We start from the raw sequence: 230,686 nt of genomic DNA on the forward strand, positions 1-230,686 counted from the left end.
TCGCTACCTTATGCGTACGCCAATACGAATACCAAATTCCCTACGGCGTCGTGAGATTGGAGCAGCAAAGAGTCGTAGGGATAGAAGAAAAGCCCTTGCAAAGCTGCTTGGCCAACGCGGGAATTTATGTGCTGGATCACAGTTTGATCAACAGCATCGCAATGCAGCAAAAGCTGGATATGCCGACCTTATTAAACCAACAAGTGGCTGCAGGCGAGATAGTCTCTATGTTCCCGGTCAATGACTATTGGTTGGATATAGGTCGCGAAGCCGATTTTCTAAGAGCACAGGGCGAATTCGCCAAGTATTTCTGAATTAGAGGGTTAAAGTTCTCCAAACCCGGGCCGATACATCATTCGAGTTTGAAACAAATCTTTTTAATTCAACACAACACAAAATCTTCGAAGCGCTGAACGTTCTCGAAATTTGGAGGGTAACATCATGGCAATGGTAATCAACACAAACGTCAATTCGTTGAACAGTCAACGTTTTTTGAATAAAACCAATGATTCGCTAGCAACCTCAATGGAGCGTTTGTCTTCTGGTTTGCGGATTAACTCAGCAAAAGACGACGCGGCGGGTTTAGCCATCAGCGATAAAATGACATCGCAAATTCGCGGTATGACCGTAGCAGTGAGAAACGCCAACGACGGTATTTCGATGGCGCAAACAGCGGAATCCGGTATGGGTGCTATTACCGATACGTTGCAACGTATGCGTGACCTTGCGGTTCAAGCGGCCAACAGGGCGGCGGTAAGTGGTTCCGACAGGGACAAACTGCAAACCGAATTTAAACAGCTGGGTCTTGAGATCAAAAGGATTATTCAGAACACCGAATTTAACGGTAAAAAAATCTTGAACGGCTCATTGGCGGGTGCTAACTTCCAAGTAGGTGCCAATACCACGACAGACAACCAAGTTTCTGTTACTGTTTCGAACTTGGAAAAAGTTAACAGTCTTAGTGCCTTGTTTGGCGCTGCGGGATATTCGATCGGTTCGGGTGCGGCTTCCGCCAAAGTTAGATCGGCAATTTCAGCTATTGATAGTGCGATCAAAAAGATCGATACTTTCCGTTCAACATTGGGTGCTATTCAAAACAGGTTTACTACTACTGTAGCCAACCTGCAGTCTTCGATAGAAAACCAAAGCGCCGCGAGATCCCGTATCCTGGATGCCGATTTTGCTACAGAAACATCCAATTTGAGCAAAACGCAAATATTGCAACAGGCCGGTACAGCGATGCTGGCGCAGGCTAATCAGTCCGGTCAATCCGTGTTGAGTTTGCTAAGGTAGTTTTGATAGGGGGGTTGCGGACCGTAACCTCCCGTTTAATACGAAAAGCATAAGGTGAATGTCATGAACAGTGAGATTTCAAATGTGTTAAAGCTATCTCCCGTGACTGTTGCTAAAGCTGATAAGCAAACGGATGAAAAATCATTTGCGGGAGCCAGGGTCGATGCTGACAAGCGTAACCCTGGTGTTTCCGCGTTGCAAAATGACTCGACTGTATCCTCTTCAGTTTCGAACCAAGATCAGGACAAACAGAATGAAGTTAAGCCTTCTTTCGATTCGGTAAAAAAAGCGGCGGATAAAGGAAATTCGTTGCTTCAATCGGTTAACCGTAATCTCCAATTCAAAGTAGATGATTCAACCAAGGAATTAGTGGTGAAAGTCGTTGATAGTGAAACTGGTGATGTCGTGCGGCAAATTCCGTCCGAAGAAATGCTGGCGTTTATCAGAAGAATGCAGGAGTTGGATGGCCAGCAAGGCTCTATGATTCAGGATCGTGCTTAGCAAGTTAGTCGGGTGAGGAGAGTGTCATGAGCATCGTGTCGTCAACGGGTATTGGTAGCGGTATCGATATTGGCACACTGGTTAGTCAATTAGTGACCGCTGAAGGTCAGCCGGCACTAAATGCGATTCAGCGGCAAGAAGACGCGGCAAATACCAGATTAAGCGGAATCGGCAGCTTGAAAAGTGCGTTGTCGGATTTTCAGACTGCGGTCAATAAACTGAAAGATGGAAATCTATTCAAAACGCATAAAGCCGCATCTGCCGACGAGTCAATCTTAAAGGTTGCCGCGGGCGCGGGGTCCGTGGCGGGTTCTTATGCCTTGGAAGTTACGCAGTTGGCAAAGGCGCAAAAATCCATTTCGGCCGAGTTTGCCAGCTCAGCTGCCACTGTAGGCACAGGATCTTTGACTATTGCTACTACGGCAGGAGCCTCGTTCAACGTGACGATTGGTTCCGGTAGTAATTCGTTAACAGGTATAAGGGATGCTATCAACAACGCTTCCGGTAATACCGCCGTTACCGCAAGTATCGTTAATGTCGATAACGCTACCGGCACCGGTACAATTTCCAAGCTGGTCCTCACAGCCAAAAATTCCGGACTTGCAAACGCATTTACCGTGACGGGTACTGATGATGATGGAAACAACACCGATACCTCTGGATTATCCCAAATTTTTTCGTCTAATTTGAGTGCTCAGGCGACTGCTACCGACGCTATTATCAAAGTCGATGGTCAGACCGCAACGCGCAGCACCAATTCGATAACAGACGTAGTACAGGGGCTGACTTTAGACTTGAAATCCGCTCAAGTGGGTACCAAGGTGAACGTTGATGTCAGTTTGGACAATGAAGCCATCAACAAAACTCTGACAAGTTTCGTGACCGCATACAACAAACTGCACACTACCGCCAAAGATTTGGGTAAATACGGTGGCGGCACCGGCGGTAGTAGTTCCGGAAATGGCGCGTTAATCGGCGACGCTACGTTGCGTTATGTGACTTCCCAAGTCAGACAGGATTCGGCAAATCCAGTTTCGTCAGCGACCGGCAATTACAATTCATTAGCCATGATAGGCGTGAAAATAGATAAAGATGGTGTGATGTCATTGGATAGCACGCAGCTTAACACTGCACTGAGTGCCAGCTTGCAGTCGGTTAGCGATGTGTTTTCGTCGTCTGACGGTGTGGCGACTCGGCTTTACTCAAAATTAGATAATTTGTTGCAATCGGGTGGACCATTGGATAGTCAGCAAACATCGCTGAAAAAACAATTGTCTACCTTGGAAGATCGCAGAGCCGACGTGCAAGTTAGATTAGATAATTTGCAAAAGACTTTGCAAAAGCAATTCACAGCCATGGACGTCAATGTAGGTAAATTTAAATCAACCGGTTCTTTTCTAAGTAACTGGATCAGCAAATTGTAATAAAGAGGTTTTCCCATGTACGTTGATGCTCATAGAAAAGGTGCTAGACAATATGCTGAGGTTCATACCTCCAGCAATTTTGGCGAGGAATCTCCCCATCGATTGATACAAATGTTAATGGAAGGATTTTTGGCGCGAATCAATTCTGCTAAAGGTGCAATTACTCATGGCGATATGGAAGCGAAAAGTATCTATATATCCAAGGCAATTGGCATAGTAGGTGGGCTGAACGAGGTGCTGGACTTAGAGCAGGGTGGCGAAATTGCTGTCAATCTTCGCCAATTGTACGATTACATCAACTTTCGGCTGTTACAAGCAAGCAGTGAAAACAGCGAAGACATCCTAAATGAGGTGACCGGGTTGATGAAAGACGTTAAAGAGGCCTGGGATGCGATTGCCTAATGTCTGTTGATTTCCCTGATCCTAATTTCTTGGAGTGGCAACAGCAGTTACAAGGTTTTGCCGACAATATCCAAGAGTGCATACTAAAGTCGGAATGGGAGAGTCTGGCTGATATTTTGGATAAAAGGCAAGTTTGTTTAGAACAGTTTTTTGCGGGCGTAGCGTCCTTACCCGAGCATAAAAAACTACTTATCAAGCAATTAGCTCAGTCCATGCTTGAGCAGGATGCTGTTTTTATTTCTTATATCGAAGAGCAAAAGTCGCTCTCTGCTGCTCAGCAATCGGTCTTGGATCGCGGCCGCAAGGCAATGCAGGCTTATAGCAGTTACTAAGTCATCTGATTCATACCTATCCTCGTTTTTTCCAGATCATCCCGTTACAACACGCTGTTCAGCGTATCGATATACCCCTTGATTTCTTGATTGTGGTCTTGGCGGCAATGAAATGCCGCTCCCCTTTGCCTTATTCTACAATCATCAATTGCTTGTCTGATTTCAGCTTACAGCTTTCCTCGACGTTTTTGTAACCCTTTCGTATATTGAATTAACGATTCTCAAAATATGTGAAGGGTATGCATATTGTTGATTTAATTTGATATTTTGTATTTTTATTGGGTGTGCTTGGCATGTGGGTTTTCTAGACAATAGATTTCGGAGGGGCGAGTCAAAAAAATGTCGTTCTAATTGTCTTAAGGCTGGTTAATTGGCGAAAAGGCCTTTGATCTGGTGTCTTTCAGCCGTGTTTGATGATATTAATAGCGTTTTATTTTTTTAATTATTGAATTTAAAAGGGATTTTTATATGTTGGCATAAAAAGTGATTGATGTTTGGTGGCGGCAATAATGCCTATTCCACTTAGTATCAACCGGGAGAACGATCATGCCATCATCAATGGTCATCAATACAAATATCGCGTCATTGAATAGTCAGAAGTTTCTGACGCGGACTAACGATAGTCTGCAAATGTCTATGGAGCGCTTATCATCAGGTCTTAGAGTCAATAGTGCTAAAGACGATGCCGCCGGTTTGGCGATTGCCGACCGGATGACATCGCAAATTCGCGGTATGACTGTTGCCATGCGCAATGCCAACGATGGTATCTCCATGGCCCAAACTGCGGAAGCTGGGATGGGTACAATCACTGAGACTTTGCAGCGGATGCGGGACTTGGCGGTCCAGGCGGCCAATAGAGCGGCTGTCAGTGGCGAAGACAGGCAAAAGCTTCATACCGAATTTAAGCAATTGGGTGCAGAAGTTAAAAGGATTATTCAAAATACCGAATTCAACGGCAAAAAAATTCTAAACGGTTCTTTAAAGAATGCGAACTTTCAGATTGGAGCTAACACGGCGGCAGACAATCAGATATCTGTTACGGTATCCGATTTGATAGCTGTGACAAGTTTAAGCGCGCTTTTTGGTAACAAGCATTCAATTGGATCAGCTGCTACCTCTGGAAATGTGCGCTCAGCAATCAATGCTATTGATACCGCAATCAGAAGAATCGATACATTTCGTTCGAATTTAGGTGCAATTCAGAATCGGTTTTCCACCACTATATCGAATCTACAGTCTTCCATTGAAAATCAAAGTTCAGCTCGTTCGCGGATTATGGATGCCGATTTCGCTGCCGAAACAGCAAATTTAAGCCGCAGCCAGATTCTGCAACAGGCGGGTACGGCGATGTTGGCTCAGGCGAATCAAGTAACCCAAGGCGTATTGCAATTATTGAAATAGAAGTAACCGCAATATTTAGCCTGAATAGTCGGTGCATTTGAATATAGGAATGCTAAGCTGATACGTAGCTAGTGAGATTCCGTAAACTTTAATCAAGAAGTAGCAAATGGTTGATGAACTTGATCAGGTGAGACAATATGACTTAGGGCCAATATGCGTAAATAACTTTGGCGAAAAATATTTTTTCAACCTAAATAGAAATAGCTTCGATAAAGTTAGTGCCGAAGCGCTGTTTGACGCGAAGTACGGTAAGGATCTGTTTGCTGAAGATGCGCTTAATGTGATTATCGGCACGGATTCCGGGTTGCTGCCAAAATACTTGCAAAGCAAGTTTTTACCAAAAGGTACGCGCTACATCTTCATTGAACCGGAAGGCGTGTTGCAGGGGTTAAAATACAACCAATTGCTTGATGGATTGGATGAGAAGATTCTGTGTATCGGTTTGGAACAATGGCCGGAGGCTATTAAAAATTTCAAAATAAACGATTATCTATATATCAACGCAGTACGATCCTACAACGCAATTTGTGCGCAAGACGATTATATAGAGGAGTATGCAGAGTTAAGTTGGTATATCACGGAAGTGCTATCGCAACTGCATTGGCAAATTAGTGTTGAGTTGGGTAGCGAGGCGTTTATCGCCAGACAGATTATTAATTTAGCCGATAATGGAAGGCCGGCAAAATTGCTCGAAAAGGCCTTTGTCGACAAGACGGTGTTACTTTTGGCAGGAGGCCCCTCGCTTGACGAGGTTTTGCCCTGGCTCAGGTTGCATCGCAACGAGGTTGTGGTTTTTGCTGTTTCCAGAATTTCTCGCCAGTTATTACAGGCCAATATCGAGCCGGATTTTGTGTTTTCGGTGGATCCGACTGAGCTGAGCTTTGATATCAGCAAGGAAATGCTCGAGTTCAGCAGCAAGCCGATTTTTGTGTATTCATACCACACTGTCCCCACTTTAGTTAACCAATGGCATGGTCTTGGGTTCTATCTTGGTCCGCGACTGCCTTGGCCGTCGCCACTGAACGTAGCGAATATTGGCAGTGCGGGGCCTACCGTGACCAATACTGCGTTGAGCGTGGCGTATCATTTTGGCTTCAAAAGAATGGTGCTCGCCGGCGTAGACTTATGCTTCACCAAGGAAGGCTTTACTCACGCCACCGGTAGCGACGAGCAAATGGCCGGGCCACGCTTTAATTTGACATCCTTGCAAGTAGAGACAAACGCCGGATTCATGGCGCCTACTAGTTGCGACTTCGCTCAAGCCATTCTCTCACTGAGTTTCCAGGCGAAACAGTTGTCTGGCATGGGATGTCGGATTTTCAATATTTCCGGCGGTTCTGCCAAAGTCGACAATATTGAGTATTTACCCATATCCGAAATCGAATTTGGGGATGGTTCCATTAATGTGGCTAAAATTGTAGCCGAGCGGATTAGCGAATCCGCTGAACATAATAATTATCATAAACAAATTCTTGATGAGTTGGGACGTGCCCAATTTCAGATCAAAGGAATTGCCCGTCTGGCGGAGAATGCCCGCCGTGTCAATGACGAGATGTATAGTGCCGATGGAGTCATTGAAAACTATAAGGATAAAAAAAGACTCGATCAGATCGAAAAGAAGTTTAAACGCGAACATAGGCATTACAGCAAGTTGGTAAAGAGCTTTGGTATCAGAAGTTTTATCAAGTTGACTAAAGCATTCAACGATGAAGCATGGAGTGCGGAAGAGGCGAAGCAACTTGGCAACGTTTTCTACGATGCCTATCGGGAAGGCGCTACAAAATTGATGTGCTTGTTGGATGGCGCTGTCGAAAGAGTTCAAGCCAGACAGCAGGAATATGCGGATGCCCCGAATTTTGGTTTGGTAATCGAGCAATATCGAAAGGACAGAAGTTTTGGGCGTGTAAGATTGTGGAAGGCTATTGCCGCAGAGCTACCGGCAGATGTTCAGGTTCAATTTGCCGATTTTGAAAAACGCTTCGTAGAGATTGTTCATGACAAAAATACTCGGCATTTTGCCAAGGCCAAAAGTCAGGGAAATCTTTCCAGTCTGAAGCAAAGGGCTGGCTTGTTATTCAAGCATAAAAAAATCGAAGAATTGAGTGATTTGCTGACCAGTTTGGACAAACACCAGGATCAACAGGCGGTCGAGCCTTATCGGCAGCTGATTACCGGTTACTCGGCTGAGTTGCAGCAAAAACCCACACTGGCTCTGGATGCATATCGACAAATTGTTGACGGTGGTGGTGTGTTGGTCGAGCAGGCACTGATAAGAATTGCGGATATTGGTATCGATAGCGATGACGCTCATACCGCCAATTTAGCGTTACAGTGTTTGTCGCAATTGAATCCTTTCTACTTGCCCTTGTATGCGGAAATGCAAAGGTTGCATGGCGATGTGATGGTCGCGATAGACGCCTACAATAATTACATCGGTCAATTCCCTAACGATACATTGGCGCAAATAAAGTTGGCTAACTTGTATACGGAGCAAGGGATCTATGATGCGGCTATCATGATGCTGGATTATATTTTGGCTCAAAAACCTGATCTTGAAGTTGCTGTCACCATGAAGGCTGCGTTGGTTTCCGCCGGATTTTAGCCGCGGATATGGTGCCTCGTAGTCTCGGGCTATTTTTAAAGGGTCAAACTTTTTTCAATATCAATTCCAAAACCAATTTACTGCCGAAATAGGCCAGTAATAATGAAGTAAAGCCTATAAGGGTCCACTGAATTGCGCTTTGTCCACGCCAGCCGTAGCGAATCCTGCCGAACAGTAGTGCGGAAAAAATTATCCAGGCCAGGATTGATAGTACGGTTTTATGCACCAAATGCTGTGCAAATAAATCCTCGACGAAAAAGAAGCCGGTGACCAATGATGCGGTCAAAAACAGTAATCCCGTCGCAATCATTTGAAACAGCAGCGATTCCATGGCCTGTAAAGGCGGTAAAGCCAACATGAAGCGTTTGGGGTGGTGATGGCGTAATTGTTGATCCTGAACGGCCAATAAAATGGCCTGTAAAGCAGCGATATTTAACAGGCTAAACGCTAATATCGATGTCAGGATATGGGTGCTCATTTGCCAATTATGATTAATCAGCAAGTGTGGTGTTGCCGGATAGCTCATATCTAAAGCCAGCATCGCTCCCGCCACTGGGAAAATCAATACGCCAAGTTTTGCTACCGGTTTGTCCAGCGAGGCAATTAACAGTAGAAGGCAAATAACCAAACCTGCCAGCGATGCCGTGCTGAAAAAGCTGAAGTTGAATCCTTCATGATTTTGCACGTTCATCACGGTATAGACACTATGCAGCCCTGCGCCAAGCCAAGCTAGTTGCATGGATAACTGGTGCTGTCTGGCTCCAAAGATTTCTCTAACGATGAATGTCGCGGCAATCGCATAGCTTAATATCGAAAATAGGCCGACGGGTGTGGTGTACATGGCGATGGCAGGGGAATAATCAAAAGGTGTTGCGATAGGGTTATGTTAAACTAAGCAGACCAATTGTTGTAATCCGTTTGTGTTGGCAGACATCCGCCGGAACCCTATAAAAATAAAGACGCAGCTATGTTTGATAATTTATCCGATCGCCTCAGTGGCACGCTAAAAAAAATTAAAGGCCAAGGTCGTCTGACCGAGAGCAATATCCAGGACGCCATGCGCGAAGTCCGAATGGCTTTGCTGGAGGCCGATGTTGCTTTGCCGGTGGTGACCGATTTTATCGATCAAGTTACTCAGCGCGCGTTGGGTCAGGAAGTTCAAACCAGTTTGACTCCCGGGCAGGCACTGATCAAGGTGGTGCAGTCTGAATTAGTCAAAGTGATGGGCTCGGCGAACGAAGAGCTGAACTTGCGTACCAATCCGCCGGCAATTGTATTGATGGCGGGCTTGCAAGGTGCCGGTAAAACCACTACGGTGGCAAAATTAGGCCGCCATCTGAAAGAAAAGAAAAAGAAAAAAGTTGGAGTGGTTAGCGTTGACGTTTATCGTCCTGCGGCGATCAAGCAGTTAGAGACATTAGCCGCTGATGTTGGCTTGAAGTTCTTCGAAAGCGATGCCAGCGAAAATCCGGTCGACATTGTTAATAGAGCTATAGATGCGGCAAAGCGTCAATTTTTAGACGTGGTTATCGTCGATACTGCCGGTCGTTTACATGTCGATGACGAGATGATGGCTGAGATCAAGGCTTTGCATGCCGCGATCAAGCCGATTGAGACCTTGTTCGTGGTTGATAGCATGACAGGCCAAGATGCTGCTAATACCGCTAAAGCTTTTCACGATGCCTTGCCTTTGACTGGTGTAATTCTGACCAAGGCCGACGGCGATGCGCGTGGCGGTGCGGCGCTTTCCATCAGGCATATTACCGGCAAACCTATCAAGTTTATCGGTGTCGGCGAAAAAACCGATGCTTTGGAGCCTTTCTATCCTGATCGTCTTGCCTCCCGCATTTTGGGCATGGGCGATATGTTGTCGCTGATCGAGAATATCGAGCAAAATGTCGACAAGAAAAAGGCCGAGCAATTAGCCAAAAAGCTGCAAAAAGGCAAAAGCTTCGATTTGAACGATCTGAAGGAGCAGCTTGAACAAATGCAGAATATGGGCGGGCTTGGCGCGATGATGGATAAGCTGCCGGGTATGGGCGGAGTGCCCAAAGATATTAAGGATAAAGTCAACGACAAAGATCTGGCGCATCAGATTGCCGTAATCAACTCAATGACTAAGCAAGAGCGGCGTTTTCCCGATCTGATTAAAGGCGGTCGGAAGCAGCGTATCGCCGATGGTTGCGGCTTGGACTTGCAGGCTGTAAATCGTGTGCTGAAGCAGCATCAAATGATGGAAAAGATGATGAAAAAATTCAGCAAGGGCAATATTGCCAACATGATGCGCGGCTTGAAGAGCAATATGCGCGGCATGAGAATGTGATTGTCGTAATTTGTCCTTCACTTATTGTGAAAATCGCGTAGAATAGTTTGATTAAGTTTTTTGATTCAATGTTATTTAAGGTATCCAAATGGTAAGCATTCGTTTGTCCAGAGGCGGCGCTAAGAATCGTCCTTTCTATCACGTTGTTGTTACCGACAGCAGAAGCAGTCGAGATGGTCGTTACATTGAGCGCATAGGTTTTTTCAATCCTTTAGCCCGCGGTGGTGAGCAAAGATTGGTATTGGATAGCGAACGCGTCCAATACTGGAAATCCAATGGCGCGCAACCTACTGATCGCGTCGCTAGATTGATCAAAGACGCCGATAAAGCAGCCGCTTAATTTTAGTTTTGCCAGCAGGGGAATTTTTGAACGTCGGTCAAGTGTCCGGCGTTTTTGGTGTAAAAGGATGGGTAAAAGTCTATTCTTTCACTGATCCCCGCGAAAATATATTGCAGTATTCGCCGTGGATTCTCCAAAAGAATAGCCAAATCCAAGAAGTTAAATTGCTTGGTGGCAGGCGGCAAGGCAGCTTAGTTGTCGCAGAATTGCAAGGCATTAACGATAGAGATCTTGCCGCTGAGTTGATGGGGGCTGATATTCTGATACGCAAGCAACAACTACCCAAAGCCAGCGATGGCGAATATTATTGGGCCGATCTGATTGGACTGGAAGTACGCAATCAAGAAGGTTGCAAATTAGGCAAGGTTGATCATTTGTTAGAAACTGGCGCTAATGATGTGTTGGTAGTAGTTGATGGCGACGTAGAGCGCCTGATTCCGTTTTTGCAGCAGAGTACTATTTTAAAAATTGATCTTGACGATGGTCTGATTATCGTCGATTGGGATCCTGACTTTTAACTCTCAAGGCATGCGTTTCGATGTTATCAGTCTCTTTCCTGATATGGTATCGGATGCCGCTGGTTACGGGGTAACTGGTAGAGCAATTGAGCGAGGCTTGGTTGATTTGTCCGTTTGGAATCCTCGTGATTACACGCACGATAAACACCGGACAGTGGATGATAGACCTTATGGCGGCGGGCCGGGCATGGTAATGAAATGCCAACCTTTGCTCGACGCGGTAGATGCAGCCAAACAGCATAATGCCTTGGCTAATAGCAAAGTGATTTGCTTGAGTCCGCAGGGGCGTTTGCTTAATCAGGAGTTGTTGTTGGATGCGAGTTGCTATGACCAATTGATCCTCGTATCCGGTCGCTATGAAGGTATAGACGAGCGTTTTATCCAGCATGCTTGCGACGAAGAATGGTCGCTGGGGGATTACGTCATCAGTGGTGGCGAGCTGGCAGCCTTGATAGTAATCGATGCAGTTACCAGGCTAATTCCTGGCGTACTTGGCGACGAAGAATCTGCTAAACAAGATTCGCATTTTGATGGGTTGTTGGATTGTCCGCATTATACGCGGCCCGAGCATAGTGATATTGGCGACGTCCCGGATGTACTGCTCGGCGGAAATCATGCCGACATCAAACGATGGCGTATGAAACAGGCGTTGGGACGGACTTGGTCGAGGCGCCCGGATATGCTTGGAAAAGTAACATTAAGCGCAGAGCAGGATGCTTTGTTGAAAGAATTTAGAACTGAAGTTGTTTAATAGGGTGTGGTTATGAGTAAAATTATTGAAGAATTGGAAGCTGAACAGCTGAAAAAAGATGTACCGGAATTCGGACCTGGCGACACTGTCGTGGTGCAAGTTAGAGTAACTGAAGGCACGCGGGAAAGATTACAGGCTTTTGAAGGCATCGTGATTGCTAAACGTAATCGCGGTTTGAATTCAGCATTTACCGTCAGAAAAATTTCGCATGGCGTGGGTGTTGAGCGTGTTTTCCAAACCCACAGTCCATCGGTTGGCAGTATTGAAGTGAAACGTCGCGGTGACGTTCGTCGCGCTAAACTTTATTATCTGCGCGACTTGGCTGGTAAAGCCGCACGTATCAAAGAGAAACTTTCTTAATACGTTGCAATCTGGTTCGTTTATAGCGAATCAGTTAATCAGAAAAGGCGGCCTGCTTAGCTGCCTTTTTTTTTGCCGATAGCAAGAGAGAAGTGATGCCTTTACATATCGTTTGGCAAACTGTTGCGGATGGCGAAGAGTCCTTGCTCGCAGTGCCACTACTCGATGCGGAATTGAGATTAACCATGGTCGGTGAAATCATTACGGATGCCTCTTGGCATGTTGGTGGCGAGTTAACCAAGACTTTGTCATCGCAGGCTGCCCGCGTGCAAAGTTATCTGTTAAACCCGATGCAAACTGAGCTGCATGTCAACTTGCTAAGCCAGGGTAGCGCATACGCCAATGCCGTTTGGAGCGCGCTATTGGCCATTCCCGTCGGGCAAGCAGAAACATACTCGGGATTGGCTGAGAAGTTGGGCTCAGGACCTAGGGCAATAGCAGGAGCTTGCCGCAATAACCCTTATGCGGGGATTATCCCGTGTCATCGGGTGGTGGCAAAGCGTGGCATCGGCGGTTTTATGGGGCAGGCTGATGGCGAGTTTGTCGCGCTTAAACACCGTTTACTTGAGTACGAGCGTGGTTTGGGATTGGCCGGGGAATGAATTCGGCGCAGACCATAGAGTCTTTCTTAAACGCGTTATGGCTGGAATTTGGATTAAGCGACAATACGCTATCGGCTTATGGCTGCGATCTCAAATTGTTTGCGAAGTGGCTGAAGGATAAGGATATAACGACTGTTGACGAAACGACGATCAAGCGCTTTTTGGCTAACCGACAGCAACAAGGTATAACCAGTCGTTCGTCGGCCAGAATAGTGTCCTGTTTGCGGCGCTTTTACGGTTATCTGCTGCGCGAAGGTAAGATTAATATCGATCCTACTCAATTGATAGATGCGCCACAGCTTGGTCGCACGTTGCCGGATTCGTTGTCGGAAGCCGACGTCGAGTTATTGTTAAACGCTCCGGAAATTACCGATAAGTTGGGTTTCAGGGATAGAACCATGCTCGAAATGCTTTACGCCACCGGGCTGCGGGTTTCAGAATTAGTCGAACTTAAGTTCGGTCAAATCAATTTCCGGCAAGGTTGTCTGCGTATCGTCGGCAAAGGTGACAAAGAACGCCTGGTGCCGGTTGGCGAAGAAGCCATGGATTGGACCGAGCGCTATTTGTCTACTGCCAGACAAGCAATTCTGGGAAATAGACAAAGCGACTATCTGTTTGTTACCAACCGGGGCACATCTATGACCAGACAGGCTTTTTGGCATATTATCAAGCGCTATGCCGCGCTGGCCGGTATCGATAAACATCTGTCGCCGCATACACTGCGCCATGCGTTCGCCACGCATTTGTTGAATCATGGTGCTGACCTTCGAGTCGTACAACTATTGCTTGGTCATTCGGATTTATCCACTACCCAAATTTATACGCATATTGCCCAACAGCGTTTGAAAGCGTTACATACCCAACATCATCCAAGAGGCTAACTATGACTGCATCGATTCATCCAACTGCTTTTATCGAAACCGGCGCCAGGCTTGGAGAAAATGTCAGCGTTGGGCCGTTTGCGGTGATAGAAGCGGGGGCTTTGATTGGCGCAAATAGTCAAATAGGCGCCCATGCCGTAGTGCATGCGCATGTCAAAATGGGCGACGGTAATGTGTTACATCCACACGCGGTATTGGGCGGATTACCGCAGGACTTGGGGTTTGATGCGCAAACCGAGTCGTGGCTGGAGATTGGCGACAATAACGTGTTTCGAGAAGGATTTACCGCGCATAGGGCTACAGTAGCTGGCAGCGCTACCAGGATCGGGTCAGGTTGCTATTTCATGAATAACAGCCACGTCGCCCATGATTGCTCGGTGGGCGATAAAACTATTTTTGCCAATAATGTGGCGATTGGCGGCCATGTAGAGGTTGGTCATAACGTGTTTATGGGCGGCGCGGTAGTTGTACATCAATTTTGCCGGATCGGCGCTTACGCCATCGTGCAAGGAACAACAGGGATTAACATGGATGTGATCCCGTTTATGCTGATAGGTGGCCGGCCCGCGAAGCATTATCGGCTCAACATCGTGGGATTAAGACGAGCCGGTATAGTGGGCGAGAATTACAAAGTACTTTCCGCCGCGTTCAGATTGTTGAAAAATAAAAAAAGCCTTGAAGAATTGCAATCTACCGAAGAGCTGCAATACTTACGGCGTTGGTTGGCAGTCGATTCCAAACGTGGATTGCACGGATTTATCGATGTTACCAACTGAATAGAATAGTCAGGGGCAATGCCGTAGGAATTTAACCAATTAGTTCCGGAAGCTATAGTTGCAAGCCAGTCCGCTAACAGACAGCAAGATTTATCATGAAAATACAAGTAATCGATAACATCGGTCAAATCCAGCCACTGATGCTGATGGCGGAAGCGGATGTTGCTTTCTATTCAGATGAGATTCAGGCCCTTAATGCTGCCGAACAGCTCCAACCCAACATCATTTTGCTGAATTTTGCATTGCGCGGTAGCAAAACGCCCGACTATACCAACTTGTTATTAGCGGCCAGTCCGACCAGTAATATCGTGATCATCGGCGATGACTTACATGAAGAGCAAATTCTGCACTGCGTGCTGGCCGGTGCCAAGGGCTATCAAAACAGTCTGTCATTGGCGGCCTATATCAATAGAATGATCCATGCAGTCGCCGCGGGCGAGGCTTGGTTGAGCCGTAAGATCGTCGCTTACCTTCTGGACGCCATTCACCGGAATTATTCGGTTCAAGCAATTAGCTAAAAGTGCAAACCCGCTTCGAAATAAAAAGTTTGTCCGGCGATGGGCAAATTGTAAGGATAGCTGGATGTAGCCGGTTCCTTTCCGCGGCTATCGAATAGGTTCCGAGCCGATGCAGTTAGATCCAGATAGCCCATCAGTTTTTTAGCATTTAAAGTTAAATCGACCGTTTCATAATCTTTCAAAACGCGCGTATCTCCTGGGCTGCTAAGGCGGTGACCTATCCAGTTGATTTGCGTTTGAAGCTGCCATTTTGGCGCAAAATTCCAAGCGAGTGCGGTGTAAACATGATGTTCGGGGACATTGCTAACCCGGGTATGAGTCGCTTCGTTGCGGGCAAATTGCCACGCATAGTTACCGCGTAGATTCCAATCTGAGTGAAACTTCCAATCCCATTCAAACTCGCTGCCGTAGCCGTCTTGACCTGACGTGTTACGCTCGGTCAGGGTGCCTGCGCCGGAAATCGGGCCGCTAATCAAATCGCGGATCTCATAATGGTACAAATTCAACGCGGTTCTCAGATTCTTCGTCGGACGATAATCGAATGCCAGTTCGGTAGTTGAGATGGTTTCCGGGCTCAAAGCCGGATTGCCAAGGAAAAGTGGGCTATTTTGCTGATACTGCTCTAAAAAGCTTGGCGCTCTATAAGCCTGACCATAGAGCAATTTAGTAGTCAATTCAGAATTGATGTTCCAGACCAGTGCGGCGCGGGGGTTCAATGTGCCGCCAAAGTCGGAATAGTGGTCAAAGCGCAAACCGGTGGTCAGGTGCCAGTCTTCGGCAAATTGCCATTCGTCTTGTATCGCCGCGGACCAGATGTCGCGATGATGGTCGTCGATAAATGTAAGAGGGGTCCCGGTTAAGTCTTGTAAGCCGCCGGCAAGGTTGATGGCGGGAAATGCAGATAGCCCGGCGCCGTTGATAACGCCTACGCCATAATTGCGCGCTTCCTGAGTGTTCATTTCCTCATAGCGGAAACCGGCGATCATGCGGATCAAATGATCGGAGAAACCTTTGTAAATACTAGTGAACTCAAAACTGGGTACGGTATTTTTAAAACCGGCTACGAAACGTAGGCCCTCTGGAAATAGAATTAAGCCTCTAGTCGACGCCAGCTGGTCGGTGACGTTGCCGTCCGCGCCAGTTGGTAAAACCGATCCAGCCGGAAAACCGTATATATTGGCCGAGACATCGGTATGTAAAAAGCTGGCGTGAGCTTGCAATTCCCAGTTTTCCATGTCGTCCTCGGTCGAGTAACGCACATCCGCCAAGTAATTGCTGCCATTGCCCTTGCCTTTGTTATCCAGGGCACCATAGGCGCCGGAGCGAAAGCCGTAATCTGATTCGTTAAAGGCCCAAAAGCCCAAATCCCAATGCTTGCGCTGTAAATTGAGATGGCCGTTCCAGCGTTCGTTTTGGGTTTGCATGGGGCCGGGAGCTAGCGATATATTCGTACCCAATACTTGGTCGACTTGGGTTTGCGCGTCGGCAGCGATGACCCGATCCGGATCGACACCGTTATGGCTATATTGCAGGCTGCCTGCTACATCCCAGCCTTGCCATTTGCCACCGTATTGGCCCCAAGTGCTTTTAGTATCGGCGTTACCGCCGCGTGCGCCGACCGTGACGCCATCAATATCCGCTGCCTTTTTGGTGACGATATTAATCACACCCGCGAAGGCGTCCGCGCCGTAAAGCGCCGACCCCGGCCCTCGGATCACCTCGACGCGTTGAATATTTTCGACGGGAATAATCATCCCAGCCATATGCGTGCCCTGATAAGGCACGGAGAAACGCGTGCCGTTAAGCATGAGCAATACTTCGGCATTGGTTTCGTTGCGCATGCCGCGCATCGTGTAACTATAATCGTTAGTGACCGGTTGGATCGTAACATGCATGCCAGGTACGGTTTCCAGCACCTCGTGCAGATCGGTAGCACCCATCGTGGCAATTTGCTCGGCGGTGATAACGGTGGTCACTGCTGCCGATTGCGACACCGATTTGGCGGTGCCCGAGGCAATGCTCACTGAAATATTGGCTAACTCCGCAGGCGATAAATCCAGCAGTTCATTTACAGTTTGTTCTGCATGGGCCTGCTGACCGACGAGACTAAGGACTAGAGAGTGTTTGAAAAGCTGCTTCTTGACTGTTTTCAGCATAGGATTTCTCATAATTCCCGCAGGGGTACCGGCTTGGCAATACCGTAGCCTTGCGCGTAATTCACACCCAAGGTTTGTAGTAGATCGAAAATATTTTGGTTCTCCACAAATTCGGCGATGGTCTTTTTGCCCATTACATGAGCGACCTCGTTAATGGCCTTAACCATAGTCAAATCTACCCGATCATCCAGTATGTCTTTTACAAACAGCCCGTCTATTTTTAAATAATCGACCGGTAGGTTCTTTAGATAAGCAAATGACGACAAGCCGCTGCCGAAGTCGTCCAGGGAAAAAGAACAGCCCTTTTGGCGCAGCGAATCGATAAATTGCCGAGCATAGGAAAGATTGCTGATGGCAGCTGTTTCGGTGATTTCGAAACAAATTTTGTGGGTTGGTATCTGCCATTTGCGGAATTGCTCATCGATAAAGCCCAGCATGGCTTGGTCCGACAGCGACAAACCGGACAGATTGACCGAGCACATTTCCAAACGATCCAGGAAGCCGGGCGTAGTCGCCAAGTACTGGAACAAACGGGAGATCACCCAGCGGTCTAAAGGCGAAGCCATGTTGTAGCGTTCTGCGGCAGGTAGAAAAGCACCGGGCGGAATCACCTTATCTTGATCGTCTCGGTAGCGGATCAAGGTTTCGAAATGCAGACCGCCGCGATTAGCTGCTATAGGCACGATCAATTGACCGAATAACTGGAAGCGGTCTCGCTCGATTCCCATGCGGATTTTTTCCACCCATTGCATTTCGCCTTGTCGGAGTGTCAGCTCTTCGTCGTCCGGACTAAAGATATGTACCCGGTTGCGGCCTTTTTCCTTGGCGGCGTAACAGGCGGCATCGGCTTCTTTCAATACATCCACGGCATTGCCGCAGGCGCGATTGATTGGGGCGATGCCGATACTCACCCCGATGTTGAAACTACGGTTTTCCCAGGCAAATTGGAAGTCGCATACCGCATTGCGCAGTTTTTCGCCGGTGATGATGGCTTGTTCGAGGGAGCAATACGACATCAGGATGCCGAATTCGTCGCCGCCCAGTCTAGCCAATATGTCCATTCTGCGCACTTGTTGGCGCAATACTTCGCCGAGCTGCCTTAGTAGCTCGTCGCCCGCCAGATGGCCGCAGGTATCGTTGACGATTTTGAATTGATCCAGATCCAAATAACATAAAACGTGGTGGCTGTCGTTGGCTTGCGCCTCTAACACCAAATTCTGAATATGGATGTCGAATTGGCGGCGGTTGACCAGGCCGGTCAATTCGTCGTGGCTGGCCTGATAAGCGATTTTTTCCGAGAGGCGTCGGGTTTCGGTAATGTCTTCGCAAACCAGTAACAGGTGCGAACGATTGTTTTCGTCTTTCACCAAGCGCGCGGTTTCCCTGGCCCAGATAATGTTACCATTGCGGCAGATGATGCGGCTTTCCAGCTTATGTACTTGCTCGGGATGATTACGGCAGATTTGGAAGAACTGGTTACAGTTGTTTATATCTTCGGGATGGGCGAAGTTGAAAATAGAGCAGCCTTGCAGTTCCTCAACGCTTAAACCCAGCTGGCGGGCGCCGAAGCGGTTTACCGAGATGATTTGCCCTTGCATATCCAGGTTAAACACCATGGTCGGATTGTTGTCGTACAAGGCCTGGAAGTTATTTTTGACGCTAATCAAGGCTTTGTTTTGAATCTCCACGGTATCCAGCATACCGTTGAACGCATCGACCAAAATTCCCATTTCATCATTGCTGTGCTTGGCTGCTCGCAAGGAATAGTCGTGTTCCTGGCTGACTTTTTGCGCGGTTTTAGCCAGTTGGGCGATGGGCTTGGCCACCCGGTTTAACAAGGGTGCGGTCAGAAAAAACGTAATAGACAAAGCGACAAACAATACAATCAGGACGACGCCGACAAATTGCAATTCTCGCCAGAACGCGGCACTGAGGTCGGAGGATAGAAAAATCCCGCCGACAATTTCGTCATCCAGGCGCATGGGCTGATAAACATAAAGGTTGAGTTTATCGAAATAATTACGCAAGCCATGCGATACGACCGGGCAGGTAGCGGATTGCTTGTCCAGCGAGGTGAATAACTGACCTCTTTTGGTGTAGACGCAAGCGCTGCGCAAATCGGGGAGATTATTCAAGGACACGAGGTTTTCCTTGGCCAAATTCGCGTCGTCAAACATCACTGCGGCGACACTTCGGTTGGCAATCAGGCTGGCAACGGCGATTAAGTCGTTTTGGGCTTTGCGCTTTACTTCGGTGACGTTCACCGTTACCAAAATCACCAAGGCCAACAGCATGGAAAATAGACTGGAGGTAATGGCGATGCTAAACAATTTGCCTTTGATGGATAGCCGCGAGAAGAATCTACTCATGCTCGGCCCCCTCCACCAGTATGGCAACCTCGATGAGTTTGGCGCTGACGTTAAAACCGCTTTGCTTCAAAGCCTTGAGGTTGAGGTGCAGTTTGACTTTGCCGTCGTCGAGCGCAAAGCCGATCATGCCGCCGGATTCGGCAAAAAACGGCTCGCTGCTGACCGTTAGTGACTTTTTCAGGGAGCCGACCAGTAACACGCCTGGTAAAGCAAGGTCTGAGCGCTGCTCGGGATTGTCGAAATAGACGATATCGCAATCTTTCGCCTGTTTGGGAGTATCGAACTTGAACAACCGAATGGGTTTTTCCTGAACGGTCTTGCTCTCCAGCGGGCTCAGCAGACTCCCGAAGGGGTCGTGGCCGATAATGCAGATATTAAAGGTGGGGCTGGCTTTTTCCGGCCAAGTAATGAATTTGGTGAAGTTATAAAGATAGGCTGCCTTGACCTTATACTCCAGGTTCAGTTCGTCTGCCGGCGAAGGCTGACTGACAAAGCAAAATAATATTACCCACTTTACGAGCTCAAAGGCGCGCCGCAACGACAATGCGTCATCAGTGGAAAAGACGGAAACCAAGGTTATTCCCTACCGGATAAAATCATCAGGCAAGGATAGTTGAAAAATTATCGGTTGCTTAAAAATCCCCGCAAGGCCCGAATCATATAGGCATGATCGAGTACGCCGGCGCTTTCGCGAATGCTGTGCATGGCCCACATTGGCGACCCCACATCGACACTGCGTATGCCTAATTTCGCAGAGGCTATCGGGCCTATCGTGCTGCCGCAGGGCAAGTCGCCGTGATGCGCGTATTTTTGATAAGGCACCTCGGCTTTTTGGCAAATGCGGATGAAAGTAGCCTCTGAAATACATTCAGAGGCATAACGATGGTTAACATTTACCTTGATGACCGGTCCGTGATTGACGATGATTTTGTGGCCGGGTTCGTAGGCACCGGGAAAGTTTGGTTGATAGGCATGCGCCATATCGGCGCTGATCATAAAGCTATTGGCTAGCGAGCGCCGGTAGTCGTCCGGGGTATTGCCGACTGCGTTGGCGATGCGCGCAAGCACATCGGGCAGGAAACTGCCGGCCGCGCCCTTGCAGCTCTCACTGCCGATTTCCTCATGGTCGAAAAACGCGCAGACCAGCGTACTGTTGCTATCCAGTGTCGGCGCATCCAGCAAAGCCGTCAGTCCGGCATGGCAAGACGCCAGATTGTCCAATTGGCTATCGGCATAAAACAGTTGCCCGTCACCCCAAAGAGTACCTTTCTGGGTGTCGTAGGCATTCAGCTCCCAACTTAAAATTCGCTCGGCAGCAATGCCGCTAGCGTGTTCCAGCAATTGCCGAAACTTGTCAGTGGGTAATTGTTGCTCGACACTGGCCGAGAAAATTAGCGGCAACTCGCTTTGCTTTTTCAGCTTTAAGCCGTCTTCGTTGACGCCGCGGTTCATATGAATCGCCAGATTAGGCAGGCGTAGCAGCGGTTCGGCGAAGCGCAGCAGTCGGCTGGCGATGTTGCCGTCGCTATCCAGATAGGCAATGCGGCCGGCCAGACTCAGGTCACGATCAGCAAACGTGGCGAGAATCGGGCCACCGTATACTTCAACAGCCAAACGCAACAGATTGTCCGAGTCGAGCAGCGGCTGCGGTTTGACGCGCAGCCCCGGCGAATCGGTATGGGCGCCGAGTATTTTGAAGCCGGTTTCCGCCAAGGCTTGTTTACCGATGACGAATGCGGCAATTGAAGAATCGTCTCTGATCACATAGTAGCGCCCGCCGCTAGCCAATGACCATGCATCGCTTTCCCGGATGCGTTGGAATTGATGCGCCTGCAAGCGCTCTTCTATGCTGGCGACCGCATGCCAAGGGCTGGGACTGGCGTCGATGAAATCCAGTAAGTCTTGGGCTTGGTGCTGGGCTGTCATCATTGCTTATCCAGCGTTAGCGCCACGGAATTGATGCAATAGCGCAGTCCGGTTGGTTGCGGGCCGTCTTCGAACACATGCCCCAGATGGGCGCCGCAGGATTGGCAGGTTACTTCTACCCGGCGCATGCCATGGCTGTTATCGGGATGCTGATCCAGACTTTCCGAATTTAGCGGGTCCCAAAAGCTGGGCCAGCCGCAGCCGGAGTGAAATTTTTGCTCGGAGGTGAATAAGGCGTGACCGCAGCAGACACAGCGGTAGATACCGGCTTCGTCGCAGTCGGTATATTTGCCAGTAAATGGTGGTTCGGTGCCTTTTTCCCGGCAGACATGATATTGCTCGGGAGTTAGCTTCTCGCGCCAGGCTTGTTCATTATCGTGTTTCTCGGTCATCTTGGTGTTCCGCAGGCTAGGTGTAGTGGGCATTGTACTCAGTCTACCTCGGCATAAAAAGCAATCAAAAGCCGGGAATATTTCAGTTGATTACATCAGGAGGTTCTAATATTCTTGAGCTGCATGGTTTTGAAGCTTATAACAACAATATAAAAATAATAAATTCGCAGATAATCTTCATCTAAACAGCAGCGAGGAGAATGGCATGGCAAGAATTGTAGTGTTGGGTGCGGGGATCGGCGGTGTGCCGATGGCTTACGAAATGAAGGAAACAGTGGGAAATGCGCATGAAGTCGTGGTGATTTCCGATTCGCCGACTTTCCACTTTGTGCCCTCCAACCCTTGGGTGCCGCCGAAATGGCGCAAACCCGAGGATTTGAAAATCGAGCTGGCGCCGGTGATGGCAAAAAAGGGGATCAACTTTATTCAAAAGGCCGCAATCAAAGTCGATCCGGCCAACAACAAAATTGATCTAGCTGATGGTTCCTCGGTTGAATACCACTTTTTAATCATCGCTACCGGTCCACGCCTGGCCTTCGATGAAGTGCCCGGCCTTGGGCCGCACGGTGGGCATACGTCATCGGTCTGCCATGTCGATCACGCGGCATTGGCTGCCGAGGACTGGGATAGATTTATGACCGAACCCGGTCCGATTGTGGTGGGCGCGGTCCAAGGTGCGTCCTGCTTCGGCCCGGCTTACGAATATCTGATGATTCTGGAAACCGAGCTGCGTAAACGCAAAATCCGCGACAAAGTGCCGATGACTTTTGTCACCTCCGAGCCCTATATCGGCCACTTGGGCTTGGGTGGGGTCGGCGATACCAAAGGTTTGCTGGAAAGCGCGTTGCGCGACAAAACCATCAAATGGATTACCAATGCCAAGGTGGATCGTATCGAAGCCGGCATGATGTATGTCACCGAAGTCGATGAAGAGGGTAACGAAAAGAAAAAACACGAAGTGCCGTTTAAACACTCGATGATGCTGCCGGCTTTTACCGGTGTCGATGCGGTGCGACACTCCGGCGCGGAAGGTTTGACCAACCCGCGTGGTTTCGTGATTGTCGATCAACATCAGCGCAATCCGACTTACAAAAACATTTATTCGGTCGGGGTCTGCATCGCCTTGCCGCCGGTGGAAAAAACCCCGGTGCCGACCGGCACCCCGAAAACCGGTTACATGATCGAGTCGATGGTTACCGCCACGGCCCATAATATTCGCGACGAACTGGCCGGCAAACAACCGTCTGATATACCCAGTTTAAGCGCGTTGTGCCTGGCCGATTTGGGCGACACCGGCGTGGCGTTTTTGGCCGTGCCGCAAATTCCGCCCAGAAATACCACCTGGTCCAACCATGGCAAATGGGTGCATCTGGCGAAAATCGGTTTTGAGAAATACTTCATGCGCAAGATTAAAAACGGCATCAGCGAGCCGTTTTACGAACGCATGATATTGAAATTCCTGGGTGTGGTTCGTTTGAAATAGGAGGCTATATGTCTATCGATCGCGTGGTAATGGCGTTTGCCGGCTCGTTTATCCTGATCAGTCTGGCGCTGGCGCACTGGCATTCGCCGAATTGGCTGTGGTTTACCGCGTTCGTCGGGGCCAATCTGTTGCAAGCATCGTTCAGCGGTTTTTGTCCGTTGGCGATTATTCTGAAAAAATTGGGTGTTAAGCCGGGGAGCGCGTTTTGAGTTGTTAGATTTTTGCTGGGGAATTGGGTTGGTAGCGTTTATACCAACCCTGGCAGCATGTTGATGAGGGGGTTAACTCGAGCATTAACCGCTCAGCTAACAGAGGAATCCTACACCAGCCTGACCCGCAATTTTAGCTGCTAGTTTCTCGAAATCTTCATAGCAACTTCTAACTGCTTCAATATGGGCGCCAATCGCACCATCAGCGGATTTCAGAAAAAAGATCGGTTTACGTGCTTCCATTGCCATGGGCATAAGGCTGCGGTAGTGTTTGAGCATGGATAGACAATATGGATCTTGTTCCACAACAAGTCCAGAACCGCTTTGCTCATCCAGTACGTCAGTTCGATAAACATCTGGAATACGTTCCATCCATCGTTTATAGGCTTTCACCGGGCGCGTGCTCATCGTACTGTGTTGCATTACGATATAACCGATCGGTTGCATAGAACCTTTGGGCATTGATAGATCGGAAGGTGCTGTTGGAAGAATCTCACTCCACACCCTTCGCCATTCTCGCAAAGTGGGCCCGAGGTTTTTGAGACCTTGCAAAGAAAAGAGATCGGGAGCCAAAGGCAAGCAAACTTGATCGGAAGCAATTAGTGCTGAACGGTTGATCGCTCCCAAATTGGGGCCAACATCTATGAACACTATTTCCGCTCCCCAGTCCGCTCCTTGCTGAATCAACCGATGAAAAGCCGTCATGGATCGAAAAGCCGACTCATCGTTGTTACGACAGCGCGGCCACGCATCGGAAAGTTTATCCTCAAATCTTGAAAGGCCCAGATCACCGGCTATAAGGCCAAGTCGTTCAGTAATCATTTCGACATGTGGCTTGTTAATATCACCTATGCCTCGCAGAATGGGGCGAATTGATCCGTACACAGTGTCGGGATGTTCTGCATCCGGCCAAAGCTCTTCCAGCCTATTCTCATCCAGAAACATACTGGTAAGGTTGGCTTGGGGATCAAGATCAGCCGCCAGAGTTTTAATGCCATGGTCTGCAAACATCCAAGCCAAATGATAAACGAGGGATGTTTTACCTACGCCGCCTTTGTTGTTAAAAAAAGCGACTGTCTTCATGTCAGCCTCCGGTAAACCTTAACTAGTACCGTATGCTCATCGAACACGAACTCGGCCGGACGATTGCCGTTCTGCGCTAACAGAGCTTGTGCTCTTTGAACGCCGTAACCGAACCTGTTTACAAAACCGAGCGATTTCATTGCCTCGGCAATAATCGGATTCCGATAACTATTGCGCGTTGGGAAGTTTTCCGGCGTTGCTTCACCATACAAACCGCCCGGGCTATGAATTTCGATGTGATCACTGAACATATAAAAGCGAATTGGCGTATTGCTGTCGTAGTTGCGATGCATCACTGCATTCATCAACAATTCCCTTAAGGCCCATTCAGGATAATCCGGGAGTAGTTTCTCGGCAAGTAAGCTGGTTGGGCGCATGCTGGTCTGGATAATGCTTTTTAGCCTGACCTCCAATTCGCGCAGTACTGAATGAAGATCGCCGGAAATTTCAGCCTGATCATCAGGCAGTTCGGTAAGCGTAGTGTTGGGAACCTTGAGATATTGGACATATGCCCCCGGCAGGAAAAAACGCGGGTTTTTGCCAAATAACAAAATGCCGGCATGAGAAGGACATTGTCGCTCCGGATCGTAAAGCCGAAAAGAGGCTAATTGTTGTTCGATGGGTCGATGGTTGGCAGCGATGGTTTCTGAATCGACCGCTTCGCGCCGATAAGCGTCGAATTGTCCTAGAGCCAGATCACTGATTGTTGATTCCGGGCAGGGGCGAGCGTCGAACGAGCGAGCCATGGCGACTCGGCGTTCGCTGAGGATGCGTTCTTCCTGTTCGGTGGCAATGGCTTTGCGCGGTCCGACCCTGATCCATACCCGGCCTTTGTAGCGCACCGGCGGCAGATCGGACGGCAAGACTTCGACGACTGCGATGTCGCCGTCGGCAAAGGAAAACTTGCTGACGGTCATGGGGGGTTGCGGTAGAACGTTGCCATCGGATCTGATGCCGCCGAGATTTTTCAATAATTCATCATTGACAGTCAAGCCGGCGAGTGTGCCATCGTCTTTAACGCCAATTAGTAAGTAACCGGGTTGTTTGTGATTGGGTAAGTTATTGGCGAAAGCGCATATCGCTTCGCAAAACTTGTCGGTTTTATTGATCGACTCAGTTCTTTCGATGTTGTCGGCTTCTAGTTTCAGTAACAAATCACGTAGGTGGCTTTCGGTCAACATAAGGGGATACAAGGTCAGTAGAGCCGTAATAGTTAGATGATCGGTCGATTATGGCAAGTTAACCGAACGACCAGCAAGCTAATAACAACAGCAATTGGCGATATTGGTCGTCCTCTCCGTGCTGATTGTAGTCATCATTCCTCCGTAAGCTCCGGTTTGTCGTGTTTGCTACAATTTAAATTCAATAAAACCAGATAAAAATCAGTGTCTTATCAAATGGCACACCGGTTGCTTTGTTATTAACAAAAAGCGAGGTGTCATGCCATGAAATCGACCAAAGACATTGCGGAACTGCTGGACGAACCGGCTTGCGAGCATAACAAGAAGGAAAAGTCCGGCTGCGCCAAACCCAAACCCGGCTCGGCGGCTGGCGGATGTGCTTTCGATGGTGCACAGATTGCACTATTACCGATCGCTGACGTCGCGCACATTGTTCACGGCCCTATCGCCTGTGCCGGAAGTTCTTGGGACAACCGCGGCACCCGTTCTTCCGGCTCAGAATTATACCGTATCGGTATGACCACCGATCTGACTGAGCAAGACGTGGTAATGGGGCGTAGCGAAAAACGCCTGTTCCACGCCATCAAACAAGCCATCGAGACCTATAACCCGCCGGCCGTGTTTATCTATAACACGTGCGTGCCGGCTTTGGTGGGCGACGATATTAATGCTACCTGCAAATCCGCCGCCGAACGCTGGGGCGTGCCGGTTGTGCCTATCGATTGCGCCGGCTTCTACGGCACCAAAAACCTGGGTAACCGCATCGCCGGCGACGCGATGGTCAACCATGTAATCGGTACCCGTGACCCCGACCCATTACCGCCTGGTACCGAACGGCCAGGCATCAAGGTGCACGACGTCAATCTGGTCGGCGAATACAACATCGCCGGCGAGTTCTGGCATGTGTTGCCGCTGCTAGATGAAATGGGTCTGCGCGTATTGTGTACCCTGTCCGGCGATGCCCGTTTCCGCGAAGTGCAAACCATGCACAAAGCCGAAGTCAACATGATGGTGTGTTCCAAAGCCATGGTCAACGTAGCCCGTAAGCTACAACAAAGCTATGGCACACCCTGGTTCGAAGGCAGTTTTTACGGCATTACCGATACTAGCCAAGCCTTGCGCGACTTCGCCAGGGTGATAAACGATCCTGATTTAATCGAGCGCACCGAAGCCATCATCGCCAGGGAAGAAAACCGCATCCGCGAAGCCTTGGCGCCCTGGAGAGAACGCCTAAAAGGCAAACGCGTGTTGCTGTTTACCGGCGGCGTGAAAAGCTGGTCGGTGATCTCGGCGCTGCAAGATTTAGGCATGGTCGTGGTGGCCACCGGCACCAAGAAATCCACCGAGGAAGACAAAGCGCGGATTCGCGAACTGATGGGCGAAGACACCCTGATGATCGAAGACGGTAGCCCGAAAGCCTTGTTAAAAGTCGTTGCAGATTACAAAGCCGATATTCTGATCGCCGGCGGCCGGAATATGTACACAGCGTTGAAAGCGCGCATCCCGTTCCTGGACATCAACCAAGAGCGCGAGTTCGGCTACGAAGGCTATCAAGGCATGCTGGAGCTGGTCAGACAATTGGCCTTGACCTTGGAAAGCCCGGTTTGGGAAGCCGTGCGGGCCACACCGCCTTGGCGCACTGGCGGCCTGAAAAAGTCGGCTGCCGCAGAGATTCAAGCAGAGCCTTTATCGGCTCAGGCAGCATAACATGGCCGAAATCGTCAAACGCAACAAGGCCCTGTCGGTCAATCCCCTAAAGGCTAGTCAGCCTACCGGTGGTTCCTTGGCTTGCTTGGGCTTTGATCGGGCGATCCCGATGCTGCACGGTTCACAAGGTTGCACCGCGTTTGCCAAGGTGTTTTTTGTCAGGCACTTTCGCGAACCTATTCCGTTGCAAACCACCGCGATGGATCAAGCTAGTTCGGTGTTGGGTGCGGACGAGAACGTCATCGAAGGCATCAAAGCCATCGCCGAAAAATCCAACCCAGCCTTGATCGCGGTTTTGACTACCGGTTTGGCAGAAACTCAAGGCTGCGACGTACATCGCAACGTCCGCGAATTTCGTGAGCGTTATCCGGAATATGCCCATGTAGCTGTGGTGGCAGTCAATACCCCGGATTTTACCGGCTGCGTGGAAACCGGTTATGCAGCGACGATTTACGAAATCGTCAAGGCCTTGGTGCCGGACGCGGAAAGTGCCGGGACCAAGCCGGGCAATCGCCAGCGCCAGATCAATTGTCTGGTCAGTCCTATGTTGACGCCGGGCGACCTGGAGGCTTTGCGCGATTTGATCGAACAGTTCAATTTACGCCCCGTGCTGGTGCCGGACTTGTCCGACTCGCTGGATGGCAGCCTGACCGACGACGATTTTTCGCCGGTCACCATCGGCGGCACGCCAGTGTCGGAGTTGGCGACTTTGGGTGAAGCTAAAGCCAGCTTGATAATCGGCGCGTCCTTACGCAAGTCCGGTGAGCTGTTGCAGGAAAAAACCGGCGTCCCCAGTTTCTATTTTGATCATCTTTATGGCCTGCAGGCTAACGACGCCTTGATCACTACGCTAGCTGACATCAGCGAAATGCCGGTGCCGCAAAAGATTGAACGGCAACGTGCGCAATTGCAGGATGCGATGCTGGATACCCATTTCATGCTCGGTCAACTGCGGGTGGCTATCGCTGCTGATCCAGATCAGCTCAATGCCTTGATTCATTTGGTGCAAGGCATGGGCGCGGAGGTGGTTACCGCAATCTGCGCCGGCAATACCCCGGTGCTGGCGACCGCACCAGTGGACAGCATCAAGATCGGCGACCTGGAAGACTTGGAAGTGATGGCGAAAGAGCGCAAAGCGCAATTGCTGATCGGCAACTCGCATGCAGTCGCCAGCGCTGAACGGCTAGGTATCCCCATTCTGCGCATCGGCTTTCCACTCTACGACATCATTGGCGGCTATCAAAAAACTTGGATTGGCTACCGGGGCACTCGGCAAACCTTGTTCGATTTAGCCAATCTGGTGATTAATTTTGCTCACGAAGAGATCGAGCCGTACTACTCGCCCTATGCGCAAAAACCCGAATCCGAACGTCAAGCCTGCTCGCCGTCATGTCATTAGCCCGCCGCATTCACGTTTTGCATACAAACGAACAGAGGATTTCCATGGAAACCGCTATTAAAGTCGCTTTTGCCACTACCGACATGGCGCACGTGGACCAGCATTTTGGTTCAGCCAAATCGTTTGCTGTCTACGCGGTCGATCCGGAACAGTCAGAATTCATGGAAGCCGCGCAATTTGGCGAACTCGCGCAGGATGGTAACGAAGACAAGTTGTCTGTAAAGATTCAGTTGCTGGAAGGCTGTGCGGCCGTTTATTGCCTGGCTATTGGTGCCTCGGCAGTGAAACAAATCGTCGCGCAAGGCATTCAGCCGATCAAAGTTCACGAAGGCAGCACTATCAAGGATCTGATAGCGGATTTACAGGCCGAAATGAAAGCCGGCCCATCCAGTTGGCTGGCCAAAGCCATCAACCAACACAAGGGACCGAGTCCTGAGCGCTTTAATGCGATGGAAGAGGAAGGCTGGGATGAATAGATTGGGTTGGGGGTAGCTCGTAAATAGTTAAAAGCCTTGGCGCGTCGGAATGGTTTTGCCCCGCATGCCGCGCCGAGCACCGGAGCTTTTGAACGGACAAATCGGCAGGATAGCCGATTTGCATGCGAAGCACCCGAAGGGCGAGGTACAGGGATGTACCGAGTGAGCAGCCCGGTAGGGGCGCCGCAGGGGCAGGAAGCCCCTTTCGGCAACCCCGTTCAAAAGCTAGGAGCGCAGGGAATAAGCGGCATCCGGGTGTCTTTTCTTTTGGATACTTTTCTTTGGACAAGCAAAGAAAAGTATCTCGCCTGTCGGTGCGAGAACCGACATTAAAACTGTCGTCGCGTTAGCGACACTCAATGAATACTTTTCAGTTAGGCCACAAACCTAACCAAACAAAAAACCAAAGGAGAACCACCATGGCCCAACCCGCATTAGTCGTCGAAGCAGGCGACCCGTTCATGAACTCGGAAATCGTCGTCGAGATGGTTAAACAATTACGTGCACTCGATACCTACGATACATATGAAGGCTGGTCGGAAGAAAAGATTATCGATCCGCTAGTGATGACCAAAGAACGCAAGCGTGAGATTCCGATCATCGGCGATCCAGACGAAATTACCTTGGCGCGCGTCAAAGCCTATTACAACTCCATCGCGTCGTTGATCGAGAAGAAAGGCGGCTTGATGGCGGTGCCGGTAATCAACATCACCCACGAAGGTTTTGGCCGGGCTTTGGTGCTGGTCGGTAAATTGATCGTGGTGGATAAAGTATTGCGTGATGTGCATCGTTTCGGTTTTCCTAGTCTGGAAGATTTGGCGGCAAAAACCGATGCAACGATCGAAAAAGCGCTGGGTTTGATCGCAACGTATAGAGAAGTAGCCGAAGCTTGAGGTGATTTATGAGCGACGAAGAACTGAAAGTATTGGAAAAAGACGTCAAGAAAGCCAAACGTATTGCTAGCGAGGCGGCATCCGTGTTGCATGATTTGATCGAAGACAGGCTGCCGGATGCCTATGGCGAATTGATGGGCATCGCGCAGGCGACTTATGACGCCTGCAAAGCCTGGGACGATGCCAACAAGAAGTTTTTGGCTGCCAGCAAAGAAACGGCCTAGGAGACGATCATGAGCGAATTTGTAACCGGCGTTACCTACGGTGGCACAGTCTGGACACCATCGTACGTTACCGATATCAATCAGCGTACCTGTATTGGCTGCGGTCGGTGCTTTAAGGTCTGTCCGCGTGATGTGTTCGATTTAATCGAAAAAGACGAAGCGTTGTCGGCCGAAGATTTCGGTGACGACTACGGCGACTTTGAGGACGATGACGATAACACCATGGTAATGAGCTTGAAGAACGCGGCTGATTGTATTGGTTGTGAGGCGTGCTCCAAGGTTTGTCCTAAGGATTGTTTTACGCATGAGCATAAGGCGGCGGCTTAGTTTGTGTCGCTAGCGCGATCGCTTATTTAGTTGCGTAGGGTGGGCACGGTTTTCTGTGCCCACGCGGTGAGGGGTAATGTGTCGCTGTTGCGACGGCTTTTTAGAAGTCGGGTCTCGGCCCGACGGCCGAGATACTTTCTTTTGCTTGGCCAAAAGAAAGTATCCAAAGAAAAGGCCACCCCGATACTGCTCAGATCCTGCGCGCCGCAGCGTTTATCGAGGGTCGGCAGAAGGGGCTTCCCAGCCCCTCCGCCGACGTGCGGCATCCCTGCCGCACCCCTTCGGGCTAATCTCGATAAACGCTACGGTGCTCGGCGCGGCATAGGGGATGAGGCTTGTCCCGTAATTACTAGGTTGCCCTAATAAATTCCAGATCGGGCTGCCGCAAGTTGAGGTAGCTTCACAATGTTTTGTAAAAGCCCTTTTTAGTTTTCTGGTGCTGGATGTAAATGTACGTGCATTGAGAGTAGAACGCTTGTCTCCCGTATGCTGCGCCGAGCACCGGAGCTTTTGAACGGACAAATCGGCAGGATAGCCGATTTGCATGCGCAGCACCCGAAGGGCGAGGTACATGGATGTACCGAGTGAGCAGCCCGTAGGGGCGCCGCAAGGATGCGGCGCGTTGCCGTAGGGGCAGGAAGCCCTGCGACCCCGCTCAAAAGCGAGGAGCGCAGGGGGTAAGCGGCATCCGGGCCGCCTTTTCTTTGGATACTTTCTTTTGGCGGAGCAAAAGAAAGTATCTCGGCTGTCGGTCCGAGAACCGACATGCAAATATCCGTCGCGATAGCGACACCAATTTTTCATTTTAAAAAGGAAAGCTATCATGCCTCGTCCCGATAAACACGTATTCGTCTGTACTCAAGCTCGTCCGCAAGGCCATCCGCGCGGCTCCTGTACCGCCAGCGGCTGTGCCGAGGTGATGAACGAGTTCATGAACCAAATTCAAGCGCGGAATCTGTTCGAGAAAATTGGTCTAACCAACACCGGTTGCATGGGGCCTTGCATGCTCGGACCCAGCGTGCTGGTCTATCCCGAAGGCGTCATGTACGGCAAAGTTACCAAAGATGACGTCAAAACCATCATCGATCAGCATTTGTTGGGTGGGGAGCCGGTCGCCGCCTTGGTCGCGCCAGCCGAGGTTTGGTAAACCATGAGTCAGCTCGGCTTTTTTGAAGAACGGGTTTTATTCAGTCCGGATGTGCCGGAAGAGGTGAATAAGCTGTTGCAGATGGCGGTGGCCGCCAGTCATGCCGACAAGCCCTTGGCGGAAAAGTATTTCAGACAGGCGCAAGCCTTGGATGGTACTTGTCTGCAAACCTATTTTGCCTTGTATAAGTTTTATTTTTACCAAGGCCGGTTGCTGGAAGCCGAGTGTGAAGTGATGGCGGCGCTGAATGAAGCTGCTCGACAGGGGGGATTTCCTGCCGACTACCGGCAATTGGGGCGCGAGTTGGAGCAGTGGGATATGTATGTCAGCGACATCGCTTTGTTCTACTTGTATAGCCTAAAAGCCCTGGCCTTTATCAAGTTGAGGCGGCAATTGGACGCGGAAGCCCAATCGATTCTGGTGCTGATGCGCGCGCTCGATCCTGAAGATCGTTCCGGGGCGTCGGTGATTATGGATTTGGCCGACGCCGTGATGGAGGATGCCGCATGAGTGCCGAGCAGGTCGCAGAACATGTGGCGGCAAGACGGGTTTTTGGGGAGAAAGTCTGCCAACGCATCACTGAAAATATCGTCAAGCTGGGTTTTCCGGTACAAACCGAACTCAGTCTGCCGAAATTTGACAGTGCCGAATTCAGCTTGGTGACCGATCCGTTTACCCAAACCCAAGATCTAGTGGGTTACTGGTACAGCGCTGGTAAGCAGCGTATCGGCCAGATCAAATTTCATGGCGACGGCAGTTTTTATGCCGAATATGACGTTGTGCAGCCGCACCCGACCAAAAAGCAGTGGTTTGTCGAAGCGATCAATGCCTGGGGGCAGCAAGACAACATTAAAACCGAAGCAAAATTGCTAGACATCCCGCAATAAGGGGGGGCAATGGCTAATCCAAAACGTTTGTACGAATTGCTGTTGGATTATTGCAGCAGCGATGCCGTGGTGGACAACCTGATGATTGGTTTAGTCTGGACTGTGTGCCAATCCCAGGGCAGGGCTACCGCCGGCTTGGCGATGAGTCCGGGTCAAAGCACGCGCACCTTGCCGTGGTCCGGTACTTTGGTTGGTAAACCGGTGACGGATTTGGCTGCTTGGATTACCGAATGGGAACCTTACAAGGCCACCGTGGCGATGGCAGCGATTAATAGCTGTATTAACGCCCGACCTTTACCGGAATCGGTGGTGCTGGACAGTCACGATGAGCACGCTAATCTGGCGGTGTTCGAGCATTTTTTGCCGCAATTGCAGGCCAAAAACGTGGTGGTGATCGGCCGCTATCCGGGTATCGAACGCTATCAGGACAAGATGAATTTAACCATTCTGGAGCGGCAGCCGTCGGCAGCCGATCTGCCGGATTCCGCGTGCGAGTTTTTATTGCCGCAAGCCGATTGGGTGTTCCTGACTGCCAGCAGCATTCCGAATAAAACCTTTCCGCGTTTGGTAGAGTTGTCCAGTCACGCCAAAACCGTATTGATGGGACCCACCGTACCGTGGCTGCCGCAGTTGCACGAGTTTGGCATCGATTATCTGGCTGGCGTGGAAATTGTCGATCAGGAAGCCTTGTACCACACCGCAGCCCAGGGCGGCGGTGTGCGGATTTTTAATAACGGTTTGCGCTATCGCGTCGCGGAATTGGCGCCACAAAGCAGTATCAGTTGGCTGAAACAACAAATCGCCGACTGTTTCAACGAAAGAACCCAACTCACTGAAGCGATGGAACAATGGTATCGCGACGGCAATAAGGCGCGTTTCCCGCATTACTCGTTGTTGGACCAAATTAACAGCCGGCTGTCGCGCTTGGATAGCAGCTTTAAATCGTTGTGGGATAGTTGTGCGCCTGGATAAGCAATGAATAACGCAGTACCGGAGGCGTTTCATAGTCACCGATTGTTATTGATGTACAAAGGCGATATTAGCGCCCTGACCCTGTTCGCTCAGCAGGCCGGCGGCAGCGTGTGCTTTCCGCAGTCCTTGCCGCCGCTGTCTGTCGCCTTCGATGAGGATGCGACGGTAACTGAAGGAAAAATCACCGTGCATCCGGCAACGCTGATCAGCGCCATCAATCGTCTGCTGGGGTTCGATAACGATTTACTGTATGCCGAAGCCGGTTATAAGGAATACGTCGATACCCCGAGAGGCGTCGTCACCGTCTACATGGCTAGGTTCAAACTATTGGACCCGCCGCATCGCTTGATGCAGACCTTAGGCTGCCAGATGCGCACACTACCGGAACTTCGAGGGCGTCCGCCCGCCGAAATGGAGTTGTTGCGTCGGGCTTACACCAAAATGATGGAGGGCTAATATGTTCGATATTATGGATTTTGGCATTGGTGAATTCACGGGCGATAACGGCTCGGAATCGCCTGCGCCCAACGGTCCGTATATCCCCGAAGCCAGCGAATGCATGCGCTGCGGTATGTGTGTCAGCAGCTGCCCGACCTTTCGTTTGTTCGAAATCGACGCCGAAACGCCCCGGCAGCGCATCCGTACGATCAGCAAAGTCTTGGTGGAGGAGGCACCGATCAGCGCTGAAGAGCGCGCCCATTTGGATAATTGTCTGCAATGCCGAGCTTGCGAAACCGCCTGTCCCAGCCGGATGAGTTACGGCGCCTTGTTCGATCAGGCCAGAGCGAAACTCCAGCAAACCGCTTCGCAGTCCTGGCTAGCCAAGCTGGCGATGTACCTAATAGAACATAAACGTCGGCGGCGTATGCTCTTGCCCCTAATGTCTTTGTATTTGCGTTCGGGTTTGCGAAAACCGCTGAGAGCCAGTGGCTTGCTGCGCAAATTAAAATTGGCCACCGCCGAAAGCTTGCTGAACGAGCCGGCCTTAGGCAGCTTGGCAGGGATTTATCCGGTCGGCAGACGCCAGCGGCAGCGCGGGCGAGTGGCTTTGTTTACCGGTTGTCTGGCCGAACATTTCGACCGCGCCACCCAGCGCGCCGCCATCAAATTACTCAATACCATAGGCTACGAAGTCGTGGTGCCGGAAGGTCAAGGCTGTTGCGGAGCGATTCATCAGCACAACGGCTGCTCCGCGCAAGCCTTGAAAGATAAAAATATCGAAGCGTTCTACGAGCTGGAAGTGGACGCGGTGATCTATGTCGCCAGCGGTTGCGGCGCCATGCTGACTGAATATCAAGGTGACGATAGCGAAACCGCCGGGTGGTTTGGCAAACGCTTGCAGGACATCAACGAATTTTTGTTGGCGCATTGGCCGGATAACCTAGAGCCCGCTGCCTCCAATTTAAATGTCGCGGTACACGAGCCTTGCAGCCAGCGCAATGTGTTGAAAAACGGCCGCGCCGTTCACGAGCTGCTGCGGAAAATCCCCGGTTTGAATATCGAAGCCTTGCCGGACAATCAACTCTGCTGTGGTGCCGGCGGCAGCTACATGCTTAGTCATCCCGAAAATGCCCAGCCACTGCGCAACGCCAAGCGCCAAGCCATCGAAGGCTCAGGGGCCGATGTGGTAGTGAGCAGTAATTTTAGCTGCGCGTTTTACCTCAATGCCGATCGCGCCGAAACCGCGCGAAAGCTGGTGCATCCGATTCGCTTGTTGGCCGATAGGGTGTAGTTCTGCGATTGTCTTAAAGCCCGGAGTGATTCGGCCGGGCGCATTGATTTGGGCTATTTTTTTGAGTTCGATATTCGAGCTCGCGTCATTTCAGCCACCACAAACTCTTCTTCCTGAAGATAACAAACTCGCGTGAGACCGGCGGTTAAACCACGAGAACGTTCAGCATTTTCAGACTTGCCGCCGTTGTATACAAAAGATCACCTTCAAGTGATTTTTACAAATATCGCCAGTCGATAAAAGTTGATTAAAAAGTTCAGTAGATTTACAGAGAATTTTGTGATAAAGATTGCAAAAAATTAATCAAGTCCGTCGCAAAGCGAGAATCGTTTTTTGCTGTTAACCTCGGCCGACATGTTCGTTTTGGGGTCGTAAGTGTTAGCCCCACAGTCAATCGAGAATGGCCGCGTATTCAGCCCAGTAAGGCGAAATCAAGCGTACGGTTGCCCGGAGACTGTCTATTGTCGGCTGACAAACCTATCACCCTAGCGGCAATGTTAGAGCGTAGCGGACACTTGGTTATATGCCTAAAGCTGTTGATCTTCCCGGCGCTCGCCTGAATGTTGTTTATCTGCGGCTCAACCGCAGCGCGGACAAGCGCTTATCCCAAAATTAAGGTTTCGCAGTAGTTTTAAAGTTTACGTAATCAAGGCACGAATGCATCAATAACTTTCAACACAAATGGAGGGATTATGAAAATCCGTCGACATCTTTGCTGGTTGTACGCTATAGACAGATCAGTTTTGCCGTTACTCATATTTAGCGCGTTGCTGCTGTTGGTTCCGGTGGCGCGCGCGGCCCAGCAAGATGGCGACGACAGGGCGACAGCGCCGCAAGCTCCTAGAATATTATTCCGTAGCGCCCTGGGGCCAAGAACTTCGCCTTTCGATCCGCCTACGCAAGACGTCTTTTTTACGGATGGCGGTGCAGGGTTGGATACCGGTTGCACCTTCAATAACGACCCCGGTCACCCGCTGGTAATCAGTGTGGTCATAGACAAGTTTGTGGGTGATGTCGATGCCAACGGTTATCTGGTCAATCCGGCGCCGCTGGTTTCGGCCGGTATTATTCCCGCCACTGTCGACATTATCATGCCTGCTTACGACATTGATGTTAATGGAACGCCGCCGCCGGAACGAGATGAAGCGTTGTTCAACGGACAAAGCCTGGGTTTTTTAACTGGCGACAACAACATTTGGAAGCTGAACAGCTTCAGCGTAGATATTCGTAAAATAAAGTTTCCTTCCCGTCCCGCCAGTGGCGGCAACGTGGTTCCGGTAATCAACAAAGTTCAAATCAATGTTGACACTTTGAGTAGCGGTCGTTGGTGCGCCGCTATCGACTGGGTTGCCTTGGTCATACCGGTGCGGCCTAAACTGGCGTTGGAGCTCAAGGTTATTGACGGCAACAAAATAAGGCAGAATGCCGGCTCTGCGACGATCGACACGATTTACCAGCAGGATTTCGATGCGGCCTGCAATGTGAGTACCCGCATAGGGCCGATTAACGAGTACCCCTTTTCCGGGCCCGCGACTTCAGGACTGTTTGGCTGGTTCAGCGGAGAATCGAAGCTCCGGGCAAAACTCAAAACCTGCCCCGAAAACAGCATCGATCCGCCGGAAATCAAAGCAGAATGGACCACCAGCGGTGGAGGGCCTGGCGGCACTACTACCTGGAACGGTTTCGAGGGAGACGTTACTGTCAAAATGCCGGACAAGGTTGGAAGTTATACGGTAGATTTCACCTACACCATCAATGGCACGCAGACTCTCACAGCAAGCCGTAAATTGTTTGTAACCAAGGGGTCACCTTTAGCTACTGTTGACCCGCCCCGATTAACTTGGTACGAAAAAGCTACCGATTGGGCTTCGGGGCAATCCGGCGACGATGCCATCATCAAGGGTGTGCTGGACGGCTTATATAGCTTTGGCGGCGCGAATTGGCGATATGGATACTGCAATTTTGTGCCCGGAGCAATTGCCAGCCGGTATGGATGCATCAACGCCTTTGGTGTGCCTATCCCTGTTATTCCCAAATGTATGTGGGAAGAGCTGCTTGTGGATCCAATTACGTGCAACTACTCCGACTGCTATGTTTTTAGCGATGTATTGACCCATATGACTGCTACCCTTGGTGTGAGTGGATTGTCAGCTGTGCCACCGGTAACGGCGCCGGGCGACAATCACTTCATAACTAGCGGTTCACCTTCGCTTGACCCGGCATTTCGCGGTAGCGCCAAACCGCTCGGTGGCGGAGCGTTTGATCGCTACTTTTTTTCGAGCCACAGCCTCGTCAAGCGCGGATGGTTTTTTCCGGATTACTACGACGCCACGTTTGATGGAGTCTACGGCAACAAAACTCAATTCATCGCATTCAACCTAACCGGCGCAACCGCAAACGATGCCGGGGGGAGAGAGTATTTTGTTACGTCGGAAGGAGCCAGGGTCTACGACCTTTTCAGCAGCCACTATGACGGTTGGGGCGACTACGAATATACGCTGCCGGCTGCTCCCGCTCCGAGGCTGTTAGCACCGGTGGTCATGGCCATGGTGAGCACTGAGCTGCAACTTCCGGGTACGGCAAGTTTCCGAACGCTGGATAGCAATGGCGACGGCGTATATGAAGGCCTTGCCACCGATATTGACGTGGAGGTATTGACCGCGGGTACCTACACCATAGTTGGACGGCTGGAAAAAAACCGCAATGTGGTGGCAAACCGGCCGGCTTACGAATCTCAGTTATCTAGTCGCGTTACCTTTGAAGCGAGCGCCACCGGTAGCCGCAAGGTCACTATTGTCTTTTCCGGGGAACTGATTTACCAGTCCGGGCAAGACGGCCCTTACGATCTGGTGTTGAGAGGTAACAACATCAATACTTCCCTGCAAACCCCGGCTTATGATCACCGTTCCTTCGGCGAGATACTGACCGCTATTACCGCAGTCAGCGATCAAGGTATTGATCAAAACAACGACGGCAAGTTGGAAGGGATTCGCGCCGATATTGACGTGAGTGGTCGCGCGGCCGGCAACTATCGTTTGCTAGGTGCATTGATCAAAAACGGTACAACTTTGGTCAACGCCAATGCCGAGGTCTCCATCGTGGCAGGCCAACAGACTATATCCTTGACTATCCCCGGGTTGCCGCTCAAGCGCTCCGGGCAGGACGGTCCCTATGAAGGCGTTGTGTCGCTGATCGACAGCAACAGTCATACCGTTTCCGACTTCGACTTCGTCACGGCGGCCTATCCGGCCAAGGACTTCGCCTCGGTGATCGAGCCGGTTGGGGCTCAGTCCGATCAAGGTGTCGACAGCAATGGTAACGGGCTTTACGACACCCTCTCCGTCTCCTTTGGCGCGTCGTTCTCCCGTGGTGGTACCTTCCTGCTGACCGGTACGCTCGGTAATGCTGCCGGGACCAACACCGTGTTTAGCGAACAGTTGATCACGGTAACGCCCGGCGTCAGGCAAGTGACGCTCAACTTTGCAGGTCCGGATATTTACGGGCAGCGTATCGACGGACCTTACCGCATAGAGGTTTCGCTTCGCGACCCGTCGAGTCAGGAAGTCATCGACCGGCTGGCGCTGCCGGAAGAAACCAAAGGATACCAATATACCGACTTCGATCCGACTCGAAATGTATCGGCGATTACCCTGACTGGTGCTTCGAACGACAACGGTGTTGATACGGATGGAAACGGCTTGTTTAATCAACTTCATGTCGGCGTCGCCGTCAAACTGATAAACAGCGGTACTTACGAATGGAGTGCTCGACTGGTCGATTCGCGCGGTACGGAGATCGGTTTCTATACGAGAAGGGCGTCCTTGAATGCCGGCAACAGCCAAATTGATTTTGTCTTCGACGGCACCCGAATCGGCAAGAATGGTAGAGACGGGCCTTATTTCGTGAAGAGCCTGTTGATGTACGGGACCAACACCAATCTGGTAGCCACCGATGTGGCCGCGACTTCGGCATATAAGGCCAGCGAGTTTGAAGGTTACGTAGCCAAAATGCCGGGCGATATCAACCTCGACGGTAAACTGGATCAGGCCGACGTGGCGTTGTTCCAGCAAAGTCTGGGCAGCGTAGTCGGGGATCCGAAGTACAATCCGGACGCGGACCTGGATGGCGACGGACGGGTTACGGTGAACGATCTGCGCATACTTCGCGATTTGATTAAGAAATCCAAACTATAACGCAATGTACGGAGCGGCCGGCGTCGTGGCCGCTTCATTTTGTTGATCGAACGAGCATAAACAAACCATGGGGTATTTCATGTCAAAAAAATCAACTCTTTGCGGAATTCTTTTTCTAAGCGGATGCACATTTTTGCAAACCGCAAGTGCGGCCTTCATTAATTTGACGCCCTCCAGTACGACGGCATTACTTGGCGATACCGTACAGGTGGCAATTTCGGCGGATATTGATGCAACGGAAGCTATCATCGGATTCGGTTTCGACCTGTCTTTGAGTCCGGGCGGGGTATTTGATTTTATAGGGTTTACCCCGGGAGCTCAGTTCGCCGACGACCCGTTAAATCTGGCCCCATTCAGTGATAGCGATGGGATTCGCGGTGCGTCGAACGGCGATTTGTTCTCCGGACCCGGCATTTTCGGAAATGGCATCCTGCTCGGCACGATAGACCTCAAGGCAGTCGGTATCGGGACCGGGATTCTTGGCCTCTTGGCCGACGATCTGAATTTCTTTTTCACAGAAGGACTTATTCCGGAAGACCCAGGATTAGTCAATTTTCTGCCACCGGTTACCGACACAAGTATAAGCGTAAGCGCAAACGGCAATATTCCCGAACCGTCGTTGCTGGCGCTGATTGGCGTTGGGCTGGTGACGATGGCGTTCGCCGTATCGGCCCGGCGAAAGGGCAAGGCAAGCCGCTGAGAAATGGCTTGCGGGCAATAAGTGCCTATCGTCGATTACCTCGTTCCACAAGCGCTCCAGGATAAGTAAAAAGGTATATCACCCGCTACCGCTGAAAATCCTGGAAACCGAGCGAGAAGGTTTTAGTACTCGATAACCGCTCAGGACAGGTTTTCTTCGATTAGCTACGAAAATCTGCACGGCATCGGGACTCCCCGCGTCAAGTCAACAAGAGCCTATGTTTCGACCCCGTGTTGGGTCGGAACGAGGTGACGCGGACGAATCGCTACGCCGAAGGCATAAGCTGTCGTGTAGTTTGTGCCAATTTTTTAGCGGGATGTCCGAAAAAATCCCCTGGCAAAAATAGTGACTTTCCGGGCCGTGAGTCTGGAAAAATGCCAACAATCAGATGCAACCCCATTCCGGAATCTGACAACACTATCTTCAGAAAACTCCTTCATCCAAAGTTAAGCCGTTCCTAATACATTCTTAATTAAACCCTCAGGCTTTCTCTCATCTTGCCTGTGTAATCTACAAACCCAAGCGAACAGGGATTATTAACCCGTTCGCATCAGGTTGGGTTTCCAGGGACGGTGACCCTTAGTCATTGGATAAAGACGATATAGGGGTTAAGCCATCATGCCACTCGGTTTGGGAAATATTTTCAACGGGCTTTTTAAACAGTACGGTCACACGGTCATTCTGTTGCTGCGCGTCATTGACGTTGCCATGTTGTTTGCTGCCGCTTGGGTGACTCACTATTTCTGGTTGCGCGAATATGTTGTGGATCAGGATTACCGGATCGTCATCGCGCTGGGCATACTCGGCGCCATCATCTTCTTTGAAATTGGGCAGGTGTATCGGCCATGGCGTAACGACGCGATGCGCGGCGAGATTGCTCGTATCGTCAGAGGCTGGATCTCTGCTTTGGTGGCGGTGGTGTCTATCGTCGCCTTAATCAGACTGCATTTTTGGTTCGGTTCCAGTTATCGCTGGATTGCTTCCTGGGGCGTGCTGGGCTTGGTCTTCGTGCTGGTGGCACGCGGGGTGCTGTCGCAAGTTTTACTTTTCTTGCGGGCTCGCGGCTGGTCGCAGGGCCGCATTGTGATGGTGGGTTTGAATCAAATGGCGGTGGCGGTGGCGCGGCAGTTGAATCATTCGTCCTGGGCTGGCCTGCAAGTGATCGGTTATGTCGATGATCGTTCGGAAGAACGTCAGGCAATCAGCGATTACGTCTTACCAAGACTGGGTACACTGGACGATTTGCCCAGCATTATTTCCAGTCAATCTATTGACGAAGTGTGGGTGGCCTATCAAGGCGAATCGTTGACCGAACGTGCCCAATATCAACTGCGTCATCTGCCGGTCAGTATTCGCTTGGTGATCGATTGTTTTGCCTTCAAACAAAGTAAATTCCTCAGTTTGAACACCGTGGCGGGTATTCCCACGCTGGATTTCTCCGTGTCGCCGCTGCACGGCATCAATCGCTACATCAAAGAGATTGAAGATCGTCTACTGGCTTTGATCCTGTTATTGCTGATCAGCCCCTTGATGTTATTTCTGGCGCTGGGTGTGAAGCTGAGTTCACGCGGTCCGGTGTTTTATCGTCAGGAGCGGGTGGGTTGGAATAATCGTTCGTTCACCATGTTGAAGTTTCGCTCGATGCCGGTCGATGCCGAGGCTAAAACCGGCGCGGTTTGGGCCAAGCCCGGCGAGAATCGCGCGACGCCATTTGGCGCTTTCTTACGCAAAACCAGCCTGGACGAACTGCCGCAATTGATTAATGTGTTGCGTGGCGATATGTCTCTGGTAGGTCCACGCCCTGAGCGTCCTGACTTTGTCGAAGTGTTTAAGGATCAAGTCCCCAACTACATGAAAAAACACATGGTGAAAGCCGGCATCACCGGTTGGGCGCAAGTCAACGGCTGGCGCGGCGACACCGATTTGAACCGCCGTATCGAACATGATTTGTATTACATCCAGCATTGGTCGCTGTGGTTTGATCTGGAGATCGCCTTCCGCACCGTGCTGACCGGCTTTATCAATAAAAACGCCTACTAAGGAAACGCTTACATGTTTAGATTGATTCCCATCATGCTGATTTTAACCTTGCCCGGTTGTTTCCTGGCGCCGGGCATGGATATGAATATCGATAACGGTCTGACCGAAATCGAGATGCCGATGAAAAAAGACGGGCAATTGGTTAAGGAAAAAGTCCGCATCGTGCCGATTACCGCCGATTTGATCATCGAGCGGGAGAATAACCGTCAGCAGGCCATTAATAGCCTGCCACCTGTAGACCCCAACAAAACCAGCTACCGCATTGGTCCGCAAGATAGATTGCAGATTACGGTCTGGGAGCATCCGGAACTGAACGATCCCGGCGGCGAGAAAATCATGCCGGAACTGGCCGGTAAAGTCGTGGATGAGAACGGCGACCTGTATTACCCCTATGTCGGCAGCATTCATGTGGCTGGTAAAACCGTCAGCGAAGCCCGCGCCGACTTGACCCGCGAACTGTCCAAATATTTCAAAAAGGTCAAGCTCGACATTCGCGTGCTGTCCTTCCAGGCCCACCGAGTAGCGGTGGTGGGCGAAGTCGTGCGTCCCGGTGTGCAAACCATGAACGAAACGCCTTTAACCGTAGCGGAAGCCATCACCCGCGCAGGCGGCTCGACCAAAGACTCGGATTTTGCCAATGTGGCGCTGGCCCGCGACGGCAAACTTTACAAGCTGGATGTGCAGTCCATGTACGAAAAAGGTCTGACCACCCAGAACCTGCTGTTGAAAGACGGCGACGTGCTGAATGTCGGCGATCAAAAAGACAGCAAGGTGTTTGTGATGGGCGAGGCCAATCGCCAGCAAGCCATTCAGATCAACAAGGGCCGCATGAGTCTGTCGCAAGCTTTGGCCGAAGCGTCCGGGGTTGATTTCAATACCTCGCGGCCTGGCGATATTTATGTCATTCGCGCCGGCGACATGCATCCCGAGATATTTCAACTGGATGCCGAATCGCCCGACGCGATGATTCTGGCCGACCAATTTCCGCTGCAAGCCCACGACACGCTGTTCATCGGTACCGCCGGTGTCACGCAATGGTCGCGGGTGCTGAACCAGATTTTACCTGGCTCGTTTACCGCAATCATGTCGCAAGCCGCGATGATGGGGATGTAACAAATGATTTACTCACAAAACGAAGCCACGCCGGTATTGCAGCCGCTCAGTCAGTCGCGGATGACAGAGCCTAGCGTCAGTATTCGCGACTACGTCGATTTGCTGATCGAAGGCCGTAAAACCATATTTATCGCGCTGTGTTCGGTGTTGCTGGTCACCACGGTTTATCTGGTGCTGGCGCCGCGCACCTACAAGGCCGATGCCTTGTTGCGGATCGATAAAAACAAGGCCTTGCTGTCCGCGACGTTACGCAGCGAAAACAACCAAGCGCCTGCGGAAGCGGAAAGCCCGCGCGCACAGCGGGAAGTGGAGATTTTGCGCTCGCGTTCGGTGTTGGGCAAAGTCGTGGATAACCTGAATTTGACCATAGAAACCGAGCCTTACTTTTTTCCGTTGATCGGCGAAACGCTGGCGCGCCGGCACGATGCCCATGACGGTATAGCGGATGCCTGGTGGGGCTTCAGCCGCTGGGCCTGGGGTGGCGAGAAATTGAAAATCGCCGCGTTCAGCGTGCCGGATCGCTATCTTGAAAAGGAATTTACCTTGATCGCGCTGGAAGCCGGTCGTTTCCAATTAATCGATCCACGCGGCGACGAATTGTTGGCGGGCCAAGTTGGCGAAGTATTGAGTGCCGAAATCGGCGAGAAAACTCCGGTGACCATTAAAGTCGAAACCCTGGAAGCGCATCCAGGTACGCATTTTGAATTAACCCGTCGCACCGCGCTGTCGGCCATTGAAACGCTGCAAAAAGCCTTTGCGGTCAAAGAAGTGTCCAAGGACACCGATATTCTGAGCGTGGAATTGAAAGGCCGCGACCCGGAGCAACTGGCCAAATCGGTGAACGATATTGCGGCAATTTACGTGAATGCCACGGTGAATTGGGAGTCGGCGGAAGCCTCGCAAAAACTGGGCTTTCTGGAAAGCCAGTTGCCCATCGTCAAGGAACGTCTGGAAAAAGCCGAGCAAGGTTTGAGCGCGTATCGCCAGCAACATGGCGCGGTGGATATTTCCGCGGAAGCCGAGATCTTGTTGAAACAGGCTTCGGATATGGAAACCCTGGGCATTCAACTCAAACAAAAATACGACGAACAAAGCCAGCGCTTGGAATCCGAGCATCCGGACATGATCTCTACCAACGCGCAGATCAAACGCGTGAATAACAAATTAGCGGCTTTGGAAAAGCGCATCAAGGATTTGCCGAAAACCCAGCAAAACATGGTGAGTTTGTCGCGTGACGTGCAGGTAAATACCGAGCTGTATACCTCCTTGCTGAACAGCGCCCAGGAACAACGTATCGCTGCCGCCGGTTCCTTGGGTAACTCGCGGATTGTGGATTTTGCGGTCACGCCGGAAAAACCTTATTGGCCCAAACCGGGCTTGTTGTTGGCGATTGCCGGTCTGTTTGGCTTGAGCCTGGGCTCGGCTTTGATTTTCCTCAGACATTCCTTGCAACGCCACGATAACTATCCGGCCTTACTGGAATATCAAGTCGGCTTGCCATTGTTTGCCGCGATTCCGCACAGCAAAAAGCAGCATAAACTGGGACGCTTGCTGGGTAAGGATAAAGACAACGGTATTTTGGTCAGTCAAGATCCGCTGGATATTTCCGTCGAGTCATTGCGCGGCCTGCGCACGACGCTTGAAGCCACGTTAGCCCAACACGAAAGCAAGGTGATCATGGTTAGCAGTCCGGCGCCGGGCATGGGTAAATCCTTTGTCAGCGCTAACTTGGCGGCCTTGCTGGCCAGTATCAAAAAACGGGTGTTGGTGATTGACGCAGATATGCGCAATGGCCGTTTGCACGATACCTTTTCGATAGGCAAGCAACCGGGCTTGTCCGATTTGTTGGCCGGTCGGGCCACGCTGGGCGAAGTGATCGTCAGCTTGCCGGGTGTGGGTATCGATTTGATTCCGCGCGGCAATATGGTGTTAAACCCCGCCGAACTGCTGGTGCTGGGCGAATTGTCGGAAACCCTGGAACAGCTGAAAAGCTTTTATAACCATATCGTGATCGATTCCCCGCCAATTCTGGGTGCCACTGATGCAGCGATTTTAGGCAAACACGCCGACGCCACGTTCCTGGTGGTGAAAGAAGGCCGCTACACCGCGCAGGAACTGGAAGTCAGCGCCCGCCGCTTCCAACAGGTTGGTATCAAACCCAACGGCTTCATCATCAACGATATGAAAGAAGGCTCGTCTTACTATCCGTATTACGGCTATGCCTATCAACGCGCCGATCAGGAACCGAAGGACGAATCCAGCTGGAGCGATAAATATCATGCGGTGGGCGATTGGCTGGGTAAACAGTTGGACAGGGAGCTGTTGCCGGTTCCTGCCGAGTCCGACGAGCGGGTTTAAATAACGCCGATGATAATCCGCCTGGAAAAAGACCTGCCGGTGCTGTTAATTGCGCTGGTCGGCGCGTCAACGGTGGCATCGCTGCCGCAAGTAGAATCGGCTTGGGCCGGTATCAAGGAAGTCTACGGCGAACAGGAAATGGGTTTGCGGATTCTGCGTGAGGCCTTGTTGGCTGTGCTGATCGTTTACGCCTGGCTGGAACCGCGTCTACGCAACGGGATTTTTACTAGTTCGGTATTGGCGTTTCTGGGGGTGATTTGCACCTATGTGTTGTTTGAAGTGGGTTATGCCTTGTATCTGGATTTGCCGCTGGTCGTGCCGATGACCGGCCTGCGAGTGTTCGAATATTTACCGGTGGCCCTGATCGGCTTTGTCACCAGCCGCTTGGGCGCCGGCGATTACGTGTTGCACAAGTTCGCCAGCTATCTGCGCTATTACCTGGTGTTGCAAACCGGTCTGGCCCTGGCCCAAGCCCTGTGGGCGCCGCCCTTGTTCGGCGTGTCGATGTTGGGCGGTGGCCGGCCGTTTGGCACTTTCGTCAGTCCTAATTTATTCGGGGCGACGATGGCGACTTGCGCGCTGGTGTTTGCGGTGGTGCCCGGCATGCGCCGCTGGTTGGCGTTAAGCGTATTTTTAGCCTTGCTCAGCGGTTCGCGTACCGCGTTTATCAGTTCGCTGTTGGTGGTGTTTTTTCAGGTTTACGCCGCATTGCGGCCGCGCGATCGCTGGGCTTTAGTGATGCCGGCGCCAATTTTGGCGGTAGGCGCGTTGATTTTGGCGTCCAGCCCCTTATTGAGCGGTCGAGATGATGCCGATCCCACGCAAGACGGCCGGATTGATTTATGGCAAAGAGTGTTTGCCAATCATGTGCACGATCCGATGGATGTATTGTTCGGTTGGGGTTTGGGTTTGAGTTCCAACACCGTCAATCTGCTGTTTGGTGCCGAGTATTTTCCTGGCCAGTTCGATTCCGATAGCCTGTATTTGTTCTTGTTGAACGGCTACGGCGTGATCGGCTTGTTGGCGTATCTGACGTTTTTATGGATCACGACACGGATGTCTGTCCACCCCAATAAAGGTCTGGTGACCATGTTTATCTTCGCGGCTGGGCTGACTTTCAATATGTGGGAGTATTTTCCGCAGAATGCCTTGTTGATGTTGTTGTGGGGCATGATGGTAGGTGCCGCGGCGAGAAAGCACGGAGTTGCTTCTTCGGACACCCTGCAAGCACCGGTATCCGCGCAAACCAATTATTCGCAGCATTGGCGATAACCCTTGCATATGTTTAGTACCTTAAAAAATTCCAAATTATGCGGCGATGCCTTTTGGGCTTTGTTCGGCCAGGCCGCGTCGGCGCTAGCCTTGTTGCTGGGAACACGCTTGCTGACCGAATTGGTTAGTCCTGCGGTTTACGGTCAAGTAGCGTTGTTGAACGGTTTTGTGGCGTTGGGCGTGGCGGTGTTTTCTTACCCGTTTATCTGCGCCGGCATGCGAATGGTGCCGGAATGCCAAAATCCGGCTGAGCGCGACGGTTTACATGTTGCTGTCTTAGGTTTGACCTTGCAAGCCACCGCGCTGTCGATTGGTTTGTTGATATTGGGCGGTTTTGCCTACGGCTATTTTACCGATAGCAGCTCCGTGCTGTTTTTGTTGGCCGGTGTATTGTTGGCGAGTACGGTACAGCGCGAACTGGGCATACAGTTGGCGATAGGCGAGCGCAAACAGCGCTTGGCCAGTCTTTGGCAAACCAGCGACAGTGTGTTGAGACCCGCGTTGGCAATAGCACTGGTCTGGTGGCTGGGCGGTAACCCGCAATCGGTATTGCTGGGTTATATCCTGGCCAGTTTGCTGTCCAATCTGGTTTGGATCGTGGTGAAACGCCGCAACGCCGAACGGATGCCAACGACCGCCAGTCGGTGTTTCCGCCGCGAAGTCTGGGTTTATGCCTTGCCCCTGATTCCTATGGAGTTGATTTTCTGGATCAACGGTTTGGGTGATCGCTATGTGATCGGCTATTTGCAGACCGCCGCCGACGTCGGTTTGTATGCCGCAACGTATATGATCGTCAACGAGGCCTTCAACCGCAGCGCGATGGTGTTGCTGCGCACCTTTCAGCCGGCTTATTTTCAAGCCTTTTCTGGACAGCAATTGCAAAAGGCCTTTTCTATTTTATGGCTCTGGATAGTCAGTGTCGCAGCTTTGGGCGCGGTCGGTTTGCTGCTGTTGCTGCTGACTAAGGATTGGGTGGCTTCTTTGGTATTGGCAAAATCCTATCACGCCGCGGTGGATTTAATGCCGGCCATGGCGCTTGGCTGCGCCTTGCATGCTTTGGGTACCGCAGTGGCGCAACCCTTACTGGCACATAAACGCACCAAAACCTTGTTGAAAGGGCGCTTGTGCGGTGCGGTGACGGCGGCGATGACGATTCCCTTACTGGTTAGCCAATACGGCTTGCCTGGCGCGGCTTGGGCCAATCCGGTCTATTTCGGTATCGAAGCCTTGGTGTTGGCGCTGTTGGCAAAACCCTGGCAAGCGGACCACCGCTCCATGCCTGAGACTATTCAAACATTGAGACAAGAGCCGCTAGCGGCGGATGCTTAAAAGTGACAACGGTGAACACGATGACATACGCAACAATGACAACAGAGATTTACGGCGAAGTGCTGCGCGCATGCGTGGCTTGCGGTGCTGAAAAAATCGGTTTTTGGCGGCAAAAAGACTATCTATACACCGATAGCGCCAGCAGAAAGGCGTTTCAGATTTATCGCTGCGCGTGCTGCGGCACCGGATTTTTGAATCAACCGCCGCATCGGCAGTGGTTGCAAGCCATCTATCAATACTCGGGGCAGGCGCTGACGCAACCGATTACGCTGGACGAAGTATTGGCAAGGGAAGAGGCTTTTCCTAACTGCATCGTGGATGCCAAGCGTATGGCGCTGCACGCCGATCAATTGAATAAGTCCGGCAATCACCGGGCTTTGGATATTGGTTCCGGCTTTGGCTTTTATACCCGCGCCTTGCGTTTGCTGGGTTATCGCACCGTCAGCATCAATCCCGGCCAGTATGAAAATCGGGTATTCCAGGATTTAAACGGCGACCAGCCTTTGCCGATCATGTTCGAGCAGTATCAGGCGGAGCAAGCCTTTGGCGTCGTGGTGATGTCGCAAGTGTTGGAGCATTTGCTTGAGCCGGACCGCACTATCGCCAGAGTGTCCGATTTGCTGGAAAGCGGCGGCGTGCTGGCGTGCGCGGTGCCTAACTACGCCTCGTTCTTGGTCAAATTACTGGGCACCAAGGAAAACGCCTGCCTGTGGGTGCCGGAGCACGTGAATTACTTTACCGAGCAAGGCCTGAAAAGCTTGCTGGAACGCAACGGTTTACAGGTGGTTAAATCCGAGCAAGTCACCCGGATTCAGTATAACGCGCTATCCAGGCGCTTGGGTCTGACAGGCGGCTTGGCAAAGCTGGCCGACACATTGGTGAAGTATGCGCAGATACCGTTCGCCGCTTTAATGGATGGCTTGGGTTTGGGTATTTATGTGAATGTTTATGCGGTGAAGAAATAAGTCATGTTGACCGTCGTTATTCTGACCCAAAACGAGGAAGCCAATCTGCCGCGCTGTTTGGCGGGCATACCGCAGCGCTACCCCATCGTGGTTGTCGATTCCGGCAGTACCGATAACACGCTAGCGATAGCCCAAGAACGAGGCTGTGCGATTCACCGTAATCCTTGGCCGGGTTTTGCCGAACAACGCAATTTCGCCATCCGGCAGTGCGGCATAGACACGCCGTGGATTTTATTCGTCGATGCCGACGAAATCTACCCGCAAGCCTTTTACGATTGGTTTGAAGCCAAACTGTCCGAAACACATGGCATCGACGTATTGATGGTGCCGTCGGTGTTGTATCTGCGTGGAAAGCGTCTAAATCATGCGCCCGGCTATCCGATCTATCACCCTAGGCTGGTGCGCCGCGAGACTACCCGTTTTGTACGCAATCACACCGGACATGGCGAAGCGGTGTTGGATACCTGCCGTATTGGTTATTCCGAAATTCCTTACGAGCATTATTTTTATCACGGCGAAATCATTGAATGGATGCACAAACACGTCGGTAAGGCCGCACAGGAAGTGCAGTTACAACCAACAGCCGGCGCGGTGATGACCACGCGTGGTCGCTTAAGCGTATTGCTCGGGCGCTCCTGGCTCCGGGTGCTGGCGCGGTTTTGTTACCACTATTTATTGCGCGGCGGATTTTTGGACGGCGCGGCCGGTTTGGAGTTTGCGCTGATGTTTACTTGGTACGAAGCCACAATCTATCTGCAAGCAAAAGCTCGTAACTGGGCGGGGAGTGCGATATGAAAATTTCGTTGGTGTTGGCAACGCTGGGTAGGGACTGCGAAGTCTTGGATTTTATGAAGTCCTTGTTGTTTCAAACCTATAAAAACTTCGAGCTGATCGTCATCGATCAAAATCGCGACGGCAAGCTCGACGCCATTCTGGAGTCCTACCGAACGCTGATGGACATCAAGCACATCAAGGTGGATTTTACCGGCAACGCCCGGGCCAGGGATTACGGCATCGGTCTAGCGCAAGGCCGCATTGTCGCCTTTCCGGACGACGATTGCGCCTATGACAAGGATGTGTTGGAAAAAGTGGTGGCGGAATTTAATCGCCGCCAAGACCTGGCGATTCTGGTGGCGGGTTCCTACGAGTTTTCTGCCACCCGCTTCAGTATTGGTGTGAATAGCCACAAAGCCGGCTATTTCAATCGTTTCCGGATGATGGGGGTGGAATTTACCCAGTTTTTTGATTTGCAACGGGTCGATAGGCGGCAGTTTCATCTGGATCACGATTTTGGCATCGGTTCCAAATATTCGGGTGCGGAAGGTTTTGAGCTGTTGTACCGCTTGTTGCGAGCTGGCGGTAACGCATTCTACACACCGGAGATCAAGATTTTTCACGCCAACAAGGATCATTACAAGTTAGGTACCGCCAGGATGTTGATGTATTCCACCGGCATCGGCGCTTATATCCGCAAGTTTACCAATCAGCATGACGCATTCATTTGGTATTACATCGTGCGCAAGATGTTTGTCGCGCCGCTGTTAAAAATGGCCTTGGCGCTGGTCACCTTCAATCCGCAAAAACTGGCGTATTCGTTCTATAACCTGGTCGGTATCTGGCGCGGGTTTTTGGCATATGGCAAATCAGAAAAATGTATTTAAAGACTGTTTCAGGAGAAATGAAATGGATGTAGGTATTGTCACGACGCATGTGCCGCCGGCTAAAGGCTATGGCGGAGTATCGGTCACCTGTGGGGTTCTGACCAAAGCCTGGGCGGAACGCGGCCACAACATGGCGCTGGTCGCCGCCGACGAGTCGATAGACGGTCGCTTGCGTGAGGAGGATGTAAAGCTGGGCAGGCAAGTCGATGCCAGACTTTACCGGTGTTACGCTTTTCGGCGTTGGGGTTTCGGGTTGGGAGCCATTCCTAAGATTTTCAAGCTCTGCTGGCAGGCACCACGAATCTATATCCACGGTATTGCCACTTGGCCTTCGACCTTGGCGGCCGCGTTTTGCGTATTGCTGCGCCGGCCGTTTATGGTGGCAGTACACGGCGGGTTGATGCCGGAACATGTCGCGCTGATTCGGCGGCAGAAGCCGCACAAATGGTTGTTTTACAAATGGTTGACGTTTCCGACCTTGCGCCGAGCTATTGCGGTGCATTGCACCAGCGATACCGAAGCGACCGGCGTAACCGACGTGCTGGGGAAGGACGCCAGGGTTTTATTGGTGCCGAATGGCATCGACAGTCGAGAGTTTCAAGTTTCTAGCTACCCGGAAGGCGAGGGCACGCAGCTGTGCTTTCTGGGCCATGTGCAGCAAGAAAAAGGCATCAACGCGTTTATCCGGGCCTGGTTAAAAACGCGCCGGCCCAATGACCGTTTGGTTGTGGCCGGCCGCAGTGTCGATGGCGCATATTTCGAAGAGTTTCAGGCCTTGCTGGCACAGGCGCAAGGGGCTATCAGCTATAAAGGTTATCTGCCGGTCGCTGATGTCAAGCAGTTGCTGGCCGACAGTCATTTCCTGGTATTGCCATCCGGTCTGGAGGAAACTGGCGGCATGCGCGAGAACTTTGGTAATGTGGTCGCCGAAGCGATGGCGGCTGGCCGGCCGGTGCTGGTCGCGAAAGGCTTGGCTTGGGATCATTTGGCAAGCTATGGCGCGGGTTTGGTGTTTGAGCGCAACGAGGCTTCGGTCTGTGCTGTATTGCGGCAAACGCAAGTGGTCAATCAAGCGACCTGGCAAGACATGTCGCTGCGTAGCCGTGAATATGTCGAACAGCAGCTGGACCCGGTTAAACTAGGTGATAAAGTCTGGAAAGTATTGACAAAAATCGATCAAGCTAAATTGCCGCAGTCTTTGATAGAGGGTTCTTCTTATGAATAAAGTGGGTTTGATCGTGCCAACCCTGAATGCCGGCGAACTTTGGGCATCGTGGTTGCAGGCCTTCGCCGCACAAGCGCTGAAACCGGATTATTTACTGCTGATAGATTCCTCATCGACTGACCATACCGTGGCTTTGGCGATTGAAGCGGGCTTTGACGTGCAGGTAATACCCAAATCCGAGTTTAATCACGGCGGTACCCGTCAATTTGGCGTGAATCGGCTGGCGGATGCGGACATTCTGGTGTTCCTGACTCAGGACGCCCTGTTGGCTGAACCCGATGCCATCGAAAAGTTAGTGGCGGCCTTCGCTGATGAAAAAGTCGGCGCAGCTTACGGCCGGCAATTGCCGCATCGGAACGCCGGACCAATCGGCGCGCATGCTCGTTTATTCAATTATCCGCCGCAAAGCCAGTTGCGCAGTCTGCACGATAAGGCGCAATTCGGCATCAAGAATGTGTTTATTTCCAATTCTTTTGCAGCTTACCGGCGCACTGCTCTAATGGGAGTTGGCGGGTTTCCGCTGAACACCATCATGAACGAAGATACTTTTGTGGTCGGCAAGATGTTGCTAAACGGCTGGAAAGTGGCATATTGCGGGGATGCCGCCGTGTTTCATTCGCACGATTACGGGTTTTCCGACGAATTTAAGCGCTATTTCGACATCGGCGTGTTTCATGCGCATACCGCTTGGTTGCAGCAAACCTTTGGCGGAGCTTCGGGCGAAGGCCGGCGTTTTGTCGTGTCAGAGCTGAAATATCTGCTGAAAAATGCACCTTGGCTGCTACCGTCGGCATGTTTGCGCACCGGTCTGAAATGGCTGGGCTATAAAATGGGTGGGACAATGCACGCTAGAATGCCGCAGAGTGTGAACAGATGCTTTAGTTTGCATAAAGCGTATTGGGTAGGCGCTATTTCTGAAAATATCGGTAACGGCAGATCGTAACGCGATAATTTCCGGACATCGACTAAGCCAGTATTTCCGCGGAATAACGGCAAAAATGGTTCTAAAATTAATCCAATCTTCATCTAATCCTAATCTAAATTACAGTTTTTCTTCATCTTGACTCTGTAGATTCCTAACCAACATTGTGTTTTTCCGGTCCGAACCGGTTTTTTATATGAATTGTATGTAGGCGTCTCGCCAGTATGGTTCAGCGAAGATTTGGCAAAAACACACTGTTGGATGTGCATAAAGGCCAATAGGGTCTTTCACTGATAGAGCGGGGATAACAGAACCATTGTTATCAATTCTTTGAGTTTGAAGAGTAGTGCCCGGATGTTTAGGGAATTTGATTAATTACGTTATGGAGTTTCATCTTGATTTCTGAAAAGCATTCATTTGATAGTTGTTTTGAGGTTTTTTTAGCTGACACGCCTGAAAGCAAACGAATTCATTACAATCTCAGATACCAAGTCTATTGCGACGAAATGGGTTATGAGGATAAAGAAAATTTTCCGGAACAAATGGAATTCGACGAGTGGGATCGCCATTCCGTGCATTTCATGGTTCGACACAGATACACCGGGCAATGGCTGGGTGCATTACGATTGGTTTATCAGAACCAAGCCGTTTTACCTTTCGAAGCCAAATGTGTTCCCGACCAACCGATAAGCGCTCAGCAATACCAGCAATCCATAGAAATATCCCGCCTCTGCGTATTGCGAGAAGCCAGACGCTTCGCGCCAAGGGCTTTCCCGCAACAGGATGCGGATGCGGAACAAACCGCGAAGGACAGCGGAAACATCAGATATCTGCACACCATCAAAAATCAGACTCGCAGCATTATGTGGGGCTTGTACCGTGCTGCGGTCGTCTACTCGGCGCAGAACGATATTAAACAGTGGTACATATTGGTGACGCCTTCCTTGGCTTACGCGGTTAAGAAAGAGGGTTTCGAAATGCAACAAGTAGGCGGCGCTTGCGATCATCGCGGTCAGCGTATTCCTTACGCCTTGGATGTCGAGCATATTCTTGCCAATCCTTTGTGGCAAAAAGACTATCAAGTGGATTATCGCAAATATTCAGAACTGCTTGAGCAATCTGTGGCTAAGCGGCAAAGAGCCTAGGATATTGGCGCGCGATCATTCCTTTCTCAGATACCATTTTTTCTTGCATCCAAAAACGCCCAGCTTGCGCTGGCGACCCATTTAACTTTGGCTGCGCGGCTGCCTGATTGGAATACACCGACTACTGCCGGCACTGATGCCGTGAACGTTAGCTTGCAGACAGCCCTTACGTCATGCGGCAACTGCCGTCCGCGAGGCTGGGTTTTTAAACCCCTCATAAATATTTCCGGTAATCTCCCTCTTTTGAAAGTAATTACGTCGCGGCTCTTCGTTAAGTCTTTACTTGCCCAACTCTACTAACGACATATCGAGCAAGCTTAAGCTGTTTAATTTGGCGCTAGCTGAAAAGAACCAAGCTCCCCATCCCCAAACCGAAACTTAATGCCTCAGGTTAAGCCGTTCCGGGAATCTACATAAGATATAGCCCGGACATAAACGATCCATTTTGAATTTGCTTAGGCTGCCGGCCATCGTTGCAGACACTGTGCAGCAGCTTTTGGGTCGGCGTTTTTCTGTCTTATTCCAGCAGCTTACGGTAAAGTTGCAGAGTCAAACTGATATACTGGCTTTCGTCTGTCTCAGCTTAGCTATCTGCTGTTCCGGGTCGGAAGCCTACGTCATTATTATAAAAACTATATTAGCCAGGATTATTTATGGAAGCTTATTTGCCCATGATTCAAAGCATACTGTCGGATTGGTATCGATTTACGCTGGAAAACCAGGAATATGCCGGCGCTTTAGCGCTAGCCGTGTGGTTGTTGACGGCGATGTTTTACAGTATCAGGATTTATTTTTTAAAGAAAACCAATGCCATCAATTTAAAAGCGCGCCTCGCCTTACAAGCCGATTTAGAGGCAGCGCAACAGCAGCAGCAAGCCTTGCAAGAGCAATTAACCGCGAACACCGAGCAGATGGAAGCAGCCAAAACCGTTGCTGATAACGAAGCGCAACGGGCAGCCGGTCTGGAAGAAAAACTGGTACAGGCAAATCGGCAGGTGATCGACAGCGTCAAAACCTTGGTCACCAGTTTCGAATTGACCGAGCCAGTCTTACCGGCGGCTAACGATCTGCAATCGACCGATCTGTGGCCGCGATATTTCGCGCTTACCGCGCAAATTACCGAACGCTTTAAAGCCGAACAACAAGGCAAAACCGAGCTGCAACTGGCCCTGTGGGCGGAAACCTCCAAACTGGCCGAAAAAGATGCGCTATTGGGGCCTTTACAATTACGCTTGGAGTCGCAAACCGAACTGCTGAATAAACTGGAATTGGCGGTGGAAGAGCAAAAAATTCTGCGCGAGCGCGATCAAGCCAGCGCCGAGAAATTGTTGGCGGATACCATCGCAAAACATCAAGCCGAACTGGCGCGTTACGCCGATTCGGCCAAACATTCGGCGGCGCCCGCGGTGGCTCACGCGCAGCAGGTATCCCAACCGGAGCCAAAAGTAGTTATCAGCGAAGCCCCCGCCGTTATCCAGCCCTCGCCGGCTGTTGTTGCTGAACCCGTTGTGATTCAGGCGCCTGTAGAGCCGCCAAAGCCAGTGGAGCGTGAAATTGCGCAGGTTGTCGATAAGCCGAAAACTGTAGTTGCCGAGCCGGCACCGGCAAAGCAGTCGTCTGTCGATAAATTGGCCGAGAAAAGCGGCGGTTTCGGCAAGTTCAAGCAAATGTTGAATAACACCATGCAGCAGATGGCCAAGTTGGACCAAAAGCTGGGAACACAGACCGAAGTCGCTGCCGAGGCCATCCAGGAAGAGTTGGAAGAAATCGCCGCACCTATAGTGGAAGCGGCTGTCGAGCTTAAAGACAATGTGGTGGAAATCGCGGAAACTGCGGCCGAAGCGGTTAAAGAACCGGCAGCAGGCGTTGGCAGTAAGCTGAAAGGTTTGTTCGGTAAAAAATCGGCAGAGCCTGCCGTTGCGCCTGAACCGGTAGCAGCCGAACCCGAGCCAATTGCCGAAACAGCTGCCGCAGTCGAACCCGCCAAACCTGCCGGGCTAAAAGGTTTGCTCAAAAAGTGGAAATGATAGTTTCTGCTGTTTAAACATCAGCCGGGCGGGCGCTGTTTGTCCGGCTGCTTAATCTGTCTGCACATTCCAATTTAAGCCGCCACCGATTCTTGTTTTTAAACCGCAGGTATTTCAATCGAAACCCACTGTGTGCGGCAACCCGCTAAAAGCAGGCGTAGGGAATGGAGAGTTTACGAGCCGCACCAACTGCGAACGATGCTCTTCACGCTGTTCAGCTCATCATATCGGCCTAACTCATTCCCTCCAACGGTTTGGTTTGTCTCATGATCCTGGGTAGGGTACGCATCGCGTACCTTGCTTGTTAAACTTTCCAGTTGCCATGCCTATTGTGGTACGCGGTGCGTACCCTACGTGGCTATTTCTCAAAACAATCCAAACCGTTCGGTTGTCACCTTACCCAGAGTTGTCTCTACTATCGATTGGTCTTGTGAAATTTGAATGCTCTTAACCATATTATCTGGAATTTCGGTTCTCTTAGAACAAACTTTACTAGTAGAAAAAGTCGCGAGCGGGCGAAATGTCTTGCGATTATAAACAGCTATAGATGCTCGCAAGCTATTTTCCCCCACTGGTTCACACATCTCAACTGAGGCATGAATAATGTAATGCTCTGAACAAAAGCCTGGTCGCACACGATCAGTTTTATCGGTTAGAAGGACTTGCCTTCCGTCCCAATCACGTAGACCATCAATGCCGTCGATGTTCTCCTTTCCCACGTCACAGCGAAACTCTGTTTTTTCTGCTTCCAGCATCGGCTTGTCGGGAAGACCGGTTTTCTCATGGCCGATCGCTTTTAAGATTGCGGTGTCGTAACCTTTTTCGGTATATCCGCTAGGCCTCGGACAGTATTCCGGCCGTTTATCCCATATTTTTGTCAGCAAGCGCTGTTCATATAATACGGTTGAAGCGTCTTTGTCGAGTAATCTGATAATGGCCCCTTCCCGAGTTGCTTTCGCCTGAAGGATAGGATGATTCGTGCGTTGCGGATAACGGACCTTAATTAAACAAGCGAAACAATTACCCTTATACGTTATCCAATCGAAACCCTTTTCCGAATAATTAGGCAACGTTGGCAGATTTAAATAAGGTCTGTCTCCATTCACGGGCTTTAACGCTGGATCAATATCGGTAACAACCATTTCATCCGGGCTTAGGAGTGGCGTTTCAGGCCAGTTAAGTGGCACTTCGCACAATGGTGCTACGGTAAACGCCATATCATTTGTTAGATAAGTTTCGCGATCTTGTTCCGTTGCCACAGAGAATTGGTAATCGCGAATTGCCGCGATACTGAAAACACCACCAAAAACCGCTATCACACAATACTTGGCAAACTTCACAGACATCCATTGGTTTTGAATCGCAGCTGCTATAGCCATAAACGCCAAGGATACCACCCAAAGTACGGCGCCCCATCCCCAGCTTTTTACGGGTATAGTCGCTCCACTAGCTTCACTTACTATCGGCCCAGGAAAAAACGGTAAGGTAGCGGCAAAGATCAGCATAAAAATCACCGACGCCTTTGGCTGCTTCTCATTGTTGAGGGTCGATACCGCTTTAAAAAAGAAGAGATTAGCATAGGCAGCCAGCCCCAAAGCCATCCAACCGAATAACAAGCCTAGTACTAAGATTAATGCGCCATAATAGGTCTCCGTTTTAGATGCAATCGAAAAGCCGGGGAGACAAAGTGAAATCAGCCAAACTAGCACTGAAGTTCGCGTTAGTCTTTGTATAGAATTTCTATTGCGATTTGTTATGAAAGCACTAGACAGGATGAGTATTAGGAAGCCAACTATAGCCGCAAGGAATTCCGTCATATTATCGCCAAAATAGTAAGCATAAAATCTCCTTCGCTGAAAATCTTGGAAACGGAGCGTTAGCGAAGTGAAGATTTTTAGTCCCCGATAGCCGTAGCGCCGGGCGGGTTTTCGCAGCGAAGCGGAGAAAACCTGCAAGGCATCGCGACACGGCGTTAAGTCATGCGAGAGCCTAAGTTTCGACCCCTTGTTGGGTCGGAACGAGGTGACGCGGACGAATCGGGGCGCCGCAGGCATAAGCGGTCGCGTAGTTTTTGCCGATTTTTTCCTGCTGGGAAGCTCGAAAAAATCTTTCGGCAAAAATAGCGACTCCCCGAATCCTCCGTTTTCGTTTATCCAGTGTGGACAAGAACGAACAATGGGCGTTAGAGAACCGATTTGCTATAGCTTAATCGGAGGCTCGATTGTGTATTTACGTAAGCTAATCGTACAAGTTGAATGGCCGCTTATTTGCCTTTTCTTGTCATTGCAAATTAAAGCTTATCTGGCAGCAGTGGGTCGTTATGGCCGTTAGTGACTTCCAAAAAGTCAAAATCACTACCGGCATAATCTTATCGAAGTTGGTAGCCGCCGCGTCATCGGAACACGGGAGCGGGCCTAAATCGGAATAGCCAATCCGTCTAAACTTCCGGCACAAAAAAGAACGGGCTGCCTTCGTGGCCGGCATGCTGTAAGGGGGCGTATTGCGGCATTTGTTCGAAACCACCTTTTGCCGCCGAAGCCCGCACTTGATTGGCCACATCCCGGAAGATGTCGTAGTCCTCAATGATACGTTTGTTACCGCGCAATACTTTCAAAAACGCATTGGCAAAGACCGAATGGTCGCCGCCGCCTTGGTCCATAACCGGTTTCACGCCGCCGGAAGTCAGCACGGTGCGGGCTTTGCGGCTATTCATCGCCTTTAACCAACGTTCGCGCTTCGCGTCGTCCATGCCTTCCGGCAATTTTGCTACCGCCGAACCGGTCAGTGCGCCGGAGTAGCAGGAATCGGCCACCACCATAATATGTTTGGCCGGCATGATGCTCAAAAACTCGGTGATGCTTTGACTGGAGATCCAGTTGGCGCTATTGCCGGTTTCCGAATCGACCGGCAGCCAATAGGCGGTCTGACTTTTCTTGTCTATCTCGCCGTGGCCGGCGTAATAGACCAATAAGTTATCTTGTTCGGTGAGTTTTTGATTCAGTTCGTTAAACGCGGACATGATCGTGTGGCGATTGGCGTTGATCAGCAATTTGGTTTTAAAACCGTAGCGTTCGCGCAGCAGCAATTCCAGACTTTTGGCGTCGGCGATGGGTGTTTTCAAGGATGGATAAGCACCGTATTCGTTGTTGCCGATGATGATTGCATAGAATTTGCCGAACTGAATATTGCCGGAGCGTTTCAATTCGCTGCCGTTGCTGCTCGGAAACACTTCCTCGGCCGCATTGCCGGACGCCAGCAGGCGCAGGCTTAAATCGCTGCTTTGATTGCGTTTGTCGGTAGCGACGATGCGCACCAAGGTTTCGTCGCCTTTTAAACTAACGTCGGTTTCAAAACGGCCGTTGGCATCGACTTTTATCGCTTTGTCGTTCAACAATAAACGGCTCAAGCCGGTCGCCGCGTCTATTTTGCCGACGATGCGTTTGCTGCTCTCGCCCAAGCCAAATTGAATGCTGGGAATACCCCGGGTGACGGTGACGGCGGGTTCCAGTAATTCGATATTCGGACCGTTGCCCGATGCCACCAAGTTGGATGATTGTTGTTGCAATTTTTCTTTTAGCGCGGCAATTTCCTTGGCTTGCTGTTGTAAGGCCTGCTTGCGCAAATCTATTTGGTTTCTGTCCAGTTTGTCCGATGAGGTTAGCCAGCCGGTCAGTTCCGCTGATTGTTTTTGATAGGTTTCGATTTTTTCGTTGAGCTTGTTCTCGATGTCGTTGGTTTTGCTTTCAGCGGCTTTCGCACTGGGGCTTTGCTGGCGCGCCGCTTCCAGTTCGCGTTTCATGCGTTGTCTTTCCTGGCTGAGCGACTGTGTCAGACTGCCCAATTTGGCTTGCTGGTCTTTTAACTGGCTTTCTTTTTCGTGCAATTGCTTTTCCAGCGATTCAATGTCGCTGGAGCCGCTAGGCGTAACGGATTTTTGTTGTTGTAGTTTGTTACGCAAGGCTTCCAATTCATCTTGAGCCTTACGCAAACTGTCCTGTTGATCCAGGGTTTGCTGACGGGTGCTTTGCAATTGCTCTCGCAGTTGTTCTGCTTCGCGGCGTGATTCGGCTACTTCGCTGCGCAGTGTCGCTAATTCTTCGCTATTGGCAATGGCTTGGGCATTCACGGCTGGGGCGAACTGGATGCCGGCGTCCTCCAGGCCGGCCGATTTGCGATACCAACGCAACGCGGCTTCCTTGTCTTCTGTAACGCCCAGCCCTTTTTCGTAGAGATGACCCAAGTTCAACTGCGCTTGAGAGTTACCTTGGTTGGCGGCTTTTTCGTACCACTGTGCAGCGGCTTTATAGTCGGCTTGCGTACCCAGGCCTTTTTCGAAAATCTCGCCGACATAGAGTTGGGCGGCGGCATCGCCTTCCTGGGCTTTGGGTAGCCAGATATTTAAGGCGCTGGCGTAGTTGGCGCGATCATATGCGACATATTCGCCGCCGCGTACTTCGCAATCGGCGGCGGTAGTACGAATCGGCCGGCGGGCACTGAGATAGGTCATCTGCGAGCCGAGCTTGCGTACCTGTCCGGGCAGCAAGCAATCGACTACAAAAAGTTTACTGGTGTCGGCCACTATATAACCTTCGGTAGCCTTGGCCATTTCTTCCTGGCTGACGTCGCGGGCGCAGGCGGACATTAAAATGCCGCCAATTGCCAATGCCAGCGTACGGTTCAATACTCTTTGTGTAGCCATGGGGTGCCGCCTTCGAATGAATGGTTTTATCCGCCAACCATAGCAGAAATCCGCTAGCCCGCAAATGACTAGGGCAGGTGGTCCAGGCGTTTTAACATTTGCGGCCAAATAGCTTGCCAGCCATGGCTGTGATCGGCATCGACGATTTGCACGTTGCTGTTGGGACGTTGCTGTAAGGCTTGTTGGAATAATGCCGGCAGAATGTTGTTATCGCGCTGCCCCAGCAGGTGCCATTCCGCAATGCCGGGTTTGACGGCGCGCGTAGCCGGGTTTAGCGAGTCGCTCAAGCGCTGATAGCCGTGATGATCGGCCCAGATATCGATGTCGTAATTTCCCGCCAGCGTCACTACGGCGACCGTTTGCGGCAAGCGTTCGGCTATCAGTAGTGCTAACGTGCCGCCGCCGCTATGGCCGATCAATACCACTTCGCGGTAACCTTTTAGTGTGCAGAACTCTGTTAATGCTTGGGTCATAGCCGCTACCACGCGTTCGCCGTAGCGGGCGCCGGTCCACAAGCTTTGCGAGCAGCCGGAGTCGCCGGCGTGACCGTTGTAGCATGGCCGTCCCAGGTACAAAGCCGGCTCGGGGTCGGAAGCCATTAATGTCAGAACGGTAGAGGTGCGGGTAGTCGGGTCAGTGGCCGGAAACAGTCCACGTTCCCAAGGGTGGCCGTCACCTTCAAGATAAACATGCAGGCGTTTAGCGGCGGATGGTGGTAAACGGGTAAAAGATGTCAGTTTGAATCCGGCGGCTTCAGATTCTAAGGCCTGAAAGCCGAACGCCGTGGCTTGCTCATGCAGGCGCATTGCCGGTGTACTGCAAGCTGCCAGGAAAAGCAGCAGACTCAGTTTAATCAGCAAATGTAGCTGCTTGACAGGCATGAGGTAACTGCGATTTGAAATAGACCACGCTGCTGGCGAGGCTTGCGGCATGGTCCTGGTGCGCGGTCGATTGACAATCGACCCGGTTTATTAAATGGCTGGATTGTTTTAAAACGACAGCCGCAAACCGCTGGAAAACGCGTGGTTTGAAACGTTTTCCCGGTCGATGATGGTGTTGTAGGCCACGAAAGCGGACATGCCATCGGCAAATTGGCCAGCCACGTTGAATCCCAGTTGCATGAAATCGCGGTCCGGATTGTCGGAGCGGATGTTAAAGCCGGCATTGTTTTGCACGAAGCGTACGACGCTGACTTGGGCGTTATAACTGGATTCATGTACCCATTCGGCATTGACTTGCGGCACGATGACGCCCCAAGGCAAGCTCCAGGCATAGGAAGCCCTGGCGCCGGCTTTGGTCAGCATGGATTCTATGTTTTGTTTGCCGTAGCTGGTGCCGAAACTGGCGCCGCCGGATTCCCGATAGCCGTCCACTTCGGTTTTGGCATAGTCGAAACCGATATACGGTCCGACTACTACCTTGTCGATGTGGTAGTTATAACCAGCACCTAAGCTGGAAGCATACTGCATGCCTGAGGTGCTGCCTTTTGCTGAGGTGTTGAAAAAACTCATGGCCCGCTCGGATTCGTAATCGATGCCGCCAACGCTGGCCAGCGCGTCGATATAGAAATCCTGAATATTCACAGTGCTGTATACCGAGCCGGTATAGGCTGCTGTGTAGAGCTGGCCGGCGCGGTTGCTGAAATCGGCTTTGTTGTGCGCGTTATTAAAGGCCAGGCCCACAAAAAAATTATCGGTGAACGCATAATCCGCTCCGACCGTGACTCCTTGGTTGTCGAAGCTGTAACCCTGTTCGTTGGCGGAGCGGTTCCGGCTACCAAAACTGCCGTCTATGTTGCCGTATAGGCCCAGGCGTTGGAATATTTCCGGCAGCTCATCGCCGCTGGCGCCGCCAATTTTGGTGCCGCCCAGGTTGATTCCGCCCGCATTACCGGCGCGCAAGGTGGCGATGCGATCCATTACGCTACTGAAATTCGCGCGGGAGGTGGCAACGGTGGTGGCAGCAATCGTATTGATCTCTTCCGGAGTGATTTGATCGATAACGTCGGCTTTTGCTGCGGTGCCTAGGCTGGCGATTCTGGCGCAGTCGCTAATGACCGTGGAGCTGGTGGGTGAGGCGCATAAGCTGTTGATTGCCAGGGACGTGGCGCTGGCATTAGAGGTGGATTCGATAATTTGCGATTGGGAAATGACTGCGCCGCCGCTGCCGGCATAGCTAATCAATCTCGCGCTGCCCGAACCGGTGCCGGTGCCGGGAATGATCAGTCCCGAGTCGCCGACTATCAGTAACACATTGCCCGTGTCGCTGTTGATATTGGAACCCGCGATGGCGTCGGCTGACCCAAACGGGTAGTTTGCCAGCGCGACCGTATAACTGCCGGGACTCAAGGGGTAGTCGTTAATCAACGAGTTAAAATTCGGAGAAACGCCCGCCGCGCCGCAGTCTATTTGGTTACAGCCGTCGTCGTCCTGAGTGAGCACGGAGAGGCTGGTAAAGTTGCCGGTGCCGCTCAACAGGAAAATATAGGGATCTGTTGTCGGGCCGCTGGTGGCAATATCGACCAGCGTGGTCTGTGTCAGCGAAAAGGGCAGGTAGCCGACCGACCCAGTGCCGGAGCCGGTTAGATTGAATGTGCCGCTCGCGAATTCCACGCCTGCCGCGAGTGGCGACGCCAGCAGCAAAGTAACTAGCGAGCCTGCGGTTACGGATTGCCGTTTGTTCAATCGCGCAACAGCGGTTTTAGAACAGAATAGTTCAAAAAAAAACAGTGATTTCATGAGCATTTATCCGAAATAATTTTTGCAACTTATTATAGATGCATGTCGATGTTTTCAATAGTAATTAAATTTTGTTTGGAGATTCGGCATCGACCAATCGAGCTTGTTCATGCTCAATCGTGGTCAGTAAATTTCTGACGATCATTAGGCTCGGGAAGTAGCAGATGCAGTGGTGGAGCGAATTTTCCGGGCCTGGGCGTGATTTATCCCGGCCGATTTTGAGGCTGGAGGTTTTTAGATTGTAAAGGGCAATTGCAGCGACACGAACAAGCTCTTCGGCTAAAATCCTTACACTTTCCCTGACTGTTGTTTGCCATGTCCAGATTCGAGCTCGCATTGAAAGCCTTTCAGCAGGCTCAAATAGCCTATGAAGATTTGTTGGCGGTGGCGGCCGCTTTGAGCGCGGAACCAGAACAGATTTTAGATGCGGCCCGCCAATTTTTGGAAAACGAATATCGGAGCGGAAAAATTGGCGCGGATGTTTATCGCGGTTTGCAAGCTGCTATGCAAGACGAAACCCGGATTGCCGGCGAGCAAACCCAAATGGCGCCCTCGCGGGTATCCAATCAAGACGATGCGACCAGTATAGTTTCCGCGCCGGCTAAATCGGCGACGGTACTGCCGGTTTCACCCGCTACGCAAACACCTACATTGACGACCGAATCCTTATTGCAAGGTTTGGACCCCTCGCAGCCGCGCGCCGAGCTGACAGTCGGCAGCACCTTGAAAGGTCGTTTTGTGCTCGAAGAATTGCTCGGGGTGGGCGGCATGGGTATGGTGTTTAAAGCCACCGATTTGCGCAAAGTGGAGGCCTCGGATAAAGAGCCTTTCGTGGCTTTAAAGGTGCTGAACCAGGATTTTCAATTCAATCCGATGGCGCTGGTGGCCTTGCAGCGGGAGACCAAGCGCGCGCAAACCCTGTCTCACCCCAATATTATTAAAGTCTACGACTTTGACCGGGACGGCACGCACGTGTTTATGTCGATGGAGTACTTGCAGGGCAAGCCGCTCAGTCACTTGATCCGTGAGCATGTCGACAGCGGCTTACCCTTCAAAAAAGCCTGGCCTATCATCAGCGCGATGTCAGAAGCCTTGGCGCACGCGCATAAAAAAAATATCGTTCACTCCGACTTTAAACCGGGCAATGTGTTTGTCGGTGACGACGGCGAAATCCGCGTGCTGGATTTCGGGATCGCCTGCGCCATTGGCCGTAGTGAAAAAGACGGCCACGACGCGACGATATTTAATGCCCGGTCGCTGGGCGCGATGACCCCGGCCTATGCCAGTCTGGAGCAACTGCAAAATAGCGATCCCGATCCGCGCGACGATATTTATGCCTTGGCCTGTATCACTTACGAATTGTTGAGTGGCAAGCATCCGTTTGGCCGTTTGTCGGCGGAAAAAGCCATGGAAGTCAATTTGCAGCCCAAGCCCATCGCTCAGCTTAAGCGGCGGCAATGGAAAGGATTGCAAAAGGCTCTGGCCTTTAGGCAGGAGGATCGTAGCGCCAGTATCGATGAGTTTTTGACCGCCATCGGTCCGCATACCTCGGTATATTACGGCTTATGGTCAACAGCATTGTTTATCGTTTGTTTGATTGGCTTGAACGTCTATTGGACCTTAAACGAAAAACAAACAGCTACCGAAGTGGTAAAAGTTGCGGTTGAGCTCAATCCGGAGCAAAACCAAAAAATCAAAGATTTGCTGGAGTTGGCAGACATCCATTTCGATGTCGGTTATCTCACCGCGCCGACCGGTAGCAACGCGTTCTGGGCCTACCAGGAGGTTTTGAAAATCGATCCTTACAATAAAGCGGCTGTGGACGGTATCAATAAAATCGCCGATACCCTGGAACAGCAGGCGTGGGAGTTTTACGAAAAGAACGACCGCTCAGAGGCCTTGAAAAAAGTGCAAGAAGGCTTGGAAGTTAATCCTGTGCACAAGGGCTTGCAGAGTTTGCGAGATAAGCTCAGATTCAATTAGCCAATCGATTAACCTCAGATATTTCGCGGTTTGTAAGCGGATTTTTCGATCATGCGCTACCCGCTGCCATGCTAGAATTCGGCGCATTATGACTTCCTATGCGCCGATTGCCAGTGGCTTCCCAATTATTCCCAGTATCCGATGATGCAACGCCCGCGCGACTGCGGGAAATTCCTTATAACTACACTTCGTTTTCCGATCGCGAGATCGTAATTCGCCTGCTGGGCGAAGACATGTGGTGGGTGCTTGATTCGTTACGCGACGAGCGGATCACCGGGCGTTCCGCGCGGATGCTTTACGAAGTATTGGGCGACATTTGGGCTGTGCAACGCAATCCTTATCTCGAAGACGACTTGCTCGACAATGGCAAAAGGCGGCGCGCCTTGCTGCAAGCCTTGCGGCATCGTTTGGGGCAGATGGAAGGCCGACAAACTGAGTTGGAGAACCAACACGCCGAGCGGGCCGAGCGCGTGGGGCAATTGATCGCCGCGGCCCATCAGGCGGTGAATGAATTCGAAGCGCATTTCGAACGCACCGCGCAACTGCGCCGTAGCGTGCTGACGCTGCTGTCGCAATACACCCGTAAGGACAATATCAGCTTCGACGGCTTCGCCCGCGTTAGTCACGTTACCGACGCCACCGACTGGCGGGTGGAGTATCCGTTTGTGGTGCTGTACCCGACCTCCGAAGACGAAGTTGGGCATTTGGTGCGTGGCTGCATCGAGCTTGGCCTGACTATCATCCCACGCGGCGGTGGCACGGGTTACACCGGCGGCGCGGTGCCTCTCAACGCTTATTCCGCGGTGATCAATACCGAAAAGCTGTTGGCGATGGGGCCGGTGGAGCGGCATACGCTATTGCCGGGTGTGGAGTGCTCGTATGCGACGATCCATACTGGTGCTGGCGTCGTGACCCGACGGGTGATGGAAACCGCCGAACAGGCCGGCTTGGTGTTCGCCTGTGACCCAACTTCCGCGGATGCATCGTGTATCGGCGGCAATATTGCGATGAATGCCGGCGGTAAAAAAGCCGTATTGTGGGGGACTGCGTTGGACAATTTAGCGTCCTGGCGGATGGTGACGCCGGACGGCAATTGGTTGGAAGTCGAGCGCCTGAATCACAATCTGGGCAAGATCCACGAACAAGACAAAGCCGGGTTTTTGCTGAAACGTTTCGATGCCAGCGGTAAACAATTGCTGGGTGAAGAAACGCTGGAAATTTCCGGCAGCTTTTTCCGCAAGACCGGGCTGGGTAAGGATGTGACCGACAAATTTCTCGGCGGTCTGCCGGGGATTCAAAAAGAAGGTTGCGATGGCATCATTACCTCCGCGCGCTGGATTCTGCATGAAATGCCGCCGGTTAGCCGTACGTTTTGCCTGGAGTTTTTCGGGCAGGTGCGGGAAGCCGTGCCATCGATCGTCGAGATTCGCGACTACCTGGCCGGTCTGCCTAAAGAGGGCGCCGATCGGGTCATGTTGGCGGGTTTGGAGCATCTGGACGAGCGCTATGTGAAAGCAGTTGGCTATGCCACCAAAGCCAAGCGCCACGGCAGGCCGAAGATGGTGCTGATCGGCGACATCGTTGGCGACGACGAAAATCAGGTGGCCATGGCGGCGTCGGAAGTGGTGCGAATATGCAATGCGCGCGGAGCCGAGGGCTTTATTGCCGTCAATCCGGAAACCCGTAAAAAATTCTGGCTGGATCGTGGTCGGACAGCGGCGATTGCCAGACATACCAACGCCTTTAAAATCAACGAAGATGTGGTGATCCCCTTGCCGCGCATGGGCGACTATTGCGATGGTATCGAGCGTATCAATATCGAATTGTCGCTAAACAATAAATTGCGCTTGTGCAAAGCCTTAACCGAATTGCTGAGCGGCGATCTGCCGTTACGAGCCTATGAAGAAGGTGTGAACAAGTCGGAACTGCTGGACGAGCGGCGGGCTTTGGCTTTGGATGCGGTGGGCACGGTAAAAGCGCGTTGGCAATGGATATACGACAGTCTGGATTTGCCGTTGGCCGAAGCCGAAAAAGCCTTCGAGTCACAAGGTATCCAGGTCGGCGAACTGAGCAATCGCGCCGCCGAGCCGGTTCTGTTTCATCGCTTGCAGGATTACTCGCTGCGGGTGTCGTGGAAGCAGGAATTACTGCCACGCTTGCGGGAAATTTTTGAAGGCGATAATTTCCGGCCTATCGTCGAGCGCATCGAGGCTTTGCATAAAGAGGTCCTGCGCGGTCGGGTGTTCGTGGCTTTACACATGCATGCCGGTGACGGCAACGTGCATACGAATCTGCCGGTCAACTCCGATCATTACGAAATGCTGCAAGAAGCCAATGCCGCCGTGGCGCGGATCATGGCCCTGGCGCGTTCGCTGGGCGGGGCGATTTCCGGCGAGCACGGTATCGGTATCACCAAATACGAGTTTTTGACTGAAGAAGAATTGGCGGATTTTCACGCTTATAAAAACCGCATCGACCCGGAAGGCCGTTTCAATCGTGGCAAATTAATGCCGGGCGCCGACTTGCGTTCGGCTTATACCACCTCATTTAGTTTGATGGGCTTTGAATCGCTGATCATGCAGCAGAGCGACATCGGCGCGATCTCCGATTCGGTGAAGGATTGTCTGCGCTGCGGCAAATGCAAACCGGTTTGTTCGACGCATGTGCCGCCGGCCAATTTGTTGTATTCGCCGCGTAACAAAATTTTGGCGACTTCCTTATTGATCGAAGCGTTTTTGTACGAAGAACAAACCCGGCGCGGCATTTCAATTACCCATTGGAAAGAGTTCGAAGACGTCGCCGATCATTGCACGGTTTGCCACAAATGCTTCAATCCTTGCCCGGTGGATATTGATTTCGGCGATGTGTCGATGAATATGCGTAATCTGCTGCGCAAGATGGGTAAGCAAAGTTTCAATCCGGCCAAAACGATGGCCATCGCATTTTTGACCGCATCCAGCCCGAACACGGTCAAGGCCATGCGCACGGCGATGATCGATTGGACTTACAAAGTCCAGCGCATCGGCAATACGCTGTTAAAACCTTGGAGCAAAGTCCAGATCGCCCAGCCGCCGGCCACGGTCGGCAAGCCGCCGGTGCGCGAGCAGGTGATTCATTTCATGAATCGCAAAATGCCCGGAGACTTGCCGACGAAAACGGCGCGGGCGTTGCTGGACATCGAAGACGGACAAATCGTGCCCATCATTCGCGATCATGCCAAGACCCGGACCGATTCCGAAGCGGTGTTTTATTTCCCCGGCTGCGGTTCCGAGCGCTTGTTCTCACAAGTCGGCTTGGCGACGCAGGCGATGTTATATGAGATTGGCGTGCAAACCGTATTGCCGCCCGGTTATTTGTGTTGCGGCTATCCGCAACGCGCTGGCGGCCAGTTCGATAAGGCGCAGAAAATCACTACCGATAACCGCGTATTGTTTCATCGCGTGGCGAATACGCTGAATTATCTGGATATCAAAACGGTAGTGGTCAGTTGCGGTACATGCCAGGATCAATTGCAGGATTACGAATTCGAGAAAATTTTTCCCGGTTGCCGCTTGATCGATATTCACGAATATCTGCTGGAAAAAGGCGTCAGGCTGGAAGGCGTGAATGGTGCGCGTTATCTCTATCACGACCCGTGTCATAGTCCGTTTAAACAGCAAGATCCGATGAAAGTGGTCAATCAGTTGATTGGCGCGCCGGTAGCCAAATCCGAACGTTGTTGCGGCGAGTCGGGTACTTTGGCGGTGGCGCGGCCCGATATTTCCACGCAGATTCGGTTTCGTAAGGCGGAAGAATTACAGAAAGATACCGCTAAATTGCGGGCCGATGGCTACGACGGCGCGGTGAAGATGTTGACCTCCTGCCCGTCGTGCATGCAAGGTTTGCAGCGGTTCGAAGACGAGGTTGAGCAGATGGAAGTCGATTACATCGTCGTGGAAATCGCCAAACATGTATTGGGTGATAACTGGATGACCGGGTATCTGGATCGGGTCAGCAAAGGTGGTATTGAGCGGGTTTTGGTGTGATGTAGTGTTGTCGGTGGCGGCCGGCTGATTTTTCAGTCGGCTCTGCTTTCTGATTTGTCGATGATGAGGAATGTACTTGTCTTCGGACAATAAAAAAGCCGCGATAAATTGCGGCTTTTTAAATTTGGAGCGGGAAACGAGACTCGAACTCGCGACCCCGACCTTGGCAAGGTCGTGCTCTACCAACTGAGCTATTCCCGCAGAAATATAGTAATGGAGGCTGCGACCGGAATCGAACCGGTATATACGGCTTTGCAGGCCGCTGCATAACCATTTTGCTACGCAGCCTTTATAAGGACAATAAAAAAAGCCGCGATTTGCCGCGGCTTTTCAAATTTGGAGCGGGAAACGAGACTCGAACTCGCGACCCCGACCTTGGCAAGGTCGTGCTCTACCAACTGAGCTATTCCCGCTTGGCTTACTATCCTGCGTATTATAAAAAGATATTTTTTTGTGTCAACAGTTATTGCAGGTTTATTGCCGAAGTCCAGGCTTTTCGGCCTTGGCATTCGCCGGATTCAGTGATCTCTACTTCAGCCCACAGAACATTTTTATCCGTAGTATCTGCCTGAGCTTGGATCAGTTTGACAGGAGTATTAAGCGGCATGTGTTTGCACGCGCCGTCACGATCATTTTCTTCGGTATCATCGTAAGCCGCCATGGAGCCGGGGACAGCGACTAATCTGACAGTTGCATTAGGATCGTAAGTATTGGGGCTTTTCAACACGTAGTTTTGTCCGGGGACCATGGCTTTCGCTTGGTGAACCGGCAATTTGGCATCAGACCCGCCGCCCATAAACACGGCTACCACGATCAATGCAACTGCGCCGACACCGCCAAAAAATACTTTAGGGTTGGATTCTTTCAGGGCCAGCAGGTTAGCGATAATATTGCCGGCCGCATCTTTCGCCGCGGCGGCGGAATCAGAGGCTGGAGCTGTTTCCGGTTGCTTAGGCTCTTCAGCTTGATTTTGGGCTTCGGTCTCGTTGTTGTTTTCGTCAAGGCTCATGCGATGTTTCCTCTTAAGCTAGTTATTATTATGGTTAAGTGGCTAAAGTTACCACGCCGTTCGAACATTTCAAGCATTCATTTTTTAGTTATTTAGTCGTATCTTAAGGGGAACTGTAGCAAAAATGAACAAGCTGGGATAAAAAAGCTGATAGGGCTGCTGGTTTGTTGTCTTTGGATGTTGTTTGGCTATGCGATTATCGAAGTCGGCGTTGTTAGTTTAAATCCAAATTTTTTGGTTGCGGTTGTTGTGGTGCTCGGGTCTACGTTGGCTTTGTTGGCGCGGGCGCGAGCTTTGTGCCCACGCGGGGTGTGTCGGTTTGTTTGGATGATGTTTCGCTTTCGCGAGCCTTGATTTAAGGCCGGTTCTCGCACCGGCGGGCGAGATACTTTCTTTTGCTCCGCCAAAAGAAAGTATCCAAAGAAAAGGCGGCCCGGAAGCCGCTTTTCCCCTGCGTTCCTCGCTTTTGATAGGGGTTGCCGAAAGGGGCTTCCTGCCCCTTCGGCAACGTGCGGCATCCATGCCGCACCCCTAGCGGGCGATTCCTATCAAAAGCTCCGGTACTCGGCGCGGCATATGGGACAGAACCGCCCCCAAATTCATCGCTCGCTTTGGGTTTCCGCTATTGCTCCAACCAGTCTGTAGGGTGCACTAAGAACTAAAGGTCATTTAGTGGGAATACGGACGCAATATCGTTGTATATATCCTCTAATTGCCCCGCCTCTAAACCAAGAGATGCATAAAGTTTAAAATCAGCAGATTGCTCCGTCATTTCAATTTTCAAAGTGACGTGACCAAGGGATGTGGTCGCCGCAGAGAGATAGAGTTCGCCGTCGAGTGCGGACCATACCTTCTCACCTTTCCATCCTTTCCATGATTCAGCCATTTCTCGGAATAAGAGACTAGGTGGGCCCGAAAAATATGTTGTTGATTGAACTTCTCCAATGAACGGCGCGCCAGAAATCGAAGCAACAAAATCAATTGCATCGCTTGTGCTTCCCAACAGCCGAAAGCTCAATGTAGTGGAGTTATCGCATGATTTAATTGAAACAGAATTCATATTAATCGCGACGCTCTGAGTTAACCGGCTGGCCCGGCTTTATCGCGTAACCTCCTGCTAGCTCTAGTTCCGGTTAATCGTTGGGTTAGGCGTGCAAAGCCCCATGCTATAAGCCAAAAAACAATGGTGGCAAATATACTTGTAATTACCCAGCCAACTGTAGTTGGGGTAGGAAAAATGCCATCATCTATAAACATAGGCGCGCCAAATATTTGCAGCAAAAATGCAGGAATGAAAAACAAGCCCATTGTGTAAAATAAAAAGCTTGTAATGAGCGGGCCTGGGCCGATGACAAATAACCACAAGCTAGCATAACCGCTAACAAGCAAACAAAACCAAGTTAATGTTCTAAGTGAAAACATCGTTTCAAATTGCCTAACTAGTAATTTAGGATTTCTGTGTGCCTATTCCAGGCAGGTAATACAAGGTTTTAATCCTAACAGAATTGCAGAGCAGATTTGAATCCTTCGTCCCGATTCAGGAGAAAGAATACTGTTTATGCTTAGCTTCTAAGGTCTGTTTGATAAAGCCGGTTTTGGCTAAAGCGTCACCGAAATGCATTGAAATTCCTTCTTTTCGCCATCGTCAGTCAGCAATTCAACACGGTCATCCTGGTCCGGAAAAAAGAACGCCGCTTCAATGTTCAAATCTCCCAGATCGATATGCTCCAGTCGTTTCAGCTCTCCGGATCCGCTATCCCATAAATACAGCCAATGTTTCTCCAGGCGCTGTTCATTGGCATGGTAGGGGCCGGCGACGATGAGGTATTGATTGGCCTTGCGCCAGGCGATGTCGCGGATGCCTAAGCCGTCTAAATTCAACTCTATTGGCTCGGCGAAATTCGCAGCTTGCCCGTGCAGCAGTGTCAGCGGGTTGAGTAGGTGTACCAGGATGGCTTTGCCGTTTTTTAGGAAGCCGTTTTCGGTGTCGCCGCCGGCTAGCGGGTTTCTAAAGCCGATTAATAAGCCGTGCTCAGGGGTGGCCGCCAAGCCTTCTATGCTCAAGCCGCCTTTGCCTTTGGGTGGTATGCGCTCGGCTTGCTCCCAGTTATAGCGAGCAAAGCGTTTGTCCTGCTTTAGATCGTTAATTAATTGTGTGTAAATCGACCCATAACGCTGGGCGCTGAATTTGCCCGGTTCGATTTCGGTTAGATGGATGCCGAATAAGCGCCGCCTAGCCGGTCGTCCGTCGCCTTCGCTGTTGGTGCTGTGCGAGCCTATCTGTAGTGGTCTAATAAAAACGGACACCCGAATAGGTTGATAAACTATCAACCTTCAAGGTGAAACGAATGAAACGAGAAAGGCGAAGTTTTGATGCGGCGTTCAAGCTGCAAGTAGTACAAATGATCCATGAACAGGGACTCACGGTTCCTCAGGTTTGTCAGGAGCTGAAGCTGGGCGAGACTGCGGTACGTCGCTGGCTGAAGCAGGTGCAGGCCGAGCAATCCGGTCAACCGGGCATAGGTAAGCCGTTAACCCCTGACCAGCAGCGGATTCGGCAGCTGGAATTAGAAAATCGGCAACTGCGTTCGGATAACGAATTGCTAAAAAAGGTTTCGGCCTTCTTTGCCAAGGAACTGCGATGAAACACCAAGTGATTCACCAGTTAACGGCAGAGAAGGTCGTCACGGTGCAGCAGGGTTGTCAGTTACTGGGCGTCAGTCGGTCGGGATGGTATGCGGCCCAGAGACGAGCACGGCAGCCTCAAGCGCTTTGCGGCACGCGGGTTCGACTGCGCAGTCTGTTCGAAGCCACCGGTCAATGCTATGGCAGTCGTCGTCTGCGCAAGGAACTGGCGGAACAGGGAATCGAGATTGGCCGTCATCGGGTGCGCAGCCTGATGAAGGAACTCCAGATCAAGCCGATCTGGAAACCCAAGTTTGTGCATACCACCGATAGCAACCACAACCTGCCGGTGTACGAGAACGTGTTGGATCGCCAGTTTGAGCAAGCCGAGGCCAACCGAGCTTGGGTCTCGGACATTACTTACATACGGACCCTGAGCGGTTGGCTGTATCTGGCGGTGGTGTTGGATCTTTATTCGCGCAAAATCGTCGGTTGGGCCATGGCACCCAACATGCCGACAGAACTGGTCTGCACCGCCTTGCAAATCGCCATCGCCCAGCGCCGACCGCCGCCGGGCCTGATCGTCCATTCCGACCGGGGTAGTCAGTACGCCAGTCACGAATATCGGGCGTTACTGGCCCATCATGGTTTTCAGGGCAGCATGAGTCGTAAGGGCAACTGCTGGGACAATGCCGTAATGGAGCGATTCTTTCTGAATCTTAAAATGGAGCGCGTCTGGCACCGCCAGTATGCCAACCATACCGAGGCCATCCGAGACGTGACCGACTATATCGTCAATTTCTACAACAGTCGGCGCTTGCATTCGTCATTGGGCTACCTGCCGCCCAACGGCTATGAAATGAAAATGGCAGATCAACAACCTATTTTGGTGTCCGAAAAAAGTTGACCACTACAATCCAGAAATAGACATCTTCGATGCGGGCGCCGCCTTCCAGATCGATTTCCTGGTGCTTGCCGTCTTTGATTTCGCCATCGAAAACTTCTGACAGGGCAATTGCCGGCTTTAGGGTTTTTTCTGCGTGTTTGTCGAATACGCTGAGTTCGTTGTCTTCGTCGTCCGCAACGATGAAGTAACGGTCATTTAGGGCAATGGCGCCGGATACATTCGATCGGCCTTTGTAGGTTTTTATATCCATATCGGAATCGCTGGCGAAATTTTGATTTCAAGATAGGTGGCCGGTCGGCGATGCCTGAATTAATCCGGCCCTAATATTGTCGCTCCCGCGCAGGCGGGAACCCCGGTGCCACAATGGATTCCCGCTTTCGCGGGAATGATGAAGGGTTGCTGATCTGCGCTGAACTAATCTCAGGGTTTACTCGTCCGGGCTGCCGATAAAGCGATAAACCAACGCGCCTAAAACCGCGCCAATAATCGGTGCCAGCCAGAATAGCCAGAGTTGCGCCAAGGCCCAATCGCCGACGTAAACCGCCACACCCAGGCTACGGGCAGGATTGACCGAAGTATTGGTGACTGGAATGCTGATCAAATGAATCAATGTCAGGCCCAAACCAATCGCGACAGGCGCCAGGCCGGCTGGGGCGCGGGTGTCAGTGGCACCAAGGATGATCAGTAAAAACATCATGGTCATCACCACTTCGGTAATCAGTGCGGATAACAAGGAGTAGCCGCCTGGCGAATGTTCGCCGTAACCGTTGGAGGCAAATCCCGCCGCCACATCAAAGCCGGCCTTGCCGCTGGCGATTAAATACAAGACGCCGCCGGCGGCAATCGCACCGATCACCTGCGAGACGATGTAAGGCAACAATTGATTGGCTGGAAAGCGACCGCCCATCCACAAGCCAACCGACACCGCCGGATTGAGATGGCAACCGGAAATATGGCCGATGGCATAGGCCATGGTCAATACCGTTAAACCGAACGCGAGTGAAACGCCGAGCAAGCCAATGCCCACATTCGGAAACGCCGCCGCCAATACCGCACTTCCGCAGCCACCAAGAACTAACCAAAATGTCCCAAAGGACTCGGCAACATATTTTTTCATATGACTCTCCTGTGTGTTGTTATTGTTGTGCCTGTCATCGATCACTTGTTTTTGTTTAATAATCAATCGGCTAGCGCACTGTATTCTGTGTCTTTGTGTGATGTCAATCACAAAAAACGGCTAGATTCTTGCTTGGTGCTTGCTATTTTTGGCTAGCGACTCGGTTGCGTGGAAGACAGTGGGTTTTGTGGCGTCAAAAATTACCGAAGAATTAGTCCGGGCAAGTCTGTTCTGTATGGCTAATTTCCCTATTCGATGTGAAAATTAGGGTTTATCACCTTGCCTGTCATTCTTGCCGGTTTATCCATGCCCGATATTTCCCAACACGGCCACAGTACCAATTTGATCGGCATGGCGACCGCTTGTATGGCCAGTCATCTATTCAATGATTATCCCAAGCCCTTACATATCGCCGGTACCAGGGAGTCGGCACCCGGACTGTTCGAACAGTTGGCCGGCCAAGCCACGTTGGCCGAGTGCGGGCGGATCTTTCAAGATTATATGTGCGTGGTATTCGGTTTCGAAACCGAGCAGCGCTTGCGCGACGATGCCGAGGGCCGGCGCCGGTATCGCAACAGTTATCTGCGCCTGATTCAGGATTGGGGGCTGGATTCCAATAATGCGCAGGGCGCGGTGTTGAAGGGTTGGGTGGAGAGTCGCTTCGGTTTGTTTCCCAACTACCATAAGCAGCAGATCAGCAGTTTTATGAGCAAGGACTGGATAACCTACATCGAAGAAAAGATGAACAGCCGCTATCACAACAATTGCATCTACATGCAGCTGGATTTGCTGTACGAATTTTGCCAATGGGTGATCGAGCGCTTTCAGGTGCCGGCTGCTACCCACAAAACTCTGTATCGCGGCGTGAACGCCTTGGACGACTGGATCGTTACCGAGCAAGACAAGCAGCACAAAATCGTCCGCTTCAACAGTATTGTGTCGTTTACCGACCGCCCTGGTATCGCCAGCGAATTTGGCGGATATATATTGGAAGTGGAGGTGCCGATGGTGAAACTGGTGTTTTTTAGCGACCTGCTGCCGCGCCATGCATTGCGCGGCGAAGCGGAATATTTGGTAATCGGTGGCGATTATCGGGTGACGGTACAGCGATGAACGAGCGGTTAATGAATCGGGCCTTGGGCGCTTATTTGGGATTTGCTTGCGGCGACGCGTTGGGCGCGACGGTGGAATTCATGTCGCCGAAACAAATTCAGAAACGTTACGGCGTGCATACCGAAATGATAGGCGGCGGCTGGCTGGGCCTGGAGCCGGGACAGGTTACAGACGATACGCAAATGTCGCTGGCCTTGGGTCGAGCCATCATCGATCATCACGGCTGGAATTTGCGGGCCGTGGCGGACAATTTTCTGGCCTGGCTGGATAGCGATCCGCCGGATGTTGGTAATACTTGCCGGCGCGGCATCCTTCGGTATCGTGATGAAGGTTTATTGATGGGCTTGCCGCGTGAAGATGACGCCGGTAACGGCGCCTGCATGCGTAACTTGCCGGTGGTGCTGGCAACTTTGGACAGGCCGGACGATTTCGAAGTTTGGAGCCTGGAGCAGAGTCACATCACCCACCACAACCCGCTGTCCGATGGGGCGACTTTGGCTTTAGGGCGCATGATCAATGCGTTGATTAACGGACAAGGTCTTGAGTCCTGTTTGCTGGAAGTCGAGCGCTTGATCAACCAATACAGCGAATTTGCCTACACCCCTTATCCGGGCAAAGCCTCTGGTTTTATCGTCGATACCGTGCAGACGGTGCTGCATTATTTTTTCAACACCGATAGTTTCGAGTCTTGCCTGATCTCCACCGTCAATCAGGGCGGCGATGCGGATACGACCGGGGCATTGGCGGGGATGTTGGCAGGGGCCAAGTATGGATTGGAGCAGATTCCGATGCGGTGGTTGGCCCAGCTGGATAGGCGGGTCAGTGCAGAAATACGCGGACAGGTAGCGACGCTTATCAAAATGAATAGTTGAGAAACTCTGGGGTGCTGGCTCCTCGATATTTTTTGCTTACGCGGCCACCCCAAATAATGCCCCAACTCCAGCCGTCAACCCCATCGCCAACGCGCCCCAAAAGCTGACGCGCAATCCAGCAATCAACATCGAAGCGCCCCCAACGCGGGCGGATAGGGCGCCTAGCGATACTAACAGCAGCAAGGAGCCGCCGGCTACGGCCCAAATCAATACGGGTGCCGGCGTCCACAACACCAGCAATAAAGGCAATATTGCCCCGACTGAAAAACTGCCAGCCGATGAAAATGCCGCCAACACCGGGCGGGCGGCGGAGGTGTCGGTAATGCCAAGTTCGTCGCGGCTATGCGCGCCAAGGGCGTCGTGTGCCATCAGCTGGCGGGCAACTTCGGCGGCCAGCGCTTCGTCCAGGCCGCGTTCTACATAGATTGCGGTCATTTCCTCATGCTCGTGTTCCGGATAGGCGGCGAGTTCCCGGCGTTCGCGCTCCAGGTCGGCGTGTTCGGTGTCTGCTTGCGAACAGACTGATACATATTCGCCGGCGGCCATGGACATCGCGCCAGCTACCAAACCGGCAATGCCTGCGATCAAGATATGTTTGGCATCCACGCCGGCTGCCGCGACGCCCAAAATCAGGCTGGCAGTGGAGACTATGCCGTCGTTGGCGCCCAGCACGGCCGCCCGTAGCCAGCCAATGCGGTGATTTTTATGTCTTTCGATATGCATGCGGCTTCTCGTTGCCCAAGTAGGTGAGGATATGCTTGGATAGTAACCTGATTTTCCGGTCTAGGCCGAGTATTGTTGTCGGCTGTGAATGGGCTAGTTTGGTGCGTTACTTTCTGATTTATCGCAATCGGCCTAGAATAGCCGGTTCATATCTACAGTCATTGGACATCGATGAAAGACCAGTCGTTTACTTTCGAACAAATTCATATCGAAGTCGCCCGCAACGCGTCCGACGATTTCAACCTGTTTCATGACAAGCATAAATGGTTGCAGGTCACGCATAATCCGTTTAAAGGCCCGATTGTGTTGGGCTTTCAGTTGAATACCCTGATCGAATATCAGATGCGCTTATACCGGGAAGCGCATCACGAAGATCAGATTATCGCCGACAATCAGCTGCGTTTTAGTAATTATCAGATCATCTTCGTCAATGCCTTGCGGCCGCGGCAGGCGATGACGCTGGATATCAAAAAGACGCTGATCGCGACGATACCCGAGCTGACTTTGACCAATCGCATCGCCATCAAGTCGCAAGGTAAAACCATCTTGCTCGGGTATAAAAAAGAAACGAAACAGCCTTTGTTTTTAGCGGATACCGATTTAAGCGGTCTGCCGGATTTAAATGCGCTACCCGATAAAACCGTCGTGCCCGGCACCGAGTTTTTTTTGAAGCGTAAGTGGATGAATAACGGCAATGTGAAGAACTTTCTGTCCGGTTCGTTTGCGGAACAGTCCGACTATTTCGACGAGTTGTTGCAGGTGGCGCAATATCCGGAAGTGTTTCCTTGCAGTTTGACTTCCGGCGCTTTGCTGGAGAAAGCTCAACTGGAAAACCACGATTTCAAGCGCAATCCGATGGTGTATACCTCGCACGACATATCGGTCGATCGCGTGCATTTGGCTAAGCTAAAAAACAACGACAAGCTGCATATTCTGGTTAAGCAATTGCCGGAGTCGCCGGATAAAACCCTCAATCACACCAGCATCATGTTGCGCACCTACGAATGTTTCGGGGTGTTGGAGAACAAGGCGGTTTTGTTTCGTATCAAACTGAATTTGGTACCGTTGGAAGAAATTATTAAAAATTTGAGCGGGAAGACATAGCCTCAGGCCGCGAATCGCCTAGTCGCGGGCGAATGTTGTGAATTTTTTGGAACATAAAGTATAATCCGCGCTGTCGTTAGGCAAGGCCAGTGACGAGATTGCAAATTCAATTAATACAACACTAAAGATAAGGTAAGTGCTCGCAGTCAGGCATTTGCATTGTTCGAGGAAAAAAATATGAGTAATATCGAAGAACGAGTAAAAAAGATTGTCGCAGAACAATTAGGCGTAAAAGAAGAAATCGCGAACGATGCGTCTTTTGTTGACGATCTTGGTGCTGATTCTTTAGACACAGTTGAACTCGTCATGGCTCTGGAAGAAGAATTCGAATGCGAAATTCCAGACGAAGAAGCTGAAAAAATCACCACAGTCCAATTGGCTATCGATTATATCAACGCCAATCTGCAGTAAGTTGTTTCCAAAAGTTAGTGGGTGGTTTCCATCCACTAGCCGGTTTATCCCCCTTCTCTGGTTGTCTTCTTTTTTTACCGGTAGTTTACTGTGAGCACACGTCGAGTTGTTATAACGGGCTTAGGCGCCATTACGCCGTTAGCCAATAATGTTGCCGATACCTGGGATGGCATTGTCAACGGGAAGAGCGGCATTAGTCCGATCGATTCATTTGACATATCCCCTTTTGCAACGACGTTCGGCGGTGTCATCAGAAATTTTAATATCGGCGATTATATAGCCGAGAAGGATGCCAAACGCATGGACGGCTTCGTGCACTACGGCATCGCAGCGGGTTGCCAGGCAATTGAGGATTCCGGTTTTGAAGTCACCGAAGAAAATGCCGAGCGCATCGGCGTGGCCATCGGCGCCGGTATTGGCGGTATCACCGGTATTGAAGAATGCTATGCCACCTACGTGGCGGGTGGTCCCAGACGGATTTCGCCTTTTTTTGTGCCCGGCAATATCATCAACATGATCTCAGGCAATCTGTCGATCAAATACGGTTTGAAAGGTCCTAACTTTGCCATCGTCACCGCTTGTTCGACCGGTACGCATAATATCGGCGACGCGGCGAGATTGATCAAATACGGCGACGCCGATGTGATGGTCGCCGGCGGCGCGGAACGCTGCACGACCTCGCCGACCGCGATGGGCGGATTTGCCTCGGCAAAAGCCTTGTCGCGTCGTAATGACAGCCCTACCACCGCCAGTCGGCCTTGGGACCGTGACCGTGACGGTTTCGTACTCAGCGACGGTGCCGGGGTTGTGGTGTTGGAAGAACTGGAGCATGCCAAGGCGCGCGGTGCGAAAATTTATGCGGAACTGGTCGGTTATGGGATGAGCGGCGATGCTTACCACATCACCTCACCGTCCGAAGGCGGCGAAGGTGCGGCACGCTGCATGCGCAATGCGATGCGTGACGCCAAAGTTAATCCGCAAGATGTGCACTATATCAACGCGCACGGTACATCGACACCAGCCGGCGATATTGGCGAAACCCATGCGATGAAATTGGCGCTAGGTGATTCTGCTTATAAAGTGGCTGTCAGCTCCACCAAATCGATGATTGGTCATTTGCTGGGCGCGGCCGGTGGTATCGAAGCAGTATTGACCGCCTTGGCTATCCAGAATCAAATCGCTCCGCCTACTATCAATTTGGAAAATCCCGATCCCGAGTGCGATCTGGATTATGTCCCGAACATCGCCAGAAACATGAGCATCGATGTCGCCATTTCCAACTCGTTTGGGTTTGGCGGCACCAATGGTTCTCTGGTTTTCAAACGTTACCAATAAGCGCTTCCGCTTCCGCAGTGTCTGGCTATGTTTTTATTAAACGGCGAGCACAGACACTGTGTCGATGTTTCTGATCGAGGTTTTCAATACGGTGACGGTCTGTTCGAGACCATCGAAGTATTGCAGGGCAAGCCGCTGTTTTTTGATCGTCATCTAAAACGCTTAGCCGAAGGTTGTCGCCGGCTGCTAATTCCGATGCCGGATACTGCCTTGCTCGACGCTGAAGCGCGGCAATTGAGTCAGTCCAGTGAGAGAGCCGTGTTGAAGTTGATGGTGACGCGCGGTAGCGGCGGTCGCGGTTACCGGCAGCCGGATCACATTATCCCTACCAGACTATTCGGTCTGCATCCTTATCCCGATTACCCCCATCAGTTCCAAGCAGACGGCATCGCCGCGCGTTTTTGCGGCCAGCGTTTGTCTTTGAACCCGAGCTTGGCCGGCATCAAGCACATGAATCGACTCGAGCAGATTTTAGCCAGAGCGGAATGGCAGGATACGGCCATTCAAGAGGGTTTGATGTTGGATACTCAAGATCACGTCGTGGAAGGCACGATGAGCAACCTATTCCTGGTCAAATCTGACAGTTTATACACGCCACCGCTAGGACAATGCGGCGTCGCGGGTATTGTGCGAGAGTTGATTATGGAGTTCGCGCAGCGGATCAAACTACCGTTATTTGAGCAAGCAATTGATCAAGCTGCCGTTTTGCAAGCTGACGAATTATTTGTCAGTAACTCGGTAATCGGTATTTGGCCGATCAAACGGCTGGAAGGGCAAGTTTTTAAGGTCGGTGTTATCACTCGGCGTTTGCAAGATCTGCTCAACACAGCCCGCATGGCGGAGGTATAGCAGTGTTTAGAAGCATCATCGCATTTACATTATTAATGGTATTGGGCTTGGTGTCGATTTGGGCCGGCATGCATTATCAACTGATTCTAAAAAAGCCGGTGGTAATGACCGAAACTGTCATTGAAATTAAAAAAGGAGATACGCTGGAATCGGTGGTGAAAAATCTGCGTTCGCAGCAGGTGACGGTGAATCGCTTATGGTTTCGTTTGTTTGCCTATCGAAAAAATCTCGATCATTTGTTGAAGGTGGGCGAGTATGTGTTGGCTAAAGGTGCTACCGCCGCCGACATTCTGCAACAATTGACTGACGGTAAGACCCGAAAGTATTCGATTACGTTTCCGGAAGGTTGGTCCTTTAAGCAAGTGTTTAACACCATAAAGAACAACCCTAATTTGCAACACACGCTGACCGATAACCAACTGGAAGACTTGATGGCACAAATCGGTTCCGACAAGAATCATCCGGAGGGCTTGTTTTTTCCCGATACCTATTTCTTTGAAAAAAACACCTCCGATGTCGATTTACTGAAGCGCGCGCATGACCGGATGCAGGCGGTGTTGAACGAAGAGTGGCAAAAGCGCGACGATGGCGTGCCGTTGGAAAATCCGTACGAGGCTTTGATTTTGGCATCTATCGTCGAAAAAGAGACCGGCGCCGGCGAAGAACGCAGAAAGATCGCCGGGGTATTTGCGCGGCGCTTGAAGAAAGGCATGTTGTTGCAAACCGACCCCACCGTCATCTACGGCATGGGCGATGACTACCACGGTGATATCCGGCATAAGGATTTGCGCGAACATACCCCCTACAACACCTACGTCATCGAAGGACTGCCGCCTACACCGATTGCGATGCCTGGTAAGCAAGCCATTGTTGCTGCTTTACATCCCGATAATAGCGACGCCTTGTTTTTTGTCGCCCGCGGCAATGGCCGCCATGCCTTTTCTTCGACCTTGGCGGAACACGAAAAATACGTCGATCAATATCAACGATGACTCGCGGACGATTTATCACGCTGGAAGGTGGCGAAGGCGTCGGCAAGTCCACCAATCTGCAATTTATCAAACAGCTACTGGAAGAACGGGGCATCCCGTTCGTACTGACGCGCGAGCCGGGCGGCACCGGCATTGCCGAAAAGATTCGCGGCATTTTGTTGGAACATCAAGAAGAGAGTTTGTCGGAGCAGGCCGAGTTGTTGCTGATGTTTGCGGCTCGGGCTCAACATATTCAACAGGTGATTTTGCCGGCTTTGCAGCAGGGGCAGTGGGTGGTGTGTGACCGTTTTACCGATGCCACCTATGCCTATCAAGGCGGTGGTCGGAATATGGATTTGCAAACCATCGCTTGGCTGGAAAACGCTGTGCAAGGCCCATTAAGGCCGGATTTGACCTTTGTCTTCGACGCGCCGATAGAAGTCGGTATGCAGCGTGCCAAGCATAGGGGCGAGTTGGATCGTTTTGAAACCGAGCAGTTAGCGTTTTTCGAGAGAGTGAGACAAGCCTATTTGCAACGCGCCGCCACGGATGTGCAGCGCTACAAGATTATCGATGCCAGCTTGCCTCTGGATGCGGTGCAACAGCAGTTGCGCGATGAGTTGGCCAACTTATGGAGCGAGTGATGTCAGGCCAAACCGGGATTTATCCTTGGCAAGAGGAAAACTGGCGGCAACTCCGCGCTTACATCCAGCAACAGCGCATCCCGCAAGCTCTGCTGTTTTCCGGCGCGGCCGGGCAGGGCAGACGGCATTTGGCCGACTATTATGCGCAAACTCTGCTGTGTCATGCGCCGCTGTCCAATGCGAGTGCTTGCGGTCATTGTGTCGGCTGTAAATTGTTCGCCGCGCAAACTCATCCCGATTTTCTGACGATAGAACCCGACGAACCCGGCAAGGCCATCGGTATCGACAAAATCAGACAGTTAATCGTCAAGTTGGCTTTGAAACCGCAGTACGACGATGCCTACCGAGTCGTGATTATTCAGCCGGCCGATGCTTTGAATACCGCTTCGGCGAATGCGTTTTTGAAGTGTCTGGAAGAGCCGACCGAACGCACTTGTTTGCTGTTGATCAGCGAGCAACCGAGCCGCTTGCCGGCGACGATTCGTAGTCGTTGCCAGAAAATCGATTGCGTAACGCCCGTGCACGAATTGGCGATGAGTTGGTTGCAGCAGCAGGGTGTCGGAGAGCAAGCGGATTTATTATTAAAACTGGCCCAAGGTTCGCCGCTGTTGGCGAAGCACTATGCCGAACAGAATATGGTGCAGCTCAGACAGCAGTATTTCGAGGCCTGGTTACATATCGCGCAAGGCAAGGAAAATCTGCTGACGGTAGCCGAGCTCTGGCAAAAGCAGGAAAAAATCGATTTGGCGGTGGTGTTACTGTGGATGGCGAGCTGGGTGGCGGACATTGTCAAATATGCGTATAGGGCGGAATCGCCGGCGCTTGCCAATCCGGATCTGAAAAATGCCTTGCAAGCCCTTGCCGACCGGCTAGAATTGAAACGCCTCTATCGGTTTTACGATAATGTGCTTACCACCAAGTCGCAATTGAACACGCAACTTAATAAACAATTGATGGTCGAGCAGCTATTGATTAGTTGGTCGCAACTGAATAGACAATAAGCGTATGGCAGAATCAGCAGCACCCAGGCAAGGTATCTTGTCCTTATCGATCAAGGATAAAAACGCGCTGTACGCGGCGTACATGCCGTTCGTGAAAAACGGCGGATTGTTTATTCCGACCAAGCGCGAATACGAGATGGGCGAGGAAGTGTTCATGTTGCTGAACTTAATGGACGAAACCGAACGTTTGCCGATTGCCGGTAAAATTATCTGGAAGACTCCGGCGGGTGCCGAGGGCTACCGTGCAGCCGGCATTGGCGTGCAATTTAGTGATCAGGATGGCGGTGCGGCGCGTAACAAAATTGAAACCTATTTGGCTGGCGCATTAGAATCTGATCGTTCCACGCATACCATGTAAACTGTTTGGCGGGCGGGCTTTGCCGCTGTCTTTACTTTCCTAAACTCATGTTTATCGACTCACACTGTCATCTCGACCGTATCGATTTAGCGCCCTACGCTAATGATTTCAATACCTTTGTGCAAGCGGCTCGCGCGGCCAAGGTCCGGCATATGCTGTGTATTGCCATCGATATGGAAGCCTATCCGGCCATGCTGGAGCTAGTCATGCCATATTCGGACATCTCCTTGTCGGTGGGCGTGCATCCTAATGTTCATGATGGGCGTGAGCCCTCGCTAGATGATTTGCTACAGTTGGCCGATAACGAAAAAGTGATCGCCATTGGTGAGACGGGGCTGGACTATTTTCGTAGCGAAGGCGATTTGGAATGGCAGTTTGAACGATTTCGCACCCATATCGCCGCTGCCAAGACACTCAACAAGCCTTTAATTATCCATACTCGCGAGGCTGGGCAAGATTCCTTGGATGTGTTGCGGCAAGAAGGCGCGGAGCAAGTTGGCGGGATTATCCACTGCTTTACCGAAGATTGGGCCTATGCGGAAAAGGCTTTGGACTTGAATTTTTATATCTCTTTTTCCGGCATCGTGACCTTCAAGAATGCGGAAGCCATCAAAGAGGTAGCGCGTAAAATTCCAGCCGACCGTTTTTTGATTGAGACAGACTCGCCATATTTGGCGCCGGTACCGTATCGAGGCAAAACTAATTACCCGACCTATGTCCGCTATGTAGCTGAACATATCGCTGATTTGCGCGGGACATCCATCGAGACGATAGCCGAGCAATCAACCGAAAACTTTTATCGCCTGTTTGCCGGATCTTCGGCGGATAGGCTACGTCAGGCAAACTAAAAAAAACGGCCGGCCCCATGTGTGATGGAGCGGCCGTTTAGAGAGGTGGGGTATAACTCTCATTCCCCAAGCGGGGCGCATACAAGAGTTGCTTGCAGTCTACTGAAGCTAAACAGTTCTGAAAATGTGGCATATTGCCGCGTGACAAATTGTCGCTGGCCTGGTGGCTAACATAATTCCTTGAAATGCCGTCATTATATCAATCGACCTTTTATACCTTGGGTTACAGCAAAGTTATTTTTCTCGGAATATGGATCTGGAATTAGCTAGTCCGCTAGGAATTTTTCAACTCCAGCGCTTACCGTTTCGCAAAAATGAACTGCTGCGGGCTTGGGACGCTGCAGACGAATATCTGTTGAATCATTTGGCTGCCGCAGGCATTGCCGAGTATGCCAATATCGTCATCCTCAACGATAGCTTCGGTGCGTTGGCGGTTTCACTAAGCGCTTACCGACCAACCGCCGTTTCCGATTCCTGGCTTTCGCAGCAGGCGACGCGCATTAACCTGACATTGAATGGCATTGGCGACGAGAAAGTGCGGTTGTTGGATAGCTTGTCGCTACCGGAAGCGGGCATCGATTACCTACTGATTAAAATCCCTAAAACCCTGGCGCTGCTGGAATATCAACTGCATGCACTCAAGCCTTTGTTGAAAGCCGATTGCCAGGTGATAGCCGCCGGCATGGTGAAGAGTTTGCCGCCCACCGCATGGAAACTGCTGGAACGTTTGATCGGGCCTACGCAACCTTCCTTGGCGGTAAAAAAAGCCCGACTGATTTTTGCCCGGTTAGATCCAGATCTGCAATTGCCTGTGAGCCCTTACCCAACCCGCTATCAATTGGAGAATAGGGATCTTAGCGTTTGCAATCACGCCAACGTGTTTTCCCGCGATAGCCTGGATATAGGCACGCGTTTTTTATTAGAGCATCTACCGCAGAATTCCGAATATTACGATTTTATCGATTTGGGGTGCGGCAATGGGATTGTCGGCGTGATGTTGGCAAAACAAAACCCAAGCGCGCGAATTGGGTTTATCGATGAATCGTTTATGGCTATCGCCTCAGCCAGGGAAAATTTTGCGGCAGCTTTTGCCGATAGTCGGCAGGCCGATTTTTTAGTCGCCGATTGTTTAAGCGATTACCCGGAGAACAGTGCAGACTGCATAGTCTGTAATCCGCCGTTCCATCAACAGCACACCATAGGCGATCATATTGCCTGGCAGATGTTCCGGCAGGCGCATAAGGTCTTGCGTCAGGGCGGTGAGTTACGGGTAATCGGCAATCGCCATTTAAATTACCATCTTCCCTTGAAGAAGCTGTTCGGAAATTGCCGGCAGGTCGCAGCCAATGCTAAATTCTTGATTTTTAGCTGTATAAAGAGCTGAGTTATTCGATATTTTTATAATGCAGTGAGGATATTTGTTCGGACACAATGCCGATTAGAAAAATAAATAAAGACGACAAAAACAGTACCGCGCTCATATTGGTAAACCGGTTTTCCGTAAAATAGGTATAGCCGTAATAGCCTGCGCCCAAGCTAAACACTATGCTGCTGATGGGTAAAAATAGCCGCATGGGCGAGAACAGTACCCCGATCCGTAAGATAATAATAAAAAATCGAAAACCGTCATGCATCAGCCGGATATGGCTTTTGCCGCTACGTTTACCGGCGTGGATAGGAATGTACGCCACCGGGAAGCCGGAACGAAAAAATGCCATCGTGCTGGTGGTTGGATAAGAAAAACCGTTGGGTAATAGGTAAAGAAATTTACGGAATTTGTTGGCCCGAGCTGCACGAAATCCGGAGGTAAGATCTTCTATTTTGTGTCCGGTCATCATTGATGCCAGTTTGTTGTAAAAGTTATTTGCCAGACGTCGGAATAACGAGGCGTGGCTACCGGCGTTTCGGGCGCCGACTACCATGTCATAGCCGTCGTTCAGTTTGTTAAGCAATGCCGGAATGTCGCCGGGATCGTGTTGGCCATCGGCATCCATAAATACCAAAATATCGTTTTTTGCATGTCTAGCGCCGGTTTTGATAGCCGCGCCGTTGCCCATGCTGTAAGGATGATCAATAACCGTGACACCGGCCGCGCGCGCGATGGCGGCGGTATCGTCTGTCGAGCCATCGTTTATCAGCAGAATCTCCGCATCCGGATAGAGCAGGTGCAACATCGGTAAAAAGGACGGCAGATTTTTCGACTCGTTTTTCGCAGGGATTACGATGCTGATCGACGGGGTATTATTCATGAAAATCCAAAGGTTGGCAGGGAAACATGCCGAAATGTGGAAAACAGTCTAGCAGAATTAAATATTATCGACAGCTGGGCCAGACTTATTGAAACTGGTCTTTCAAAAGGCGTAATTGCCTAAAAACCGCTAAGTCTGATTGTTCTGTCATGTCGATATTACTGCGAATACTGACGTTATCCGCCCTAAAAAAGGGATTGGTTGCCAGCTCAAGGCCAATAGTAGACGGGATGGAGGGGAGATTTTGTCTGCGTAGTTCGGTAACCTGCGTAATGCGCTGCTGCAACTTTGGATTGTCTGCATCAATTGATAGCGCAAACCGGCCATTGGCGGCGGTATATTCGTGAGCGCAGTAGATGCGGGTTTCTGCAGGCAAGGCTTTCAGTTTTTGCAACGAATGCCACATCTGCTCTGCGCTGCCTTCGAACAATCGACCGCAACCAAGAGAAAACAAAGTGTCGCCGCAAAATAAAGCCTGACTATCGGCGCCGTAATAAACGATATGCCCCACAGTATGACCGGGTGTGTCGATCACCTGAAATTTCTGATTGCCTAGTTTTACTACATCCCCGTCACTTACCGTAATATCAATGCCAGGAATACGCGCTTGGTCTGCCGCCGAGCCAACGATTTTGCACCCAGTCAGCTGCTTGAGTTCTAAATTGGCGCCAACATGGTCGCCGTGGTGATGAGTGTTAAAAATGTAATCAAGTTGCCAGTCCTGCTGCTGAAGCGCATCAACCACTGGCGCGGAAACAGCTGGATCGACTACTGCTGTTTCGCCGCTGTTTGGTTCGTGTAGCAGGTAAATATAATTATCGTGTAAGGCGGGGACGAGAAGAATGCTCAGCATGGTATAACCCCCAGGTTGCTAAATAACGAAATCTAACACCTTACCCACACGCGTTTTAAAATTGCAGCGCGGGTTGCTTAACCTGAAAGGCGTGTCAGTGCTAAAAGCTGATACGCCTTTCCGATATTTACGCACAAACCGCTTCAATCTTAGCCAAGATGCCCTTGGTGTCCAACTCGCACAGCGCCAGCAACTCTTCGCGACTGCCTTGCTCGACGAAGCGATCCGGCAGGCCGATATTCAACACCGGCATCAGGATGTTCTGTGCCTGCAGAAACTCGTTCACCGCACTACCGGCGCCGCCGGCTATGACGTTTTCCTCGACCGTGATGAGGACATCATGGCTTTTCGCCATTTCTAAAATAAGTGCTTCATCCAGCGGTTTCACAAAGCGCATGTTCACCACCGTGGCGCCCAGTTGTTTGCCGGCTTCCACTGCCGGTGTGACCATACTGCCCCAGGCCAGAATCGCAATACGGCTGCCTTGATGTCTGATTTCGCCCTTGCCGATAGGTAGTTCGGTCAGGGCTTTGTCGACGCTGACGCCCGGCCCCTTGCCGCGCGGATAACGTACCGAAGCCGGACCTTGATGTTTGAAACCGGTGGTCAACATCTGCCGACATTCGTTCTCGTCGGCCGGTGCCATCACCAGTATATTCGGAATACAACGCATATAACTGAAATCAAACGCCCCAGCATGAGTTGGACCGTCCGGTCCCACCAAGCCCGCTCTATCTAAAGCGAACAATACGTCCAGATTCTGCAAGGCCACATCGTGGATTAACTGATCATACGCCCGCTGTAAAAAGGTCGAATAAATCGCCACTACCGGCTTCGCTCCCTGGCAAGCCTGACCGGCCGCCAAAGTCACCGCATGCTGCTCGGCAATCGCCACATCGAAATAGCGTTTGGGAAACTGCTGGGAAAACGCCACCAGACCCGAACCTTCGCGCATCGCCGGCGTAATCCCCAACAGCCGCTCATCCTGCTTAGCCATATCGCATAACCAGTTACCAAACACTTCCGTGTAAGTCGGATGCGGGGAAGGTGCGGCTTTAGGCAAATAATCCTTAGTGGGATCGAAGGCCGGCACGCCGTGATAAGCCAAGGGATCTTTCTCGGCCGGGGCATAGCCTTTGCCTTTTTTCGTGACCACGTGCAAAAACACCGGCCCGGACAAATCCTTCAACTTCTCCAGAGTGGACACCAACATCTCCACATCGTGGCCATCGATCGGTCCGAAATAATTAAAGCCCAGTTCCTCAAACAAGGTGCCTGGCACAATCATGCCTTTCACATGCTCTTCGGTCTTGCGCGCCAATTCCCAGACCGATGGCATGCTGGCCAAGGCCTTCTTACTCTCTTCGCGTACTGAAGAATAAAACTTACTGGATAACACCTTCGTCAGGTAATTATTCATCGCCCCGACCGGCGGCGAAATCGACATATCGTTATCGTTCAGAATCACCAACAGATTGGCATTGACATCCCCGGCATGATTCATCGCCTCATAGGCCATACCGCCAGTAATCGAGCCATCACCGATGATCGCCACCATCTTCTTGTCTTCCCCGCGCAACTGCGAGGCAATGGCCATGCCCAGTGCGGCACTGATCGACGTCGAAGAATGACCCACGCCAAACGCATCGTACTCGCTCTCCGAGCGGCAGGGAAAAGCTGACACGCCGCCCAAAGTGCGAATCGTCGGCATCCTGTCTTTGCGACCGGTCAAAATCTTATGCGGATAAGCCTGATGACCCACATCCCAGACCAACTGGTCCGATGGCGTATCGAACACATAATGCAGCGCCACCGTCAGTTCCACCGTGCCCAGGCCAGCGGAGAAATGGCCGCCGGAGATGCTGACCGTATGCGTCAGAAAGCGACGCAACTCATCGGCCAGCGGTTCGAGTTGTTCTGGTTTCAGTGCGCGGATGTCGGCGGGGGACTGGATGGTTTCTAACAGCGGAAATTCGTTAGTCTGTTTCATAATCAGTACAGGGGTTCACGATAGAACATCAGGATGACGCCTATCTGGAATAAGGCGAATACTGAGATAAATCCGGCAACGTTTTTGCCGGGCGAATCCAGCTTAAGTTCCAGCCAGCGGCCGCAAGCCAGGATTAGCGAAAATACGCCCATCATGGTATGACCCACTTGAATCAAGAAGGCAGATTTGGCCTCAAAACCGACATGCGAATGCGCCAGCAGCATCATGCCGCCGAACGCGGCCAGCAATGGAAACATATAGGGCATGAAGCCGCTATTATTGTTTAGCCGTGCTCTGACTTCGATCAAACCCAGCACAAATACCAGCAAGGTGGCGATGCGGTGCTGCAAAATTTCGCCGTTGTTAAAGGTGCTTTCCCAGAAGCCGATAGGACCGAGCGGCCAGCTTTCCGCGTCGCTACGGAAAAACAGAAATACGCCCAATGCCATGAAACCGACTGGCCAAAAGCGCGCCCAGCGATGGAAGCGGTTGGAGAACGACAACATGGCAAAAAAGCTCATCGTCGTCAGGAAAATACCGGAGATATTGTGGTTGTAGTCTGACCAGGCGGTGGCTGCTTCCGACGGAATCTGACCGACAATCGCTACCCGTCCGGCTTCGCCGGCGATCAAGGCTTCATGAGTCGGCGATTCCCAGCGCGGTATGCGTGGATGGAACATGTTCAAGACTTCTTCGAAGCTGGCGGTCAGATGCGGAATATCGACTGCGGGCGGTTGCGAAGCCAAACTGGCGGCGGTGAACAGGATGGTCAGCAGAATCAGGGTTTCTGCTTCGATGTAATAGGGTACGCGCGCGGTAAGCGCATAAAGGCTACGGCTGGTGAAATAGGCATTGACGGCTTGGCGATTCAACCAGGCAAAGCCCAGCGCCAGGCCCAGCATGATAATTTTCACCAATAACAGATTGCCGTAACCCGCACCAATAAAGCCTTGGAAGGTGCGGATGTAATACCAAGCCAGCGGTGTGCCGGTAGCTAGTAAAACCACGACGGCGCTGATGCCCACTATCGAGAAACGTTTTAATAATAACGGCCAAACTTCGACAGCGATTAACTTGCGTTTTTTCAGCCCCCATAAAGCCAGGATTTGAAAAATACCGCCCACCCAAGTGGCGGCGGCCATTTGATGAGTGACGGTCAGTGTCATCAACAGACCGCGATCTTCTAAACGACTGGCGCCATGCACCAGCCAAGCTGCAGAGATGACCAGCGGCACGATAATCGCTGTCGATAGCACCCAGGATTGTTTGGAACGAGGGTTACTTTTTAGCGTTTGTCTGATGAACAGGGCCAGGATAAATGCACAAGTCGCTCGCGCCAAACCCGCTTGGAACTGCACGGTTTGGAAAAATGCCGGAAACGGCGATTTCCCCAAGGTCGCCGCCATCAACCAAATCTTCAGGCCGATTTTCGACAATTGAGTGATGATCAGCGCTTTGCTGCCGAAATGGATCAGGTTGACGGTTTTGCTCAGTAAAGCCGAGTTATAGAGCGCTTCTTCATGCCAGGGGCGCAACACGAACAGTCCCCATAGCAAGCCACCGATAGTGATGGAGTAAAACGTGAGATCGACGCCGCCTATCAGTGAGTCTAAATAATTTGCAATGCCTTCCATGAGGATCACTTCGCCTGTTTAACGAAAAAACGCAGCAGGTCTTCGCTGAGATGACCGTCAGCTGCAAATATTTTTAATTTGATTGCATATTCTCCCGGCTCCAGGGCAGGTAGATGCAGCAATACTTGACCGGGTTTTTCGCCTGGTGTGGCAGTAATGGTTTGCATTTTGTCGCCGGCACTGACCAGGAATACTTCCGATAAATCCAACTCCACTTTGGAGTTGAACGATAGCTCCACTTGGCTGGCCAAGTTGACCGGCACCGGGTTGAGTTTTAAAGAGTTATGCGTGACGACTGCGTGGCCGAAAGCGGTGTTACTGGCGATCAGTGCCAATGCGAACAAAGCAGGTTTGAAAAAATTCATATATGGCACCTTATTTTTTGTTTTTCAGAGCGTGGCCAGCCAGGTTTTTACCCAGCGTCCAGATCGAACCGGTGACGTTGTGCGTATCGGCGATGGTTTTCTCCACGGAATTGACAATCCAATCGCGATCTTTTTGAGTCAGTGTCAGGGGAGGTAAAAACTTGACCACGTTCATACCGTGACCGGCCACTTGCGCCAGTACTCGGTGTTCCTTAAATAGCGGGATCAGGATCATTTGGCAGAACAGGCCTTTATTGGCCGCTTCCAGCATGGCCCAGGCGGCCTTTAAACCTAAGCTTTTCGGCGATTGGAACTCGATGGCGATCATCGAGCCTTTACCGCGCGCTTCCTTCAGGAACTCGTATTTTGGCGCCATGGCGTTGATGGTAGCGATGATGTCTTCGCCTACCTTGGCACTGTTTTCGACCAGTTTTTCTTCGTGAACTACATGCAATGCGGACAGGCCAGCAGCCATTGCCATATTGTTTTTCGAGAAGGTCGATCCGTGGACGACGGCTCTATCCATACGGTTGAACACGGTGTCCATGATATGGGTGGTCATGGCGACACCGCCGACCGGGATGAAGCCGCCGGACAAGGCTTTCGCCATCAGAATCATGTCGGGTTTAACCCCCCAATGCTCGATAGCCCAAAACTTGCCGGTGCGGCCTATGCCGGTCTGGATTTCGTCGGCCACGAATAAAGTGCCGTATTTTTTGCACAAGCGTTCCACTTCCGGCAGGTAGTTATCGTCCGGGATATTGACGCCTTTGCCTTGGATGGGCTCGACAATGAAAGCCGCTACGTCTTTGCTGCTCAAAGCTTGTTCCAGTGCCGCCAAATCGTTGAATGGCACTGAGGTGCATTCGGGCAGCAGCGGGCCGAAGCCTTCGCGGAAGATGTGTTCGCCGGTCAGCGACAGTGAGCCCATGGTCAAGCCGTGATAGCCGTGGTCGCAATGCACGATACGCGAACGTTTGGTAGTGTAGCGGGCGAATTTGATCGCCGCTTCTACTGCTTCGGTGCCGGAATTGCAGAAAAACATTTTTTCCAGATTATCCGGGCAGGTAGCTAGAATTTCCTTGGCCAGCAGACCGCTAAGCAAGGACACATCCATCTGTACCAGGCTGGGTAATTCCAAGGTCAGGGTTTCTTGCAGCGCTTTGATAATGGTTGGGTGGTTGCGGCCCATCGCAAACACGCCGAAGCCGCTTAGCAAGTCCAAGTATTCGTTACCGTCTTCGTCGTAAAGATATTGGCCGATTGCTTTTTTATAGTTTCTGTCGTAACCGATAGTCCGTAAAACGCGCACCATCTGGTTGTTCAGGTGACGCTCATGCAAGTCGAATTTCTCGTCGAAGTGCTGAGTAAAAAGATCGGCAATGCTAAAAGACATGTAATACCTCGTAAGTGCTTGGTTTATTTCCGGATTACGCTATGTTCCCGCTGCTTAACCCTTCAATAATTCATGGTTTTCTGCTAAAAAACGATGATTTCGTTTAGTTGTTTGGCAATGATTTTCAAGGTTTTTTGCGCGGCATGAAAATGTAAGCCCAGCTTGATCAGGCTGGGTGCTTCCCATGGGTGGGTTGCCAAAAAACGCAAGAGTTTGCTGGTTTCTACCTGCCCCTGACCATTCAAGGCCTGAGTAACTGCTTGGGGTAGGCTCATGCTTACCGGATCGGCAATCGTACGAATTGCCAGACAAGGTAAGTTTGATTGCTCGGCAATTTTGGCCATGGCGCAGCTTTCCATGTCCAAGGCAATCGCACCGGTTTGCCGGTATATATTGTGCTTATCGCTACTGTTGCTGACGATATGACTGCTTTCAGCCAACTTGCCATTGGAAATCGGAAACTGCTTATCCAGCAACTCATGCAGACGCTTACGCCAGCGGGGGTCGGTATCGAACACCTGTTGTTGCTCCGATAACAGCTGCTCGGCCAACATCAGATCGCCCGGTTTCAATTGCGGCGACAATGCGGCCGCGCAGCCCCAACTGATCAGTTTTTTGGCGCCTTTGGCGATTAACAGATGCGTGGCTCGTTCCGCGTTGACCGGTCCGGCACCGGCAAATGCTAAGAGAACGTTATCGGCGATGCTGACGCAATCACCCTGGACCAACTTTAGGCGGGTCAGGGTGGAGAGCTCTTCCGGTAAAGCAACAAGAATTCCTATGGTCACTGTTTGGCTAATTCGTTACGGTATCTAGCCAAAGCCCACAAGGGGAAGAACTTGTCATAGCCGTGATACTTCAAATAAAACACTTTTGGAAAGCCCGGTGCGGTAAAGCAAGGGTCATTCCATACGCCATCGGCTTGTTGACTGCGCAGCAGGAAGTCGATGCCGGCTTTGACTTCCTGGCTGTGGACTTCGCCGGCGGCGATCAAACCCAGCACGGCCCAAGCGGTTTGGAAGGCGGTGCTGAAATGGTAGCGGCCGCGAAATTTTTTATCGTCGTGATAACTCAAGTTGTCTTCGCCCCAGCCGCCGTCTTCGCGTTGGACGCTTTTTAACCATGCCGCCGCTTTGGTGTACATCGGGTCGGTTTTCGGTACATTGGTTTGCTCCAGGCCCAGCAAGGCAGACCAGGTGCCGTAAATGTAATTGGTTCCCCAGCGGCCGAACCACGAACCGTCGGCTTCTTGATCGCCACGGATGTATTCGATGGTGCGTTCCAGTGCCGGCAAATATTCGTCGTGATCTTTCGCGACCCGGGCCATCAACATCGCACAGCGGGCGCTGACGTCGACAGTGGGTGGGTCAAGTAGAGCACCGTGGTCGGCGAACGGAATTTCGTTCAAATAGTAATAAGTGTTATCGACATCAAAGGCACCGTAGCCGCCATTTTGCGATTGCATACCGACGATCCAGCGCGTCGCTCTGTGAATAGACTCATCTAGTTCAGGCAGATTGGAATCGGCCATGGCAAAACCCACGACCGCAGTGTCGTCAACATCGGGGTAATGCGGATTGGCGAATTGAAATGCCCAGCCGCCGCCAGCCAGATTGGGGCGGCGCACGCGCCAGTCGCCGGGTTCGTCGGACAATTGCACGCTTTTTAGCCAATCGTAAGCTTTAGTAAGGCTGGGTGTATTTGCTGCCTTATCGGATTCTTGCAATGCTAGCGCTGCGAGCGCCGTATCCCAAACCGGCGACAGGCAAGGTTGGCAATAGGCATAATCGTCTTTGACCACCAGAAGTTTGTCGATGGACTGGCGGGCGATCAAGACATTGGGGTGGTCTTTTGGGAAACCCAACAGTAACATTGATTGATAGGCGTTAACCATGGCTGGGAAAATGCCGCCCAAACCATCTTCGCCATTCAGCCGTTCGGTAAACCAATCCACGGCTTTTTGAATGGCGTGTTCGCGCATGCGTTGTGGAATCAACGGCTCAGTAACGCGGCCCAGTTTATCCAGGCCCAGGAAGAATTTATTCAGCAGAGTCCGTTCCGGAAAGTAATGTTTTTCCTCGTCCGGATGAACGACAAACAATTCCAAGACGTTGACCTTATGCGGATTTTTGGCTTTGGCCTTTAAGGTACACATGATGAACAGCGGTACCATCACGGTGCGCGACCAATAGGACACTTTGTCCAGATGAAACGGAAACCAGCTGGGGAGCAGCATAATTTCCACCGGAATATAGGGTACGCCGCGCCACGGCAATTGTTCGAATATCGCCAGCGCGATACGAGTGAAGACATTGGCGCGCGCGGCGCCGCCTTGGCTGAGTATCCAGTCGCGCAATTTAACCATATGTGGCGCGTCGATGGAGTCGCCCGCCATTTTCAAAGCGTAATAAGTTTTCACGCTACCGCTGATGTCTCCGGGGCCGCCGGTAAATAGCGGATAGCTGCCGTCTTCGGCTTGGCGGCTGCGCAAGTAAACGGCGATTTTGCGCTGCAATTCTTCGTCGATGTCGTCCAGGTAGTGCATCATCATGATGTATTCGGACGGGATGGTGCAGTCGGCTTCCAGTTCAAATACCCAATAACCTTCCGGGCTTTGCAAACTGAGTAATTTGGCTTGGGCGCGTTCGATGGCGGCATTCAGTAAGCCAAGGCCGGTCGTTTTGCCGGTATTGGCATTGCTGATGTCTTGGCTGCTGGTATCTATATGGGCTTCAGTAAACATAGTGATTCCTTATTGTCCAGTGTGCGATATAGGTGAATAGTGCCAATCCGGCGATTTCAAATTACGGCTGGTCAGGTTAAACAGTAGGGATAGCAGCATATTGCTGCGCACGGTCAACTTGGTGGCGACAATAGTGGCTTTGACGCTGTTGCGACTGATTTTGACCTGATTGGATTCGTTGAAATTAAGGTTTGCCTTGATTTTCTTCAAGGTGAGCACGGCCATGCCTAAGGCCCACAAGCAAAAATTGCGGATACCGGTTTCATGGCTGGGCAGGAGTTGGGTGTAAGTTAATGCATTCTGCAAGTGCCCATGAGCGATGGCCACCAGGTGGCTTAGGCCGCGGCGGAAACGCTCGTCGTCGGTCGCCGGCGTCAGTTCGGCCAGATTAAAGCCGGTCTCGGTGAAAATGTCTTGCGGTAACCAGCACACGCCGCGTTTGGCGTCATCCCAAATATCTTTCAGGATATTGGTCATTTGCAGGCCTTGACCAAAGGAGACTGAGAGTCTTAGTAGCTCCTCGCGATGCGCGGCGATTTCCGGCGAATAATGGCAGAACAACTTGGCCAGCATCTCACCAACGCAGCCGGCTACGTAATAGCAGTAGTCATCCATGTCTTTCATGGTTTTCAAGCCGGCATGCAAATCCAGTGCTTGATACACCGGCATGCCGTTCGCCATCGTTTTCACGCAACACGCTAGGGCTTCGATTTGCGGAGCGTCCAGTGAGCGGGTTATGGCAATCACGCGAGGCACCAGCTGGATCAAGCTATGTTCGGCCGGAATGGTTTGCGCCGAGAGTAGCGGGGCCAGCTCGGAGCTGAATACGTCTGCGTTATTGCCGGTGTTGACTATGTCTATAAAAGCGCTGCAAAAGTATTTTTTTTGTTCGGCGCTAAGGGATATTTCGTCTTCTATGGTGTCTACGATGCGGCACAGCAAATAAGCATTGGCCACAGCCGGATACAACTCTCCAGGTAGCTGCGGAATAGTTAGCGCAAACGTGCGCGACACGCCTTCAAGCAGGGTGGCTTGCAGTTCGGCGTCGGGTAGTTGTCTGAGCAACTCCGGATTGTTGATTAGTGTTTGAGATCCGTTCATCTGTATCAAGGCTAACTATTAGTTGCCCAAATGATAGACTGTTTGTTGGTGTTTTGCAAAGTGATGTTGCTTTATGGCAAATTTGTCGAAATGCTGCTGTCAAAAGCAATGTGCGAGTTCGAGCTTCCGGTCTTTGTTGTTGTTTTAGAAAAATAATTATGGTTTTTTAGCGGCCATGCTTTCTTGTGGTTGTTAAGCGGCTTTGTGTGGCTTTCAGGAAATGTGCGCATGTTCTTGTTGTTTTTTGCGTATTTTATCTGGAGTATGTTGTTGGAAAGTGGTATTCTGACCACATCTAATTGTGCGCCTCGAGCCTCATTGATGGTCTAAATAGGCCGCAGCAGGTGTCACTACTAGGATGGTTATCGGTTTGCGGCTGTTGTTTTTTTGTAACAGCAGTGGTCGCTGGATGTCGTGATAGTTTTTGGAGAATAATGCTGTGAGTGTTCCTTTACGTCAGCAATTGGCTGTAGGTAGTTATCTGATCAAGCAAAAAATCAAAGGTGTAAAAAAGTACCCTTTGGTTTTGATGCTGGAGCCCCTGTTCAGATGCAATTTAGCATGCGCGGGCTGCGGTAAAATCGATTATCCCGATGATATTCTGGACAAGCGACTCTCTGTTGAGGAATGTTTGGCTGCGGTTGATGAGTGCGGCGCGCCCATGGTGTCCATTCCAGGTGGCGAACCCTTGATTCATAAAGAAATGCCGCAGATCGTGGCCGGTATCGTTGCCAGAAAGAAATTTGTTTATCTGTGCACCAACGCCTTGTTGTTAAGAAAACGGATTAACGATTACACGCCGTCGCCTTATCTGACGTTTTCCGTGCATCTTGATGGTTTAAAAGATCGACATGATGCTTCTGTTTGTCAGGAAGGCGTTTTCGACATCGCTGTCGAAGCGATCAAGTTGGCCTTGAGTAAGGGATTTAGAGTGACCGTCAATTGCACCTTGTTCCAAGGGGAAACCCCGGAAGAAGTGGCGCAGTTTCTGGATTATGCGATGGAGTTAGGTGTGGAGGGTATTACTATCGCGCCTGGATTCAGCTACGAGCGCGCGCCTAAGCAAGACGTATTTATTAAAGGTCTTGACGTTAAAAACCTGTTTCGCGGGATTTTCAAAATCGGCAAGACCCGTAAGTGGAAATTAAACCATTCATCGCTGTATTTGGATTATTTGGCCGGCAATCAGAATTACGATTGTACGCCATGGGGTAATCCAACACGCAACGTGTTTGGCTGGCAAAAACCTTGCTACTTGTTAGCTGACGAAGGTAATGCTAACTCTTTTCAGGAATTGCTGGATGATACGCCTTGGGACAAATACGGCACGGTGAAAAACCCTAAGTGCGCTAACTGCATGGCGCATTGCGGCTATGAGGCAACGGCGGTTGAGGATACCTTGGCGCATCCATTGAAAGCACTTTGGGCTGCGGTGCGCGGTCCCAAAACCTCCGGTGAAATGGTTGCCGAAAAGCAGCCGGAGTTTATTGCTTCTTTCAAAAAATCGGCAATTTCCGAGATTCCAGTAAAAGTAGAGTCTTAAGACGAACCCAGGACGTCATCCTCATTAACAGGTTTTCATAACGGCTATGTTTAAAAAATTGTATTTCGGTCTTAGTTTGCTAATGCTTGTCTGTCTGTCTTCCTTAGCTAATGCTGAAGAGATTTCTGCGCGTCAGGTCGTCGAGGAGTTTCAAAACCAGTTGCTGAACGTAATGAAGGCGGGTAAAGAGCTTGGCTTTCAAGGGCGCTACGACAAACTGGATGTGGCGGTAAAGAAAAGTCACGATCTGCCTAAAATCGCCAGAATCGTGGTAGGAAAGCAATGGGAAGAATTGACAACTGAGCAGCAGAACAAACTGGAAAGCGTATTCAGCAAGCTCAGTGTGTCGGCTTATGCTCACAACTTTAAAGACTATTCGGGCGAATCGTTTACTTTTGCATCCGAAGAGGAAACCGGCAGGGGCGGTGTGGTGATTCACACCAATTTGCATATTCCCGGCGAAAAGGATGTCAAGTTCGATTATATGATGAAGAAAAAAGACGATGGCTGGCAAATTATCAATATAATAGCCGATGGCGTCAGTGATTTGGCATTGAAAAGATCGGATTACACTAGTGTGCTAAGCCGTGATGGGTTTGATGCCTTGATCGTTAAAATCACTGAGAAAATTGAAAGTTACGCAAAACAATAAGTTTGTTAGGAATCGTCAGTAATGTATAGCCCCCGTTATCAAGGCAACAGCCAGACATCCCTGTTATGGGTGCTGTTATTTTCCAGCGCATTATCGGTAACCGGGTGTGCTACCACGGATAAGCATCCGGTTGATGCCAACAGGGCGTCTAAAGCTAAGTCAGACGCAGCAGATCCTTACGAAGGTTTTAATCGCTCCATGTACGGTTTTAACATGGGCTTGGATAAGCATTTGCTGAAGCCCATCGCTAATGGTTACAAGACTGTAACCCCCAATTTCATGCAAACTGGAGTCAGCAACTTTTTTACCAATCTTAAAGGTATCAATGTTGTTTTGAACGATGTTCTGCAAGGTAAGTTTGAACAAGGTGCTTCTGATACTGGGCGATTCTTGACCAATTCCACGGTTGGTTTGCTCGGTTTATTTGATGTGGCCAGCGACTTGGGATTGCAAAGCAATGTTGAAGATTTTGGTCAAACACTCGCGGTCTGGGGTGTCGATCAAGGCCCCTACTTGGTATTGCCGGTTTTGGGGCCGACTACTGTGCGTGATGGCGCGGCAATTGTGGTGGATAAAGCCGCCAATCCAGGAACTTACGTGCCGGGGACGGGTATTGTCGAGGGTATTAACGACAGAGCAAATGCCGAAGGTGCGTTGAATTTTATCGACGAAGCGGCGTTGGATCCTTATGTATTTACCCGCGAGTCATTTTTGCAATACCGCAAAAACTTGATCAATGACGGTAAGAGTAATTCGACTGACTATGATCTGGACATAGACGCGGATGTCGATGTCGGCGAAATTTCTTCAGCAAAGCCTAAAGAAACTAACGCGACGCAAAAACCAAAAGCCGATACGGCTAAAAAACTACCCGGCCACGTGCAAAATAGCATTGAGGTAGGTCCTGGCAGCGCAAAGGCAGGTAGCGCTGCGTTCGATAGCATGTCCAAATCGTTCGATAATGCTGCTTTGGAATTTGAAAAAGCCTCGGACAAAATGGACCAAATGAGTAAAAAAAAAAGACCGCTTAAGCGCCATTAATTTTGTTTGAAGAGACGCAGGGAAGTGTCTCCGTAGTATTTCTCAGTAATGCAATAAGGAATGCACTTCGTAGTTCCCCAGTTTTTCCCGCCCTTGCAAGAAGTCCAGTTCCACCACAAAAGCGCAGGCTACCACGGTAGCGCCCAGCTTTTCGATCAGATCGCAACTCGCCTTGGCGGTGCCGCCGGTGGCCAGTAAATCGTCGATTAACAATACCTTATCGTTGCTGTCTACCGCATCGATATGCACTTCCAGTTCCGCCGAACCGTATTCCAGGTCGTAAGATACACTTTGCACGTCATAAGGCAGTTTGCCAGGCTTTCTGAGCGGTATAAAGGGAATGCCCAGTTCCCAGGCAACCAGCGAACCGAAGATAAAGCCGCGCGCTTCCATGCCGGCCACTGCGGTAATGTCACGACCTAAAAACGGATGCAGCAGTTGGTGCACGGCCAAGCGCAACGTTGCCGGGTCTTTGACCAGCGGCGTTATGTCTTTGAAAATGATGCCGGGTTTTGGGAAATCCGGAATGTCGCGAATCTTGTTTCTCAATCTGTCCATCGTCTCTCCTCTTCGTTTACGCGCAAACCGCTTGAATTTTCGCCAATATACCCTTGGCATCCAGACCGCACAGCGCCAGCAACTCTTCGCGACTGCCTTGCTCGACGAAGCGATCCGGCAAACCGATATTCAGCACCGGCATCAGAATGTTTTGTGCTTGCAAGAACTCATTCACCGCACTACCCGCGCCACCAGCTATGACGTTCTCTTCGACCGTGATGATGACATCATGGCTTTTCGCCATCTCTAAAATAAGTGCTTCATCGAGCGGTTTCACAAAGCGCATATTCACCACCGTGGCGCCCAGTTGCTTACCGGCGTCCACCGACGGTGTCACCATACTGCCCCAGGCCAGAATCGCAATACGGCTGCCTTGATGTCTGATTTCGGCCTTGCCGATAGGTAGTTCGGTCAGGGCTTTGTCGACGCTGACGCCCGGCCCCTTGCCGCGCGGATAACGTACCGAAGCCGGGCCTTGATGTTTGAAACCGGTGGTCAACATCTGCCGACATTCATTCTCGTCGGCAGGCGCCATCACCAGCATATTCGGAATACAACGCATATAACTGAAATCAAAGGCCCCGGCATGGGTAGGACCGTCCGGTCCCACCAAGCCCGCTCTATCTAAAGCGAACAACACATCCAGATTCTGCAAGGCCACATCGTGGATTAACTGATCGTAAGCGCGTTGTAAAAAGGTCGAATAAATCGCTACCACCGGCTTGGCACCCTGACAGGCTTGACCGGCGGCCAAAGTCACCGCATGCTGCTCGGCAATCGCCACATCGAAATAGCGTTTCGGAAACTGCTGGGAAAACGCCACCAGACCCGAACCTTCGCGCATCGCCGGCGTAATCCCCAACAGCCGCTCATCCTGCTTGGCCATATCGCACAACCAGGTGCCAAACACTTCCGTGTAAGTCGGATGCGGCGACGGTGCCGCTTTAGGCAAATAATCCTTAGTCGGATCGAAGGCCGGCACCCCGTGATAGGCCAAGGGGTCTTTCTCCGCCGGTGCATAGCCTTTGCCTTTCTTGGTCACTACATGCAAAAACACCGGCCCGGACAAATCCTTCAACTTCTCCAGAGTGGACACCAACATCTCCACATCGTGGCCATCGATCGGTCCGAAATAATTAAAGCCCAACTCCTCGAACAAGGTACCCGGCACAATCATGCCTTTCACATGTTCCTCCGTCTTACGGGCCAGTTCCCAGACCGACGGCATCTTCGCCAAGGCTTTTTTACTTTCTTCCCGCACCGAGGAATAAAACTTACTCGACAACACCTTGGTCAGATAATTATTCATCGCCCCGACCGGCGGTGAAATCGACATATCGTTATCGTTCAGAATCACCAACAGATTGGCATTGACATCGCCGGCATGATTCATCGCCTCATAGGCCATACCGCCAGTAATCGAGCCATCACCGATGATGGCCACCATCTTCTTGTCTTCCCCGCGTAACTGCGAAGCAATCGCCATCCCCAAGGCTGCGCTGATTGACGTCGAAGAATGACCGACGCCAAACGCATCGTACTCACTTTCCGAGCGACACGGAAACGCCGACACTCCACCCAAGGTACGAATCGTCGGCATCCTATCTTTCCGCCCCGTCAAAATCTTATGCGGATAGGCCTGATGGCCCACATCCCAGACCAACTGGTCCGATGGCGTATCGAACACATAATGCAGCGCCACCGTCAGTTCCACCGTGCCCAGGCCAGCGGAGAAATGGCCGCCAGAGATGCTGACGGTATGCGTCAGAAAGCGACGCAACTCATTGGCCAGCGGTTCGAGTTGTTCTGGTTTCAGTGCGCGAACGTCGGCCGGACTTTGGATGGTGTTGAGAAGCGGAAAGTCAGAGACTGTCATGGGTTAATAAATTCCTTTATATGTTTGCGTCACAATATTCCGCGCCAGCTAAAGGGACGCAAGCCGAAAACCGGGGGGGGATTGTGGCGCAAGAAGTATAAATCGTACTCGCTACGCTTAGTGCGTACGTTCGATGATATACAGCGAGAGATCGCGTAACAAATCCGCTTCGCTGCCAAAGCCGGCCAAGCTGGCGACTGCTTGCTCGTGCAATTCCTGAGCTTTTTCCTTGGCGCCGGCCATTCCTAACAATGCTGGATAAGTCGGTTTGTCGTTATCGACGTCCTTGCCCTGAGTTTTGCCCAAGGTGGCGGTATCGCTTTCCACATCCAAAATATCGTCTTTAACTTGGAATGACAGGCCTATGCATTTGGCGTAGTGATCCAGTTTTTTTGCCACATCCGCATCAAGGTCCGGTTTGGACAGTGAAGCCAGATTGACGCTGGCGCGAATTAACGCGCCGGTCTTGTGGATGTGCATATTTTCCAGTTCCGGCAAAGTCAGCTTGCGTCCAACCGAACCCAAATCGATAGCTTGCCCGCCGACCATGCCCTGCGAACCGCTGGCTCTGGTTAACGCTGCGATCATTTTTACTCGCGCTTCCGCACCGGCCTGAATGGCTGAGTCGTTGGCTAATATGTCAAAAGCCAATGCTTGCAACGCATCGCCGGCCAGAATGGCGGTGGCTTCGTCGTATGCCTTGTGACAAGTCGGTTTGCCGCGGCGCAGGTCGTCGTTGTCCATCGCCGGCAAGTCGTCATGGATCAATGAATAGACATGAATAAATTCCACTGCGCAAGCCTGCGCGTCCAGCACATCTTCACTCAAACCCAAGGCCTGGCCGGTTGCATAAGTCAGCAAGGGCCGGGTGCGTTTACCGCCGTCCAGTACGCTGTAACGCATGGCTTGATGCAGGGTTTGCGGCAGGATGTTCTCGCCGGGCAACCTGGCGTCCAGCGCCCGTTCGACGCGGTTTTGACAGGCAGTAAGGTAGGCTTTTAAGTTACTCATCGGTGAATGGCTCCAAAGTTTGCTGGCCGTTTTTTTCTAATAAAATTTGGACTTTCTGCTCGGCGTCTTGCAGCGCTTGCTGGCAGGTGCGGGTTAATCTGATACCGCGTTCGAAGGATTTTAAGGACTCTTCCAGAGAAATATCGCCGCGTTCCATTTGTTCGACCAATTTCTCCAGTTCTTCCATCGCTTCCTCAAATTGGGATGCGCTTTTACGTCTCGACATATAAAGTGGCTTGCGGTGCTCAAAAATGACCGAGCATTATAGTATGAATTGCCCGGCCATTGAGTTTGGATTGCATCTGTCGGTTTCGATTTGGCGGCAGGAATCCGGTTCGCCCAGTCGTTTACCACGACTTAGACGGAAGCGCCGACACTTATGGTTACATTTGTGAGCTTACCCTGGTTTACTCGGGTTCCTAAGCTCCAGCTCCCTAGCCATTCACAAACTCCGAACCAGCCCGCTCAAGCGGGTTACATCCGAAATTTCAAGTTGCTATGAAGTAGTTTAAGCGGGCAATGCCTCTTTATGAGCTCGGGTTTTCTTTGATCCCTATCTGGTTTCCGCAAGAACCGCTTCTCTGTTACGCAAATATTCGACGGCTCTGATGCTGCTAGGCACGAGCGGTCCGCAATCCAGACCAGCTGTCTTTCGATGTTTTACGATATTTCGTGTAAAAACGATATGCCGTGGGCTACAGGCTGTATTGGCGGCGCTGTGTGTCTATAGAGGCCTATAAATAGTGTTTTTTATTCAATGAGTTACCTTGTTGTTATCCGGGTTCGCGGAAAATGGCATTCCATTTGCTAATACAAATCGAAGTTCATCGATTTTTACGACAGATTGTTTAAACATCGGATCGGTGGCTTTCTTCTAAACCAAATTATCTAACCGTTCGGTCGCCGTTTAGGCTCAACCGAATCAAACTTTTTGAGGATATGTCATGAAAACAACCAGCCGTTTTATCAGCATTTTATTAGGTGCAGTCGTAGTCTCGTCAGCCAGCGGCGGCGCCGTTGAAAATGTCACAGACAATCCCGCCCCATTGGTTTATTACGAATTCAACGCCGGCGGTGTCACCACCTATTTCACCGATTGCAAAGGCATGGGTTCGCAGAACGAAGTGGAGCAGAGGGTTAGCCCGCGTGGGGAGTTCCTTCCGAGTAAGATACCCGGACGTTTGTCGGTTAAAAATCTTACCTGTAGCAAAGGTTTGACGAAGTCGATGGATTTTTGGACTTGGCGACAACAGTTTGTCAACGGTAGGTCGGGCCGGTCGCGGGTCGATGCGACGCTGATCGCCTACGACCAGGCTATGACGCCCATCGCGGAGTGGAGCTTCGGTGGCGTTTGGCCGGCATCGATCGATTTCAACGAAACAACGCCCGGCAAAGAAACTATCGTGTTCGCCGCCGACCAAGTTCAACGGCTGCGCTGATCGAAACCGGGGCTGCCGTCAAACAGGTGGTTTGTTGTCAAAAACGGCAGCAGTGCCCTGGAAAACGCCGTGGGTCCGGCTTTTCCAGCGGATAGATAATTTCACATGGAGCTTGCGGAAGTTGAGGTGTGGTGAGCCGGGTGATGAGGACCGGCTTTCCGGAGCCTCCTTGGCGCCCGTTGCTGACATATAATGGTCAGCTGACACTCTGTTATCACCTATTACGAGACATCATGACCCAAGAATATAACGCGGCTGCCATAGAAGTACTGAGCGGCCTGGACCCGGTGCGCAAACGCCCCGGTATGTATACCGACACTACCCGCCCCAACCATTTGGTGCAGGAAGTGGTGGACAACAGCGTGGACGAGGCGCTGGCTGGGCATGCCGATACCATCAATGTCGTGCTATATAAAGACGGTTCGGTACGGGTGGACGATAACGGCAGGGGCATGCCGGTGGATATTCATCCCGAGCAGGGCATTCCGGGCGTGGAAGTGATCCTGACGCAGTTGCATGCCGGCGGTAAATTCTCTAATAAAAACTATCAATTTTCCGGCGGTCTGCACGGTGTCGGCGTGTCTGTGGTCAATGCCTTATCGGAAAAGTTACTGGTCGAAATCAAGCGCGGCGGTGGCGTGTATCAGATGGAGTTCGCCGGCGGCGACAAGGTCAGCGACTTGCAACAGAGCGGCACGGTCGGTAAAAACAACACCGGCACCAGCGTGCATTTCTGGCCGGACGGCAAGTATTTCGACTCCAATCGGGTATCGGTCAGCAAGCTCAAACATGTGTTGCGTGCCAAAGCGGTATTGTGCCCCGGCTTGAAAATCACCTTGAATTCCGAACTCAGCGACGAGCAGTTCGAATGGTGTTACCAGAACGGCTTGCAGGAATATCTGCTGGACCGGGTCGGCGACGCCGAAATCTTTCCGCAACCGCCATTCATGGCCAACATGGCGGCCAGCAACGAAGCGGTGGAGTGGGGCATAGTCTGGACGCCGGACAGCCTGCCGGAAACCATCGCCGAAAGTTATGTGAATCTGGTGCCGACTGCCCAAGGCGGTACTCACGTTAACGGCTTGCGCGCCGGCTTGACCGAGGCGATGCGCGAGTTTCTGGATTTTCGTAACCTCTTGCCGCGCGGCGTTAAGATCGCTCCTGAAGACGTTTGGGAGAGCTGTCATTTTGTGTTGTCGGTAAAACTGGAAGACCCGCAGTTTTCCGGCCAAACCAAGGAAAGACTGAGTTCGCGCGAATGCGTGACCTTTGTGTCCGGCGTAGCCAAGGATACTTTTAGCTTATGGCTGAACCAGCATCCGCAAGAAGGCGAGAAAATCGCCGAGATCATCCTGGCAAGCGCCCAGAAGCGCCTGAGAGCCGGTAAGAAAATCATACGCAAGAAAATCACCAGCGGCCCGGCCTTGCCCGGCAAACTGGCCGATTGTTCCGGGCAGGATCTGAGCCGCACCGAACTGTTCCTGGTCGAAGGCGACTCGGCCGGAGGCTCTGCCAAGCAGGCTAGAGACCGCGAGTTTCAGGCCATCATGCCGTTAAGAGGGAAAATTCTGAATACCTGGGAAGTCGATTCCGGGGAAGTGATGGCGTCGCAGGAAGTTCACGACATCGCCGTGGCGCTGGGCATAGAACCGGACAGCAACGATCTGCAAAACCTGCGTTACGGCAAAATCTGCATCCTGGCCGATGCCGACTCAGATGGTAACCACATTGCCACCTTGATTTGCGCGTTGTTTTATCAGCATTTCAACGCCTTGGTCAGAGCCGGGCATGTGTTCGTGGCGATGCCGCCGCTGTATCGGATCGACGTCGGTAAAAAGGTGTTTTACGCGCTGGACGAATCGGAGCGCTTGGGGGTGTTGGCGCGCATCGAAGCGGAAAAACTCACCGGCAAGATCAACATTCAGCGCTTTAAAGGTTTGGGCGAGATGAATCCCTCGCAATTGCGGGAAACCACGATGAATCCCGATACCCGCCGCTTGGTGCAGTTGACTATCGAAGAAAACGACGACACCCGCGAGCAAATGGACTTATTGCTGGCGAAGAAGCGCGCTGGGGACCGGAAAAGTTGGTTGGAAGATCGGGGTAACTTAGCGCAAATATAAGCGACACGCCGGCCGGAGTTAGAGTAATCCGGCTGGTAATCCTTAGTTTTTAGATGTCCATCAACAGCATCGGTATGCCGTAAGTCAGCACGAAATAACTAAAGGCATAAACCACACTGACGCTGGTTGGGTAGCTGAAGAAAGCGCGAAAGATATAGCTGACGATGGAGATATACCAAATCACCAAAAATAGCGCGATGCCGATGCCGATTTCTTCGCGGTAGGGGTGATGATTTAGCACCAGCCAATAGTCCAGGGCTTCCCCGCTCACCGCCAAGGTCATGATGAAATTTTCGCAGACGAATATCGAGGTATACAACTGGTTGAAGCAGCCCCATTTTTTTTCCATCAGCAATAAGATCGCCACCGAGCCGAAAGCCATGGTGGTGCGGCCCAAAACTTCCAACGTGCCATCAGCCGGGTCGGCGATTAAGCCTTCAACGATGATGCCGGAAATCAGATAGAACGCCACGTTTTTCCACATAAACGAGGTAGGCGGGACTAAATCCGAGGGATTGTTCAGAAACCAGCAAGAGGACAGGTACTTCAGGAGTAGATTCATAATCGGCACGTATATTCGATAAAAGCAGGATTTATCAAATCGAAAAAACCGTCCATTATAGACGGGCGGCAGAATAACGGAGTTTTGACTTCGTTTTGCGTGTGTATCGTGACCTTTGGCAAGTTGTACAAGGCCCGGCCGTATAAGGAGAAGCGGTCTGCCGTTTTACCGATTCGTTTGTATAATAGCCCTTCATTTCTCCGCGTGCGGCCAGCAAGTGCCGACGCTCACGCCCAACCAAACTCCGGAACCTTCATGATCGAACTAGGCAAATTCAACACTTTAACCGTCGTCAGCCAGCGTGATAATCAGTATGGTCTGGATGGTGGAGAGCTTGGCGAGATTGGGTTGGTAGACCAAGATGCACCGGATAATCTAAAGGTCGGCGATACCGTAAACGCCTTTGTCTACATTGACGGTAAGAATCAAACCATCGCTACCCTGCAAACGCCGCTTGCCCAAGTCGATCAGGTGGCTTGGCTAAAATGCATATCACTCAGCCATGCCGGTGCGTTTTTGGGATGGGGATTGCCTAAGGATTTGTTGCTGCCGTTTAGCGAACAAAAGGGGAAAGTCGTCGAAGGCCGTTCTTATCTGGTGCGTCTGTTTTTAGACGAAAACAACCGCATCGCCGCGACGATGATGCTGGATGATTTCATTCAAGACCAAGCGTTTTATTACAAAGACGGCCAAGCGGTGCAACTCATCATCGCCGATGAAACCGATTTGGGCTTTAAGGCAGTAGTGGATAATCAATACTGGGGTGTGCTGTATAAAAGCGAGACTTTTCAGCCCTTGCAAAAAGGCCAAACGTTGACTGGCTATATTAAAAAAGTCCGCCCCGACAACAAGCTGGATTTGATTTTGAGTCAGGAAAAATACGGCCAGAAAGTCGATGCCACGTCCGAAAAGATTCTGGCGATACTCACAAAGCGCGGCGGCTATGTGGCGCTAACCGACAAAAGTGCGCCGGAAATTATTTACGATACCTTTGGCGTCAGCAAAAAAGTCTTCAAGCAAGCGATAGGCGGCTTGTACAAACAACGGCGGATCGCGATCGAAGAAGCCGGTATCCGCTTGGTCGATCAAGCTTAAGGCAAATGGAGAGACGCGTAGTTTGCGTCTCTCCTGAGGATCAGCCGCAGAGCCTAAGGCCGATATTGCGAGAACACGTAATCGGTTTTTTGCTCGGTTGCATGGCAGGCGAAGCAGGAGGTGCCGCTGTCTTTCACCAGCCGCTCGGTTTTGCTATTGCCGGCAAAGCCTTCAAAGCCCCAGCCGCCGGTTGCGGCAAACTTTTTCGCGTCTTTCAGCATCACGCCCACCAGTTTGCGCTCGCCTTCCTGGATGGTTTTATCCTTCTCCTGATACTGCAATAAATCGAATACCAGCACCGAGCCGTCCGCGTACTTACCGGTCTTCAAGCCGGACTCAGCTTGTTTATTAGCATAGACATGATGCAGGCCTTGAAACGGATTCTCCAGGGCATGGCCGGGCTGAATCAACATGCTTTTAGCGTGCAGCCAGTTGCGATAGCCCTCCGGAAACGGCACGGCCTGATCGGCGGCTAACGCGGTAATGGCAACTGTGCTTAGCAGACCCATCAGCAGTATCGAAATGCTTTTTTTCATGATCGTATCCCCCACAAAAGTAAATGCATAAATAATTTCGAATCGAAACTATATGGTCTTTTTAAGCGGATTTGCGGATTTTGTCAAACAAATAGTGATGCGCTATTAATTTGCTTGGCGAGACGCTGCTGGATGGTAGGAGCGGTGTTAAGCGGGAATGGCGGTTAAGACGACAGCAGGAGCGAGAAAGATGGCCTGGTGTTGGGCTGCAAAAGGCTTGCAACCCAAGTGACCAGGCACTTAAATTTTGCCGTCCAACCCCATCTGAAAATATTTGTGGGTGATTTTTTCCTGGTTTTCCAGCAACCAGTCGATATCCGGGGTGTTGGTCATGGCTTTATGAATGGCTTTGGCCATGGCCTCGCGGTGGATGTTGAACAAAATTTGATGATCCAGATTGTCGTCCTTGATCACGCTAGGATTCAGCCAGACCGAACAAATAATGCCCAGATCGTTGGCTTTTTCCTTGGGAATATCACCCGCGCGCACGGCATCCAATACGCCGTTGGCAATCGCCGCTTGCACGGTGCCCATTAAAATATTGGTGTAACGGCTGTTCTTGACAGTCACCTTGCTGACCATCAGCGTGACCGGGCGCACCTGAATATCGGTATTTAAAATCGCGAATACCCGAGTGTGGCCCTGCACTTGATCGCCGGTTAGGGTGGCAATCGCGGTGCCGACCGGCCCGTCCAGTTCGCCGATGATGATTTCCGGTTCTGCCGCCGTACCGGCCGGTCCGCCCGCTACCAGGGCTTCGCCGGTGCGCATAATGATTCTTTCGCTCATGTTGGTCTCCAATTTCAAGTGAGTGTTTCGGATTGTGTTTGTCGATCCCCTCTCTGCAAAAGAGGGGCTAGGGGAGATTTGTTTAGAATAAATCCCCCTCGATCCCCTTTATGCCCGGCGGGTACTTTTCAAAAGGGGAGGTTTAGAGCTTAAGCCTCGCCGCTCATCACCATCGCCCCATACTCTTCCGGCGTAATAACGCCGCCCATACTTTCTGCCACGTGACTATCGCAAGCCGGCAACACATCCTGCACGGCATCAATCCGCTTCCACTGTGGCAACGGTGTTTCTTGGTTTGCTTGCGGCACGTATTTAGAGCTGGCCACGCGGCTCATGCGGTGAATATAGCGCGGACAGTTGATAAATATCTCGCTGATCGCCACCCGTACGATCAGTTCCGCGCCCGGATAGTCAGCCAGCAGCGGATCGTTGGTTTCAATGCGGGCGTCGCCATGCACTCGAATCCGATGCGGTGTTTCGAAATCGATGAACAACATGCCGATTTTCGGATTGCCGTTGATATTGCCCATCGACAAAAACATGCCGTTGCCGTCGTAACTGGGAAACGCCAGTTCCTGCGGACTAACCACCTTCACCAGTCCGGGATTACCGCCCTTGTAAGAACAGGTCGGATAACCGCGCTGATCGATTGTGGTCAGAAAGAAAAAATCTCGGCTCTCGATAAACGGCTGATGCTGCTCGCTTACCTGCTGTTCCACGATGATTTGTTCCAAGCGATCCGCCAGATTGACGGTGTCGTGTTGCTCTTGCAATTGCCGGTGCTGCGGGCTGTAAAAGTCGCTCATGGGCGGTGCTCCTTGATGGGGTGGTGCGGCGATTCTAACAGGAATGCTGGCTAGTCAGTTTTACGGTTGCATGAAACAGAACGCCGGGTCGGATTGCTACGAGGAGCGTGCGAACGATAAAAAACGCCTTATTTTCTCAGCCAGTTGAACGCCGCGCTTAATTTGCGCTTGGCGTCGTGTTCGATGATTTGGTCGTGAGCCAGCACAATCCGCTCAACATCCAGCGCCAGCAGCGCATCGACCGAGCGCGCCAATGCCGTTTTATCTTTAACCAGCAGTTTCATGGTTCGCGACATTGCCAGTTGATCGTAGACGCCGAGCAGCCTCGCCACCACGCGCGCCAATCCGGCGTGTTCAGTGCCGAAGCAAAACAGCAGATCGGCAAGAATCAAAGTACCCGTTGCGCTGTGAAACCAAACCGTCTCGTTGATGATGGGTAGTCCTTCCACAAATACAGGGATTAACTCGGTCGTCCATGCCGGCTTTTCCAATGGTGACAGCACCGGGTAAGCGCTAAGGTCCGGCCGCTTTTCTGCTAGCCCTAGAGCGATAAAGCCCTCGGCATTCGGGAACGCCTTCGTGAATGGTGTAAAAAACAGGTGGTGGCTCTTGTTCGGTGCAAGCACATAACGCACCGGGCCGATTTCGGCAATTTCAGCCACTAGCTGGGGTGACGGCTCAATCGGCGAATGCACCCAAATCGAGCCATCCCGCAGTTTGACGAAAGTGGCTCTGGTGCTTAGATTTAACGGACCGAATTGAATGGCTTGTTGCGCATACCAGATTTGGCCGGGAACGAGAGTTTTTAGGACCACTTGAGCTTGGGGGGCTGGGTAAAACTGGATATGCTAAAAGACGAAAAGTACGATGTCAAAGCCTTGAATGGACAAGAAGAGTTAGTCCGCGTGGGCACAAAAACCGTGCCCACTCTACGAAACTATTCTCTCGCAAAACTATCGGGTTCAAGATAGTTTTAAATGGTGGTTCAGCCACCGTGTTTTTCTTCTAATGCAGACATAGAGTTAAAAAACCGTTCGATTAACCAAGTAACGTCCTCACGGAGTTCTTCCCATATATCGTCTGGAATATTGAGGTCAGAGGGGCTCTTCGGATGCATAAGAAGATGTCGCTTTTCAAGTATGCGTTGAGCGCGAGGCCATTCAGGTCCGCCAAAGTTTGACGTGGACTGCAATTCAAAGAGTTTGTATGCTGCGCGAAGAGTGAGTCTTATTCGATCGTTTGCATCGAAGCTACGCTCAGAGCGAATGACTTTCTCTTCTTTTTGACTGATGTCAGGTGCAATGCATTCGAAACTAATTGAGCACATTTCGCGAAGACAGTGTGCGTAGCCCTCAATGAGCGATGCACTGACGCGAATGTAGTTGCGGCGCCAATGCTGAGAGCCAGACTCGCTATTACCTAAGGCCAGTAGATCTTCATGCAAAATAGCAGTCAACGCGAGGTAGTTTTAAAACGCAGCGTCCATCCGTTCCTGAGGGGAGAGTGGCATTTCCATGACCTACTTCTTAACATTCCCCCCATGCAACCCACATTCCTTCTTCGCCGCATCCTCCCACCACCAACGCCCCGCGCGCTCATGCTGATTCGGCAACACCGGCCGGGTGCAAGGCTCGCAGCCGATGCTGATGTAGCCGTGTTTGTGTAGTTCGTTGAACGGCACCTGATAGGCTTCGATGTAATCCCACACCTGGGCGGATGACCAGTTCAGCAGCGGGTTGAATTTGATCAGCTGTTTGCCGGGACCGGAGAAGCCGGCATCCAGTTGCACTTCCGGGATGTCGCCGCGGGTGTCCAGGCTTTGGTCTTTGCGTTGGCCGGTGATCCAGGCGTCCAAGGTTGCCAGTTTGCGCTTCAACGGCTCTACCTTGCGGATGCCGCAGCATTGTTGGTGACCGTCTTCGTAGAAGCTGAATAGGCCTTTTTCTTTGACAAAGGCGTCCAACTGTTCGCGATCAGGGCTCAAAATCTCGATGCTAATCCCGTAATGCTTGCGCACTTGTTCCATAAAACGGTAGGTTTCCGGATGCAGACGGCCGGTATCCAACGAAAACACCTGGATGTCTTTGCGGATTTGCAAGGCCATGTCGATCAGCACGACGTCTTCCGCACCGCTGAAAGAGATGGCAATGTTTTCAAAATTAGCCAGTGCGGCTTTTAAGATGGTGCGCGGATTTTTACCTTGCAGCTCGGATTGGGCGGTGCTTAAGTCGAATTCAGTCATGGATTTAGCTCTGGGCAAAGTAACGGGATAAATACTCGTCAAAGTCCAACTTGTCGTTGGCTTCGATGTCGGCTTGTTTTTGCAACGACGCGGCAGCCATGTCCTCGAATTGCCGTTGTGTCTCATCGTCCAGGGGTTCGGCGTTGAAATAATGCTTATGTAGCGCCGAGGTGTTACTGGCGAAGCAGCCAAACTCCTGGCCGTTCTCGCGCATGCAGGCCAAAATCCGTGCCGACGGCGTCAGCGCCGGGTTGTCCACTACTGCCAACTGATGTTGCAAAGCCAATTGGTAAGGTCGCTCCAAACTGCCTCTATCCAGTACCGCGCAGATAGGTTGCATGGCATAGAGGATGCTGTGTGCCCATTGCTGTAAGGTGACGGTGTCGCCGTTGCGGTTTAGCTGTAGACCGGGGCGGCGGCCCTCATTCGCGACCAGCAATTGGTTGCTGTTGTTAATCTGGAATTCGTCCGGGCCTTGCGGGGGGCTGTCCTGCAATAGGCAGTACAACAAAAACGCCTCGACAAAGCGGGCGGTGCTTTCGTCGATGCCGATCGGATTCAGCAGATTCAAGTCCAGCGAGCGCATTTCCACATACAGCACGCCGCGCCGTTTCAGCGCCAGCGTCGGCTTCTCGCCGGATTTGGCGATCTGCTTGGGGCGCATGGTGCTGTAAAACTCGTTTTCGATTTGCAGGATGTTGGCGTTCAGCTGCTGATACTCACCGTCCACTTTCACGCCGATGGCTTCATAGTCCGAATACGGGGTGTTGATGGCTGCGCTCAGGCTGTCCACGTAGCCGTCCAGCGAGTTGTAATCGATCTTCAAGCCCGCCTGGTTCTTGCTCTTATAACCGATGTCGCTCATCCGCAGCGAGGTCGCATAGGGGTGGAACACGGTGTGTTCGTCGAATTCCTTGAATTGCTCCATCAATTGCGGGCGGCTTTTGAAAAAGGTTTTGCAAATGGCCGGCGAGGCGCCAAACAGATACAGAATCAGCCAGCCTTGGCGGTGGAAGTTACGGATCAAACCGAAATAAGCGTTTGAGATAAAGTCTTCCAGGCCGGTCGTGCAGCCGCTTTGCTTGTACAGCGCCGGCCACAGCGCCTCCGGCACCGAATAATTGAAATGGATGCCGGCAATGGCTTGCATGGTGCGGCCGTAACGGTGCCACAAACCTTTACGGTAAACGTGCTTCATCTTGCCGATGTTGGACGTGCCGTACTCGGCGATGGGGATGCTCAAGTCGCCGTCGATACCGCAGGGCATGCTGGTGGCCAGCAGCATTTCCTCGCCTAGATGCGGATAGACAAACTGGTGGAGCTGGTGCATGTAATCCAGGGTTTGGCGGATGTCGGCAAACGGTGGGGTGATAAATTCCAGCAGCGCTTCCGAATAATCGGTGGTGATGTACGGGTGGGTCAACGCCGAACCGAGCGCCGTGGGGTGAGGTGTTTGCGCGATCTCGCCATGCTCGGTGATGCGCAGGCTTTCTTTCTCGATGCCTTTCAGGCCTTGTTTTAACAGGTATTGTTGATCGTTATCGATCAGATATTTAAGACGGTCGGGTAAACGGCAGTAAGTAATGAGCATAGAAAATTAGGCGCCTTCCGCGGCTTGGGTAAGCGCGGCATTATATAGGGTGGATTTTGATTTATTGAAATCGGCGTGCTGTAAAGTGAATCAAGGAGATTGGGGATGTGCGTTACTATTTCAAGGCGTAGAAGGCCGTGGCGGATTTAGCTTGTTTCGGGCGTTTGCGGATGATGGTCTGATCTATGGTCTAATACCTCAACGACTTTTTGCCGGTTTAGATTTAGCAAGTAATGATTTATGACCAATAACTCCGCCCTGCAAACCCTGCATAGCGTGTTCGGCTACGACAGTTTTCGCGGCCAGCAGCAACAGATTATCGAGCAATTGATCGGCGGCCGGGATGTGTTGGTATTGATGCCGACCGGCGGCGGCAAGTCCTTGTGTTATCAGATACCGGCCTTGGTGATGGACGGCGTCGGCATCGTCATTTCGCCGCTGATTGCGCTGATGCAGGATCAGGTCAGCGCCTTGCATCAGGTTGGCGTGCGAGCGGCCTATTTAAATTCGACGTTGGCGTTGGAGCAGGTGCGCGAGATCGAACAAAAATTGCAGAACGGCGAGTTGGATTTGCTGTACATCGCGCCGGAGCGGTTATCCAATGCCAGAACCCAGGCCCTGTTTGCCCGTTGCAAGATTGCGCTGTTTGCGATCGACGAGGCGCATTGCGTATCGCAATGGGGGCATGATTTTCGCGCCGATTATTTGTTGTTGTCGGTGTTGCATGAGCAGTTTCCGCAAGTGCCGCGCATTGCCTTAACCGCCACAGCGGACGAGCGTACCCGCCAGGAAATCATTACCCGTTTAGCGCTGGAACAGGCCCAGGTGTTTGTCAGCGGTTTCGACCGGCCGAATATCCGCTATCGGATTATTCAGAAAGACAATGCCAGGCAGCAACTGCTGACATTTATCCGCACCGAACATCCGGGCGATACCGGCATCGTCTATTGCCTGTCGCGGAAAAAAGTCGAAGAAACCGCCGAATGGTTGAATGACAAAGGCCTGAAAGCCCTGCCGTATCACGCCGGTATGGAGCATCGCGAACGGCAGAAAAATCAGCACCAGTTTTTGATGGAAGATGGCTTGATCATCGTCGCCACCATCGCTTTTGGCATGGGTATCGATAAACCCAACGTGCGCTTCGTGGCGCATCTGGATTTGCCGAAAAGCGTGGAAGCTTATTACCAGGAAACCGGCCGGGCCGGCCGTGATGGTCTGCCGGCCAATGCCTGGATGGCTTACGGCTTACAAGACGTGTTGACGCTGCGACAAATGCTCAGCACCTCCAATGCGGATGAGGCGCATAAGCGGGTGGAGTTGCACAAACTGGATGCGATGCTGGCCTTGTGCGAAATGGTCAGTTGCCGGCGGCAGGCCTTGCTGGCTTACTTCGGCGACGTTTTGGAACAAGGCTGCGGCAATTGCGATACCTGTCTGGAGCCGGTGGAAACCTGGGACGGCAGCGTCGCCGCGCAGCAAGCTTTGTCCTGCATCTATCGTACCGGCCAGCGTTTTGGCGTGACGTATTTGATCGACGTGTTGCTGGGCAAAGCCGATGACCGTATGCGCCAATTCGGCCATGATAAGCAGTCGACGTTTGGTATTGGTAAAGCCCTGGACGAGAAACAATGGCGCTCGGTGTTTCGGCAATTGGTGGCCAAGTCTTTGGTGGAAATCGACTTTGAAGGCCACGGCAGCCTGAAACTGACCGATGCTTGCCGGCCGGTGTTGCGCGGTGAGCAAACCTTGATGCTGCGCAAGGATGCGCAAATCGCCAAAACCCGGCGCGAAAAAACTGAAAAGCGCCAGCCGGGTGGGGCGGCGGACAGTGCCTTGTGGAACGCTTTGCGTGCCAAACGCAAAGCTTTGGCCGACGAGCAGGATGTGCCGCCGTATGTGATTTTTCACGATGCGACTTTGATGGCGATGGTCGATGCCCGGCCGCGTAATCATCAGCAATTGAGCATGTTGTCCGGCATCGGCCAGCGCAAGCTGGAATTATACGGCGATGAGTTTTTGGCCGTGTTAGCCGAGTTTGACGACGAGCCGCCGGCGGCGGCCACTGACACAGTGGCGGAAAGTCTGGATTTATTTCGATTGGGTTATAGCGTCGAGCAAGTCGCCAAGCAACGCAGCCTGAGTGAGGATACCATTTACAATCACATGGCCAAAAGTCTGGAGTTGGGGTTGGTGGCTCTGGGTGATGTGTTGTGTTTGTCGCCGGCGGAAGTCAGTGAAATCGAGGCGGTGTTGTTAAGTTTGCCGGAAGAGCAGCGCAACGCCTTGAAGCCGGTTTACGAGCAACTCGGCGGCGTTTATAGCTATGGGGTATTGCGTTGCGTCAGAGCGGCTTTACAGCAGCAACTTGGCTGAATTTGCCGTGGCTGAAACGGTATTCAGTCTTTAGGCAATGGTCCAGCCATTTTTGCAGGAAATAGTTTAAGCGCCATTTGTAATTGCGGATTTCCACCAAGCTGCCGGGGTTTTGATAGACCTTGTCAACCGCCGGCCGGTCGATGTCGCGCAGCACTTCCGCCAATTGCGCATCCAGATAAATCCGAATTTTTACTGCCGGCACGATTTGTTCCGATAGCTGTTGATCGAAGCAATGGCTGAGTTCGATCGTCAAGGTGTAGGGATTACGTTCCAGCACTTCCAGATATAACGCCGGTTTGTTCTGCGTCAGGCCGACGGCGGTTTTATCAAAAGAACGCAGATTCGGAATCAGCCTGAACAGCTTTTGATAGTTGGATTCGCAGATCTTTTCCAGACAAAGCGCCGTGTTGACCGGTTGCACCAAGCTCATCGTCACTCTTCCCGATAGCAGGCATTGGCGCTGGCGGTTTCCCACAACACCACTTGATCGACATTAAAGCCTTGTTGTTTGACGTGGTTGTATATCATCTTGCTCAACACTTCGGCGGTGGGATGTTCGTCGATAGCCAAAAACTGCTCGTTGTTGGCGACCAGGGCCGGGATGATAGGGTCGTCTTTATGCAGCAAAAAGTTGTGATCCAGTACCTTATTGATAAAGCCATCCACACAGTCTTTCACGTCGGAAAAATCGCAGACCATGCCTTGGTCGTTGAGGCTGTGTTGTTTGATGGAGATGCTGGCTTTGACACTGTGGCCGTGCAAGTTGCGGCACTTGCCCGGATGGTTCATTAGGCGGTGGCCGTAGCAAAAATAAACTTCTTTGGTGATGATATACATAGCGTGCTACGTCCTTGTGAGAAACGGGTGCTGTCCTTAATTACCTTTGATGCTTTTGATCGAGGCGGCTATTTCAAAGCTGCCGTCGCCTTGTTTGACGCTACGCACCACTTCGATGAAGGCCGTCATCGGCGGGGTGATTTGGGTTTTTGGCATGATGCTGACTTCCATGGCCAGACCGATCTCGAATGGCCGTTCGGCAATAAACGATACGCCGGCGCCGCTTAGTGTCGTGCATCTGCCGGTGCTGACCTCGCTGGAATCGGCCAGCTTATAGGTAATGTCACAGTCCACATCCATACGGATGTAATCGCGTTTTTCATCATGATTCAGCATTGGCTTCCCCCGATTCGGATTGGCAGTAGTTGGGTAAAAAATCAGTCGCAGGGAGTTTACTATAAAAAACCGCCGCTCTGGTTAGGAAATAGTGGCTCATATCGCCCGAATCACCGGATTTTTTGGGAGGGCTGTGACGCAGTTGGCATCCAGGCAAAAGGCAAGTCCGGCGGTTTTATTGCCTGACTATCCCAGGCTATTTGTGTAAAATTCCGCCACTTTTCAATACAGACAGCGCAGGCAGCAGCATGAGTAAATCCATTGTCCTTACCGGTATCACCACCACCGGCACGCCGCATCTAGGCAATTATGCCGGGGCGATTCGTCCGGCGATCAATGCCAGCAAAGACGAGCAGGTCAGGCCGTTTTATTTTTTGGCCGATTATCATGCACTGATCAAATGCAGCGAACCGGCGAGGGTCAAGCAATCCAGTCTGGAAATCGCCGCCACCTGGCTGGCCTTGGGTTTGGATACCGCCAACGCGGTATTTTATCGCCAGTCCGACGTACCGGAAATTTTGGAACTGACCTGGATGTTGACCTGCGTGACCGCGAAAGGTTTGATGAATCGCGCCCATGCTTATAAAGCCGCCGTGGCCGAAAACGAAGAAACCGAAGGCAACGATCCGGACAAAGGCATCACGATGGGCTTGTTCAGCTATCCGATCCTGATGGCGGCGGATATTTTGATGTTCAACGCCAACAAGGTGCCGGTGGGTAAGGATCAAATCCAGCACATCGAAATGGCCCGCGACATCGCCAGCCGCTTCAATCATATCTACGGCGAGCATTTTGTGCTGCCGGAAGCGGTGCTGGACGACAACGCCGCCACCTTGCTGGGTTTGGACGGTCGGAAGATGAGCAAAAGCTACAACAACACCATCCCGCTGTTCGAACCGGAAAAGAAACTGCGCAAGTTGATCAACAAGATCAAGACCAATTCCCTGGAACCCGGCGAACCCAAGGATACGGAAGGTTGTACCTTGTTTGGCATCTATCAGGCCTTCGCTAATCATCACGAAGTCGATGCGATTCGTCAGCGTTACGCGGAAGGCATCGGTTGGGGCGAGATGAAGCAGGTGTTGTTTGAGAAAATCAACGGCGAAATCGCCCCGGCCCGCGAGCGTTACGAAGCCTTAATGCAAGCGCCGGAGCACATCGAGCAACAATTGCAGGAAGGCGCCGAGAAAGCCCGCGCGATCACTAGGCCGTTTATCAACACCTTGCGGGAAGCGGTGGGGATTTCCAAATTGGCGATGTAAGGGGAGAAAGTCTGTAGAGACGCAAAATCTTGCGTCTCTAGTTCACTCCCAATAGGGCCGGTCTATAGCCCTATCGACTGATACTTGCTCAAGGATGATCGTATCCAATGTCCATCATCGCGATTTACGTTATCAAGCTACTGTTGTTGCCGCCAACCTCTTTGGCAATGCTGGCGCTGGCCGGCTTGCTGTTAGGCAAGCGTAAAAGGGGAAAGAACATGGCGATAGTCTGTCTGGCACTGTTGTGGTTACTGAGTTTGCCGATTGTCGTTAAGCAATGGGCCTTGCTGTGGGAGCGGATTCCGCCTCTTTCTATAGACGCCGTACAGCCATTCAAACCGCAGGCCTTGGTGGTGATAGGCGGCGGTATTGAATACTCGGCGCCGGAATATCCAGAGCAAGTCACTTTACATGTCAGAACCTTGCTGCGCGTGCGCTATGCCGCCAAGTTGGCCGGGGAGTTGGGTCTGCCGATTCTGGCTTCCGGGGGCGGCACGCTGGAATCGGACGATATTCCCGAAGCGGAGTTGATGGCACAAACCCTGGATAATGAGTTTAAAACTCCCGTGGCCTGGCAGGAACCTCGCAGCAGCAATACCGCCGAAAATGCCCGCTTCAGCCGCGAGCTATTAAAGGAGTTTGGTATCAATAAAATCGTGCTGGTTACCCAGGCCTACCATATGCCGCGTGCTGCTTTGGAGTTTCGCAAAGCTGGTTTCGAGGTGTTGCCGGCACCGACGGCGTTTATCGGCCACGCGGGCGAAACCCGTTTATTGGATTGGTTGCCATCACCAAGCTCTTGGGCCAACAGTTTTTTGCTGGCGCACGAAATGATAGGTATGTGGTGGTATCGGATTCGGTACTGATTTAACTGCCGGCTGGGTCTGGCCTGTTCATCAACGGCGCTGCCGCCGGGCAATTGGCTATAATGGCCGGCAGCTTTCTTAACTAATGCCATCATGTCCAAATCATCCACCAAGGAGGGTCTCCGTCGCGCAGCGGACGCACCGCCGTTACCTGCCAACCCCTGGCGTTTCATCCTATTCTGTCTAAAGCCATTCCGTTGGCTGTTGTTGTTGATGCTGATACTGGAAACCGGTCAGGCTGCCGGCAGCATTCTGGTGCCGTATGCGATTAAAGCCTTGATGGACGCGGTCGCCAGTCAGCCCATGCCGGTTAGCGATTGGCTGGAGACTTTCAAGCAACCCTTGCTGCTACTTGCCGGCTTGAATCTGGCCGAGATTATTTTCAGCCGCAGCAGCGGCGCGGTGCTGATCATCATGGGCCCGCGCTTGCGGCAGGGCACGGCGCGGTCCTTGTTTGCCTATCTGCAAAACCACGCGCCGCGCTATTTTGGCAATCATTTTGCCGGCGCGCTGGCGCATCGCATCAGCGAAACCGCGATGAGCGTCAATCACACCACCTGGTCCATCATCTGCGATTTCTGGCCGATAGCCGTGACATTCACGGTGTCGGTGACGCTATTGCTGGGGGTGCATCAAGGCCTGGGTTTATTCGTCGCTGCCTGGGTGTTGATGTATGTTTTGATCTCCTATTGGCTGGCGACCCGCTGCCAACCCTACGCGCAGGATTTTGCGGCCACCCGCAGTATGGTCAACGGCAAGATCGTCGATGCTGTCACTAATATTCTAAACGCCAAGCTATTCGCCCGCTTGCAGCATGAACGCACATATCTGGATAGCTTTCTGGACACCGAACTAAAAAGCGCCCGCCGCACCTTTTGGTATATGGAGCGGGTACGCTGGTTTCAATTTACCGCCGCTGCCATCCTGAAAATCGGCACCATCGGCTATGCCTTGCAACTGTGGCAAGCCGGGGAAATCAGCGTCGGCGCCTTTGCCATGAGCACCGGCCTGGCGATTTTGGTGATCGGCGATGCCCGCAACTTGAGTCGGCGTTTTCTGGAGTTTTTCGAGTACGTCGGCAACGTCGCCAACGGCGTGGACACCATCATCCAAAGCCACGAAATCATCGACGTGCCGGACGCCAAACCCTTGCAAATCAACCAAGGCCGCATTGAATTTAAAGACGTCTGCTTTAGTTACGAACCGGGGCGACAAGTATTCGATCATCTGAGTGTGGTGATCGAGCCTGGGCAGCGGGTGGGCTTGGTTGGTTTCTCCGGTTCCGGCAAATCCACCTTTGTGAACTTGATTCTGCGCAACTTCGAACCGCAAGCCGGTCAGATTCTGGTGGATGACCAAGATATTTTACTGGCGACCCAGGATTCCTTGCATGCGCAAATCAGCCTGATTCCGCAAGACCCCAGCCTGTTCCACCGCAGCCTGAAAGAAAACATCGGCTACGGCAAACTGGATGCCGACGAAGCGCAAATCAGCTTTGCCGCCAAACTGGCGCACGCCGAGGAGTTTATCGCGGCAATGCCGGAAGGCTACGAGTCGCTGGTCGGCGAACGCGGTGTGAAACTGTCCGGCGGCCAACGCCAACGCATCGCCATCGCCCGGGTGATGCTGAAAGACGCGCCGATTCTAATTCTGGACGAAGCTACTTCCAGCCTGGACTCAGTCACCGAAAAAACCATTCAGGAAAACCTGGACCGGGTCATGGGCCGCAAAACCGTCATCGCCATCGCCCACCGTCTCTCCACCATCGCCCATTTGGATCGGGTGCTAGTGTTCGATCAAGGCCGGATTGTCGAGGACGGCAGTCATCAGGAATTGTTGGATAAGCAGGGCTTTTATTATCGGCTTTGGACCATGCAGGCGGGTGGGTTTTTGCCGGATGGGGTGGTTTAGTTGATTGAAATTGGAAATCAAAAAGGTGGGCAATGCTGTTCTGCCCACCGATACTGAGCAGTAACGATAATCTCGCGTGTGCACAAAAACCGTGCCCACCCTAAAAGGCTAGCTTTATCTTTTAGCTCTTTTCCACATTCCGAAAAAACCTAACGTAGAAGCAAATAACCAGATGGCTGAGGGCACTGGCACTGCCGAAGCGACGATATTATAGGTGTATCCGCCTCCCCAGTAGTAAGTGCCATTTGGCCGATAGCCGCTTAAGGTTATTTTTCCGTCTTGTATTTGTCCAGATAAAGTCGAACTTGGCCCGCTTTGATAGCCGCTGCAGTATGTGTCGGCTGTTTTAGGGCCTGAGCAGGGAGAATCGCTTCCCGCAAACTGGACAGAATTTGTAAGCTCGCTAAAAAAGCTAGGCAAATTGAATTCTGATGGGAGGCCGTTCGCAATGATCACCGAGTTGCTAATCTGCGCCCAATCGCTAGGGTTACTCCAAGAAAAATGATTGAAATTTAAAGTGAATTTTCCCGATACATTATAAGTTACCGAGGGAGAGAAGCCTCCCGAGCCATTTGAATCAACGCTTATTGTGCCGGGATTGTAAGTTACGGTACTTTGTGTGGCATCGATAATATAGCTTTGGCTGGTCAGATAATCAGAAGTATCGGCAATAGATGCCGCCGCGTTGTCCATACCTGCAAACAAGATGCTAACAACAGCAATGTAACGTAAAAACATAACTCCAATAAATTTCATAAGATCATCCCAATTGATGTTTTTTAAATAAAGTGAAAAATACAATATTGTTAGCGCCTAAGATAGGTGGCATTAGAGTCTCATACGGAACATTTTAAGTCAATGCTTGGTCAGCAAGTAGCGAGTAGCCTCGATGCAATCGAGGTTTCGAAAGCCAATATCCGTCAATTGCCGACATGTGTTTGGTGGTCGGTAAGCCGCCTCCCTCGATTCCGCTAACGCTGCATCGAGGCTACAATCGCCGAACTTCAATCGACGTTAGGAATGGAGATGGTGGCGTATCGGCGCAATTTTTGACTGGCTCCCACGCTCTGGCTTGGGAGCCTTGGTCTTGGAAGCTATTGCTTCCAGTCGAGTCGGGAAGCGGAGCTTCCGAGATAGAGTTCCCAAGCGAGTAGCCTCGATGGAATCGAGGTTTCGAAGGCCAATATCCTTCGATTGCCGATATGTGTATGGTGGTCGGTAAGCCGACGCCCTCGATTCCGCTGACGCTGCATCGAGGCTTGATGGCCTGACTTCAATCGACGTAAGGAATGGAGATGGTGGCGTATCGGCGCAATTTTTGACTGGCTCCCAAGCTCTGGCTTGGGAGCCTTGGTCTTGGAAGCTATTGCTTCCAGTAGAGTCGGGAAGCGGAGCTTCCGAGATAGAGTTCCCAAGCAGGAGCTTGGGAACCAGGTAATCGATCAAATCGCTGTTGACTCAGGCGTTGACTGGCCAGGGTATCGGTGTCGGCAAACGTCATGACGGCAGTGTATCTATCTGGCAACGGCGTTATTGGGAACATACCATTCGCGACGAACAGGATTCATCTGCATGTACAGATAGTTGGACAAACAAAAACCAGATTCCTTATTTCGCATATGTCGATACGTCTAGCAACTCCTGCCGATGCCAGCGCAATTGGTCAAATTCGCGTGGATGCTTGGCGAGCCGCTTATCAGCCCTTCATGCCGCAGGAGTATTTGGAAGCTTTAGATCCTTCAGCAAATCTGGATTTGCTAGCAGAACGGCTAAGTAAGCCAACAAAGGAATTCATGGTGTTCGTCGCCGAGGACGAAGGCAATACGCTTGGGTTTTCAATTATCGGCGCGCCGCGTTATCCGACACAGGAACTGACTATTGAACTTTGGGCGCTTAATGTATCGCCTGCTTATTGGCGTCAGGGGTTTGGGAAAAAGTCGGGGAGTCGCTATTTTTGCCGAAAGATTTTTTCGAGCTTCCCAGCAGGAAAAAATCGGCAAAAACTACGCGACCGCTTATGCCTGCGGCGCCCCGATTCGTCCGCGTCACCTCGTTCCGACCCAACAAGGGGTCGAAACTTAGGCTCTCGCATGACTTAACGCCGTGTCGCGATGCCTTGCAGGTTTTCTCCGCTTCGCTGCGAAAACCCGCCCGGCGCTACGGCTATCGGGGACTAAAAATCTTCACTTCGCTAACGCTCCGTTTCCAAGATTTTCAGCGCTAGTGGATCATTCGGTTGCCGAATCATCCTGTTTGGGTTTTTCCCGTATCGAACTTTGGTGCATCAAAGGTAATTCGCCAGCCGAAGCTACCTATACTGGTTGCGGATTTACTTGCACCGCCAAAGAGCGCACATCCTCTGCGTTCACCGGACATCCATTAAGTGAAGCGCTTTACGCAAAGACGCTTTAACGTCGGTTGTAAGCGGTGCGGTTTGTGAGATCACCGCACCATATACGCCCTTAAGCTGGGTAAATCTTTGTCGTCGGGTTATGCCTCAGCTGGTGCATTCAAACCCTTGATAATATCCAACACCGCCTGCGCATGTCCTTCATGGTTAACGCCATACATGGCTTCGATCAGCTTGCCGTCTTTGCCGATGATGAAAGTCGAGCGCACAATTTTCCATTTTTTCACGCCTTCTTTTTCCACTTCCTGCCAAACGCCGTAAGCTTCGCAGAGGTCGCCGGAGGTATCGGCCAGCAGTTGTACGTTCAGGCCGTACTTGGCGATGAAGTCGCGGTGGCTTTGGCAATCGTCTTTGCTGACGCCGATGATCACGGTGTCTTGGGCGTCGAATTCGCCGGCTAGCGCGGTGAAGTCGTTGGCTTCGATGGTGCAACCGGGGGTGTCGTCTTTGGGGTAGAAGTACAACACCACATTTTTTTCATCTTTGTAATCGGAAAGATAAATCAATTTATTGTCTTGATTGGCGGATCTAAAAAAAGGCGCTTCTTGGTTTTTTTCTAATTGTGACATGCGGTTCTCCTCTTGATTTCGGCCGGATAAGCTCCGGTGCTTGGGCTGTCGGCGGCGTTTTGCGGCGCCAGGTTTTCACGACGCTGGGTCGTTGAAACTGCGAGACTCATTTGCGTAAAAGCCGAATGCGACGATTATGTACCAACTGTTTAGCCGGCTTCTACCACAAAAGCGGTGGGATAAAGGTGAGTCGATGGGGGCTCAATATGTTGGACGGTTCCTTAAAAAGCCTAATCCTGTCGTTCCCGCGAATGCGGGAATCCAGAACAATCAAAAGACTGGATCCCCGCATTCGCGAGGATGACGGGTGTTCTAGGGGCTCTTGAGCGAATGCTTCGATGGGGAGAGGACACTGGCTTTACTCTCAAGCCCATTGTTCGTCCACTTGCCCATCATGTCCGCAAAATACTGCACGGGTCAGGCCGCAAAATATCCCGTGTTCGACAATGCCCGGAATTGCATTCAGCTGATCGTTCAGGGTGTTGCCGTCCAGAGTCGATTCGAAGGCCACGTCCAGCACCAGACTGCCGTGCGAGGTAACCACCAGGCCGTCCTGATTCGCGGTTTGCCGCAATGCGCCATGGCCACCAATCTTCGCGACGCTTTGCTGCACCAGCCGCCAGGCAAACGGACTAACTTCTATGGGAATCGGGAAATTCTCGCCTACGCGTTTGACTTTCTTGCTGGCATCGATCAGCACAAGAAACGAGTCGGCGGCCTTGGCCAATAACTTCTCGCGGACCAGATCGTAACCGCGGCCTTTCAGCAAAGTCAGGTCGGGAGTCACTTCGTCGGCGCCATCGACATATAAATCCAGACCGTCGATATGTTCTATGCCAAGTAGGGGCAAGCCCAGTTGTTTGGCCTTAATAGCGCTGACGACCGAACTGGAAACCACCTTGAACTTAAGGCCCTCCTCATTTTGCCGACGTGCGAGTGCTTCTATGAAAAAATTGGCCGTCGAACCGGTACCCAGTCCCACTATCATGTCCGCCTTGACTTGCTGCGCCGCGTGTTCGGCAACCCGTTGTTTGTCGTTCATGATCTGATCCTGTTGAGTTGTATAGAAAATTGCCCTTACAAACTGGCTTACTCTTCCAGCTTGAGAACCCGCGCTTCCAGCGCTTTAAATTTTTGCATCAGTTCCGGCAATTTGGCCAGCGCTGCCAACTCCTTCCAAGCCACTTTGCGGTCTTTGGCTGGGCTGCCGAACACTTGCGCACCGGGATCGATGTCGCCGGAGATGCCGCTACGGGCCATCACCACCGCGCGCGCGCCGATCTTGACATGGTCGGCCACGCCGGTGCTGCCGGCCAGAATCGCGCCGTCTTCGATGATGCAGGAGCCGGAAATACCGGACTGGCCGCATATAATCACGTTGCGGCCAACGATATTGTTGTGACCCAATTGCACCAGATTGTCGATCTTGCTGCCCCAACCAATCTTGGTCGCGCCCAGTGCGCCGCGGTCGATGCAGGTGTTGGCGCCGATTTCGACATTGTCGGCAATTTCCACGTAGCCGACGTGCGGTACTTTGACGTGCTGATTGTCCCGGAATTTATAGCCAAAGCCGTCGGCACCGATGACTGCGCCGGCATGAATGATCACGTTATTGCCGATGATGCTGTGGTCGTAAATCACCGCGTTAGGATGGATATGGCAGTGTTTGCCGATCATTACATGATTGCCGATACGGGCGCCGGCTTCGATGGTGCTGCTGTCGCCGATGCTGCTTTGTTGACCAACCGTGGCGAACGGGCCAACGTGTACGTCATAACCCAGTGTGGAGGTGTCGGCCAAAACCGCATGTTCGGACACCTGGCGTTTAAACACCGGTTCCGGATGTAGCAACTTAACCGCATTTAAAAAGCTGATCTCCGGGTCTTTACAGACTAGCAATGTCAGGTTTTCCGGGATTTCGCCGTCTACCAGTTGCTCGGCGATAAAACAGGCCGAAGCCTTGGAGTCTTTTAGATATTTTTTGTATTTACCGTCGCTGAGGACGGTGACTTGATGGGGAAGGGCGGACATGATGTCCGCCGCAGAATTAATAAAGGTTGTCGAGTCGCCGCCCTGGGCGGTGGCGTCGCAACGCTGGGCAAGGTCCGTAATGAGCATGTCCTATCCTATTTCCAAATGCCAATAATATGAGTGAAGTCGTCGGTCCAGGGTTGCAGACCAAACGTCAGCGGCAGTTTCTGCCAATGCCCGAGCCGGCTTTGCTGCAAGCGTTGCAGGCGCTCGGGCTGTTTTGCGATCACCACCCAGTCGGTGGCGATGACTAGAGGGACATCGGTTTCCGGTTTAAATTCCTGCAACAAGGCCGCCAGATGCAATTGATTGACATGGTCGGCCATGACTTTTTTCAAGGCCAGATGGCGGTTGGTGATATGAAAAGCCAGTAAACCGTTGTCTTTCAGCTTGCTAAAGTATAGCTGCAAAGCCTCGCGCGTCAGCAGATGCGTGGGTACCGCGTCGGAGCTGAAGGCGTCCATAATCAATAAATCGAAGCTGCCATCGGCTTCCTTCAGCAGCGATTGCCGGGCGTCGCCGACGATCATTTCCGCCTGCTTGTTGCAGCGGCTTAGATAGGTAAACCAGGCCGGGTTTTGCGCCACTTCCACTACCAGCGGGTCGATTTCATAGAATTTCCAAAGTTGGCCTTCCTTGTTATAGCAGGCCAGTGCACCGGCGCCCAAACCCACCGCGCCGATGTGCCAATGCCGATTTTCGCCGTCAAACTCCGCAAACACTTGGCCGATGGGGCCGGGGCGGCTGTAATAGGTTAACGGCGTGGTGACGTTGGCGGCGGTCAAGCGTTGCGCACCGTGTTTGGTGGTGCCGTGATATAACTCGCGGACGGTTTCCGGCCGTTGGTTTTCATCGGGGATGACGGTATCGCGCACCGACATCACGCCAAAAAAGCTGCGTTCCTGGTAAATGGTGTTGGAAGCCATACTATGCAAGCCCAGCGTGAACAACAAAATCACCCCCGTCAACGCGCCCAAACCGATGGGGCTATGCCGTAGCGAATAACTCAAGCCGGCCAACAGAATCAGCGCGCCGCCGATTAAGTCCAGGTAATCGAACAGCTGCTCGGTAGTGAAATAAACCGTCAGGCCGATGATTAATAACAACACCGGAAAAATCGGCTGCAAAAACCATTTGCCCTCGAAAAAGCCGGGACGCAGCAGCAAGGCGGCGACGATCATGATGGGATACTCGTACACCGCATTAAAGATAAACGGCGCGACGAAGGTATTGAACAAACCGCCCAGCATGCCGGCAAACGACATCACCAGATAAAAGCGAGTCAGATATTGCGGATGCGGGCGGCTTTTAGCCAGTTCGCCGTGGCAAACCATCACCGCCAGGAAGAAGGCCAGCAAGTGCAGAATCAAGTCCAACCAATAGGGCAGGGTGGCGGGATTGATGAAGGAATAAGCGATGAATACCGTCAATACTGCCGGTTGTGCAGCCAGCATCCAAGGCCGGATGCGCTCGGCCCAGGTGCTGAACACCAGGATGAAGGTCAGCAAATACAAGGTCAGTGGCACGATCCACAGCAAGGGTACGGCGGCGATATCGGTGCTAATGAACTGCGTCAAGCCCAGTAGCAAGCTGGACGGTACGAAAGCCAGCGCCAGCCAGCGCAGTTGTTGCAGCGTCGACGGCGGTTCGATGCCGGCATCGCTTAATACTTCGTCGTCTGCGTTATCGGCTTGGCTGCGCCAGAAGCTGACTGCGCAAACGACAATCAACGCGCACAAGCCAATATAGCCGCCGCTCCAAATCAGTCTTTGATTGGCCAAACCCAGGTTAGGCTCGATCAGGAATGGATAGCTCAACAAAGCCAGCAAACTGCCGGCGTTGCTGGCGGCATATAAATAGTAAGGATCGTCGCTACTATGATGACCGCTATGCGAAAACCATTTTTGCAACAGCGGCGCGGTGGTGGAGACCACGAAAAAGGGCAGGCCGATTGCCAGGAATAAGGTCCAGACCAGCCACAAAGTCGGGTCGCCGTCGGTCGGCGGTGCGGAATCCGGCGGCAGCGCTACCGGCAGCGCAATCACGCTGAAAACCAGCAAAGCGGTATGAATCTGAATCTGCCTTTGACTGCCCAGCCGCGAACTCAACCAATGCGCATATAAGTAGCCCAGAAACAGCAGCGTTTGGTAAAACACCATGCAGGTGTTCCACACCGCCGGCGTGCCGCCTAACAGCGGCAGCAACAGCTTGCCGAACATCGGCTGCAACACGAACATCAGCGTGGCGCTGATAAACAGGGTGGCGGCGAATAAAATAACGGGAGAAATCAAAGCTTTGGCGGTGGGTTGCGGAGTGTTATTCATTGTAATTATGCGGGTTCCGTGCGTGTCCTGGCCCAATGATAAAGCATTTGGCTTTTAAAGTGGTTTTGGATGAGGGTGTGCGGGTGCGGTATCTGGCATTAGACCTGCTGGTGCGTCGGAGAGATTAGCGCTTTTTCTGTCAAATCGGAAAGGGATGTCTATGCTTTTATCTCAGCGTTTTAGATGCGATGTGGTTATCGATCCTTATGTTTCTGAGCGACTGTAGTTTTTTGACTCATTTGTTCGGTCTAAATTGTCATATAACATTGGAAGCTGAAAGATAGTCAATAACTATAAAACCGTTTATTAAGATTTATGGAAGACTAAAAATGACCTTGGAATTTAAACTTCAGGCTTGGCCAATTGTTCTGAATACCCTAAAAATAGCTTGGATAACTAAGAAAGCATTCTTCAATGTAATTTCGCTGCCAACTTTTATTTTATTAGTTTATTCTGCATTGATATTTAAGTACGCTAATAATATTGGATTTCCATTGGCTTTGTTGTCTATGGGTGTACTTGGTATTGGTTTGTCCTGGCTTGCAATAATATGTCATCGTCTGGTTCTTGTAAGTGATTTTAAGGTATATAACAACTTTGACTTCAGAATGGGTGTGCGATCGGCTAAGTTTTTAGGGATGCTTTTTCAGGTATTTATAGTCGTGAGTCTTGTCGAAGCAATTGTTTTTATGAGTACGTTGTTTATGTTTAACAGGAACTTGCCCTCGATTGGCCTGGAGGATGTAAAGTTTTGGATAAAACTATTTTCTCATGTTGTAGGCGGATATATAACTGCAAGGCTAAGCTTGGTGTTTCCCGCTATCGCAATCGACAAAAAAGTGAGTTTAAAATGGTCTTGGGTTATTACCCGCGGTAATGGTTTTAACATGTTTGCCATAGTCTGTTTGTTTCCGCTATTTTTTAATTTTATTATTACAATGCTTTGGCGTGAAAACGCTACTGACATTGAAAATGCCGTGTTATCAATTGCAATGTTTTTTGTTACGGCCATTGAGGTTATCGCTCTTTCACTTGCTTTCAAGGAATTTGAGAGCTTTTATAGTCAGTAGGATGCGGTAAATAATGTGCACCGCATCGTTCGCGATTGGTGCGGTTAGTAAATCCACCACACCCTTGTTCTGATTGGGAATCACAAATATGAATTATCGCGTGCTTTCTTTTATAGCTCTTCTAACGGCATTTCCTTTGGTGTGTTTCGCGAAGAAACCACTCGCTGAAGTCGAGATCACTAGCCGCGTCGTTCAGTCCGCAAAGAAATATATCGACTCCATTGCATGTGACGCAGTTACAACAACTAAGCACGTTGCGGCCCTTAGTCCATTTAAAACTGTCGAGGACCAAGACAGCGCGAAATATGCTGTTCTATGGTCTGGAGATATTGGTTGCCTCGGTGGCTCAGGTTCAATTCAAAACTATGTTGCATTGGTAACAATTAGTCCTAACGGACGTTTTCTTGTGGATTCGACAAAATCTTCGCCTGCTGTTCAGTTTGGCGGCTTTCCTTCAAGAAATTTCCCAAAACTTGTCGGAAATACGGACAACAGTATCGTTCTCGAGGGATTAGACGATGACCCGGAAGGAATAGAGGGTAAATGTTGTCCTTCGCTACCGGTACGCGTAACTGTTAGCATTGACGCGAACGGGAACTGGGTGATTGTGGATAGGAAGGTGTTACCTAGGAATGTAAATGCTAACCGTATTCCGCGCCGTTAGTTTAGAGCGCTAAGATTAATCTGTTCAATCTCAATCGTCTCAAAATCAAACTAAAAAACATGACTACCAACCCCATCCAAACCATCGCCCAACAAAGTCGCGCTGCATCTCGCCAACTAGCATCAGCCTCTGAATCGACGCGTAATCTGGCGTTGGCGAAAATGGCCGAGGCGCTGGAGTCGGTCAGGCAACAGGTGTTGGACGTCAACGCCCAGGAAATCGTCAAAGCTCGCGACGAAGGGCAAACGGACGCGATGGTCAAGCGGCTGACGATAGACGACAAAACCTTTAATTACATGTTGTCGCGCTTGAAAAAAGTCGCGCAATTGCCGGACCCGTTGAATCGGATATTGACCGGCCATACCAATCCGGCCGGACTGCGGGTGTACAAAAAATCGGTGCCGCTCGGCGTGATCGGCATTATTTACGAGTCGCGCCCCAACGTCACCACCGATGCCGCCGGAGTGTGCATCAAAAGTGGCAATGCGGTGATCTTGCGTGGTGGCTCGGAAGCGCTGAAAACCAATACGATACTCACCGATGCGATGATTGCCGGCGCGGTCGCCGCTGGTCTGCCGGAAAATGCAATCCAAATCATCCGCACGCCCGGCCACGAGGCGGTCGGCGAACTGTTGAAAATGGACGAATACATCGACGTGTTGATTCCGCGCGGCGGTAAAGGCTTGATCAAACGCATCGCCGAAGGCACGCGGATTCCGGTCATCAAGCATTACGACGGCATTTGCCACCTGTATCTCGCCGCCGATGCCGACCCGGAACAAGCCGTTGCCTTGGCCGTGAATTCCAAATGCCAAAGCGTGCAGGTTTGTAACGCGCTGGAAACATTGCTGGTGGACAGCGCATGCGCCGGACAGCTGTTGCCGCTGTTGCAAACGGCATTTACCGAAAACCGCATTGAACTGCGCGGTTGCGAACAAACCCAAAAATTATTGCCCGCCGTAGTTCTAGCCACCGAAGAAGATTGGCATACCGAATACCTGGCGCCTATTCTGTCGGTGAAGATCGTGGACGGCATTCAACAAGGCATAGACCACATCAACCGCTACGGTTCCGGCCACACAGACGGCATTGTCACGCAAAGCTTGAGCCTGGCCCGGCAGTTTGAAGAACAGGTGGATTCCGCGTCGGTGATGATTAACGCCTCGACCCGTTTGTCGGGCGGCGGTGACTACGGTTTGGGCTCGGTGGTGGGTATCAGCACCGACAAACTCCATGTGCGCGGCCCGGTCGGACCGGATGAGCTCACCACCTACAAGTGGGTGGCGTATGGGGATGGACATTTGCGTGGCTAGGTAGCAAAGCTAGAGCGCTATCACCAATGTAAATACACGAAATGCCGATTATTTTTCTATCCTCAAACCAATACCCATGTGATCGGTAACAGCGGCTGAATATCTGCCGCCGCCGGTTACCGGCGTCGATTGCGAGAGGTAGATCACTTCCGCCAGTTTTAGACTGGTCGTGTTATAAACGGCGACATCATATTTTTTGGACGCCGTGCTATTGGTCCCGTCAAAACTGCGTTGATGAGAGTCGAACGGGTTTATGCTATCGCCAGGATGGGCGTCGCTAAATTTGATGCCCAACGCTCGACTAAGCACCCTGGCAGTAAAATCGTTAGTCGGCTGATTCGTATCGCCCATCACCACGTCAATCGGACCCAGTCCGACTTGAATCACCATGCTATTAATTTTCTGGTAATAGCTCATCAGGCTATCTTCGCTTTTGGCGATTGAATTGGGCACGTGTACGAATACCACGATGATGTTGTGACAGGCCACCGCCAACCAGCCGTCACCTTCGCCCAAAAACTTATTGGCCGTACCGTTGGTAGAATGGACGCTGAAGCAATTGCAAGCCTTGGCAGGCGAGGACGTATGAATCAATTGCCCGGCGTTGCTTTGCATGGATGTCCAGTCCGAATGGCTGCTATCCAGTTCGCCACACACCAGTAAATCGACGCCGCCGAAGGCGCGTATCAGGTTTTGGTAAATTTGCCGGACCTTATTGGCAACCATACTCGAGAAACTGTCGTTGCTGTGCTGGCCTTTATCCATGTATCCGGACGACGCTGTCGAACGCAGTTCGGCCGGACCTTGCACTGGAATGTCCGGCGAAATATCGGGAGCGGTGGGCAGAACCAGATTCCAAGGGGCCGAATTCTGAGCCAATTGGTCATGCGTCATTCTCGTAAAATGCTGAGAATTGGATGCGCTGATACCGTGGTCCGTGCTGGAATTGGAGTTAAGGGATTGGTACGCAATAATCGGCATGTTTAGGTCCTCAAATCCAGTGAGATATTGTGTGGAAGTAACGGGGATATCACACAGAGATATGTCAATGAGGATATTGTCCGCCGATGGTAGCAGTTTGTCCGGTGGCTCTCAATAGCCTGACTAGCGGCTCCGCTAATCAGGTAATTCAATATTTATAGTATGACTGGCGCCGAAACTGTTAATTTGCGATAGTCGCGCGTCATAACTAATTAGTTTTCGCCTCTACTAATATTATGCTGATGCTCAATAGATTCGGTTAAGTTATAGCCATTGTCATTAAATAAGTCGCCGGTAAAAAACAAGCGCATATCAATAATCCAGCCAATTTTTCTTTGCTTGTTATTTTCGACAATAATAGTTGCCAGCTTTTGGTTGTTATCAATAACTTGGGTCACAATTGTCTTTGGATAGTCAGGGTCTTCTTTTAGAGCCCCGGATACTATGCGCTGAGCGGATTCTATGCTCAGTATCTGGGTTGTATTAGGTGTAGCCGTGTTTTTATCGTTTATTAACGATTGCGCCTTAAAATAACCAATATCATAAGCAAATTTAAAAATCAGGCTAATTGCAATTGCCACGCCCCACACGGACAGGCCAATTTTTAATCGTCTTCTAACACGGGGGCTGGATAGTCTTTGGAGAAAAACTCTAAATTTCATTTTGTTGAGGTTATATGGCCTTATTTTTGGATATTAATGATTGCAGTTGTTTATAAATAAAAATTCAAGTCATCGGTTATTTTGGCAGTTGCACAAAGCCCTGTTAGTCTAATGGAAAGAACGGATTGAAGCACACCTCCCAAAGGAAACCGTCGGGGTCGGCAAAATAGCCTCTGAAGCCACCCCAAGCGGCTTTTTCGCCGGAACGAACCAGCTTGCCACCGGCGGAAACCGCTTCTAACAATGTTGTCTCAACGTCCTGTTCCGACGGCACATTGTGAGCCAGGGAAAACCCTGGAAATCCTGATCCCTCCGGCGATACATTCGCATCGTCCGCCAGCGCTTCGCGGCCGAATAGGGCAAAGGCGATGCTCCCGACCTGAAAAAATGCTACTTCCTCTTGACTGCCGGACGATTCTTGCCAGCCCAGCGCCTGATAGAAACGCCGGCTTCGTTCCAGGTCGGCTACGCCTAGTGTGACAAAACTAATGGTCTGTTTCATGACATTCCTTGTTAGGTAAAGATAGCCATATTCGCGGCTCGCACAGAGCCGATTGGCAAATAGAATCAGCGCTGACTATAAGCTTAACTAATTGGTTCCACTCTGCCAACAACCGGCCGATCCGGTTTTAACGTGATACTGAATGCTTCTTTTACGGAAATATCGGTTTCGAAGCTGAATTCTCTGAAAAAACTGGCGATAACCAGCAACATTTCCAACTCGGCGAAATGTTTGCCTATGCAATTATGTACACCGCCACCGAAGGGAAAAAAAGCGAATTTGTGTCGTTCCGGCGTCGCGGTTTCCAGGAATCTATTCGGATTAAACTCTTCCGGTTTATCCCAAAGCCCGGGGTGATGGTGAGTGGAGTGCATGCTTAGTAAAACCGTAGTCCCTTTGGGAATGCCATAGTCGCCGAGCTCGATGTCCTGCACGGTTTGCGTCGATAGCGCCGAAGTCGGCGGGTAAAGGCGCAAGGTTTCGCTTAGCGCAGCCTTGGTATAGCTCAGTTGGCTCAGGTGGGACGCGCATAGCGGCTCTTCGGGCAACTGGCGGATTTCCGCGGCAATCTTGTTGCGCACATCGGCATGCTTGCCGGTTAAATAAAAAAACCACAACAAGGTGTTGATCGTGGTTTCCTGGCCGGCAAAGAACAGATTAACGGCTTCGTCTTGCAGTAGTTCGTCAGGCATTGTGTAGCCGGTACTTCTGTCGCTAGACTGAATCAACAGCGATATCAGGTCTTGCCCCGGATTGTGCTGTTTTTCCGCAATTTCCTGACCAATAAAGGCTTTCAGATAATCGACCGCGGCGTGATAGCGCTTGGATTTCAACGGAATAAAGCGCTTCAAGCGGCTGCCAAAAATGATTTCGCTACCTAACTGTACCGGCAACTCCTGGCAGATTACTTCGATAACCTTGATCAGTTCAGCGCTATTGCTAATGCTGTCCACCGATTTACCGAGCAGGATGCGGATAAAAATTCGCTGAATCAGATTTTTCATCGCCAAAGTCAAATTGACTTGGCCAGCTGCCGCTTTTTTCAAGTTGCCCGCCACGGTGGTGGCTTCCTCGATCATAATCAACTCGTAATGCTTAACCGCCTCTTTGGTAAACAAGGGCTGCATCAAGCGGCGCTGCTTGCTCCACACTTCGTTCTGGCTGTTAACCAAACCGTTGCCGAACAGTACTTGCTTGGCCTCGTAAAGAAAATCCCGGTTCAACAAGCCTTTGCCTTCCAGGTTAAAAATTTGTTCGATGTGTTCAGGGCTGCGGACGAACAGTATTTTTCTACCGAAAAGCCGTCCCAGCACCAGATCCCCGTACTGATTGTGGATCCAGGCCAAGGTCGCCAACGGCCGCCAGATCAATTGCATCATCGGCAGAAATACCGAATGTTCGGCTAAGGATTTTTCCGCTTGGTTTAGTGGTGTTGGGTTTTCCATTGTTTGATAACCAGTAGGTGTTTTTTGGTCTTATCTTATAGATTTTCGGCTAATTCGACTTTGTCAGAATACTTAATCTACATTTCTCAGTCCGTCGTTTCGGCAGGGATTGCCGAAATCCAGACTCCATGGACAGATCGAAGCTTACCGTCAATCGCACTGGATACCCGTTCTTGTAGCCTGTGGTTATCCCAGCGGATATGACGAGCGTTTTTATAATCTGACAAACTAGAATCAACTTCTCAAATAAAGAAAGCTGGACTAGGCTGTTAGGGAAAAATCATCAGGGATAGAGATTTAAGCCATGCAGCACATCGACAAAATTTTCAAACTTCACAACCTGCTGAAACACCGGCGCACACCAATATCTGGAAAGGAACTCGATAAACAATTGGGATGCTCAAAATCCACTAGGCAGCGCTTGTTGGATGACCTGCGCTACCATTTAAACGCGCCGATTTTATGCGATCGTTCGGCCGGCGGTTATTACTACGATCGTGAAGATCCAGGTTACCCGTTCGAACTGCCCGGCATATGGCTAACCGCCGAAGAGCTACAAGCCCTGATCGCTTGCCAACACCTGCTCGGTAATCTGGCGCCGGGATTATTGCAAAATGAAATCGGCCAGCTGCGCGACCATCTGGAAAAATTATTGAACCGCTTGCCGGGCGTGAAATCTCCACAACTCAACCGCATCAAAATACTCAGCCAAGCCTATCGCAGCCGCAATGACGAGCTGTTTCTAACCCTGGTCCAATCCCTCTTCAATCAGCAACAATTGCAGATCCAATACCACGCCCGCAGCGACGACCAATACAGCGAGCGCCAGGTGTCGCCGCAAAATCTAGTGCTGTACAAGGACAACTGGTATCTGGATGCCTATTGCCATCAGCGCAACCAGCCGCGTACCTTTGCCTTGGACCGGATCAAGTCCGCAACCGTCAGCGGCCAACCGGCTTACTTATTGGAGCCGGACACCCTTCAACAACATTTCGGCTCGTCTTACGGCATCTTCGCCGGCACGCCCGAGCATACCGCCATCCTAAGTTTCTCTGCCCAGGCCGGCCGCTGGGTGGCCGATGAATGTTGGCACAGCCAGCAGCAAAGCCAGTGGCTGGACGATGGCCGTTACCAACTGAGTATTCCCTTCAACCGTCATGAAGAATTGTTGATGGATATTTTGAAGTACGGCGCGGAGGTGGAAGTGGTGGCGCCTGAGTTTTTGCGGGAGTTGGTCAGGCAGCAGGCCGAGCAACTATTGACGTTATATCACCAAAGTATACCCAAGATGTAGGGTGGATAAGGCAACAGCCTCATCCGCCAAGCGGCCGGGGGCTTAGGCGTGTTTGAACGTCTTACGAGATGATGATCAGCCGCTTTTGAACAAAAAAAATCTCGGTAGCGGATTTTGACACCGAGACGTTGTAAGTTAGATGACAGAGTTCATTCACCAGACAAGGTACGTTATGGCTATTGACAAAAAATTCGAAGCCTATTTTCAAGAAATTACCGGATTTCCGATGTTGTGCTGGCAAAGGCGGTTGTTTGGGCTACTGATCAATAACCAGTTGCCGGAAGTGCTGGATTTGCCAACGGGCTTGGGCAAAACCTCGGTAATGGTGTTGTGGCTGCTCGCCCGAGCGTTGAATCCAACGTTGCCCAAACGGCTTGTTTATGTGGTGGATCGCCGCGTGGTGGTCGACCAAGCCACACAAGTTGCCGAAGATGTGCGAACAAAACTGGTACGACTGCCGGAACTGAAAGCTTTACTCGACTTGGCTGAAATGGATTCTTTAGTCGTATCTACTTTGCGCGGGCAATTCGTCGATAACCGCCAATGGTTGGCCGACCCTACCAAGCCCGCCATCGTAATTGGCACCATTGACATGATGGGTTCGCGTTTGTTGTTTGAAGGCTATGGCGTATCGCGCAATATGCGCCGTTATCATGCGGGCTTTTTAGGTGCGGATAGCTTGTGTGTGTTGGACGAAGCGCATCTCTGTTTACCGTTTGAAGCCTTGTTACAAACCGTTGCCACCCATCAATCATTGCAGCCGATTGAAGCGAAAAGGTCGCTGATACCGTCGTTTAAGTGTCTGTCGCTATCGGCCACCGGCAAACCAACCAATAAGCAGGCGTTTGGTCTCGAAGATGAAGATTTGCAGGATGCTGTGGTTGTCAAACGGCTAAACGCGGAAAAGCAATTAACGCTCGAAATCAAAAATGAAGGCGATTCAGTCAGCGAGTTGTTGAGCGAACGGGCCTGGGACCTAAAAGACAGCGGTAAGCGTATTTTGATTTTCTGCACCAAGCGGGAAGATGCCAAAAAAATCAAGGACGATTTGGATAAACGCATGAAGCAAGACAAGGTGAATTACCCCGTCAACTTGCTTACTGGCGGTCGTCGGGTTCAAGAACGGCAAGAACTCGCGGCATGGCTTAAAAACTATGGCTTTTTAGCGGGTGCTTCGACCAATCCGGAAACGCCAGCTTTTTTAATCGCGACGTCAGCCGGTGAAGTTGGTATTGATTTGGATGCCGATCATATGGCGTGCGACTTGGTGACTTATGAACGCATGGTGCAGCGTTTTGGTCGGGTCAATAGGCGTGGTGAAAAGCAGGCCCGGATCAAGGTGATTGCCATTCCACCCAAATCACCTACCACTAAACAGCCCGCGCCTCTAGAGTTGGCCGAGCCTCAATCGCCTGTTTCGCCACTAGAAAATGCGGATAAAGCAACGCTTAAACAGTACAGGGAAAATCAAAAAACTTACGAAAAGGCGCATAAAGAATATCTAAAAGCGCAAGAAGAACATGCCCAATCATTAGCCAGTTATCGACAATCTGCAAAAGAGATTATCAATTATCAAGCCCAGCTTGAGGTAGTAAGGCAGCTAGAAGGTGATGCTAGCCCTGGTGCGATAGTGGCCTTAAAGAAAAAAATTCCAGCGCAACGGATAGAGGCTGCTAAATCTGAGGAGCCTTTGCGCCCGGCGTTGACTCGCGCGGTGGCCGATGCTTGGTCAATGACCTCTTTGGAACTACATACAGCCAGACCGGAAATTGAACCTTGGTTACGCGGTTGGTTGCCTAATAAAGAGCCTGAAACCACACTGGCATGGCGCGAATATTTACCTTGGCGCGATGGCGAAGAAAGCCCCAATAGCACTGAAGTTGAAGCGTTTTTTGACAACGCGCCCATTCATTTGAGCGAAACACTGGAAGTCCCGGTTTATCAATCGGTCGGCACACTGGTTAAACGCCTGAAAAGTGTGTTTAAAGGCCAAGAGTTACCGCAGAAGCCAGCGTTATTGGTGCTTAATCAGTCAGGCAAGTTGGTAAAAGGCGGCGCTTTGACCGCCCGGCAGTTAGCAGAGAAAGAAACCAAGGATTTACAGAAATTGTTTGCCTATGGGCAAGTCGTGATTGCCCGCTGGCTGGGCGGACTTAGCACGGCTGGACTATTGGATGATAGTTCGGAAGGAACAGCATTAGTGACCCTCGACCATCAATGGAACCCGGATAGCTTGCGGGAAACCGTCGGCTACCGGATTCAATGTGTACAACAGGCCGAGCAGAATGAAACCGGCTGGCATACGGTGCACCGCTTCAATGCCTCGCTCAACGAGCAAGACGAATCGGCTAATGTCTGGTTGATTCAAGTCTATCGGGGTGAAAAATCGCCGCAACAAGGCGATCCCGCCATTACACCGTTTAATCAAAGTCTAAAGTCGCATTTGCATTGGGCAGGCGAAGAAATGGCAAAAATTGCCGCGCAATTGGCCTTGCCTGCTGACTATGCCCATATGCTGGTAGTCGCGATCAAAGCTCATGATTTAGGCAAAAACCGGCTGTTGTGGCAAACCGCAATGAACGCACCGCAAATAGGCCGACCGTACGCCAAAACCAAAGGCGGTGGCAATCCGAAATCATTAGCAGGTTACCGGCATGAATTCGGCTCATTGGCTGATATTGCCGACAACGCGGAACTCAATGCCTTACCCGCTGAGCTAAATGACTTGGCACTGCACCTGATTGCTTCCCATCATGGCTACGCCTGTCCGGTGATTGCCCCGATTGATCCCAACGCGCCGCCATCGATATTGGGTGAACGCGCACAACAAGCCGCCTTACGTTTTGCCCGATTGCAACGGCAATGGGGGCCGTGGGGCTTGGCGTGGTGGGAAGCGGTATTCCGCGCGGCCGATCATCGCGCCTCGCAAATCAGCGACGAATTAACAGAAACGGAGGGCAAGGCATGAGTATTCACTCAATTCCGGTAGATTTGAATAATCCCGGTCAAGTGTTGGCGTGTATGGGGATAATGGAAGTTATTGATGTTTTATATGGTGATGTCGAAGGTCGATTTAATTGGGCTAATCAATCAGTTTTTGAAATAAGATCGAACTCAATTAACCCGATTAAAGAGGTCGTTGATTTTGTTTTGGATTGCTCGATAAAAGCCATTTCACCGATTGACATCATAAAGGATAAGTTTGGAATAGATACGGCATTTGAAACTAATATTTCACCTTCCATCGAATTAAAGTCTAGTGTTTTGCCTATTTCGTTAGAGGGATTCAAAGGCAAAATAATTTTAATAACGCATTGGGGCGAATCTGGAGATGCTGGTTTGGATAATTTGAAGTTCTGGGGTGGAGCCGCAGGGTATTCAGCGGCTGCAAGGATGCGAGACTTGCAGAATTCATTGGCTTCGGTGCCAGAATACGAACGCTCCAGTTTTTATGAAGATCCTTTTGCCGTATCAGCTAGGTTGTCAAACGGTTTCCGTTTGGAAATGCGAAGAGATTATAGCGCTATTGATTTAGGCTTTAGTCCAAACGACCATAAGGATATTGACGTTATTGGATACCCTTTGGTGGAGTTGCTGGCAGCAATTGGTTTGGAAAATTCGAGGCCTTTGCGAATAAATCGTTTTGAATATAAATACGGAGTTTGGAAGGATTTTTTGCCACCAATTTTAGCTAGGGCGATATTAGGTGATGAAAATATGGTGTTTGCGGCGCGAAATTTTACAATGAAGTTAGCGACTGTAAATAAAGGTGGTGATAGAGCTATTTTGTTTTCACGTGAAGGATAATAGTTATGAATATTGAAAAATTGAGTTTAGATATAATAAATAGTTGGTCTGACAACCCCAAAGGCCCGGTGGCACTGATATTAAAACAAACCTTGTTACCGGTGGATGGCGAAGGCGGGGTTATTTTTCCGCCAACTTATGCGGACATTGGCTACTCGATTGATACGCTTTCGGATGGTCGCAAAGTTGCGCAAATCGACTCGGTGCCATCGCAAGCCAATCGTAGCGAACCGGTCTTTTTGGAGAATGAATACAAGGATTTAGTGCCGCAAATTGAAATCAACCTGGGTAACAAAGACGACCCTGAGCGCAAGGTTTCGATACTTGAATTGGCGCATCGGGCGGGTGACGCCGTAGTGCGCTCTTCTGACGAATTAGCGGCAGAAGTGGATGCTGCATTTAAGGAGCTTTCGAGAACGCACAATGCTGTGCCATTGGCAAAACTGGCTCCAACGTCTTTGGTTTTTGGTGCGTGGGATTCTCGGGGGACTCAAGTTAAGCGTCCGCGTTTGATACGCTCGATTATTCGAGCAGAAGATGTAGAAGTTTTAAGTACAGCAGCCCAGTACAACAGTGTGTGGAAACTGTTAGATGACGATCAAAAAAAGGCTTTAACCGACGAAGCGAAAAAGCAAAAGATCAAGTTATCGGTTAAGGGGTTCAAAGATGTCCCAGCACCTAAAGGTTTGGGCGGCATCATCGCCCGTGGCCCCATTACCCGCCAAGTCACTATCAACCTGATTGCCTTGCAAACCATACGGGGCGGCAGTGAAGAATCCACCCAAAAACTGAAACGTTATTTACTGGGTTTGGCACTGGTTGCTGCCACCGCCGAAACCGAACTGTACTTGCGCGAAGGTTGTTTGTTGCGCTGTGCCGATGAAGCCGACGTTTGGGAAGCTGTGGCTAGACGCGGAGCTTCGCAGTATTTTAGTTTGTCGGCAGAACAGGAATTGGCCTTGATTAAAGACTACGCCAAACAAGCTGCGGCAAGCTTTGGTGTAAAGCAACCGGAAAAAACCTATCAGTTCAACATCAAAAAAGCCAAAGAGCTGCTTGCCAAAAAAGAAGAAGCGGACAGCGATGCCGAGGGTTAAACCATGAACCAACAGGCGCTTGTCATATCCGTTCGACTACTTGATGACCGTTATCATGGCAACGGTTCCTGGCCGCCATCACCGTTTCGCCTGTACCAGGCGTTGATGGCGGCGGCCTATACCGGGCGCACGGCTCCGAATGAAGAAGTCGCGGCCTTGCGCTGGCTGGAACAATTACCGCCGCCGATTGTGTTAAGCCCAACGCATACGCTCGCAACATTGACAACTTACTATGTGCCGCGGAATGGTGCCGATGCACAAAACGGCGATTTAGCCGCTGCCGCTAAAAAGCGTGACGCCAAGCTGGCCAAACCTTGGTTATTCAATGGGCAAAATCCGCTGCATTACGTCTGGTTCTTTGCCGAACAACGCGCCGAAGCAGACACCCTGATTCAACTCAGCGAACGTGTGTATCAGCTTGGTCGTGGCGTGGATATGGCGTTTGCCTGGGCGGAGCTGTTAGCGCCTGCTGAAGCTCAGCAAATCATCGATCAACACGCCGGGCCTGTGTTTCGACCTACGCCGCAAGGATTCGGTAATACACTGGATTGCCCCAGTCCAAACCAGTCGTTTGACTCGTTGGTTACCCGCTATCAAGGCCAATTGAAACGCCTGCGTAACGGCGAATTCCATAAGCCGCCGCTGCCGGTATTTAAAACCATTGGCTACAACTGCCCCTCGTCATTGTTGTTGTTTGAAATCCAGAACGCCAACGGGGAGTTACGGGCTCAGCCGTTTACTGCAATTGCCCAACTGACTCATAGTTTGCTGGGAAAAGCCAAAGACCGGTTGAAACCGCATTTTCCAGAGTATGCGGAACGCTATTTAGCGGGCGTAAAGGCTAATCAAGCCGACAAAGCCTTACGAATTCGGGTTATCCCGCTACCGTCGATTGGACACGAACACACTCAAGCCGATATTCGCCGAGTGTTGATTGAGGTACCTAGCGATTGTCCGCTGCAATTGGCTGATGTGGAATGGGCCTTTTCCGGTTTGCCGCTGGAAGTCGATTTGGAAACCGGTGAGATTGGCGGCATGCTGGTTAAAGCCACCGATACCAAGATGCTCGATCACTATGGCGTGAACAAGCAAGCCGCCGCAAGTATTTGGCGAACCCTAACGCCGGTTGCGTTGCCGATTGAGCGTATCGATCAGGCTAAAACGGGCGCTGAACATGTCTTGAAACAAAACCAGCTTCATCATGCAGCCCGGCAAGCGTTGCGACATAGCGGCGTTAACGCACCGGTAAGCATCCGCAGAATTCAGCGCGAACCCTTCACCTCTAATGGAACGCTGGCTGAACGCTTTGCGTTTCAGCGTTTTGATCGTACCCGGCTCTATCATCTGGAACTTGAGTTTACTGATGCCATCAGCGGGCCTATTGTGATTGGCGATGGCCGCTATCAAGGTTTGGGGTTGATGAACCCCGTACAACAAACAAACTCGGATGTTTTTCGTTTTTGGCTTCATCACGACAATCGTCCAGCGGTTAAAGATCGAAAAGCTTTTTTAGACGCTGTGCGCAATGCTTTGATGAGTTTAGCGCGGCAAACGCTCAACAAGCCGGGGCGACTGTTTTCAGGGCACGAGGAGGATGGGTCAGTAGCTCGTTCCGGCAAACATGAGCATGTTTTTTTGGCTGCCGATGATAGAGATGGCGATGGTTTTCTGGATGAGTTATTGGTTGTTGCGCCTTGGGCCGCAGATCGAAGTTTGTCCGCATTTGAGGCCAGTAAGAAGTCATTTCAGCAAGTCGTCAAAAAGCTTGAGTTGCTGCGGGCAGGTGCATTGGGCCTATTTGGTTTTGATTTGTTGGCCTGTGATATTGAAAATGCCGACAAACTATTAGGCTATTCCAAGTATTGGAAGACATTGTCATCTTACCAACCCACACGTTTTCCTAAATCGCTGGATGAGGCTAGTGACGTTATTCGGCAGGATGTATTGACTGAATGCCTGCGCCGGCACTTACCTAAACCCCTGGTTGAAATCCTGAAAATAAAACAAGGGGCAAAAGGCGTGTTTAGAGCAGATATTTGTTTGAGCTTTTCGGTAGCCGTTTGCGGTCCATTAATTTTGGGACGCGACAGTCACCAAGGCGGCGGCTTGTTTGGGATAGATCAAGGACATAGCAATTAGTCGTCAGTTACGCCGTGCAGAACTTACCACAACCCCAAAACCCCCCTCAAACTCTTCTCCACCGCCGCCATTTCCTCGGCGGTGACGGTGGCGAGTGGGCCTTCGCCGAAGCGGGAGCGGTCAAGGGCGCGGACGTGTTCGATCATCACGTAGCTGAGGTCTTTCAGTTGGCCGCGCGGAGTAACAAGAATTCGCATGGGTGCCAGGATAGGCCTAAACTGGCTGGTCAACGGCGCTACCAAAATGGTGGGCAAGCCGCTGGCTATCATCGCGTCGTCCTGCAAAATCAATACCGGTCTGGTCTTGCCAATCTCGCCGCCTTTGTTGGGGTTAAGATTGGCGGTCCACACTTCGCCGCGTCGCATCATTCCCACCATTTTTCATCGGGGTCTATGCCGGCGGCGCGTTCCTCGGCAATCAAGCGGTCGAGACCATCGTCCACCGCGTCGAAATCTGCGGCAATTTGTAGCGCTTCCGCTCTGGCTTGCGGATCGTTGGCCAAGGCGCGTGCCGCTTCCACCATTTCCGCCATAAACCGCTCGCGCTCGCGGCGGGCCAGGTATTCGGTAATCGCCAGCCGGGCGATTTCCGATTGGCTTTTACCTTCCAGCTGGGCTTCGGCTTTGAGATTGGCTTCCACATCGTCGGGTAGACGTAGGCTGATGGCTGGCATGGCAGACTCCTTCAAAAGTCAAAATGACAGACAAATTGTATGACAAAACGTATAACAAACCAGGCTTTTTAATATGTGCGATGCAACGACAATCGACTGGCCCGAAGAAACGCCTGTGCCTTTAGATCATCCGGAGATTCCGCCGTTAATCCTCGAAGCCGTTTTACAGTATTGGCAACCGGGGTATGTTTTGCATCGAATGGTGACCAAGCAAGGCCTGGAGTGGTGGCTGCTCGATACCGAAGGCGGGTTGATCGAAGCGTTTTGGCTTGACTAAATTTTAAGAGCAATCGAGCGAATCATGGCCGACGACCAAGTACCCATCCAGCTAGAGCTACCGCTGCCGTTTCCGGAATTGTCCGGCGATATGCCCTTATTACCGGCGCGGATGATCAACGAATACCAGTACTGCCCGCGTCTGGCCTATCTGGAATGGGTGCAGGGCGAGTGGGCGGCGTCGGCGGATACGGTAGAAGGCGACCACGCCCATCGCCGGGTGGACAAGCCGTCCAAAAACTTCCCTGAAGCGGACGAGCTGGAGGAAACCGACAAGCTGCATGGCCGTTCGATCACGCTATCGTCCAACCGTTTGGGTTTGATCGCCAAGCTGGATTTGATCGAGGCCGAGGATGGCATCGTCACGCCCATCGATTACAAACGCGGCAAACGTCCGCATGTGGCGCGCGGCGCTTACGATCCGGAACGTGTGCAGCTTTGCGTGCAGGGCATGGTGTTGCAGGAACACGGTTATGTCTGCGAGGAGGGCGCCTTGTATTTTGTGCAAAGCCGCGAGCGGGTGCGGGTAGTCTTCGACGAAGAACTGAAACAGCTCACTGCCAACGCCATCAGCGGCTTGCGCTTGATTGCCGCCGGCGGACATATTCCGGAACCGTTGCTGGACAGCCCCAAATGTTCCGGTTGCTCGCTGGTTGGTATTTGTCTGCCGGACGAAGTCAATTATCTGCACAACGCCGCCATCGAGCCCCGGCCGTTGGCGGTGATGCGCGACGAAGCGCTGCCGGTTTACGTGCAGGCCTGGAAGGCCAAGATCGGCAAGAAGGGCGAGGAACTGGAAATCAGCATCGACGACGACAAAGTGCAAACCGCGCGACTGGTGGACACCTCGCAAGTGGTGGTAATGGGCAATGTCTACATCACCACGCCGTGTTTACAGGATTTGATGAAGCGCGAGATTCCGGTCAGTTGGCACAGTTACGGCGGTTGGTTTGTCGGCCATACCATCGGCACCGGCCACAAGAATGTCGAGTTGCGCACCGCCCAATACAAAGCCAGTTTCGACGACAAAACCTGTCTGGCGATTGCCCGGAATCTGGTGCGCGCCAAAATCCAAAATTGCCGGACCCAGGCGCGGCGCAATTGGCGCTCCGACGATCCGGTGGAATTGTTGTTGGAACCGTTAAAATCCCTGGCCGACAAATCGCAACGGGCCGTGGACCTGCCGCAATTGCTGGGTATAGAAGGCGCGGCAGCTGCTTTATATTTTGGCGCGTTCGATAAATTGCTCAAAAAGCCGGACGACAGCAAACAGATGAGTTTCGATTTTAATACCCGCAACCGGCGGCCGCCGACCGATCCGGTCAATGCCTTGCTGTCGTTTGCTTATGCGATGCTGGTACGCACCTGGACCATGAATTTAAGCGCGGTCGGTTTGGACCCGTATCGCGGCTTTTATCACCAGCCGCGTTACGGCCGCCCGGCGTTGGCGCTGGATTTGATGGAACCGTTTCGGCCCATCATCGCCGATTCCACGGTATTGCAGGTGATCAATAACGGCGAAGTGCGGCCGACCGACTTTATCTGTGCCGCCGGCAGCGTGGCTTTGAACGAAGACGGCCGCAAGCGTTTCATAGCGGCATTCGAGCGGCGCTTAAGCCAAGAGGTTACCCATCCCATCTTTGGTTACAAGGCCGATTACCGGCGTTTGTTCGAGATCCAGGCGCGCTTGTTCGGTCGCTATCTGCTCGGCGAATTGCCGGAATATCCCAACTTCACCACTCGCTGATGGCTGCCTACGAACATCTGTATATCGTGACTTACGACATCAGCGATACCAAACGCTGGCGGCGGGTATTCCGGTTGATGAAAGGCTACGGCGATTGGCTGCAACTCTCGGTGTTTCAATGCCGGCTGAGCCGTAAGCGCCATGCGGAATTAATCGCGCTGTTGGACGGCATCATCCATCATAGCGACGACCATATCCTGATTATCAACGTCGGGCCGGCGGAAACGGTGAAGCCGTCGGTGGTCAGTTTGGGTAAGGATTTTGATGTGGTCGAACGGCAACCGGTGATCGTCTGATGCGGATGTTGTTCCGCCGCCGCTTAGCGAGCGCTGTAGTGGCGCGCAAAACCCGGTCAGCGTTCGCGTCGGGTAAGCTCTTTAAAAATCAGGATGTTATAAAAAACGTTAGGTTGGCAGCGTGCTTTTTGGGTACGCTTAGCACGCGTTGCGATACAGCTCTCGCAAACAGCCCGCGCAGGCCAGGCCCATCAAGGCCTCCAGCGCGCGCTGCATTCCCCGGCTACACGCCGGGGCCTCATTGAAGCCCATTGCTCGGTTTCCGTAAACATGTTTGTTTGTGGAGCATTCCCCGGCTACACGCCGGGGCCTCATTGAAGCACGTATATCATCGTCAATGTCCACCTTGTTCATCACGCATTCCCCGGCTACACGCCGGGGCCTCATTGAAGCGATAGTTGCTGCGGGCGGTTACGGCGAGCTGGCTAAAGCATTCCCCGGCTACACGCCGGGGCCTCATTGAAGCTCTGCGCTGGGTTGAAGAGGGCTGGCTAGAAGCCACGGCATTCCCCGGCTACACGCCGGGGCCTCATTGAAGCACCCTTGATCGAAGAAGCCGGGCGCTCTGGCAATCGCATTCCCCGGCTACACGCCGGGGCCTCATTGAAGCTGCAAGAAGTTGTTCCTCACGTATATGTGATAACTCGCATTCCCCGGCTACACGCCGGGGCCTCATTGAAGCGAACGTTGGGGAAAACAACCGTTTAAGCTTTGACTCGGCATTCCCCGGCTACACGCCGGGGCCTCATTGAAGCTAGTGCGTAAACGCGGAGGCTAGGCCATGGACGATAGCATTCCCCGGCTACACGCCGGGGCCTCATTGAAGCCGACACCCCCGGAGGGCTTATCATCCGCCGTCAACATGCATTCCCCGGCTACACGCCGGGGCCTCATTGAAGCCTTGCATCTGGACAAGATTAGGTTTGGAAAAGGGGTTGCATTCCCCGGCTACACGCCGGGGCCTCATTGAAGCAAATCGAATCGGTTAAGGATGGGAAATATTACACCGCATTCCCCGGCTACACGCCGGGGCCTCATTGAAGCTTGTTGAAAAACTGCGTTTGAACAAAGCTACCGTGCTGCATTCCCCGGCTACACGCCGGGGCCTCATTGAAGCAGGTTGATGCAGTATTGTAGCGGCAAGATGGTTCATGCATTCCCCGGCTACACGCCGGGGCCTCATTGAAGCGTTACTGCTTTGTCAGTCGTCTACGTCGGCATGATCACCGCATTCCCCGGCTACACGCCGGGGCCTCATTGAAGCATGTTAGAGTTTGGCTAGCGGTAGGAGTTGTACCAGCATTCCCCGGCTACACGCCGGGGCCTCATTGAAGCACGCGCCTTCGGATTTTCCCAGCCGTAGCGCTGGGCTGCATTCCCCGGCTACACGCCGGGGCCTCATTGAAGCGTCGTCGTATCCCGTTTGGATAGGACGGCCAAAGTTGCATTCCCCGGCTACACGCCGGGGCCTCATTGAAGCAGGTAATGCAGCATGGCGGTCTCCTCAAGATTCGCGTGCATTCCCCGGCTACACGCCGGGGCCTCATTGAAGCCCGCTTGATATTCAAGCTTTAAGAATGTCTCGGTAGGCATTCCCCGGCTACACGCCGGGGCCTCATTGAAGCAAACGGCTTAGCGTCGTTTCGGCTCACATAGCCGGCGCATTCCCCGGCTACACGCCGGGGCCTCATTGAAGCCGCCAGCAGCATGATGTACTGTTCCAGGCTGAGATTCGCATTCCCCGGCTACACGCCGGGGCCTCATTGAAGCTGGACAATTTCGAGCATTGCTCGGAGGAGGATAAGGCATTCCCCGGCTACACGCCGGGGCCTCATTGAAGCATTCATTTGTTTGGTGAGCGCCATATGCTCCTGGGGTGCATTCCCCGGCTACACGCCGGGGCCTCATTGAAGCGACACATGGCCCAATTAAACAACATCCGCACCGTGTCGCATTCCCCGGCTACACGCCGGGGCCTCATTGAAGCTAATGCATACCCAGCCGCAGCGACGCCTGCACCCAGCATTCCCCGGCTACACGCCGGGGCCTCATTGAAGCCACTAGTTCGAACAACGTCGCTTGATCGGTGATGTAGGCATTCCCCGGCTACACGCCGGGGCCTCATTGAAGCACGACTTGGGCCCGGACTTGGCCCCCGACTTGGCCCGCATTCCCCGGCTACACGCCGGGGCCTCATTGAAGCGACGTGATTCAATTCGAGCAGTAGGCCGTTTGGCAGCATTCCCCGGCTACACGCCGGGGCCTCATTGAAGCAACTTGGCCGGATTCAATAGCTGCGATGGCTTCGGCGCATTCCCCGGCTACACGCCGGGGCCTCATTGAAGCAACGCGTGCGTCGTTGCTGTTGAGGCCGCGCGGGAGGCATTCCCCGGCTACACGCCGGGGCCTCATTGAAGCGTACATGGTAGCTGCGATTCGATGTTGTAATGCGCAGCATTCCCCGGCTACACGCCGGGGCCTCATTGAAGCGCTCGTAATGTTCAGATTGCCGCCGAACGCCGCGCTATGCATTCCCCGGCTACACGCCGGGGCCTCATTGAAGCAAGTACACACCGGCGGGCGGTGGGCGCGGCAACCGGCATTCCCCGGCTACACGCCGGGGCCTCATTGAAGCGAGTATTTCGGTGTGCAAAAAATACTGATACTGCACGCATTCCCCGGCTACACGCCGGGGCCTCATTGAAGCCTGAAAGCCGCGGTCGTGATTATTGCGTATTTCAAAGAGGCATTCCCCGGCTACACGCCGGGGCCTCATTGAAGCAATTAATTGGCACATCATTCTCTACAAGACAACATTGCATTCCCCGGCTACACGCCGGGGCCTCATTGAAGCATAGGAAAACTTTTATGAAAAGCACAGTCGTTGCGAAGCATTCCCCGGCTACACGCCGGGGCCTCATTGAAGCGGGCTACGCCGATAAAAACCCGCGTGAGCGGCTACGCGCATTCCCCGGCTACACGCCGGGGCCTCATTGAAGCGACATAGGTCAGCGCCTGCTCAATCCTGGCGCGTTGCATTCCCCGGCTACACGCCGGGGCCTCATTGAAGCTTAAGTACGCTGGACATTTCCAACAACGTTGATGTGCATTCCCCGGCTACACGCCGGGGCCTCATTGAAGCGAAAGGGTGGGGGCCGCTCGCCGTCGTATCGATCGCGCATTCCCCGGCTACACGCCGGGGCCTCATTGAAGCCCTTAACAGCGCCGTGTGATTTTTTAGAGCTATCGGTGCATTCCCCGGCTACACGCCGGGGCCTCATTGAAGCATGTGCGTGCTACCTGCCTCGCTGATACGCATTGCGCATTCCCCGGCTACACGCCGGGGCCTCATTGAAGCCTGTACGGCGTAGAGTTTGCTGGAGGCGTGATAATTGGCATTCCCCGGCTACACGCCGGGGCCTCATTGAAGCGTGGGATCGTCGAAAATTTGCGCGGCTGAGCAAAAGCATTCCCCGGCTACACGCCGGGGCCTCATTGAAGCGCGCCGAAATGCTCGCCGCCTTCCGTGCCTGGCTGGCATTCCCCGGCTACACGCCGGGGCCTCATTGAAGCAACTGATTGGCTGGCTGTCGCACTGGCTTTATTACCGCATTCCCCGGCTACACGCCGGGGCCTCATTGAAGCCGGGTGTCGTTTGATATAGGCGGCAACAGTTTGAAGCATTCCCCGGCTACACGCCGGGGCCTCATTGAAGCAGCCAGGAGAACAGCAAACCGCTTACCGATAACGTGGCATTCCCCGGCTACACGCCGGGGCCTCATTGAAGCGTCTTTGTGAAACACTCTGGTAGTCCGTCTCAACAACGCATTCCCCGGCTACACGCCGGGGCCTCATTGAAGCAAATCCTCGGTTTGCGTCTTCGCCAGGTCACCTATGTGCATTCCCCGGCTACACGCCGGGGCCTCATTGAAGCTTAATTTTTGATTGTTTGAAAGCGTCGATATTGTCGCATTCCCCGGCTACACGCCGGGGCCTCATTGAAGCAAGGCTTGTTGAGCGGCATGTTCGGCTTTAGTGGCGCATTCCCCGGCTACACGCCGGGGCCTCATTGAAGCAATGCTGACGCTGCCGTCTGGCTGATCGTCTAGGCTGCATTCCCCGGCTACACGCCGGGGCCTCATTGAAGCGCCGATGATTGCGCCGCGCTTGGGATCGAGTTACCCGCATTCCCCGGCTACACGCCGGGGCCTCATTGAAGCTGAGCGGCGCGGCTGGTGGGCCGATCCGGAAGCGGGGCATTCCCCGGCTACACGCCGGGGCCTCATTGAAGCTTGGCAATGGCTTTTTCCGCCAAATCCTTGATCGGCGCATTCCCCGGCTACACGCCGGGGCCTCATTGAAGCATTGGAGTAACGCCAGAGCTTGCCGCGTAGTTCAGGCATTCCCCGGCTACACGCCGGGGCCTCATTGAAGCGCGAGTTGGATATGTTGAATAGCACGGTTGAGGCGGTGCATTCCCCGGCTACACGCCGGGGCCTCATTGAAGCACTTGCAACCTGGGCGGCAAGCTCGATCGGCAGGCCGGGCATTCCCCGGCTACACGCCGGGGCCTCATTGAAGCTTTCGGTCTGTGTGCGCATTGATAGCCCCTCAATGATGCATTCCCCGGCTACACGCCGGGGCCTCATTGAAGCTGGGATCGTTTCGGTGCCGCGATACTTATTTCGGTGGCATTCCCCGTCCTCACCGGGGCCTCGTTAAAGCGACTGGGTTGGCGCGGATTTATCCGCTATCGCCCAGGTAGGGCTTAGCAGCCCAGGCGGCTTTATTAACCCGGCCCTTAAATACCGCTCCCCTTGAGTCTATCGAAAGGCACAACAGCTTGGGCTTCGACGAGCTCCGCCCGAACGGGATACCGGTGATAAATAGGGCCGGATTAATGAGTGTTATCCATCAACCATCTGCCTGCTGTCGGAATTTAATTCCTCATAAAAAGTGGCTAAACCTTACGCTGTTTTGGCTAGCTGCTATTTTTACCTGTATTGGATTTAGAGAATCCAAGCGTGGGTTATTCCTTAGCTAATGGATCATGGGGCGACGGTACGTCGTTCAAGTTCCCTAAATCGCGAAGTCACTATTACCGACCTTCCCGTTATGAATGAAATCCTAAAGTTTCTGACCGACAATAATTTTATGCCGCATGGCTATTGCCTGAGTTGGTCGCCGGGTTTGTTGTGGACCTTCGTGATTAGCGATGGCTTGATATTTTTGTCCTACTTTTTGCTGCCGGTTGCCTTGGGTTATTTCGCGCGGCATAGGCAGGATTTTCCGTATGTCCGGGTGTTATGGTTGTTTGTGGTGTTCATTCTGGCCTGCGGTACGACTCATCTGATGGATGTCGTGGTGATTTGGGAACCACTTTACGGACTAGATGCTTTTGCCAAAGTGGTGACGGCGATAGTCTCGGTGGTGACGGTGGCGGTGCTGATACCGCTGATTCCCAAAGCGCTGCAATTGCCCAGTCCTGCGCAGTTACGCGAGGCCAACCAACGTTTGCAACTGGAAGTTGCCGAACGTGAACGGGTCGAACAGGCTTTGAAAGCGGCGAACGTGTTACTTGAGCAGGGTTTGGTGGCAGAACGCACTCAGTTGGCGGCACTAGTAAATTCTTCCGACGATGCGATTATCGGCAAAAATCTGGAGGGTATCGTCACCAGTTGGAATGCTGCGGCCGAACGTATCTTCGGTTACAGTGCCGCTGAGATTGTCGGCCAGCCGATTACGCTGCTGTTTCCAGCCGAACTACTGGCCACCGAAGCCGAGTTGCTACAGCGGATTGTGAACGGCGAGCGGATAAGCAACTACGAAACCCAAAGGTTGCGTAAGGACGGCAGCCGGATCGACGTCGCCGCGACGGTTTCGGCGATTAAGGACAGCGACGGCAAGGTCATCGGCGCGTCGAAGATAGTGCGCGACATCACGGAGCGCAAGCGTATCAAGGCCGCGTTACGGGAAAGCGAGGCTAATTTCCGCAGGTTGTTCGATGTGGCGCCGGTGCCGATGGCATTGGTCGCCGCCGACGGTAGCATGTTGGCTTTGAACCAGTCTATCGCTCGCTCCTTTGGTTACACCTTGTCCGATATCCCAACCGTCGAAGATTGGTGGCGCAAGGCGTATCCCGATCCGGTTTACCGGCAATCGGTTTTCGACAGCTGGCAGAATTTGCAGCGGCGCGCGGCAGAGCAGCAGGCCCCAATCGAGTCCCTCGAATATCAGGTGACCTGTAAAAACGGCGAAGTGCGCACCGCGATCATCTCCGGCATTACGATGGGCGACAATTTATTGGCATCGCTGGTGGACATCACCGAACGTAAGCGTGCGGAAGAGACGCTACGCAAATTATCTCTGGTGGTCGAGCAAAGTCCTGAGAGCATCGTTATCACCGATCTGGACGCGCGCATCGAATACGTCAACGAAGCGGTGATCCAAACTACCGGCTATTCGCGCGCGGAGCTGTTGGGCCAAAAAGCCAGTCTTTTGAAATCGGGCAAGACCAAGCCCGAGTATTTCGTGGAGCTTTGGGATAATTTGACTAACGGCCGGTCCTGGCAGGGTGAATTTATCAATAAGCGCAAGGATGGCCGCGAGTTTGTGGAGTCGGCTATCGTGGCGCCGATTCGCCAGCAAGACGGGCGGATTAGTCATTACATGGCGATCAAGGACGACATCACCGAGAAGAAACAGATGCTTCAAGAGTTGGAGAACTATCGCGAACATCTGGAAGAATTGGTCGTTGAACGCACCGAACAGTTGGCCGATGCGATGCAAGCGGCGGAAGTGGCCAATGTATCGAAAAGTGCATTTCTGGCGAATATGAGCCACGAAATCCGCACGCCGATGAACGCCATTATCGGTTTGACGCATTTGCTGCAAAATACCACGCTGGATGCCAAGCAGCGTGAGCAGCTGGCCAAGATTTCCGTCGCTGCCCAGCATTTACTGGGCATCATCAACGACATTCTGGATTTCTCCAAGATCGAAGCCGGCAAATTGGTTTTGGACATCGGCGATTTCGATCTTGACCAGGTTTTTAAAAATTTGAACGACCTGATTTGCGACCGCGCCGCCGAAAAAGGTTTGGAGGTGATAAACCGCATAGACCCGGCGCTACCGGCGGTGTTGCGGGGCGATGCGCTACGGCTGGGGCAAATTTTGCTTAATTTTGCCAGTAATGCCGTCAAGTTTACCGATGCTGGGCACATCGTGTTTCGGGCTAAATTGATAGCCAAAAATCCGGCGGGGATTGTGGCACGATTCGAAATCAGCGACACCGGCATCGGTATGAATGCCGAGCAATGCAGCCGGTTATTTCAAGCCTTCGAGCAGGCGGATTCCACCACGTCGCGCCGCTTTGGCGGCACAGGTTTGGGGTTAGCTATCAGCAAACGCCTGATCGAAATGATGGGCGGCACGGTGGGAGTGGCGAGTGAGTTGGGACGCGGCAGTACGTTTTGGTTGGAGTTGCCTTTCGAGTATGCCGTGGGTTCCTCGCAGCAACTACCTAAGCCGGATATTCGTAAAGGTTTAAAAGTATTGGTGGTAGACGATGTGGCCGAGGCCCGCGAAGCCATCGCCCACATGCTGACTCGGTTCGAAGCGCGGGTGAGCGTGGCCGATTCCGGCTTGGCGGCCGTGCAAAATGTTGTCGATGCCCAGCAAACCGATTCACCATTCGATCTGGTATTGATGGACTGGATGATGCCGGGGATGGACGGCATTCAAACCGCGCACCGGATGGGCGAACTGTTTGGCGAGTCCTTACCGAAAATTGTCCTGGTGACTGCCTATAGTTACGACGGTAGCGCCGAGGAGTTGCGCAGCGCCGGGATTGTTGGGCATCTCGCCAAACCGGTGACGCTGTCAGCCTTACACGATACGATTGCCGGCGTACTGTCGGGATGGCGGCAAAAAACGTCTGCTGATACGCGGCGTCCCGACCTATCCAGCCTGAAAGGCCGGCGGGTGTTGTTGGCCGAAGACAATCTGATCAATCAGGAAGTGGCTTTGGAGTTGTTGCAAGAGGCCGGTTTAGTGGTCGATTTGGCTGAAAATGGCCGCATCGCTTGCGATATGGCCGCTAAACAGCTTTACGACCTAATTCTGCTGGACGTGCAAATGCCGGAGATGGATGGCATCGCCGCCAGTTTGGTGATTCGGCGCATGCCGGGGCGGGAAAAGACGCCGATATTGGCCATGACCGCCAATGCGTTCGACGAAGATAGACGCGCTTGCCTGAGCGCCGGGATGAATGACCATATTCCCAAACCGGTCAATCCTGAGGTGCTGTACGACGTGATGTTACGCTGGATGCCGCCTTTGCCGCCCGCACAATCGGCCCAAGTTCATAAAACCTCGGATGAGCAAAACGACGGCAACGCGGCCCTGCACGAGCGCTTGGCGAATATCCCGGGCCTGGATTTACAGGCCGGTTTGCACAATCTACAAAACAAGCTGCCGTTTTATTTGCGCCAGTTACGCCATTTCGCGCAGCGGCATGCGGCCGAAGCCGACAATATCCGGCAGTTATTGGCGGTGGGCGATTGGGAATCCGCACAAAGAGCCGCGCATTCCCTTAAAAGCAGTGCCGCAACTTTGGGAATAACCCACATCCGGCAGACCGCCGAAGGCATCGAAATGGCCTTAAAACAGCAAGCAGCCGCTGCGGCCGATTCCTTGCAGCGTCCGCTCAAACAATTGACTGAGCAACTCGCCTTGTTTATTAAGCAGATTCTCGATGTGTTGCCGGCTGAACGCGCGCTTCAAGAGATTTCGCCGTCCACCTATTCCGAGGAAGCTCTGCGTGCGGTGGTCGAAGGCCTTCGGATATTACTGGAGGAGGGCAATATTCAATCCCAAATTTATGTACAAAACCACCGGGAGCAACTACGGCAAGCTTTCGGCCACGAGGGTGTCGCGTCTTTGATGCGGCATGTCGAGGTGTTTGCTTTCGATCAAGCCTTGGACGTTTTGCAGCGCGATCCGCACCTTTAGCCGGCTCAGACGGGTTTACCCATTTTTACAATTTACCAGCGCCGATTGATACCTCTGTCGGCGATAATGCCGCTCTCGATCACCTGTCGCCGATTTTTTGCCGGAGTTGCAAAGTCATGTCCCAAGCTTATAAATTTTTTATTTCCCAGGCCTTGAAATATTGCCGCTCCCGCGCAGGGGGGAGCCCCGCGGCTATGCTGGAGTCCGGCCTGCGCGGGAATGACGAGTCTAGGGAATTTGAGAGCAGGATGAATAGGTCACGCCGTTTGATTTTTTGTTGCTCGCTTCTGCTGTTTGTCGCCTGTTCCTCCAGACCGCCGCTGCCCAGCCAGGAAGATCAGCAGGAAAAGTTGAGCGAGGTATTGGGCAATGGCGGCTACAAAACCGCACGGAATTTTGCGGTTGATGCTACGCACGATATCTGGATTTATCAGCAAACGGAACTGGAAGTGGAACTGGTCGGGCCGAGTACGCCAGGAAGCTACCCGTTGATTATTTATCTGCCCAGCTTGGGCGAAGATGCGAAAGCCGGGCGTTTGTGGCGGGAAACCTGGGCCAAGGCCGGCTATCTGGTGTTTAGCATGCAGCCAGTGTCGGTTAGCCAAGCCTTGAAGGCCCTGGAGGCGGAACGGCGTTTCGATGACCCGGAGGAGATGCCGGACGACGAAAATGCGGAGCTGGCTGATGAAAACATGGAGTTGCGACCGGAGCCGGCTGGCGGCGGTTGGTTTGGTGACAAGCCGCGTCGGCAATCGCGAACGGCTCGGGAAAGCGAATTGCGTTACGTCGGCCATCAATACTTTGGTGTGGAGAATTTGAAGACTCGCTTGGCGCAACTATTTTGGGCCTATGCGCAGCTGCAAACTCGCGCCGGCTTACGGCAACCCTTGTATGCGTCCGCCGACTTCAGCAAGGTGATACTGGCTGGCTACGATCTGGGGGCGCAAACCGTGACGGCGGCTTTGGGCGAAAATTTCGGCAGCGGTTTGCCGCGCGCGGACCAACTCAAGCCGGTTGCGGCGATGGTGTTAAGCCCCTCGGTCGATTTGGCGGAAGGCAATGTGCGTAGCCGGTTTCAAGCTTTGCGTCTGCCGATGCTGACGATTACCGGCAGCGAAGATAACGATCCTTACGCGATCAGTTCCGCCGCCGTGCGCACGGCGGTTTGGGAACAGGCTCCAGCCGGCGGCAAATATCTGCTGTTATTGCGCGGCGCCGGGCATCGCTTGCTGGCGGGCAATGAGCTGGGCGGACGGTTTGGCTTGAGCGGGGTGAGGCGCGGGGAATTCGGTATGGGTGGTATGGATTCGGGTGGCGGTCCCGGTGGGCATGGCGGTGGTGGGCGGCGCGGCTCCGGTGGGAGCAGCCCCAATTTGGCATTGTTCGGTAAGCCGGAACGCCAGGACCCCAACCTAGGCTATAAACAGGTCGCGGCTATCGCTAGTGTGTCCAGTGCTTTTCTGGATATGGTGATCAAAAAAGACGAGTTTGCTCAGGCTTGGCTAAATGAAAAAGCCGGTAAATGGCTGGAGAGGTCGGGTACTTTACAAACGCGATAGAGCGTTTCCCGGCGTTAACTTAAGCTTTACCTATTGCGCGGCAAATTTCTGCACATCCGCCTCCCTCGCTCGGCGAGGGAATCAAAAAGCCGAAATGTGAAGTGCGATGAATATATTTAGCTGTTTATCAAATACCGCCGCTCCGGCCTTTGCCGGAATAATTAATTCACGGAGTTTAAGGGCCGGGTCAATAGGGCGAATTTTTGCATCGAAATGTTGGGCTATGTCGAGGCCGGCAAGCCCAACATTCGTCAAGCGATTATCAGACCGAAGCTTCGCGGCGGCGACCCAGCCAAAACAGCCCGGAGAAGCCGGATAAAGCCAACCAAATGGCCGGCGGTAGCGGCACCTGGGAGATGCTGACGTTGTCCACCCCAAAATTGAAAGGGCCGACGTTATCGGTTTCGGCAAAACGCAGGCGTAAGGTCTCGCCTTGATGCGCTTGTAGCAAGGTAGTGATGTCGATCAAGAAGGCGGTGTAGCCGGATTCAAGAGGATCGTCGGTATTGGTTTGAAATAGGTTCTGTAAAACAGTGGTACTAAACGGATCGACCGTGGTGCTCAAAATGTCGACGCGCGCTTGCTGGTTGAGATTAGTCGAGCCTGGCGTGCCGGTTGTTGCCCAATCCAGATGTCCCGGATTGTAATAGTTGTCAGCGGCGTTATTCAGATACAAAGAAAACGCCAGGCTGGTAATGCCCACGCCGGTCGGCACCACAAAGTCCTGATACAAGACATGGCTGCCGCCGGCTTGGGCGTCGGTCATTGCCGCAAAACTACCTTCCACGGGTGCTGCTACCGAAAAACCGTTTTCCGGGCTGCTGGTCCCGCTTTGCTGAAAAAAACTACCTTCGCTACCGAGTTGATCGGCGCGGGTCCAGTTATTAAAACCCGACTCGAAACCGCCGTTTACTAGCAAATTGGCCTGACTCGGCATGGAAAAGCTGCCGATCAATATCCCCAAGCATGCCACTGACTTTAAGTTGCTGAATGTGTTCATCACATGTTACTCCTGTTAGGTTTAAGGCTTACGGCTGATGCGGTAAATACTGCCGTCGGTTATGGATACAACGTACAAATTGCCGTCCGGGCCTTGCTCTATATCGGTGGTGGTGCCGAAGCCGCTGCCGATTTTTAAGGTTTCGCTTTCTGTGCCGTCGAATTTTTGCGCACGAAACAGATTGTCGGCGACTTTATCCGCCAAGCGCGGGTCGGCGCTGACATCGACATGCAATCTATCGGCCGTGAGCTTGATACGGTACAAGCTGCCGCCATTCGCACCCACTTGCGCGAAGCCTCTGGAAGAACCCATCCATAGCGTGCCGTTGTACTCAGCCCCGAGCGTATCGCCATCGACAAAAGCCGTGCCGGCCGGGCCAATCTCGTATTTCCAGCTCAGTTCGGGGTCGACATAGGTTGAGCCTGGCAGCGAGAACAGCCGCGCTTTGCCGAGCGCCGAGGTATAGGCAATGCGGGTTGGTGGGTAACGCACCTGCTGCATGGCGTTATTGAATTGGGTAGTTTCTATTGCCTTGAATTGCGCGATCCGGCTGGCGGGACCGGCAAACTGGATCCAGCCGCCATTCATGCCGGGAATCACGCGATTCAATTCGCTGAAGGCGTCGTCGGCATTTTCGGTTTCCCATAAATTACCTTTAACAGGATCAAACGCCATGCCAAATCCGTTGCGGTGACCGTAGGAATAAATCTTCTGGATATTGGCGCCAACTTCGCCGCCGATCCCCGCGCCGGCCGCGAAAAACGGATTATCTACCGGCGCATTGCCATTGGTATTGATGCGTAAAATCACGCCGGATAAGTGCTCGTCGTCCGGCTCCGGACCGCTATAGGTATCGTCTACTAACGGTGCTTTCAGGAATGGGCCGTTAGCAAGGTTCTGCATCCAGCCCCGGCGTCCCAGGTCCCCCGTGTAGACATACAGATGGTCGTCCGGGCCGAATTTGATTACCCCGCCGTTATGATTGCCTTGCGGATTGGCGTTGGCGCTGGGCGGTTGTCCGGCGACCTGGATGTTGTCAGTTTGCAGCGCGCGCAGCTTCAATATGTTTTGGTCGAATACCAAGCGTCCGCCGCCTGTAGGGTCCCAGCGAAAGCGGTCGATGCGGTTTCCCGAAAGCGGTACGTCCAAAACCGCCGTGGAATCAGCCCCAGTGGTGCTTTCGGTCCAGCGGATAAAGACTTCAGGTACTGCGGGAAATTGCGGATGCAAAACCATGCTTAACAGGCCGCGTTCGGAATTTGAATTGACCGCTAAGTCCAATACCGGTGTCGCTTGCACGGTTCCATTGATCACTCGCTTGATTTGCCCGGAGGCTTTTTCCAGCACCAGCATATCGTTGGCCGCCAAGAACACCACGCCAATCGGCTGACTGAGTCCGCTGACCGCCACACCGACCTGTAAATTAGGGTCCAGAACGGTGGCCGGAATCGAGTCGGCGTTGACTGGGCCGGCTAGAGCTGCGGCAATACTGATGGCCGTTGCCAAGGTCTTGAAAGGTAGGGTGTTGCGCTGTCGGGAGATAGATTGATGCGCGATGTTGCCGGGGAGTTGCAGCGATATTATTCGGTTCATAAGTATTGCCCTCGGGAAAGAAGAAGGAATGTGAAACCAATGCGAAGCGGATTGGCAAAACTTGGTTTATGCCTTAGCCAACGCTGTTTGTCGGCTTACCTAACTGAAAAGCGTTAGTTTTTTACCCTGATCAACCCATTTGACAACGAAACGGCACTAGCTTTCACATTGGGTGAGTTCCGGTTTGTAGCACAAAGGTTCAATGGCGAAATATAAAAACTTACCGTGTCGGCAAGCCGCTTCAGTTGAATGCCCCGCGCCTTCTGGAAATTGTCATATCGGCATGCCTTGGGGGCAGAAGGGGAATGCCGAAATCCCGATTACGGGGCTAATGAGTTAGGTCCTGGCCAACCACTGGTCGCGTAACCTCTGTCGATGAATATACAGCCACTGGATGGCGAGGATGGGAATGCCGGATTCGATTTTGTCGTCTTCCAGCATTTGAAATACCTCGTCGAATTTCACCGCAGTGACGCGGATGTCTTCATCCTCTTCTTCCAAGCCATGAATGCCGCCGACCTGGCTGCTGTCAACTCGGCCGCAGAATAAGGTAATCCACTCCGACGAGCCGCCTGGCGTGGTGAAGAACTGTTTTATTTCGATGAGTTCTTCTATCTCGCAGCCGGCTTCTTCGCGGGCTTCGCGATAAGCGACTTCTTCCGCGGTTTCACCTTCTTCAATGGCGCCGGCCACAATTTCCAGCTGCCACGCCCGTTCCGGTTGCAGGACCGCGCCGACGCGGAACTGTTCTATCAACACCACTTCGTCGCGGTTCGGATCATACAGCAGTACGGCCACGCAATTGCCGCGGCGGAACAATTCCCGCTTCAAAGGGGGACTCCAACCGCCGTTGAAAAGCGTGTGTTTCAGGGTGTATTGCTCCAGCCGGAAAAAGCCTTCATAAACAACCTGCGTATCCAGTATTTGAAATTGTTTGTCGTTCATCGGCCGTAGGTTACCCGGTAGATGACGCCCAAGCTGTCGTCGCTGATCAACAAGCTGCCGTCCGGCATTTGAATAATGTCGTTCGGCCGCCCTAGTACCTGACCTTCCGCTGTCAGCCAACCGCTGATGAAGGGTAGTTCGTTATAGGCTTGGCCTTCGCGGAATTTGACCACATTCACCTGGTAACCTTGCGGTACGGTGCGATTCCAAGAGCCATGTTGGGCGACGAACAACTGCCGGAAATAAGTGTCCGGAAATTGTTTGCCGGTATAAAAACGCATGCCGAGCGGGGCAATGTGGGCTTTATATTTCCAGGCCGGGGCCTTGAATTTATAGCATTGCTTGTCGCCTATATATTCCGGGTCTGGAATGGTCCCGGCATGGCAATACGGGAAGCCGAAATGCTCGCCTTTTTGGTTCCATTCGTTCAGTTCGTCCGGCGGCATGTCGTCACCCAGATAGTCGCGGCCGTTGTCATTGAAAAACAGATGGCCGCTGCGGGTTTCCCAATCGAACCCCACCGTGTTACGGATGCCGCGCGCTAGGATTTCCATATCGCTACCATCCGGGTCCAGGCGAATTAGCGAGCCGTAAATCGGTTTGTCCGGGTCGCAGACGTTACAAGGCGCGCCGACGGCGGTGTATAACTTGCCGTCGGGTCCGAAGCGCAGATATTTCCAGCCATGGTGGCGGTCGGAGGGAAACTGGTCGAATACCGTGACCGCTTTGGGCGGGCTGGCCAAGCGCTGACCAACCTCGTCGAAACGAATGATGCGGTGAATTTCCGCGACATACAACGTGCCGTCTTTGTAAGCCACGCCATTGGGTAGATTGAGCTGTTGAATGATCAGATATTTTTGTTCGGCAACACCGTCGCCATCCTTATCCTGTACCGCATAGACGCTGCCTTGGCGGGAGCCGACATAGACCACGCCATTGTCGCCCAGCGCCATTTGCCGGGCATTGGGAACGTCGTCGGCAAATATTCTGATATTAAAACCCGGCGGCAGACGTAATTGTTTTAGCACGGCTTCTTGTTCGGGGGTGGCTGCCAAGCAAACCGGTACAGCGGCAAACAGCATCAACAGCGACTTTATAATTTTCATTTTTATGTCCCTCAAGTAAACTTTGGCAGATGTTAACACTCTATAGTCTTGAATTTAATCTTTCGGCTCCCCAGATTAAACCCACTTTATAACAACACAGGAAAGTTACGCCATGATGAGAATATTGCTGTTTTTGGCCACCAACGTGGCCATCATGATTGCGATCAGCATCATATTTAGTATATTTGGCTTGCAAGGCGCACTGGATGCTCAAGGCGTCAACTTGAACATCGAAGGCTTGCTGGCTATGTCGGCGGTCATCGGTATGACCGGTTCGGTGATTTCATTGTTCATGTCCAAATGGTCGGCTAAAAGCTCAATGGGTGTGCATGTCATCGAGCAGCCGCAAAACCAAACCGAACAATGGTTAATCAGCGTGGTCGAGCGCCAAGCCCGGCAAGCCGGAATCGGTATGCCGGAAGTGGGTATCTTCGATGCTCCGGAAGCCAACGCCTTTGCCACCGGCGCCAACCGTAACAATGCTTTGGTGGCGGTTAGTACCGGTTTGCTGCGCAGCATGAGTGCCGATGAAGTGGAAGCGGTGGTCGGCCACGAGATTAGCCATGTCGCGAACGGCGATATGGTGACGATGGCCTTGATGCAGGGCGTGGTTAACACCTTCGTTTATTTCTTCGCCACCATCATCGGTTACGTGGTGGACCGAGTCGTATTTAAAACCGAACGCGGTTACGGTCCAGCGTATTACGTGACGCAAATGGTCGCGCAAATCGCCTTGTCGATTTTGGCTTCGATGCTGGTGATGTGGTTCTCGCGTTACCGGGAATTCCGCGCCGATGCTGGCGGTGCCAATTTGGCTGGCCGGCAAAAAATGATAGGTGCATTGCGCGCGTTACAGCGTTCGCATGAGCCTGCCGAACTGCCCGGCGAACTGGCTGCATTCGGTATCAATGGCGGCGGCGTACAACGCTTGTTTATGAGCCACCCGCCTTTGGAAGAACGCATCGCCGCTTTGCAAAACGCCCGTTAGGACGCTCCCCTGCCGCGCCGGATCAACCGGCGCGGCTTTTTTATGGCCAATCAATTTATCCGCTTCAAACTTGATTTAAATTACGACCAATACCTGGCCGTTTATCAAGGCATTGCCAAGACTGTCGTTACGATTGCCGATGACGGCCGGCGTATCGTATTTCCCGCGGGCAACATTCAGCGTTATCTCACCAAAACCGGCATTCAGGGCCATTTTGAAATGGAACTGGCTGCCGGGAATAAATTTGTCGGCATCAAAAAATTGACTTAAACGTTCGGAAAGCTACAAGCCTTTGAATTAAAAAAGGAATTTTATGTCTTGATCGACCTACAACTCGCAGACGTGTTTTAGATAAATAATTTAGATGCGAGTTGAATCCAAACTGCTTAATATTCTAGCGTTCGAAATACTGGGCTTAGAGTAAGCTCCACAACTGTAAAATAAAACAAGATGGTTAGGAGGCAGTTATGAGTGAGAAACAATTGGCTGAAGAAATTATCCCGCCCAACGAATCCCAAGTGATAGAAGACCTAACGGCGCAGCTAAAAGCCAAAATTATCCAGGACAATCCCACCGGCATCATGCGTCGAGACGCACATCCCAAAATGCACGGTTTGGTCAAGGCTGAGTTTATTGTCGAGGCGGATTTGCCGGAAGAACTGAAAATTGGTCTTTTTAAAGAGCCAAAAACTTATCAAGCCTGGATCCGTTTTTCCAACGCCAGTGGCACGATCAATCCTGACCATGACAATGATATTCGCGGCATGGCCATTAAATTGATGGGCGTGCCCGGCGAGAAACTTCTGGACGCGGAAAAGCACGCGCAAACTCATGACTTGCTGTTGATCAGTGCCAGCCGCTTTGTGACCAAAGATGTTGAAGAGTTTGATGCCCTGGTCAAGGCGCTGACCGGCAGCGTATTGGCAAAAATCGTATTTTTCTTGAGTCATTGGCGGGTGGTATTCAACTTGTTGCGCAGCATGCACAAGTTCGCCAATCCGTTGCAGATTCGCTATTTCAGCGCCACGCCTTATTTGTTGGGTAGCCGGGCTGTCAAATATTCAGCCATTCCGCATGTCGCAGCTCCCGATAGCATTCCGAGCAAGCCGGCGGCCGATTATTTGCGTTTGGCAATGGTTAGACAGTTACAGTCTGGCGATGCGGTGTTTGACTTTGCCGTGCAACTGCAGACCGATCCCGAAGCGATGCCGATTGAAGATCCCGGCGTCGAATGGCTGGAAACGCTTTCGCCATTTCGTAAAGTGGCGACGATCAGGATTTTTCAACAGGCGTTCGACACTGAGGCGCAGAACACGTTTGGCGAGCATTTGTCCTTCACCCCCTGGCATGCCTTGCCGGAACACCGGCCGCTGGGCGGCGTCAATCGGGCGCGTAGAGTGGTTTACAACGCCATTTCTGCGTTTCGGCATGAGCGTAATAACGTGCCCAGAACCGAGCCGAATAGTTGGGATATTTAACTTTAAAGTGTCGCCAACTCAGGCGGTTCTGTCGGTACCTTAAACATCTTAAATTGACGGCGACTTAACAGCATTCTGACAAGCCAGCGTTTCAAATGCTGGTAGCGGTAGGCATGGAGGTTGGGCTAAGGCACGAAGCCCAACATGAGATGCGTAAAATCCTCCCGCAAATCATCGACAACGCTAGATTAAAAATTACCGATGTTTTGAAGGTCATCCATTTTGGGGTTCGTTGCCTCACCAAAACCTAAGGCCCTGGATCTCAGTTACGACCAATATTTACCTGTCTATAAAGGCATCGCCAAAACCGTGGTGACCGTCGCCGACGACGGTCGGCGCGTCGTATTTCCGGCTGGCAACATTCAACGTTATCTGACTATAGATACGGCCCTATGAAGGTTGAACTTATGTGATCTAAATTCTGTCCGAGCGGCATGGACAAAGAAGACGCAAGAAAACAAACTCTTGAGCAGTTGCACGAAAGGCGAAAGCAAGTGGTGCGATTGCATAACAAAGGCTACAAAGTCATGAAGATCGCTGAGATGAGACGGGGCTAACCTACCCGACCGTACGAAGCGCGATTGACCTGTATCTAGACGGCGGATGGTCAGCGATTCGGCCTGGGCAGCGCGGTCGAACGCCAGGCGAAGGACGCGTGCTCACGCCCGACCAAGAGAGCAAGATCCAGCGGGCCATCATCGATAAACGCCCAGAGCAGTTGAAAATGGATTTTTGTTTATGGAGCCGAGCGGCGGTGATGCAACTGATTGAGCAGGAATACGGGATCAAACTGCCGGTGCGGACAGTGGGTAAATACCTCAAGCGTTGGGGTTTCACACCACAAAAGCCGATCAAAAAAGCTTACGAACAGCGGCCAGAAGCCGTCACAGCCTGGCTAGATGAACACTACCCTGCTATTGCCGCCCAAGCCAAGGCCGAAGGCGGCGAAATCCACTGCACCCACAGGGCACATAAAGGGCGATGAAACGGCGCTGACCAACACCGATGTCCGAGGCCGGAGTTATGCGCCAGCGGGCCAAACGCCAGTCACCTATGCGCCGGATGGCAAACGGGAAAAATTATCCATGATCGCTACCGTCACCAACTATACCCACAGGGCATAAAAGGAAAAGCCCGCTGGATGATCATTGACGAAGCCTTCAATGCCGATAAATTGATCGAATTTTTGGGAGCCTTGATCAAGGACACCGACAAGAAAGTGTTTTTGATCGTAGACAACCTACGCGTTCACCGTGCCAAACGGGTCAAAGCCTGGTTGGAAGAGCACAAGGATCAGATCGAAATGTTCTATCTCCCCAGTTGCAGCCCCGAGTTAAACCCGGAGGAACGTTTGAATGCTGTAGTGGTCAACTTTTTTCGGACACCAAAATAGGTTGTTGATCTGCCATTTTCATTTCATAGCCGTTGGGCGGCAGGTAGCCCAATGACGAATGCAAGCGCCGACTGTTGTAGAAATTGACGATATAGTCGGTCACGTCTCGGATGGCCTCGGTATGGTTGGCATACTGGCGGTGCCAGACGCGCTCCATTTTAAGATTCAGAAAGAATCGCTCCATTACGGCATTGTCCCAGCAGTTGCCCTTACGACTCATGCTGCCCTGAAAACCATGATGGGCCAGTAACGCCCGATATTCGTGACTGGCGTACTGACTACCCCGGTCGGAATGGACGATCAGGCCCGGCGGCGGTCGGCGCTGGGCGATGGCGATTTGCAAGGCGGTGCAGACCAGTTCTGTCGGCATGTTGGGTGCCATGGCCCAACCGACGATTTTGCGCGAATAAAGATCCAACACCACCGCCAGATACAGCCAACCGCTCAGGGTCCGTATGTAAGTAATGTCCGAGACCCAAGCTCGGTTGGCCTCGGCTTGCTCAAACTGGCGATCCAACACGTTCTCGTACACCGGCAGGTTGTGGTTGCTATCGGTGGTATGCACAAACTTGGGTTTCCAGATCGGCTTGATCTGGAGTTCCTTCATCAGGCTGCGCACCCGATGACGGCCAATCTCGATTCCCTGTTCCGCCAGTTCCTTGCGCAGACGACGACTGCCATAGCATTGACCGGTGGCTTCGAACAGACTGCGCAGTCGAACCCGCGTGCCGCAAAGCGCTTGAGGCTGCCGTGCTCGTCTCTGGGCCGCATACCATCCCGACCGACTGACGCCCAGTAACTGACAACCCTGCTGCACCGTGACGACCTTCTCTGCCGTTAACTGGTGAATCACTTGGTGTTTCATCGCAGTTCCTTGGCAAAGAAGGCCGAAACCTTTTTTAGCAATTCGTTATCCGAACGCAGTTGCCGATTTTCTAATTCCAGCTGCCGAATCCGCTGCTGGTCAGGGGTTAACGGCTTACCTATGCCCGGTTGACCGGATTGCTCGGCCTGCACCTGCTTCAGCCAGCGACGTACCGCAGTCTCGCCCAGCTTCAGCTCCTGACAAACCTGAGGAACCGTGAGTCCCTGTTCATGGATCATTTGTACTACTTGCAGCTTGAACGCCGCATCAAAACTTCGCCTTTCTCGTTTCATTCGTTTCACCTTGAAGGTTGATAGTTTATCAACCTATTCGGGTGTCCGTTTTTATTAGACCACTACATGCCGATTTAAAACAAGTCATTGGTAAAAAAGTCCCCGTCAGAACCAAGGCCAAATTACGCGCTGCCGCCATCGGCCACATGATTCACTTGGCACAATCGCCTGAACGGGTTAAAAGCTTTTTCCAGGACCAGCCAGTGAAATGTGCCGCTTAAAACTTCATGGGGCCGGATCTATAGTTTGGGAATCACCGCTTAAAGGTGTTGAGCTTCTTCCCGTTCCTGCTTTGCTAAACATTTTTACTATCTCTTCAGCTGGGACGGGTTTGCTGAGCAAATATCCTTGAATTTCATCGCAGCCGTAATCAGCCAAAATATCGAATTGGCTTTGGGTTTCTACGCCTTCGGCAATTACCGTCATGTTCATGGAATGGGCAATGTTGATCAACATCTTGACGATTTTTTGGTCGTTCTCGTCATGGCAAATATCGATGATGAACGATCTGTCGATCTTTAAGTTGTCTACCGGCAGGTTTTTCAGGTAGCTCAAAGAGGAATAGCCGGTGCCGAAATCATCAATCGATATTGCAATGCCTCGGCTACTGAGGCGCTTCAACGCCGTCAATGCTGCCTGGAAATTATTCATCAACGTGGTTTCCGTTACTTCCAATTCCAGTTGCCTTGGTGCGATTTGGTATTCTGCGATGATGGCAAGGACTTTTTCAACAAAATCGTCTTGTTTCAACTGTACCGCGGATAAGTTGACGGCAATTTTGCGATTCATAAAGCCCATCTCCTCCCACTGTTTGAGTTGCTGGCATGCCGTTCTGATTACCCATTCGCCCATTGCAACAATTAGGCCTCGTTGTTCGGCAAAGTCGATAAATTCAAAAGGTACAAGTAGTCCTTTGCTGGGATGCCGCCACCGAATCAGGGCTTCTACCCCCACGATAGCTTGGGTGGCGATGTCCATTTTGGGTTGGTAAAACAATTCCCACTCTTGGTTCTGAACGGCTCTGCGCAATTCTTTATCCAAGTGCAGATGCTTGATGGAGAGTGCCTGCATCTGGTTGTCAAAAAATTGAAAGCCGGTTTCAGATGATGCCTTTTTACAGAACGTTTTCGCCGTGATGGCATTGTTGATTAGGTCATCAACCGAGTTTGCATCGGACGGATACACACTGATGCCGATGTGGCCGGTAATATAGATACTGTTGCGGTCAATATCGATTGGATCGGCTAAAGCATCCATCAGACGCTCGACCATCCAGGTAACCGCTTCCTTATTCGACAGTTCCGGAATTAACACCGCGAATACATCGCCGCCGATTCGGGAAAGCGTCAAGCGCGAGATGTCGTCGCTTTTTCTGAAGGTGAGGTTCAAGCGGTCGGCAATTTCTTTTAAAACCTTGTCGCCGACCGTCCGGCCTAGGGTTGCGTTAATCATGCCGAACATACCGATATCGATCACAAATATGGCCGCCAAATGGCTATATCGATGCCCTCTTTCAATGACTTGATTGACCCGGTCGTAAAATAAAACCTGATTCGGCAATCCGGTAAGATTGTCGTAGTGTTTGGAATAATCCAGTTCCGTCGAGATTTGCGAGGCTATTTGTTCAAGTTCATCAACTCTTAGCTGCAATTTGGACACTTCGCTATCATCCTTATCAGCATCTATTTGCGTTGCGAGTGGATTTTTTGCGGCGGGCTGTGCGTCGGATTTAACTTTTTCGGCAAATTCGTTTTGTAGTTGCCAGCGCTCGACGCGGTTCCGGCCCGATTCCTTGGCAACATATAACGCTTCATCGGCAAATTTGTTGAGTTCGCTCGGGTCTTCCGGTTGGTCTAGGATACTGGCGACACCCAAGCTGGCGGTTACCCATGGTCCATTCTCGTAACGGGCGACAGATTCCGATTTGATGCGTAAGCGGATCCGTTCGGCCACCGTAATGGCTTCGTCAACGCTTAAGCCGGGCAGCACGATGCAAAACTCTTCGCCGCCATAGCGGCCAACCAAATCAATTTTGCGGGTGTTGGTGGTTAATATTTCGGCCAGCAATTTGATGATGACGTCACCGGTCGCATGACCGTAGTTATCGTTAACCAGTTTGAAATGGTCGATGTCGACCATAATGCAGGATAGCTCCAAATTGTTTTGCAGTGCATCGGCAAACGCTTTTTCAAACAGTTCGTTAAATGCCCGCCGATTTAAGCAACCGGTCAGAGAGTCTCGAGTCGCTAGGAAGTGCAATTCCTTGTTTTGCTCTTTAACCTGAGCCTGGCTTTCCTCCAAACTGCTGACCATGGTTTGCAATTTGGTATTGCGTTCTTCTATTTCGGTAATGTCATCCAGCGTGATCAACACCCCTTGAGCGGCATCGTTGCCACCAAGAATGGGCGATGCATTGATCACGAATTTAAATGTGCCGTTGCCAGGGCTAAGCAATTTTAGATGCGCGCCAATCGAACTTTTGCCGGTTTTTAAAACAGTTTGCCAGGGCAGGTAGGTGTCGGTAGTCGAATCGTCGGCGCTTTTCCATTTTAATTGCGAGGCCTTTTTCCCCAGCAAAGCAGCCATGGGGCTGGCGATCTTTTTCAGAAAGGCATTATTGGCCAACACAATTTGCTCGTGCTCATCAATAATGATGACGCCCTCGGCCAGCGTATCGAAAGCCGCGTTGACCCTGTCGGGAATCACGGCGCTGGGGTCGAGTACTTTCAAGGTTCTGAGCATGAACGTCAGGTAAATAAAAAAGCCGACAACCAAAAAGAATATCGCCATTTTAAAACTAGGGTGTTCAAGAAAATCCGAAGCCGATTCTCCGGCTATTGGCGCGAATTTAAATTCAATATCGCCCCATTTTTCCGAGTCGCGAAAAATAGGCACCACCAAATGGGTGGAAGTGGATTTTTGGCTATCGTAATCGGCCCATTCCTTAACGTGATCGTTGACTTGAAAAATTAATTGGTCGTTTTGCAAGCGGATTCCGGCGGAACGAATTTCCGGGTTTCTTTTGATCAGGGCATTCAGCATTCGCTCAATGCGGTGTGGGTCTTGATCGGGGGCGATGGTGGAAAATTGAATGGCCAGCGCTTCGCTGACTTGTTTGCGCGACTCCAACATAAATTTGGATTTATCCGGCATGAACCCCAACATTTCCGCCGTAAACAGCAAGCAGATACTGATTAGTGCTAAAGCCAGGCTGATGCGCATTGCCGGCAATAAAAGTCCAACCGTCTTTTTTAGGGTGTCCATGCTCTTAAATGCTGCGATGCCGGAATAGTAAATCCAAACTCAAGCAAACCGTTTCTGATAATCACCGGGTGTCTTCAGATTGGGAAGATACAGAGTCAAGCTCATTAGCTTCATGGTCTTTTGCCGGCCTTGATTTTTTGACTGACCTCATTATGGGCAATGGATCAAAGCGTTTCAGTAACGGCACCGTAGACATAAAGCTGGCCATTAGCGACCCAGCCCGCAAGATCCAGCTGACAAATCCGGCAGTGAGGCCGGCGCTGGTCCCCAGAATGATTTTAATGTTTACCGGATTGGCGTCGGCCACAACCGTAGGGTCGCTCATTTGCTTGCGAATGTTTTCCAATCTGTTCCAAAACTCCATTTCTTCTTGCTCACTTAAAGCAGTCTGGCTATCAATCCTGTATTCTTCGACCAATGGAATTCTGGATTGGAAGTGGTATTTTCGGCTATTTTCGCTGCTGCCTTGTGGTTCACTCTTATTCGAGTCTATCAGTCCGGATAACCGTGGGCTATTTCCATCGTTAATCCATGTGCTGGGTTCTAGGATAAATTGATTGCCTGTTGCCTGATTATCTCGGCCTGGTTGTCGGGTTAGTTGCTCAATTGGGGTGTTCAAATCGACAACGACCGCAAATTGATCGGTGGAAACGTGGTGACTTGCTGAGATATTCGTTTGAGCGTTGTCTCCCTGATTTTTATCATTTAAACCATTTTTTTGGTTATATGTGATGATGTCGCGCAAAGTATTCGTTGTGTCGTTAGATGCACTATAGTCAATGCTGGCGGCCATTGTGGTAGAGCTGGCGGAACCGTCACTGACGGTGACATCAAAATTCGGTGCGACTTTATTCCCGTCATCGACAAACTGCACCTGGCCGGCGCTTAGCTGAGCGGTCGTAAAGCTGGTGATCGGCGTATTTGCTGCCGACGTCAATTGGAAGTAGCCGCCGGACACACTGCTGACTGTGTAAGTGAAGCTGGTGTTGTCGGGGTCGGTCACACCGAAGTTGGCGGCCGATAGGGTGACGGTCTCGCCTTCGTTAAAGGTCAGGTTGGCGCTGCTGATTACCGGGGCGTCGTTGCTGGCGGTGATACTCAGCGTGCCTGACACCACATTGCTGGTCCCGCCATCACCATCAGTCACATATCCTTGCAAGGTACGCACCAAGCTTGACGGCGCGTCCGAGACATTCTGATAGCTAATGTTACGACCCAAGGCCTGCACAGCGGCCACGCTGGCATTGCTGGTAAAGCTGATGACCAAAGGCGTCGCGCCGTCAGTACCGCCGGTGAAACTGCCGATGACGACGCCGGAGTAGGTGACATCGTTACCCGACAAGCCGATTTGTCCACTGGCCGTACCTTGGTTGCGGATAGACAGACGATCTTCCGCTTGACCGTTAGTGCTAAACTCAATCACCATCTGGCCGTCGTCAAAATTTGTCAAGTCGGCATCGGTTACCGTCGCATTGGGCGCCAATATAACGGCCCCGGCATTTTCCGGATAACTGACATTGCTGGTGGCAAAACTTAACACCGGCGCATCGTTGACCGGATTGATAGTCACGGCGACGGTAGCGGTCTCGGTGGCGCCGCCGGATGTCACGCTATAACTAAAACTGGTGGCGCCGTTACTGTTGGCAGTGGGCGTGAAGGTCAAGGTGCCGTTGGCATTTAGCGTGACGTTGCCGTCGGTGATGGCGACCGTTTGACCGCTACTGATGTTGATGCCGTCGATAGCCGAAATATACCGGCCTGAATTCTCAAAGGTATCGTTAGCCAGCGGGTCGAAGGTGACCGGCGTATCTTCATTCGTTGTCACGCTGTCATTTGCAATGTCCGCGACGGCCGAGATCAAGCCGCTGATAGTGTCGCTATCCGACAAAGCGCCGCCGGAGCCGGAATTGCCATTGTCCGTAGTCACCACAGTGAAAGAAACCGCGCCGTTATCGTTATAGTCAGCAGTGGTGGTAAACACCGGCGCAGTTGCCGCCGACGCAAAATAGGCGTTGATCGACGCTACATCGCCGGAGAGCACCAAGCTATTGGTGCCGCTACCGCTGATCGTGACACCGCCAGCTGATGTTGCCGAAAAAACACCCGCTGCCGTGCTTACCGACAAGGTGCTGGTAACAGTTCCCGAACCGCTATCAACATCGGAGATGACGACCGAGCCGAGCATTTGAATCACCGAGTCTTCCGGCACGCTGGTGCCATCGCCGTAAACGGTATTGACCGGCGCATCGTTCACGGCGGTAATGTTGATCGTGGCGACATCAAAGCCAGTCAGCGCGCCGCCCGAACCGGTGTTGCCTTGGTCGTTAACGCTCAAGGTTAAGGTATCGGTGGCGGGCGGCGTATCGGAATTGATGATATAGCTCAACGATCCGCTGGCATTTCCGGCCAGCAGATCGTTGATTTGGCTGAGGCTGCCGGTCAACGTGATGGAACTGGTGCCGGAGCCGGAAACGGTAACCCCCGTCGTACCCGCATTGGCTGTCAATGTGCCAGATACCACCGAGACAGTCGCTTGCACGTTGGAGCTACCCGCGTCGACATCCGCGATATTTAGCCCGGTGCCGTGCAGGGTTAGGCTGGTTTGTTCGGTAGCGCTATAGCTGGCTGGGGTTATCGTTGCAGTCGGCGCATCGTTGATCGGATTGACTGTAATTACCTGAGTCGCCGTTGCGATCAAACCGCCGCCGGTTCCGGTATTGCCTAAATCATTCAGCGTAAATTCCATACCGCCTGGCCCACTGTAGTTGGGGGCCGGCATGTAATCTATGTTATCCAAAGCGGTGTTAATCGCCGCTAGGGTGCCACGGAACGTCATTGTGGTATCCGCTGCGCCATCGCCAACGGAAAATGTCAATCCGACCAACCCGCCTAAAGTGACTGTGCCGCTAATAGCGGAAATCGTCATCTCCAGATTTGCGGAACCGGCATCAACGTCAGAGATCGTAATGGCATTGCCAATCCAAGCCGAAAAGCGCTTTACCACGTCTTCATCGGTAGTTCTCGCGCTAACGACATTGATTACAGGTGCATCGTTCACCGCATTGATGCTTACGGTGGTGTTACCACTGGTGGTTAGAGCGCCACCACCACCCTGGGCACCGGCATTGACATCACTGAAGGTCCAGTCGATCTGCACGCTGGCCGGCGGCGTGTCGCTCCAGTTCCAATACACGGTGTTGCGCATCAAAGTGTTGACCCGGTCATTGGTCGCGTTGGCGCCAAAAGTAATTTCCATCTGCCCGCCGGTGAAGGTGTAGGTACCGACCTGGACGCCGCCGACATAAACGTCGGCGCCGCTGACCGTGACGGTGATGCCGTCGAACGCCAACGCGTCCTCGGCATTGGCGCCGCCGTGGCGGGCCAGGGTCAATGTCGAACCGTTGAAATTGTTAGTACCGGACAACTCGGCATCGAAAAGCGTCACGTCGGCGTCAAGGACCACCGCCGAACCGTTTTCGATAAAGGTAGGCGCGCCATTCAGGTTAGCGAACACCGGCGCATCATTAACGGCGGTAATGTTGATGGTCAGCGTATTGGCCGTGCTATCCAGGGTTTGTCCGCCGCCATAGCTACTACCATCGTCCACGATACTGAATAAAAAGCTGGTTGCTGCGGTGCTATTGGTAGCCGGTGTGTAGGTCAATTTTCCAGATTGAATGTCCGCGGCACTGTTTGCGTCCAACTCTTGCACGGCAACGCCATTCAAATACAGTGTGCCGGAGGCGGGCAGAGATTCGATCCAGACCTGGCTGAGATTGTTACCGTCGACATCGGTGAACGGAAAATTGGCGGTGGTAAAGGTGTAAGCAGTATCCTCGGTCACCGTAATCGTTTGGTCTTGTCCGACCGGTGCACTGTCCGGTGTTTCCGTGATAACAGCATTGGAAAATTCCGAGGTTTCGTAAAAAGTCGAATAACTGGAATGGGTGCGGGTAGCGGTAACGGTAAGGTACTGGCCAGTCGCTAGGCGGGCATCTGAGAAATTAAATTGAATATTGACGGTTCCTGAACTGCCAACCGCCATGTTAACGGCGTTGAGAAAGGTCGGTCCCTCGCCGCTGGCCGTGGTATCCGAATAAACTTCGATGCGGTAATAGCTGTTAGCCGCCCCATTATAGGTACCGCTCAAGGTTAAATTGGTGCCATTCACAGTCGCGCGGGTTAGCACCATCGTGTTCAACAGACTATTGGGACCGCTATCGACATCGCCCGCGTCGTTGGCTGTAGCGCCATCGTCGCCCAGGTCGATGCCAAGTCGGGTATTGCCGTAAATGCTATTCTCTAAAAAGACGTTGCTGGAGCTAGTACCCACAACCGTTATGCCCACGTCATTGTTGGCGATGATATTGCCTGCACCGGCCGCCGTGCCGCCGATCAAGTTACTGCTGGCGGAATTTTCAATAGCAACCCCTTGAATACCGTTCCCCAACGCTGTCACACCATCCGTGCTAACCCCTATGTAGTTGCCTTGAACGACAGTACCGGTGGTGCCGTTATCGCTGATATAGACGCCGGCCTCGGTATTGCCTGCAATGATGTTGCGTGCCGCCGCCGTGATGCCGCCAATTACGGTGTTGTCGGCACCGCCGATCACTGAAATCCCATCCCAACTGTTTGCCAAACCGGCATTGCCGGATACGTCGGTACCAATATAGTTACCTTGGATGACATTGTTGTCGGCACTTTCGCCGTTGATAAAAACGCCGGAGTAACTGTTACCTGAGAGCAGGTTGCCGGCGCCGCTTGCAGTGCCGCCGACAGTATTTCCAGATGATTCGATGGTGATGCCGGAATTAGCGTTGCCCAAGTCTACAGTACCGGAAATGTCGGTACCGATGTAGTTGCCGGTGATGACGTTACCGGTAGCTGAGCTACCGGTCAGCGTAATGCCAGAGCCGTTGTTACCGGAAATGAAGTTACGTGCAGCGGCGGTTGTGCCGCCGATGGTGTTGTTGGCCGACTGCACGTAAATACCGCCGGCGGCATTGGCTATTGCTGCGGTACCGGCGGCATTGAGACCGATCAGGTTGCCAGCAACCAGCGTGTTGCTGGCGGGTGCTTCCAATTGAATGCCCACCCAGTTGGTGGTACCGCTGATGACATTGCCTTCGCCAGCTATCGTTCCGCCAATGATGTTACCGGCGGCATTGACCCATATGCCCTGATTGGCATTGCCCACGGCATTGGCGCCGGTCACATCGGTGCCAATGTAGTTGCCTTTGATTTGGTTGCCGGTGGCCGAACCGTTGTCGGTACTCAAGCCGATACCGATACCAGTATTACCGGAAATCACGTTGCGATCCGCCACCGAGCTGCCGCCGATGATGTTATTGGCCGAATTCCAAATACCAATACCTGCGGAGTTACCCGCCGCGCCGGTACCGGCGGCGTTAAGACCGATCCAGTTGCCGGCGACGGTATTGCCGTTACTGCCGGAAATCTCAATGCCGGTGCCGGCAAAATTTTGAATCACCAGGCCGCGGATGGTACTGCCGTCGCTGCCGCCGTAGAGTTGGATGCCATTTTGTATGTTCCCTGCGCCGTTTAATACAATGGCAGGTCGACTGCCATTGGCGCTAAAACTATCGTCGCTGGTGGCGTCCAGCACAATTGTGCTGGTTATGGTCAGCGCTGAGGTCAGATTGATGGTATGCACCGACGTGCCGCTGATGCCGAAATAAATATAATTCGGGCCGGCGGTATTGTTGGCAGCGGCAATCGCCTCCCGCAACGAGATGCCGTCGCCGCCGTCGCTGGCAATCAATGCGCTGATCGAACTGGTATTGGCACCTGCGCTGATAGTATCCGAGGTGTTGGTAACGACAATGGCGCCGACATGCACATCCAGGGTGTCGGTGTCCGTTAAAGTACCGCCTGTACCGGCGTTACCTTGATCGCTGGTGGTCATGGTCAATTGAGCCAGGCCACGGTAATTGCTATCGGGGGTAAAGGTCAGACCATTATTCAGTGCGGTATTGATTGCCGCCACTGTGCCGGAATAGCTCATGCTGCCGCTACCATTGGCGCCGCTGACCAAGGTCATGCCCGTGGTACTGGCCAGCGACAAGCTGCCGTGACTGATGCTTAAGGTCAGTTGCACACTGCTGGAGGCCGCATCGACATCGGCAATTTGTAGGGCATCGCCATTGGCGCTGGAGAAGGTTTTGCTGGTATTGATGGCCGTATAGCCATTGGCGGGCAGACTGTTGACTGGGGCGTCATTGATTGCCGTGACCGCGATGCTCCGAGTGGTAATGTTGCTGGCCGTCGTGCCGTCGATAACGCTAAAACTTACGGTACGGCTGGCGGTGGACGGTGCATCGCTGGTGTTTTCATAGGTAATAGAACGCAATGCGGTTTGATATTGGGCGACGGTAGCCGATCCGGATAAGGTCAGTGTGCCGGTGCTTGCATTCCAACTGCCGGTGATGCCGTTTTGGTCAGTGAATGCCAGCACGTCCTGCCCGCTGGCGTAGTTGCCGGAGATTTGCACCGTGGCACCGGCCAGGTTGGCGCTATCGACGTCCGAAAGCACCAGAGTTGAGGTCACCGCCGTCGCGGGACCGTTCTCCGTGTAAGCCAGCGCGGTGCCTTCGATGCCTGAAATGATCGGTGCCTCGTTGACATTCAACAGTTGAATGGTGAAGTTTTCATCGTACGTGGCACCGCCCGCATCCGTAACCCTCACGGTAATGATATGACTGGATGCGGTTTCAAAATCCAGCCTGCTACCATCGGCGACGCTGATGGTGCCGTCGGTTCCTAGGGCAAAGCGTCCGCCGGCACTATCGGTTAGACTGTATGTAGGATTGGCGCTGGCATCAATATCGAATCCCACCACGGTGCCCACTACGGTGCCGTTAGCGGCGTTCTCGGCGACCGTAAATCCAGTGGTTTGCTGATACAGTGCCGCCACGTTGGCAGCGCTCATCACGCCGTTGGCCACAATAAAATTATCGATAGCACCGTCGAACGCCGCGTCGCCAGCCCAATGCGATTTGCCGATGAAGTTATTGCTGCGAACACCAGTCTCCAGCGCCACGCCGGCGGTGGACGCGGCCAAGTTGCCATTGACATACAGGTTCATGTTGCCCGATGCATCAACCGTGGCGGCGAAATGCAACCATGAGCCATTGGTGATGGCATTGGCGGCGGTGGCGCGATAGGTGTACGCGCCATTTTTCTCGATCGTGAAAGTGAGGTTGTTGGTGTTCCATTCCCGACCGACATAGATGTTGCCAATTCCAGTGCTATCGGTTTGCCCGAAATCGAACACGCGCTGCCAATCGCCGGTGCTATCGAATTTGACCGAAGCGGCAAAGGTCATCGCGCCGCCAGTTGTGATCCCAGAAATATCACCATACTGGCCCGATGTCCCGCCGGCCAGATCTAACGCACCGGAGCCATTGGGGCCGGTGGTTTGGCCAGGGTTGCTGTAAAAGGTTATTGGGGCATTGTTGCCGGCATCATCTCGGCCGAGATTGGCAAGATTATTGACGCCATAAACGCCCACCAGATCGGATTTCGCGACACCGTTGATACTGTATAAATCGTTGGGTGCGTCGTTGACTGCCGCGACTGTGATCGCCACCGTATCGGTATCTGTTAATGTCAAATCCTTAGCAAGCGTGGCAATTTCGGCTGTAGTCAGTGCTCGATTGTAAACCCGCGCGTCGTCTATCTTGCCATTAAAGTCGTAAGTGGTGCCGCCGTTACCGTGTTTGCCTATAAAGCTATTGCTTCCCTGGCTGTAAGCAATGGATGTGGTGTAAGCGGTAGAAGCCACGGCAACGCCGTCGATATAAACCGTTTGGGTATGGGCTGCGCTGTCGATGGTGTATGCAACGTGGTGCCAGCCGGTTCCGGCCAATGTCGTAGCCGTCTCGGTAAATCTGAAAGTCCCGCTGTCGACATAACTGCCTTTGATTTTGCCGCCAGCATCTAGGCGGAGTAACACGTTGTCACCCAGCGAAATTACTTCCGCGCCCCCGGTGTCGGCGGACGTCAAGTTTACCCAGGCCGCCAGGGTTACACTGGATGGCTGGCCGTAAAGCCCGGTAGTTTGTACATAACCGTCACCAGCCAAACTCAGCACAGTGCCGCGGGTAGCGTCACTGACCGCTATGCCGTTGATGACCGAGCCCGCGTAACCCGCCGCCGGACTGCTATCGGTACCCAGTGTGCCGGTGTTCTCGAAAGCATAACGGCCCAACAGACCGGTATCGATATCCAAACCCAACAGTACCGAGTCTTTGGTAGTCAATGTCAGTGTCGCGCTGCCGATGTATTCGGCAGTGGGCGTGAAGCTTAAGCCATTGAGTGCGGTGTTGATGGCGCTGGCCGAGCCACGAAGCGTCATCGTGCTATCTGCGGTGCCGTCGCCGGCCAAAAAGGTCAAGCCGGTGGTGCCGGCCAAGGTCAGCGTGCCATTGGTGACCGTCAGAGTGATTTCGTTGTTTGCGCCGCCGGCATCGGCGTCGGCTATCGTAATCGTATTGCCATTGGCCGATGAGAACACTTTGGCGGTGTCCTCATTCGTCGTTTGTGCTGCGGGTACTGTATTCACAGGCGCGATGTTTATACTTGCTTTGACAGATACCGCACCTATCGACCAATCGGCAGCAAGTAACGCTGAACCGCTCATCGTTACTGAGCTCGCGCCTTCCGCCACGGAAGAGCCAGCCTTTGCCGTAGACAATAGGGAAGAGCTGGTCCATTGCGAAGTTTGCCCGGTGCCGGTTGTATCAGCTGAAATAGCTTTCCAATACTGCACGTCGATAACCAAATCGCCAGTCGCACTGGCGACATTCACCGTGCCTGATCCTCCCAACAAACCGGTGGTGCCGGTGTTGCCAGCGTAAGTACCGTAGGGCGTCGATTGGTTAACACCGTTAAAGGTCGATGCACCCGCAGTGGCTTCTGTATTTCCAGTAAATGATATAACGACGTTATCGGTTCCCTCTGTGGGGTTGACCAAAGCCCAGATTTCGACGGCGTGATTGGCTGCTGTGCGTCCGACGCGGGTGAGATCGGCGGCACCGTATTTAACGCTGTTGACCCCAGCGTTGCCGTCATCAATGGCAATCTCGACGAATAGTACCCGGTCGATGCCGGCATTCACCTTATGCGACCATGTCAGCTGGCTGGTGCTGGTACTATCCGTAGATGTCACTGTGCCATTGGCAGTAACCGCCATCAAGCCAGTCCATTCGCTTTGACCCGCCGCGCTGACTACAATTTCGGTTTCGACGTCGCCGCTTTGGTATTCGAGTAACCAGTCGCCACCCAAATCGGCACTACCGGTGGTATCTTCCGACGCCGCGACTTCGGTATTGGTGATGCCGGACAGGTACTCGACAAAACTCTGGCCGAACTGCGTTTCAGCGACATTGCAGCCGTAAAGCAGAATATCGCCGTTGGCGTTGAAGGAATCCCCCCAGGCGCTGATGTCGGTCTGGTTTTGAATCAAGGTGTCAAAGTTGAGCTGGCTATTGCCTAAATCCAGGCTGCCGTCGCTGCCGTGCGAGATAATGTGCACCGCGTCCAGATTGTCGCGCTCGGCCAGAATCTGTGTGATTTGTTGAATGCCGTTAGTGCTGCTGTCCAGCGTAATGATTTCCAGATTGCGGTCTGAAACGTCGCTGCGTTTGATGTCGTTTAATAGCGATTCGTAGCCCAGGACGCGGGTATCGACAAACACGATTTCATTGCGGCTGGTCTCGCTGGCGCTGGTTTGCGTGGGGGGCTGTTGGGTGTCGGCGGGCGGTGTCGCGTTGGCGTAGGTCGCATTGGGGTCCATGAGTTGTTCGGTCAAAAGCCCCTCGATGCCGCCGGAGAACAGCTGTCGAGATTCCAACTCTTCCAGAATCGGTTTGGAGTGGTAGTGCTTGAGATGTGACTTTGAATTCATGGGCGTTGAAATTTGCAGTTTGACCGATGAGCATGGAACGCCGTTGGCACCGGATGCCATAGATGCTGCTAGAGTTTAGCGACTTCGCTTTAATTATTCTGTGATTGCAACAAATAATCCGCAATAGAACACAGATAAGCGTACTCAAAATGTGCAGTGGTTAAGTGTCGGAGGGTGCATGGAAAAAATGGAGAGCTTGTGGCTTTTATTAGCCCCGCCCTTAAATACCATCACCCCTCGAAGAGCAAACCAGCTTGGGTTTCGACGACCTCAGACCGAACGGAATACCGGTAGTTTCCCTACTACAGCTCCGGTTTCCGTTCTATACTTCCGCTTGATTTAAACACTGTCTAATTTGGAGGGACGCCCTTGCTTGATCCTGTCAAGATCAATTCGCAAGCAGATTTGATCGAACACACCTTGCAAGAAATCAAAGGTTTGGTTTCCTTGCCCGAGGTATATCAGAAAGTTAGAAATTTGATCGACGATCCCCATTCGGATATCGAGCACTTTGTCGAAGTTGTGGCCAGCGATCCCAACTTAACCGTCGCCGTGTTAAGAGTTGCCAACAGTGCTTTTTTTGGTTTTCCAGGCAAAATCGACAGCTTGAGTCGGGCGGTCAACATGCTGGGCATAGGGCAGCTACATGACTTGGTGCTGGCTACCTCGGCGATTGCCTCGTTAAAATTGCCCAATGACATCATGCCGCTGAAAACCTTTTGGCGGTTCAGCTTGTTCTCGGCGGTGTTGACCCGGTTGTTGGCAAGCCAGCTAAAAATCCCCAAGAGCGAACGCCTGTTTGTGATTGGTTTGTTATATGAGATAGGGCATCTGGTGCTTTACGCAAAGCACCCTGAGTTGGCGAAACGCGCGATGGAACTTTCCCGGAATAACCAGGAAATGCTGTACATCTCTGAACAAAAACTGTTAGGCATGCATTACGGCGAGATAGGTGCCAAGCTGATGGCGCAGTGGCATTTACCGGCGCATTTTCAAGATATTGTGCATTATCAGCCCACCCCTGACCTTGCCCCGGAACAGGTCAGGGAAACCGCTCTGCTGCATCTGGTGCGGGCTTGTGCCGAAAAATCTATATTCGGGCATATGAGCCCGATCGAGCAGAGCGTATCCAGGGACATTTGGGATATTTTGCAACTCAACCCCGAACAGTTGGACGACACTGTCGAACAAGCTTTAAAAGCCGCGACTGAGATGGAAAAGCTCATGTTCAACTGATCCAGCATGAAAGCCGAACAACGATTCCTTTGCGATTTGGCCGAAAAAATTTCGATGCCCGAGGTGTATCTGAAAATCAGGCTGTTACTGGAAAAGCCGGATGCCAGAATCCGCGATTATGTCGCCGTGCTGCAAACCGATTCGATGCTGACAATTCGCATAATCCGCATGGCCAACAGCAACTTCTTTGGTTTTAATCGCAAAGCCGACGATCTTTACGATGCAATCAGCCTGATAGGCACCATCCAGTTGCATGATTTGCTGTTGAGCAGTCTGTGCATGCGCACGTTTTGCAATATTCCCGGCGCGGTTCTGGACTTGAAAGAGTTCTGGTTGCACGCCATCGAATGCGGCATTGCCTGCCGCACTCTGGCTAAGCTGGCCGGACTGCCCGCTGGACACCGTTTTTTTGCATTGGGCCTGTTACTGGAAATCGGCCACGCGGCGATGTTTGTGAAAGCTCCGGAACAGGCGCTGAACGCATTAATGGCAAGCCGGGAGGAGGGCTTGCCGATTGATGAGCAGGAACGACTGGTGTTTGGTTTTGATTATTGCCAATTGGGTTCGGAGTTGATGCGCTTATGGCATTTACCCGAGGTGTATTCGCACATCATTGGTCACCACCTGCATCCCGAAACTACCGATCCGCATTATCGCAACGAAACCTATCTGATTTACTTGGCTCAGCAAGTGTTTGCCGAACCGGAGCAATTTAATAAAGTGCTCAGCGGTCTAAAGGATAGCCATCAACAATTTGCGGCTATCCCCAGCAATTTGAAAGACCTGGTCAGTCAAGAAATAGCCTCCCATCTCGATGACATATTTCTGATGTTGTGTCCGCAGAATATTGTTCTGAATTCTGCCAACCAGGACGAGGTTTTCCGCCATGAGCATTAGATTTGCCCAACAGTGGCTGGACATTGTCTGCCGGATTGTGCCGCAAACCCAGGCTGCGGTATTGATGGTGAGCGATGCGGATCGCAAAGCACTGCGGCTGTTAGCGAAATGGCCGGAGAACATCGCCGATGCTGCCGAGTTATCCGCTATTTGCAAACTTGTGCTGGAGAAAAATCAACCAAGTTGCGTTCCCAACGTAGTACAGGCCGATCAACGCCATTACGACTTCTTCGGTCTGCCAGTCTTCGACGGTTCGGCGTTATTGGGGGTGATTGTGCTCAAGCTTGAGCATTCGCTCACTGATCGACGAGAGGCAGTTTTTGCCATACTGGAGCAAAGCGTGGAGTGGTGGCGTTTGGCTCAAAGCCGTTTGCAGCAGAACGACAATTTTTACAGCTCCGTAGTGGGTTTGCTGGCGGCTTGTTTCGAGCAAAATAGTTACCGCGAGATTTTGATTAGCCTCGGTACCGAATTGACGCGCATGTTGAATTGCGATCGGGTCGCCATAGGCGAATTCAAGGACAACTACAGCACTGTAGTGGCGATTTCCAATAACGCGCAATTCGATCAGCAGGCCAATCTGTTGCAAAAAATCGCCGATGCCATGGACGAAGCCATCGAACAGGATAGTGTCGTGGTGGTTCCCGATGTCAAATCGGTCGCCATTCAACGTGCCCATCAGGAAATCGTCCGCAAGTACGGCTATGGTTCATTGCTGACCGTGCCTATGCTGCATGGCGGTAAATTTATTGGAGCGGTTACCCTGCTACGCAGTGAAGAACAAGCCTTTGATAAGGAAACCGTTCTGCTTTGCGAACAAGCCCTGGCACTGCTCTCGCCCCACCTGGCCTTAAAAAAACTCGACGAACAAGCATTGACGGTAAAAATCGGCATCAAGCTTAAACAACGGCTAGCCGAACTGTTGGGCGTGAAGCAATTTAAAGTGAAGTTGACGGTTCTGGGTTTGGTGTTGTTTTTGTCGATCTCCGCCCTGTTGCGCGGTGATTTCCGCCTGACGGCAGACGCGGTGTTGGAAGGCAAAATTCAGCGGGTGGTGGCTGCGCCGATAGCCGGTTTTTTGCAATCGGCGGCGGTACGGGCCGGCGATACGGTGCGACAAGGCGAATTGATGGCTAGTCTGGATGACGCGGAACTGCAATTGGAGCTAAACAAACTGGATGGGCAGCTGCAAAAATTCCGCCGCGAGTACCGCGAAGCCCTGTCCGGCGGCGATCTGGTTAAAGTCCGGGTCATCAGCGCGCAAATCGAGCAGGCCGACGCGGAAATGGAGCTGACGCGTCAGCAGTTGCAGAAAATCAATCTGGCCGCGCCCTTCGATGGTGTGGTGATTGAAGGCGATTTGAGTCAGAAACTCGGCTCACCGGTCGAACGCGGCGAAATCCTGTTCAAAATCGCCCCGTTGGAGGGCTACCGTATCATTTTGAAAGTGGATGAAAGTTTGATTTCCTATGTGCAGGTGGGCCAAAAAGGCGAGTTGGTGTTGGCCAGCATGCCCAGCCAGACTTTCCCACTACAGGTGCAAAAGATTACCGCAGTCGCCAAAACCGATAGTGGCAAAAATATCTTCCGCGTCGAAGCCAGTCTGGAAAACGCGCCTGAACTACTAAGACCAGGCATGGAAGGCATAGGCAAAATCGCGGCCGGTCGGGCCAGTTTGCTGTGGATATGGAGCCACGACATGTTGGCTTGGTTGCGTTTGTGGATTTGGTCTTGGTGAAACGGGGGCTAAGGCTGCGTCATGGCTAACGAACTTTTTAGTCCGCATTGGTACCGAGTCGCTAAACTCAAGCCCAGGCTACACAGCCATATCGAGATCCATCGCCACGAGTATCGCGGCCTGATTTGGTACATCCTCGAAGACCCCAATACCGCCCGCCACCAGCGCTTTAACAGCCTGGCCTATCAGTTTATCGGGTTATTGGAAGGCAAGTTAACGGTGCAAGAGATTGCCGATACCCTGAATCGGCAACTGGGTGACTACGCGCCCAGCCAACAAGACCTCATTCAGTTGCTGGGGCAATTGCATCAGGCCGATTTGATCCAAACCGACGCCTTGGTCAACACCGAAGAATTGTTCGAGCGTCAAGCCCGACTGAACAGCGCGAAAAGCAATCAGCGTTTGTTAAATCCACTGTCGTTGAAATTACCGCTGTGGGATCCGGACGAGTTTCTCGGCAAACATGTGTCCAAAGTGGCTGGTTTGTTCAGCATTAAATTCGGCGTGGTCTGGCTGCTGGTCGTCGCAATCGCTTTGCTGCAAGCCGGAGCGAATTGGCCGGAAATCAGCCATCATTTCGAATTGAACGCCTTGGCCCCCTACAATTTTTTGATCATGTTCTTGCTGTATCCCCTGATCAAAATCCTGCATGAATTGGGACATGGCTTTGCGATGAAGGTGAAAGGCGGCGAAGTGCATGAAATGGGCGTCAATTTTTTATTGTTTATACCGGTGCCTTACGTCAATGTCTCAGCCGCCAACCATCTGCGTAACAAATACGACCGGATGTTGATCAGCGCCGCCGGCATTTTGGTCGAAGGCTTTCTGGCCGCGCTCGGCTTATTCTTGTTTTTGAGCACCGAGACCGGCTTTGTCCAGGATATTGGTTTCGACATCCTGCTGACCGGTGGCGTGTCGTCGCTATTTTTTAACGGCAACCCGCTATTGAAGTACGACGGCTATTACATTCTGGCCGATGCTTTGAGTATTCCCAATCTATACCAGCGCTCGACTCAAATCTGGAGCTATTTATTTCAGCGCTATCTGTTTGGTTTGAAACAGGCGGTTTCGCCGGCCTCCGCGCCAGGCGAAACGGCTTGGTTCGTAATCTTTAGTTTGGCGTCGCTGACTTACCGCCTGATGATGTTGTGGTTCGTCTGTATCTATCTGATCGAAAAATTTTTCTCCTTGGGTGTCGTCGTTGCCTTGTTGATGGTGTCATTACAGGTCGTGTTTCCGCTGTATAAAGCCATACGTTTTGTGTTTACCAGCCCCAGTCTAAGTCGGAAAAGAGATAAGGCGCTGCTGACCACGGCAGGGTTGGCCTTGTTTCTCGTTCTGGTTTTCGGTGCTTTGCCGATCCCGAATTACACGCTGGCCGAAGGCGTGGTTTGGCTGCCCGATGAAGCGTTGATCAAGGTCGAGCAAGAGGGCTTTATCGGCGAACTTTTAGTGAGATCCAATCAGTTTGTGAATCGGGGTGATGTATTGCTGGCCATGCACGACGACGCCTTAGAAGCCAAAGCCAAGATCGCACGCGCCAAGGTTGCCGAGTTGCAAAGCCAATATCGGGCGGAGAAAGAGTCGGATTTGGTGAAGGCGGAAATTTTGAAAGAATCGCTGCACGTTGCGGAATCCGAACTGGACCATTTGAACAAAAAAGCGAGTGCTATGATTGTGAGTGCGACGAAATCCGGCTACATTTTGTTGCCGGATGCCGACGATCTGACCGGTAGCTATTTACGCCAGGGTGAGTTGATTGGTTACATTCTGGATGAACAGCCGCCGACGATCCGCATGGTGGTAACGCAAGACAATATTGGCCTGCTGCGGCAAGGTAGCCCGGAAATCAATGTGCGCCTGGTAAGTGATCCATATCGAGACTATCCGGCCCGTATTATCAGGCTGGCGCCGGAAGCGACCAACACGCTACCCAGCCCGGCCCTTGCGACCACCGGCGGTGGCAAGATCCGCGTGAATTCGGAAAACGAACAAGACATGCAAACCCTGCAAAAAATCTTTTTGGTCGATCTGGACTTCTCGCCGCCGAAAAATCTACCGATAGGCATGCGCGCCTATGTGCGGATCAACCATGGCGGCGAATCGATTATGACTCAGCTGTACCGCCGGGTACGCCAGGTGTTTTTGAGGCAGTTCAATGTCTGAGTTGGTGCTGCGTCCTGGGGTACATTTTGGTAGCTACCCGCAAAAGCCGGAAAGTCGACTAAGCGATTTCGAACAAGGCGCGGCGGCATTTTTCGACAAAATCCACAAACGCCTGCATCGCCAGCGGTTCAGCCAGCCTTATATCGTCAGTCGAGTTGAAAAAATTGCCGCCCCTCTAAGCAACTACAACGAGCAACAACTGACCATTGCCATTCTGGATCTGCGGGAAAATCTATACCGGCATGGTCTGAAAGAAGAACTGATGATCAAAGCCTTCGCGCTGATTCGCGAAACCGCCGGTCGAACTTTGAATAAACGGCATTTTGATGTGCAACTGTTTGGCGGCTGGTTAATGATCAACGGCATGCTGGCGGAAATGGAAACCGGCGAAGGTAAGACGTTGACCGCGACGTTGCCGGCCTGCACTGCCGCCTTGGCCGGCATCCCGGTGCATGTGATTACTGCCAACGATTACTTGGCGGCGCGCGATGCCGAGATTTTGAAGCCGCTTTATCTGCGCCTGGGCTTGAAATCCGGCGCGGTAATCGACGGTATGGACCTGGAACAGCGCCGAAAACTCTATCAACAACCCATCGTGCACACGACGAATAAACAGATTGCCTTTGATTATCTGCGCGACCGCATTGAAATGGGTGAAGATGTGGGCTTGTTAAAATTTCAATTCAAGCAGATTCAACGGCAAATAAAACAGCCGAGAAGCAACGCTCTGATCATGCGCGGCTTGTGCTTTGCCATTATTGACGAAGCCGATAGTGTATTGATCGATGAAGCCAAAACGCCACTGATCATCACCCAGACCCGGCCGAATGAGGAGTCTCCGGAAACCTATGGTGATGCTTTGTATCTGGCCTCATCGTTGTTCATCAACGACGACTTTGTCATGGACGCCAAAACTCGCGACGTTGAACTGACGCCGCAAGGCGAAAATACTATTGCGGATATGATTATCGGCTTGGGGCCGAGTTGGAAAAACAAGCGCTGGCGGGAGGCTATGGTCAAGCAGGCGCTAATCGCCGAGTATTGCTTCAAGCGCAACAAACAATACATCCTGAAAGACAACAAGGTCCAAATCATCGATGAGTTTACCGGCCGGGTGATGGAAGATCGCTCCTGGGAACAAGGCTTGCAGCAAATGATAGAAGCGAAGGAAGGTTGCTTGATTTCCGAACAACGCGAACCTCTGGCAAGGATCAGTTATCAGCGCTTTTTCAGTCGCTATCTCAAACTGGCCGGTACCTCGGGCACGGTGCGGGAAGTAGCAACGGAAATGCAGCGCGTTTATGGTTTGCATAGCATAAAAGTGCCGACTCATAGAGTGTCGAAACGGATTTTGCTCAGTGAGCGGATTTATGCCACGCAGGTAGCCAAGCAACGCGTGTTTCTACAACGGGTCAGCGAGTTGCACTCACTAGGCCAGCCGGTATTGATCGGTACCGGTTCGGTCGTCGAATCGCTGGAGGTCAGCGTATGGTTGGAGCAGGCCGGCGTTCCTCACCGGGTATTAAATGCCGAGCAAGATCAACACGAAGCGGAAATTATTGCCCATGCCGGCCAGCTAAATGCCGTTACCGTGGCGACCAATATGGCAGGCCGCGGCACCGATATTGCATTGGGCTTGGGCGTGGCGGAGCTGGGCGGTTTGCATGTGATCGCGTTGAACTGTAACGAGTCTCGGCGCATAGATCGGCAACTATACGGCCGTTGCGCCCGGCAAGGCGATCCGGGTAGCTGCGAAGCGATACTGTCGCTGGAGGATGCGCCGCTGAGTGAGTTTTATTCGTCTGCTATCCTCAAGGCTCTGGCCGGCCTGGCTAAAGATCAGCAAGCTTTGCCGGCGCTGTTGGGAAAACTGATATTACGCTTGCCGCAAACTTACAAAGAGCGGCAACAGCGCAACATCAGAAGGCAATTAAGCAAACAGGACAAGCATTTGTCGCGTATTTTGGCGTTTTCCGGCAAGTTTGAATAAACGCTTTGGCCTTGAATTTACTATTTTGTTAAAAATCAGACCGTTTCAAATCAAGTCAAATTAATCCATTAGTAACTTTTACATGTCCATACGCCACCTTTTTTTTCGCGCACTACTCGGCCCCGGCCTATTCAGTGGCGCCGTGCTCGCCGCCAATCTGGATTGCATGGTCAAGCCGGAAATGTACGTCGAGCTAAGCAGCCCGGTTGCCGGTACCGTCGAAGCGCTGTTGGTCGATAAGGGCGATCACGTTGCCAAAGGCCAGCCGCTTGCCCAATTGGAAGCCTCGGTGGAATGGGCCAAGTTCAACCAGGCCAAGGCCGATGCCGAGACCAATAGCGAGGTACGCAATCAGAAAGTGAAATTGGAGTACGCCACGCGCAACCGCACCCGCTATCGCAGTTTAGCCACGACCAGTGTTATTTCTCAAATCGAGAAAGACAAAGTCGAAACCGAAGTGGTGTTAGCTGGAATCGAGTTAAAAAAGGCAGAGGAACGCAAAAAGTCCGCAATGCTGGCATTGGAAATGGCTAAGGCACAACTGGAGGTTAAAACCATCAAAAGTCCGATAGACGGCATCGTCATCGACCGCTATGCCATGCCCGGCGAGTCGGTCAGTGATCGCGCGATTATGAAACTGGCGCAAGTGAATCCTTTGCGGGTTGAGTTGATCGCGCCGACTGAATACTTTGGCCTGATTCAACCGGGTATGGAAGTGGACGTACGCCCTGAACTGCCGGTCAAAAAAGTCGTGAAAGCCATGGTCACCAAAGTTGACCAATTGATCGATCCGGCCAGCGGTAGCTTTACGGTGCGCATGACCTTACCCAATCCCAGCGACGAACTAATCGGCGGTGTCAACTGTATCGCTACCTTCGATTTTGCCACCCCAGCCGCAACCACGACACCGACTCCACCGCCTTTTGCGCCGCAAAACGCGGCTCCAGCGGGTCCGGTCATAAAGCGTTGATCGATGCTACAACGCTTAACCCGCAATATTGATTCAGCTTGCAAAGAGCCTGTCATAGGGCAGTCTAGGTCAGGCTTCAAAAAATTTGGTCCGAACGCAATGACAGTAATCAATAGGACGGGTCGATAAGCGGAATACCGGCTGATGATTTCCCAGCCAACTCTCTGCCAAAACCATCACGAGAACGGATCAATGCGGGACGCCGGACGATTCGGGTCAGTTGCCCAGGCTATGCTGCGAACCTGTTATAAAACTTATCTCGGAAACTGCGAGGCAGCATGCAACTCGTACAGGGGGCTTAGAATAAAATTGGCCGCTCTCGAGTAGAGTTGTAGCAATTAAATCCGTGAAAAAGAGTAGCCAATGTCATATATGTCAATTAATTCAGGTGCGTCCCAAATTCATAGTGCTGCCGGGGCAAATGTTCCAACAGTCAAAAAGGCCCAGTCAAACAGCCCCACGCAAGCGTTCCAGCAAGCCCAAACGGTTGTTAAAGAAGCCGATCAAAGTACCGAAGGTGGTAAAGGCAGATTTATTGATGTTCGCGCCTGATGCCCGAAAATTTTATGCCGAACTGCCTAAGGTCTGAGAGCAGTCCGGTAAAACGCCAACCAATTATTCGCCCCATCCCGCTGAGAGTTAGATTGGCTATCTCGATACCCGCCAGGTAGTCCCGTTAAAAAGCCTCAGGTCGATATATGCTTGCCTCCGGCAGCAATCCGGGAAACGAGCCTTTGCGGATGTTAAAGAACAGCAGTTCCGGCAGGCTGACGATAATGCCTTTCAAGCCTTTGCGTAAATTGTCCCCGTCATCCCAGGGCCAGCTGAACAAGCCGTATAGGCCCTGGCTGCCGGCTATCGCCAGATTCAAGCCGCCCTGCAATGGCCGAGGCCATAGCTGATCTTGAGTGAAGAATAAAAACGCCGCGTCGTCCCCGTTCCATTTATAAATCCTCGAACTTAGGGTATTGGATTCCTGTAAATCCACCTGCCATTGCGGCATCTGCCGGTAACGCAGTTGACGCTGCCGTTCTCTGTAGGGCTGGCGCTGGAAGCTGGTGCTGAGTCGATATGCGCTCCCTATCTGGTCATAGGCGACAAACGGAATCATGTTCAAGCCGTCTTCGTCAACGTAACCGCCCAGCAGTCGCTGCGACGCCTGGCTTCTACTTTCCTCGGCTGTCGTCGACATGTCAGAAATCGTCTGGTTGATGAGCCGAAATATTTCCGTGACGCAATTACGGCTAAGCAGGTTATAGCCATACAAGGACTGCAATTGGTTTTGATATGTTTCGATTTGCTGCGTGACGATGTTTTGGACATCTGCCAGTTCGCTTGTTGGCAGCGGTAAACCAACCAATTCCGCCGTTGCCGGTCGCGACGGCGTGGTTGTCAATGGCAACAGCTTCAAAGACTGCTGGTCATGGCGCGGCTTATGCAATTGCATTAGCGCTGTCGCGCTTAGCTCAAGTTCCGAGTAAGCAAGTTCATCCAACGCTATGGGGCTGTCCAGTTGTTTGGACGTCGCTGCAAACAGCTCTTGACTGTATTGCAGCGCTGCCGGCAAGTTGTCTTCGTCGATAACAGTGGCTTGTGGGTCGTCATTTTCCGCGCGGCTGCGGTCCAGCACGCTTAGATAGCCTGATGCGATGGCATGGTCCAGCGCATGTAAACGGGCCATACCCACCAGCATCGGATAGCCCCAGTCGCTGCGTTGGCTCTGCATCAGTCTAATTAAATCGGCAAACAAACGTTGTCGAAAATCTTGCAGCTTGGCACGTTGCGTTGTGTTGAGTCTGCATGCCGCCTCGGGGATTTGTAACAAACTTTCGCTACGCGGCGATAGCCTGGCTTGCAGTACATCCAGTGCAGCCAGATTCAGCAACTGATTGCGGTAGCGTTCGGCAAACGAACTGTTCGTGGCGATAAAGTGTGTATCGGTTGGTTCACTAATTGTGGGGTCAACCGCCACGTCCGGTTTCAGGGCTTGTAAGGTTTGCCAAGCTTGTTGGCGTTTGGCCACCAAAAAATCTTCGCCATACTCGTTAACGATTGCCTCGTGCAATTGTTGTAGTGCGTGGCTGCTGTTGCCTGCTTCGATAGGGAGCGCTTCAGTCGCTCGGTATTGCGTCAAAAAATATCCCAATCCTTTTATCGGTAGAGGCGGCGCAGAGCCAAGATTTTGCAAGCCTGAAACCAGCGCTTGATCGTCGTGCAGAGCTTGTAATAGTGATAATTGCTGGTTTTGAATGAGCAGGCGGCGACTAAAGGTATCCCGTAGTGCTTGAAAAAAATCCTCTGAAACTTCGATGCGGTGACCGTATATGTTACGGTTCTCCTGAAAGCCGTAGGCAAACTCAAAGGCGGCCGCATCGTTGCGATACAAACGCAGCAGGCCAGGTTCGACGTGCTGAAAATGAAAGACTTGTTGGTCGAATTTAATCGCGGTATGGCCGCCGCTGGCGCTGCCTTCGTTGGCGTCTATGTACAGGAATTCGAAGTGATGACTATCTTCCGCTTCCGCAACCGTTACCCAAAGTAAACAGCCCAGTGCCAGCGCCCACTTTGCGAATTTCAAGCCAGCAACTGGCATGACCAAGTGGGCGACTGACTGCGGGATTATTTTTTCAATCCTTCTTCAATAGCTTGTTTCTTCCACGGTTCGTTATCGCTCAAACTTTCGGTAAACGCCGAAATTTGCGGTTTGCCGAGCTTGGCTTTGGCAAGTCCGCGGCCGATACCTACGTAAGTATTCCGGTCGGTTTCCCAGTTGGTGATCTCATGACTTTCGGCCAGTTCGCTGAGATGTCCGCGAAAACTGTCCAGCGTGCCGCTGCTGGATACCACGAAGGTAGCGGTATAGTCGGCTACATCTGTCTCGTATTTTTCGTGTTTGTTGCGCGAGGAGTCGGAACTGGAGGTAAAAGGGCTGGAGGCACTTTTGAAGATGCCGCCGGAACTGTCGGACAAGCTACCTATGCTGTCGGACGAGCTCTCGGAGCTGGTGGAAAACGAGCAGCCACTGATTAGCGCTGTTCCCAGAACGACAGTAGTTGCCAAGGTAAAGGTTCTGCATGAAGTCATAGGCTTTCGGTGAGGTATTTGTCTTTAAAATTAGTAGTTTTACCGGTTATTCGTAGAGACGCAAGATTTTGCGTCTCTAAAGTGTTTCGTTGGCGGTAGTAGAGCTATTTGCCAACCCCCGCCGCCTGTAAATCCGCATGGTAAGAAGATCTTACCAAGGGCGCGCTGGCGACTTGTTGAAAGCCCAGTTCGCGGGCAATTTCGGCATAGCGCTGGAATTGGTCGGGATGGATGTATTCCTGTACCGCCAGATGGTCTTTGCTGGGCTGTAAATACTGGCCCAAGGTCAGCATGCTGACCCCGTGGGCCAGTAAATCTTTCATTACCTCGACAACTTCCGCTTCGGTTTCGCCTATGCCCAGCATCAAGCCGGATTTAGTCGGTACGTCAGGCAGACGCTGGCCGTGTTGTTGCAGCAGTTTTAGCGAGACGTGGTAATCGGCGCCGGGACGGGCTTGCAGATACAGGCGCGGCACGGTTTCCAGGTTGTGATTGAATACATCGCATGGCTGTTGTTGCAGAATATCCAGCGCTGTATCCATCCGGCCGCGAAAATCCGGCACCAATACTTCGATGGTGGTGTTAGGCGACTGGCTGCGCACCGCGGCGATGCAGGCGGCGAAATGGCTGGCGCCGCCGTCGCGCAAATCGTCGCGGTTTACCGAGGTGATGACTACGTATTTTAAGGCCATCGCGGCGATGGTCGCGGCCAGATTGGCCGGTTCTTCCGCATCCAAAGGTTGCGGTTTGCCGTGGGCGACATCGCAGAACGGGCAGCGGCGCGTGCATAAATCGCCCATGATCATGAAGGTGGCGGTGCCGTGGCTGAAACATTCGCTCAAGTTGGGGCAGGCGGCCTCTTCGCAGACGGTGTGCAGGCGGTTTTCGCGCAGGGATTGTTTGATGCGGTTGACTTGGTCGCCGGTCGGTAGTTTGATGCGGATCCAGTCCGGTTTGCGCAAAATTTGCTCGGGCTTTTCCACCTTCACCGGAATCCGCGACAACTTGTCGGCATTGCGTTGATGAGTTTCTGGTGTGGAGCGGGAAGGGGCGTTGAGGGTCATATTGCCACCGGGCACTTAAGTTCGTTTTTGAGTCTCCGCAAGCCTGGCATTATTGGCGAGGCTTGTTGAGTTTGTTTGTCTTACATTTCTATCGCTTGCAGCAATTGATGCACAACCGGCACGGCTAGTTCCTGAGTGTTTATTTTAACGCCTAAATCGGCCAATTGCGTCACTTGCAAGCCGGCGTATCCGCAGGGATTGATGTCTGCAAACGGCGCCAAATCCATATCGTTATTGACGCTAAGGCCATGGTAACAGCAACCGTGTTTGATACGCAGTCCCAGCGAGGCAATTTTGCGCTCGTTGACGTAGACGCCCGGTGCCTTGGGTTGTGCCTGGGCGGAGATACCGTATTGCCGCAGGGTATTGATCACCGCGTTTTCCAGAATGGTGACCATCTGCCGTGGCCCCTTGCCGAGTCGGCGTAAGTCGGCCAGCAGGTAAATGACCAACTGGCCGGGGCCGTGATAGGTCACTTGGCCGCCGCGGTCGCTCTCGACGATTTCGATAGCGTTGGCTTTTAGTAAATGTTCGCGCTTGCCGTTTAAACCCAGGGTGTAAACCGGCGGATGCTCGACGATCCAGATTTGGTCTGCCGTGTCACCATCGCGTTCCGCGGTGAACTGCTGCATGTCTCGCCAGACGCCGAGATAGTCTTGTCGCCCCAGATCGCGCAGGACGGTCGTCGCCTTACTTGGCATTAGTCCGGTTTACAAAGCCATCAGCACATCTGGGCAGGCTGTCAAGCCCAGGTAGATTGCGTCCAGTTGTTCGCGGCTATGGGCTTCGATCATTACCGTCACCGCCAGGTAATTGCCGCCTTTGCTGGGGCGGGTGGTGACCGCGCCTTCCAGGATGTCCGGGACATGGCGGCGGACGATTTCCACGACGATAGCGTCGAAATCGTCGCGATGCTTGCCCATCACCTTGATAGGGAACTGGCAGGGAAATTCCAGTAAGCTTTCGGTTTCGCTCATGACAATGATTTTTTGTAAGCTTGCAGTAAGTCGTCCATGCGTTTCCAGACCGGGCCGGGCTTGCCGTCACCGACTTGCTCACCATCCAGTTCTATCACCGGCACGATCTCGCGGGTAGAACTGGCGACCCAGATTTCGCTGGCGTTGTGCAGCGCTTCCAGCGCGATGATGTCTTCCTGATAAGGGATGTTATGCGCGGCTGCCAGTTCCAGAATTACGTCGCGGGTAATGCCGGGCAGGATTTCATGGCTTTTGGGCGGTGTGATCAATTCGCCATCCAATACCGCAAACAGATTGCTGGCTGCGCCTTCGACGACGTAACCGTTGCGTACCAGTATCGCTTCCGCGCAGCCTTGATCCAGCGCTTCCTGTCTGAGCAGAATGTTGCCCAGCAAAGTGATGGCTTTGATGTTGCAGAGCTGCCAGCGGGTGTCGTCCAGCGTAATCGCCTTGATGCCGTCGACCCGGCCGGCGAAAGGCTTGATGTCCGCACTCATCGCAAATATCGTCGGTACGACTTGCTCGGGAAAGCCGTGATCGCGCTTCGGCGCATAGCCGCGGGTGACTTGCAGGTAAATGTATTGATCCCTGTCATCCGCCAGCAGCGGCCGGAAAATCGCTTCCCAATCCGCGACGCTGTGCGGCAGCGGCAAACGGATGCCGTCCAGGCTATTGTTGAGCCGGGTAATATGGTCTTCCAGTCTGAACAGCCGGCCCTTATAAGCCGGAATCACTTCGTAGACGCCGTCGCCGAATAGAAAGCCGCGGTCCAGCACCGACACCTTGGCGTCGGCTAGCGGTAGATAAGCGCCGTTCAGATAGACTTGCTCGGTCATTCTTTCTCCAACAGGCCGATAGCGGCATCGTACAGGCGGCGGAAAATGCCGCCTTCGGCGACCGCATCCAAGGCCACCAGCGGTTTGCTGAGTATGGATTCGCCCGCCAGAGAGATGTTCAGGTTGCCGACCGTGTCGCCCTTATTCAACGGGGCGAACACGCCTTTGTCTATCTGGGTTTCGGCTTTCAATTCATTAAAGTGTTTGCGCGGGGCAGTGACATACAGGTCTTCCGGTAAACCGACCGGGACTTTGGACGTGACACCTTTTCTGACCCGAGCTTCGCCCAGCGGTTTATTGCCTTCGTAAAGGCGATGAGTTTCGAAGAAGCGGAAACCGTAATTTAACAAGGACTGGCTCTCGTTGGAACGAGCCCCGGCGCTGGCGGTACCCATGACCACCGAAATCAGCCGCATGTCTTCGCGTTTGGCCGAAGCCACCATGCAGTAGCCGGCGTCATCGGTAAAACCGGTTTTCAAACCGTCAACCGACGGATCGCGCCACAGCAGCAGGTTGCGGTTTTGCTGGGTGATGCCGTTGTAAGTAAATTCCTTTTGCTTGTCCCAGCGATAGTATTCCGGGAACTCTTTAATCACCGCTCGGGCTAAGGTAGCCAGATCATGCGCCGAACTGTAGTGATTGGGGCTGGGCAGGCCGGTGGCATTTTCGAAGTTGCTGTTGGTCATGCCCAGACGGCCGGCCTGTTCGTTCATCATCGTCGCGAAGGTTTGTTCGCTACCGGCGACGTGTTCGGCCAAGGCTACGCTGGCATCGTTGCCGGATTGAATGATCATGCCTTGCAGCAAGTCTTCCACCCCAACTTGTTTGTTAACTTCCACAAACATCTTCGAGCCGCCGGTTTCCCAAGCGTTCTGGCTAATGGTGACTTTTTCGTCCAGCGTCAAGTGACCGGCTTTCAGCTCGCGGAACACCACGTAGGCCGTCATGATTTTGGTCAAGCTGGCAGGGGATACGCGCTTATCGGCATCCTTTTCGGCCAATACCCGGCCGCTGTCGAAGTCCAACAGGAAGAAGCTGGAGGCCGCGACGCTAGGGGCGGCAGGGGTAAAAATCGGGCTGGCGGCTTGCAGCGAGAAGGCGGTTAACAATAACAGCAGCCCGCTAAACAGGCTGATTGTCGTACGGAAAGGTTGGCTCATGGTCGCAATTCAAAAAAGTCATTCTGGAAGCGGTCATTGTAACACCGAGAGCCGCTGCTTAGAAAAACCCTCGTATTGTGCTAAGCGGCTTGAGCCAAAAGCCGGAGATTGTTGCAACTGTTTGGATTAGTTGGCAAGTTGGCTCACGCACCCGCATTGCAGATTTTGAATTTGCAAGCGCAATCCTGCAAGGCCATGCAAGCAGTTTGCTCGATGGGTCTATCCAATAAAGTGGACATCAGCGCGCGATCGAATTCGCACAACTCCGGATGTTGCTGGGCCAGATCGTGATAAACGCAATTAACGGCTTTAATGGTCGGCTGCACTTGTTCGGTGTCCATTTCGGCGTGATAACCCAGCGATTGCATTAATTCCACCAGCGCGCTTTGCTTTTGTGCCGGGTCTTTGCCGCTGAATTGCGGGGCCAGCGACTGCGCCAGATTAACGCCCATACGCCACAGCATTTGCCGCAAAGCGGTTTCGCCCAGTTCGGCTTTCAACTCACCCAACAACAAGTTGCAGAACCAGGGATATTGCTTGGGCAGGCGGTTACGGCCTTGTTCGGTCAGCGTGTAATTGCGCGAAGGCCGGCCGCCGGTGCTGTTCAAGGCCGCTTCTGCAACCAATTGGTCTTTTTCCAAACCGGTGAGATGTTGTTTGACCGCGTTTCTGGAGATTTCCAATTGCGCGGCCAGCTCGTCGATACTCATACCGGCCGCGCTGGACAGCAGTAATTTTAAGATTTGTTCCTGGCGTGAGCCGGTGAGTTTGACCATGTGAATGTGGGGCGGTCGGAAATAAGGGATGCGGCATTCTACGCCGGATCAACTGGCAGGCAAAGCACTACAAGCCTATTTTTGCCATATAAATAACTTTTATAATAAAAATATTGCAAAAGTATTTTTTTTCGCTTACTCTGCGCTCGGCTTTGAACAGCCGCATTTTTAATTTGCAACCAAGGGCAGACCATCATGAGCGAAACCACGGCAACTCTTTACGAACAACTCGGCGGCGAAGCGGCCGTTAATGCAGCCGTCGATATTTTTTATCGCAAAGTCTTGAGCGATCACCGCATCAACCGCTTTTTCGATAACACCGATATGGACAAACAGGCAGCCAAACAAAAATCCTTTTTAACCATGGCCTTTGGCGGTCCCAATAACTATTCCGGCGCCGATATGCGTCAGGCCCATGCGCATCTGGTAAAAAAACTGGGTTTGGACGATTCGCATTTTGACGCGGTGGTCGAGGATCTGGCGGCTACCTTACAAGAGCTGAACGTGCCGCAAGAGCTGATCAATCAAGTCGCGGCTATTGCCGAAAGCACGCGTAACGACGTGTTGGACCGCTAGGCGCTGGAGTAGGGGATGAGCTTGTATAAACTCAGCGTGAACGACCGCGACATTATTTGCGAGTCTGGTGAAACCGTGCTGGACGCGTGTCTGCGCGAAAACATCGACATCCCCTATGGTTGTCGGCAGGGCGCCTGTCAGAGCTGTATGGTGCGCAGCTTGCAGGGCCCGCCACCGTCGGCGGCGCAAGACGGTTTAAAAGAAGTATTGCGCCATCAACACTATTTCCTGGCCTGTCTGTGTTATCCGCAGCAGGATATGGCGATCAGCATTAGTCCGCCGGCCGAGTTTTTTACCGAGGCCACGGTGATTGAAAAAAGTCTGTTGAATGCGGAAACGTTGCAACTTACTTTGCAGTGCCAGGAAACCATGGATTATTACGCCGGCCAGTTTGTGAATCTGAAACGCGCCGACGGTTTGACCCGCAGTTATTCGATCGCCAACAATCGGTTGCACGCCAACAAGCTCAGCTTTCATATCCGCCGCTTGGCCGGCGGTCGCTTCAGCGAATGGGCGCACCAGGAACTGAATGTCGGCGACAAGTTAGAGGTTTCTGATCCGCAAGGACTGTGCTACTACCTGCCCACGAGCCAAGAGAATAATCTGTTACTGATCGGCACCGGTAGCGGCTTGGCGCCCTTGGCCGGGATTGTCAGCGAAGCTTTGCATCACGGTCATAAGGGGGCGATCCATCTGTTTCATGGCAGCCGCGAGATGGACGGTTTGTATTGGCTGGAGGAAATGCAGGATCTCGCTAGCCAGTACCCTAATTTTCACTACACGCCGTGCATATCGCGCGGCGACGCGCCGGAGGGCGTGGCTAGGGGGCGGGCCAACGATGTGGCGATGACCCTGTTGCCCAGTCTGAAAGGTTGGCGCCTATATTTATGCGGCCATCCAGACATGGTGCATCAAACCAAGCGCCAGGCGTTTTTGCATGGCGCGGCTTTGCAGGATATCCATGCCGATGCGTTTCATGTGGCGTCGGCAACCTTGGATTGATCGGGCAGCGCATAAACCTTTTGCCGCTCCAGAGCCGCTAAGGTGCGGATCTGCGCCAGCACCTGCTGCAAAACCGGCGCATCGTTATCGCGCTGCGACACCATATACGCCGGTAATTTGAATTGCGGGCTGTCGGCGACCGGAAACAGTTTGCCGGCTTGCAGCAGTGGTTCGGCCAGGCGCACCGGCAGGAAGCTCGATCCACGGCCTTGTGCCAGAATCAGCTGTACCGCCATCCAGCCGATATTGACCACCTGGGCCGGCCGTTCCAGATTGGGGTAGCTATTGCTGTGCTGGGCGTAAAACCCGGGTGCCCAATCGACATAAATGTAATCGTCGTTTGGCCAGGGCTGTTTGGGATCGGTGGTCAACAGCACCAATGTTTCGTCGAACAAATGTTCGATTTGCAGGCCAGGGCTGTGCTGGGGGGTGTACATCAAGCCGATGTCCAATGCGCCTTCCACCAAACTGCGCATCAAGTCTTCTTCAAAACCGATATCGCTGCGGATGGAAATATCCGGCATAGCCTGTCTTATCGCGCCTATCCATTCCGGCAACAAGGTTTCGCACAAGGCAATCCGCGCCCCAATGCTGATGCTGCCGCGAAACCGGCTGGGCAGGCCAATGTCGTGCCGGGCTTGTTCCAGTGTTAATAGTAAGGATTTGGCATGCCGCAAAAAACGCCGGCCCGGCAAGGTCAAGGTGGCGCCGGAGCGATTACGGACAAACAACGTGACGCCCAAATAGGCTTCCAGGCGCTGGATCCGGGTGCTGACGGTGGATTGCGTCACGTACAAGCGATTGGCGGCTTCCAAAAAACTGCCGTTAGCTGCGACGCTTAAAAAGGTTCTGATTTGATCGATGTCCATGGTTTTAATATTGCATTTGTCGATATTAAAGTCCAATAAATATCGCTTGTCTTATATCAAAACGGTTTTTATAGTGCCAGCTTAGTAATGTATCGATTCGATGGCATTCACTGGCGCGGAGGAACTCATGAAAACGTCAAAATGTTCGTTTACCTGGCTATTTGCCGACCACAAAAAAGTCCTGATGGGATTGGCTTTGCCATGGCTGTTGGTGGCATGTACGGCGCCGAGTATTAAGCCGGCCGCGTCACAAATCGACCGATTGCACAGTTTTTTGATTGTGCCGGTGCAAGCGCCGCCACTGGAAGTGATACCCGATTTGATCGAGCGGCGCGATCCGGCTTATCGACATTTCGAAAACATGGCCTTGGGTTTTGCACTGCCCACGGAGCTTTATCAAATCCCTGGCGGCATCCAAATTGCGGGCATGGTCAGCGACACTCATACGGCGGATGTGGATTCGATGACCAAGGCAGCGCCAACAGCCGCGGGCGGTTCGGCGAGTGCCGATTTGCTTTGGACACCGGCCAAGGCCGCTGCGCAGAAATTGCGCGGTTTACTGTCTGCGGAAAATCGCAAAGGGGAATTGAGCCGCGAGTATTACCCGTTGCCAACGGTGGGCGACGCCAGTTTGCAACATTGGCATCAGGCGATTCAGGCCTGGTACGGTCAGAACACCACGCCAGTCGATTATGTGGCGATGGGCCGCTACGATGCGGTGATAGAGGTGGGTATCGGCCTGTATCGAATCTTCGAGGGACAAACGTCTTTGCAGCTAATGATCAAGCTCATCGATCCGGTGTCGCGCAACGTTATCGCCCGCACGCTTTCGGAGAGTTTTAAGGTTGACGAACAGGCGCTCGCCTCCCTGGATAACGATGGCGCAGCGTTTAAGCAATTGATTGGCGATATGGCGGTCCCGCTGTTGCGGCAAAGTTTGGGCGACATCGGTCTGCGCATGCCGTCTCAAGCCGATGAATCTTAGCGTGCTGACTGGGCCAATAAGCGGATGAGTGTGGTCTATCAAAAACGCCTGCGCGGCTGGCGTTTTACGCTATTTAATCTGTGTCTGGGTTTCGGGCATGCGCTGGTGATCCTCAATGCCGGCGCTTATATCGCCATGCTGCCCAGAGTAGCCGGCGGCTTGGGCGTGCCGCCCAGTTTTGCGACCTGGACCCAGACGGACTACATGATAGCGCTGGCGCTGGCGTTTCCGGTGGGCGGCTGGTTGGCGCGGCGCTTCGGCGAATACCGGCCCTTCGTCGCGGCCTTCATGGCTTTTACCGTGGCTTCTTTCATCTGCGCCTATTGCACTGGTTTTTATAGCTATCTGGCCGGGCGCATTGTGCTGGGATTTGCCGGCGGTTTGACGCTGCCCTTGGGGCAGGCCTTGTTGCTCAAGGAATATCCCGATAAACGTAAATCGCTCGGCATCGGCGTCTGGAGCATATTCACGTTGACGCCGTTCACCTTCGGCCCGCCCCTGGGCGGCTGGATAGCGGATAATCTGGGTTGGCGCTGGCTGTTTTGGCTCAACATCCCAGCGGCATTGGCGATTGCCGGCATCGTCGGCGCGCTGCTATATCGGCGCGGTCACCGGCGGTCCTGGCAGCGCTTCGATAGCGTCGGATTTCTGTTGTTGGTGATGCTGGTGTTTGCCTTGCAGACGCTGTTGAATCAAGGCAACGATTGGGACTGGACCCATTCGGCCTATATCAATGGCTTAATCGCGTTGATAGGCGCCACGCTGATTTACTGGGTAGTGTGGGAATTGAACGTGCGCCGGCCATTTCTGGATATTCGCCTATTCGCCCAGCGCAATTTCGCCATCGGCGTATTCATTTTATTTACCGGTTTTCTGTGTTTTCAAGGCTTGCTGTCTTTGTTAATTGTACAGTTACAACTGGCTTTCGGTTACTCGTCCTGGGAAGCCGGTTTGGTATTTCTGCCGATGGCCATCTTGGCCAAACCGATGGCCAGCGTCTTTCACGAGATCGTCAAACGCTGCGATGCTCGGCTGTTAGCGAGCGCGAATTTGCTGGGGTTTGCCGCCACCTATTTCTGGTTGAGCCGCTTCGACGATCCGGACGCGTTTGCGCAATTGTTCTGGCCGAAATTACTGGAAGGCGCCTGCCTGGGCAGCTTTTTCGTTCCGATGACCGCTTTACTGCTTCACGGCCTGCCAGCCGAGCGGCAATGGCGGGCGCTGGAACTGGCCAATCTGTTGCGGATAGCCGCCGGGGCGATCGGCATAGCCGTGCAAGGCATCGTGCTGTACCGGCGGGTGCCGCAGCATCTGACGCGCTTTGCCGAAAATCATGGCGCGTTTGAACTGGCTGATCATCCCGCGCTGGCTGCACTGAATTCGTTGGGGTTCGCCGAGACGGCGGCTTTGGCCAAATATGCCAAGCTAGCCGGCCGCGATGCGGTACTGCATGGCATGAACGATGCCTTTTGGTTGGCAGGTTGCCTGTTTGTCGGCATGGCGGCGCTGGTCTGGTTTGCGCACCCGACTCGCACGCCGGTGAAAGTTAGTGTCGAGCAGGCGTTGCGCCGGGAAACTCAGGAATTGCTGGCGGAGGAAGCCTGATGTCTGCCCGCCGACTGATTGCGTTAACCTTGGCGGCGAGCTTTTCAGCAGGCTGCGCCCGGTTCGGCGATGAAGAAACTCCGCGCGCCAGCCTATTACCAATGCCCGAAATGACAAACACCGTCGCTGTCGCCCGCGGTAGTTTCCCAAGCAGCGATGTCTGGCCGGCGCAGGATTGGTGGACGCGCTTCGCCAGCCCGGAATTGCAGCGCTTGATAATGACCGCGCTCGCCGATAATCCGGATTTCAAAGCCACCGCAGCGCGGCTGCGGCAGTCGCAGGCGATGGTCAATGCCCAGGCGGCCGAACTGTACCCGACCATTGACGCCAATGTCAGCTTCTCGGCGCAACGCTTCTCCGCGAACAGCGTGCAAGCCAAACTGGCCGGTGAAAATTTTCGGCAAATGCTGATCAATCCCCTGATCTTGCGGTATCACCTGGACTTTTGGGGGCGCGACGCGGCGGCCTTGCAAGGCGCGGTCGGCCGCTCGCTGGCGGTTGCGGCGGAATTGGCCGATGCGCGGTTATTGTTGGCATCCGCCGTGGCCAAGGCTTATTTCGAGCTGCTGGCGGCCGGCGAAAAACAAGGTATCGCCGAGCGTATCGTCGCCGAGCGTCAGGCGTTGTTGCAATTTGAACAGACGCGTCTGGCGACCGGTTTGGCCGCCGACGCCCCGATATTGCAGGCTCGAATAGCTCTTGCTAACGCCGAGCAAAGTTTGGCTGCGGCACGCGCCGATGTGGAATTAAATAAAAATCTGTTGGCGGCGCTGGCCGGAAAGGGTGCGGATTGGGGGGCCGGCATCGTTATCGAACCAGGTCAGGTTGACCAGGCGTTAACCCTACCGGTGGTTTTGCCTTTGCATTTATTGACGCATCGTCCCGATATTAGCGCGGCACGTTTGCATGCCGAGGCGGCAGCCGAGGAAATCAAGGTGGCCGAGATGGCGTTTTACCCGGATGTCAATTTGGTGGCCTTCACCGGTTTACATAGCGTCAGCTTGAGCGATGTGTTGTTGCAAGGTTCCAGCTTGGCTTATGCGGTCGGGCCGTCAATAGAGTTTCCGATTTTCGAAGGCGGCCGCTTGCGTGCCAATTTGAATTATCAGCAGTCTGCTTATGACGCGGCGGTCGAGCGCTATAACCGCAGCTTGGTGCATGCGGTGCAGGAGGTGGCGGATGCGCTGAGCCGCTGGCGCGAGCTGGATGAGCGCCTGGTGGCCCAGCGGCAAAGCCTGGCCGACGCATTAGCCGCTGACAAGCTGGCCGACAGTTTACGCAGTCATGGCTTGTCTGACCGCGCCGCGCCGAGTCTGGCCAAATTGGAGGTCTACCAACAACAGTTTCGCTTGGCGGCTCTGGTGGGCGAACGCCACAAAGCCGAGATCAATATTATCAAGGCGCTGGGCGGCGGCTACAGCGACACTAAACCTGCAATGCCATGACTGCAAACATGCCAAAAAAAATTCGTCCTCGGGAAATTCTGCGCCAACGCCGGCGCCGCTTGCAAGGCGTCACCTTGATCTTATTGCTGGCCGGATTGGCTTATCTGGGGTATTGGTGGCTGGCGCATCGCGACTGGATCGCCACCGACGACGCCTTCGTGGCCGGGCATTTAATTACGCTGAAAACCCAGACCGACGGCACCGTGGTGGAAGTATTGGCCGAAAACACGCTGTGCGTGGCAAAAGGCCAGCTGCTGGTGCGGCTGGACGGTGTGCATGCCGGCATTGCCTTGCAGCAGACGCAAGCCGAACTGGCGGAGGCGGTGCGGAATATTGTCAGTTTGCGCGCCAAATCCGAGACATTGAAGCAGCGGGTGTTGGTCAAGCAAGCCGTATTGGAACAAGTCAATCACGATTTGGCGCGCTTCAACGCGGCGGCCAAGGACGGCGCGGTTTCCGATCAGCAACTGCAAACCGCGCAGGACAAGGTCCGCGAGCTGGACGCGGCGATTAAAGAAATTCGCGCCGAACAAAGCGGTGTCGATGCGCAATTGCTGGATTCCGGCATCGATAATCATCCCGCCGTGGAAAAAGCCAAGAGCCGCTTGCGCCAGGCTTATCTGGACTATCAGCGGCGCAATCTGGTCGCGCCGGTGTCGGGTTGCGTGGCCAAGCGCAAGGTACAAGTCGGCGATAATCTGAAGGCTGGCGCGCCCTTGCTAGCCATCGTGCCGCTGGACGATGTTTGGATAGAAGCCAACTTCCTGGAAAGCCAGATCGCTGGGGTTAGGCCGGGGCAGAAGGCGGAAATTCGCGTCGCCGCTTATGGTGACGACCGGCTTTATCACGGCCGGGTGCAGGGCATTAACCCTGGCACCGGCAGTATCTTTGCGCTGTTGCCGACCGATAATGCCACCGGTAATTTTATTCATATCGCCGAACGCATGCAGGTACGCATTGCGCTGGATGCCGCGGAACTCAAGGCCAATCCCTTGCAGCCCGGCCTGTCTACATTAACCCGTATCAACATAGAAAAAGCAGAGGGTTCGGGAGCCGCATCCGCGTTTGTGCTGAACGGCGAGGCTTATCGCACCGACGTTTATGATCGAGAGTTGGATGGCGCCGAACAGTTGATAGAACAGATTGAGTTAGCCAATCGGCCGCGCTAAGTGAGTAGTATTCAGGCTGATAGCGATTAATTTCCACAAAATTGCTGCAATAAAATGCCGCTACGTGTATCTTTGCCTTCCGGCAAAAATGGCCGAAACCTGTACATCAAACTGGCGACTGCGATAAGGTGCGCGCCGCTTCTAAAAATTTAAATGACGGATTAACCATGTGTTTTAGCGCCAATATGTCGCTGGGATTGGGCTTAGCAGGCCTGGTCGCAGCGAGTGTGACTTTTCTGGATAAAGACGAAACCTTTTGGGTCAGACTGGCCCGCGCCTATGCCATCTTCCATTTTTCCTTGATGGAGTTCATTCAATTTTTCGCCTATCCGGTGGCGGACCAGTGCGGTTATGGCACCAACCTTTTTTTGAGCGAGCTGTCGTCGGTGCATATTAGCCTGCAAGCGTTTGCGATCATGCCGGCTTTGGCGACCTATTCGTCGGACCCTAAAGCCTTGAAGAAAGCCTTTATTGTCGGCAGCTCTTTGAGTGGCTTGTTTTTGATTTTGACTCGCTTGCCGAACGACTGGCAGCTGTTTGACATAGACCCTAACTTTATCGGCCGGATGAATTCCTGCTTGTTCATGGGCATCTACCACATCGGTTATGCTGTCTCCAGTGCCTTTGGTTTGCTGGTGACCCATGGCTCGCTGTTTGCATTGGCGTTCAGCGCGTTTGTCTGGAAAAACAATTGGCGCATCGGCATCTATCATTGCTTTGGGGCATTGATGACCTTGTTCATGCCGCAATGGTTGTTCGGGGTCAGTACCGGCGAAGCGGCGGCGATGTACTGTTTTTATTCGATTCCGATCACCGCCAGCTTTATGCCGCCATTTAAAAAGTTTTTTTCTGCACAATCCGGCGATTGGTCGGACGGCGTGCCTGCCAGACAACAGTCTTGATGAGTGCAGCAGAGGGGCAAGACATGGCGTTTTTTGTTATTGCCACGCGTCAATAAATCTTTGATAAAACGCGGGGTCAGCGACGGTCGCGCCGCGCTGACCTACCAACGCGGACGCAAAATCCTGCGCCCGTTTTAGTATCACAGGCATAGGCCAATTTTCGGCAATGCCCACTAACAAAACCGCTGCAAACGCGTCACCGGCGCCAACCGTATCGACAATTTCGATGTTACGGTCGGGAGCGATGTCGAACAACTCACCCTCTGAATCTAACGCCATCGCGCCTTGGCTGCCGCGTGTAAGTACCACGCCGCTTAAATGATAAGTCTGCTGCAATAAATGCATCTTGTTGCTTATGCTCTGCTCGCCGGGCAGCAGCAATTCCAACTCTTCATCGTTCAGTTTCAACCAATCCGCGCCGGCTACCCATTCCAAGACCTGATTCGTTTGCCACCAGGGCGCGCGCAGATTGACATCCAGAAACACCGGACCACTCCAGGTTTGTTGCAAATCGAGGCAGGCTTGCCTGGAAACGCTGTTTCGCAAGGCTAGGCTGCCATGATAGAGCAAGCCCTGTTTGCGGAGATGATGGAAAGCCTCTGCATCAATGTAGTCGTAAGCTTGCTGGTCCAGAATCCGGTAGCTGGGCTGCCCATCTGTTATGCTGATCGCTACGCTGCCGGATGGATGATCGGCGTCGATCTGCATCGCGGATCGAGTCATGCCGGCACTTTGCATGGCCGAGAGGATCTCGCGACCGGCATCATCTTCTCCCACACGGCTGATAAACAGGGCAGGCCGGCCCAAAGCTTGCAGATGCCAGGCGACATTAAACGGTGCGCCACCGAGGATCCGGCTGCCGTCCGGAAAGTTGTCGAATAGTACTTCACCGAAGATGGTACAAAAAGCTGTTTGCATCAGTCTGACCTCGCCGCAATTGCTGGTTTAAGGCGGCCACAATAATCAACGCGTGCGGAAATAACAATGGCGTTTGAACTGCTGTGGTCGTTTTCAGGGCGCTTGCCGGAGAGTGTTGCACTGATGTGGTGCGTAATGCGGTTTGGGCGACGTAGCGGCGATTTAACTTTTTGATAAATAGACATTAATAAGATTGGCATGTGGATTGCTGAAGGATGGTCATGAATATAAATACTTTTTTCGATGAAATGCGCACCTCAACCGGTAGCGTCCGGCGCCTGTATCAACCATTCGCGGAGTGGCTGAGCGGTACCGATCATGCCCAGTTGATGCAAAAGTCCCGCGAAGCGGAAATGCTGTTCCGGCGGGTGGGAATTACATTCAACGTCTACGGCGACGAGGCCGGCGCCGAACGGCTGATTCCGTTTGATGTCGTGCCGCGCATTCTGGCTGCCACGGAATGGCGGGTATTGTCGGCCGGCGTGATTCAGCGGGTCACCGCGCTGAATGCGTTTTTGAACGATCTGTATCACGATCAGGAAATCATCAAAGCCGGTATCGTCCCCGCCAGTATTCTGGAAAACGAAATGTATCGGCCGGAAATGCAGGGCGTGGACGTGCCGGGCGGCATTTATGCGCATATCGCCGGCGTCGATATTGTGCGCACCGCCGAGAACGAGTTTTATGTGCTGGAAGACAATCTGCGCACACCGTCCGGGGTTTCCTACATGCTGGAAGACCGCAAGATGATGATGCGTCTGTTCCCGGAACTGTTCCGCCGTTATGCGGTAGCGCCGGTCGAGCATTATCCGCAGGTGTTGCTGAACAATTTACGGGCGGTGGCGCAGCCCGGCGTTTACGATCCGACCGTGGTGCTGCTAACCCCCGGTGCCTACAACAGTGCTTACTTCGAACACGCATTTCTGGCCCAGCAAATGGGTATAGAACTGGTGGAAGGCCAGGATTTATTTTGCAAGGACAATGCGGTGTTCATGCGCACCACGGAAGGCCCAAAGCGCATTGACGTGATTTATCGGCGCATCGACGACGATTTTCTCGATCCGCTGGCGTTTCGCGAAGATTCTATGCTCGGTGTGCCGGGCTTGGTTTCGGTGTATCGCAACGGCGGCGTCACGCTGGCTAACGCGATTGGCACGGGGGTGGCAGACGACAAAGCCACCTATACCTATGTACCCGACATGGTGCGTTTTTACCTGGGTGAGGAGCCTATCCTGTCCAACGTGCCCACGTATAAACTGGAAAATCCTGACGATTTGAAATATGTGTTAGAGCATCTGGAGGAACTAGTGGTCAAGGAAGTACAGGGTTCCGGCGGTTATGGCATGTTGGTGGGTCCAACCTCGTCCAAACAGCAGATCGAGGATTTTCGGGCGCGGATTTTGGCCGAGCCCGACAATTACATCGCTCAGCCTACATTGGCATTGTCGACTTGTCCGACTTTGGTTGAACAAGGGGTGGCACCGCGTCATGTGGACTTGCGACCGTTTGTGTTGTCCGGCAAAACCACCACGCTGGTGCCGGGTGGCTTATGCCGAGTGGCGATGCGGGAAGGTTCGCTGGTGGTCAATTCCTCGCAGGGCGGTGGCACGAAGGACACTTGGGTATTGACTGGAGACGCACCATGCTGAGCCGCACCGCCGATCATCTCTATTGGATGGCGCGTTATATCGAGCGCGCCGAGAACATGGCGCGGGTGCTGGACGTGACCTATCGGATGTCATTGGTAGCGAATAGCGCCTACGACGAAACCGCACGCTGGAAACCCCCGGTGCAGATTGCCGACGATATCGAGGCTTTCGAGAAAAACTACTCCGGTTATACTGCGGCCAATGTAATTCACTTCATGGCTTTGGATGAGCGTAACCCGTCCAGTATTGTCAGCGCCCTTAACTCGGCGCGAGAAAATGCGCGGGCGGTGCGGGTGGCGATGTCTTCGGAGATGTGGGAGACCGTCAACGCCTTGTGGCTGGAACTAAGGCAACGGATTCGCCAGGGTCTGAACGAAGCCGATATTTGCGAATTTTGCGACTGGGTGAAATCCCGCTCGCACCTGTTTCGCGGTGTTACCTTCGGGACCATGCTGCGCGATGACAGTTACAAATTTGTGCGTTTGGGAAGCTTTGTGGAGCGGGCCGACAATACCGCGAGACTTTTAGATGCCAAGTATCAATTGCTGTTGCCGGCTGTTGATGCTCAGGAAGCCCAGGTCGACTATTACGAATGGAGTTCCTTGCTGCGCTCGGTATCGGCATTCGAGGCCTATCAAAAAGTGTTTCGGGACACCATCGAGCCCTGGAAAGTGGCGGAGTTATTGGTGTTACGCGATGACATGCCGCGTTCCTTACATGCATGCTACGATGAGTTGGCGCCTATTCTGGAGCAACTGTGCCGGCAGCGGGGCATGGAATGTCTGCGGTTAGCCGGCGAAAATCATGCGCGGTTGCATTACGGGCGGATGGCCGACATTTTTAGTATCGGCTTGCATGAGTTTTTGCAGGATTTCATTTTGCGCAACAATGCGCTTGGCGGAGAAATTCAGCGGGCTTTTCTAAACGGGCCGGAATAAACAATTGATTGAACCGCATCGGAATTATGTGACTTGCCGACGGTTTAAAGGACATTTTGGCGATTCAGCCTAACGGACAAATAGAGTTAGAGGTAAACGGATGATAAATTCACTGATCCACCCCAAGCAGGGCGACAAGGCCAATTCGCCCTGGTTTGACGAGTTTCTGGTCAAATTGCTGGAAAACCGGGATCGTACCGGTCTGACCGAAATGATCCGCGAAATCGACGCGTTAATGTTGACGGTGGAGCCGGGCTGTTCGGCGGCCTATGTCAGCGAGTTGGCGTTGATGACGCCTTACCACTATCTGGTGACCTTGGAGTCCGAGAGCCATTGGACCCATGTGCTGCGGATTGATATGAATTCGCCGGACCTATTGGTACGGGAAGTGCGTGCACCCGGTCGAGCCGACATCTTTCGCAGTCTGAACGAGGTGTATCCAATCGGCGCCCATAAGCCGAATTCACGCTATATGGGTGAGATTTTTCGGGTCAGCAATTTGCATGAAGTGGTCGAGCAGCAAAAAGCCAGGGAAATCCGCTTCTTCAATCAGGATCAAATCCGCAAATTGGAATTGCCGGGCAATATGGCTATCGTCAAGCCGTCGCCGTATACGCACAATATCGTTGCATACTGGGAGCGGCCGCCGGAGGACATCAGGGTATATGCCTTGGGAAATAGCATCATTCTTGACGACGTGAATCGTGGCTATCTGCAAGCGAAGGAAATTCAGGAAGAATTAGGGCTGGATAAACTCATCCGGCCCATCGATCATTTAGCCACCCGGGTTTACAGTCAGAACCGGGAAGTGGCGATCTTGGAATATTTGACGCTCTCGAGCTATTACTATTGGGGGTCTTACGACATTGCCAATCAGAATTCGTCTACCAACGTTACCAAAAGCATTCATTATCCCGAGGAGCGGATCAGTCCGGCCAAAGTGTTTACCGCTGCCAATCATCCGTATTTTGTTAATCATCTGGTGGGCTTGCCGTCGCCGACCGAAAGTTTCGTGCGTAACTATGGTCCGCGCTTGCACCATGTGGCTTTGGAAGTGGCCGATGGCGAGATCAACGGTTTAGCCAATATCGATTATGTGGTGCAGGCTATCCGGGCTAGGGGCAAGGATTTTCTGCTGGATGTCATCGGTTCGCGCGAGGAAGGTCTAAAACAGATATTTTCCAGCGCTTCCGAGCATTCCTCGTTGATTGTGGAATATGTACAACGTTTCGGGAATTTCGACGGTTTTTTCACCAAGCAGAATGTGGCGGAATTGACGCATGCGGCCGGCGTAGAAGAAAACCTAAGGCTATTGCAGGCTGAAAGCGAAGCAGCCAATGCGGTGTCAGCATGAGTATCAGAGTCGCGATCAATCATAAAACCAGTTACCACTACGATCATCCGGTCCAATTAAGCCCACATGTGTTGCGGCTGCGGCCGGCCTCGCACTCGCGGACGGCGGTCAGTGCGTATTCGCTAACCATCAAACCGGACAAGCACTTCATTAACTGGCAGCAGGATCCGTTCGGTAATTATCTGGCGCGCTTGGTGTTTCCGGAAAAAACCACCGAGTTTTCGATAGAGGTGGATTTGATCGCCGACATGACGGTGATCAACCCATTCGATTTTTTTCTGGAAGAGTATGCCGAACATTATCCGTTTTCCTATCCGGAGCAATTGGCCAAGGAACTGGCGCCGTATCTGGAAATTCGTGAGCATGGCCCTTTACTGAAAGCCTTTCTGGCCGGGTTGAATTGGGACAAGCAAGGTATCGTCGATTTTCTGGTGGGCATCAATCAAGCTGTGAATCAGGTCGTCAATTATGCAATCCGCATGGAACCGGGCGTGCAAAGTTGCGAAGAAACCCTGGAAAAAAAGCTGGGTTCTTGTCGAGATTCCGGCTGGTTGTTGGTACAGGTGTTGCGGCACATGGGTTTGGCCGCGCGCTTTGTATCGGGGTATTTGGTACAGCTGGTAGCGGATGTGAAATCGCTGGACGGCCCATCCGGTACCGATCACGATTTTACCGATCTGCACGCCTGGGCAGAAGTATATATTCCGGGTGCGGGCTGGGTGGGCCTCGACCCGACGTCCGGCTTATTTGCCGGCGAAGGACACATTCCCTTGGCCTGCACCGCCGACTATGTCAGCGCGGCGCCGGTCAGCGGCGGGTTTATCGGCAAGGCCGAGACTACTTTCGGGTTTTCCAATCGCGTCAGCCGCATCCATGAAGATCCGCGCGTTACCAAACCTTATACCGACAGGCAATGGACAGACATCGAACGTCTGGGCGAAAAGGTGGACGCCGAGCTGAAAGCGGGCGATGTACGTCTAACCATGGGCGGCGAGCCGACTTTCGTATCCATCGATAACATGGATGCGCCGGAATGGAACACGGATGCCGACGGCGAGGAAAAACGCAAGTTGGCCGGAAAACTGGTCAGACGTTTGCGTGACAGCTTTGCGCCGGGAGGTTTGTTGTATTTCGGTCAGGGCAAATGGTATCCGGGCGAGCCGTTGCCGCGCTGGCAGTTGGCGTGTTTTTGGCGCAAGGACGGCAAACCGATTTGGAAGAACCCGGCCTTATTGGCGGATGAGACCCGAGATTATGGGTTCGACATCAAGCAGGCTGAAGCTTTTATCCGCGATTTGGTCAAACGACTGGGTGTGGCCGGCGAGTTCATACTGCCGGGTTTCGAAGACCCTCTTTACTATTTATTACAGGAGGGTTTGGTTCCGAAAAACCTCGATCCTTTGCAAGTCGATTTGAAAGACGACTTGGAGCGCCAGCGCTTGGCCAAATTGCTCAGCGCGGATCTCGGCGCGCCGGTCGGTTATGTTTTGCCTTTGCACTGGAGCTATCAGGCCAGCGCTTGGAACAGTAGCGCTTGGGAATTCCGGCGCGGGGAGATGTTCCTGGTGCCGGGCGATTCGGCGATGGGTTTGCGTTTACCTTTGAACAGTTTGCCTTGGGTGCCGTTCGAAAAGCGCGATCACCCCCATGAACGCAGTCTTTACGAACCGGTGGAACCTTTGGGCGATATTGATTCGGAAGTTAGCCGTCGTTACAGTCAAATGGCAAAGCAGGAATTGCATCCGACCGAAATGGACGCGGCCGACGATGAGATGCCGCACGACCCGGAATGGGTGCCGCATACCGCTTTGTCGGTGCAAACCCGTGAAGGCCGCTTATATGTATTTGTGCCGCCTACCACCGAGTTGGAGCATTATCTGGACATCATCGCATCGGTGGAGGCGACTGCTGCGGCACTTAAGATGCCGGTCGTTATAGAAGGTTATCAACCGCCGCACGATTTGCGTTTGACCCGTTTGCCGGTGACGCCCGATCCTGGCGTGATAGAGGTGAATATTCATCCGGCCGCCAGTTGGAAAGAGCTGGTGCATAACACCACCACTTTGTACGAGCTGGCCCGGCTGACACGGCTTGGCACCGAGAAATTCATGCTGGATGGCCGGCATACTGGGACGGGTGGCGGTAATCATGTGACATTGGGTGGCATTACGCCGGCCGATAGTCCGATTTTGCGGCGGCCGGATTTGTTGCGCAGCTTGGTCACCTATTGGCAACATCATCCAGCCTTGTCCTATTTATTTTCCGGCTTGTTTCTCGGTCCAACCAGCCAGGCGCCGCGCGTCGACGAAGCGCGCAATGACAGTCTGTACGAGCTGGAAATTGCTTTTCAACAAATGCCGGAGGGCGAAGTAGCCGCGCCTTGGCTGGTCGATAGGCTGTTCCGCAATTTACTGGTGGATATGACCGGCAATACGCATCGTAGCGAGTTTTGTATCGACAAGCTTTATGCGCCGGGTACCGATGCCGGACGGCTTGGCCTGCTGGAGTTGCGTGCGTTCGAAATGCCGCCGCATGCAAGGATGAGTCTGATGCAAATGTTGTTACTGAGAACCTTGGTGGCCTGGTTTTGGCGCGAGCCATACAAGAAGCCCTTGGTGCGCTGGGGGACGCAATTGCATGACCGGTTTATGTTGCCGCATTTCATTGCCAGCGATATTTACGATGTGGCGCGCGATCTACAAGCCGCGGGGTACGAATTCAAGAGAGAATGGTTCGCGCCGTTTTTGGAATTCCGGTTTCCTAGAATCGGTAGTCTGCGGGTTAACGATCTGCAATTGGATCTGTATCAGGCTATTGAGCCATGGCACGTGTTAGGCGAAGAAATTACCAGCAGCGGCACCGCCCGTTATGTCGACTCTTCGGTGGAACGCTTGCAGGTGTCGCTTAGTGGGGCGATGGGTGAACGCTATGCCTTAACCTGCAATGGTCGCAGGGTGCCGTTAAAGGCCACCGGCAAGCAAGGCGAGCTGGTGGCGGGTATCCGTTATCGGGCTTGGAGCCCGCCGTCGGCCTTGCATCCCTCTATCGGTGTGCAGGCCCCGCTGGTATTCGATTTGGTTGATACCTGGAACGGCCGGTCTATCGGCGGTTGTACGTATCACGTCTCTCATCCGGGCGGCCGCAATTACGATACGCTGCCGGTTAATGCTTACGAAGCTGAAGGACGCAGGGTTAGTCGTTTTTGGCAGCACGGTCATACGCCGACGGACTCCGTGTTGGAATTACCGAGTGAGGAGTTAAATAAAGACTATCCGTTTACACTGGATTTACGCTGGAATGCGAGCTAGACAGAACGAGGAAATTAAAAAATCTAATCAGCGAGTGTCGGTTTTTTTTACAATTTAGCTTGAAATTGACTCGATTTGCTATACCATCCTTACCTGAGGAACGAGACAAAGTGGCTATAGCTATTTGAACTTGTTATGAATATTTGTTTATAGGGTGGGGTGTATCTTGAATCGACAGAAGCAGTCTTTCGATCATTGTTTCGAGGTATTTTTAGCTGATACGCCGGAAAGTAAAAAAATTCATTATCAACTCAGATACCGGGTTTATTGCGATGAAATAGGCTTCGACGATACGGAGCAGTTTCCGGCGCAGCAAGAAATCGACGAATGGGATAAAAGCGCAATTCATTTTTTAGTCAGGCATAAATACACGCAGCAGTGGTTGGGCGGGTTGAGGATGGTCAAGCCCAAAGGTCACGTTTTTCCGTTTCAAGAAAGTAGCATTACGTCTGAACGTATACCTAGCGGCAGATACAAAAATTCCGTCGAAATTTCCAGACTATGCGTTACTAAGGACGCAAGGCGGTTTGCTTTTAGAAACCCGGCTATAGACGCACCTGAAGAAAATCGCAAAATTAGTTTTCTGCACGATTACCGCAACATCAATAGAGACATAATGTGGGGGCTGTATCGGGCGGCGGCAGTTTATTCTCTCCGGCAGGGCATTAAGCATTGGTATATGTTATCCAATCCGGCACTGGCATATAGTGTTAAAAAACAAGGCTTTGATATACAGCAAATAGGCGAAGCCAGTCGTCAGAGTAAGCGTCTGCTTTATTGTTTGAGCACAAAGCAAGTGTTGGAAAATTCCTTATGGTTTGAGGACTACCGACACGATTTCCGCTTATATTCGGATATTACAAATGACGTTTCTGTCGATATGGGTGGGCGCCAGGTAAAGCAAATCGGGGTTATTTCTTATGTATCGAGAATCTGATTTATCCGTTTAAATCCGTTGCGTAAAACCCTCGCCTGGAACTATCTGGTCAGGCCTTCTATGTCATTCCTGGTGTTCATCAGTATGATTACGCAGCAAAGCTTGCAGTCCGTATTTTTCAAATAAACCGTACAAGGTTGGTCTGGTAACGCCCAATAATTTAGCTGCTTCGGATATGTTATTGTCTGCGTAGGTCAGAGCTCGTTTGATGGCGATGGTTTCTGCCGCTTCTCTTACCGACTTTAGATTCAGCGGCATAGACTTGTCGCTATCGGTACCAATTTCCAGCTCTTCGGCGGTGACGAAATTGTTGTCGGATAAAATGACGGCACGTTTGATTTTGTTCTCCATCTCACGAATGTTGCCGGGCCAGTTATAAGCTTCAAGAGCACGAGCTGCGTCGTGGGAAAAATGCTTTTCCTTGGAATTGTTTTCGCGGCAATAGCGTTGTAACAGTACATTGGCTATCGTGATGATATCCCCCTCGCGCTCGCGCAAAGGAGGAATATCAACGACAATCTCACTGAGCCGGTAATATAAGTCCCCCCGGAAATTACCTTGCGCAATAAGATCGGGTAAATGGCGATGTGTTGCACATATGATGCGCACATCCACGGCAATTTCCTTTCTACCCCCTAACCGTTCTATCACGCGTTCCTGGATAAATCGCAGCAATTTTGCTTGTAAGGCAAAAGGTAGGTCGCCGATTTCGTCCAAAAAGAATGTGCCGCCTTGCGCATATTCGATTTTGCCTTTAGTTTGTGCTACCGCGCCGGTGAATGCACCTTTCTCGTAGCCGAATAATTCACTCTCTAACAATGTTTCTGGTATGGCTGCGCAGTTCACCGCTACAAAAGGTTGAGAGGCGCGTGCGCTTAAGCGATGCAAGGCTTTTGCCATTAGCTCCTTACCGGTGCCGCTTTCGCCGATTAATAATACGGTCGCTTGGGTAGGTGCAATTTTTTCAATCATCCGCATGACCGCCTGCATTTGCGGGCTGGTGGCGATCACACCCGTCAGGGGCTTTTGTTGCTGCAATATTTGATAGTCGCGTTCTAGAGCGTCGAGCTGAAACGCTCTTTCTATGATTAGGCCCAAGACGTCCGGGTCTACCGGCTTTTGATAAAAGTCATAAGCGCCTAAGGCTACTGCATGAATAGCATTTGCGCGGTCATCATTGCCGGTTACTACGATTATCTTGGTGGCTGGCGCTAATGCGAGGATTTCCTTGAGAGTGGCGAGTCCTTCAGTGGCGTTGGTGGGGTCGGGTGGTAAACCGAGATCCAAGGTAACTACGCTTGGCGTATATCGTCTAAGTGCTGCTATTGCTTCATCTCTATTGCTTGCAATTACTACTTCGTATTGTTCGAAGGCCCATTTCAGTTGTTTTTGTAAGCCTAGGTCGTCCTCAATAATTAACAGTACTTTAGAAGTGATCATTATTTCCTTGATTTGCGGAAACTCGCTGAGCTAGTGGTAATTGAATGGTGAAAGCAGTGCCTTGGCCTGGATTGCTATCAACCCGGATATTTCCGGACTGCTTTAGAATGTAATCGCGGGCTTCGTAGGCGCCGATACCCATTCCGGCATTGCCTTTTGTCGTATCGAACGGCTTGAATAGGCGTTCAGCAATGAACTGGTGGTCCATGCCTATACCGTTATCGATAATTTTGATGACAGCATAGTCTTGGTTTTTTGTTAATTCAAGCTTAACCCATCCATCGCTTGTCGCTATGGCGTCTTGGGCGTTTTGAACCAAATTAGTCAAGATATTGGTAAGTTTGATTTTGTCGGCCGTCACGAAACACTCGCTGAGTGTGGTTTCCATCTGCAATGGCGGAGTGCCGAGATGCTGTTGCGCGATGTTTTTAACCAATTCCACCAAATTAATGAAGGTATTGGCTGTGGTTGTGTTGGTCTCGCCTTGTTTTAACTGTTCGACTATATGGTGCATTTTTTTGACTACGTTATTTAGCGTGTCTATGGTGTCGTCGAAGAAGTCCGGGTTATGTTTATGTTTTTCCGCGTTTTTTACGATCAGGGAGATCTGGGCCACCAGATTTTTGAGGTCATGTACCAAATATGCTGAAAGGCGGTGATAAGTTTCAAATTGACGATTATTGGCGAGTTCTTCGCTTGTCCGGTTCAGCGCGAGAGCGTTGGCAAGTTGCATTCCCACAGTTTTTAAAAGATCGTGGTCTTCCCAGTCAAGTTTTCTTGGCGCGCGTGCCTGAGTTAACACGACAAAAGCTTCAAGTTTGTTTAGGTGAAATAGCGGCACTATAAGCCACACTTGGCTATCTTCGTAGCACCACGGCGATAGATCTATATCATCGTAAACTTCTGGAGCATGAGCGAGTTCGAAAAAATCGATGACCCATTGCTTGTTAGCTAAATATTGAGGCAGGTCGCCTATGTTGTGGAGATATTCAATTTCTTGTGGAGTGAGTTTGAGGTTTTGTTCTGCGGCTAGAAAAAAATGGCCTTGATCGTTTTTTAACCACAAACCGCCCCCTGCGCTTTCTACTAAGTCCGTCAAAGTGGTTATGATGAATCCTTTCAGTTCCTCAAGCGACTCAAGTTTTGCCAGCGATTTGCTGATCTTGAGCCACTCTTCTCGGTAATCGTAGCTATAGTGAAAAAAGTGCTTACTAAAATACACCTTGGAGATCGCCCGTATTTTTCCGGATGTAAACGGGATAATCAGCAGGAGAATGGCGAGGAAAATAAACAGAGTTTGTGCAGCCTCACCCCATTCGGTATTTGCGCGTTTGATATAAAAACCGGCAAACGACATAAGGATTAAATAGATGCCGCAACCTAGCAGGATCGTTGAGTAAAAAATAGTTTTGCGAGGTGTTGTCAGTTCTGTACTTTGGCTGTTAAGCTTTAGTCGGGTCAATGTGACTGCTAAAAGTGGTGTCATGAGTGCGTTAATTACACCTCGTGACTGCCAGAGCTCGAAGTCTAAGCTGCTGAATAGCAGTGATTTGCTGTAAACGAGCAAATCGAACGCGAATAGCGAGCCAAGGCTTATACACAGAAATTTGAGATTCCACCTTTGCTTCAGGGGGGTGCTGCGGTAAAGCTGCTCAACCAGGATGAGGCCAAATACAGCGGATACAACGTGCGATGCGAAACGAGGATCGACGTTCAGATGTTCTCGGATTAGGGTTAGGTAGCCAGGGAAGATCTCAATACCTAAAACCAGCAAGATAGTTAGGGTAGCGACCACACTAACATTCGACTTAAATATTTGCTTGTGATCGTTGTATATCTGTTTGGACAGCAGTGCACCAAGCTGCAAAAACCAAGATGCATTGCGGAGAGTTTCGTACGGCAGCGTGTCAGCGAAGAAGAAATGGCTGTTTTTTGTGGCGATTATCACGCTTGTGCACCATGCTAACGAGCACAAAACTGCTATTATGAAAGGCAGATGCCAGTTTTTCCTAAAGCAAGCGTATAAAAGTAAAAAACCATAAGCGATTGCTGCGCTCAAGTAGCTGTAATAAATGTAGCTTTGCATTTAGTGTCGATGTTTAAGTGTTTTTATACTACGTTAATTATTATACGACCTTATAAGCAGTAGGTAGGATCATTACTTTGCAAATTCAGGCGGACATGAAAGAATTATTTAGTGACGTACTAACTAATGCGCAATTCTCCGACGGTTCCGGCTGGAAACGATATCGCCTAAATGCGGGTCAGACCATCGTGAAAAAAGGCCAGCAAGGAAACACATTATTTCTCATAGAAGAAGGTGTTGTTAGAGTGTTAGGTGGTGCAGAGCTGGATGGGAATCGGCGCATAAGTCCCGGCCTCTGTGATTTAGAAGCTGGGGCAGTATTTGGAGATGTCTGTTTGTACGAGCCCAGAGAGAGAACGGCCTCTGTTGTTTCGTTGACTGATGTGTGTTTACTTGAAGTTCGTAGTGACATGTTGAGCGTTTACTTGGACGATCATCCGGTGCAGGGTTATTTATTTTTGAAAGGCTTGTTTCAAGCTATGTCTAATCGTTTGGGATTAGCAAATGATCGAATAGAGCATTTACTGGCATGGGGAATTAAAGCACATGACATCGATAAATATTTGTAGTTGGATGATCCTCGTGAAAATGAGAGGGCAAGATGGATGTGGAGCCTAAGTTATCACTGGCAGAAAGTTTTAGCCGTTACTTCAAGGTAGGTCTCGCTGAAAGTGACGCTCAAAAGGAATTTGTTTTTCAAGTAAGATATCGCGTTTATTGTGAAGAGTTTAAATATGAGCCTGTTGAACGTTTTGCTAATCGCCTTGAAGTAGACGAATACGATCAATATTCCCGCCACTGTTTGATTACGCATTTGCAAACTGGTATCCCGGCTGGTTGTGTAAGAATGGTTCCTGCTATCGGAGAGCGACACAATAATCCATTGCCGTTAGAAAAATACTGTGGCGTTAGTTTAGATAGCAAGCTTATAGATAATTTAAAGCTTCAGAGAAATACAGTATGCGAAATATCCAGATTAGCTGTGGATGGGGCGTTTCGTAGACGTACTGGAGAGACTCTAACGCGTTTCGGTGAAATTAACGGCTTACAGTTTTCGCCTCAAGAGCAGAGGACTTTTTCGTCAATAGCAGTTGCTTGTTTTTTTGCTGCCACAGTCCTGACAGAGGTTGATGGGCGTACAAATGTGTTTGCAATGATGGAGCCGTTCTTGCCGCGTTTGATGCATCGGTCAGGTATAGATTTTCAAAGAGTTGGTAAGGATATTGACTATCATGGTATACGTGCACCTTATTTCATTACTACTCAGGCCGTTTTGGGAAATATGCATCCCGATTTGTTAGAGTTATATTCCTGGATAAAAGAAAATATTGTTAGTTAATATGACGGGATCGAATGTAATTGTATATTTCTCGGCGATTAATAGGTAGCCAGATAAAATATTGGGGTTTTGGTAATAGGATGAAAAAAAAAATAATCAGTTCCGTAGTTCTCGCATGTTCATTTTTATTGCAAACAGCGGCATGTTCCTCGCCGGAGGAGGCTGCTCAGAGTCATTTGCAAAAAGGTAAGGAGTTTTTTGAAAAAGGGGAGTTTGATAAGGCCTTGCTGGAGTTGAAGACATCCAGCCAAAGCAGCGATAAGTTTGGTGAGACCTATTTCTATATGGCCTTATTGGACGAAAAAAATAATAATTTCAAGTCTATGCGGCAAAACCTAATTAGGGCCTTAGAATTAGAGCCAAGTTTGACTTCCGCAAAAATAAAACTGGGTAAGCTCGATATCGTTTTCGGAGATTTGGAGAAAGCATTGGAGCAAGCTGAGTCAGTTTTGGCAAGTGATTCAAGCAATACTGACGCAAAATTGATCAAGGCATCAGTTTATATTAAGCAGTTGAAAAAAGATCAAGCAGCGGAAATAGTTGATTTTGTTTTGAAGGACAGCCCGGATAATGTTGAGGCTTTGTCGTTGCAGGCGGCTTTATTTGCTGAAAAAAATGAAATAGATCAAGCCTTGGTATTGGTAAATAAAGCCTTGGAAAAACAGCCTAAAAACCTTCCTTTGCGTTTATTTAAAATCAAACTCGATGCAGGGCTGAATAATATAGATAGTGTGATAAATGGGTATGAGGAGCTCATTCAGTTATACCCGGATGCTAGTAACTTTAAATTAAGTTTGGCTTCCATTTACTCGATGACTGATAAGCTTGAGGAGGCGGAGAGGCTATTAAGGGAAATGGTTGAAAAATCAAATGATAAAAGCGAACCTGAAATCGTGTTGATCGAATTCCTAAATGCTCGTGCTAAAGATCGGGTTATTCCAGAGTACAAGGCTATGCTTAACCGTCATCAAGGGCAACCTAAGGTGTTGTTAGAGCTATCAAAATGGATGGTTGCGTCAGGGTATGCTGAGACTGGTAAAGAAGGATTGGAACAAGTTGTTCAGCTAGAGAAGAATAACGAAGCAGGCTTGTCAGCTAAAGTCATTCTTGCGGAAATTGCGCTAACGGAAAAGCAGTTTAGTGCTGTAGAAAGCTCTTTGAGAGATGTTCTTAGTGTTAATCCAGAATTGATTCAGGCAAATTTGCTTAAAGGCCGCTTTTTGCTGGCTCAAAATAAAACCGATGAAGCCATTGAGTTTCTTAATAAGCTTATATGGAACAAAATTAATGTAGACGATGTTTATTCCTTGTTAGGTGATGCCTATTTAATAAAACAAGATCGGAAACAGGCTGAGAAAAGTTATAAGCAGGCGTTAGAAGTTAATCCAGCCAATTTGGTAGCCTTTTCTCGTGTGTATGGTAACTACATACAGGCTGGGCAAAATGATAATGCTAGACAATATCTTGAAAAGGCGTTATCGATAAAACAAAACGACGTTTTACTGCTTACTAGTAAGGCTGAGTTGGATATTTTGGAGAAAAAGTGGGATAGTGCCCAAGAGGCTATTCAGCGGCTAGCGCTTTTTTCTAAAGATAAGGCTATGCCTATATATCTTCAAGCCAATGTTTTGCAGGGTAAAGGTAAGTATGCTGAGGCAATTAGCTTGTATGATAAGCTGATACAACAGTATCCTAATCATCTAAATTCATTGATTAATTTAGTTAGATCTTATGAGGCTCTTGGGCAAAGAGATATGGCTGTTGCTTATTTAGAAAAGCACCATGTGAAATATCCTGATCAATTAAGCGCTGTAGGTGTCTTGAGTGATATATATATCGCAAATAATGATTTTTTAAAAACCAAAAAGCTGTTGACGGATCAGATTAAACACACTCCAAAGGCAGTATCGATTTATCTCGCTCTTGCAAGGGTTGAGGCAATGATGAATAAAAATATTTCTTCAGCTAAAGATGTGTATTTGCGAGGATTGGAAGTCAATCCAGATGATCCTCAGTTAGCTATGGCTCTGGCGGCTTTGTATGAGCAATTAAACGAAAAGGAAAATGCAATCAGGGCGTATAAATCAGTACTCGATAAGAATCCGGGCAATAACTTAGCTATTAACAATTTAGCGTCATTATTGGTGGAGTCAAACAGTCGCGACGAGATTGGTCAAGGTATGGAGTTAGCAAAAGTATTTAAAGATTCCGATAACTCCTATTTTCAAGACACATACGCTTGGGCATTAATTAAAGCAGGTAGTAATGAGGAGGGTCTTAAGTTATTACAGTCCTTGATTTTAAAAGAACCTAAACTGCCTGAGTTTAGATATCACTTAGGAGTTGCGCACATGAATGTTGGTAATAAAGCGACTGCGATAAGTGAGCTTAAACAAGCTATTAGTTTGTCTGAAAAGCAAAAGCGAAATTTTTCCGGTAAAGATAACGCAAAAAAGATACTTGAAGAAATAGACAATTGAGCAGGTAATTGGGTAACTATTTAGATTATGATTATGCCGATATTTAAAAAAAAGTTGTTGTATTGTTTGATAGCACTTGTCCTTGTTTCTAGTTTTGGTGGGTGTTCCCAACCTCTGCTTGAGGATGTGCAACAGACTGCTGACTATACTTATCAGATAGGGCCCGGGGATAGTGTCAATATTTTTGTTTGGGGTAATCCAGAGTTATCTACCTCAGCACCTGTTCGTCCGGATGGAAAGATAACCGTTCCTCTAGTAGAAGAATTGTTGGCTAGTGGTAAAACGCCATTTGAACTTGCTCGGGACATTGAGAAGGTGCTTTCGACCTATATCAAGAGTCCGCAGGTGGTTGTTATGGTAAGCGGATTCAAAGGGATTAGCACTCAGCAAATCAGGGTTATTGGGAGAATTGGTGGCGGTGGCGGTGGCGGTGGCGGTGGCGGTGGCGGTGGCGTAGGACGTTACCAGGGTAAGTCCATTCCATACGAGAGGGGAATGACGTTATTGGATGTTATTATTCAAATTGGTCTGAACCAATATGCTGATGGCAATAGAGCCAGTGTTATCAGGGACGTGAATGGAGAATTAAAGCCGTTTGGTGTAAGGATTGACGACCTGATTGATGATACAGATTTGTCAGCTAATGTCTTGATGATGCCTGGGGACATTTTAATTATTCCCGATGCGTATTTTTAGGTGGTTTGACTTTTTCTGTAGGTAGTATCCCCATTAATTTTAGATTGAAAAAAACGGCTAGTTAATATGCAGCAAGATCTTTCCGAAGTTTATTTTTATTTGAAAGGTACTTTAAAGTACAAGCGCCTTGCCATCGTTTTCGCTTTGGTTGTCTGTTCAGCTGCTTGGGCGTACATTTTTATGATGCCCGATAAATTTGAATCTAAAGCTAAAGTTCATATTGATTCAGCTACAGTGATTAGACCTCTCATGAGAGGCATGGTTGTAGAGCCTGATATATCTGCGCTGATCAGAATAATTCAGCAGCTAATGTTTACGAGACCCAATCTGGAAAAAATTATTTCGCTATCCCAGCTAAGTAGATCGCAGGATAGCTCAGGATCTGCTACCGAATTGATCGAGAATCTCAAGAAAGACATAACAATTGCAGGAGGCAGAGGAGATATATTTGATATTGCTTATACTTCCCAAGATCCTGAGGTTGCGAAGAGTGTGGTTCAGGCTGTTCTTACTGTATTTTCAGAACAAACTGAGGGGAAGGCATTGGCCGACGCGAGTGATGCGCAGCGTTTCATCGAACAGCAGATACGAGAATACGAGATTAGGCTGCAAGATGCTGAAAAAGCAAAAGAAGAATTCAAGCGCGCAAACATAGATTTACTCAACGGCTCTGATCAATTTCAGAGTTTGCAGAAAATGAAGGAACAGTATCTAGATGCCAACACGGCTCTAGATCAAGCTATTTCTCGACGAAATGTATTAGCGGAGCAGGTTGCTGAAATCCAAGAGTCTGAAGAAGACTGGGGTCTACCGACATCCACTCAGGAAGTATCCGCAGATAATGCAAGGATAGAATCTCTGAAAGATAAGCGCACTGAATTGTTGCTGAAATATACCGAACGCCATCCAGAAATAGTTGAAATTGATAAGTTGATTGAGACGCTGAAAACTCAAGAGAATCAAACTAAGACGAGTCAGACACAAGCAAGCGGAGATATACAGGAAGGTCTTTCCGAAAGTATTGGTGCACAGAAAATGGCGAATCCCTATGTTCAGGCGTTAAAAATGGGTTTTGACAATGCTCAGGCTGAAGTTGCTTCTAGTCAAACTTTAGTTGAATCAATTCGAAACAGGATAGCAAAACTTGAAGAAGGCTTGAATGAAAGATTGACCATAGAAACGGAAATGAAAAATCTTAACCGGGACTATGAAACGATAAGTGGCAAGTACGCTGAGTTATTGGATCGGCGTGAACAGGCTCACATTACCGAACGCGTTGACGACCAGACATCTCGTTTGAAATTCAAAATTGCTGACCCCCCTAGTAAGCCCAACAAACCTAGTTCCCCTAATAGAAAATTATTTTACTCTTTCGCACTTTTGGTTGGGGTGATTTTAGGATTCGGTGTCGCGTTTTTGGTTTATTTTATACGACCAGTGTTCATGTCAACGAGACAAGTAAGGGTTGTGACCGGGCTACCATCCTTAGGTAGTGTGTCTCTTACTTCACAGGGCATAAGTCAGACCAATAATATTGACTGGTTACTTATTTCGACTTTTGTAATACTGCTAAGTGGCTATATCGGTATCATGATATTTGAGATACTAAAGTAAAGTGGTATTAAACAGGTAAATATATGAGCATTATAGAGAATGCGCTGAAAAAGGCAGGGAGCCAAGGATTAGTTGTGGAAAATAATAGTCAAGAGTCGGCTATCACAAGTAAACCTGATAGGGGTGTCAGCGAAAGCAATTTAGAATCGGTTGGGTTGCGAGAATCTTCCCGCGCATTTTCGCCCGAGCAACAAGTTGTTGTTGATTGGGTTGGTTTGGCTGAAAATGGTTTTATAGATAATAATAATGCAAAGTCTCAGCTAGCTGAAGAGTTTAGGGTTATTAAGAGACCTTTGGTAAACAATATACAGGGCGCGGAAAATAATGGTATTAATCGTTCTAATTTAATTCTTATTTGCAGCAGTTTGCCTGGGGAAGGTAAAACATTCGTTTCAATTAACTTGGCTTTGAGCATCGCTAACGAAAGAGATAAAAAAGTTTTGCTTATAGATGCGGATGTAGAAAAGCCAAGTATATCAAAACAATTGGGGGTTAATAGCCCTCGCGGCTTAATAGAGTATCTAGAAGATGATAAGGTCACTTTTTCGGATATCTTACTAAAAACAGATCTTCCAAATCTTAGTTTAATTACGGCGGGTAAAAGACATAAATACTCGACAGAGTTGTTGTCAAGTCAACGGATGTATTTGTTTGCGGAAGAAGTGAGTCGGCGATACAAAGACCGAATTGTGATTTTTGATTCGCCTCCGTTGTTAGTTGCTACTCAGGCCCAGATACTTGCGGAACTTGTGGGTCAAGTAGTGCTGGTGATCGCGGCGGAAGTAACCCCTCAGAGCGTGGTTAATGAGTCGGTTGCGAAGCTTAGTAATTGCGATGTTGTTATGACCCTTCTGAACAAAACAAGAAAAGAGATAGATATATACGGCCACAATTATAGCTATGGGAAATATGGGCATCTGTGACGGTAATCGTCTTTCCGGTTTATCTCTAGCCACCTTGCTTTCTGGTTTAAGTGTAGGCATGGTTTTACATTCTAGCGCTGCAAAGGCGCTTGATTGGAGATTTAGTCCAAGTTTATCGGCGAGTGAAATATTTTCTGATAATTTGACGCTTTCTGAAAATAACAAAAAAAGTGGCTTTGTAACTGAGATTAGTCCTGGAGTTTCGTTGTATGGGGATTCTCCTTGGAGTAATTTCAATTTAAATTATCGTATGCAAGGTCTCTATAATGCGGGTGGTAGAGATGCTATAGATATAAATCATCAGCTTAATATGAATTCTTTGTATCAAGCCGTTCGTAACACTCTATTTTTGGAAACTGCAAGTTCAATAAGCCAGCAAAATATTAGTAATTCTTTTGTTACCACTGATAATATTTCTGGAAGTGGCGGGCGAACTGAAATTAAGACTTTTAGCATTTCGCCGTACTGGACTCCTAGATTTGGTCGGTTTGCAACGGGTTTAGCTAAAGTTGGTTATAGTAATTCATCATTCGGGGATTTAAATGGGTCATCAGAGACGCAGCAGCGGTTGTCGACTCCTATATCTGATTCTGGCACCTTTACTCGACAGGCTAGATTGTCCAGCGGCAGTTACTTTAATAGAGTTAACTGGGGATTGAACTATTCGTCCCAAGAGCAAAGTAGGGCTGCCGGACAAGATGTTCGATTTGAACAATACCAAGGTAATGCCCGATATTATATCAATAATAAATTCAACCTTTTTGGACAGGCAGGGTTTGAAAATAACGATTTTCAAACCTCGACGAACAGCATAAGTAACGGTTTTTTTTATACGGTTGGCGGGCAATGGACGCCAAGCAAGTGGTACTCACTTGAGGTTGGTATCGGTAATAACAAGCATGCTACGTTGCAATTTAATCCATCGGAAAATCTTAGTTCGACCATTACGTATCGTAATAAAGATGTTGGGTTAAACACTGGCGATTCTTGGGATGCAAATTTTAACTATCGAGCTAAGCAGCTGACTATTGGATTTAATTATTCCCAAGAGACAACGACGCTGCAACAATTGTTCGCCGAGCAGGGTTTTTTCCTTCGGGATGCTTCGGGCAGTTTAACTCAGGTGGTAAATACTCAAGATTTAGTTTCACGGGGAATTCTAACCCCTGGTCCGACTGATCCTGTTACCGGACGATCATCGTTGATTCCAGGCCCCAATTTTAACAATACCCAGCTAGTTTTGAATCCGTTTGATTTGGTAAATGACGTGATTATTAGAAAGCGTGGAAACCTTTCTTTTTCCTACCAAACCGGTAAGAGCAGTTATACCGCTTCGGTATTTAATGAACGTAGAACATACGAAGCTCGTTCAGGAGAGGATATGTCATACGGCGTTACGGGCAGTTGGCAATGGCAGTTTACTCCGAGAATGGACCTTTATCTACGTCCTTCTTGGCAACATACGGATGGCGAATTGTCCAGTAATTCTCGATATGATGTTGCTTTGGGAGTAAGCCGGGGAGTTCCGATTAATCTGGGACGACCCTTATTAATGGATACCAGGCTCGAGTTTCGGCATATCAATCAAATATCTGATTCCTCTCAATTTGATGGTTATGTTGAGAACCGGGCGACAGCTAATTTTAACGTACGATTCTAAACAGAAAATACATGTACGACGGATTTTATAATCTCACCCAAAAGCCTTTTCAGCTTAGCGCTGATCCAGATTTTTTTTTCCAAAGCTCTGTACATAAACGTGCTTTAGCTTATATGCATTACGGCTTGACGCAGGGTGAGGGCTTTGTTCTCGTTATAGGCTCGCCTGGCACGGGTAAAACTATGCTGGTAAAGAGTTTGATAAAAAATTTGAACAAAGAGAAGTTGTTAATTGGGGTGATGATGACTTCTCAAGTGGGTCCCGAAGACACCTTGAGGATGGCGGCATCGACATTTGGTTTTTCATTTTCTCTGACGGATAAGGCCAGTTTATTATCTGGGTTTGAAAAGTTTATCGCTGAAAAAGCCAGAGAAGGAAGGCGATTGCTTTTAATCGTCGATGAAGCTCAGAATTTGCCAAAACAATCCTTGGAAGAATTGCGTATGCTTACCAATTTGGATGTTAATGGCAATCCTGTTTTTCAGGTGTTTTTGATTGGGCAACCCGAATTGAAACGCACCATTTACTCTGCGGATATGGAGCAGCTAAAGCAGCGCATTGTCTCTACATTTCAGCTTGATCCGTTGGATTTGGAAGAGACCAAAGAATATATACTTTTTAGGTTGCAAACCGCCGGTTGGTCTGGGACTCCTGAGTTTACGCCAAGTGTTTTTGAGGCTATTCACGAGTTTAGTGGAGGTATTCCTAGACGCATTAATTCCTTGTGTGACCGTCTGCTGTTGTTCGGTTATTTGGAAGAGTTGAAGCTGCTGGATGAGCAGGCAGTGACTAAAGTTATCGTCGAGGTTAAGGAAGAAATGTTGCTCGAGGTTGCTGACGAGGAGTATGAGAGTTCCATGTCGCCGTTACATCGTTTCAGTGGTGCTGATTCAGAATCTCTCGAGCATCGGATTGCCAGACTCGAAGATGTTGTCACCAATCTTCGAAACAGTCTGAATAAAGAAAAAGCGCTGCTTAGAAAAGCTATTCTGCTGCAATTGGATATGGATGCAGTTTACAGCGATACAACAACCTCCCTGGATTAACAAAAATGTTCCCTAAAGTCTTGGTTTGCGTGGTTGGCGCGCGACCTAATTTCATGAAAATGGCGCCAATTATTAGGCAGTTGCAATCTGTTCGGCATTTGATCACTCCTTATCTGGTGCATACCGGTCAGCATTACGACCAAGCCATGAAAGATACTTTTTTCCAACAGCTCGGTATTCCGGAGCCGGACAAAGATTTGGGTGTTGGATCCGGCAGTCATGCAGTGCAGACTGCAAATGTCATGTTGCGCTTTGAGCCGGTTTTGGATGAGGTTAAACCTTTTGCCGTGTTGGTAGTGGGTGATGTCAATTCGACAATCGCCTGCGGTTTGGTCGCAGTGAAAAAAAACATTCCATTGATTCATGTTGAAGCCGGTTTGAGAAGTTATGATCGGCAAATGCCTGAAGAGATTAACCGGATTTTGACTGATCAACTTTCTGACCTGCTATTCACCACGGAGCGCGCGGCGGC

The 230,686-nt window shown here is 51.6% G+C and carries 190 protein-coding genes, 3 tRNA genes, 2 pseudogenes and 1 CRISPR repeat array (2 of these 196 running past the window's edge); of the genes and pseudogenes, 118 read left to right on the forward strand and 77 right to left on the reverse strand.

Annotation, left to right across the window (positions count from 1 at the left end; genetic code table 11):
- From G006_RS0119220 to G006_RS0119255, 8 genes are all read left to right on the forward strand, one after another.
- On the forward strand, positions 1 to 314 hold the 3' end of the coding sequence (locus G006_RS0119220; RefSeq protein WP_020484853.1) for a nucleotidyltransferase family protein. 739 nt of this gene lie to the left of the window's left edge; only the last 314 of its 1,053 coding nucleotides appear in the window; its start codon lies off the left edge, out of view; the stop codon is at positions 312 to 314.
- Between the two features lie 127 nt (positions 315 to 441).
- On the forward strand, positions 442 to 1,293 hold the full coding sequence (locus G006_RS0119225; protein WP_020484854.1) for a flagellin domain-containing protein: 852 nt from the start codon (positions 442 to 444) through the stop codon (positions 1,291 to 1,293).
- Positions 1,294 to 1,356: 63 nt separating this feature from the next.
- The gene (locus tag G006_RS0119230) at positions 1,357 to 1,794 is read left to right on the forward strand and encodes a flagellar protein FlaG (protein ID WP_020484855.1); all 438 of its coding nucleotides are present in this window, start codon (positions 1,357 to 1,359) and stop codon (positions 1,792 to 1,794) included.
- A 26-nt stretch (positions 1,795 to 1,820) separates the two neighbouring features.
- Entirely contained in the window at positions 1,821 to 3,218 is a 1,398-nt protein-coding gene (fliD, locus tag G006_RS0119235; protein WP_020484856.1) for a flagellar filament capping protein FliD, read from the forward strand.
- A gap of 15 nt (positions 3,219 to 3,233) precedes the next feature.
- On the forward strand, positions 3,234 to 3,620 hold the full coding sequence (gene fliS, locus G006_RS0119240) for a flagellar export chaperone FliS (RefSeq protein ID WP_026147175.1): 387 nt from the start codon (positions 3,234 to 3,236) through the stop codon (positions 3,618 to 3,620).
- The gene (locus G006_RS0119245) at positions 3,620 to 3,952 is read left to right on the forward strand and encodes a hypothetical protein (RefSeq protein ID WP_020484858.1); all 333 of its coding nucleotides are present in this window, start codon (positions 3,620 to 3,622) and stop codon (positions 3,950 to 3,952) included. The genes fliS and G006_RS0119245 overlap by 1 nt, the downstream gene beginning before the upstream one ends.
- A 546-nt stretch (positions 3,953 to 4,498) precedes the next feature.
- A complete protein-coding gene (locus G006_RS0119250) occupies positions 4,499 to 5,353 on the forward strand; it encodes a flagellin N-terminal helical domain-containing protein (protein ID WP_026147176.1) in 855 nt (284 codons plus the stop codon).
- Between the two features lie 106 nt (positions 5,354 to 5,459).
- Entirely contained in the window at positions 5,460 to 7,955 is a 2,496-nt protein-coding gene (locus tag G006_RS0119255) for a motility associated factor glycosyltransferase family protein (RefSeq protein WP_020484860.1), read from the forward strand.
- A gap of 43 nt (positions 7,956 to 7,998) precedes the next feature.
- On the opposite strand, the gene G006_RS0119260 is transcribed toward G006_RS0119255, so the two are convergent.
- Complete coding sequence (locus G006_RS0119260) at positions 7,999 to 8,796, reverse strand: cytochrome C assembly family protein (protein WP_020484861.1); 798 nt, start codon at positions 8,794 to 8,796, stop codon at positions 7,999 to 8,001.
- A 126-nt stretch (positions 8,797 to 8,922) separates the two neighbouring features.
- On the opposite strand from G006_RS0119260, the gene ffh reads away from it, so the two are divergent.
- The 9 genes from ffh to G006_RS0119305 all read left to right on the forward strand — a co-directional run bounded on the left by ffh (position 8,923) and on the right by G006_RS0119305 (position 15,024).
- A complete protein-coding gene (gene ffh, locus G006_RS0119265; protein WP_020484862.1) occupies positions 8,923 to 10,278 on the forward strand; it encodes a signal recognition particle protein in 1,356 nt (451 codons plus the stop codon).
- An 88-nt stretch (positions 10,279 to 10,366) separates the two neighbouring features.
- Positions 10,367 to 10,618 carry a 30S ribosomal protein S16 gene (gene rpsP / locus G006_RS0119270; RefSeq protein ID WP_020484863.1) on the forward strand — a complete coding sequence of 84 codons (252 nt, stop codon included), beginning with the start codon at positions 10,367 to 10,369 and terminating at the stop codon, positions 10,616 to 10,618.
- A gap of 26 nt (positions 10,619 to 10,644) precedes the next feature.
- On the forward strand, positions 10,645 to 11,136 hold the full coding sequence (gene rimM, locus G006_RS0119275; protein ID WP_020484864.1) for a ribosome maturation factor RimM: 492 nt from the start codon (positions 10,645 to 10,647) through the stop codon (positions 11,134 to 11,136).
- 10 nt (positions 11,137 to 11,146) lie between these two features.
- Positions 11,147 to 11,887: a tRNA (guanosine(37)-N1)-methyltransferase TrmD gene (trmD, locus tag G006_RS0119280; RefSeq protein ID WP_026147178.1), complete on the forward strand. Its 741-nt coding sequence runs from the start codon at positions 11,147 to 11,149 to the stop codon at positions 11,885 to 11,887.
- 12 nt (positions 11,888 to 11,899) lie between these two features.
- Positions 11,900 to 12,247: a 50S ribosomal protein L19 gene (gene rplS, locus G006_RS0119285; protein ID WP_020484866.1), complete on the forward strand. Its 348-nt coding sequence runs from the start codon at positions 11,900 to 11,902 to the stop codon at positions 12,245 to 12,247.
- A 95-nt stretch (positions 12,248 to 12,342) separates the two neighbouring features.
- The gene (locus G006_RS0119290) at positions 12,343 to 12,849 is read left to right on the forward strand and encodes a methylated-DNA--[protein]-cysteine S-methyltransferase (protein WP_020484867.1); all 507 of its coding nucleotides are present in this window, start codon (positions 12,343 to 12,345) and stop codon (positions 12,847 to 12,849) included.
- The gene (gene xerD / locus G006_RS0119295) at positions 12,846 to 13,730 is read left to right on the forward strand and encodes a site-specific tyrosine recombinase XerD (protein ID WP_020484868.1); all 885 of its coding nucleotides are present in this window, start codon (positions 12,846 to 12,848) and stop codon (positions 13,728 to 13,730) included. The genes G006_RS0119290 and xerD overlap by 4 nt, the downstream gene beginning before the upstream one ends.
- A gap of 2 nt (positions 13,731 to 13,732) precedes the next feature.
- Complete coding sequence (gene lpxA, locus G006_RS0119300; protein ID WP_020484869.1) at positions 13,733 to 14,506, forward strand: acyl-ACP--UDP-N-acetylglucosamine O-acyltransferase; 774 nt, start codon at positions 13,733 to 13,735, stop codon at positions 14,504 to 14,506.
- Between the two features lie 95 nt (positions 14,507 to 14,601).
- Positions 14,602 to 15,024 carry a response regulator transcription factor gene (locus G006_RS0119305; protein ID WP_020484870.1) on the forward strand — a complete coding sequence of 141 codons (423 nt, stop codon included), beginning with the start codon at positions 14,602 to 14,604 and terminating at the stop codon, positions 15,022 to 15,024.
- Here G006_RS0119305 and G006_RS0119310 read toward each other — a convergent pair.
- The 5 genes from G006_RS0119310 to msrB are packed head-to-tail and all read right to left on the reverse strand — an operon-like array spanning position 15,021 to position 21,867.
- The gene (locus tag G006_RS0119310; RefSeq protein WP_020484871.1) at positions 15,021 to 17,180 is read right to left on the reverse strand and encodes a TonB-dependent receptor plug domain-containing protein; all 2,160 of its coding nucleotides are present in this window, start codon (positions 17,178 to 17,180) and stop codon (positions 15,021 to 15,023) included. The genes G006_RS0119305 and G006_RS0119310 overlap by 4 nt on opposite strands.
- A gap of 8 nt (positions 17,181 to 17,188) precedes the next feature.
- Positions 17,189 to 19,549 carry an EAL domain-containing protein gene (locus G006_RS0119315; protein WP_020484872.1) on the reverse strand — a complete coding sequence of 787 codons (2,361 nt, stop codon included), beginning with the start codon at positions 19,547 to 19,549 and terminating at the stop codon, positions 17,189 to 17,191.
- Complete coding sequence (locus G006_RS0119320; protein ID WP_020484873.1) at positions 19,542 to 20,123, reverse strand: YfiR family protein; 582 nt, start codon at positions 20,121 to 20,123, stop codon at positions 19,542 to 19,544. Before G006_RS0119320 ends, G006_RS0119315 begins: the two co-directional genes overlap by 8 nt.
- Before the next feature lie 47 nt (positions 20,124 to 20,170).
- Positions 20,171 to 21,475: a M18 family aminopeptidase gene (locus tag G006_RS0119325; protein ID WP_026147179.1), complete on the reverse strand. Its 1,305-nt coding sequence runs from the start codon at positions 21,473 to 21,475 to the stop codon at positions 20,171 to 20,173.
- Positions 21,475 to 21,867, reverse strand: coding sequence for a peptide-methionine (R)-S-oxide reductase MsrB (gene msrB / locus G006_RS0119330; RefSeq protein WP_020484875.1), 393 nt, complete (start codon positions 21,865 to 21,867; stop codon positions 21,475 to 21,477). Before msrB ends, G006_RS0119325 begins: the two co-directional genes overlap by 1 nt.
- A 205-nt stretch (positions 21,868 to 22,072) precedes the next feature.
- Between msrB and G006_RS0119335 the strand changes: the two genes are divergently transcribed.
- Together G006_RS0119335 and G006_RS0119340 are read left to right on the forward strand one after the other, a co-directional pair.
- Positions 22,073 to 23,350, forward strand: coding sequence for an NAD(P)/FAD-dependent oxidoreductase (locus G006_RS0119335; RefSeq protein ID WP_020484876.1), 1,278 nt, complete (start codon positions 22,073 to 22,075; stop codon positions 23,348 to 23,350).
- 8 nt (positions 23,351 to 23,358) lie between these two features.
- Positions 23,359 to 23,559 (forward strand): YgaP family membrane protein, encoded by a 201-nt coding sequence (locus G006_RS0119340; protein WP_020484877.1) that lies wholly within the window; start codon positions 23,359 to 23,361, stop codon positions 23,557 to 23,559.
- A 96-nt stretch (positions 23,560 to 23,655) separates the two neighbouring features.
- Here the strand turns inward: G006_RS0119340 and G006_RS0119345 are convergent, their stop codons facing one another.
- Entirely contained in the window at positions 23,656 to 24,642 is a 987-nt protein-coding gene (locus tag G006_RS0119345; RefSeq protein WP_020484878.1) for a ParA family protein, read from the reverse strand.
- Positions 24,639 to 25,823 carry an RNA-binding domain-containing protein gene (locus G006_RS0119350; protein ID WP_020484879.1) on the reverse strand — a complete coding sequence of 395 codons (1,185 nt, stop codon included), beginning with the start codon at positions 25,821 to 25,823 and terminating at the stop codon, positions 24,639 to 24,641. The genes G006_RS0119345 and G006_RS0119350 overlap by 4 nt, the downstream gene beginning before the upstream one ends.
- Before the next feature lie 264 nt (positions 25,824 to 26,087).
- Here G006_RS0119350 and nifE point away from each other — a divergent pair, with 264 nt between their 5' ends.
- The 26 genes from nifE (at position 26,088) to G006_RS0119480 (ending at position 56,537) form a co-directional block, all read left to right on the forward strand.
- The gene (gene nifE / locus G006_RS0119355; protein ID WP_020484880.1) at positions 26,088 to 27,530 is read left to right on the forward strand and encodes a nitrogenase iron-molybdenum cofactor biosynthesis protein NifE; all 1,443 of its coding nucleotides are present in this window, start codon (positions 26,088 to 26,090) and stop codon (positions 27,528 to 27,530) included.
- A 1-nt stretch (position 27,531) separates the two neighbouring features.
- On the forward strand, positions 27,532 to 28,929 hold the full coding sequence (gene nifN, locus G006_RS0119360) for a nitrogenase iron-molybdenum cofactor biosynthesis protein NifN (protein ID WP_020484881.1): 1,398 nt from the start codon (positions 27,532 to 27,534) through the stop codon (positions 28,927 to 28,929).
- A 44-nt stretch (positions 28,930 to 28,973) separates the two neighbouring features.
- On the forward strand, positions 28,974 to 29,405 hold the full coding sequence (gene nifX / locus G006_RS0119365; RefSeq protein ID WP_026602059.1) for a nitrogen fixation protein NifX: 432 nt from the start codon (positions 28,974 to 28,976) through the stop codon (positions 29,403 to 29,405).
- 419 nt (positions 29,406 to 29,824) lie between these two features.
- Entirely contained in the window at positions 29,825 to 30,298 is a 474-nt protein-coding gene (locus G006_RS0119370) for a NifX-associated nitrogen fixation protein (protein WP_020484883.1), read from the forward strand.
- An 8-nt stretch (positions 30,299 to 30,306) separates the two neighbouring features.
- Complete coding sequence (locus tag G006_RS0119375) at positions 30,307 to 30,522, forward strand: CCE_0567 family metalloprotein (protein WP_020484884.1); 216 nt, start codon at positions 30,307 to 30,309, stop codon at positions 30,520 to 30,522.
- A gap of 9 nt (positions 30,523 to 30,531) precedes the next feature.
- On the forward strand, positions 30,532 to 30,849 hold the full coding sequence (gene fdxB / locus G006_RS0119380; RefSeq protein ID WP_020484885.1) for a ferredoxin III, nif-specific: 318 nt from the start codon (positions 30,532 to 30,534) through the stop codon (positions 30,847 to 30,849).
- An 823-nt stretch (positions 30,850 to 31,672) separates the two neighbouring features.
- Positions 31,673 to 31,996: a (2Fe-2S) ferredoxin domain-containing protein gene (locus G006_RS0119385; RefSeq protein ID WP_020484886.1), complete on the forward strand. Its 324-nt coding sequence runs from the start codon at positions 31,673 to 31,675 to the stop codon at positions 31,994 to 31,996.
- A gap of 3 nt (positions 31,997 to 31,999) precedes the next feature.
- On the forward strand, positions 32,000 to 32,506 hold the full coding sequence (locus G006_RS0119390; protein WP_020484887.1) for a hypothetical protein: 507 nt from the start codon (positions 32,000 to 32,002) through the stop codon (positions 32,504 to 32,506).
- Positions 32,503 to 32,883 carry a hypothetical protein gene (locus G006_RS0119395; RefSeq protein ID WP_020484888.1) on the forward strand — a complete coding sequence of 127 codons (381 nt, stop codon included), beginning with the start codon at positions 32,503 to 32,505 and terminating at the stop codon, positions 32,881 to 32,883. Before G006_RS0119390 ends, G006_RS0119395 begins: the two co-directional genes overlap by 4 nt.
- A 9-nt stretch (positions 32,884 to 32,892) precedes the next feature.
- Complete coding sequence (locus tag G006_RS0119400) at positions 32,893 to 33,855, forward strand: DUF364 domain-containing protein (protein WP_020484889.1); 963 nt, start codon at positions 32,893 to 32,895, stop codon at positions 33,853 to 33,855.
- A gap of 3 nt (positions 33,856 to 33,858) precedes the next feature.
- Entirely contained in the window at positions 33,859 to 34,311 is a 453-nt protein-coding gene (locus G006_RS0119405; RefSeq protein ID WP_020484890.1) for a hypothetical protein, read from the forward strand.
- A 1-nt stretch (position 34,312) separates the two neighbouring features.
- Positions 34,313 to 35,587, forward strand: a complete 1,275-nt coding sequence (locus G006_RS0119410) for a (Fe-S)-binding protein (protein ID WP_020484891.1) — start codon at positions 34,313 to 34,315, stop codon at positions 35,585 to 35,587.
- 692 nt (positions 35,588 to 36,279) lie between these two features.
- The gene (locus G006_RS0119415; protein ID WP_033194290.1) at positions 36,280 to 39,780 is read left to right on the forward strand and encodes a dockerin type I repeat-containing protein; all 3,501 of its coding nucleotides are present in this window, start codon (positions 36,280 to 36,282) and stop codon (positions 39,778 to 39,780) included.
- A gap of 79 nt (positions 39,781 to 39,859) precedes the next feature.
- Positions 39,860 to 40,480, forward strand: a complete 621-nt coding sequence (locus G006_RS0119420; RefSeq protein WP_160167684.1) for a PEP-CTERM sorting domain-containing protein — start codon at positions 39,860 to 39,862, stop codon at positions 40,478 to 40,480.
- Between the two features lie 618 nt (positions 40,481 to 41,098).
- Entirely contained in the window at positions 41,099 to 42,520 is a 1,422-nt protein-coding gene (locus G006_RS0119425) for an undecaprenyl-phosphate glucose phosphotransferase (RefSeq protein ID WP_020484894.1), read from the forward strand.
- A 12-nt stretch (positions 42,521 to 42,532) separates the two neighbouring features.
- Positions 42,533 to 43,633 (forward strand): polysaccharide biosynthesis/export family protein, encoded by a 1,101-nt coding sequence (locus tag G006_RS0119430; RefSeq protein WP_020484895.1) that lies wholly within the window; start codon positions 42,533 to 42,535, stop codon positions 43,631 to 43,633.
- Positions 43,634 to 43,636: 3 nt separating this feature from the next.
- Positions 43,637 to 45,991, forward strand: coding sequence for a polysaccharide biosynthesis tyrosine autokinase (locus tag G006_RS0119435; protein WP_020484896.1), 2,355 nt, complete (start codon positions 43,637 to 43,639; stop codon positions 45,989 to 45,991).
- Between the two features lie 9 nt (positions 45,992 to 46,000).
- The gene (locus G006_RS0119440; RefSeq protein ID WP_020484897.1) at positions 46,001 to 47,263 is read left to right on the forward strand and encodes an O-antigen ligase family protein; all 1,263 of its coding nucleotides are present in this window, start codon (positions 46,001 to 46,003) and stop codon (positions 47,261 to 47,263) included.
- Positions 47,264 to 47,272: 9 nt separating this feature from the next.
- The gene (locus G006_RS0119445) at positions 47,273 to 48,592 is read left to right on the forward strand and encodes a lipopolysaccharide biosynthesis protein (RefSeq protein ID WP_020484898.1); all 1,320 of its coding nucleotides are present in this window, start codon (positions 47,273 to 47,275) and stop codon (positions 48,590 to 48,592) included.
- A gap of 20 nt (positions 48,593 to 48,612) precedes the next feature.
- Positions 48,613 to 49,557 carry a class I SAM-dependent methyltransferase gene (locus G006_RS0119450; protein WP_026147180.1) on the forward strand — a complete coding sequence of 315 codons (945 nt, stop codon included), beginning with the start codon at positions 48,613 to 48,615 and terminating at the stop codon, positions 49,555 to 49,557.
- Between the two features lie 3 nt (positions 49,558 to 49,560).
- Entirely contained in the window at positions 49,561 to 50,352 is a 792-nt protein-coding gene (locus G006_RS0119455; protein WP_020484900.1) for a glycosyltransferase family 2 protein, read from the forward strand.
- Positions 50,349 to 51,218, forward strand: coding sequence for a glycosyltransferase family A protein (locus tag G006_RS0119460; protein ID WP_020484901.1), 870 nt, complete (start codon positions 50,349 to 50,351; stop codon positions 51,216 to 51,218). The genes G006_RS0119455 and G006_RS0119460 overlap by 4 nt, the downstream gene beginning before the upstream one ends.
- Positions 51,219 to 51,240: 22 nt before the next feature.
- Positions 51,241 to 52,443, forward strand: coding sequence for a glycosyltransferase family 4 protein (locus G006_RS0119465; RefSeq protein WP_020484902.1), 1,203 nt, complete (start codon positions 51,241 to 51,243; stop codon positions 52,441 to 52,443).
- Positions 52,436 to 53,386, forward strand: a complete 951-nt coding sequence (locus tag G006_RS0119470; protein ID WP_020484903.1) for a glycosyltransferase — start codon at positions 52,436 to 52,438, stop codon at positions 53,384 to 53,386. The genes G006_RS0119465 and G006_RS0119470 overlap by 8 nt, the downstream gene beginning before the upstream one ends.
- Positions 53,387 to 53,760: 374 nt before the next feature.
- Positions 53,761 to 54,510, forward strand: coding sequence for a PEP-CTERM/exosortase system-associated acyltransferase (locus G006_RS0119475; RefSeq protein WP_020484904.1), 750 nt, complete (start codon positions 53,761 to 53,763; stop codon positions 54,508 to 54,510).
- A gap of 653 nt (positions 54,511 to 55,163) precedes the next feature.
- Positions 55,164 to 56,537, forward strand: coding sequence for a hypothetical protein (locus G006_RS0119480; protein ID WP_020484905.1), 1,374 nt, complete (start codon positions 55,164 to 55,166; stop codon positions 56,535 to 56,537).
- Between the two features lie 365 nt (positions 56,538 to 56,902).
- Here the strand turns inward: G006_RS0119480 and G006_RS0119485 are convergent, their stop codons facing one another.
- From G006_RS0119485 to G006_RS0119500, 4 genes are all read right to left on the reverse strand, one after another.
- Positions 56,903 to 58,354: a hypothetical protein gene (locus G006_RS0119485; protein WP_020484906.1), complete on the reverse strand. Its 1,452-nt coding sequence runs from the start codon at positions 58,352 to 58,354 to the stop codon at positions 56,903 to 56,905.
- Between the two features lie 620 nt (positions 58,355 to 58,974).
- Positions 58,975 to 61,236 (reverse strand): caspase family protein, encoded by a 2,262-nt coding sequence (locus tag G006_RS0119490; RefSeq protein ID WP_020484907.1) that lies wholly within the window; start codon positions 61,234 to 61,236, stop codon positions 58,975 to 58,977.
- Positions 61,237 to 61,304: 68 nt separating this feature from the next.
- Positions 61,305 to 62,117 (reverse strand): alpha/beta fold hydrolase, encoded by an 813-nt coding sequence (locus G006_RS0119495; RefSeq protein WP_020484908.1) that lies wholly within the window; start codon positions 62,115 to 62,117, stop codon positions 61,305 to 61,307.
- Between the two features lie 108 nt (positions 62,118 to 62,225).
- Positions 62,226 to 63,974: a DVUA0089 family protein gene (locus G006_RS0119500; RefSeq protein ID WP_020484909.1), complete on the reverse strand. Its 1,749-nt coding sequence runs from the start codon at positions 63,972 to 63,974 to the stop codon at positions 62,226 to 62,228.
- A gap of 315 nt (positions 63,975 to 64,289) precedes the next feature.
- Here G006_RS0119500 and G006_RS0119505 point away from each other — a divergent pair, with 315 nt between their 5' ends.
- Complete coding sequence (locus G006_RS0119505; RefSeq protein WP_020484910.1) at positions 64,290 to 65,957, forward strand: serine/threonine-protein kinase; 1,668 nt, start codon at positions 64,290 to 64,292, stop codon at positions 65,955 to 65,957.
- 98 nt (positions 65,958 to 66,055) lie between these two features.
- Entirely contained in the window at positions 66,056 to 69,982 is a 3,927-nt protein-coding gene (locus tag G006_RS0119510) for a DUF3683 domain-containing protein (protein ID WP_020484911.1), read from the forward strand.
- Between the two features lie 125 nt (positions 69,983 to 70,107).
- Here G006_RS0119510 and G006_RS0119515 read toward each other — a convergent pair.
- The 7 genes from G006_RS0119515 to G006_RS25980 all read right to left on the reverse strand — a co-directional run bounded on the left by G006_RS0119515 (position 70,108) and on the right by G006_RS25980 (position 73,298).
- Positions 70,108 to 70,183: transfer RNA gene (locus G006_RS0119515), tRNA-Gly, on the reverse strand.
- Between the two features lie 13 nt (positions 70,184 to 70,196).
- Positions 70,197 to 70,270, reverse strand: a tRNA-Cys gene (locus G006_RS0119520).
- A gap of 49 nt (positions 70,271 to 70,319) precedes the next feature.
- Positions 70,320 to 70,395: transfer RNA gene (locus G006_RS0119525), tRNA-Gly, on the reverse strand.
- A gap of 50 nt (positions 70,396 to 70,445) precedes the next feature.
- Complete coding sequence (locus tag G006_RS0119530) at positions 70,446 to 70,991, reverse strand: hypothetical protein (protein ID WP_020484912.1); 546 nt, start codon at positions 70,989 to 70,991, stop codon at positions 70,446 to 70,448.
- Positions 70,992 to 71,649: 658 nt separating this feature from the next.
- The gene (locus tag G006_RS28450) at positions 71,650 to 72,051 is read right to left on the reverse strand and encodes a DUF6228 family protein (protein ID WP_152428974.1); all 402 of its coding nucleotides are present in this window, start codon (positions 72,049 to 72,051) and stop codon (positions 71,650 to 71,652) included.
- Positions 72,052 to 72,071: 20 nt separating this feature from the next.
- Positions 72,072 to 72,413 carry a hypothetical protein gene (locus G006_RS28455; protein WP_152428975.1) on the reverse strand — a complete coding sequence of 114 codons (342 nt, stop codon included), beginning with the start codon at positions 72,411 to 72,413 and terminating at the stop codon, positions 72,072 to 72,074.
- Positions 72,414 to 72,590: 177 nt separating this feature from the next.
- The gene (locus G006_RS25980; protein WP_020484914.1) at positions 72,591 to 73,298 is read right to left on the reverse strand and encodes a DUF3616 domain-containing protein; all 708 of its coding nucleotides are present in this window, start codon (positions 73,296 to 73,298) and stop codon (positions 72,591 to 72,593) included.
- 41 nt (positions 73,299 to 73,339) lie between these two features.
- Between G006_RS25980 and G006_RS0119550 the strand changes: the two genes are divergently transcribed.
- A protein-coding gene (locus G006_RS0119550) for an IS3 family transposase (RefSeq protein WP_235048809.1) occupies positions 73,340 to 74,523 on the forward strand; the annotation gives its coding sequence in 2 pieces (ribosomal slippage) (positions 73,340 to 73,604 and positions 73,604 to 74,523; 1,185 coding nt in all).
- Here the strand turns inward: G006_RS0119550 and G006_RS0119555 are convergent.
- Together G006_RS0119555 and aqpZ are read right to left on the reverse strand one after the other, a co-directional pair.
- Complete coding sequence (locus G006_RS0119555) at positions 74,498 to 74,773, reverse strand: hypothetical protein (protein WP_020484915.1); 276 nt, start codon at positions 74,771 to 74,773, stop codon at positions 74,498 to 74,500. The two genes, G006_RS0119550 and G006_RS0119555, sit on opposite strands and share 26 nt — an antisense overlap.
- A 177-nt stretch (positions 74,774 to 74,950) precedes the next feature.
- Positions 74,951 to 75,640 (reverse strand): aquaporin Z, encoded by a 690-nt coding sequence (gene aqpZ / locus G006_RS0119560; protein WP_020484916.1) that lies wholly within the window; start codon positions 75,638 to 75,640, stop codon positions 74,951 to 74,953.
- 306 nt (positions 75,641 to 75,946) lie between these two features.
- Here aqpZ and G006_RS0119565 point away from each other — a divergent pair, with 306 nt between their 5' ends.
- On the forward strand, positions 75,947 to 76,753 hold the full coding sequence (locus G006_RS0119565) for an NAD(+)--dinitrogen-reductase ADP-D-ribosyltransferase (protein ID WP_020484917.1): 807 nt from the start codon (positions 75,947 to 75,949) through the stop codon (positions 76,751 to 76,753).
- A complete protein-coding gene (gene draG, locus G006_RS0119570; RefSeq protein ID WP_020484918.1) occupies positions 76,750 to 77,625 on the forward strand; it encodes an ADP-ribosyl-[dinitrogen reductase] hydrolase in 876 nt (291 codons plus the stop codon). Before G006_RS0119565 ends, draG begins: the two co-directional genes overlap by 4 nt.
- Positions 77,626 to 77,661: 36 nt before the next feature.
- Here the strand turns inward: draG and G006_RS0119575 are convergent, their stop codons facing one another.
- A complete protein-coding gene (locus G006_RS0119575) occupies positions 77,662 to 78,348 on the reverse strand; it encodes a VIT1/CCC1 transporter family protein (protein ID WP_020484919.1) in 687 nt (228 codons plus the stop codon).
- A gap of 171 nt (positions 78,349 to 78,519) precedes the next feature.
- Between G006_RS0119575 and G006_RS0119580 the strand changes: the two genes are divergently transcribed.
- The 10 genes from G006_RS0119580 (at position 78,520) to G006_RS0119625 (ending at position 87,253) form a co-directional block, all read left to right on the forward strand.
- A complete protein-coding gene (locus G006_RS0119580) occupies positions 78,520 to 79,452 on the forward strand; it encodes a hypothetical protein (RefSeq protein ID WP_020484920.1) in 933 nt (310 codons plus the stop codon).
- Positions 79,453 to 79,629: 177 nt separating this feature from the next.
- Positions 79,630 to 79,863, forward strand: coding sequence for an acyl carrier protein (acpP, locus tag G006_RS0119585; protein ID WP_013820083.1), 234 nt, complete (start codon positions 79,630 to 79,632; stop codon positions 79,861 to 79,863).
- A 90-nt stretch (positions 79,864 to 79,953) separates the two neighbouring features.
- Positions 79,954 to 81,198 (forward strand): beta-ketoacyl-ACP synthase II, encoded by a 1,245-nt coding sequence (gene fabF, locus G006_RS0119590; RefSeq protein WP_020484921.1) that lies wholly within the window; start codon positions 79,954 to 79,956, stop codon positions 81,196 to 81,198.
- A 27-nt stretch (positions 81,199 to 81,225) separates the two neighbouring features.
- The gene (gene pabC, locus G006_RS0119595) at positions 81,226 to 82,047 is read left to right on the forward strand and encodes an aminodeoxychorismate lyase (protein ID WP_020484922.1); all 822 of its coding nucleotides are present in this window, start codon (positions 81,226 to 81,228) and stop codon (positions 82,045 to 82,047) included.
- A gap of 2 nt (positions 82,048 to 82,049) precedes the next feature.
- Entirely contained in the window at positions 82,050 to 83,039 is a 990-nt protein-coding gene (mltG, locus tag G006_RS0119600) for an endolytic transglycosylase MltG (RefSeq protein ID WP_033194292.1), read from the forward strand.
- Positions 83,036 to 83,662, forward strand: coding sequence for a dTMP kinase (gene tmk / locus G006_RS0119605; RefSeq protein ID WP_020484924.1), 627 nt, complete (start codon positions 83,036 to 83,038; stop codon positions 83,660 to 83,662). The genes mltG and tmk overlap by 4 nt, the downstream gene beginning before the upstream one ends.
- Positions 83,662 to 84,663 (forward strand): DNA polymerase III subunit delta', encoded by a 1,002-nt coding sequence (locus G006_RS0119610; RefSeq protein ID WP_020484925.1) that lies wholly within the window; start codon positions 83,662 to 83,664, stop codon positions 84,661 to 84,663. Before tmk ends, G006_RS0119610 begins: the two co-directional genes overlap by 1 nt.
- Before the next feature lie 4 nt (positions 84,664 to 84,667).
- On the forward strand, positions 84,668 to 85,021 hold the full coding sequence (locus G006_RS0119615) for a PilZ domain-containing protein (RefSeq protein ID WP_020484926.1): 354 nt from the start codon (positions 84,668 to 84,670) through the stop codon (positions 85,019 to 85,021).
- 47 nt (positions 85,022 to 85,068) lie between these two features.
- A complete protein-coding gene (locus tag G006_RS0119620; RefSeq protein ID WP_020484927.1) occupies positions 85,069 to 85,869 on the forward strand; it encodes a TatD family hydrolase in 801 nt (266 codons plus the stop codon).
- 250 nt (positions 85,870 to 86,119) lie between these two features.
- A complete protein-coding gene (locus G006_RS0119625; RefSeq protein ID WP_020484928.1) occupies positions 86,120 to 87,253 on the forward strand; it encodes a methyltransferase in 1,134 nt (377 codons plus the stop codon).
- A 1-nt stretch (position 87,254) separates the two neighbouring features.
- On the opposite strand, the gene G006_RS0119630 is transcribed toward G006_RS0119625, so the two are convergent.
- The 9 genes from G006_RS0119630 to G006_RS0119670 all read right to left on the reverse strand — a co-directional run bounded on the left by G006_RS0119630 (position 87,255) and on the right by G006_RS0119670 (position 98,200).
- A complete protein-coding gene (locus tag G006_RS0119630) occupies positions 87,255 to 88,118 on the reverse strand; it encodes a glycosyltransferase family 2 protein (RefSeq protein ID WP_020484929.1) in 864 nt (287 codons plus the stop codon).
- An 85-nt stretch (positions 88,119 to 88,203) separates the two neighbouring features.
- Positions 88,204 to 88,971, reverse strand: a complete 768-nt coding sequence (gene gloB / locus G006_RS0119635; RefSeq protein ID WP_020484930.1) for a hydroxyacylglutathione hydrolase — start codon at positions 88,969 to 88,971, stop codon at positions 88,204 to 88,206.
- Between the two features lie 127 nt (positions 88,972 to 89,098).
- The gene (gene dxs, locus G006_RS0119640; protein ID WP_020484931.1) at positions 89,099 to 90,961 is read right to left on the reverse strand and encodes a 1-deoxy-D-xylulose-5-phosphate synthase; all 1,863 of its coding nucleotides are present in this window, start codon (positions 90,959 to 90,961) and stop codon (positions 89,099 to 89,101) included.
- Between the two features lie 2 nt (positions 90,962 to 90,963).
- Entirely contained in the window at positions 90,964 to 92,595 is a 1,632-nt protein-coding gene (locus G006_RS0119645; protein WP_020484932.1) for a copper resistance D family protein, read from the reverse strand.
- 5 nt (positions 92,596 to 92,600) lie between these two features.
- Positions 92,601 to 92,960, reverse strand: a complete 360-nt coding sequence (locus G006_RS0119650) for a copper resistance CopC family protein (RefSeq protein ID WP_020484933.1) — start codon at positions 92,958 to 92,960, stop codon at positions 92,601 to 92,603.
- 10 nt (positions 92,961 to 92,970) lie between these two features.
- The gene (locus G006_RS0119655; protein WP_020484934.1) at positions 92,971 to 94,356 is read right to left on the reverse strand and encodes an aspartate aminotransferase family protein; all 1,386 of its coding nucleotides are present in this window, start codon (positions 94,354 to 94,356) and stop codon (positions 92,971 to 92,973) included.
- A gap of 83 nt (positions 94,357 to 94,439) precedes the next feature.
- A complete protein-coding gene (locus G006_RS0119660) occupies positions 94,440 to 95,144 on the reverse strand; it encodes a phosphorylase family protein (protein ID WP_020484935.1) in 705 nt (234 codons plus the stop codon).
- Positions 95,141 to 97,099, reverse strand: coding sequence for a squalene--hopene cyclase (gene shc, locus G006_RS0119665; RefSeq protein ID WP_020484936.1), 1,959 nt, complete (start codon positions 97,097 to 97,099; stop codon positions 95,141 to 95,143). Before shc ends, G006_RS0119660 begins: the two co-directional genes overlap by 4 nt.
- 9 nt (positions 97,100 to 97,108) lie before the next feature.
- Positions 97,109 to 98,200, reverse strand: coding sequence for a phytoene/squalene synthase family protein (locus G006_RS0119670; protein ID WP_020484937.1), 1,092 nt, complete (start codon positions 98,198 to 98,200; stop codon positions 97,109 to 97,111).
- A gap of 439 nt (positions 98,201 to 98,639) precedes the next feature.
- Between G006_RS0119670 and hpnH the strand changes: the two genes are divergently transcribed.
- The 3 genes from hpnH to G006_RS0119690 are packed head-to-tail and all read left to right on the forward strand — an operon-like array spanning position 98,640 to position 101,436.
- Positions 98,640 to 99,743 carry an adenosyl-hopene transferase HpnH gene (gene hpnH / locus G006_RS0119680; protein WP_020484939.1) on the forward strand — a complete coding sequence of 368 codons (1,104 nt, stop codon included), beginning with the start codon at positions 98,640 to 98,642 and terminating at the stop codon, positions 99,741 to 99,743.
- 46 nt (positions 99,744 to 99,789) lie between these two features.
- Entirely contained in the window at positions 99,790 to 100,395 is a 606-nt protein-coding gene (locus G006_RS0119685) for an ABC transporter substrate-binding protein (RefSeq protein ID WP_020484940.1), read from the forward strand.
- Positions 100,396 to 100,416: 21 nt separating this feature from the next.
- Positions 100,417 to 101,436 (forward strand): MlaA family lipoprotein, encoded by a 1,020-nt coding sequence (locus G006_RS0119690; protein WP_020484941.1) that lies wholly within the window; start codon positions 100,417 to 100,419, stop codon positions 101,434 to 101,436.
- Between the two features lie 42 nt (positions 101,437 to 101,478).
- Here G006_RS0119690 and G006_RS0119695 read toward each other — a convergent pair whose 3' ends face one another.
- From G006_RS0119695 to G006_RS0119710, 4 genes are all read right to left on the reverse strand, one after another.
- On the reverse strand, positions 101,479 to 101,994 hold the full coding sequence (locus G006_RS0119695) for an adenine phosphoribosyltransferase (RefSeq protein ID WP_020484942.1): 516 nt from the start codon (positions 101,992 to 101,994) through the stop codon (positions 101,479 to 101,481).
- A 16-nt stretch (positions 101,995 to 102,010) separates the two neighbouring features.
- Positions 102,011 to 103,870: a 1-deoxy-D-xylulose-5-phosphate synthase gene (gene dxs, locus G006_RS0119700; RefSeq protein ID WP_020484943.1), complete on the reverse strand. Its 1,860-nt coding sequence runs from the start codon at positions 103,868 to 103,870 to the stop codon at positions 102,011 to 102,013.
- A 117-nt stretch (positions 103,871 to 103,987) separates the two neighbouring features.
- Entirely contained in the window at positions 103,988 to 104,881 is an 894-nt protein-coding gene (gene ispA, locus G006_RS0119705) for a (2E,6E)-farnesyl diphosphate synthase (protein ID WP_020484944.1), read from the reverse strand.
- On the reverse strand, positions 104,874 to 105,107 hold the full coding sequence (locus G006_RS0119710; RefSeq protein ID WP_020484945.1) for an exodeoxyribonuclease VII small subunit: 234 nt from the start codon (positions 105,105 to 105,107) through the stop codon (positions 104,874 to 104,876). The genes ispA and G006_RS0119710 overlap by 8 nt, the downstream gene beginning before the upstream one ends.
- 718 nt (positions 105,108 to 105,825) lie before the next feature.
- Between G006_RS0119710 and G006_RS0119715 the strand changes: the two genes are divergently transcribed.
- A complete protein-coding gene (locus G006_RS0119715) occupies positions 105,826 to 106,320 on the forward strand; it encodes a phage tail protein (protein ID WP_020484946.1) in 495 nt (164 codons plus the stop codon).
- A gap of 233 nt (positions 106,321 to 106,553) precedes the next feature.
- Positions 106,554 to 108,443, forward strand: coding sequence for a DNA topoisomerase IV subunit B (parE, locus tag G006_RS0119720; protein ID WP_020484947.1), 1,890 nt, complete (start codon positions 106,554 to 106,556; stop codon positions 108,441 to 108,443).
- A gap of 49 nt (positions 108,444 to 108,492) precedes the next feature.
- Here the strand turns inward: parE and G006_RS0119725 are convergent, their stop codons facing one another.
- Complete coding sequence (locus G006_RS0119725; RefSeq protein WP_152428976.1) at positions 108,493 to 109,005, reverse strand: hypothetical protein; 513 nt, start codon at positions 109,003 to 109,005, stop codon at positions 108,493 to 108,495.
- Positions 109,006 to 109,260: 255 nt separating this feature from the next.
- On the opposite strand from G006_RS0119725, the gene G006_RS0119730 reads away from it, so the two are divergent.
- Positions 109,261 to 110,100 (forward strand): CvfB family protein, encoded by an 840-nt coding sequence (locus G006_RS0119730; RefSeq protein ID WP_020484949.1) that lies wholly within the window; start codon positions 109,261 to 109,263, stop codon positions 110,098 to 110,100.
- A gap of 53 nt (positions 110,101 to 110,153) precedes the next feature.
- On the opposite strand, the gene G006_RS0119735 is transcribed toward G006_RS0119730, so the two are convergent.
- The 7 genes from G006_RS0119735 to gshA all read right to left on the reverse strand — a co-directional run bounded on the left by G006_RS0119735 (position 110,154) and on the right by gshA (position 116,064).
- Positions 110,154 to 110,636: a cytochrome P460 family protein gene (locus tag G006_RS0119735; RefSeq protein ID WP_020484950.1), complete on the reverse strand. Its 483-nt coding sequence runs from the start codon at positions 110,634 to 110,636 to the stop codon at positions 110,154 to 110,156.
- Positions 110,637 to 110,876: 240 nt separating this feature from the next.
- Complete coding sequence (fae, locus tag G006_RS0119740; protein ID WP_020484951.1) at positions 110,877 to 111,425, reverse strand: formaldehyde-activating enzyme; 549 nt, start codon at positions 111,423 to 111,425, stop codon at positions 110,877 to 110,879.
- Positions 111,426 to 111,574: 149 nt separating this feature from the next.
- On the reverse strand, positions 111,575 to 112,231 hold the full coding sequence (locus G006_RS0119745) for a pyridoxamine 5'-phosphate oxidase family protein (RefSeq protein ID WP_020484952.1): 657 nt from the start codon (positions 112,229 to 112,231) through the stop codon (positions 111,575 to 111,577).
- A gap of 128 nt (positions 112,232 to 112,359) precedes the next feature.
- Positions 112,360 to 113,046 carry a DUF4336 domain-containing protein gene (locus G006_RS0119750; protein WP_020484953.1) on the reverse strand — a complete coding sequence of 229 codons (687 nt, stop codon included), beginning with the start codon at positions 113,044 to 113,046 and terminating at the stop codon, positions 112,360 to 112,362.
- Positions 113,047 to 113,216: 170 nt separating this feature from the next.
- Positions 113,217 to 113,687 carry a hypothetical protein gene (locus tag G006_RS0119755; protein WP_160167685.1) on the reverse strand — a complete coding sequence of 157 codons (471 nt, stop codon included), beginning with the start codon at positions 113,685 to 113,687 and terminating at the stop codon, positions 113,217 to 113,219.
- Between the two features lie 63 nt (positions 113,688 to 113,750).
- Positions 113,751 to 114,473, reverse strand: a complete 723-nt coding sequence (locus G006_RS0119760; RefSeq protein WP_020484955.1) for a phosphoadenylyl-sulfate reductase — start codon at positions 114,471 to 114,473, stop codon at positions 113,751 to 113,753.
- A 4-nt stretch (positions 114,474 to 114,477) separates the two neighbouring features.
- Positions 114,478 to 116,064 (reverse strand): glutamate--cysteine ligase, encoded by a 1,587-nt coding sequence (gene gshA / locus G006_RS0119765; RefSeq protein WP_020484956.1) that lies wholly within the window; start codon positions 116,062 to 116,064, stop codon positions 114,478 to 114,480.
- A gap of 240 nt (positions 116,065 to 116,304) precedes the next feature.
- Here gshA and recQ point away from each other — a divergent pair, with 240 nt between their 5' ends.
- Positions 116,305 to 118,437 carry a DNA helicase RecQ gene (gene recQ / locus G006_RS0119770; RefSeq protein WP_020484957.1) on the forward strand — a complete coding sequence of 711 codons (2,133 nt, stop codon included), beginning with the start codon at positions 116,305 to 116,307 and terminating at the stop codon, positions 118,435 to 118,437.
- Here recQ and G006_RS0119775 read toward each other — a convergent pair.
- From G006_RS0119775 to G006_RS0119785, 3 genes are read right to left on the reverse strand one after another with little or no spacing between them, the layout of a single operon-like run.
- Positions 118,406 to 118,870, reverse strand: a complete 465-nt coding sequence (locus G006_RS0119775; protein WP_020484958.1) for a DUF1249 domain-containing protein — start codon at positions 118,868 to 118,870, stop codon at positions 118,406 to 118,408. The two genes, recQ and G006_RS0119775, sit on opposite strands and share 32 nt — an antisense overlap.
- A gap of 2 nt (positions 118,871 to 118,872) precedes the next feature.
- Positions 118,873 to 119,277, reverse strand: coding sequence for a 6-pyruvoyl trahydropterin synthase family protein (locus tag G006_RS0119780; RefSeq protein ID WP_020484959.1), 405 nt, complete (start codon positions 119,275 to 119,277; stop codon positions 118,873 to 118,875).
- A gap of 36 nt (positions 119,278 to 119,313) precedes the next feature.
- Complete coding sequence (locus G006_RS0119785) at positions 119,314 to 119,613, reverse strand: PilZ domain-containing protein (RefSeq protein WP_020484960.1); 300 nt, start codon at positions 119,611 to 119,613, stop codon at positions 119,314 to 119,316.
- Positions 119,614 to 119,861: 248 nt separating this feature from the next.
- On the opposite strand from G006_RS0119785, the gene G006_RS0119790 reads away from it, so the two are divergent.
- The 3 genes from G006_RS0119790 to G006_RS0119800 all read left to right on the forward strand — a co-directional run bounded on the left by G006_RS0119790 (position 119,862) and on the right by G006_RS0119800 (position 123,652).
- Positions 119,862 to 120,875: a tryptophan--tRNA ligase gene (locus G006_RS0119790; RefSeq protein ID WP_020484961.1), complete on the forward strand. Its 1,014-nt coding sequence runs from the start codon at positions 119,862 to 119,864 to the stop codon at positions 120,873 to 120,875.
- Between the two features lie 107 nt (positions 120,876 to 120,982).
- A complete protein-coding gene (locus tag G006_RS0119795) occupies positions 120,983 to 121,741 on the forward strand; it encodes a YdcF family protein (RefSeq protein ID WP_020484962.1) in 759 nt (252 codons plus the stop codon).
- Positions 121,742 to 121,834: 93 nt separating this feature from the next.
- The gene (locus tag G006_RS0119800) at positions 121,835 to 123,652 is read left to right on the forward strand and encodes an ABC transporter ATP-binding protein (protein WP_020484963.1); all 1,818 of its coding nucleotides are present in this window, start codon (positions 121,835 to 121,837) and stop codon (positions 123,650 to 123,652) included.
- A 114-nt stretch (positions 123,653 to 123,766) separates the two neighbouring features.
- Here G006_RS0119800 and G006_RS28460 read toward each other — a convergent pair whose 3' ends face one another.
- Positions 123,767 to 124,408 carry a hypothetical protein gene (locus G006_RS28460; protein ID WP_152428978.1) on the reverse strand — a complete coding sequence of 214 codons (642 nt, stop codon included), beginning with the start codon at positions 124,406 to 124,408 and terminating at the stop codon, positions 123,767 to 123,769.
- Positions 124,409 to 125,151: 743 nt separating this feature from the next.
- Between G006_RS28460 and G006_RS28145 the strand changes: the two genes are divergently transcribed.
- Entirely contained in the window at positions 125,152 to 125,751 is a 600-nt protein-coding gene (locus tag G006_RS28145) for a GNAT family N-acetyltransferase (RefSeq protein ID WP_020484964.1), read from the forward strand.
- Between the two features lie 391 nt (positions 125,752 to 126,142).
- On the opposite strand, the gene G006_RS0119810 is transcribed toward G006_RS28145, so the two are convergent.
- The 4 genes from G006_RS0119810 to G006_RS0119825 all read right to left on the reverse strand — a co-directional run bounded on the left by G006_RS0119810 (position 126,143) and on the right by G006_RS0119825 (position 130,986).
- On the reverse strand, positions 126,143 to 126,631 hold the full coding sequence (locus G006_RS0119810; RefSeq protein ID WP_020484965.1) for a peroxiredoxin: 489 nt from the start codon (positions 126,629 to 126,631) through the stop codon (positions 126,143 to 126,145).
- Between the two features lie 364 nt (positions 126,632 to 126,995).
- Positions 126,996 to 127,673, reverse strand: coding sequence for a ribose-5-phosphate isomerase RpiA (gene rpiA / locus G006_RS0119815; protein ID WP_020484966.1), 678 nt, complete (start codon positions 127,671 to 127,673; stop codon positions 126,996 to 126,998).
- Between the two features lie 47 nt (positions 127,674 to 127,720).
- On the reverse strand, positions 127,721 to 128,749 hold the full coding sequence (gene lpxD, locus G006_RS0119820; protein WP_020484967.1) for a UDP-3-O-(3-hydroxymyristoyl)glucosamine N-acyltransferase: 1,029 nt from the start codon (positions 128,747 to 128,749) through the stop codon (positions 127,721 to 127,723).
- 8 nt (positions 128,750 to 128,757) lie between these two features.
- Positions 128,758 to 130,986: a spermidine synthase gene (locus G006_RS0119825; protein WP_020484968.1), complete on the reverse strand. Its 2,229-nt coding sequence runs from the start codon at positions 130,984 to 130,986 to the stop codon at positions 128,758 to 128,760.
- 329 nt (positions 130,987 to 131,315) lie between these two features.
- On the opposite strand from G006_RS0119825, the gene G006_RS0119830 reads away from it, so the two are divergent.
- From G006_RS0119830 to G006_RS0119840, 3 genes are all read left to right on the forward strand, one after another.
- Positions 131,316 to 132,056, forward strand: coding sequence for a hypothetical protein (locus G006_RS0119830; RefSeq protein WP_020484969.1), 741 nt, complete (start codon positions 131,316 to 131,318; stop codon positions 132,054 to 132,056).
- Between the two features lie 88 nt (positions 132,057 to 132,144).
- Complete coding sequence (locus G006_RS0119835; protein ID WP_020484970.1) at positions 132,145 to 132,720, forward strand: hypothetical protein; 576 nt, start codon at positions 132,145 to 132,147, stop codon at positions 132,718 to 132,720.
- 59 nt (positions 132,721 to 132,779) lie between these two features.
- The gene (locus tag G006_RS0119840; protein WP_026147182.1) at positions 132,780 to 134,033 is read left to right on the forward strand and encodes a glutamate-5-semialdehyde dehydrogenase; all 1,254 of its coding nucleotides are present in this window, start codon (positions 132,780 to 132,782) and stop codon (positions 134,031 to 134,033) included.
- Positions 134,034 to 134,081: 48 nt separating this feature from the next.
- Here the strand turns inward: G006_RS0119840 and G006_RS0119845 are convergent, their stop codons facing one another.
- The 4 genes from G006_RS0119845 to G006_RS0119860 all read right to left on the reverse strand — a co-directional run bounded on the left by G006_RS0119845 (position 134,082) and on the right by G006_RS0119860 (position 137,623).
- On the reverse strand, positions 134,082 to 135,014 hold the full coding sequence (locus G006_RS0119845; RefSeq protein ID WP_026147183.1) for a hypothetical protein: 933 nt from the start codon (positions 135,012 to 135,014) through the stop codon (positions 134,082 to 134,084).
- A 212-nt stretch (positions 135,015 to 135,226) separates the two neighbouring features.
- A complete protein-coding gene (locus tag G006_RS0119850; RefSeq protein ID WP_026147184.1) occupies positions 135,227 to 135,676 on the reverse strand; it encodes a hypothetical protein in 450 nt (149 codons plus the stop codon).
- Between the two features lie 103 nt (positions 135,677 to 135,779).
- Positions 135,780 to 136,178 carry a VOC family protein gene (locus G006_RS0119855; protein WP_020484974.1) on the reverse strand — a complete coding sequence of 133 codons (399 nt, stop codon included), beginning with the start codon at positions 136,176 to 136,178 and terminating at the stop codon, positions 135,780 to 135,782.
- 83 nt (positions 136,179 to 136,261) lie between these two features.
- Positions 136,262 to 137,623: a cytochrome P450 gene (locus G006_RS0119860; protein ID WP_020484975.1), complete on the reverse strand. Its 1,362-nt coding sequence runs from the start codon at positions 137,621 to 137,623 to the stop codon at positions 136,262 to 136,264.
- A gap of 304 nt (positions 137,624 to 137,927) precedes the next feature.
- On the opposite strand from G006_RS0119860, the gene G006_RS0119865 reads away from it, so the two are divergent.
- From G006_RS0119865 to csb2, 5 genes are all read left to right on the forward strand, one after another.
- Positions 137,928 to 138,917: a helix-turn-helix transcriptional regulator gene (locus tag G006_RS0119865; protein ID WP_020484976.1), complete on the forward strand. Its 990-nt coding sequence runs from the start codon at positions 137,928 to 137,930 to the stop codon at positions 138,915 to 138,917.
- A gap of 172 nt (positions 138,918 to 139,089) precedes the next feature.
- Positions 139,090 to 141,885 (forward strand): type I-G CRISPR-associated helicase/endonuclease Cas3g, encoded by a 2,796-nt coding sequence (gene cas3g / locus G006_RS0119870; RefSeq protein WP_020484977.1) that lies wholly within the window; start codon positions 139,090 to 139,092, stop codon positions 141,883 to 141,885.
- Positions 141,882 to 142,724 carry a type I-G CRISPR-associated protein Cas8g2 gene (gene cas8g2 / locus G006_RS25990; protein WP_020484978.1) on the forward strand — a complete coding sequence of 281 codons (843 nt, stop codon included), beginning with the start codon at positions 141,882 to 141,884 and terminating at the stop codon, positions 142,722 to 142,724. Before cas3g ends, cas8g2 begins: the two co-directional genes overlap by 4 nt.
- Before the next feature lie 5 nt (positions 142,725 to 142,729).
- On the forward strand, positions 142,730 to 143,821 hold the full coding sequence (gene cas7g / locus G006_RS0119880; RefSeq protein WP_020484979.1) for a type I-G CRISPR-associated RAMP protein Csb1/Cas7g: 1,092 nt from the start codon (positions 142,730 to 142,732) through the stop codon (positions 143,819 to 143,821).
- Between the two features lie 3 nt (positions 143,822 to 143,824).
- Positions 143,825 to 145,960: a type I-G CRISPR-associated protein Csb2 gene (csb2, locus tag G006_RS0119885; RefSeq protein ID WP_020484980.1), complete on the forward strand. Its 2,136-nt coding sequence runs from the start codon at positions 143,825 to 143,827 to the stop codon at positions 145,958 to 145,960.
- Between the two features lie 23 nt (positions 145,961 to 145,983).
- On the opposite strand, the gene G006_RS0119890 is transcribed toward csb2, so the two are convergent.
- Positions 145,984 to 146,328, reverse strand: coding sequence for a type II toxin-antitoxin system PemK/MazF family toxin (locus G006_RS0119890; protein ID WP_020484981.1), 345 nt, complete (start codon positions 146,326 to 146,328; stop codon positions 145,984 to 145,986).
- Positions 146,325 to 146,633, reverse strand: coding sequence for a ribbon-helix-helix protein, CopG family (locus G006_RS0119895; RefSeq protein WP_020484982.1), 309 nt, complete (start codon positions 146,631 to 146,633; stop codon positions 146,325 to 146,327). The genes G006_RS0119890 and G006_RS0119895 overlap by 4 nt, the downstream gene beginning before the upstream one ends.
- 73 nt (positions 146,634 to 146,706) lie before the next feature.
- Here G006_RS0119895 and G006_RS0119900 point away from each other — a divergent pair, with 73 nt between their 5' ends.
- From G006_RS0119900 to G006_RS0119920, 5 genes are all read left to right on the forward strand, one after another.
- Positions 146,707 to 146,910, forward strand: coding sequence for a hypothetical protein (locus tag G006_RS0119900; RefSeq protein WP_020484983.1), 204 nt, complete (start codon positions 146,707 to 146,709; stop codon positions 146,908 to 146,910).
- A gap of 24 nt (positions 146,911 to 146,934) precedes the next feature.
- Positions 146,935 to 148,656, forward strand: coding sequence for a CRISPR-associated endonuclease Cas4/Cas1 (locus G006_RS0119905; protein WP_020484984.1), 1,722 nt, complete (start codon positions 146,935 to 146,937; stop codon positions 148,654 to 148,656).
- The gene (gene cas2 / locus G006_RS0119910; protein WP_020484985.1) at positions 148,656 to 148,952 is read left to right on the forward strand and encodes a CRISPR-associated endonuclease Cas2; all 297 of its coding nucleotides are present in this window, start codon (positions 148,656 to 148,658) and stop codon (positions 148,950 to 148,952) included. Before G006_RS0119905 ends, cas2 begins: the two co-directional genes overlap by 1 nt.
- Positions 148,953 to 149,164: 212 nt before the next feature.
- A CRISPR array of direct repeats spans positions 149,165 to 153,607; the repeat unit is 36 nt; unit sequence GCATTCCCCGGCTACACGCCGGGGCCTCATTGAAGC.
- A 460-nt stretch (positions 153,608 to 154,067) separates the two neighbouring features.
- Entirely contained in the window at positions 154,068 to 157,964 is a 3,897-nt protein-coding gene (locus tag G006_RS27250) for a PAS domain S-box protein (protein ID WP_020484986.1), read from the forward strand.
- Positions 157,965 to 158,212: 248 nt separating this feature from the next.
- The gene (locus G006_RS0119920) at positions 158,213 to 159,523 is read left to right on the forward strand and encodes an alpha/beta hydrolase (RefSeq protein ID WP_020484987.1); all 1,311 of its coding nucleotides are present in this window, start codon (positions 158,213 to 158,215) and stop codon (positions 159,521 to 159,523) included.
- 262 nt (positions 159,524 to 159,785) lie between these two features.
- Here G006_RS0119920 and G006_RS0119930 read toward each other — a convergent pair whose 3' ends face one another.
- The 4 genes from G006_RS0119930 to G006_RS0119945 all read right to left on the reverse strand — a co-directional run bounded on the left by G006_RS0119930 (position 159,786) and on the right by G006_RS0119945 (position 164,167).
- Positions 159,786 to 160,523, reverse strand: a complete 738-nt coding sequence (locus G006_RS0119930) for a hypothetical protein (protein ID WP_020484989.1) — start codon at positions 160,521 to 160,523, stop codon at positions 159,786 to 159,788.
- Between the two features lie 21 nt (positions 160,524 to 160,544).
- A complete protein-coding gene (locus tag G006_RS0119935) occupies positions 160,545 to 162,116 on the reverse strand; it encodes a PQQ-dependent sugar dehydrogenase (RefSeq protein ID WP_020484990.1) in 1,572 nt (523 codons plus the stop codon).
- A 336-nt stretch (positions 162,117 to 162,452) separates the two neighbouring features.
- Positions 162,453 to 163,061, reverse strand: a complete 609-nt coding sequence (locus tag G006_RS0119940; protein WP_020484991.1) for an NUDIX domain-containing protein — start codon at positions 163,059 to 163,061, stop codon at positions 162,453 to 162,455.
- Positions 163,058 to 164,167 carry a PQQ-dependent sugar dehydrogenase gene (locus G006_RS0119945; protein ID WP_020484992.1) on the reverse strand — a complete coding sequence of 370 codons (1,110 nt, stop codon included), beginning with the start codon at positions 164,165 to 164,167 and terminating at the stop codon, positions 163,058 to 163,060. The genes G006_RS0119940 and G006_RS0119945 overlap by 4 nt, the downstream gene beginning before the upstream one ends.
- A gap of 112 nt (positions 164,168 to 164,279) precedes the next feature.
- Between G006_RS0119945 and htpX the strand changes: the two genes are divergently transcribed.
- The 5 genes and pseudogenes from htpX to G006_RS28030 all read left to right on the forward strand — a co-directional run.
- Positions 164,280 to 165,155, forward strand: coding sequence for a protease HtpX (gene htpX, locus G006_RS0119950; protein ID WP_020484993.1), 876 nt, complete (start codon positions 164,280 to 164,282; stop codon positions 165,153 to 165,155).
- A 42-nt stretch (positions 165,156 to 165,197) separates the two neighbouring features.
- Positions 165,198 to 165,425 carry a DUF2835 domain-containing protein gene (locus tag G006_RS0119955; protein WP_020484994.1) on the forward strand — a complete coding sequence of 76 codons (228 nt, stop codon included), beginning with the start codon at positions 165,198 to 165,200 and terminating at the stop codon, positions 165,423 to 165,425.
- Positions 165,426 to 165,622: 197 nt separating this feature from the next.
- Positions 165,623 to 166,633 (forward strand): catalase family protein, encoded by a 1,011-nt coding sequence (locus tag G006_RS0119960; protein WP_020484995.1) that lies wholly within the window; start codon positions 165,623 to 165,625, stop codon positions 166,631 to 166,633.
- Positions 166,634 to 166,855: 222 nt separating this feature from the next.
- On the forward strand, positions 166,856 to 167,029 hold the full coding sequence (locus G006_RS28465) for a DUF2835 family protein (protein WP_152428980.1): 174 nt from the start codon (positions 166,856 to 166,858) through the stop codon (positions 167,027 to 167,029).
- 38 nt (positions 167,030 to 167,067) lie between these two features.
- Positions 167,068 to 167,993, forward strand: a pseudogene (locus G006_RS28030) (IS630 family transposase); the annotation flags it as partial.
- 7 nt (positions 167,994 to 168,000) lie between these two features.
- Here G006_RS28030 and G006_RS0119980 read toward each other — a convergent pair.
- Positions 168,001 to 169,184, reverse strand: a protein-coding gene (locus tag G006_RS0119980) for an IS3 family transposase (protein WP_235048809.1) whose coding sequence is annotated in 2 segments (ribosomal slippage) — positions 168,001 to 168,920 and positions 168,920 to 169,184 — 1,185 coding nt in all. Because the reading frame shifts where the segments join, the coding sequence is not laid out codon by codon here.
- A 62-nt stretch (positions 169,185 to 169,246) separates the two neighbouring features.
- On the opposite strand from G006_RS0119980, the pseudogene G006_RS29225 reads away from it, so the two are divergent.
- A pseudogene (locus tag G006_RS29225) lies at positions 169,247 to 169,405 on the forward strand (IS630 family transposase); the annotation flags it as partial.
- A 4-nt stretch (positions 169,406 to 169,409) separates the two neighbouring features.
- On the opposite strand, the gene G006_RS27265 reads toward G006_RS29225, so the two are convergent.
- Complete coding sequence (locus G006_RS27265) at positions 169,410 to 172,448, reverse strand: EAL domain-containing protein (RefSeq protein WP_020484997.1); 3,039 nt, start codon at positions 172,446 to 172,448, stop codon at positions 169,410 to 169,412.
- A gap of 61 nt (positions 172,449 to 172,509) precedes the next feature.
- Positions 172,510 to 182,379 carry a DUF4347 domain-containing protein gene (locus G006_RS26015; RefSeq protein WP_160167686.1) on the reverse strand — a complete coding sequence of 3,290 codons (9,870 nt, stop codon included), beginning with the start codon at positions 182,377 to 182,379 and terminating at the stop codon, positions 172,510 to 172,512.
- 369 nt (positions 182,380 to 182,748) lie between these two features.
- Here G006_RS26015 and G006_RS26020 point away from each other — a divergent pair, with 369 nt between their 5' ends.
- From G006_RS26020 to G006_RS28470, 7 genes are all read left to right on the forward strand, one after another.
- The gene (locus G006_RS26020; RefSeq protein ID WP_020484999.1) at positions 182,749 to 183,615 is read left to right on the forward strand and encodes an HDOD domain-containing protein; all 867 of its coding nucleotides are present in this window, start codon (positions 182,749 to 182,751) and stop codon (positions 183,613 to 183,615) included.
- Positions 183,616 to 183,621: 6 nt separating this feature from the next.
- Positions 183,622 to 184,512, forward strand: coding sequence for an HDOD domain-containing protein (locus tag G006_RS0120010; RefSeq protein WP_020485000.1), 891 nt, complete (start codon positions 183,622 to 183,624; stop codon positions 184,510 to 184,512).
- Positions 184,502 to 186,250, forward strand: a complete 1,749-nt coding sequence (locus G006_RS26025) for an efflux RND transporter periplasmic adaptor subunit (protein ID WP_020485001.1) — start codon at positions 184,502 to 184,504, stop codon at positions 186,248 to 186,250. The genes G006_RS0120010 and G006_RS26025 overlap by 11 nt, the downstream gene beginning before the upstream one ends.
- Before the next feature lie 21 nt (positions 186,251 to 186,271).
- Positions 186,272 to 188,416, forward strand: a complete 2,145-nt coding sequence (locus G006_RS0120020) for a biotin/lipoyl-binding protein (protein ID WP_020485002.1) — start codon at positions 186,272 to 186,274, stop codon at positions 188,414 to 188,416.
- Positions 188,409 to 190,406 carry a preprotein translocase subunit SecA gene (locus tag G006_RS0120025; RefSeq protein WP_020485003.1) on the forward strand — a complete coding sequence of 666 codons (1,998 nt, stop codon included), beginning with the start codon at positions 188,409 to 188,411 and terminating at the stop codon, positions 190,404 to 190,406. Before G006_RS0120020 ends, G006_RS0120025 begins: the two co-directional genes overlap by 8 nt.
- Before the next feature lie 82 nt (positions 190,407 to 190,488).
- Complete coding sequence (locus tag G006_RS26030; RefSeq protein WP_020485004.1) at positions 190,489 to 191,376, forward strand: efflux RND transporter periplasmic adaptor subunit; 888 nt, start codon at positions 190,489 to 190,491, stop codon at positions 191,374 to 191,376.
- Positions 191,377 to 191,739: 363 nt separating this feature from the next.
- Positions 191,740 to 191,928: a hypothetical protein gene (locus G006_RS28470; protein ID WP_152428981.1), complete on the forward strand. Its 189-nt coding sequence runs from the start codon at positions 191,740 to 191,742 to the stop codon at positions 191,926 to 191,928.
- 124 nt (positions 191,929 to 192,052) lie between these two features.
- Here G006_RS28470 and G006_RS0120040 read toward each other — a convergent pair whose 3' ends face one another.
- The 8 genes from G006_RS0120040 to G006_RS0120075 form a co-directional block, all read right to left on the reverse strand.
- A complete protein-coding gene (locus G006_RS0120040; RefSeq protein WP_152428982.1) occupies positions 192,053 to 193,954 on the reverse strand; it encodes a hypothetical protein in 1,902 nt (633 codons plus the stop codon).
- Positions 193,955 to 193,995: 41 nt separating this feature from the next.
- A complete protein-coding gene (locus G006_RS26035) occupies positions 193,996 to 194,460 on the reverse strand; it encodes a putative lipoprotein (RefSeq protein WP_020485007.1) in 465 nt (154 codons plus the stop codon).
- A 104-nt stretch (positions 194,461 to 194,564) separates the two neighbouring features.
- Positions 194,565 to 195,524 (reverse strand): lipoyl synthase, encoded by a 960-nt coding sequence (gene lipA, locus G006_RS0120050; RefSeq protein WP_020485008.1) that lies wholly within the window; start codon positions 195,522 to 195,524, stop codon positions 194,565 to 194,567.
- An 80-nt stretch (positions 195,525 to 195,604) separates the two neighbouring features.
- Positions 195,605 to 196,225 (reverse strand): lipoyl(octanoyl) transferase LipB, encoded by a 621-nt coding sequence (gene lipB, locus G006_RS0120055; protein ID WP_026147188.1) that lies wholly within the window; start codon positions 196,223 to 196,225, stop codon positions 195,605 to 195,607.
- Between the two features lie 9 nt (positions 196,226 to 196,234).
- Positions 196,235 to 196,501 (reverse strand): YbeD family protein, encoded by a 267-nt coding sequence (locus tag G006_RS0120060; RefSeq protein ID WP_020485010.1) that lies wholly within the window; start codon positions 196,499 to 196,501, stop codon positions 196,235 to 196,237.
- Entirely contained in the window at positions 196,498 to 197,337 is an 840-nt protein-coding gene (locus tag G006_RS0120065; RefSeq protein ID WP_020485011.1) for a D-amino acid aminotransferase, read from the reverse strand. Before G006_RS0120065 ends, G006_RS0120060 begins: the two co-directional genes overlap by 4 nt.
- Entirely contained in the window at positions 197,334 to 198,497 is a 1,164-nt protein-coding gene (locus G006_RS0120070; RefSeq protein WP_020485012.1) for a D-alanyl-D-alanine carboxypeptidase family protein, read from the reverse strand. The genes G006_RS0120065 and G006_RS0120070 overlap by 4 nt, the downstream gene beginning before the upstream one ends.
- Positions 198,498 to 198,640: 143 nt before the next feature.
- Positions 198,641 to 199,273: a helix-turn-helix transcriptional regulator gene (locus G006_RS0120075; protein ID WP_020485013.1), complete on the reverse strand. Its 633-nt coding sequence runs from the start codon at positions 199,271 to 199,273 to the stop codon at positions 198,641 to 198,643.
- A gap of 195 nt (positions 199,274 to 199,468) precedes the next feature.
- On the opposite strand from G006_RS0120075, the gene G006_RS0120085 reads away from it, so the two are divergent.
- Both G006_RS0120085 and G006_RS0120090 read left to right on the forward strand, forming a co-directional pair.
- Entirely contained in the window at positions 199,469 to 199,849 is a 381-nt protein-coding gene (locus G006_RS0120085; protein WP_020485015.1) for a group I truncated hemoglobin, read from the forward strand.
- 15 nt (positions 199,850 to 199,864) lie between these two features.
- A complete protein-coding gene (locus tag G006_RS0120090; RefSeq protein WP_020485016.1) occupies positions 199,865 to 200,851 on the forward strand; it encodes a 2Fe-2S iron-sulfur cluster-binding protein in 987 nt (328 codons plus the stop codon).
- On the opposite strand, the gene G006_RS26040 is transcribed toward G006_RS0120090, so the two are convergent.
- A complete protein-coding gene (locus G006_RS26040) occupies positions 200,824 to 201,756 on the reverse strand; it encodes a LysR family transcriptional regulator (protein WP_020485017.1) in 933 nt (310 codons plus the stop codon). The two genes, G006_RS0120090 and G006_RS26040, sit on opposite strands and share 28 nt — an antisense overlap.
- Positions 201,757 to 201,847: 91 nt before the next feature.
- Between G006_RS26040 and G006_RS0120100 the strand changes: the two genes are divergently transcribed.
- The 5 genes from G006_RS0120100 (at position 201,848) to G006_RS0120120 (ending at position 207,826) form a co-directional block, all read left to right on the forward strand.
- Positions 201,848 to 202,705 carry a hypothetical protein gene (locus G006_RS0120100; protein ID WP_020485018.1) on the forward strand — a complete coding sequence of 286 codons (858 nt, stop codon included), beginning with the start codon at positions 201,848 to 201,850 and terminating at the stop codon, positions 202,703 to 202,705.
- A 24-nt stretch (positions 202,706 to 202,729) separates the two neighbouring features.
- Entirely contained in the window at positions 202,730 to 204,310 is a 1,581-nt protein-coding gene (locus G006_RS0120105; RefSeq protein WP_020485019.1) for a DHA2 family efflux MFS transporter permease subunit, read from the forward strand.
- Positions 204,310 to 205,755: an efflux transporter outer membrane subunit gene (locus tag G006_RS0120110; RefSeq protein WP_020485020.1), complete on the forward strand. Its 1,446-nt coding sequence runs from the start codon at positions 204,310 to 204,312 to the stop codon at positions 205,753 to 205,755. The genes G006_RS0120105 and G006_RS0120110 overlap by 1 nt, the downstream gene beginning before the upstream one ends.
- 8 nt (positions 205,756 to 205,763) lie before the next feature.
- Positions 205,764 to 206,924, forward strand: coding sequence for an efflux RND transporter periplasmic adaptor subunit (locus G006_RS0120115; RefSeq protein ID WP_152428983.1), 1,161 nt, complete (start codon positions 205,764 to 205,766; stop codon positions 206,922 to 206,924).
- Positions 206,925 to 207,091: 167 nt separating this feature from the next.
- Positions 207,092 to 207,826, forward strand: a complete 735-nt coding sequence (locus G006_RS0120120) for a DUF5765 domain-containing protein (protein ID WP_020485022.1) — start codon at positions 207,092 to 207,094, stop codon at positions 207,824 to 207,826.
- A 36-nt stretch (positions 207,827 to 207,862) separates the two neighbouring features.
- Here G006_RS0120120 and G006_RS0120125 read toward each other — a convergent pair whose 3' ends face one another.
- Positions 207,863 to 208,744 (reverse strand): PfkB family carbohydrate kinase, encoded by an 882-nt coding sequence (locus tag G006_RS0120125; RefSeq protein WP_020485023.1) that lies wholly within the window; start codon positions 208,742 to 208,744, stop codon positions 207,863 to 207,865.
- Positions 208,744 to 208,944, reverse strand: a complete 201-nt coding sequence (locus tag G006_RS28475) for a hypothetical protein (RefSeq protein ID WP_152428984.1) — start codon at positions 208,942 to 208,944, stop codon at positions 208,744 to 208,746. The genes G006_RS0120125 and G006_RS28475 overlap by 1 nt, the downstream gene beginning before the upstream one ends.
- A gap of 15 nt (positions 208,945 to 208,959) precedes the next feature.
- On the opposite strand from G006_RS28475, the gene G006_RS0120130 reads away from it, so the two are divergent.
- The 5 genes from G006_RS0120130 (at position 208,960) to G006_RS0120150 (ending at position 216,930) form a co-directional block, all read left to right on the forward strand.
- Entirely contained in the window at positions 208,960 to 210,393 is a 1,434-nt protein-coding gene (locus G006_RS0120130) for a circularly permuted type 2 ATP-grasp protein (protein WP_020485024.1), read from the forward strand.
- Entirely contained in the window at positions 210,387 to 211,331 is a 945-nt protein-coding gene (locus tag G006_RS0120135) for an alpha-E domain-containing protein (protein ID WP_020485025.1), read from the forward strand. Before G006_RS0120130 ends, G006_RS0120135 begins: the two co-directional genes overlap by 7 nt.
- Before the next feature lie 100 nt (positions 211,332 to 211,431).
- Positions 211,432 to 212,685: a hypothetical protein gene (locus G006_RS0120140; protein WP_020485026.1), complete on the forward strand. Its 1,254-nt coding sequence runs from the start codon at positions 211,432 to 211,434 to the stop codon at positions 212,683 to 212,685.
- Positions 212,682 to 215,993, forward strand: a complete 3,312-nt coding sequence (locus G006_RS0120145) for a transglutaminase family protein (protein ID WP_020485027.1) — start codon at positions 212,682 to 212,684, stop codon at positions 215,991 to 215,993. The genes G006_RS0120140 and G006_RS0120145 overlap by 4 nt, the downstream gene beginning before the upstream one ends.
- 166 nt (positions 215,994 to 216,159) lie before the next feature.
- Positions 216,160 to 216,930, forward strand: coding sequence for a PEP-CTERM/exosortase system-associated acyltransferase (locus G006_RS0120150; protein WP_020485028.1), 771 nt, complete (start codon positions 216,160 to 216,162; stop codon positions 216,928 to 216,930).
- 63 nt (positions 216,931 to 216,993) lie between these two features.
- Here the strand turns inward: G006_RS0120150 and prsR are convergent, their stop codons facing one another.
- On the reverse strand, positions 216,994 to 218,370 hold the full coding sequence (prsR, locus tag G006_RS0120155; RefSeq protein WP_020485029.1) for a PEP-CTERM-box response regulator transcription factor: 1,377 nt from the start codon (positions 218,368 to 218,370) through the stop codon (positions 216,994 to 216,996).
- Positions 218,357 to 220,456, reverse strand: coding sequence for an XrtA/PEP-CTERM system histidine kinase PrsK (gene prsK / locus G006_RS0120160; protein ID WP_051067726.1), 2,100 nt, complete (start codon positions 220,454 to 220,456; stop codon positions 218,357 to 218,359). Before prsK ends, prsR begins: the two co-directional genes overlap by 14 nt.
- Positions 220,457 to 220,551: 95 nt before the next feature.
- Between prsK and G006_RS0120165 the strand changes: the two genes are divergently transcribed.
- The 9 genes from G006_RS0120165 to wecB form a co-directional block, all read left to right on the forward strand.
- Positions 220,552 to 221,025, forward strand: coding sequence for a Crp/Fnr family transcriptional regulator (locus tag G006_RS0120165; RefSeq protein ID WP_020485031.1), 474 nt, complete (start codon positions 220,552 to 220,554; stop codon positions 221,023 to 221,025).
- Between the two features lie 32 nt (positions 221,026 to 221,057).
- Complete coding sequence (locus G006_RS0120170) at positions 221,058 to 221,795, forward strand: PEP-CTERM/exosortase system-associated acyltransferase (protein ID WP_020485032.1); 738 nt, start codon at positions 221,058 to 221,060, stop codon at positions 221,793 to 221,795.
- Between the two features lie 80 nt (positions 221,796 to 221,875).
- Complete coding sequence (locus tag G006_RS0120175; RefSeq protein ID WP_020485033.1) at positions 221,876 to 224,275, forward strand: tetratricopeptide repeat protein; 2,400 nt, start codon at positions 221,876 to 221,878, stop codon at positions 224,273 to 224,275.
- A gap of 33 nt (positions 224,276 to 224,308) precedes the next feature.
- Positions 224,309 to 224,971 (forward strand): polysaccharide biosynthesis/export family protein, encoded by a 663-nt coding sequence (locus tag G006_RS0120180; protein ID WP_152428985.1) that lies wholly within the window; start codon positions 224,309 to 224,311, stop codon positions 224,969 to 224,971.
- A 66-nt stretch (positions 224,972 to 225,037) separates the two neighbouring features.
- The gene (locus G006_RS0120185; RefSeq protein WP_020485035.1) at positions 225,038 to 226,585 is read left to right on the forward strand and encodes an XrtA system polysaccharide chain length determinant; all 1,548 of its coding nucleotides are present in this window, start codon (positions 225,038 to 225,040) and stop codon (positions 226,583 to 226,585) included.
- Between the two features lie 23 nt (positions 226,586 to 226,608).
- The gene (locus G006_RS0120190) at positions 226,609 to 227,508 is read left to right on the forward strand and encodes an XrtA-associated tyrosine autokinase (RefSeq protein ID WP_020485036.1); all 900 of its coding nucleotides are present in this window, start codon (positions 226,609 to 226,611) and stop codon (positions 227,506 to 227,508) included.
- The gene (locus G006_RS0120195) at positions 227,486 to 229,168 is read left to right on the forward strand and encodes a TIGR03016 family PEP-CTERM system-associated outer membrane protein (protein WP_235048891.1); all 1,683 of its coding nucleotides are present in this window, start codon (positions 227,486 to 227,488) and stop codon (positions 229,166 to 229,168) included. Before G006_RS0120190 ends, G006_RS0120195 begins: the two co-directional genes overlap by 23 nt.
- An 11-nt stretch (positions 229,169 to 229,179) precedes the next feature.
- Positions 229,180 to 230,214 carry an XrtA/PEP-CTERM system-associated ATPase gene (locus tag G006_RS0120200; protein WP_020485038.1) on the forward strand — a complete coding sequence of 345 codons (1,035 nt, stop codon included), beginning with the start codon at positions 229,180 to 229,182 and terminating at the stop codon, positions 230,212 to 230,214.
- Between the two features lie 5 nt (positions 230,215 to 230,219).
- On the forward strand, positions 230,220 to 230,686 hold the start of the coding sequence (gene wecB / locus G006_RS0120205) for a non-hydrolyzing UDP-N-acetylglucosamine 2-epimerase (RefSeq protein WP_020485039.1). 661 nt of this gene lie beyond the right edge of the window; only the first 467 of its 1,128 coding nucleotides appear in the window; the start codon lies at positions 230,220 to 230,222; its stop codon lies beyond the right edge, outside the window.

Origin of the sequence: Methylomonas sp. MK1 (assembly GCF_000365425.1) — a bacterium.
Lineage (GTDB): Bacteria > Pseudomonadota > Gammaproteobacteria > Methylococcales > Methylomonadaceae > Methylomonas.

Excerpts from the sequence above, each read along its gene's own strand:
- G006_RS0119940 (WP_020484991.1), bottom strand. The coding sequence starts at position 163,061 with ATGAACGACAAACAATTTCAAATACTGGATACGCAGGTTGTTTATGAA.
- G006_RS0119935 (WP_020484990.1), bottom strand. The coding sequence starts at position 162,116 with ATGAACCGAATAATATCGCTGCAACTCCCCGGCAACATCGCGCATCAA.
- G006_RS0119835 (WP_020484970.1), top strand. The coding sequence starts at position 132,145 with ATGAATTATCGCGTGCTTTCTTTTATAGCTCTTCTAACGGCATTTCCT.
- G006_RS0120145 (WP_020485027.1), top strand. The coding sequence starts at position 212,682 with ATGAGTATCAGAGTCGCGATCAATCATAAAACCAGTTACCACTACGAT.
- lpxD (WP_020484967.1), bottom strand. The coding sequence starts at position 128,749 with ATGCTCATTACGGACCTTGCCCAGCGTTGCGACGCCACCGCCCAGGGC.
- G006_RS0119685 (WP_020484940.1), top strand. The coding sequence starts at position 99,790 with ATGTTTAAAAAATTGTATTTCGGTCTTAGTTTGCTAATGCTTGTCTGT.
- trmD (WP_026147178.1), top strand. The coding sequence starts at position 11,147 with ATGCGTTTCGATGTTATCAGTCTCTTTCCTGATATGGTATCGGATGCC.
- G006_RS26025 (WP_020485001.1), top strand. The coding sequence starts at position 184,502 with ATGAGCATTAGATTTGCCCAACAGTGGCTGGACATTGTCTGCCGGATT.
- ffh (WP_020484862.1), top strand. The coding sequence starts at position 8,923 with ATGTTTGATAATTTATCCGATCGCCTCAGTGGCACGCTAAAAAAAATT.
- G006_RS0120180 (WP_152428985.1), top strand. The coding sequence starts at position 224,309 with ATGCCGATATTTAAAAAAAAGTTGTTGTATTGTTTGATAGCACTTGTC.
- G006_RS0119410 (WP_020484891.1), top strand. The coding sequence starts at position 34,313 with ATGTTCGATATTATGGATTTTGGCATTGGTGAATTCACGGGCGATAAC.
- G006_RS27250 (WP_020484986.1), top strand. The coding sequence starts at position 154,068 with ATGAATGAAATCCTAAAGTTTCTGACCGACAATAATTTTATGCCGCAT.
- G006_RS0119255 (WP_020484860.1), top strand. The coding sequence starts at position 5,460 with ATGGTTGATGAACTTGATCAGGTGAGACAATATGACTTAGGGCCAATA.
- csb2 (WP_020484980.1), top strand. The coding sequence starts at position 143,825 with ATGAACCAACAGGCGCTTGTCATATCCGTTCGACTACTTGATGACCGT.
- G006_RS0119855 (WP_020484974.1), bottom strand. The coding sequence starts at position 136,178 with ATGAAACAGACCATTAGTTTTGTCACACTAGGCGTAGCCGACCTGGAA.
- G006_RS0119225 (WP_020484854.1), top strand. The coding sequence starts at position 442 with ATGGCAATGGTAATCAACACAAACGTCAATTCGTTGAACAGTCAACGT.
- G006_RS0119460 (WP_020484901.1), top strand. The coding sequence starts at position 50,349 with ATGAAAATTTCGTTGGTGTTGGCAACGCTGGGTAGGGACTGCGAAGTC.
- G006_RS28460 (WP_152428978.1), bottom strand. The coding sequence starts at position 124,408 with ATGAAATTTATTGGAGTTATGTTTTTACGTTACATTGCTGTTGTTAGC.
- G006_RS0119325 (WP_026147179.1), bottom strand. The coding sequence starts at position 21,475 with ATGACAGCCCAGCACCAAGCCCAAGACTTACTGGATTTCATCGACGCC.
- G006_RS0119845 (WP_026147183.1), bottom strand. The coding sequence starts at position 135,014 with ATGCCGATTATTGCGTACCAATCCCTTAACTCCAATTCCAGCACGGAC.
- G006_RS0119350 (WP_020484879.1), bottom strand. The coding sequence starts at position 25,823 with ATGTTGACCGAAAGCCACCTACGTGATTTGTTACTGAAACTAGAAGCC.
- G006_RS0119405 (WP_020484890.1), top strand. The coding sequence starts at position 33,859 with ATGAATAACGCAGTACCGGAGGCGTTTCATAGTCACCGATTGTTATTG.
- G006_RS0119760 (WP_020484955.1), bottom strand. The coding sequence starts at position 114,473 with ATGACTGAATTCGACTTAAGCACCGCCCAATCCGAGCTGCAAGGTAAA.
- G006_RS0119370 (WP_020484883.1), top strand. The coding sequence starts at position 29,825 with ATGGCCCAACCCGCATTAGTCGTCGAAGCAGGCGACCCGTTCATGAAC.
- G006_RS0119795 (WP_020484962.1), top strand. The coding sequence starts at position 120,983 with ATGTCCATCATCGCGATTTACGTTATCAAGCTACTGTTGTTGCCGCCA.
- G006_RS0119695 (WP_020484942.1), bottom strand. The coding sequence starts at position 101,994 with ATGGACAGATTGAGAAACAAGATTCGCGACATTCCGGATTTCCCAAAA.
- G006_RS0119505 (WP_020484910.1), top strand. The coding sequence starts at position 64,290 with ATGTCCAGATTCGAGCTCGCATTGAAAGCCTTTCAGCAGGCTCAAATA.
- G006_RS0119900 (WP_020484983.1), top strand. The coding sequence starts at position 146,707 with ATGTGCGATGCAACGACAATCGACTGGCCCGAAGAAACGCCTGTGCCT.
- G006_RS27265 (WP_020484997.1), bottom strand. The coding sequence starts at position 172,448 with ATGGACACCCTAAAAAAGACGGTTGGACTTTTATTGCCGGCAATGCGC.
- G006_RS26030 (WP_020485004.1), top strand. The coding sequence starts at position 190,489 with ATGTCCATACGCCACCTTTTTTTTCGCGCACTACTCGGCCCCGGCCTA.
- G006_RS0119495 (WP_020484908.1), bottom strand. The coding sequence starts at position 62,117 with ATGCCTGTCAAGCAGCTACATTTGCTGATTAAACTGAGTCTGCTGCTT.
- G006_RS0119510 (WP_020484911.1), top strand. The coding sequence starts at position 66,056 with ATGCGCCGATTGCCAGTGGCTTCCCAATTATTCCCAGTATCCGATGAT.
- G006_RS0119730 (WP_020484949.1), top strand. The coding sequence starts at position 109,261 with ATGATCGAACTAGGCAAATTCAACACTTTAACCGTCGTCAGCCAGCGT.
- G006_RS0119920 (WP_020484987.1), top strand. The coding sequence starts at position 158,213 with ATGAATAGGTCACGCCGTTTGATTTTTTGTTGCTCGCTTCTGCTGTTT.
- G006_RS0120115 (WP_152428983.1), top strand. The coding sequence starts at position 205,764 with ATGCCAAAAAAAATTCGTCCTCGGGAAATTCTGCGCCAACGCCGGCGC.
- G006_RS0119960 (WP_020484995.1), top strand. The coding sequence starts at position 165,623 with ATGAGTGAGAAACAATTGGCTGAAGAAATTATCCCGCCCAACGAATCC.
- parE (WP_020484947.1), top strand. The coding sequence starts at position 106,554 with ATGACCCAAGAATATAACGCGGCTGCCATAGAAGTACTGAGCGGCCTG.
- G006_RS0119415 (WP_033194290.1), top strand. The coding sequence starts at position 36,280 with ATGAAAATCCGTCGACATCTTTGCTGGTTGTACGCTATAGACAGATCA.
- G006_RS0119290 (WP_020484867.1), top strand. The coding sequence starts at position 12,343 with ATGCCTTTACATATCGTTTGGCAAACTGTTGCGGATGGCGAAGAGTCC.
- G006_RS0119470 (WP_020484903.1), top strand. The coding sequence starts at position 52,436 with ATGAATAAAGTGGGTTTGATCGTGCCAACCCTGAATGCCGGCGAACTT.
- G006_RS0120120 (WP_020485022.1), top strand. The coding sequence starts at position 207,092 with ATGTGTTTTAGCGCCAATATGTCGCTGGGATTGGGCTTAGCAGGCCTG.
- G006_RS28450 (WP_152428974.1), bottom strand. The coding sequence starts at position 72,051 with ATGAATTCTGTTTCAATTAAATCATGCGATAACTCCACTACATTGAGC.
- cas7g (WP_020484979.1), top strand. The coding sequence starts at position 142,730 with ATGAATATTGAAAAATTGAGTTTAGATATAATAAATAGTTGGTCTGAC.
- G006_RS0119530 (WP_020484912.1), bottom strand. The coding sequence starts at position 70,991 with ATGAGCCTTGACGAAAACAACAACGAGACCGAAGCCCAAAATCAAGCT.
- lipA (WP_020485008.1), bottom strand. The coding sequence starts at position 195,524 with ATGACCCTCAACGCCCCTTCCCGCTCCACACCAGAAACTCATCAACGC.
- G006_RS0120065 (WP_020485011.1), bottom strand. The coding sequence starts at position 197,337 with ATGACCGAGCAAGTCTATCTGAACGGCGCTTATCTACCGCTAGCCGAC.
- G006_RS0120125 (WP_020485023.1), bottom strand. The coding sequence starts at position 208,744 with ATGCAAACAGCTTTTTGTACCATCTTCGGTGAAGTACTATTCGACAAC.
- G006_RS0119710 (WP_020484945.1), bottom strand. The coding sequence starts at position 105,107 with ATGTCGAGACGTAAAAGCGCATCCCAATTTGAGGAAGCGATGGAAGAA.
- G006_RS0119465 (WP_020484902.1), top strand. The coding sequence starts at position 51,241 with ATGGATGTAGGTATTGTCACGACGCATGTGCCGCCGGCTAAAGGCTAT.
- G006_RS0119945 (WP_020484992.1), bottom strand. The coding sequence starts at position 164,167 with ATGAAAATTATAAAGTCGCTGTTGATGCTGTTTGCCGCTGTACCGGTT.
- G006_RS0119690 (WP_020484941.1), top strand. The coding sequence starts at position 100,417 with ATGTATAGCCCCCGTTATCAAGGCAACAGCCAGACATCCCTGTTATGG.
- G006_RS0119850 (WP_026147184.1), bottom strand. The coding sequence starts at position 135,676 with ATGAAATTTAGAGTTTTTCTCCAAAGACTATCCAGCCCCCGTGTTAGA.
- G006_RS0119230 (WP_020484855.1), top strand. The coding sequence starts at position 1,357 with ATGAACAGTGAGATTTCAAATGTGTTAAAGCTATCTCCCGTGACTGTT.
- G006_RS0120025 (WP_020485003.1), top strand. The coding sequence starts at position 188,409 with ATGTCTGAGTTGGTGCTGCGTCCTGGGGTACATTTTGGTAGCTACCCG.
- G006_RS0119435 (WP_020484896.1), top strand. The coding sequence starts at position 43,637 with ATGATTTACTCACAAAACGAAGCCACGCCGGTATTGCAGCCGCTCAGT.
- G006_RS0119335 (WP_020484876.1), top strand. The coding sequence starts at position 22,073 with ATGGCAAGAATTGTAGTGTTGGGTGCGGGGATCGGCGGTGTGCCGATG.
- rpiA (WP_020484966.1), bottom strand. The coding sequence starts at position 127,673 with ATGAACGACAAACAACGGGTTGCCGAACACGCGGCGCAGCAAGTCAAG.
- G006_RS0119860 (WP_020484975.1), bottom strand. The coding sequence starts at position 137,623 with ATGGAAAACCCAACACCACTAAACCAAGCGGAAAAATCCTTAGCCGAA.
- G006_RS0119725 (WP_152428976.1), bottom strand. The coding sequence starts at position 109,005 with ATGAATCTACTCCTGAAGTACCTGTCCTCTTGCTGGTTTCTGAACAAT.
- G006_RS0119450 (WP_026147180.1), top strand. The coding sequence starts at position 48,613 with ATGACATACGCAACAATGACAACAGAGATTTACGGCGAAGTGCTGCGC.
- G006_RS0120175 (WP_020485033.1), top strand. The coding sequence starts at position 221,876 with ATGAAAAAAAAAATAATCAGTTCCGTAGTTCTCGCATGTTCATTTTTA.
- G006_RS0119655 (WP_020484934.1), bottom strand. The coding sequence starts at position 94,356 with ATGTCTTTTAGCATTGCCGATCTTTTTACTCAGCACTTCGACGAGAAA.
- G006_RS0119490 (WP_020484907.1), bottom strand. The coding sequence starts at position 61,236 with ATGGCTACACAAAGAGTATTGAACCGTACGCTGGCATTGGCAATTGGC.
- G006_RS0119375 (WP_020484884.1), top strand. The coding sequence starts at position 30,307 with ATGAGCGACGAAGAACTGAAAGTATTGGAAAAAGACGTCAAGAAAGCC.
- G006_RS0119785 (WP_020484960.1), bottom strand. The coding sequence starts at position 119,613 with ATGCTGAATCATGATGAAAAACGCGATTACATCCGTATGGATGTGGAC.
- G006_RS0119905 (WP_020484984.1), top strand. The coding sequence starts at position 146,935 with ATGGCCGACGACCAAGTACCCATCCAGCTAGAGCTACCGCTGCCGTTT.
- G006_RS0119630 (WP_020484929.1), bottom strand. The coding sequence starts at position 88,118 with ATGAATAATACCCCGTCGATCAGCATCGTAATCCCTGCGAAAAACGAG.
- dxs (WP_020484931.1), bottom strand. The coding sequence starts at position 90,961 with ATGAAACAGACTAACGAATTTCCGCTGTTAGAAACCATCCAGTCCCCC.
- G006_RS0119610 (WP_020484925.1), top strand. The coding sequence starts at position 83,662 with ATGTCAGGCCAAACCGGGATTTATCCTTGGCAAGAGGAAAACTGGCGG.
- G006_RS0120105 (WP_020485019.1), top strand. The coding sequence starts at position 202,730 with ATGAGTGTGGTCTATCAAAAACGCCTGCGCGGCTGGCGTTTTACGCTA.
- G006_RS0119865 (WP_020484976.1), top strand. The coding sequence starts at position 137,928 with ATGCAGCACATCGACAAAATTTTCAAACTTCACAACCTGCTGAAACAC.
- G006_RS0120060 (WP_020485010.1), bottom strand. The coding sequence starts at position 196,501 with ATGAGCGAAACCGAAAGCTTACTGGAATTTCCCTGCCAGTTCCCTATC.
- cas3g (WP_020484977.1), top strand. The coding sequence starts at position 139,090 with ATGGCTATTGACAAAAAATTCGAAGCCTATTTTCAAGAAATTACCGGA.
- G006_RS0119345 (WP_020484878.1), bottom strand. The coding sequence starts at position 24,642 with ATGAAGACAGTCGCTTTTTTTAACAACAAAGGCGGCGTAGGTAAAACA.
- G006_RS0119455 (WP_020484900.1), top strand. The coding sequence starts at position 49,561 with ATGTTGACCGTCGTTATTCTGACCCAAAACGAGGAAGCCAATCTGCCG.
- G006_RS0120020 (WP_020485002.1), top strand. The coding sequence starts at position 186,272 with ATGGCTAACGAACTTTTTAGTCCGCATTGGTACCGAGTCGCTAAACTC.
- G006_RS0120010 (WP_020485000.1), top strand. The coding sequence starts at position 183,622 with ATGAAAGCCGAACAACGATTCCTTTGCGATTTGGCCGAAAAAATTTCG.
- G006_RS0120195 (WP_235048891.1), top strand. The coding sequence starts at position 227,486 with ATGGGAAATATGGGCATCTGTGACGGTAATCGTCTTTCCGGTTTATCT.
- G006_RS0120165 (WP_020485031.1), top strand. The coding sequence starts at position 220,552 with ATGAAAGAATTATTTAGTGACGTACTAACTAATGCGCAATTCTCCGAC.
- G006_RS0119385 (WP_020484886.1), top strand. The coding sequence starts at position 31,673 with ATGCCTCGTCCCGATAAACACGTATTCGTCTGTACTCAAGCTCGTCCG.
- G006_RS28455 (WP_152428975.1), bottom strand. The coding sequence starts at position 72,413 with ATGTTTTCACTTAGAACATTAACTTGGTTTTGTTTGCTTGTTAGCGGT.
- G006_RS0119425 (WP_020484894.1), top strand. The coding sequence starts at position 41,099 with ATGCCACTCGGTTTGGGAAATATTTTCAACGGGCTTTTTAAACAGTAC.
- G006_RS28475 (WP_152428984.1), bottom strand. The coding sequence starts at position 208,944 with ATGCCAATCTTATTAATGTCTATTTATCAAAAAGTTAAATCGCCGCTA.
- nifN (WP_020484881.1), top strand. The coding sequence starts at position 27,532 with ATGGCCGAAATCGTCAAACGCAACAAGGCCCTGTCGGTCAATCCCCTA.
- shc (WP_020484936.1), bottom strand. The coding sequence starts at position 97,099 with ATGTTTACTGAAGCCCATATAGATACCAGCAGCCAAGACATCAGCAAT.
- G006_RS0120200 (WP_020485038.1), top strand. The coding sequence starts at position 229,180 with ATGTACGACGGATTTTATAATCTCACCCAAAAGCCTTTTCAGCTTAGC.
- G006_RS0119735 (WP_020484950.1), bottom strand. The coding sequence starts at position 110,636 with ATGAAAAAAAGCATTTCGATACTGCTGATGGGTCTGCTAAGCACAGTT.
- prsR (WP_020485029.1), bottom strand. The coding sequence starts at position 218,370 with ATGATCACTTCTAAAGTACTGTTAATTATTGAGGACGACCTAGGCTTA.
- fliD (WP_020484856.1), top strand. The coding sequence starts at position 1,821 with ATGAGCATCGTGTCGTCAACGGGTATTGGTAGCGGTATCGATATTGGC.
- fae (WP_020484951.1), bottom strand. The coding sequence starts at position 111,425 with ATGAGCGAAAGAATCATTATGCGCACCGGCGAAGCCCTGGTAGCGGGC.
- G006_RS0120170 (WP_020485032.1), top strand. The coding sequence starts at position 221,058 with ATGGATGTGGAGCCTAAGTTATCACTGGCAGAAAGTTTTAGCCGTTAC.
- G006_RS0120135 (WP_020485025.1), top strand. The coding sequence starts at position 210,387 with ATGCTGAGCCGCACCGCCGATCATCTCTATTGGATGGCGCGTTATATC.
- G006_RS0119830 (WP_020484969.1), top strand. The coding sequence starts at position 131,316 with ATGACCTTGGAATTTAAACTTCAGGCTTGGCCAATTGTTCTGAATACC.
- cas2 (WP_020484985.1), top strand. The coding sequence starts at position 148,656 with ATGGCTGCCTACGAACATCTGTATATCGTGACTTACGACATCAGCGAT.
- G006_RS26015 (WP_160167686.1), bottom strand. The coding sequence starts at position 182,379 with ATGAATTCAAAGTCACATCTCAAGCACTACCACTCCAAACCGATTCTG.
- G006_RS0119615 (WP_020484926.1), top strand. The coding sequence starts at position 84,668 with ATGGCAGAATCAGCAGCACCCAGGCAAGGTATCTTGTCCTTATCGATC.
- G006_RS0119745 (WP_020484952.1), bottom strand. The coding sequence starts at position 112,231 with ATGAGCGACTTTTACAGCCCGCAGCACCGGCAATTGCAAGAGCAACAC.
- G006_RS0119340 (WP_020484877.1), top strand. The coding sequence starts at position 23,359 with ATGTCTATCGATCGCGTGGTAATGGCGTTTGCCGGCTCGTTTATCCTG.
- lipB (WP_026147188.1), bottom strand. The coding sequence starts at position 196,225 with ATGCCAAGTAAGGCGACGACCGTCCTGCGCGATCTGGGGCGACAAGAC.
- G006_RS28470 (WP_152428981.1), top strand. The coding sequence starts at position 191,740 with ATGTCATATATGTCAATTAATTCAGGTGCGTCCCAAATTCATAGTGCT.
- G006_RS0119480 (WP_020484905.1), top strand. The coding sequence starts at position 55,164 with ATGGAAGCTTATTTGCCCATGATTCAAAGCATACTGTCGGATTGGTAT.
- G006_RS0119645 (WP_020484932.1), bottom strand. The coding sequence starts at position 92,595 with ATGGAAGGCATTGCAAATTATTTAGACTCACTGATAGGCGGCGTCGAT.
- G006_RS0119780 (WP_020484959.1), bottom strand. The coding sequence starts at position 119,277 with ATGTATATCATCACCAAAGAAGTTTATTTTTGCTACGGCCACCGCCTA.
- G006_RS0119440 (WP_020484897.1), top strand. The coding sequence starts at position 46,001 with ATGATAATCCGCCTGGAAAAAGACCTGCCGGTGCTGTTAATTGCGCTG.
- G006_RS26035 (WP_020485007.1), bottom strand. The coding sequence starts at position 194,460 with ATGACTTCATGCAGAACCTTTACCTTGGCAACTACTGTCGTTCTGGGA.
- G006_RS0119800 (WP_020484963.1), top strand. The coding sequence starts at position 121,835 with ATGTCCAAATCATCCACCAAGGAGGGTCTCCGTCGCGCAGCGGACGCA.
- G006_RS0119890 (WP_020484981.1), bottom strand. The coding sequence starts at position 146,328 with ATGATGCGACGCGGCGAAGTGTGGACCGCCAATCTTAACCCCAACAAA.
- G006_RS0119620 (WP_020484927.1), top strand. The coding sequence starts at position 85,069 with ATGTTTATCGACTCACACTGTCATCTCGACCGTATCGATTTAGCGCCC.
- fliS (WP_026147175.1), top strand. The coding sequence starts at position 3,234 with ATGTACGTTGATGCTCATAGAAAAGGTGCTAGACAATATGCTGAGGTT.
- dxs (WP_020484943.1), bottom strand. The coding sequence starts at position 103,870 with ATGACAGTCTCTGACTTTCCGCTTCTCAACACCATCCAAAGTCCGGCC.
- G006_RS0119400 (WP_020484889.1), top strand. The coding sequence starts at position 32,893 with ATGGCTAATCCAAAACGTTTGTACGAATTGCTGTTGGATTATTGCAGC.
- G006_RS0119810 (WP_020484965.1), bottom strand. The coding sequence starts at position 126,631 with ATGTCACAATTAGAAAAAAACCAAGAAGCGCCTTTTTTTAGATCCGCC.
- G006_RS0119650 (WP_020484933.1), bottom strand. The coding sequence starts at position 92,960 with ATGAATTTTTTCAAACCTGCTTTGTTCGCATTGGCACTGATCGCCAGT.
- G006_RS0119430 (WP_020484895.1), top strand. The coding sequence starts at position 42,533 with ATGTTTAGATTGATTCCCATCATGCTGATTTTAACCTTGCCCGGTTGT.
- G006_RS0120090 (WP_020485016.1), top strand. The coding sequence starts at position 199,865 with ATGAGCTTGTATAAACTCAGCGTGAACGACCGCGACATTATTTGCGAG.
- ispA (WP_020484944.1), bottom strand. The coding sequence starts at position 104,881 with ATGAGTAACTTAAAAGCCTACCTTACTGCCTGTCAAAACCGCGTCGAA.
- G006_RS0119420 (WP_160167684.1), top strand. The coding sequence starts at position 39,860 with ATGTCAAAAAAATCAACTCTTTGCGGAATTCTTTTTCTAAGCGGATGC.
- G006_RS0119390 (WP_020484887.1), top strand. The coding sequence starts at position 32,000 with ATGAGTCAGCTCGGCTTTTTTGAAGAACGGGTTTTATTCAGTCCGGAT.
- htpX (WP_020484993.1), top strand. The coding sequence starts at position 164,280 with ATGATGAGAATATTGCTGTTTTTGGCCACCAACGTGGCCATCATGATT.
- gshA (WP_020484956.1), bottom strand. The coding sequence starts at position 116,064 with ATGCTCATTACTTACTGCCGTTTACCCGACCGTCTTAAATATCTGATC.
- recQ (WP_020484957.1), top strand. The coding sequence starts at position 116,305 with ATGACCAATAACTCCGCCCTGCAAACCCTGCATAGCGTGTTCGGCTAC.
- G006_RS0119775 (WP_020484958.1), bottom strand. The coding sequence starts at position 118,870 with ATGAGCTTGGTGCAACCGGTCAACACGGCGCTTTGTCTGGAAAAGATC.
- G006_RS0120130 (WP_020485024.1), top strand. The coding sequence starts at position 208,960 with ATGGTCATGAATATAAATACTTTTTTCGATGAAATGCGCACCTCAACC.
- lpxA (WP_020484869.1), top strand. The coding sequence starts at position 13,733 with ATGACTGCATCGATTCATCCAACTGCTTTTATCGAAACCGGCGCCAGG.
- G006_RS0119575 (WP_020484919.1), bottom strand. The coding sequence starts at position 78,348 with ATGCATATCGAAAGACATAAAAATCACCGCATTGGCTGGCTACGGGCG.
- G006_RS0119670 (WP_020484937.1), bottom strand. The coding sequence starts at position 98,200 with ATGAACGGATCTCAAACACTAATCAACAATCCGGAGTTGCTCAGACAA.
- acpP (WP_013820083.1), top strand. The coding sequence starts at position 79,630 with ATGAGTAATATCGAAGAACGAGTAAAAAAGATTGTCGCAGAACAATTA.
- G006_RS0119555 (WP_020484915.1), bottom strand. The coding sequence starts at position 74,773 with ATGGATATAAAAACCTACAAAGGCCGATCGAATGTATCCGGCGCCATT.
- G006_RS0119715 (WP_020484946.1), top strand. The coding sequence starts at position 105,826 with ATGAAAACAACCAGCCGTTTTATCAGCATTTTATTAGGTGCAGTCGTA.
- G006_RS0120140 (WP_020485026.1), top strand. The coding sequence starts at position 211,432 with ATGATAAATTCACTGATCCACCCCAAGCAGGGCGACAAGGCCAATTCG.
- G006_RS0119485 (WP_020484906.1), bottom strand. The coding sequence starts at position 58,354 with ATGACGGAATTCCTTGCGGCTATAGTTGGCTTCCTAATACTCATCCTG.
- cas8g2 (WP_020484978.1), top strand. The coding sequence starts at position 141,882 with ATGAGTATTCACTCAATTCCGGTAGATTTGAATAATCCCGGTCAAGTG.
- G006_RS0119565 (WP_020484917.1), top strand. The coding sequence starts at position 75,947 with ATGCCCGATATTTCCCAACACGGCCACAGTACCAATTTGATCGGCATG.
- tmk (WP_020484924.1), top strand. The coding sequence starts at position 83,036 with ATGACTCGCGGACGATTTATCACGCTGGAAGGTGGCGAAGGCGTCGGC.
- G006_RS0119825 (WP_020484968.1), bottom strand. The coding sequence starts at position 130,986 with ATGAATAACACTCCGCAACCCACCGCCAAAGCTTTGATTTCTCCCGTT.
- G006_RS0119625 (WP_020484928.1), top strand. The coding sequence starts at position 86,120 with ATGGATCTGGAATTAGCTAGTCCGCTAGGAATTTTTCAACTCCAGCGC.
- G006_RS0120075 (WP_020485013.1), bottom strand. The coding sequence starts at position 199,273 with ATGGTCAAACTCACCGGCTCACGCCAGGAACAAATCTTAAAATTACTG.
- G006_RS0119260 (WP_020484861.1), bottom strand. The coding sequence starts at position 8,796 with ATGTACACCACACCCGTCGGCCTATTTTCGATATTAAGCTATGCGATT.
- G006_RS0119500 (WP_020484909.1), bottom strand. The coding sequence starts at position 63,974 with ATGAAATCACTGTTTTTTTTTGAACTATTCTGTTCTAAAACCGCTGTT.
- nifE (WP_020484880.1), top strand. The coding sequence starts at position 26,088 with ATGAAATCGACCAAAGACATTGCGGAACTGCTGGACGAACCGGCTTGC.
- G006_RS0119840 (WP_026147182.1), top strand. The coding sequence starts at position 132,780 with ATGACTACCAACCCCATCCAAACCATCGCCCAACAAAGTCGCGCTGCA.
- G006_RS0119955 (WP_020484994.1), top strand. The coding sequence starts at position 165,198 with ATGGCCAATCAATTTATCCGCTTCAAACTTGATTTAAATTACGACCAA.
- fdxB (WP_020484885.1), top strand. The coding sequence starts at position 30,532 with ATGAGCGAATTTGTAACCGGCGTTACCTACGGTGGCACAGTCTGGACA.
- pabC (WP_020484922.1), top strand. The coding sequence starts at position 81,226 with ATGTTTTTATTAAACGGCGAGCACAGACACTGTGTCGATGTTTCTGAT.
- xerD (WP_020484868.1), top strand. The coding sequence starts at position 12,846 with ATGAATTCGGCGCAGACCATAGAGTCTTTCTTAAACGCGTTATGGCTG.
- G006_RS0119895 (WP_020484982.1), bottom strand. The coding sequence starts at position 146,633 with ATGCCAGCCATCAGCCTACGTCTACCCGACGATGTGGAAGCCAATCTC.
- rpsP (WP_020484863.1), top strand. The coding sequence starts at position 10,367 with ATGGTAAGCATTCGTTTGTCCAGAGGCGGCGCTAAGAATCGTCCTTTC.
- gloB (WP_020484930.1), bottom strand. The coding sequence starts at position 88,971 with ATGCTGAGCATTCTTCTCGTCCCCGCCTTACACGATAATTATATTTAC.
- G006_RS28145 (WP_020484964.1), top strand. The coding sequence starts at position 125,152 with ATGACGGCAGTGTATCTATCTGGCAACGGCGTTATTGGGAACATACCA.
- G006_RS0120110 (WP_020485020.1), top strand. The coding sequence starts at position 204,310 with ATGTCTGCCCGCCGACTGATTGCGTTAACCTTGGCGGCGAGCTTTTCA.
- G006_RS0120100 (WP_020485018.1), top strand. The coding sequence starts at position 201,848 with ATGAAAACGTCAAAATGTTCGTTTACCTGGCTATTTGCCGACCACAAA.
- G006_RS0119445 (WP_020484898.1), top strand. The coding sequence starts at position 47,273 with ATGTTTAGTACCTTAAAAAATTCCAAATTATGCGGCGATGCCTTTTGG.
- G006_RS0119580 (WP_020484920.1), top strand. The coding sequence starts at position 78,520 with ATGAAAGACCAGTCGTTTACTTTCGAACAAATTCATATCGAAGTCGCC.
- G006_RS0119790 (WP_020484961.1), top strand. The coding sequence starts at position 119,862 with ATGAGTAAATCCATTGTCCTTACCGGTATCACCACCACCGGCACGCCG.
- draG (WP_020484918.1), top strand. The coding sequence starts at position 76,750 with ATGAACGAGCGGTTAATGAATCGGGCCTTGGGCGCTTATTTGGGATTT.
- G006_RS0119305 (WP_020484870.1), top strand. The coding sequence starts at position 14,602 with ATGAAAATACAAGTAATCGATAACATCGGTCAAATCCAGCCACTGATG.
- G006_RS0120085 (WP_020485015.1), top strand. The coding sequence starts at position 199,469 with ATGAGCGAAACCACGGCAACTCTTTACGAACAACTCGGCGGCGAAGCG.
- G006_RS0119395 (WP_020484888.1), top strand. The coding sequence starts at position 32,503 with ATGAGTGCCGAGCAGGTCGCAGAACATGTGGCGGCAAGACGGGTTTTT.
- rplS (WP_020484866.1), top strand. The coding sequence starts at position 11,900 with ATGAGTAAAATTATTGAAGAATTGGAAGCTGAACAGCTGAAAAAAGAT.
- G006_RS0119310 (WP_020484871.1), bottom strand. The coding sequence starts at position 17,180 with ATGCTGAAAACAGTCAAGAAGCAGCTTTTCAAACACTCTCTAGTCCTT.
- nifX (WP_026602059.1), top strand. The coding sequence starts at position 28,974 with ATGGAAACCGCTATTAAAGTCGCTTTTGCCACTACCGACATGGCGCAC.
- G006_RS0119315 (WP_020484872.1), bottom strand. The coding sequence starts at position 19,549 with ATGAGTAGATTCTTCTCGCGGCTATCCATCAAAGGCAAATTGTTTAGC.
- msrB (WP_020484875.1), bottom strand. The coding sequence starts at position 21,867 with ATGACCGAGAAACACGATAATGAACAAGCCTGGCGCGAGAAGCTAACT.
- G006_RS0119930 (WP_020484989.1), bottom strand. The coding sequence starts at position 160,523 with ATGAACACATTCAGCAACTTAAAGTCAGTGGCATGCTTGGGGATATTG.
- G006_RS0119245 (WP_020484858.1), top strand. The coding sequence starts at position 3,620 with ATGTCTGTTGATTTCCCTGATCCTAATTTCTTGGAGTGGCAACAGCAG.
- G006_RS0120070 (WP_020485012.1), bottom strand. The coding sequence starts at position 198,497 with ATGAGCCAACCTTTCCGTACGACAATCAGCCTGTTTAGCGGGCTGCTG.
- G006_RS0119250 (WP_026147176.1), top strand. The coding sequence starts at position 4,499 with ATGCCATCATCAATGGTCATCAATACAAATATCGCGTCATTGAATAGT.
- aqpZ (WP_020484916.1), bottom strand. The coding sequence starts at position 75,640 with ATGAAAAAATATGTTGCCGAGTCCTTTGGGACATTTTGGTTAGTTCTT.
- G006_RS0120185 (WP_020485035.1), top strand. The coding sequence starts at position 225,038 with ATGCAGCAAGATCTTTCCGAAGTTTATTTTTATTTGAAAGGTACTTTA.
- G006_RS0120190 (WP_020485036.1), top strand. The coding sequence starts at position 226,609 with ATGAGCATTATAGAGAATGCGCTGAAAAAGGCAGGGAGCCAAGGATTA.
- prsK (WP_051067726.1), bottom strand. The coding sequence starts at position 220,456 with ATGCAAAGCTACATTTATTACAGCTACTTGAGCGCAGCAATCGCTTAT.